Annotated in this window: 213 protein-coding genes, 4 pseudogenes and 1 riboswitch (1 of these 218 cut by a window edge); of the genes and pseudogenes, 102 read left to right on the top strand and 115 right to left on the bottom strand. The window is 60.2% G+C overall.

What is annotated here, in order from left to right; translation table 11 throughout:
- The 3 genes from BJ928_RS24105 to BJ928_RS24095 form a co-directional block, all read left to right on the top strand.
- Positions 1–60: the 3' portion of an ABC transporter ATP-binding protein gene (locus BJ928_RS24105; protein WP_047632751.1), read on the top strand. It extends 690 nt beyond the left edge of the window; only the last 60 of its 750 coding nucleotides appear in the window; its start codon lies beyond the left edge, outside the window; its stop codon occupies positions 58–60.
- Between the two features lie 20 nt (positions 61–80).
- Positions 81–1,589 carry a serine hydrolase domain-containing protein gene (locus tag BJ928_RS24100; RefSeq protein WP_047632749.1) on the top strand — a complete coding sequence of 503 codons (1,509 nt, stop codon included), beginning with the start codon at positions 81–83 and terminating at the stop codon, positions 1,587–1,589.
- 69 nt (positions 1,590–1,658) lie between these two features.
- Positions 1,659–2,543: a LysR substrate-binding domain-containing protein gene (locus BJ928_RS24095; protein WP_047632746.1), complete on the top strand. Its 885-nt coding sequence runs from the start codon at positions 1,659–1,661 to the stop codon at positions 2,541–2,543.
- Between the two features lie 23 nt (positions 2,544–2,566).
- On the opposite strand, the gene BJ928_RS24090 is transcribed toward BJ928_RS24095, so the two are convergent.
- Positions 2,567–3,433 (bottom strand): D-amino-acid transaminase, encoded by an 867-nt coding sequence (locus tag BJ928_RS24090; protein ID WP_047632744.1) that lies wholly within the window; start codon positions 3,431–3,433, stop codon positions 2,567–2,569.
- A gap of 36 nt (positions 3,434–3,469) precedes the next feature.
- Positions 3,470–4,516 (bottom strand): P1 family peptidase, encoded by a 1,047-nt coding sequence (locus BJ928_RS24085; RefSeq protein WP_047632742.1) that lies wholly within the window; start codon positions 4,514–4,516, stop codon positions 3,470–3,472.
- A gap of 107 nt (positions 4,517–4,623) precedes the next feature.
- Between BJ928_RS24085 and BJ928_RS39400 the strand changes: the two are divergent.
- The 3 genes and pseudogenes from BJ928_RS39400 to BJ928_RS24070 form a co-directional block, all read left to right on the top strand.
- Positions 4,624–4,734, top strand: a pseudogene (locus BJ928_RS39400) (methylmalonyl-CoA epimerase); the annotation flags it as partial.
- Between the two features lie 413 nt (positions 4,735–5,147).
- A complete protein-coding gene (locus BJ928_RS24075; RefSeq protein WP_047632740.1) occupies positions 5,148–5,561 on the top strand; it encodes a hypothetical protein in 414 nt (137 codons plus the stop codon).
- A 393-nt stretch (positions 5,562–5,954) separates the two neighbouring features.
- Positions 5,955–6,260: a hypothetical protein gene (locus tag BJ928_RS24070; protein ID WP_047632739.1), complete on the top strand. Its 306-nt coding sequence runs from the start codon at positions 5,955–5,957 to the stop codon at positions 6,258–6,260.
- A gap of 52 nt (positions 6,261–6,312) precedes the next feature.
- Here BJ928_RS24070 and BJ928_RS24065 read toward each other — a convergent pair whose 3' ends face one another.
- Both BJ928_RS24065 and BJ928_RS24060 read right to left on the bottom strand, forming a co-directional pair.
- Complete coding sequence (locus BJ928_RS24065) at positions 6,313–7,107, bottom strand: ChbG/HpnK family deacetylase (protein ID WP_063769465.1); 795 nt, start codon at positions 7,105–7,107, stop codon at positions 6,313–6,315.
- Entirely contained in the window at positions 7,107–8,057 is a 951-nt protein-coding gene (locus tag BJ928_RS24060) for a glycosyltransferase family 2 protein (RefSeq protein ID WP_047632737.1), read from the bottom strand. Before BJ928_RS24060 ends, BJ928_RS24065 begins: the two co-directional genes overlap by 1 nt.
- Positions 8,058–8,283: 226 nt before the next feature.
- Between BJ928_RS24060 and BJ928_RS24055 the strand changes: the two genes are divergently transcribed.
- Positions 8,284–9,759 carry a glycosyltransferase family 39 protein gene (locus BJ928_RS24055; protein WP_047632736.1) on the top strand — a complete coding sequence of 492 codons (1,476 nt, stop codon included), beginning with the start codon at positions 8,284–8,286 and terminating at the stop codon, positions 9,757–9,759.
- 38 nt (positions 9,760–9,797) lie between these two features.
- Here BJ928_RS24055 and BJ928_RS24050 read toward each other — a convergent pair whose 3' ends face one another.
- The 3 genes from BJ928_RS24050 to BJ928_RS38585 all read right to left on the bottom strand — a co-directional run bounded on the left by BJ928_RS24050 (position 9,798) and on the right by BJ928_RS38585 (position 13,309).
- Positions 9,798–11,108, bottom strand: a complete 1,311-nt coding sequence (locus BJ928_RS24050; RefSeq protein ID WP_047632733.1) for a nitrate/sulfonate/bicarbonate ABC transporter ATP-binding protein — start codon at positions 11,106–11,108, stop codon at positions 9,798–9,800.
- A 30-nt stretch (positions 11,109–11,138) separates the two neighbouring features.
- Positions 11,139–12,872, bottom strand: coding sequence for an ABC transporter permease subunit (locus BJ928_RS24045; protein WP_047632730.1), 1,734 nt, complete (start codon positions 12,870–12,872; stop codon positions 11,139–11,141).
- 110 nt (positions 12,873–12,982) lie between these two features.
- Positions 12,983–13,309 carry a hypothetical protein gene (locus BJ928_RS38585; RefSeq protein WP_147413936.1) on the bottom strand — a complete coding sequence of 109 codons (327 nt, stop codon included), beginning with the start codon at positions 13,307–13,309 and terminating at the stop codon, positions 12,983–12,985.
- On the opposite strand from BJ928_RS38585, the gene BJ928_RS24040 reads away from it, so the two are divergent.
- The 4 genes from BJ928_RS24040 (at position 13,300) to BJ928_RS24025 (ending at position 16,013) form a co-directional block, all read left to right on the top strand.
- Positions 13,300–14,172: an acyl-CoA thioester hydrolase/BAAT C-terminal domain-containing protein gene (locus BJ928_RS24040; protein ID WP_052227757.1), complete on the top strand. Its 873-nt coding sequence runs from the start codon at positions 13,300–13,302 to the stop codon at positions 14,170–14,172. The two genes, BJ928_RS38585 and BJ928_RS24040, sit on opposite strands and share 10 nt — an antisense overlap.
- A gap of 171 nt (positions 14,173–14,343) precedes the next feature.
- Positions 14,344–14,814: a hypothetical protein gene (locus tag BJ928_RS24035; RefSeq protein WP_047632728.1), complete on the top strand. Its 471-nt coding sequence runs from the start codon at positions 14,344–14,346 to the stop codon at positions 14,812–14,814.
- A 188-nt stretch (positions 14,815–15,002) separates the two neighbouring features.
- On the top strand, positions 15,003–15,317 hold the full coding sequence (locus BJ928_RS24030) for a hypothetical protein (RefSeq protein ID WP_047632727.1): 315 nt from the start codon (positions 15,003–15,005) through the stop codon (positions 15,315–15,317).
- Positions 15,318–15,500: 183 nt separating this feature from the next.
- Positions 15,501–16,013, top strand: a complete 513-nt coding sequence (locus BJ928_RS24025) for a GNAT family N-acetyltransferase (RefSeq protein WP_052227755.1) — start codon at positions 15,501–15,503, stop codon at positions 16,011–16,013.
- A 59-nt stretch (positions 16,014–16,072) separates the two neighbouring features.
- On the opposite strand, the gene BJ928_RS24020 is transcribed toward BJ928_RS24025, so the two are convergent.
- Both BJ928_RS24020 and BJ928_RS24015 read right to left on the bottom strand, forming a co-directional pair.
- The gene (locus BJ928_RS24020) at positions 16,073–17,212 is read right to left on the bottom strand and encodes an HPP family protein (protein ID WP_047632726.1); all 1,140 of its coding nucleotides are present in this window, start codon (positions 17,210–17,212) and stop codon (positions 16,073–16,075) included.
- A gap of 51 nt (positions 17,213–17,263) precedes the next feature.
- Complete coding sequence (locus tag BJ928_RS24015; RefSeq protein ID WP_047632725.1) at positions 17,264–18,169, bottom strand: LysR family transcriptional regulator; 906 nt, start codon at positions 18,167–18,169, stop codon at positions 17,264–17,266.
- On the opposite strand from BJ928_RS24015, the gene BJ928_RS24010 reads away from it, so the two are divergent.
- Complete coding sequence (locus tag BJ928_RS24010) at positions 18,162–18,968, top strand: 5-formyltetrahydrofolate cyclo-ligase (protein ID WP_348628248.1); 807 nt, start codon at positions 18,162–18,164, stop codon at positions 18,966–18,968. The genes BJ928_RS24015 and BJ928_RS24010 overlap by 8 nt on opposite strands.
- Positions 18,969–19,188: 220 nt before the next feature.
- The gene (locus tag BJ928_RS24005) at positions 19,189–19,509 is read left to right on the top strand and encodes a hypothetical protein (RefSeq protein WP_052227754.1); all 321 of its coding nucleotides are present in this window, start codon (positions 19,189–19,191) and stop codon (positions 19,507–19,509) included.
- Between the two features lie 49 nt (positions 19,510–19,558).
- Here BJ928_RS24005 and BJ928_RS24000 read toward each other — a convergent pair whose 3' ends face one another.
- Together BJ928_RS24000 and BJ928_RS23995 are read right to left on the bottom strand one after the other, a co-directional pair.
- Positions 19,559–20,479 (bottom strand): dihydrodipicolinate synthase family protein, encoded by a 921-nt coding sequence (locus BJ928_RS24000; RefSeq protein WP_047632834.1) that lies wholly within the window; start codon positions 20,477–20,479, stop codon positions 19,559–19,561.
- A gap of 79 nt (positions 20,480–20,558) precedes the next feature.
- The gene (locus BJ928_RS23995) at positions 20,559–21,272 is read right to left on the bottom strand and encodes a FadR/GntR family transcriptional regulator (RefSeq protein ID WP_047632832.1); all 714 of its coding nucleotides are present in this window, start codon (positions 21,270–21,272) and stop codon (positions 20,559–20,561) included.
- 212 nt (positions 21,273–21,484) lie between these two features.
- Between BJ928_RS23995 and BJ928_RS23990 the strand changes: the two genes are divergently transcribed.
- The 5 genes from BJ928_RS23990 (at position 21,485) to BJ928_RS23970 (ending at position 28,665) form a co-directional block, all read left to right on the top strand.
- The gene (locus BJ928_RS23990; protein ID WP_047632722.1) at positions 21,485–23,431 is read left to right on the top strand and encodes an ABC transporter substrate-binding protein; all 1,947 of its coding nucleotides are present in this window, start codon (positions 21,485–21,487) and stop codon (positions 23,429–23,431) included.
- Between the two features lie 86 nt (positions 23,432–23,517).
- Positions 23,518–24,504, top strand: a complete 987-nt coding sequence (locus tag BJ928_RS23985) for an ABC transporter permease (RefSeq protein WP_047632720.1) — start codon at positions 23,518–23,520, stop codon at positions 24,502–24,504.
- Between the two features lie 9 nt (positions 24,505–24,513).
- A complete protein-coding gene (locus BJ928_RS23980) occupies positions 24,514–25,635 on the top strand; it encodes an ABC transporter permease (protein ID WP_047632719.1) in 1,122 nt (373 codons plus the stop codon).
- 7 nt (positions 25,636–25,642) lie between these two features.
- On the top strand, positions 25,643–27,364 hold the full coding sequence (locus BJ928_RS23975; protein ID WP_047632717.1) for an ABC transporter ATP-binding protein: 1,722 nt from the start codon (positions 25,643–25,645) through the stop codon (positions 27,362–27,364).
- Positions 27,365–27,477: 113 nt separating this feature from the next.
- Positions 27,478–28,665: a galactarate dehydratase gene (locus BJ928_RS23970; RefSeq protein ID WP_047632714.1), complete on the top strand. Its 1,188-nt coding sequence runs from the start codon at positions 27,478–27,480 to the stop codon at positions 28,663–28,665.
- Between the two features lie 83 nt (positions 28,666–28,748).
- On the opposite strand, the gene BJ928_RS23965 is transcribed toward BJ928_RS23970, so the two are convergent.
- The 3 genes from BJ928_RS23965 to BJ928_RS23955 all read right to left on the bottom strand — a co-directional run bounded on the left by BJ928_RS23965 (position 28,749) and on the right by BJ928_RS23955 (position 30,978).
- The gene (locus BJ928_RS23965; RefSeq protein ID WP_047632711.1) at positions 28,749–30,059 is read right to left on the bottom strand and encodes an MFS transporter; all 1,311 of its coding nucleotides are present in this window, start codon (positions 30,057–30,059) and stop codon (positions 28,749–28,751) included.
- Positions 30,060–30,223: 164 nt separating this feature from the next.
- Positions 30,224–30,430, bottom strand: coding sequence for a KTSC domain-containing protein (locus BJ928_RS23960; RefSeq protein WP_047632710.1), 207 nt, complete (start codon positions 30,428–30,430; stop codon positions 30,224–30,226).
- 116 nt (positions 30,431–30,546) lie between these two features.
- Complete coding sequence (locus BJ928_RS23955) at positions 30,547–30,978, bottom strand: VOC family protein (protein WP_047632707.1); 432 nt, start codon at positions 30,976–30,978, stop codon at positions 30,547–30,549.
- 68 nt (positions 30,979–31,046) lie between these two features.
- Between BJ928_RS23955 and BJ928_RS23950 the strand changes: the two genes are divergently transcribed.
- The 8 genes from BJ928_RS23950 (at position 31,047) to BJ928_RS23915 (ending at position 39,639) form a co-directional block, all read left to right on the top strand.
- Positions 31,047–31,628 carry a TetR/AcrR family transcriptional regulator gene (locus tag BJ928_RS23950; protein WP_047632705.1) on the top strand — a complete coding sequence of 194 codons (582 nt, stop codon included), beginning with the start codon at positions 31,047–31,049 and terminating at the stop codon, positions 31,626–31,628.
- Between the two features lie 292 nt (positions 31,629–31,920).
- Complete coding sequence (locus BJ928_RS23945; protein ID WP_047632704.1) at positions 31,921–32,805, top strand: dihydrodipicolinate synthase family protein; 885 nt, start codon at positions 31,921–31,923, stop codon at positions 32,803–32,805.
- A gap of 21 nt (positions 32,806–32,826) precedes the next feature.
- The gene (locus tag BJ928_RS23940) at positions 32,827–33,486 is read left to right on the top strand and encodes a GntR family transcriptional regulator (RefSeq protein ID WP_047632703.1); all 660 of its coding nucleotides are present in this window, start codon (positions 32,827–32,829) and stop codon (positions 33,484–33,486) included.
- A 60-nt stretch (positions 33,487–33,546) separates the two neighbouring features.
- The gene (locus tag BJ928_RS23935) at positions 33,547–34,878 is read left to right on the top strand and encodes a sugar ABC transporter substrate-binding protein (protein WP_047632700.1); all 1,332 of its coding nucleotides are present in this window, start codon (positions 33,547–33,549) and stop codon (positions 34,876–34,878) included.
- Positions 34,878–35,813, top strand: coding sequence for a sugar ABC transporter permease (locus tag BJ928_RS23930; RefSeq protein WP_047632697.1), 936 nt, complete (start codon positions 34,878–34,880; stop codon positions 35,811–35,813). The genes BJ928_RS23935 and BJ928_RS23930 overlap by 1 nt, the downstream gene beginning before the upstream one ends.
- A 1-nt stretch (position 35,814) precedes the next feature.
- Positions 35,815–36,630 carry a carbohydrate ABC transporter permease gene (locus BJ928_RS23925; protein WP_047632695.1) on the top strand — a complete coding sequence of 272 codons (816 nt, stop codon included), beginning with the start codon at positions 35,815–35,817 and terminating at the stop codon, positions 36,628–36,630.
- A gap of 107 nt (positions 36,631–36,737) precedes the next feature.
- Entirely contained in the window at positions 36,738–37,700 is a 963-nt protein-coding gene (locus BJ928_RS23920; RefSeq protein ID WP_047632693.1) for a sugar kinase, read from the top strand.
- A 217-nt stretch (positions 37,701–37,917) separates the two neighbouring features.
- Positions 37,918–39,639, top strand: a complete 1,722-nt coding sequence (locus BJ928_RS23915; protein WP_047632691.1) for an ABC transporter ATP-binding protein — start codon at positions 37,918–37,920, stop codon at positions 39,637–39,639.
- A 67-nt stretch (positions 39,640–39,706) separates the two neighbouring features.
- Here the strand turns inward: BJ928_RS23915 and BJ928_RS23910 are convergent, their stop codons facing one another.
- Positions 39,707–41,119, bottom strand: coding sequence for an XRE family transcriptional regulator (locus BJ928_RS23910; RefSeq protein WP_047632689.1), 1,413 nt, complete (start codon positions 41,117–41,119; stop codon positions 39,707–39,709).
- Positions 41,120–41,324: 205 nt separating this feature from the next.
- Here BJ928_RS23910 and aceA point away from each other — a divergent pair, with 205 nt between their 5' ends.
- Positions 41,325–42,614: an isocitrate lyase gene (gene aceA / locus BJ928_RS23905; protein WP_047632687.1), complete on the top strand. Its 1,290-nt coding sequence runs from the start codon at positions 41,325–41,327 to the stop codon at positions 42,612–42,614.
- A gap of 26 nt (positions 42,615–42,640) precedes the next feature.
- Positions 42,641–42,886, top strand: a complete 246-nt coding sequence (locus BJ928_RS23900; protein ID WP_047632685.1) for a hypothetical protein — start codon at positions 42,641–42,643, stop codon at positions 42,884–42,886.
- Between the two features lie 71 nt (positions 42,887–42,957).
- Here BJ928_RS23900 and BJ928_RS23895 read toward each other — a convergent pair whose 3' ends face one another.
- The gene (locus BJ928_RS23895) at positions 42,958–43,920 is read right to left on the bottom strand and encodes an asparaginase domain-containing protein (RefSeq protein WP_047632683.1); all 963 of its coding nucleotides are present in this window, start codon (positions 43,918–43,920) and stop codon (positions 42,958–42,960) included.
- Positions 43,917–45,368: an amino acid permease gene (locus BJ928_RS23890; RefSeq protein ID WP_047632682.1), complete on the bottom strand. Its 1,452-nt coding sequence runs from the start codon at positions 45,366–45,368 to the stop codon at positions 43,917–43,919. Before BJ928_RS23890 ends, BJ928_RS23895 begins: the two co-directional genes overlap by 4 nt.
- Positions 45,369–45,640: 272 nt before the next feature.
- Between BJ928_RS23890 and BJ928_RS23885 the strand changes: the two genes are divergently transcribed.
- Positions 45,641–47,068: an aspartate ammonia-lyase gene (locus BJ928_RS23885; RefSeq protein WP_047632679.1), complete on the top strand. Its 1,428-nt coding sequence runs from the start codon at positions 45,641–45,643 to the stop codon at positions 47,066–47,068.
- Here the strand turns inward: BJ928_RS23885 and BJ928_RS23880 are convergent.
- Positions 47,040–47,753 carry a FadR/GntR family transcriptional regulator gene (locus BJ928_RS23880; RefSeq protein WP_047632676.1) on the bottom strand — a complete coding sequence of 238 codons (714 nt, stop codon included), beginning with the start codon at positions 47,751–47,753 and terminating at the stop codon, positions 47,040–47,042. The genes BJ928_RS23885 and BJ928_RS23880 overlap by 29 nt on opposite strands.
- 189 nt (positions 47,754–47,942) lie before the next feature.
- Between BJ928_RS23880 and BJ928_RS23875 the strand changes: the two genes are divergently transcribed.
- Positions 47,943–49,124 carry an MFS transporter gene (locus BJ928_RS23875; RefSeq protein WP_183079449.1) on the top strand — a complete coding sequence of 394 codons (1,182 nt, stop codon included), beginning with the start codon at positions 47,943–47,945 and terminating at the stop codon, positions 49,122–49,124.
- Positions 49,125–49,206: 82 nt separating this feature from the next.
- On the opposite strand, the gene BJ928_RS23870 is transcribed toward BJ928_RS23875, so the two are convergent.
- The 7 genes from BJ928_RS23870 to BJ928_RS23840 form a co-directional block, all read right to left on the bottom strand.
- A complete protein-coding gene (locus tag BJ928_RS23870; RefSeq protein WP_047632673.1) occupies positions 49,207–49,554 on the bottom strand; it encodes a hypothetical protein in 348 nt (115 codons plus the stop codon).
- A gap of 141 nt (positions 49,555–49,695) precedes the next feature.
- Positions 49,696–50,916 carry a DUF1501 domain-containing protein gene (locus BJ928_RS23865; RefSeq protein ID WP_047632672.1) on the bottom strand — a complete coding sequence of 407 codons (1,221 nt, stop codon included), beginning with the start codon at positions 50,914–50,916 and terminating at the stop codon, positions 49,696–49,698.
- Positions 50,917–50,918: 2 nt separating this feature from the next.
- Complete coding sequence (locus BJ928_RS23860) at positions 50,919–52,460, bottom strand: DUF1800 family protein (protein WP_047632670.1); 1,542 nt, start codon at positions 52,458–52,460, stop codon at positions 50,919–50,921.
- A 75-nt stretch (positions 52,461–52,535) separates the two neighbouring features.
- Positions 52,536–52,985, bottom strand: coding sequence for a periplasmic heavy metal sensor (locus tag BJ928_RS23855; RefSeq protein ID WP_047632667.1), 450 nt, complete (start codon positions 52,983–52,985; stop codon positions 52,536–52,538).
- The gene (locus tag BJ928_RS23850) at positions 52,982–53,434 is read right to left on the bottom strand and encodes a hypothetical protein (protein ID WP_047632663.1); all 453 of its coding nucleotides are present in this window, start codon (positions 53,432–53,434) and stop codon (positions 52,982–52,984) included. The genes BJ928_RS23855 and BJ928_RS23850 overlap by 4 nt, the downstream gene beginning before the upstream one ends.
- Positions 53,427–53,999, bottom strand: coding sequence for an RNA polymerase sigma factor (locus BJ928_RS23845; RefSeq protein ID WP_047632662.1), 573 nt, complete (start codon positions 53,997–53,999; stop codon positions 53,427–53,429). The genes BJ928_RS23850 and BJ928_RS23845 overlap by 8 nt, the downstream gene beginning before the upstream one ends.
- Before the next feature lie 349 nt (positions 54,000–54,348).
- A complete protein-coding gene (locus BJ928_RS23840; protein ID WP_047632660.1) occupies positions 54,349–55,221 on the bottom strand; it encodes an EF-hand domain-containing protein in 873 nt (290 codons plus the stop codon).
- A gap of 496 nt (positions 55,222–55,717) precedes the next feature.
- Between BJ928_RS23840 and BJ928_RS23835 the strand changes: the two genes are divergently transcribed.
- A complete protein-coding gene (locus tag BJ928_RS23835) occupies positions 55,718–56,359 on the top strand; it encodes a TetR family transcriptional regulator (protein ID WP_047632658.1) in 642 nt (213 codons plus the stop codon).
- Positions 56,360–56,697: 338 nt separating this feature from the next.
- Here the strand turns inward: BJ928_RS23835 and BJ928_RS23830 are convergent, their stop codons facing one another.
- Positions 56,698–57,792 carry a porin gene (locus BJ928_RS23830; protein WP_047632657.1) on the bottom strand — a complete coding sequence of 365 codons (1,095 nt, stop codon included), beginning with the start codon at positions 57,790–57,792 and terminating at the stop codon, positions 56,698–56,700.
- 611 nt (positions 57,793–58,403) lie between these two features.
- Between BJ928_RS23830 and BJ928_RS23825 the strand changes: the two genes are divergently transcribed.
- The 7 genes from BJ928_RS23825 (at position 58,404) to BJ928_RS23795 (ending at position 64,398) form a co-directional block, all read left to right on the top strand.
- Positions 58,404–59,147 carry a hypothetical protein gene (locus BJ928_RS23825; protein ID WP_047632655.1) on the top strand — a complete coding sequence of 248 codons (744 nt, stop codon included), beginning with the start codon at positions 58,404–58,406 and terminating at the stop codon, positions 59,145–59,147.
- 132 nt (positions 59,148–59,279) lie between these two features.
- A riboswitch (TPP riboswitch) is annotated at positions 59,280–59,412 on the top strand.
- A 91-nt stretch (positions 59,413–59,503) separates the two neighbouring features.
- A complete protein-coding gene (gene thiC / locus BJ928_RS23820) occupies positions 59,504–61,330 on the top strand; it encodes a phosphomethylpyrimidine synthase ThiC (RefSeq protein ID WP_047632652.1) in 1,827 nt (608 codons plus the stop codon).
- A 1-nt stretch (position 61,331) separates the two neighbouring features.
- Positions 61,332–62,312, top strand: a complete 981-nt coding sequence (thiO, locus tag BJ928_RS23815) for a glycine oxidase ThiO (protein ID WP_047632651.1) — start codon at positions 61,332–61,334, stop codon at positions 62,310–62,312.
- Positions 62,303–62,500, top strand: coding sequence for a sulfur carrier protein ThiS (thiS, locus tag BJ928_RS23810; protein WP_047632649.1), 198 nt, complete (start codon positions 62,303–62,305; stop codon positions 62,498–62,500). The genes thiO and thiS overlap by 10 nt, the downstream gene beginning before the upstream one ends.
- Positions 62,501–62,503: 3 nt before the next feature.
- Entirely contained in the window at positions 62,504–63,277 is a 774-nt protein-coding gene (locus tag BJ928_RS23805) for a thiazole synthase (RefSeq protein ID WP_047632647.1), read from the top strand.
- Positions 63,274–63,885: a thiamine phosphate synthase gene (locus tag BJ928_RS23800; protein WP_047632646.1), complete on the top strand. Its 612-nt coding sequence runs from the start codon at positions 63,274–63,276 to the stop codon at positions 63,883–63,885. The genes BJ928_RS23805 and BJ928_RS23800 overlap by 4 nt, the downstream gene beginning before the upstream one ends.
- A 162-nt stretch (positions 63,886–64,047) precedes the next feature.
- On the top strand, positions 64,048–64,398 hold the full coding sequence (locus BJ928_RS23795) for a hypothetical protein (protein ID WP_082011893.1): 351 nt from the start codon (positions 64,048–64,050) through the stop codon (positions 64,396–64,398).
- Between the two features lie 110 nt (positions 64,399–64,508).
- Here the strand turns inward: BJ928_RS23795 and BJ928_RS23790 are convergent, their stop codons facing one another.
- The gene (locus tag BJ928_RS23790; protein WP_047632644.1) at positions 64,509–65,369 is read right to left on the bottom strand and encodes a DUF1989 domain-containing protein; all 861 of its coding nucleotides are present in this window, start codon (positions 65,367–65,369) and stop codon (positions 64,509–64,511) included.
- A gap of 127 nt (positions 65,370–65,496) precedes the next feature.
- Between BJ928_RS23790 and BJ928_RS23785 the strand changes: the two genes are divergently transcribed.
- Positions 65,497–66,372 (top strand): LysR substrate-binding domain-containing protein, encoded by an 876-nt coding sequence (locus BJ928_RS23785; RefSeq protein WP_047632643.1) that lies wholly within the window; start codon positions 65,497–65,499, stop codon positions 66,370–66,372.
- A gap of 25 nt (positions 66,373–66,397) precedes the next feature.
- Here the strand turns inward: BJ928_RS23785 and BJ928_RS23780 are convergent, their stop codons facing one another.
- Positions 66,398–67,402, bottom strand: a complete 1,005-nt coding sequence (locus BJ928_RS23780) for a LacI family DNA-binding transcriptional regulator (protein ID WP_047632642.1) — start codon at positions 67,400–67,402, stop codon at positions 66,398–66,400.
- Positions 67,403–67,473: 71 nt separating this feature from the next.
- Complete coding sequence (locus BJ928_RS23775) at positions 67,474–68,358, bottom strand: LysR family transcriptional regulator (protein WP_047632641.1); 885 nt, start codon at positions 68,356–68,358, stop codon at positions 67,474–67,476.
- A 115-nt stretch (positions 68,359–68,473) separates the two neighbouring features.
- Between BJ928_RS23775 and BJ928_RS23770 the strand changes: the two genes are divergently transcribed.
- Positions 68,474–68,659, top strand: a complete 186-nt coding sequence (locus BJ928_RS23770; protein WP_047632639.1) for a 4-oxalocrotonate tautomerase — start codon at positions 68,474–68,476, stop codon at positions 68,657–68,659.
- Positions 68,660–68,705: 46 nt separating this feature from the next.
- On the opposite strand, the gene BJ928_RS23765 is transcribed toward BJ928_RS23770, so the two are convergent.
- Positions 68,706–68,972, bottom strand: coding sequence for a hypothetical protein (locus BJ928_RS23765; RefSeq protein WP_047632637.1), 267 nt, complete (start codon positions 68,970–68,972; stop codon positions 68,706–68,708).
- Between the two features lie 134 nt (positions 68,973–69,106).
- Positions 69,107–69,568 (bottom strand): Lrp/AsnC ligand binding domain-containing protein, encoded by a 462-nt coding sequence (locus BJ928_RS23760; RefSeq protein ID WP_047632635.1) that lies wholly within the window; start codon positions 69,566–69,568, stop codon positions 69,107–69,109.
- A 185-nt stretch (positions 69,569–69,753) separates the two neighbouring features.
- On the opposite strand from BJ928_RS23760, the gene putA reads away from it, so the two are divergent.
- Together putA and BJ928_RS38890 are read left to right on the top strand one after the other, a co-directional pair.
- Positions 69,754–73,458 (top strand): trifunctional transcriptional regulator/proline dehydrogenase/L-glutamate gamma-semialdehyde dehydrogenase, encoded by a 3,705-nt coding sequence (gene putA / locus BJ928_RS23755; RefSeq protein ID WP_047632633.1) that lies wholly within the window; start codon positions 69,754–69,756, stop codon positions 73,456–73,458.
- A 664-nt stretch (positions 73,459–74,122) separates the two neighbouring features.
- Positions 74,123–74,281, top strand: a complete 159-nt coding sequence (locus BJ928_RS38890; RefSeq protein WP_156151447.1) for a hypothetical protein — start codon at positions 74,123–74,125, stop codon at positions 74,279–74,281.
- 79 nt (positions 74,282–74,360) lie between these two features.
- Here the strand turns inward: BJ928_RS38890 and BJ928_RS23750 are convergent, their stop codons facing one another.
- Complete coding sequence (locus tag BJ928_RS23750; protein ID WP_052227753.1) at positions 74,361–74,573, bottom strand: hypothetical protein; 213 nt, start codon at positions 74,571–74,573, stop codon at positions 74,361–74,363.
- Between the two features lie 451 nt (positions 74,574–75,024).
- On the opposite strand from BJ928_RS23750, the gene BJ928_RS23745 reads away from it, so the two are divergent.
- The gene (locus BJ928_RS23745) at positions 75,025–75,291 is read left to right on the top strand and encodes a helix-turn-helix transcriptional regulator (RefSeq protein WP_047632631.1); all 267 of its coding nucleotides are present in this window, start codon (positions 75,025–75,027) and stop codon (positions 75,289–75,291) included.
- 218 nt (positions 75,292–75,509) lie between these two features.
- On the opposite strand, the pseudogene BJ928_RS23740 reads toward BJ928_RS23745, so the two are convergent.
- Positions 75,510–75,683, bottom strand: a pseudogene (locus BJ928_RS23740) (helix-turn-helix domain-containing protein); the annotation flags it as partial.
- A gap of 187 nt (positions 75,684–75,870) precedes the next feature.
- On the opposite strand from BJ928_RS23740, the gene BJ928_RS23735 reads away from it, so the two are divergent.
- From BJ928_RS23735 to ugpC, 7 genes are all read left to right on the top strand, one after another.
- On the top strand, positions 75,871–76,095 hold the full coding sequence (locus BJ928_RS23735) for a hypothetical protein (RefSeq protein ID WP_047632627.1): 225 nt from the start codon (positions 75,871–75,873) through the stop codon (positions 76,093–76,095).
- Positions 76,092–77,048, top strand: coding sequence for a LacI family DNA-binding transcriptional regulator (locus BJ928_RS23730; RefSeq protein ID WP_245432513.1), 957 nt, complete (start codon positions 76,092–76,094; stop codon positions 77,046–77,048). Before BJ928_RS23735 ends, BJ928_RS23730 begins: the two co-directional genes overlap by 4 nt.
- Positions 77,049–77,087: 39 nt before the next feature.
- Entirely contained in the window at positions 77,088–78,329 is a 1,242-nt protein-coding gene (locus tag BJ928_RS23725; protein WP_047632623.1) for a sugar ABC transporter substrate-binding protein, read from the top strand.
- Positions 78,330–78,393: 64 nt separating this feature from the next.
- Positions 78,394–79,311, top strand: a complete 918-nt coding sequence (locus tag BJ928_RS23720) for a sugar ABC transporter permease (protein ID WP_047632621.1) — start codon at positions 78,394–78,396, stop codon at positions 79,309–79,311.
- A complete protein-coding gene (locus BJ928_RS23715; RefSeq protein WP_047632619.1) occupies positions 79,308–80,171 on the top strand; it encodes a carbohydrate ABC transporter permease in 864 nt (287 codons plus the stop codon). The genes BJ928_RS23720 and BJ928_RS23715 overlap by 4 nt, the downstream gene beginning before the upstream one ends.
- Positions 80,172–80,195: 24 nt before the next feature.
- Positions 80,196–82,127 (top strand): glycoside hydrolase family 127 protein, encoded by a 1,932-nt coding sequence (locus BJ928_RS23710; protein ID WP_047632618.1) that lies wholly within the window; start codon positions 80,196–80,198, stop codon positions 82,125–82,127.
- 1 nt (position 82,128) lies between these two features.
- Entirely contained in the window at positions 82,129–83,202 is a 1,074-nt protein-coding gene (ugpC, locus tag BJ928_RS23705; protein WP_047632616.1) for a sn-glycerol-3-phosphate ABC transporter ATP-binding protein UgpC, read from the top strand.
- A gap of 57 nt (positions 83,203–83,259) precedes the next feature.
- On the opposite strand, the gene BJ928_RS23700 is transcribed toward ugpC, so the two are convergent.
- The 13 genes from BJ928_RS23700 to murA form a co-directional block, all read right to left on the bottom strand.
- The gene (locus BJ928_RS23700) at positions 83,260–83,673 is read right to left on the bottom strand and encodes a type II toxin-antitoxin system VapC family toxin (RefSeq protein WP_047632614.1); all 414 of its coding nucleotides are present in this window, start codon (positions 83,671–83,673) and stop codon (positions 83,260–83,262) included.
- On the bottom strand, positions 83,670–83,918 hold the full coding sequence (locus BJ928_RS23695; protein ID WP_047632612.1) for a hypothetical protein: 249 nt from the start codon (positions 83,916–83,918) through the stop codon (positions 83,670–83,672). The genes BJ928_RS23700 and BJ928_RS23695 overlap by 4 nt, the downstream gene beginning before the upstream one ends.
- A gap of 84 nt (positions 83,919–84,002) precedes the next feature.
- A complete protein-coding gene (locus BJ928_RS23690) occupies positions 84,003–86,273 on the bottom strand; it encodes an FdhF/YdeP family oxidoreductase (protein ID WP_047632610.1) in 2,271 nt (756 codons plus the stop codon).
- A 158-nt stretch (positions 86,274–86,431) separates the two neighbouring features.
- On the bottom strand, positions 86,432–87,382 hold the full coding sequence (locus BJ928_RS23685) for a lytic transglycosylase domain-containing protein (protein WP_047632608.1): 951 nt from the start codon (positions 87,380–87,382) through the stop codon (positions 86,432–86,434).
- A 108-nt stretch (positions 87,383–87,490) separates the two neighbouring features.
- Positions 87,491–88,606, bottom strand: a complete 1,116-nt coding sequence (locus BJ928_RS23680) for an anhydro-N-acetylmuramic acid kinase (RefSeq protein ID WP_047632607.1) — start codon at positions 88,604–88,606, stop codon at positions 87,491–87,493.
- A 10-nt stretch (positions 88,607–88,616) separates the two neighbouring features.
- Entirely contained in the window at positions 88,617–89,633 is a 1,017-nt protein-coding gene (locus tag BJ928_RS23675; RefSeq protein WP_047632606.1) for a serine hydrolase, read from the bottom strand.
- 21 nt (positions 89,634–89,654) lie between these two features.
- A complete protein-coding gene (locus BJ928_RS23670; protein ID WP_047632604.1) occupies positions 89,655–91,394 on the bottom strand; it encodes an ABC transporter ATP-binding protein in 1,740 nt (579 codons plus the stop codon).
- Complete coding sequence (locus tag BJ928_RS23665; protein WP_047632602.1) at positions 91,391–92,230, bottom strand: ABC transporter permease; 840 nt, start codon at positions 92,228–92,230, stop codon at positions 91,391–91,393. The genes BJ928_RS23670 and BJ928_RS23665 overlap by 4 nt, the downstream gene beginning before the upstream one ends.
- Positions 92,230–93,189: an ABC transporter permease gene (locus tag BJ928_RS23660; protein WP_047632601.1), complete on the bottom strand. Its 960-nt coding sequence runs from the start codon at positions 93,187–93,189 to the stop codon at positions 92,230–92,232. The genes BJ928_RS23665 and BJ928_RS23660 overlap by 1 nt, the downstream gene beginning before the upstream one ends.
- 27 nt (positions 93,190–93,216) lie before the next feature.
- Positions 93,217–94,737, bottom strand: a complete 1,521-nt coding sequence (locus BJ928_RS23655) for an ABC transporter substrate-binding protein (RefSeq protein WP_047632598.1) — start codon at positions 94,735–94,737, stop codon at positions 93,217–93,219.
- Positions 94,738–94,818: 81 nt separating this feature from the next.
- Positions 94,819–95,742: an N-acetylmuramic acid 6-phosphate etherase gene (murQ, locus tag BJ928_RS23650; RefSeq protein ID WP_047632597.1), complete on the bottom strand. Its 924-nt coding sequence runs from the start codon at positions 95,740–95,742 to the stop codon at positions 94,819–94,821.
- A 274-nt stretch (positions 95,743–96,016) separates the two neighbouring features.
- On the bottom strand, positions 96,017–96,907 hold the full coding sequence (locus tag BJ928_RS23645) for an N-acetylglucosamine kinase (RefSeq protein ID WP_047632595.1): 891 nt from the start codon (positions 96,905–96,907) through the stop codon (positions 96,017–96,019).
- Complete coding sequence (murA, locus tag BJ928_RS23640; RefSeq protein WP_047632593.1) at positions 96,904–98,160, bottom strand: UDP-N-acetylglucosamine 1-carboxyvinyltransferase; 1,257 nt, start codon at positions 98,158–98,160, stop codon at positions 96,904–96,906. Before murA ends, BJ928_RS23645 begins: the two co-directional genes overlap by 4 nt.
- Positions 98,161–98,393: 233 nt before the next feature.
- Here murA and BJ928_RS23635 point away from each other — a divergent pair, with 233 nt between their 5' ends.
- Both BJ928_RS23635 and BJ928_RS23630 read left to right on the top strand, forming a co-directional pair.
- Positions 98,394–99,254 carry a MurR/RpiR family transcriptional regulator gene (locus tag BJ928_RS23635; protein WP_047632591.1) on the top strand — a complete coding sequence of 287 codons (861 nt, stop codon included), beginning with the start codon at positions 98,394–98,396 and terminating at the stop codon, positions 99,252–99,254.
- Between the two features lie 101 nt (positions 99,255–99,355).
- Positions 99,356–100,132, top strand: coding sequence for an SDR family oxidoreductase (locus BJ928_RS23630; RefSeq protein ID WP_047632590.1), 777 nt, complete (start codon positions 99,356–99,358; stop codon positions 100,130–100,132).
- A 77-nt stretch (positions 100,133–100,209) separates the two neighbouring features.
- On the opposite strand, the gene BJ928_RS23625 is transcribed toward BJ928_RS23630, so the two are convergent.
- From BJ928_RS23625 to BJ928_RS23595, 6 genes are all read right to left on the bottom strand, one after another.
- Complete coding sequence (locus BJ928_RS23625) at positions 100,210–101,616, bottom strand: cytosine permease (RefSeq protein ID WP_047632589.1); 1,407 nt, start codon at positions 101,614–101,616, stop codon at positions 100,210–100,212.
- Between the two features lie 168 nt (positions 101,617–101,784).
- Positions 101,785–102,642: a carboxylating nicotinate-nucleotide diphosphorylase gene (gene nadC, locus BJ928_RS23620; protein WP_047632587.1), complete on the bottom strand. Its 858-nt coding sequence runs from the start codon at positions 102,640–102,642 to the stop codon at positions 101,785–101,787.
- A 1-nt stretch (position 102,643) separates the two neighbouring features.
- Entirely contained in the window at positions 102,644–104,185 is a 1,542-nt protein-coding gene (locus tag BJ928_RS23615; RefSeq protein WP_047632586.1) for an L-aspartate oxidase, read from the bottom strand.
- Positions 104,182–105,153 carry a quinolinate synthase NadA gene (gene nadA / locus BJ928_RS23610; RefSeq protein WP_047632584.1) on the bottom strand — a complete coding sequence of 324 codons (972 nt, stop codon included), beginning with the start codon at positions 105,151–105,153 and terminating at the stop codon, positions 104,182–104,184. The genes BJ928_RS23615 and nadA overlap by 4 nt, the downstream gene beginning before the upstream one ends.
- Before the next feature lie 69 nt (positions 105,154–105,222).
- The gene (locus BJ928_RS23605) at positions 105,223–106,125 is read right to left on the bottom strand and encodes a membrane protein (protein ID WP_047632582.1); all 903 of its coding nucleotides are present in this window, start codon (positions 106,123–106,125) and stop codon (positions 105,223–105,225) included.
- Between the two features lie 547 nt (positions 106,126–106,672).
- Positions 106,673–107,365, bottom strand: coding sequence for a GntR family transcriptional regulator (locus tag BJ928_RS23595; RefSeq protein ID WP_047632580.1), 693 nt, complete (start codon positions 107,363–107,365; stop codon positions 106,673–106,675).
- Between the two features lie 226 nt (positions 107,366–107,591).
- Between BJ928_RS23595 and araD the strand changes: the two genes are divergently transcribed.
- Complete coding sequence (araD, locus tag BJ928_RS23590) at positions 107,592–109,328, top strand: L-arabinonate dehydratase (RefSeq protein WP_047632578.1); 1,737 nt, start codon at positions 107,592–107,594, stop codon at positions 109,326–109,328.
- 18 nt (positions 109,329–109,346) lie between these two features.
- On the top strand, positions 109,347–110,072 hold the full coding sequence (locus BJ928_RS23585) for a ribonuclease activity regulator RraA (protein WP_047632577.1): 726 nt from the start codon (positions 109,347–109,349) through the stop codon (positions 110,070–110,072).
- A gap of 54 nt (positions 110,073–110,126) precedes the next feature.
- On the opposite strand, the gene BJ928_RS23580 is transcribed toward BJ928_RS23585, so the two are convergent.
- Together BJ928_RS23580 and recX are read right to left on the bottom strand one after the other, a co-directional pair.
- Positions 110,127–110,696, bottom strand: coding sequence for a DUF922 domain-containing protein (locus tag BJ928_RS23580; RefSeq protein WP_047632576.1), 570 nt, complete (start codon positions 110,694–110,696; stop codon positions 110,127–110,129).
- A gap of 109 nt (positions 110,697–110,805) precedes the next feature.
- Positions 110,806–111,342 (bottom strand): recombination regulator RecX, encoded by a 537-nt coding sequence (gene recX / locus BJ928_RS23575; RefSeq protein WP_047632574.1) that lies wholly within the window; start codon positions 111,340–111,342, stop codon positions 110,806–110,808.
- A gap of 280 nt (positions 111,343–111,622) precedes the next feature.
- Here recX and BJ928_RS23570 point away from each other — a divergent pair, with 280 nt between their 5' ends.
- Positions 111,623–112,654, top strand: a complete 1,032-nt coding sequence (locus BJ928_RS23570) for an aldo/keto reductase (protein WP_047632572.1) — start codon at positions 111,623–111,625, stop codon at positions 112,652–112,654.
- Positions 112,655–112,713: 59 nt separating this feature from the next.
- On the opposite strand, the gene BJ928_RS23565 is transcribed toward BJ928_RS23570, so the two are convergent.
- Positions 112,714–113,748, bottom strand: coding sequence for an aldo/keto reductase (locus tag BJ928_RS23565; RefSeq protein ID WP_047632571.1), 1,035 nt, complete (start codon positions 113,746–113,748; stop codon positions 112,714–112,716).
- 94 nt (positions 113,749–113,842) lie between these two features.
- On the opposite strand from BJ928_RS23565, the gene BJ928_RS23560 reads away from it, so the two are divergent.
- Positions 113,843–114,745, top strand: coding sequence for a LysR family transcriptional regulator (locus BJ928_RS23560; protein ID WP_047632570.1), 903 nt, complete (start codon positions 113,843–113,845; stop codon positions 114,743–114,745).
- 57 nt (positions 114,746–114,802) lie between these two features.
- Here BJ928_RS23560 and BJ928_RS23555 read toward each other — a convergent pair whose 3' ends face one another.
- The 13 genes from BJ928_RS23555 to BJ928_RS23500 form a co-directional block, all read right to left on the bottom strand.
- Entirely contained in the window at positions 114,803–115,462 is a 660-nt protein-coding gene (locus BJ928_RS23555) for a peroxiredoxin (RefSeq protein ID WP_047632569.1), read from the bottom strand.
- Between the two features lie 115 nt (positions 115,463–115,577).
- Positions 115,578–116,162, bottom strand: coding sequence for an alpha/beta hydrolase (locus BJ928_RS23550; RefSeq protein WP_047632568.1), 585 nt, complete (start codon positions 116,160–116,162; stop codon positions 115,578–115,580).
- A 64-nt stretch (positions 116,163–116,226) separates the two neighbouring features.
- The gene (locus BJ928_RS38885; RefSeq protein ID WP_156151446.1) at positions 116,227–116,397 is read right to left on the bottom strand and encodes a hypothetical protein; all 171 of its coding nucleotides are present in this window, start codon (positions 116,395–116,397) and stop codon (positions 116,227–116,229) included.
- Positions 116,398–116,448: 51 nt separating this feature from the next.
- Complete coding sequence (msuE, locus tag BJ928_RS23545) at positions 116,449–117,009, bottom strand: FMN reductase (RefSeq protein ID WP_047632565.1); 561 nt, start codon at positions 117,007–117,009, stop codon at positions 116,449–116,451.
- Positions 117,010–117,336: 327 nt separating this feature from the next.
- Entirely contained in the window at positions 117,337–118,530 is a 1,194-nt protein-coding gene (locus tag BJ928_RS23540; protein ID WP_047632563.1) for a UxaA family hydrolase, read from the bottom strand.
- The gene (locus BJ928_RS23535; RefSeq protein ID WP_047632562.1) at positions 118,527–118,859 is read right to left on the bottom strand and encodes a UxaA family hydrolase; all 333 of its coding nucleotides are present in this window, start codon (positions 118,857–118,859) and stop codon (positions 118,527–118,529) included. Before BJ928_RS23535 ends, BJ928_RS23540 begins: the two co-directional genes overlap by 4 nt.
- A 4-nt stretch (positions 118,860–118,863) precedes the next feature.
- Complete coding sequence (locus BJ928_RS23530; RefSeq protein WP_047632561.1) at positions 118,864–119,562, bottom strand: RraA family protein; 699 nt, start codon at positions 119,560–119,562, stop codon at positions 118,864–118,866.
- Between the two features lie 24 nt (positions 119,563–119,586).
- Entirely contained in the window at positions 119,587–120,390 is an 804-nt protein-coding gene (locus BJ928_RS23525) for an SDR family oxidoreductase (protein ID WP_052227751.1), read from the bottom strand.
- A complete protein-coding gene (locus tag BJ928_RS23520; RefSeq protein WP_047632560.1) occupies positions 120,387–121,400 on the bottom strand; it encodes a zinc-binding alcohol dehydrogenase family protein in 1,014 nt (337 codons plus the stop codon). Before BJ928_RS23520 ends, BJ928_RS23525 begins: the two co-directional genes overlap by 4 nt.
- 68 nt (positions 121,401–121,468) lie before the next feature.
- The gene (locus BJ928_RS23515; RefSeq protein ID WP_047632559.1) at positions 121,469–122,260 is read right to left on the bottom strand and encodes a transporter substrate-binding domain-containing protein; all 792 of its coding nucleotides are present in this window, start codon (positions 122,258–122,260) and stop codon (positions 121,469–121,471) included.
- 47 nt (positions 122,261–122,307) lie between these two features.
- The gene (locus BJ928_RS23510; RefSeq protein WP_047632558.1) at positions 122,308–123,036 is read right to left on the bottom strand and encodes an amino acid ABC transporter ATP-binding protein; all 729 of its coding nucleotides are present in this window, start codon (positions 123,034–123,036) and stop codon (positions 122,308–122,310) included.
- Positions 123,020–123,673: an amino acid ABC transporter permease gene (locus tag BJ928_RS23505; RefSeq protein WP_047632556.1), complete on the bottom strand. Its 654-nt coding sequence runs from the start codon at positions 123,671–123,673 to the stop codon at positions 123,020–123,022. The genes BJ928_RS23510 and BJ928_RS23505 overlap by 17 nt, the downstream gene beginning before the upstream one ends.
- A 10-nt stretch (positions 123,674–123,683) precedes the next feature.
- Positions 123,684–124,367, bottom strand: coding sequence for an amino acid ABC transporter permease (locus tag BJ928_RS23500; protein WP_047632554.1), 684 nt, complete (start codon positions 124,365–124,367; stop codon positions 123,684–123,686).
- 155 nt (positions 124,368–124,522) lie between these two features.
- Here BJ928_RS23500 and BJ928_RS23495 point away from each other — a divergent pair, with 155 nt between their 5' ends.
- Positions 124,523–125,434, top strand: a complete 912-nt coding sequence (locus BJ928_RS23495; protein WP_047632551.1) for a GntR family transcriptional regulator — start codon at positions 124,523–124,525, stop codon at positions 125,432–125,434.
- A gap of 37 nt (positions 125,435–125,471) precedes the next feature.
- On the opposite strand, the gene BJ928_RS23490 is transcribed toward BJ928_RS23495, so the two are convergent.
- From BJ928_RS23490 to BJ928_RS23440, 10 genes are all read right to left on the bottom strand, one after another.
- Positions 125,472–125,996 (bottom strand): invasion associated locus B family protein, encoded by a 525-nt coding sequence (locus BJ928_RS23490; RefSeq protein WP_047632549.1) that lies wholly within the window; start codon positions 125,994–125,996, stop codon positions 125,472–125,474.
- 1,161 nt (positions 125,997–127,157) lie between these two features.
- On the bottom strand, positions 127,158–127,760 hold the full coding sequence (locus BJ928_RS23480) for an alkylhydroperoxidase domain protein (RefSeq protein WP_047632546.1): 603 nt from the start codon (positions 127,758–127,760) through the stop codon (positions 127,158–127,160).
- A gap of 23 nt (positions 127,761–127,783) precedes the next feature.
- Positions 127,784–128,413 carry a CMD domain protein gene (locus BJ928_RS23475; protein ID WP_047632545.1) on the bottom strand — a complete coding sequence of 210 codons (630 nt, stop codon included), beginning with the start codon at positions 128,411–128,413 and terminating at the stop codon, positions 127,784–127,786.
- A gap of 30 nt (positions 128,414–128,443) precedes the next feature.
- The gene (locus BJ928_RS23470) at positions 128,444–129,493 is read right to left on the bottom strand and encodes a putative FMN-dependent luciferase-like monooxygenase (RefSeq protein ID WP_047632543.1); all 1,050 of its coding nucleotides are present in this window, start codon (positions 129,491–129,493) and stop codon (positions 128,444–128,446) included.
- 4 nt (positions 129,494–129,497) lie between these two features.
- Positions 129,498–131,177: an ABC transporter ATP-binding protein gene (locus BJ928_RS23465; RefSeq protein WP_047632541.1), complete on the bottom strand. Its 1,680-nt coding sequence runs from the start codon at positions 131,175–131,177 to the stop codon at positions 129,498–129,500.
- The gene (locus BJ928_RS23460; RefSeq protein ID WP_047632539.1) at positions 131,174–132,091 is read right to left on the bottom strand and encodes an ABC transporter permease; all 918 of its coding nucleotides are present in this window, start codon (positions 132,089–132,091) and stop codon (positions 131,174–131,176) included. Before BJ928_RS23460 ends, BJ928_RS23465 begins: the two co-directional genes overlap by 4 nt.
- Entirely contained in the window at positions 132,091–133,032 is a 942-nt protein-coding gene (locus tag BJ928_RS23455) for an ABC transporter permease (protein WP_047632537.1), read from the bottom strand. Before BJ928_RS23455 ends, BJ928_RS23460 begins: the two co-directional genes overlap by 1 nt.
- Positions 133,033–133,091: 59 nt before the next feature.
- The gene (locus BJ928_RS23450) at positions 133,092–134,717 is read right to left on the bottom strand and encodes a TIGR04028 family ABC transporter substrate-binding protein (RefSeq protein WP_047632535.1); all 1,626 of its coding nucleotides are present in this window, start codon (positions 134,715–134,717) and stop codon (positions 133,092–133,094) included.
- Between the two features lie 243 nt (positions 134,718–134,960).
- Positions 134,961–136,163 carry a M20 aminoacylase family protein gene (locus tag BJ928_RS23445; protein ID WP_047632533.1) on the bottom strand — a complete coding sequence of 401 codons (1,203 nt, stop codon included), beginning with the start codon at positions 136,161–136,163 and terminating at the stop codon, positions 134,961–134,963.
- Between the two features lie 206 nt (positions 136,164–136,369).
- Positions 136,370–136,900, bottom strand: coding sequence for an OsmC family protein (locus BJ928_RS23440; protein WP_047632530.1), 531 nt, complete (start codon positions 136,898–136,900; stop codon positions 136,370–136,372).
- A gap of 324 nt (positions 136,901–137,224) precedes the next feature.
- Between BJ928_RS23440 and BJ928_RS23435 the strand changes: the two genes are divergently transcribed.
- The 5 genes from BJ928_RS23435 (at position 137,225) to BJ928_RS23415 (ending at position 140,875) form a co-directional block, all read left to right on the top strand.
- A complete protein-coding gene (locus tag BJ928_RS23435; protein WP_047632825.1) occupies positions 137,225–137,422 on the top strand; it encodes a hypothetical protein in 198 nt (65 codons plus the stop codon).
- 12 nt (positions 137,423–137,434) lie between these two features.
- A complete protein-coding gene (locus tag BJ928_RS23430; protein WP_047632528.1) occupies positions 137,435–137,626 on the top strand; it encodes a hypothetical protein in 192 nt (63 codons plus the stop codon).
- A gap of 238 nt (positions 137,627–137,864) precedes the next feature.
- Positions 137,865–138,743 carry a hypothetical protein gene (locus tag BJ928_RS23425; RefSeq protein WP_245432510.1) on the top strand — a complete coding sequence of 293 codons (879 nt, stop codon included), beginning with the start codon at positions 137,865–137,867 and terminating at the stop codon, positions 138,741–138,743.
- A 111-nt stretch (positions 138,744–138,854) separates the two neighbouring features.
- Positions 138,855–139,700, top strand: a complete 846-nt coding sequence (locus BJ928_RS23420; protein WP_047632526.1) for a VOC family protein — start codon at positions 138,855–138,857, stop codon at positions 139,698–139,700.
- A 143-nt stretch (positions 139,701–139,843) separates the two neighbouring features.
- On the top strand, positions 139,844–140,875 hold the full coding sequence (locus BJ928_RS23415) for an NADP-dependent oxidoreductase (RefSeq protein ID WP_047632524.1): 1,032 nt from the start codon (positions 139,844–139,846) through the stop codon (positions 140,873–140,875).
- 44 nt (positions 140,876–140,919) lie between these two features.
- Here BJ928_RS23415 and BJ928_RS23410 read toward each other — a convergent pair whose 3' ends face one another.
- From BJ928_RS23410 to BJ928_RS23360, 11 genes are all read right to left on the bottom strand, one after another.
- The gene (locus BJ928_RS23410; RefSeq protein ID WP_047632521.1) at positions 140,920–142,272 is read right to left on the bottom strand and encodes an FAD/NAD(P)-binding protein; all 1,353 of its coding nucleotides are present in this window, start codon (positions 142,270–142,272) and stop codon (positions 140,920–140,922) included.
- 199 nt (positions 142,273–142,471) lie between these two features.
- Positions 142,472–143,233 carry a gamma-glutamylcyclotransferase gene (locus BJ928_RS23405; RefSeq protein ID WP_047632820.1) on the bottom strand — a complete coding sequence of 254 codons (762 nt, stop codon included), beginning with the start codon at positions 143,231–143,233 and terminating at the stop codon, positions 142,472–142,474.
- A gap of 53 nt (positions 143,234–143,286) precedes the next feature.
- Complete coding sequence (locus BJ928_RS23400) at positions 143,287–144,477, bottom strand: cystathionine beta-lyase (protein ID WP_047632519.1); 1,191 nt, start codon at positions 144,475–144,477, stop codon at positions 143,287–143,289.
- Positions 144,474–145,433: a cysteine synthase family protein gene (locus BJ928_RS23395; RefSeq protein WP_047632518.1), complete on the bottom strand. Its 960-nt coding sequence runs from the start codon at positions 145,431–145,433 to the stop codon at positions 144,474–144,476. Before BJ928_RS23395 ends, BJ928_RS23400 begins: the two co-directional genes overlap by 4 nt.
- 563 nt (positions 145,434–145,996) lie before the next feature.
- Positions 145,997–146,380 (bottom strand): hypothetical protein, encoded by a 384-nt coding sequence (locus BJ928_RS23390; RefSeq protein ID WP_047632516.1) that lies wholly within the window; start codon positions 146,378–146,380, stop codon positions 145,997–145,999.
- A 170-nt stretch (positions 146,381–146,550) separates the two neighbouring features.
- On the bottom strand, positions 146,551–147,174 hold the full coding sequence (locus tag BJ928_RS23385; RefSeq protein ID WP_047632513.1) for an XRE family transcriptional regulator: 624 nt from the start codon (positions 147,172–147,174) through the stop codon (positions 146,551–146,553).
- A complete protein-coding gene (locus BJ928_RS23380; RefSeq protein ID WP_047632510.1) occupies positions 147,164–147,343 on the bottom strand; it encodes a hypothetical protein in 180 nt (59 codons plus the stop codon). The genes BJ928_RS23385 and BJ928_RS23380 overlap by 11 nt, the downstream gene beginning before the upstream one ends.
- A gap of 169 nt (positions 147,344–147,512) precedes the next feature.
- A complete protein-coding gene (locus BJ928_RS23375) occupies positions 147,513–149,198 on the bottom strand; it encodes an ABC transporter ATP-binding protein (RefSeq protein WP_047632509.1) in 1,686 nt (561 codons plus the stop codon).
- Positions 149,195–150,064 (bottom strand): ABC transporter permease, encoded by an 870-nt coding sequence (locus tag BJ928_RS23370; protein ID WP_047632507.1) that lies wholly within the window; start codon positions 150,062–150,064, stop codon positions 149,195–149,197. Before BJ928_RS23370 ends, BJ928_RS23375 begins: the two co-directional genes overlap by 4 nt.
- Complete coding sequence (locus BJ928_RS23365; RefSeq protein ID WP_245432508.1) at positions 150,061–150,975, bottom strand: ABC transporter permease; 915 nt, start codon at positions 150,973–150,975, stop codon at positions 150,061–150,063. Before BJ928_RS23365 ends, BJ928_RS23370 begins: the two co-directional genes overlap by 4 nt.
- Before the next feature lie 16 nt (positions 150,976–150,991).
- Positions 150,992–152,623: an ABC transporter substrate-binding protein gene (locus BJ928_RS23360; RefSeq protein WP_082011892.1), complete on the bottom strand. Its 1,632-nt coding sequence runs from the start codon at positions 152,621–152,623 to the stop codon at positions 150,992–150,994.
- A 269-nt stretch (positions 152,624–152,892) separates the two neighbouring features.
- On the opposite strand from BJ928_RS23360, the gene BJ928_RS23355 reads away from it, so the two are divergent.
- From BJ928_RS23355 to BJ928_RS23340, 4 genes are all read left to right on the top strand, one after another.
- Positions 152,893–153,504: a sugar dehydrogenase complex small subunit gene (locus tag BJ928_RS23355; RefSeq protein WP_147413935.1), complete on the top strand. Its 612-nt coding sequence runs from the start codon at positions 152,893–152,895 to the stop codon at positions 153,502–153,504.
- Between the two features lies 1 nt (position 153,505).
- On the top strand, positions 153,506–155,152 hold the full coding sequence (locus BJ928_RS23350) for a GMC family oxidoreductase (protein WP_047632502.1): 1,647 nt from the start codon (positions 153,506–153,508) through the stop codon (positions 155,150–155,152).
- 2 nt (positions 155,153–155,154) lie between these two features.
- Complete coding sequence (locus tag BJ928_RS23345; protein ID WP_047632501.1) at positions 155,155–156,582, top strand: cytochrome c; 1,428 nt, start codon at positions 155,155–155,157, stop codon at positions 156,580–156,582.
- A 196-nt stretch (positions 156,583–156,778) separates the two neighbouring features.
- Positions 156,779–157,387: a DUF2026 family protein gene (locus tag BJ928_RS23340; protein ID WP_047632499.1), complete on the top strand. Its 609-nt coding sequence runs from the start codon at positions 156,779–156,781 to the stop codon at positions 157,385–157,387.
- Positions 157,388–157,513: 126 nt separating this feature from the next.
- On the opposite strand, the gene BJ928_RS23335 is transcribed toward BJ928_RS23340, so the two are convergent.
- Complete coding sequence (locus BJ928_RS23335) at positions 157,514–157,894, bottom strand: pore-forming ESAT-6 family protein (protein ID WP_047632497.1); 381 nt, start codon at positions 157,892–157,894, stop codon at positions 157,514–157,516.
- A gap of 480 nt (positions 157,895–158,374) precedes the next feature.
- Here BJ928_RS23335 and BJ928_RS23330 point away from each other — a divergent pair, with 480 nt between their 5' ends.
- Together BJ928_RS23330 and BJ928_RS23325 are read left to right on the top strand one after the other, a co-directional pair.
- Entirely contained in the window at positions 158,375–159,370 is a 996-nt protein-coding gene (locus BJ928_RS23330) for an ABC transporter substrate-binding protein (RefSeq protein ID WP_047632495.1), read from the top strand.
- A gap of 209 nt (positions 159,371–159,579) precedes the next feature.
- Positions 159,580–161,016, top strand: a complete 1,437-nt coding sequence (locus BJ928_RS23325) for a family 16 glycosylhydrolase (protein WP_047632493.1) — start codon at positions 159,580–159,582, stop codon at positions 161,014–161,016.
- A gap of 73 nt (positions 161,017–161,089) precedes the next feature.
- Here the strand turns inward: BJ928_RS23325 and BJ928_RS23320 are convergent, their stop codons facing one another.
- The 5 genes from BJ928_RS23320 to htpG all read right to left on the bottom strand — a co-directional run bounded on the left by BJ928_RS23320 (position 161,090) and on the right by htpG (position 167,916).
- Positions 161,090–161,482, bottom strand: a complete 393-nt coding sequence (locus tag BJ928_RS23320) for a GFA family protein (RefSeq protein WP_047632491.1) — start codon at positions 161,480–161,482, stop codon at positions 161,090–161,092.
- Between the two features lie 124 nt (positions 161,483–161,606).
- On the bottom strand, positions 161,607–162,917 hold the full coding sequence (locus BJ928_RS23315) for an HlyD family type I secretion periplasmic adaptor subunit (protein WP_047632489.1): 1,311 nt from the start codon (positions 162,915–162,917) through the stop codon (positions 161,607–161,609).
- Complete coding sequence (locus tag BJ928_RS23310; RefSeq protein ID WP_047632486.1) at positions 162,914–164,653, bottom strand: type I secretion system permease/ATPase; 1,740 nt, start codon at positions 164,651–164,653, stop codon at positions 162,914–162,916. The genes BJ928_RS23315 and BJ928_RS23310 overlap by 4 nt, the downstream gene beginning before the upstream one ends.
- 336 nt (positions 164,654–164,989) lie before the next feature.
- On the bottom strand, positions 164,990–165,763 hold the full coding sequence (locus tag BJ928_RS23305; RefSeq protein ID WP_047632484.1) for a siderophore-interacting protein: 774 nt from the start codon (positions 165,761–165,763) through the stop codon (positions 164,990–164,992).
- A gap of 263 nt (positions 165,764–166,026) precedes the next feature.
- Complete coding sequence (gene htpG, locus BJ928_RS23300; RefSeq protein WP_047632482.1) at positions 166,027–167,916, bottom strand: molecular chaperone HtpG; 1,890 nt, start codon at positions 167,914–167,916, stop codon at positions 166,027–166,029.
- 285 nt (positions 167,917–168,201) lie between these two features.
- On the opposite strand from htpG, the gene BJ928_RS23295 reads away from it, so the two are divergent.
- From BJ928_RS23295 to BJ928_RS38880, 15 genes are all read left to right on the top strand, one after another.
- Positions 168,202–169,086, top strand: coding sequence for an AraC family transcriptional regulator (locus BJ928_RS23295; protein WP_047632479.1), 885 nt, complete (start codon positions 168,202–168,204; stop codon positions 169,084–169,086).
- Between the two features lie 167 nt (positions 169,087–169,253).
- A complete protein-coding gene (locus BJ928_RS23290) occupies positions 169,254–171,440 on the top strand; it encodes a TonB-dependent siderophore receptor (RefSeq protein ID WP_052227748.1) in 2,187 nt (728 codons plus the stop codon).
- Positions 171,441–171,540: 100 nt separating this feature from the next.
- A complete protein-coding gene (locus BJ928_RS23285) occupies positions 171,541–172,434 on the top strand; it encodes an iron-siderophore ABC transporter substrate-binding protein (protein WP_047632476.1) in 894 nt (297 codons plus the stop codon).
- Positions 172,427–174,418: a Fe(3+)-hydroxamate ABC transporter permease FhuB gene (gene fhuB / locus BJ928_RS23280; protein ID WP_047632473.1), complete on the top strand. Its 1,992-nt coding sequence runs from the start codon at positions 172,427–172,429 to the stop codon at positions 174,416–174,418. Before BJ928_RS23285 ends, fhuB begins: the two co-directional genes overlap by 8 nt.
- Complete coding sequence (locus tag BJ928_RS23275) at positions 174,415–175,470, top strand: siderophore-interacting protein (RefSeq protein ID WP_047632469.1); 1,056 nt, start codon at positions 174,415–174,417, stop codon at positions 175,468–175,470. The genes fhuB and BJ928_RS23275 overlap by 4 nt, the downstream gene beginning before the upstream one ends.
- A gap of 111 nt (positions 175,471–175,581) precedes the next feature.
- Positions 175,582–176,169 carry an ANTAR domain-containing response regulator gene (locus BJ928_RS23270; protein WP_047632468.1) on the top strand — a complete coding sequence of 196 codons (588 nt, stop codon included), beginning with the start codon at positions 175,582–175,584 and terminating at the stop codon, positions 176,167–176,169.
- 55 nt (positions 176,170–176,224) lie between these two features.
- A complete protein-coding gene (locus tag BJ928_RS23265; RefSeq protein ID WP_052227747.1) occupies positions 176,225–177,523 on the top strand; it encodes a CmpA/NrtA family ABC transporter substrate-binding protein in 1,299 nt (432 codons plus the stop codon).
- A 369-nt stretch (positions 177,524–177,892) separates the two neighbouring features.
- Complete coding sequence (locus BJ928_RS23260; protein WP_047632466.1) at positions 177,893–179,191, top strand: CmpA/NrtA family ABC transporter substrate-binding protein; 1,299 nt, start codon at positions 177,893–177,895, stop codon at positions 179,189–179,191.
- A gap of 34 nt (positions 179,192–179,225) precedes the next feature.
- Positions 179,226–180,122 (top strand): nitrate ABC transporter permease, encoded by an 897-nt coding sequence (gene ntrB / locus BJ928_RS23255; protein ID WP_047632465.1) that lies wholly within the window; start codon positions 179,226–179,228, stop codon positions 180,120–180,122.
- 10 nt (positions 180,123–180,132) lie between these two features.
- The gene (locus BJ928_RS23250) at positions 180,133–180,930 is read left to right on the top strand and encodes an ABC transporter ATP-binding protein (protein ID WP_047632464.1); all 798 of its coding nucleotides are present in this window, start codon (positions 180,133–180,135) and stop codon (positions 180,928–180,930) included.
- Between the two features lie 4 nt (positions 180,931–180,934).
- Positions 180,935–183,385 (top strand): nitrite reductase large subunit NirB, encoded by a 2,451-nt coding sequence (nirB, locus tag BJ928_RS23245; RefSeq protein WP_047632460.1) that lies wholly within the window; start codon positions 180,935–180,937, stop codon positions 183,383–183,385.
- Between the two features lie 10 nt (positions 183,386–183,395).
- Positions 183,396–183,725, top strand: coding sequence for a nitrite reductase small subunit NirD (gene nirD, locus BJ928_RS23240; protein ID WP_047632458.1), 330 nt, complete (start codon positions 183,396–183,398; stop codon positions 183,723–183,725).
- 219 nt (positions 183,726–183,944) lie between these two features.
- The gene (locus BJ928_RS23230; RefSeq protein WP_047632455.1) at positions 183,945–186,602 is read left to right on the top strand and encodes a nitrate reductase; all 2,658 of its coding nucleotides are present in this window, start codon (positions 183,945–183,947) and stop codon (positions 186,600–186,602) included.
- A gap of 136 nt (positions 186,603–186,738) precedes the next feature.
- Entirely contained in the window at positions 186,739–187,245 is a 507-nt protein-coding gene (locus BJ928_RS23225; protein WP_047632453.1) for a hypothetical protein, read from the top strand.
- 155 nt (positions 187,246–187,400) lie between these two features.
- Positions 187,401–187,574 carry a hypothetical protein gene (locus BJ928_RS38880; RefSeq protein WP_183079448.1) on the top strand — a complete coding sequence of 58 codons (174 nt, stop codon included), beginning with the start codon at positions 187,401–187,403 and terminating at the stop codon, positions 187,572–187,574.
- A gap of 77 nt (positions 187,575–187,651) precedes the next feature.
- Here the strand turns inward: BJ928_RS38880 and BJ928_RS23220 are convergent, their stop codons facing one another.
- The 3 genes from BJ928_RS23220 to BJ928_RS23210 all read right to left on the bottom strand — a co-directional run bounded on the left by BJ928_RS23220 (position 187,652) and on the right by BJ928_RS23210 (position 190,754).
- Entirely contained in the window at positions 187,652–188,485 is an 834-nt protein-coding gene (locus tag BJ928_RS23220) for an alpha/beta hydrolase (protein ID WP_245432506.1), read from the bottom strand.
- A 348-nt stretch (positions 188,486–188,833) separates the two neighbouring features.
- Positions 188,834–189,880, bottom strand: coding sequence for an alpha/beta hydrolase (locus tag BJ928_RS23215; protein ID WP_082011891.1), 1,047 nt, complete (start codon positions 189,878–189,880; stop codon positions 188,834–188,836).
- Between the two features lie 184 nt (positions 189,881–190,064).
- A complete protein-coding gene (locus tag BJ928_RS23210) occupies positions 190,065–190,754 on the bottom strand; it encodes a DJ-1/PfpI family protein (RefSeq protein WP_047632449.1) in 690 nt (229 codons plus the stop codon).
- Between the two features lie 88 nt (positions 190,755–190,842).
- Here BJ928_RS23210 and BJ928_RS23205 point away from each other — a divergent pair, with 88 nt between their 5' ends.
- The 3 genes from BJ928_RS23205 to BJ928_RS23195 all read left to right on the top strand — a co-directional run bounded on the left by BJ928_RS23205 (position 190,843) and on the right by BJ928_RS23195 (position 194,092).
- Positions 190,843–191,793, top strand: a complete 951-nt coding sequence (locus BJ928_RS23205; RefSeq protein ID WP_047632447.1) for a GlxA family transcriptional regulator — start codon at positions 190,843–190,845, stop codon at positions 191,791–191,793.
- Between the two features lie 229 nt (positions 191,794–192,022).
- Positions 192,023–193,084: an alginate lyase family protein gene (locus BJ928_RS23200; protein ID WP_047632445.1), complete on the top strand. Its 1,062-nt coding sequence runs from the start codon at positions 192,023–192,025 to the stop codon at positions 193,082–193,084.
- 96 nt (positions 193,085–193,180) lie between these two features.
- On the top strand, positions 193,181–194,092 hold the full coding sequence (locus BJ928_RS23195; RefSeq protein WP_047632443.1) for an acetamidase/formamidase family protein: 912 nt from the start codon (positions 193,181–193,183) through the stop codon (positions 194,090–194,092).
- 15 nt (positions 194,093–194,107) lie between these two features.
- Here BJ928_RS23195 and BJ928_RS23190 read toward each other — a convergent pair whose 3' ends face one another.
- The 3 genes from BJ928_RS23190 to BJ928_RS23175 all read right to left on the bottom strand — a co-directional run bounded on the left by BJ928_RS23190 (position 194,108) and on the right by BJ928_RS23175 (position 198,944).
- Positions 194,108–195,850: a cation:proton antiporter gene (locus BJ928_RS23190; protein WP_047632440.1), complete on the bottom strand. Its 1,743-nt coding sequence runs from the start codon at positions 195,848–195,850 to the stop codon at positions 194,108–194,110.
- Positions 195,851–196,018: 168 nt separating this feature from the next.
- Positions 196,019–197,065, bottom strand: a complete 1,047-nt coding sequence (locus BJ928_RS23185; protein ID WP_047632438.1) for an NAD(P)-dependent alcohol dehydrogenase — start codon at positions 197,063–197,065, stop codon at positions 196,019–196,021.
- 415 nt (positions 197,066–197,480) lie between these two features.
- Entirely contained in the window at positions 197,481–198,944 is a 1,464-nt protein-coding gene (locus BJ928_RS23175) for a DHA2 family efflux MFS transporter permease subunit (protein ID WP_047632434.1), read from the bottom strand.
- Between the two features lie 436 nt (positions 198,945–199,380).
- Between BJ928_RS23175 and BJ928_RS23170 the strand changes: the two genes are divergently transcribed.
- The gene (locus BJ928_RS23170; protein WP_245432504.1) at positions 199,381–200,154 is read left to right on the top strand and encodes a FadR/GntR family transcriptional regulator; all 774 of its coding nucleotides are present in this window, start codon (positions 199,381–199,383) and stop codon (positions 200,152–200,154) included.
- 26 nt (positions 200,155–200,180) lie between these two features.
- Here BJ928_RS23170 and BJ928_RS23165 read toward each other — a convergent pair whose 3' ends face one another.
- Complete coding sequence (locus tag BJ928_RS23165) at positions 200,181–201,680, bottom strand: MDR family MFS transporter (RefSeq protein ID WP_047632429.1); 1,500 nt, start codon at positions 201,678–201,680, stop codon at positions 200,181–200,183.
- A 312-nt stretch (positions 201,681–201,992) separates the two neighbouring features.
- On the opposite strand from BJ928_RS23165, the gene BJ928_RS23160 reads away from it, so the two are divergent.
- From BJ928_RS23160 to BJ928_RS23115, 10 genes are all read left to right on the top strand, one after another.
- Positions 201,993–203,126, top strand: coding sequence for an ROK family transcriptional regulator (locus tag BJ928_RS23160; protein ID WP_047632427.1), 1,134 nt, complete (start codon positions 201,993–201,995; stop codon positions 203,124–203,126).
- Positions 203,127–203,133: 7 nt separating this feature from the next.
- On the top strand, positions 203,134–204,576 hold the full coding sequence (locus BJ928_RS23155; protein ID WP_047632422.1) for a M81 family metallopeptidase: 1,443 nt from the start codon (positions 203,134–203,136) through the stop codon (positions 204,574–204,576).
- Between the two features lie 179 nt (positions 204,577–204,755).
- Entirely contained in the window at positions 204,756–205,493 is a 738-nt protein-coding gene (locus BJ928_RS23150) for a FadR/GntR family transcriptional regulator (RefSeq protein ID WP_047632420.1), read from the top strand.
- 86 nt (positions 205,494–205,579) lie between these two features.
- A complete protein-coding gene (locus tag BJ928_RS23145; protein ID WP_047632419.1) occupies positions 205,580–207,088 on the top strand; it encodes an ABC transporter substrate-binding protein in 1,509 nt (502 codons plus the stop codon).
- 70 nt (positions 207,089–207,158) lie between these two features.
- A complete protein-coding gene (locus BJ928_RS23140) occupies positions 207,159–208,106 on the top strand; it encodes an ABC transporter permease (RefSeq protein WP_047632417.1) in 948 nt (315 codons plus the stop codon).
- Positions 208,103–208,981, top strand: coding sequence for an ABC transporter permease (locus BJ928_RS23135; protein WP_047632415.1), 879 nt, complete (start codon positions 208,103–208,105; stop codon positions 208,979–208,981). Before BJ928_RS23140 ends, BJ928_RS23135 begins: the two co-directional genes overlap by 4 nt.
- Before the next feature lie 23 nt (positions 208,982–209,004).
- The gene (locus tag BJ928_RS23130) at positions 209,005–210,795 is read left to right on the top strand and encodes a gamma-glutamyltransferase family protein (protein ID WP_047632413.1); all 1,791 of its coding nucleotides are present in this window, start codon (positions 209,005–209,007) and stop codon (positions 210,793–210,795) included.
- A gap of 71 nt (positions 210,796–210,866) precedes the next feature.
- Positions 210,867–212,717: an ABC transporter ATP-binding protein gene (locus BJ928_RS23125; protein ID WP_047632812.1), complete on the top strand. Its 1,851-nt coding sequence runs from the start codon at positions 210,867–210,869 to the stop codon at positions 212,715–212,717.
- A gap of 80 nt (positions 212,718–212,797) precedes the next feature.
- Positions 212,798–213,349, top strand: coding sequence for a glutathione peroxidase (locus BJ928_RS23120; RefSeq protein WP_047632411.1), 552 nt, complete (start codon positions 212,798–212,800; stop codon positions 213,347–213,349).
- 185 nt (positions 213,350–213,534) lie between these two features.
- Positions 213,535–214,596: a class I SAM-dependent methyltransferase gene (locus tag BJ928_RS23115; protein ID WP_047632410.1), complete on the top strand. Its 1,062-nt coding sequence runs from the start codon at positions 213,535–213,537 to the stop codon at positions 214,594–214,596.
- A gap of 41 nt (positions 214,597–214,637) precedes the next feature.
- On the opposite strand, the gene BJ928_RS23110 is transcribed toward BJ928_RS23115, so the two are convergent.
- The 7 genes from BJ928_RS23110 to BJ928_RS23080 form a co-directional block, all read right to left on the bottom strand.
- Positions 214,638–215,723 carry an ATP-binding cassette domain-containing protein gene (locus tag BJ928_RS23110; protein WP_047632409.1) on the bottom strand — a complete coding sequence of 362 codons (1,086 nt, stop codon included), beginning with the start codon at positions 215,721–215,723 and terminating at the stop codon, positions 214,638–214,640.
- A gap of 3 nt (positions 215,724–215,726) precedes the next feature.
- On the bottom strand, positions 215,727–216,635 hold the full coding sequence (locus BJ928_RS23105; RefSeq protein ID WP_047632406.1) for a carbohydrate ABC transporter permease: 909 nt from the start codon (positions 216,633–216,635) through the stop codon (positions 215,727–215,729).
- Positions 216,635–217,573, bottom strand: a complete 939-nt coding sequence (locus tag BJ928_RS23100) for a sugar ABC transporter permease (protein WP_052227746.1) — start codon at positions 217,571–217,573, stop codon at positions 216,635–216,637. The genes BJ928_RS23105 and BJ928_RS23100 overlap by 1 nt, the downstream gene beginning before the upstream one ends.
- Before the next feature lie 74 nt (positions 217,574–217,647).
- Positions 217,648–218,895: an ABC transporter substrate-binding protein gene (locus tag BJ928_RS23095; RefSeq protein WP_245432502.1), complete on the bottom strand. Its 1,248-nt coding sequence runs from the start codon at positions 218,893–218,895 to the stop codon at positions 217,648–217,650.
- 206 nt (positions 218,896–219,101) lie between these two features.
- Positions 219,102–220,223 (bottom strand): Gfo/Idh/MocA family oxidoreductase, encoded by a 1,122-nt coding sequence (locus BJ928_RS23090; RefSeq protein ID WP_047632403.1) that lies wholly within the window; start codon positions 220,221–220,223, stop codon positions 219,102–219,104.
- 11 nt (positions 220,224–220,234) lie between these two features.
- Complete coding sequence (locus BJ928_RS23085; protein ID WP_183079447.1) at positions 220,235–221,164, bottom strand: sugar phosphate isomerase/epimerase family protein; 930 nt, start codon at positions 221,162–221,164, stop codon at positions 220,235–220,237.
- A 236-nt stretch (positions 221,165–221,400) separates the two neighbouring features.
- Positions 221,401–222,453 (bottom strand): substrate-binding domain-containing protein, encoded by a 1,053-nt coding sequence (locus BJ928_RS23080; RefSeq protein ID WP_147413934.1) that lies wholly within the window; start codon positions 222,451–222,453, stop codon positions 221,401–221,403.
- A gap of 240 nt (positions 222,454–222,693) precedes the next feature.
- On the opposite strand from BJ928_RS23080, the gene BJ928_RS38875 reads away from it, so the two are divergent.
- A complete protein-coding gene (locus BJ928_RS38875; protein WP_047632397.1) occupies positions 222,694–222,843 on the top strand; it encodes a hypothetical protein in 150 nt (49 codons plus the stop codon).
- A gap of 150 nt (positions 222,844–222,993) precedes the next feature.
- Here BJ928_RS38875 and BJ928_RS23075 read toward each other — a convergent pair whose 3' ends face one another.
- The 4 genes and pseudogenes from BJ928_RS23075 to BJ928_RS23060 all read right to left on the bottom strand — a co-directional run bounded on the left by BJ928_RS23075 (position 222,994) and on the right by BJ928_RS23060 (position 225,829).
- Positions 222,994–223,788, bottom strand: a complete 795-nt coding sequence (locus BJ928_RS23075) for an aldolase/citrate lyase family protein (RefSeq protein ID WP_047632396.1) — start codon at positions 223,786–223,788, stop codon at positions 222,994–222,996.
- A gap of 278 nt (positions 223,789–224,066) precedes the next feature.
- Positions 224,067–224,267, bottom strand: a complete 201-nt coding sequence (locus BJ928_RS23070) for a VOC family protein (RefSeq protein WP_348628250.1) — start codon at positions 224,265–224,267, stop codon at positions 224,067–224,069.
- 344 nt (positions 224,268–224,611) lie between these two features.
- A pseudogene (locus BJ928_RS23065) lies at positions 224,612–225,154 on the bottom strand (ABC transporter permease); the annotation flags it as partial.
- Positions 225,155–225,583: 429 nt separating this feature from the next.
- Entirely contained in the window at positions 225,584–225,829 is a 246-nt protein-coding gene (locus tag BJ928_RS23060) for a hypothetical protein (protein ID WP_047637234.1), read from the bottom strand.
- Between the two features lie 640 nt (positions 225,830–226,469).
- On the opposite strand from BJ928_RS23060, the pseudogene BJ928_RS23055 reads away from it, so the two are divergent.
- Positions 226,470–227,311 (top strand): annotated as a pseudogene (locus tag BJ928_RS23055) (transposase); the annotation flags it as partial.
- Positions 227,312–227,415: 104 nt separating this feature from the next.
- Here the strand turns inward: BJ928_RS23055 and BJ928_RS23050 are convergent.
- Positions 227,416–227,925 (bottom strand): NUDIX hydrolase, encoded by a 510-nt coding sequence (locus BJ928_RS23050; protein ID WP_052228098.1) that lies wholly within the window; start codon positions 227,923–227,925, stop codon positions 227,416–227,418.
- Positions 227,926–228,343: 418 nt separating this feature from the next.
- Between BJ928_RS23050 and BJ928_RS23045 the strand changes: the two genes are divergently transcribed.
- The 3 genes from BJ928_RS23045 (at position 228,344) to BJ928_RS23035 (ending at position 229,606) form a co-directional block, all read left to right on the top strand.
- On the top strand, positions 228,344–228,661 hold the full coding sequence (locus BJ928_RS23045; RefSeq protein WP_047637237.1) for an integration host factor subunit beta: 318 nt from the start codon (positions 228,344–228,346) through the stop codon (positions 228,659–228,661).
- 31 nt (positions 228,662–228,692) lie between these two features.
- Positions 228,693–228,995: a cold shock domain-containing protein gene (locus tag BJ928_RS23040; RefSeq protein ID WP_047637238.1), complete on the top strand. Its 303-nt coding sequence runs from the start codon at positions 228,693–228,695 to the stop codon at positions 228,993–228,995.
- A gap of 71 nt (positions 228,996–229,066) precedes the next feature.
- On the top strand, positions 229,067–229,606 hold the full coding sequence (locus tag BJ928_RS23035; RefSeq protein WP_052228099.1) for an NUDIX hydrolase: 540 nt from the start codon (positions 229,067–229,069) through the stop codon (positions 229,604–229,606).
- 36 nt (positions 229,607–229,642) lie between these two features.
- Here the strand turns inward: BJ928_RS23035 and BJ928_RS23030 are convergent, their stop codons facing one another.
- A complete protein-coding gene (locus tag BJ928_RS23030; protein ID WP_047637240.1) occupies positions 229,643–230,176 on the bottom strand; it encodes an NUDIX hydrolase in 534 nt (177 codons plus the stop codon).
- Positions 230,177–230,686 lie beyond the last annotated feature (510 nt).

Raw genomic sequence — 230,686 nt, 5'->3', positions numbered from 1 at the left:
CCTCACACGCGGGAGCTGCGCCGGCTGAGCGTCGAGTTCGAGGAAGCGGAACCGGTTTAATCTGCATTTGCGAGGCACGCATGTCCGAAACGGCACACTGGAAGGCGGCGCAGGAATGCGCTGCCCAATTCACTCAAAATTGGAGCAATGACGAGCCGGGCGGCGCCGTCATCGGTTTTGATGCGCAGGGCATCCGCTTTGCCGAAGCCGGCGGCGTCGAAAGCCTCTCGACACTGGCGCCTTTCACCGCCGCAAGCGTCGTGCGCTATGCCTCGGTCACGAAGCATGCCTTCTGCGCCCTCGTGCTCGAACACTCCGACAAGATCGGCCTCGATGATCCTCTGGGCCAGCATCTGCCCGAACTGCAGGCGCCCCTTCGCGACGTCACCGTCGGTCGCGCTCTCGACATGAGCGGCGGCCTGCCCGATACGCGCGAGTGCCTGTCGCTGTTCGGGCTGTCCGTCTACACCGAGACCAAGGCCGGTCCGCTGCTCGACTTCCTCGTGCGCCAGACGCGATTGAACTATGACGCCGGCACCGAGATCTCTTACTCCAATACGGGCTATCGTCTCGTCGAAGCCGCGCTCGAACGACGGGGCGTGTTTTTCCGAGACTACGTTCGTGAGCGCGGCGCACAGGCCGGTGCGGTACTGGACGCGCCTGACGTCTGGAACGATCCTGTCATCGGTCTGGTCCCGGGTTATTGGCGAGATGGAGAGCGCTGGCAGCTTTCGGCCGCCGGCCTGCATATCTCCGCCTCCGGCAGTATGACCGGAAGCGGCGAAAGCCTCACCAAGTGGCTGATCGCCCTCCTCGAAGGCAAGGGAGCTCTCGACGGCATCCTGGAGCGATTGTCGGCGCCACGGCAGCTTGCCGATGGCCGGACGAGCGGCTATGGGCTCGGTTTGCGTCAGAGCCTGCTCGGCAATCGCACCTTCATCGGACACGGCGGCTCCCACCCTGGCTACAAGAGCTATTTCCTGCTCGATCCCGCCAGGAAAACCGGCTTCGTGATTGTATCCAATCGCGAGGATACCAACGGCTACAAGATCGCCCTCGAATCCATGGCGGCATTAACTGGGGACGACTTACCGCGTCCGTCGTCAGCTCTTCGTGACGGCACTTATGCCACGGAAAGCGGGCCGTGGTGGATCAAGGTGGCGGGAAGCACGGTAACGTATCTCGACGCCGACGAAACGGTCTATGAAGACGACGGTCCCTGGGTTTCCTCGCGCTCTGCTTCATCGCCGATGCGGCTGAAGATGGAGGGTGAAGATATCGTCGGGGAAGTCGGCCACGCGCAGCGCCGCTTCCATCCGGTCCGGGAGCAGGAAGCGCCGGCCTCCCTGTCCGGCGTCTGGAACTCGCCTGAAGGTGCCCGTTTCGAGATCGAAAACGGCAGCGTTATCATGGGTATAGGCCCGGTACGCCATCGCATGCCCTTGCGCGCGCTGGGCAACGGACGGTTCCTATTCACCCTGGTCGACGGTCCATGGACCAAGCGGGTATGCCTCAATCTCCTGGAGGAAGACCGGCTGGAACTAGTGCTGGCCCGGGCAAGAATGATCGAGTACCGCCGCGCCGGGTGATTGCATTCCCAGCTCATTCGGGTCAAGGAGAAGCCGGCTTAGAGGGCCGGTTTCTCTTGGGAGCTTCGAGTGGAAGTCAAATGGCTTGAAGATTTTCTGGCGCTGGCACGGACGCTGAACTTTTCGAAGGCGGCCGACGAGCGCCATGTGACGCAATCGGCCTTCAGCCGCCGCATCCGGCAACTGGAAGGCTGGGTCGGGACGAGCCTGATCGACCGGGCCACCTACCCTTCACGTCTGACTGTGGCAGGCGAGCGCTTTGTGCCGGTGGCGGAACAGGCGCTACAAGCGCTTTATCAGGCGCGTCGCAATCTCCAGCATGAGGACGGCACCGATGCGCGCACGGTGACCCTCACGGCGCTGCACACCCTGTCCTTTACCTTTTTTCCGACCTGGCTGAGCCGGCTCAACGCACACATCGGGCCGATCGTGTCGCATCTGCGGGCCGATTCCGGCACCATGGAAGAAAATCTGAACTCTCTGATCGATGGAGAATGCGATTTTCTTCTGACCTACCAGCACCTGCAGGTGCCGATGTTGCTCGACCCGCAATTCGAACATCATACGCTCGGTCGGGAGAAGATCCTGCCCATCAGCGCGCCCGGCGCGGACGGCACGCCGTTGCATCGCATCGAACCCGGCTTCAGCCATGTCAGTTACCAGAAGACGTCCTTCTTCGGGCAGTTGGTGGCGGGCACTATCGGCGAACGTCTACCGACCGAAAATCGCGTGCATGTCGGCAGCATGTCGGTCGGCCTGAAAGGAATGGTCGCCGCCGGATTCGGCCTTGCCTGGGTCCCCGAAAGCCTCGTCAAAGCGGAACTCGCCGACGGCCGGCTGGTTTACGCAGCCGATCGCGAATGGAACATCGACGTGGAAATCCGCGTCTATCGCTCCCGTGAGAACCGCCGTCCGATCGTCAAGCGCGTCTGGTCGATGCTGGACAAGCCCTGACGATCGGGACTCATTGCAGCGGATCAGACCGCCGTGCGGCGCGCATTCTCCATATAAAGCGCGCGCAGACGCTTGAACATCGGCCCTGGCGTACCGTCGCCAACCGCTGCCCCATCGATATTCGTAATGGAGACGATGAAGTTCGAAGCGCTCGTCAGCCAGACTTCGGCGGCAGCCTTTGCCTCGTCGACGGAGAATGGTCGCTCCTCCAGTGCCAGCCCCGCTTCGCGCGCCAGATCCAGAATGGCGAGCCGCGTGCATCCCGGCAAGGTCGCCTGGCTGTTGGCGCGCGTCACGATGCGGCCATCGCGAGTGACGATGTAGCCCGTCGAGGACGCGCCTTCCGTCACAAGGCCGTTCTCGACGAGCCATGCCTCATCGAAGCCCTCAGCCTTGGCGGCGCGTTTGGCCATGACCTGCGGCAGCAGGCAGACACTTTTGATATCGCGCCGCGCCCAGCGCTGATCCGGCATGGACTTGACCTTGAGGCCCTTTTCGACGGCGACGACATGCTCCAGCGTCTTCGCCTGCGTGAAGATCACCAATGTCGGCGGCAGGTCCTCGGCGTAGAAGAAATTACGGTCCTCGGCGCCGCGCGTGTACTGGAGATAGACGACGCCCTCGGTAAGCTGGTTTTCGCTTACGAGGCGCTTTTCGATCTCGACGATCTCGTCGGTCGTGATCGGCAGGCGGCCGCCGATTTCGCCGACGCTGCGCTCGAGCCTTGCCATATGCAGGGCGCTATCGATCAGCTTGCCGTCCAGGACGGCGGTGACTTCGTAGATGCCGTCGCCGAACAGAAAGCCACGGTCGAAAATGGAAAGATGCGCCTCGTTTTCAGGCAAAAAGGCGCCGTTCAGATAAACGGTGCGGATCGTCGGGGCAGACATGTAAACTCCGTAAAATGCGGGATGGCGGAATGACGTTCAGCGATGAACGGAATGGGGAAGGCTGATGGCTTTGACCGTGGAGCTCTTGCCGGTTGCGGCATTGAACCCAGTTGTCTCGATCGCCATGGCGAGCGAATTGAGGATCGCCTCCTCGGTGGCTTCGATTGCGGCTTCGAAGAGCGGCGATACGACGTCGTTGCTTAATGATGGAACCGCGCTCACGCCCTTGCGGCGCTCAGGGGTACGACGCACGGCCTCAGCTGTCGAAAAGGCCAGTGAATAATCGCCCGAACCGTTGCTCAGCGCCGCGCCGGTGCGCGCAAGGCCGCCAAAACAGCGATGCGCCAGTCTTTCGAGATTGCGCGAGCAAAGCGGAGCATCGGTCGCAAGCACGATGACGATGGAACCGTCCTTGTCGTGCTCGGCGAGCGTTGCATAATCGCGACCGGCAATGATGAGATGACCACCGTAATTCGATTGCACAAGCACGCCGAGCCGATAGGTTTCGTCGCCGATAGGGACAAGACGCGAGCTGGTGCCGATACCGCCCTTCAGGCCGAAGGCGACCGTTCCGGTCCCGGCGCCGACGGCGCCCTCCTCGACCGTCCCTGACGTTGCGCCGTCGATCGCTTGCGAAATTTCATCGATGCTCGGGCGAGCGGCGCGAATATCGTTGAGACGGGAATCATTGGTCTCTCCGACCACCGCGTTGATCGACACCACCTTCTCATTGCCATGCTCAGCGAGCGTGTGGCGGATGATGGCCTCGATGCCGCGTCCGACCGCTAGAGTGTTTGTCAGGACGATCGGCGTTTCGATCTCGCCGAGTTCGGCGATCTGGGTGGAACCGGCAAACTTTCCGAAGCCGTTCAAGACGGCGAATCCGGCGGGCACCTTATCCTGAAAGAGATTGCCGCGATGCGGCAGGATCGCCGTTGCGCCCGTGCGCGTCCGCTCGCCTTCATGGCATGTGACATGCCCGATGCGCACACCATCGACATCGGTGATCGCATTCAGCGGCCCGGGTTCGAAGTGGCCGGGCGCAAAGCCAAGCTCGCGAATTCTATGGCGTTTCTGGTCCATTGCTCATGCCTTACAAAGATGTGCGACATTACTCTGCCGCCAGGCCGGAAGGCATAACAAAAATGGAATAGTTCCAGACCGGCTTTGCAAAGGCGGAGGCTATATGCGCCGGTATCCGCATTCTCGACAATGGCAAACCAAAGATTGGCACACATGGAAAACCTGTCGTGTTTGCCTTTCCCAACGACTTTCAAGGAACGCTCACCGGACTTGAACAGAGCATCTCTCTTCACGGCAATTCCTATCTCAGTGTGGAATACAGCCCCGAAAGGAGAATGTTTGAGATCGTGTCCACACCTCCCTCGTCGCCGCAAGCCTGTCCTGCCCCCTTTCGGGTCATATCGCGCACGATGTAGCTGATCACAGTTGGGCCAACATGATGGAAGGGCGGTCGCCATCCCGGCAGTATGAATAGCGGGGTTGAAGATAGCGAGGATACAAAGCTTACAGTAGAATAAAACTATTCCGTTGGGGCTCCGTGGCTCCCAGCAAAAGTAACTCTCGCTAGATTCCATGACTATTTTTGGTTCTATAAATAATTATTCTGACATGCTTTTTGCAGCGGATTATCAACTGGCGATGGATTCCTAGAATCTGCCCGGAGTGATTCCGCTAATTGGGAGAGTTTAAAATGAAAAGAATCTTGAAGGCCTTACCAGCGATTGTTTTTACCGCAGCCCTCGCCTCGACTTCAGCAGCCTGGGCGTCGGGATTCGACAACATCATCATCTCGAACACCAAGGGTGCCGATACCACGCAGACGACGCTTCCTGCGGATAGCGCTGCGATCTATCTTTCCGCGGATGTTTCAGATGACGTTGACTCCGGCTCGAAAATTACCGTCACCTGGGTCGCCGTCGATACCAATGGCGTGGCTCCGCCGAATTACAAGATCGACGAAGCCAGCTTCGATATCGGCTCGCTGGAAAGTCATGTCGACGCGTCGCTTAGCAAACCCAATGCCGGTTTCCCCGTCGGCAAATACGAGGCGGTCATTTCTGTGGACGGCAAAGTGATGGAGACCGTCGACTTTTCCATCAAGTAGTTCATCTCGCCCACCTGGTTCGGGTGATTTGACAGGCTTGCCAATCGCAGCGTCGACAAATCCTGCGGCGATCTCCTTGCTTGGTCACCTTCAATGACCGAGCAGCCGTTTTCGGCGTACTACTGAAAGCTATCTGCAGCGTCTGCCGCAAAAGGGCGACGCAGACGCTGCAGTTCGCCTTTGCGGACGACACGCTCAGGCATTGCCCGCGGAATTATTGCTGCGATGAAAGAGTGACCGCACGCATCGAGGATCGCGTTGGGCCCCATCCAGCAAGGCGCCAAGCGACCAGCCTTGCCGCATCCGGCTCACCCATTGGGCGTGCAAAGTTTGAGTTGACCGCTTTCGCCGACAAGGCGACACTGACAATCGCAGCAGGCAGGAGGAAAAGCGATGGACGAGCCAGACCGCTGGCGCCATATGGCGAGCGCACCGAAAGACGGCAGCCGGATACTCATCACCATCCGCCCCTCCGAGCAGGGACCGGCAGAAGTTGACCTCGCATATTGGTCGAATGGCGATCAGTTCGGCGCGGAAGGGTGGCGCGCATCGGATTCCTCGCCCGGCCGCATTGTCGAATATGCCGAGCCGGAATTGAAGTGTTGGATGCCGATGCCCTCAGCCAATCTCAATCGCACCTCGATGCCATCTCCCTGGGAAGGCGAGGATGCCCAGCAGCTCGACGGATCGGGCATCTAGCAATTCGCATCGGCATAGATGCGTGGAGATCGCCGAACCCCGCAGTTTGCGTTCAGGCGCGAAGCGAAATATCGCCTCTCAAGGCTTCGAATTCCACCAATCGCGCCTGAACCATTTGATCGCGGCCGACAAGAGTTTCATCAATCAAGCCCGGATGACACATGACAATCGCATTCTTCAGAATGCCGCTTTCCAGCTGATTGACAATCTTGTGGAAGTCGCCCGGGCGCTGCCAATTGTAAAATCCCGCCAAAGGACCGCGAATAGGAAAGCCCGCTGCCGCCATGCGCCGATTGAACCCTGCCGCGATCAACGCAACGAAGGCGATCTTCGCCTTGATCCTGGCATCCGTGGCAAAGCGTATCGAGGGGGCTCCACGCAACCACGGCAGGCGCCCCGCATGCTCGAGCCTATGCAGCCGCGTCTCCAGCCAACGGCGTACGACAGGCAGGAAATGCACATGCTGATGCCCGTCGATGAAATCGGGAAGCCGTCCCATGCCGTCGACGAAGCGCTCAAGCTGAGCATCGAGCTCCGCGTCGATCATCGTCTGATCGAGCTTGCGCTGGAGGCTTGCGGAAAGCAGGCGCGGAAGCGGTGGCAAATTCCCGTCCGTGCTTGGGCGGGATAGCGGAGCAAAATCCGTCAGCGTAAGGTGCAAACCTATGTTGATCCCGGGCGCCGGACCGAGCTCGCGAAGCAATTGCGCTTGCTCCGGCCATTCCGGGAAAAGCGTCATGCACCCGGTACCGGTCAACCTGTCACAACGGATTAATTCCCTGATGGCGGCGCTGACGCTAGGCGAAATGCCGTAGTCGTCGGCAATAACGGTGATCTGGGGCGCCATCACGCTACATCGTCCGACCGGTGTATCCGCCGCACGACATAAAGCGGCCGGTCCTTTACCTCGCCGATCGTCACCCAAATATATTCGCCGAGCAGACCGAGAAGGGCAAGATTGAAGCCGCCCAGTACAGAAATCGACGCCATTAGGCTCGGATAGCCCGGCACATCGGTGCCGAACAACAAAGCCTCAACGATGATTTCGGCGCCGTAAAACACACCGAGGACACCGATGATCACGCCGACGACCGATATCGAGCGCAGTGGCAATGCCGAAAATGAGGTGATGCCTTCGAGTGAAAGGGCTGCCAGGCCACGCTTTGACCATTTGGTCTCGCCTGCCGCCCGCGGGGCGGGAATATAGGGCACGCCTTTTTGCTTGAACCCCATCCAGGCATAAAGCCCCTTGTTGAAGCGCCGCTTGTCGCGGATGCTCAAAAGAGCCGTCGCCACCTGTCGGCGCATGATACGAAAATCGCCGGCGTTCTCCGGCATGTCGAAGCGCTGACCGGCATTGATCACCCGGTAGAAAAGCTTGCTGCCAATCGCCTTTGTCCAGGATTCGCGCATTCGGTCGCGTCGCACGGAATAAACGACGTCGAGATCATCGTCAGCCAGCAAAGTCGAGATAAGCTCGATGCAGACCTCGTAGGGATGCTGCAAATCGGCATCCACGGTCAGAACAAAGTCGCCCCTGCTTTCTTCAATGCCCGAGAAAAGCGCTATCTCCTTGCCGAAGTTGCGGCTGAGCTCGACAATCCGCCAATTGCCATCAAGCGACTCTCGATATCGGCTGATGCTATCGTCCGTGCTGCCGTCATCGACGAGAACAACCTCCAGATCCAGGCCAAAACGGCTTTTGACGTCACGGGCTAGCGCCCTCGTGAATTGTCCGAAGGCTTCGGCCGAGGCCTGCTCGTTCAGAAAAGGGGCGACAAGAGATAATACTGGCACTTTCCACTCGCATTGACGAAATAAATTCACCTGGTTTTGGATTAAGCCTTGGCATACTCCACTGAATTAAAACTGAGTTTCATGGTAGGCGCTGCTGCTATTTGATCGCAAATGTGACACAAGATGCCGGCCATAACGGACGCTTGAAGAAACGATGAATTAAAGTATTTTTCTGCCGCATTTCGCCGTGCGCATTGCGACAGCTCTAAACTTGAAGGAATGATTTTTGCCAACGGCTTCCAGCAGCATTTTCCAACGCCCCACGAATGTCCTGTGGCTTTTCATTGCTTTTCAAATCGTTCTTCTAACAATCGTCCCGACGGTATTCAGCTCCGCGCCGCCGCTCGACGTCGTCGAGGGCTGGACCTGGGCTCCCCACTGGCTGATCGGCACCTACAAGCACCCGCCCGGGCCTGCCTGGTCGATCGAAATCATGCATTATCTGATACCCGGTTACTTCTTAGGCCCTTTCCTGCTCTCACAGATTGCTGTAGCCCTAACTTATTTGTTCGTCTATCTTACTGGTTGTATTTTCATGAGCCGGTGGCAGGCATTGGCCGGCACGCTGCTACTGACCGGATCGCTATATTTTAGCTATTTTACTACGCAGTTTAATCACAATGTCCTGCAGCTGCCATTTTGGGCGGCAATTATTCTAGTTTTTGCAAATATAATGAGGAGCCCGGCAAAGACGTCGCTCTGGGTTATGCTTGGCGTGCTCGTCGGCGCGGGCATGTACGCCAAATATTCCGTATGCGTCATCGCGATCACGACGGCAGTCGCCGGTATCGTCTTTGCTGATGTCAGATCGCAATTCAGGACGGCGAGGCCCTATCTTGCGGTTGCGATCGCCGGACTGATCTTCCTCCCTCATGTCCTTTGGTTGTTTCACACCGACTTCCTCACCTTCAAATATGTCTCGAATCGCACCGCCGGTCGCAGATTTTCCGAAGAGCCATTCATATTCCTGCTCACTCAAATCCTCACTCACCTGCCGATGCTCATCCTCCTGAGTTGTGTTGGCCTTTCGAGCCTTCGCGCCGAACGTGACCGCAACACTCTCCCTGCGACGAAGCTATTTCTGCGGCTATTTACCTTCATACCCCTGGGGATGCTGGTCGTTGGCGCACTGGTAAGCGGAAAAGGCCTCGTCAGCATGTGGGGAATGCCGATGTTCACCACCGTCGGGCTCTGGCTGATCGCCGAAATTGGACGCGATTGGAACGGCGCCATGACCAGACGCCTGGCGGCGGGCGCTGTCGTATTTGTTTCCCTTGCCGCGCTTGTCTTCATTGGCGAAGTCGTCTGGTCAAAATCGCATAGACCGAAAAAAACGGCGTGGCCGATGCAGGAGCTTGCGGATAAGGCAAATACAATCTGGAAAGCCGAAGTCGATACGCCCTTGCAAATTACAGGCGGATCGATGTGGCTTGCAGGTCTCGTTTCGCTCGGCTTGCCGCAAAAACCCGATGTGGCCGTAGAGAACGATCTCCGGCTCTCACCGTGGGTTACGGCCGACGACGTCGCGACAAAGGGCATGCTCTACCTGTCTGACGAAAAGGATGCTCAATTGCCACCTTATTGCGGTGTTCACGGGGCAGGCCACGAGATCCAGCTTTCGAACCGGAACATTCCGCCGATCTATGCCACGGTCTGCCGTCCGATAACCGCGCCCGCTCAACCCTCGCCTTCCAAGTCTTGAACCGGGAAGGCGAGCCCGCCCATCGCGGCGTGGCTCCCTTATTGCGGGTTCTCGAGGCTGAATAGTTCCGTCTGTTCATCATAGGCAAACAGCTCTGCATAGCGTGCCCATGATACGACGGCATTCAAGGTCTCATCGGCATAATCTTCGGACATGTAGTCTTCCAACTCATTTCGAAACCTCGCCGCTGGCGCCGTATGGCTCGAGCGCTCGTCCAGCACCCGGCGAATGAGCCCGATCAACGGCACATAGGCGAGAAGGTGCTCGGCGAAAAGCTTCTTGCGCGCATCCGTTTCGAGATTTGCGAAACGTTTGCCTTCCTCGGTCAGGACGATGTCGCCTTCGCTCAACTGAGCAAGCCTGAGCAACTGCAAAGCTTCGCCGATATGAAACAGTTCGTCGGCTTCCATCTGCAACACGTTCGCCACAACAGGCAGATCCGCCCGGCCGTTATAGGGTTCGCCCGCAAGAGCCTCGATCAAGCCCGACAGAACGTTGGTGGAAATCGCGTTGAGGATCATCCCGACACCGGTGCCGGGTATGCCTTCCTTCGAAGTTGCCCGTGGCTCGGCTCGCTGAGTCATGCGGGCATAGATCGTTTCGACCAATTGCCGGAATGCGGGATCGAGCCTGTTGCGTGGATGCGGCAAGCTGACCTTGTATTCCTGTGCGACCCGACCGGGGTTGGCGGAAAACACGAGAATGCGATCGCACATCAGCACCGCCTCCTCGATATTATGGGTCACGATCAGCACCGACTTGATCGGCAGGCGCCCCTCGATCCACAGATCGATCATGTCCGTGCGCAACGTTTCGGCGGTGAGGACATCCAGCGCGGAAAACGGTTCGTCCATCAACATCAAGTCGGGGTGAACGACGAGCGCGCGTGCAAATCCGACGCGCTGGCGCATACCGCCGGAAAGCTCTTTCGGAAAGGCGTTTTCAAAACCATCAAGGCCGATCAAGTCGATGGCGGCCAGCGCCCGTTTGCGCCTCTCGCCTCGATCGACCTTTTGCGCCTCGAGCCCGAACTCGACGTTTTGAAGCACGGTCAGCCAGGGGAAGAGCGCAAAGGACTGAAACACCATCGCCACATCATCGGGCGGGCCCTGAATGGCCTCGCCACGGCATTGCGCGCTGCCCGAGGACGGCTCGATCAAGCCTGCAATGATCCGGAGCAATGTGGACTTTCCCGACCCGGAGCGCCCCAGCAGCCCGACGATCTCGCCTTCTGAAATCGTCAGATCGACGTCTTCTAGCACGACGACGTTCTTGCCGCCGCCCTTCGGAAACGAACGGCTGACATTCCGGATATCGATGAGTGTCGTCTTCTTCGATTGGTCGAGCATGACGGTAGTCCCTTGATCAAATTATCCGGATTAACCCAAACGCAAACGACGTTCGCCAAAGGCATAAAGGGGGCGCCAGAACAAGCGATTGAATAGGGTGACGAAAATACACATCACCGCAATGCCGAGCACCACACGCGGGAAGTCGCCTGCCGTGGTCGCGTTCGCGATATAGGAGCCAAGTCCGCGCGTCGTCAGCTGCGTATCGCCCCAACTCGCGACCTCTGCAACGATGCTAGCGTTCCACGAGCCGCCGGACGCCGTGATGGCACCGGTTATGTAGTAGGGGAGAATGCCCGGCAGGATCACCTTGAACCACCAGCGCCAGCCTTTGATATGAAAGCTGCTGGCGGCCTCCTTGAGATCGCTCGGAAAGGCGCTCGCACCCGCGATAACGTTGAAGAGAATGTACCACTGCGTGCCGAGAATCATCAGCGGGCTCAGCCAGATATCGGCGCTGAGGTTGAAATGAACGATCAGCACGACAACGACCGGAAACGCGATATTGGCAGGGAATGCGGCCAAAAACTGCGCCAATGGCTGAACCTTTTCGGAAAGCTTGGGCCGCAACCCGATCCATACCCCGATCGGCACCCAGATAATCGTCGCAATCGCCATCAGGACGATGACGCGCAACAGCGTGATGAAGCCATCGACGACGGCAGTGACCACATCCGCCCAGCCGATGTTGGCTCGCAAATATTCAACGCTCAAATAAGCCGCGTAGGCTGCCCCGGCGATAACGATCGCAATCCAGATCCAGTCGATCACGCGGGAGGCTTCCGGGTTGGCCTTGCCGGAGCCGAGGCGCGGCAGTGCCGGCATGCGGAGATCCCAGACCAGACGCATGACCCACTTGAACGGCACGAGGAGCAAGCGAATGGCGCGTGCGCGCCGAAGCAGATCGAGCATCCAGGAGGTCGGCTCGGTGCCGGACGAGGTCGTTTCAAAGCGGAACTTGTCGGCCCATGCCACAAGCGGGCGGAACAGGAGCTGGTCATAGAGGATGACGACCAGCAGCATGGCGATGACGGCATAAAGCACGGCCGTAATATCCTGCTGCTTTATTGCGAGCGCCACATAGGAGCCTATTCCCGGCAAGGTAATGGTCGTGTCGCCGACGGTGATCGCCTCGGACGCGACCACGAAAAACCAGCCGCCGGACATCGACATCATCGTGTTCCAGACAAGGCCCGGCATGGCGAAGGGAACGTCGAGACGCCAGAAGCGCTGCCAATTGGTCAGATGAAAGCTCTTGGTCGCCTCTTCAAGGTCCTTCGGCTGACTGCGCATGGACTGATACATGCTGAACGTCATATTCCAGGCCTGGCTGGTGAAGATGGCGAATACAGAAGCGAGTTCGGCACCCAGCACGCTGCCCGGGAACAAATTGAGAAAGAAGGTGACGGTGAAGGTAAGAAAGCCGAGAATCGGCACCGATTGAAGTATGTCGAGGATGGGGATCATCACCATCTCTGCCCGACGACTTTTGGCGGCGATGGCGGCGTAGATGAAGGTGAATATCAGCGACACGATGATTGCAAGCAACATGCGCAGCATGGTGCGCAGGGCATAAATTGGCAGATTGGCCGGATCAAGCGACATGGGGGTGGCGCTGAGCGTCGACAGGGGCAACGTGGTGACCCGCTCGCCGTACGCAATCAGGACAATGGCCCCAACAACCAAAAGCAGCGCTATCAGGTCCCATAGACTTGGCAGGATGGATTGCCTGGCCGCCAATAGCGATGGCCTTTGGAAGTTCATCAAAGTTCCTCCCTAACCGCTTGATAAAAAGTGCGTAAAGACATCTATGGGTGATCGGCTTTATGCTGGGGCGTATTAGCCGAGAACTTAGTTCGAGTAAGATGACGGTATCATGACAGAGACCGATCACGGAACGATGCGGCACGGCGATTTTCAGATCTCAATTTTCGATCATATTTCAACTCCGACAGAGCCGTGAAAGCTATCCTGCTCGCGGGAGTGGCTAGCAAGTCGCCGAAGTCGCCGAAATGATCGTTACAGGTGATCCAAATATGGCCGCGATGGACCGGAGAAGCATGACGGAAAACGATTGAGTTGGTATCCTCGACGACACGGATGCCAGAAGAAATCTTTCCGTTGACAATCTTCCGCCCCGTGGCGTCGAGGATATCCAGCACCGAACCCGACGTTAACCCCGGAGAGATCGATGCAGACATACGAACGAATCGCAGTCGCCGGGAGAGTAAGCGGCGAGCTTCTGACGCCGGCCCGGCAGAGCGAATGGGGCCTCGTCGTCCTCGGCGGATCGAGTGGGCGCGTCGATGTCCAGAGAGCCTCTCTCTTCGCCGATCTGGGCGTCACCGCACTGGCCCTGAGATGGTTCGGCGGAGCGGATCAAACTCCTGGCATCTGCGAAATACCGCTGGAGACGTTTGTCGACGGCGTGGACGAACTTCAACGACATGGCTGCAAACGTATCGCGATCATCGCAACGTCAAAAGGAGCGGAAGCCGCCCTGCTCACTGCGACTTTGGACGAGCGCATACAAGCCGTTTTCGCCATCAGCCCATCCTCGGTCGTGTGGGGCAACATCGGACCGGGCTTTGACGGAGTGTCCTGGCCGGAGCGCTCGTCATGGACCTGGAGGGGTATGCCGCTTCCCTTTGTGCCTGCTGACCCATCCTGGCTGAAGGAATACCGTCAAGGGCTGATTGCATATCGGGGTCTCTTCATGCACTGCCTGCAGCAATTCAGCTCTTCGGTTCCGGCGGCAACGATTCCAGTGGAGAATATCGAAGCTCAAGTGATCCTGATTGCCGGCGGAACCGATGCCCTGTGGCCATCGGACCTGTTCGCTCACGAGATCTTCAATCGACGGCGCGCATTCGGAACGGACACCGAACTGATCCTCGATCCAGATGCGGGTCATCGCATTCTTCTTCCCGGAGAAACCACGCCAAGATCATCATTACATGCGCATGGCGGCAGCGATGAGGCTGATGCAAGGCTTGGTCTTGCTGCCTGGGCCGCAATCGCCCGAACTCTCGGTTTGCCCGACAGGGAACCCACCCCGACGTGACAGAGGTTTGAGAGGCGAAACGAATGTCTGTCATGAAATGGCGCAGCACACAGATCTAAATCCGCGACGCCTACCCATATTTGAACGGTCGATCCCGCTCGACACAGGTTCGCAACGCAACCATATTCACGCGACGACCAACCAACCAGCGGCAATGTGAAGCATTCAAAGATGGTCATCAAACGTCAAACCGGATCTCTCCTGCAGTTCCTCTTGCTGCCTCTGCGGCTCGTCATAGCCGTGCTCGTCATCATCAGCGAGATCGCCCGACCGGTGTATCGGCCGCTGGTGAATTGGTTCTCTTCGCTCTCCGTCGTCAAGCATTTCGGGGATTTTGTCGCTTCATTGCCGCGAGCCGTCATTCTCGTCCTCTTCGTCGTGCCGCTCGCGATTGCCGAACCCTTGAAGATCTATGCCCTGTTTGTCATCGCCAGGGGCCATGTGATCTCCGGCCTGGTCATCATCGCGGCCGCCTATCTGATGAGCTTCCTTTTGGTTGAGCGCCTTTTCCATGCAGGCCGCGAGAAATTGCTGACCTATGGTTGGCTCAGATGGATCATGGATCGCGTCGAAACCGTTCGACGCTGGGTCGCCGAGATGAAGGAAAGCGTTATGGCGACGGTACACGCGTGGCTTGGATAGCCGCAGTCCGCTTGAGAGTGTTGCGCGCAACCGGTCATATGCCTTTCGACGTCAACATCCTTGATCGCGCCGCAGCACTTTACGATGCGCCTTTGGCCCGCGTGCAGGCGTGAAAGAGTTTGCCTTGACTCCATTTGGCCGCGGGCCAACCTTGACGCGAGGACTTCGCTGCGATTCTTAGGATTACCGTGAGCGCCACGACAGATTTTATTGCAGACCTGGTGCGAGCGGCAAACAGCACCGAGAAACTGTCACCGAACGAAGTCAGCAACATGCTGGATAGATCGATGGATACAATCCGGCAACTGCGACGCGAATTGGGGATCGTCCCTGTGCCGGGCAAGGACGCGCTGATTTACATCCAAAAGGTTGCGGCAGGAGCCGCGAAAGTGCCTCACGAGGAATGGCGTCACGGTCTTTTACATGCCGCCGAAATGATCCGAGATCTTCACATCGTCCGCGATACCGGTACCGAATTTCGAATTTCCGAAAGCAAATCCTGACCATTTTAGGCTGAGGCCTTCCTAAACTCGATCAGGATATCTGTCCTTGATGCCAGCACACTGAAAACGGCGGCGTCATGGCCCAGATGAAGTCGGGGCAGACAGGAGCTTTGTGTTTGTCGATTTCATCTCGGCTTGCCAAATTCAGAGGCTATGCTTTGCAGACGAAACCGAGGATACGTGATGTTTGAAATCCGCGAAATAACGAAGGCGGATAGCCTGGGTTTGATCCAGCTGTGGCGGACGACATGGACGGCGACCTATGGTCCGAGCCTCGGCGCCGATGTCCTGACCAGGATGCTGGCCGACCTCGACGAGAATGGGATCACGAGCATGCTGCCGGAGAAAGGAGAGCGCGGCTTCTGCATTGCGTCAGACGATTGCATTCTGGGCAGCACCATCATCATGGAACGCGGCAGTGTAGCATATCTCTGGGGCCTCTATATTCTGCCCGATCATCAGCGCTGCGGATTGGGCTCTCGCCTGCTGGCCAGAGCCCTGAGTGAAGTCCGGCCGGCCAAAACCGTGGAGGTAAGGGTTCTTCCGAGCAGCGAAGTGGCCCTGGCCTTTTACCGAAAACATGGCTTCAACGAGCTGGGACGAGAAACCACCGAGCTGCTTGCCGAAATCAGCGCCGAACTGATCGTCATGAGCGCCGATGCCGCCAGTTTGAATTCAGCCTTCCAAAGGTGCTGACGTTCGTATGCCGTGACACCGTCGAAGAGCCGTGGCGCCCTCCCGCAATGAGCGCTGCTTCAGGCTTTCGCGCTCACCCCGGACGCCGCCGATACCCGCTCGTCCTTGATCGACAACAATCGTGCCATAGCGCTCAAAAGATCTGTCTGCGATATTAAACCAAGGACGCGCCAGTCGGCATCGACGACGATGACCGCGTGCGTGCGCCCGTCCGTCAGGACAGGCAGCAGCGACAGGGCTGGATCGGCGACGGCGGCCACGGCCGGTTTCGATAACAAATGCGCGATAGGGTTCAGGCCTTCCGAGAGCTCGCGCAAGCCGATCGTTCCGACCAGGCGTCCTTCGCGATCCTTTACCGGCAACGTGCGAATATTGTGCTTCAACAGCAAATGCCGGGCGTGATCTGGATCTGCATCCTCGCCGATGGCGATGACGTCGCGCGACATGATATCGGCGCAGCTTATCTCCCCATGTGATCGTACGGCGGCCTGCAACTCGACCTGCCGCAAGAGGCGGCTGAGGTCTGCTCGATCGATATCGAAAGTCTCGTCGAGCACATCCAGGGCGGCATCGACATCCTCTTCCCGAAAGCCGACCCGCAAAGACGACGGCAGATCGCGCGTCTGATGGCTGTTCTCAACCGGCTTCGCGGCGACATGCGGATAATTGCGCCTGGAGAGTTTGTGAAAGGCCAATCCGAGACCGACAAGTATGCATGAATTCAGGGCGACCGGCACAAAGGGAAACAGGAAGCCCCAGCCGGCAACGACCGGGCCACCGAGAACGGCGGTCAAGGCCGCTGCGCCGCCCGGCGGATGAAGGCAACGCGTCAGCGACATGGCTCCGATCGCCAACGAAACGCCAACCCCTATCGCGATGATCGGGTCACGGATAAAATAGGCAGCCACGATACCCATCATGGCAGAGATGGTATTGCCGCCGATAATCGACCAGGGTTGGGCAAGCGGGCTTGCCGGAACCGCGAAAAGCAGCACTGCGGAGGCTCCCATCGGGGCGACGATCAGCGGAAGATGCGGCCCCTGTCCGAAAAGATAGCCGCTGATGACGCCAGTAAGGCCGATACCGATCAGGGCGCCAAGACACGCAATCAGCCGTTCGCGCAACGTTGCTCCAGCGAGGATCGGGAAAAACAATCGAAACCGGCTGGACCGTGCTCCGTGGGGCTCTGGATGCTGCATGATGAAACCAGTTTAGAAGAGGGAATGCGATAGAGAACGGCACGGCTTCAGCTAGTTCGGCGCGGGCGGCGGGCCTCTGCCTTTGGTGGCGCTCAGAACTTCGTGAAACGCACTAACCCCGCTCGGGCGGCCATTCTTGCGGGAGATAAGGATCGTGTCGACGACGGCAAGTTGATAGGTGGCTGACGTCGCCGGCCAGTGCATGAGGTCGAGGACCGATTTTGGCATGACACCGGCCGCGTTGCCGGCCGCCACGCTTGCGAGGATCGCGTGATAGGAGCCAAGTTCGGTCGTTGGCAGGACGATCGACTTGCGCGCCCAGCCTTCGGCAATCCTGCGATAGGTGCATCCGGGCTCTAGGGCTGCCATCGATCCGACCCGCAAATCGGCAGCCGTCTGGATCGATGGATGCCCGGATGGGAGGATCAGCAAGAGATCCTCGACAAACACCGCTTCGGCATCAAGTTGTTTCAGGTCGGCCTCAAAACCTGCATCTGCATCCAGCATCGCCTCTGGCGGCCGGGCAATCAGGGCGCAGTCCAAGACATTGTGGAGAACGTCTCGCGTCAGATCCCGGGAGGCGCCAAGCGTCAACTGGAGCGACACGTCCGGCCACATCTGGTTGAACTGGCTCAGCGCTGCAGGCAGCCGACTTGCCGCCGTACTTTCCATCGTCCCGACGCGCAGCATGCTCGACGGACGCAGAGGTCTGACTGCCTGGCGCGCTTCGAGTGCAAGCGCAACAAGACGGTCGGCATAGCCTCGAAACGTCTCGCCTTCCTTCGTCAGCGTCATCTTCTTGCCGTCGCGGCTGAAGAGCAAGACGCCCAGATAGTCCTCCAACTGCTGTATCCGCGTCGTCACATTCGACGGCACGCGTCCAACAGCTCTCGCCGCCTTGGTCACGCTGCGATGATCGGCGACGGCGAGAAATATCTCGATCGATGACATGTCCAATGGAAAGATCTCGATTCAGGAATTAAGTTGCCCTATCGTTCGCTATATAAAAACCATTGCCGCAGCTCAAGCATGTTTCGATGTCGAACCACGAAACGGGAGCTTGGAAGAGCAAATGACTAAATCAGACCGACACCGGAACGGCGAGACGGCTCGCGAATATGTGTCGCCGGCCTGTTTCCTGCACGAAGTCGACCCCGCTTGCAGCGGCTTATCGCCCAGCGACGACGAGGTGTCGACTATTTTCGCGTGGCGGAAGACACAGCGGCAAAGGCTGATCGACGACAGGAAAACGTTGCCGCTTGCACAACGGGAAGAACACACATGTTCGATTGTCGCCGCACTAGACCAGCTCGTCTTCGATGTCGACGGCAAGCAAATCAGCCTGTTTTGGCCCTTCCAGGGAGAACCGGATTTACGGGGATGGATGGCGACCTTGGCGGCGCGTGGCGCGGATTGCCTGTTGCCCGTGGTCATTGCCAAGGCGAAGCCGTTGATATTCCGGTCATGGAAAATGGGAGAACGGCTCGAACGTGGCGTTTGGAACATTCCGGTGCCGGCAAAAGGCAAGGAAGCCCTGCCCGAGATCGTCCTGGCGCCACTGGTCGGCTTCGATCGAGGTTGCTACCGTCTCGGTTACGGAGGGGGATTTTTCGACAGAACTCTCGCGGCACTCGAGAGCAAGCCCTTGATCATCGGCGTCGGCTTTGAATCGCAAAGGATCGAAACCATTCGTCCGCTTGCTCACGACATTCCCATGGATGTGATCGTTACGGAAATCGGACCGCGCTATCGATGAGGCCATCGATCCTCTCGCCCGCAAGCGAGCGGAGCCCTTTCGCTCGCTTCTTCCTGCCCAGCTCTCCGGCGCTGATCCTGCTCATATGCCAAACGGAGTGGCAGATCGCCCCATAAACGGGCGACGGCTTGCGCCTACGGTGAACATATCCAGCCACATTACCGCTCGACCCAATTGGCACATGAATTGCGTCATCATAACCGACCTGTCGGAAGAGACGATGTTCATGCTGCCTATTCTCGCACCGCTATTCTTGAGCATTTCCTTCGGTTTGAGCTGGAACAGGTTTTTGCTCACCTTTACGAACCGAGGCCACGGTCCTCAGGACCAGATGTCGGTGACGACGGTCGCGGCCACCGTCAGCCTCACAGCCCTGGCATTGTCCGTTGCGGACAAAGGACCATTGCTTGGAGGGATTATTATCCTGCTCGGCTTGCCGCTCGCCGCAATCAGTAGGAATCTCCCCCATCAAGCGGCCGTCCTGACGCTTTCCGTCGTCAGCCTTGCTGCCTATCTGAAATTTACAATGCACGTGGCCTAGCATCGATGGCGGCGGGAAAACATGACCGCTCTACCCGCTGCCACACCTTTCAGCTGGAGAAGCAATCACCTGATTCCGTCCAGCCAAGAAGCAGGGCGAACAACTCTTCACGATCCCTCTCGTCAAGGCGCGGCAGCCCCGGCACACGGACCGGGCCGACATTTAGGCCGGAATAGACGACAGCTTCCTTGACCACGGTGACATTTGCTCCGTTGCGGTATTTGGTGCGCATGCGCTCGAAGGGCTCGAGCTTGTTGACGATGGCACGCGCCGCGGCAAAATCACCCTTTTCCAGCGCAGCATGGACGGCGAGCGACAGCTTTGGAGCAACGTTGACAAGGCCCGACGTGAACCCCCGCGCTCCGGCGGCAGAAAATGCCGGCGCCCAGCTTTCTGCAAGGCCACAGACAAACAGCGCCCCCTTCGGATCGGAGGCAGCGATCGCGCGCGAAAGCAGCATCAGGTCCGTTGTCGCAAACTTGATGCCGGCAATATTGCCGTGGCCCGCCAGAAGAACCATGTCGTCGACGCTGAAGCCATCAGCGCGGACATAGGCAACGAGCGGCAGAGGCGAGGCCTCCGCCAGATCGCGAAAATAATCGATCTGCGAAGCGGGTGCGGCGAAGGGATCTACCGGTTGGTGGGACATGACGGCGGAGGCGCCGATCGAAGCGGCATCCTTAGCCATGCGGATCGCCTCGCGCAAAGAACGGCCGATCGCCGCGGTCACAGGCGCTTTGCCGTCGACACCTGCTACTGCTGCCTCGTGGACATGGCGAATTTCCTCGGGCGTCAGCGCATAGAATTCACCGGTATTGCCGGCTGCAACGATATTATGAATGCCGGCAGCGGCAACGCGCTGGTAGACCTTGGCGGTCACACGCGGCTCTACCTCGCCATTGGCGTCATAGGCCGTGACCGGAACGCCAGACACGCCGGTCAGTGCCTGCCGCATGGTTTCAATGCTCATCTTCATACCCTTACCCTTCTTGACCTGTCGGGGCCGCAGCAGCAAAGCTGCCCGCCTTATCCCGCTTTGGTCCAACTCCCTAGACGCCCTGGAACATGCGGGCGCGTGCGTTCAGAATGTGGCGCTTCATGGCATCGTGCGCCTCAGTCTCCTGACGCGCAAAGATCGCCTCCACGATCACGGCATGCTCGTCCTGGACGCTGCGGATCTGTTCCGGCGTCCGCTTGAGGCTGAGACTTCGCGTCACGGAATGGCCGATGGCGAAATGTGGCCGGAACAATTCGCGGGCCGAGACATGAAACTGATTGCCGGTCGCGATCGCAACCGCATCATGCAGCTCCTGGTCTTCCTCGGCGCCGAGCCTGCCCTCGCCCAGACACTGTTCGATCTTTAGCAGCGCAGCCGAAATCCGCTCCTTGTCAGCGGGCTGCCAGTTGCGGGCCGCAAGTTCGGCTGCCTCGGCCTCGAGCCCGGCGCGAAACTCGAAGAATCGTTGGACATCGGCAAGCGATCCGACGGGCACCATTTTCAAGACCGAGGAATCCGGCCTCTGCCTGACATAAGAGCCCGATCCCTTGCGCGAGACGATCAAACCATCGGCGCGAAGCCGCTCCAGCGCATCGCGTACCACGGGCCGTGATGCGCCAAACATTTCCGCTAGCTTGGCTTCAGCCGGCAGTCGTTCGTTCACCGGGAATTTTCCCTCGGCAATCATGGCGACGATCCGCTCATAGATGATGTCGCCGAAGCGCGTCGCGCCCGCACCGGAATCGTTGGCGACAGAGAGTTTCATCATCGTCCTTCGTGAATGCCGACCAGCGACAGCCATAGCGCATTTCCTGCGCGACAGAGCTACTAAATCTGTAAAAATCTGTCAACTCTTGTAATTATCTGAGAACAGCATATGGTCTCGACGCTGCGCCAGAGGGGTGCATGGCGATGGGTTGGGAGCTTGTCGCATCGGCTGAGGCAAAGCCCGGCCGAGGTCAAAATGGGAGGGATTCGATGCGCGATGAAATATTGTCCCGCGGCGTCAGCAGACGCGCCGTCCTCGGCGGCATGGCGGGAATGGCAGCACTGTCTCTGGCCGGCCGTGTCAACGCTGCCGACACAGGTGGCGAGGCACCGGCATTGGCGCAGCTCGTCAAGGACGGCAAGCTGCCAGCACTTGCGGATCGGCTACCAAAGAAGCCGATGGTCGTTACCCCTTACGAGAAAGTCGGCACCTACGGCGGCACATTGCGGCGTGGTCTGCGGGGCTCGTCCGACCATAACGGCATTTTGCGGATGGTCGGCAATCAGAGCCTGGTGCGCTGGAATCTCGAATTCACCCAGGTGTTGCCGAATCTCGCCGAGCGCTGGGACGTCAACTCAGACGCCTCGCAATTCACCTTCTACCTCATCCAGGGCGCGCGCTGGTCTGATGGTCATCCATTCACCGCAGACGACGTGGTCTTTGCCATCGAGGATTGTGTCAAGAATACCGACCTCTATAGCGCGACGCCGGCGCAATTGACCGTTGCCGGCAAGGCCGTCGATGTTTCGAAGATCGACGACTACACGGTGAAATTCACCTTTGCGGCGCCGAATGCGCTCTATCTGGAAAATCTGGCGACACCGCTCGGCCAACATCCGACGCTGTTTCCCAAGCACTATTGCAGCCAGTTCCTGCCGAAATACAATCCGAACGTTGCCGATGACGCCAAGAAGGCCGGCGTCAGCAACTGGCCCGAACTTTTCCGCGCGCGTTGCGGCGATATCGAAATTCCCTCGCGCTGGGGGAACCCGGATAAGCCGACGCTCGATCCCTGGGTCGTCAAGGAGCCCTATAGCGGCGGCGCCACCCGTGTCGTCATGACGCGCAACCCTTACTTCTGGCAGGTTGATACATCGGGCAATCAGCTTCCCTATGTCGACGAGATCAACTTTGGCATCTCGCAGGATGTGGAATCGCTGATGTTGAATGTGATCTCGGGCAAGATCGATATTCAGGAACGCCATATCAGCGTGCTGGCGAACAAGCCGACACTCTCGCAAAACATGAAGAAGGGCGACTATCGCCTTCTAACTCTTATTCCTTCCAGCTCGCAGCAATGCCAAATCTATTTCAACATCACCCATAAAGATCCGGCCATGCGCAAGATGTTTGCCGACAAGTCCGTCAGGCAGGCGCTGTCGCTCGGCATCAACAGGCAAGAGGTGATCGATATCGTCTACTTTGGCCAGAGCGAAGGCTATCAGGCAGGGCCGCGACCGGAGCATCCCTGGTACAACGAGAAATATGCGCGCCAGTTCACCAACTACGATCCGGACAAGGCGGGCGCGATGCTCGATCAGGCCGGCTACGGCAAGAAGGATGCAAACGGTTTTCGCCTGAGGCCGGACGGCCAGAAGATGTTCTTTACCGTCGATGTCATTCCGACCCTTTATCCCGATCTGGTCGATGCTCTCGAACTGGTAAAGGCCCATTGGGCGCAAATCGGCGTCGACATGAAGGTCAATACCATCGAGCGTGCCCTCTATTATACGCGTGGCGACGACAACGCCCATGATGCTCAGGTCTGGCCAGGCCCAGGCGGCCTCGACCCGATGCTTGATCCCCGCGACTTCTTCGCCTTCCACCCGCAAGGCTCGCGCTACGCCATTCCGTGGGCCGTCTGGTACACCTCGAACGGCAAACAGGGCGAGGAGCCGCCGGAAAGCCAGAAGAAGCGCATGAAGCTCTTCGACGATGCGCGCTCCACGGCCGATCTCGACAAGCGCGGCGCCGTGATGAAGCAGATCTTCGATATCGCGGCGGATGAATTCGAAACTGTCGGGCTTTGCCTTGCCGTTGGCGGTTTCGGTATCATCCGCAACAATCTGCACAATGTTCCAGAAAAGCAGCCGGACAGCTGGTCATGGCCCAATCCGGGGCCTGCCATGCCGCAGCAATTCTTCTTCACCAGCTGATTGCACCGATCAAGCGCCGTCCTCCACGGGCGGCGCTTTCCTTGATGCGGAGCTGCCCGTGGCAGCGCTCACTGCGAGACATAGCCATGCTGGTTTTCATCGGTAAACGCCTCTTGTGGATGATCCCGTCCCTCTTCGCCATCAGCTTCCTCGCCTTCGTGCTGATCCAGCTACCGCCTGGCGACTATGTCACGACCTATATCGCCACGCTCGCCTCATCGAATGAGGTGGTCGATCAGAATACGGCTGCCCAGCTGCGCGAGCGTTTCGGCCTCGATCAGCCGATGCTCATCCAATATCTGAAGTGGATGTGGGGCATTCTTTCGCGCGGAGATTTCGGCATCTCGTTTGAATGGCAGCAGCCGGTCTCCGGCCTCATCTGGGAGCGCATGGCGCTGACGCTTATTCTGGCGCTGGCAGCCCTGATCGCCACCTGGGCTATCGCATTGCCGATCGGCGTCTATTCCGCCGTGAAAAAATACTCGATCGGCGATTATTTCTTTACCGCCTTCACCTTTCTTGGCCTTGCCATCCCCTCCTTCCTGCTGGCGCTGGTGCTGATGTATGTCGCCGCCGTCGAGTTCGGCCAGGATGTCGGCGGCCTCTTCTCCTCCCAGTTCGAGACGGCGCCCTGGAGTATCGCGAAGATGCTGGACCTCCTGTCGCATCTCTGGCTCCCCGTCGTCATTCTCGCCGTTTCCTCGACCGCAAGCCTCATCCGTGTCATGCGCGCCAACATGCTCGACGAATTGCCGAAGCCCTATGTGACGACGGCACGGGCCAAGGGGCTCTCGGAGTTCCGGCTTCTCGTGAAATACCCGCTGCGCATTGCGCTCAACCCGTTCATCTCCACCATTGCCTGGCTGTTGCCTAATCTGATTTCTGGATCGGTGGTCGTCGCCATCGTTCTTAACCTGCCGACGGCGGCGCCATTGCTGCTCCAGGCCCTGATGGCGCAGGACATGTATCTTGCCGGCGCCTTCGTGCTGTTGATCTGCGCGCTGACGCTGATCGGGTCACTCATCAGTGACATTCTGCTTGCCCTCGTCGATCCCCGAATTCGGTTGGAATAGGAGCAGCCCATGGCCGATATTGCCGTTACAAATCTCCGTCCCGATCGCAACGCAGTGGCATCGCAATGGCAGTTGATCTGGTGGGCATTCCGCCGGCACAAGCTTGCCATGGTGGCCCTCGTCGTTACCCTGCTGATGTATATCGTCGCCCTGGTTCCCGGTTTCTTCGCCATCAACGACCCGACGCTGCAGAACGCGCGGGCAACTTTTCATCCGCCGCAGAGAGTGCATTTCATCGATACGGACAACGGTTTCTCCTTCGGCCTGCACTACTATCCGCTGAAACTCAGCCGCGACCCGGAAACCCTTGCCGCCATCTTCAAGGAAGATACCTCGAAGCGGGTCTCGATCAGCCTGTTCGGGCGCGGCTACGAATATTCCGTGCTCGGCCTTTTTACGAGCAACATCCATCTTCTCGCATCCTCGGACAAATCGACGCCTCTGCTGTTGTTCGGCGCGGATCGGCTCGGCCGCGACGTCTTTAGCCGCACCGTTCAGGGCGCGCAGATTTCGTTGTCAATCGGTCTCGTCGGTGTGTTCTTCTCACTCTTGCTCGGCATCGTTCTTGGAGGTATTTCAGGCTATTACGGTGGAAAGCTCGACTTTTTCATTCAGCGCCTGATCGACTTCGTGCTGTCACTACCGACGATTCCCATCTGGCTCGCCATGGCGGCGGCCCTGCCGCAGGGTTGGCCGGCGGCGTTGCAATATATGATGATCACCATCATCCTGTCGCTGACCGGCTGGGCGCAGCTTGCCCGCGTCGTGCGCGGCCGCTTCCTGTCATTGCGTACCGAGGAATTCGTGGCTGCTGCGAGACTGGACGGCGCCAGCGAAGGGCGCATCATCTTCCGCCACATGCTGCCAAGCTTTGCCAGCCACATCATCGCCTCGATCACGCTTGCCGTGCCGGCGATGATCCTCGCAGAGACGTCGCTTTCCTTCCTCGGGCTTGGGCTGCAGCCGCCGACCATCTCCTGGGGCGTGCTCTTGCGCGAGGCGCAGAACATCCGATCGATCGCGACCGCACCATGGCTGTTCCTGCCCGGTGTTGCCGTCGTCATTGCCGTCATGGCGCTCAACCTTCTCGGCGATGGCCTGCGTGACGCGGCCGATCCCTACAACAAATGAGGCGGGCATGACCGATATCGTTTCCATGAATACCGCCCGCCCACTGCTGCAGGTCAAGAACCTGACCGTCGACTTTCCTCTGCGAACCGGCACGTTTCGCGCAGTCGACGATCTCTCCTTCGCCATCGAGCCCGGAAAGACGCTCTGCGTCGTCGGGGAAAGCGGGTCGGGCAAGTCCGTCACGGCGCGCTCGATCCTGCAGATTGTCGATGCGCCGGGTCGCATCACCGCCGGCTCGATCACTCTGAACGCTGCGAACGGCAGCTCCATCGATATCGTCAAGCTCAATCCGCGCGGGCGGCAGATCAGGTCCATCCGCGGGCGCGACATCGCCATGATCTTCCAGGAGCCGATGGCCTCGCTTTCGCCGGTCCACACGGTCGGCGACCAGATCATGGAAGCGCTGCGCCTCCATACGAAAATGAGCAAGGCCGAAGCACGGGCGGAGACAATTTCACTGTTGAAACAGGTGGAAATCCCCTCCCCGGAAAAAGCCATAGATCGTTACGCTTTCCAATATTCGGGCGGCATGCGCCAGCGCGCCATGATCGCCATGGCGCTTGCCTGCAAGCCGCAGCTTCTGATCGCCGACGAGCCGACGACGGCGCTCGACGTCACGACCCAAGCCGAAATCCTCGATCTCATAGCCCGGCTGCAGAAGGCCAACGGCATGGCGGTACTGTTCATCACCCACGACATGGGCGTGGTCGCCCAGATCGCCGACGATGTGCTCGTCATGCACAATGGCGTGGTGAAAGAGTACGGCCCGGTCGAGCAGATCTTTCATGCGCCGAAGGACGATTACACGCGCATGCTGATCGGCTCGGTGCTGAAGCTCGAGAGGAAGGCCGAAATCCGGCTGGCGCGACCACCGCTCGACAGGGCCGCGGCGCCGATCCTCGAACTGCGCAATGTGTCGATGGCCTTCGGCGAGGTCCGTGCTCTCGATGATGTCTCGATCTCGCTTTTGCCGCGGGAGACACTCGGGATCGTCGGCGAGAGCGGGTCGGGTAAAACGACGATGGGCCGCTCGATCATGCGACTGATCGATCCGAGTGCCGGGGAAATCCTCTATCGCCGCACCGATGGCGATGTCACCGATCTGGCAAGCGCCAAGGGAACGGCCCTTGCGGCAGCGCGCCGCGAGCTGCGCATGGTGTTCCAGGACCCCTTCGGCTCGCTTAATCCACGCATGACCGTCTCCCAGATCATCGGCGAGCCATTGCTGGTCAACGGCATCGCCAAGGGCCGCGCCCTTGATGAGCGCGTTTGCCATCTGATGGAACAGGTCGGGCTTGATCCAAGAGCACGCGAGCGCTATCCGCACGCTTTCTCAGGCGGCCAGCGCCAGCGCATCGGCATTGCCCGCGCCATCACGCTTAATCCGCGCGTGATCGTTGCCGACGAGGCGACCTCGGCTCTCGATGTCTCCGTGCGCTCGCAGGTGCTTGATCTGCTCATGCGTCTGCAGGATGAACTCGGCCTCGCCTATATCTTCATCAGCCACGATATCGGCGTCATCCGCTACATGTGCGACCGGGTCGGTGTCATGTACAAGGGCCGCCTCGTCGAAGTTGGTGATGCCGACAAGGTCTGCAACGCACCCGAACATGCCTATACGCAAGCGCTGATCTCAGCCATCCCGCGCCCCGATCCGCGCGATCGGGATCGCTCGCGGCGCTTCCGCTATGTCGAGCCCGAGACCGTGAAAAACGGGAGCGCCGCCTGATGGCTTGCATCCTCACGACTCCCGAAATCGCGGAGGCGGCGCCTTGGCAACGATTTTCCCACCTGCGGCGCCTCCCATGCCGCATTCATGTCAATCGATAGAAGGAAAGTTAGATGAAGATCGACCGCATGCGGGTATTCATGACCCGCGATAAGGACCGCCCGCGCGTCATCGTGGCGTTGGATACGGATGACGGGCTGACCGGCTGGGGCGAGTGCTACAATCACGGCCCCGATTTGGCGCTGCCGCCGATCCTCGACTATCTCTACGGCTTTATCGCCGGCCAGGACCCGAGCCGCGTCGACTATCTGATCAACCTGCTGATCCAGCAGAGCCGCTTCCCGCCTGGCGCGCTTGGCCTTTCGGCAATTTCCGCGCTCGACCATTGCCTCTGGGATCTCTCTGCCAAAGCCCTCAATGTTCCCGTCTACAAGCTACTCGGCGGCGCCGTGCGCGATCGCATCAAGGTCTATGCCGGCGTCTATACCGCACCGGATGCGCCGGCCGCACGCGAGGAGCTCGACCGGCTGAACGCCGAATGGGGCTTTACCGCTTTCAAGCTTAGCCCCTGGCGCATCGACATGCATGCCCATCGCTGGGGCAATGTCGTCAAGGCATCGGCCGACTATTTCCGCTCGCTGCGTGAGACCGTGCGTGACGACTACGAAATTGCCTTCGACGCCCATGCGAAGATCTTCGAACCGGTCGCTGCCCGCCAGCTCGGCAACGCGCTGGCACCTTACGACCCGCTCTTCTACGAGGAGCCACTGCGCCCCGAAAATATCGAAATGTGGGGCGAGCTGAAACAGGGTCTCAATTGCGTGCTGGCGACGGGTGAGTCCCTCTATAACCGCAACGAGTTCTTGCGCCTGTTGCAGGTCAAGGGCGCCGACCTCATCCAGCCCGACATCTGCGTCGTCGGCGGCATCAGCGAGATGCGGCGCATCGCAACGATCGCCGAGGCTCATTTCGTCGGGGTCGCACCGCACAACCCGATGGGGCCGCTCGCAACCGCCGTCAACGTGCATTTCTCGGCCGCGGCACAGAACTTCAAAATCCTCGAATACCGGCTGCCGAAGGGCCAGGCCTACGTCTATGGCGGCAACGAGGTCGAGCAACGGCAGGGCGAAACCCGCTATGTCGTCGACCCCTATCTGCCGAAGGATGGCTATCTCGAGCTTCGACCCGATCGCCCGGGATGGGGCGTGGAGATGGACGAAAAGGCGATGGAAGAGGAAGGCTATATCCATTGGCAGCGGCGGGTGCCCAAGCGCCCCGACGGCTCCTACGCCTTTGCCTGACAATCGCTGGAGGCGCCTGTCATCAATTCGGGACAGGCGGCCTTCCGGCCGCCTTTCTCATTATCGTGTGGTGGAAGACGCGCCTATTTCGCGCGGGCGGCACCTGGATTGCCGAGGTCATCGAGACGGGGCGTCCGCGGTATCATGCGTCCGATGACAAGCACCAGCAGCACCGCGACCAGAAGGCACGCCGCCAGGAAGAACATCGGCGCGATCGTGCTTCCTGTGGAATCCTTGATCCAAGGGACGACGTTCTGGGCGACGAAGCCGCCGAGATTGCCGACGGAATTGATAGCTGCAAGCCCGGCTGCAGCGCCCGCTCCCTGCAGGAAGCGCGACGGCAGGCTCCAGAACACCGGCTGGCCGGCGAAGATGCCTGCTGCCGCAATGCACAGGAAGGTAAATTGCAGCGTATGCTCGGGAATAACAGCCGAGAGAACCAGGCTCACCGCGCCAACCAGCGCCGGAATGACGATGTAGGGCGTCTTGGATTCCGCCTTGTCTGCCGCTGTCGGTACGGCATAAAGCGCGATGGCGACGAGAAGCCACGGGATGATATTCAGGAAGCCGTTCGTCGTGTTGCTGACGCCGAAATTCTTGACAATTGTCGGTAGCCAGTAGCTAAGACCGTAGGCCGCCAGTGGAAAGCCGACATAGCAAAGAGCCATGAGCAGCACGCGCGGATTGATGAGGGCGCGGAAGCCGTCGGCGGCGCTCTTCTCCATGTTCGAATTTTCCGCCGCGAGCCGATCCTTGAGCCATGTCTTTTCTGTATCGCTCAGAAACGACGCCTGGGCAGGCAGATCCGGCAGGAAGAAGAGCGTGATGATCCCGGCGATAATGGCAGGTATGCCGGTGACGAGGAAGACCCATTGCCATCCGGCCATGCCGTAAAGGCCGTTCAGATCGAGAAGGACACCGCCCAGCGGTGCACCGATAGCATTGGCAAAGGCGCTGAAGATCATGAAAAGCCCGACCATCGTGCCGCGATAGGCCGAGGGATACCAGAGGGTAAGCAGATAGAGCACGCCGGGAAAGAAGCCCGCCTCGCAAGCGCCTAGCAGGAAGCGCAGGATATAGAACATGGTCGCATTCTGCGTATAGGCGAGCGCGACGGTGACGATGCCCCAGGATACAAGGATACGCGCAAACCACTTGCTGGCGCCGAAGCGGTCGAGAAGCAGGTTGCTTGGCACTTCGAAGATGAAATAGCCGATGAAGAACAGCGAGGCGCCAAGACCATAGGCATATTCGCTCATGCCGAGATCGCCGACCATCTCAAGCTTGGCATAGCTGACATTCTGGCGATCGATATAGGCAATCAGATAGAGGATGCCAAGAAAGGGCATCAGCCTCCAGGTGATCTTCGAGATAAGCTGCTTTTCATCAACCACGCCTCTTCCTCCCAGAAAGATGATTCCGATTGATGTAGATAGCGCAACTCAGCGTTTATCAATGTGCCGGAGCATAAAGCTTGTTCCGCGCATGGAATCCGCATCCGAAAACGAGCAAGCCGGCCTCTTCGGGCAAAGGCGCCGATCTTCCCGCAAGTCGCGGCTCAAGCAACGCGTTCGAACTGGGTGCGGATGTGCTCGATATAGTGCTGGCCTGGCGAAGAGGCTTTCACCATGGCGATCGCCGCCTTCTGCGGGACGCCGGTAAACTGGCGTTCCTCGCCATTCCTGAAGCGGATGTAAAGCCGCCCGTCATCCGGGCGAAAAAAGACTGATTTGATGATTTTCGACGAAACCGAAAGCTCTTGCATGGGTCACCTCACCTTCGGTCGGCTTTCTCGCACGAAAACCAAAACATTGGGTGAAGTGACCTAGTTAATAAGAGATAGAGTTGTATCGCTCGATTTTATCGATTGTACCCAACGCCTTAACCGCCCTGCGGCAGGGCGTCTTCGGCATAGAGTGCCGCAAATTCGGCGCTTGGCGGAATCGGCTTGATGATGTCGATCAGCACACCGTTCGGATCGGACGTGATGAAATGACGCTGACCGAAATCTTCGTCGCGGATCGCAAGCAGAATGGGCAATCCGGCTGCCTGTACACGCTCATATACCGTATCGACGTCTTCCACTTCGAAGTTGAGCAAAAGCCCGGCGACCTGCCCGCGCCCTCCCGCTGGGATCGTTTCATGCCGGCCGTCCAGAATGGCAAGATTGATGGCGCTATCCTCGGCCGATTGCAGATGCATGTACCAGTCGCTTGCGAAATTCTCCCGAAAGCCGAAATGCGCGATGTAGAACGCGGCCGTCTCCTCCACGCGTTCCGTCATGATGACCGGATAATAGCTGGTAACCTTCATGCTTCACTTCTCTCCCAAAAAGACATACAATCTGCCTGTATTTTTCAAATAACATACAGGCTGCATGCATGCAAGATCCACGCTCCAATCGAGAAAGAACAGAAAAGACCAAGACTGCGCTGATCGCCGCGGCGCGTGCCTTGTTCGTGGAGAAGGGCTATGCCGAGACATCGACGCCGGAAATCGTTGCCGCCGCCGGCATTACCCGCGGCGCGCTCTATCATCACTTCGAGGACAAACGCGCCCTCTTCCGCGCCGTTGTCAGGGAAGAGGCTCTAGCCGTGGCAGCCGCCATCGAGCAGGCGACGCCGGATCGCCTGACGCCGCGCCAAGCGCTGATCGCCGGCAGCAACGCCTATCTGGATGCGATGCGTATTGTTGGACGCACACGGCTTTTGCTGATCGAAGGGCCGACGGTGCTGGGTCTTGCCGACATGAAACAGCTGGACGAAGAAACCACCACGCTTACCCTGAAACATGGGCTGGAAGCAGCGCTCGGTCACGGCAAAAGCACCGATATCCCTCTCGACGCGCTTGCCGATATTCTTTCGGCAGCATTCGATCGTGCCGCCCTTGCCGTCGATGCCGGCGGCAATGCAGATCGCTATCGCGCCGCCATTGCGCATATGATCGAACGTATTGCAGATTGAGTTTCCGATACATGAAAGAGTCCGAGAAGCCTCCGTGTTCGATCTGCTCATTCGCAATGCCAACCGGCCCGATGGCCGCAAGGGCATTGACGTCGCGGTCAGGGACGGCAGGGGCGACGCTCAGACTTGAAGAATACAGCCTGGAAAGGGGCTTGTTTCAGTCAGGAGCCATTACCTCCTTCCATCATTCCGGCGCACATATGAATCACATGTATGCGACTGATCCAATCCTCACTTTACAACTAACATGTCAGCATGATACTCACTGATCCCATAAGATCGGGAGGATCAGATGATTGAGAGTTTTGGCCTGTCGGCCGCGCTGGCAACGCCCTTTGATGCGGATGGTGAGATCGCGATCCCAGGCGTGATCAAACAGGCGAAGCATTGCCTTGCCAATGGCTGCAAGAGCGTGACGCTGTTCGGCACGACGGGCGAAGGCGCCTCGATCGGCATGCAGGAGCGCCAGCAGGTTCTCGCCGCGATGCTGGAGGCCGGCATCAGCCCGAAGCAGATCGTCATGGGTGTTCTCGTGGATGCTGCCGAGGATGCCGCGGCGCAGGCCGGACAAGCGCTCGCTCACGGGGTCCGCAATATCCTTCTGGCCCCGCCATGCTATTTCAAGAACGTCAGCGACGACGGGCTTTTCAAATGGTTCGCCGCCGTCTTCACCATGCTGGGCACCCATGCCCGGGACGTGATCGTCTACAACATTCCGTCAGTGACGATGGTGCCGCTTTCCGTTTCTCTTGTCGGCCGGCTGCGCGCGGCATTTCCGGAGGTCGTGGTCGGCGTCAAGGATTCCTCCGGTGACTGGCCCTATACCGAAACACTTCTGAGGACGCATGGCGACCTCATCATCTTGATCGGCGACGAGCGCCACCTGGCACGCGGCGTCCGCCTCGGCGGACAGGGCGCGATCTCAGGCATGGCAAACTTGCTTCCCCGCGAAGTGCAGGCCATGGCCGAACAAGGCGCGGATGACGCCAACGTCGAACGTTTCGTTGAAGAATTGCTGAATTATCCGATCATCCCGTCCATCAAGTCGATCCTTGCCCGCCTTACAAATGATGCGAGCTGGCTTGCCGTGCGCCCGCCACTCGTGGCATTGAACGCTCAGGATTCTGACACGCTCTTTGCTTCCTTCGGCGCATTGTTTCGCGCCAGGGCGGCCTAACGAACAAGCCCGGAGCTGCCGATGGACGGACCAGGCGAACAGCCGACGTTGAGAGAAAAGGCCTATGAAAGCTTCACGCGCCATCTCTTGGCGCGCGACGTTCGTCCTGGCCAGTTCATCTCGCAGCGGCGGCTCGTCGAGCTGACGGGATTGACGCTCGGCGCAATCCGCGAGCTCATTCCGCGCCTGGAAGCCGAAGGACTGATCAAAACGGTACCGCAGCGCGGGTTGCAGATCGCCCATATCGATCTCGACCTGATCCGCGAAGCCTTCCAGCTTCGGCTTTTCCTGGAAAAGGAAGCGGTTGCACTGTTCACCTATTCGGCGTCGGACGACACGATCGCCAAGCTCTTGAAGGACCATCGCGACATCGCCGATGCCATTCGCGCCGGCGACAGTTCACAGGAACTGGAACTGCATGCGCAATCGGTGGATTGGGGCATGCACGATGCCTTCATCGATGCGCTTGGCAACACGATCATCTCGAATGCCTATCGCGTCAATTCGATCAAGATGCGGCTCATCAGCCAGGACAGGTTCCGCATCAACGGCCATGTCGGCCCTGTGATGGAAGAGCATTTGAAAGTGCTTGAAGCGATAGAGCGACGCTCGGCAGAAGAAGCCGTCGCGGCGCTCGTATCCCACATCAACGGGGCACGCGACCGCGCATTGAAGATTTGAACAGCATTGAACAACAAGGCCGCGAATGAGGAGATTTTCGGCCAAAAGAGGAGGAACGGAATGTCATCGTCATTTTTCAATCCGACACGTCGCGGCTTCATGGCCGGCACCGCAGCACTTGGCGCGGCAAGCCTTCTGGGGGTCCGCACCGCATCGGCTGCCGTAGACTGGAAGCGCTTTTCCGGCACGACGCTTGAAGTCAACCTGATCAAGAGCCCGCGCAGCGAGACGATCCTCAAATATCTGAGCGAATTCGAAGCGCTCACCGGCATCAAGGTCAATGCCGAGGCGACGCCCGAGCAGCAGCAGCGCCAGAAGACGACGATCGAGCTTTCCTCCGGCAAGCCGAGCTTCGATGTCGTGCACCTGAGCTATCACGTCCAGAAGCGCCAGTTCGAAAAGGGCGGCTGGCTCGCCGATATCAGCGGTTTCATGAAGGATCCGTCGCTCACCGATCCCTCGCTGACGGAAAGCGACTTTGCCGAGGCAGGCCTGAAATTCGCCAAGGATAGCAGCGGCGTGATGCGCTCCCTACCCTTCTCGGTCGACTACTGGATCATCTACTGGAACAAGGCCCTGTTCGAGAAGAAGGGCCTTGCCTATCCGGAGACCTTCGAGGACATGGCCAAGGCCGCCGAGGCGTTGACGGACAAGTCGACCAATACCTACGGCTTCGTCGCCCGCGGCCTGAAGAACGCCAACACGCCGGTCTGGACGACCTTCATGCTCGGGCATGGCGCAACCCCACTTTCAGCTGACGGCAAACTCCAAACGGAATCGCAAGGTGCAGTCGACGCCGCGAAACTCTATCAGCGCCTGATGACGAAATCGGCGCCTCCCGGCGTCTCCGGCTTTAACTGGGCCGAAGCGCAATCTGCCTTCCTCCAGGGTAAGATCGGCATGTGGCTCGACGGCGTTGGCTTTGCTCCGCCGATCGAAAATCCGGAAAAGTCCCGCGTCGTCGGCCAGGTCGGCTATGGCATCATGCCGAAGGGACCGAATGCGCAGGCAGCCGCCACCACCGGCGACGGCATTGGCGTCACCGCCGCCAGCCAGAAGAAGGAAGCCGCCTACCTCTTCTGCCAATGGGCGATCTCGCATGACATGGGCGCGCGCCTGCTGCAGGCCGGCGCCGGCGTCCCCTTCCGTCAGTCCATCCTGGAAGATCAGAAGGTGCGCGAGGGCGTGAAGATGCCGGGCGCCTGGCTGGATGCAGTGGCCGGTTCCGCCAAGGTCTCCCAGCTTGCCCTGCCCGTCATCATCCCCGTCACGGAATTCCGCGATATCTATGGCGTTGCGCTGACGAACATGATCGGTGGCGCCGATCCGGCAGCGGAGCTCAAAACGGCAACCGCCCAGTTCGAGCCGGTGCTGGCGCGAAGCGAGGGATAATGGCCTCTGTGAGCATCGAAGATACTGCCTCGAAGGTCGTAGAAAGAAGGAGCAAGCCGCAACGGCTTGCTCCCAACTACTGGCCCTTCGTCATTCCCGCGCTGATCGTGATTGCCGCCGTCATCGTTTTTCCCTGGGTGTTCACCCTGTGGATGAGCGTCAACAAATGGACGCTTGGCCAGTCGCAGAGCTTCGTCGGCTGGGACAACTATGTCCGCCTGGCGACCGACATGCGCTTCTGGGAATCGCTATGGCACACGGTTCTCTATACCGTGCTCTCCGTGGTTGGTCCGTTGATCTTCGGCACGCTCGCCGCACTCATCTTCGATGCAAACTTTCCGCTGCGCGGTTTCCTGCGCGGCGTCTTCGTCATGCCGATGATGGCGACCCCCGTCGCCGTCGCGCTGGTCTGGACGATGATGTTTCACCCGCAGCTCGGCGTGCTGAACTATCTGCTGTCTCTGGTTGGCATCGGACCACAGGAATGGATCTATAATCAATCCAGCGTCATACCCTCTCTCGTTCTGGTGGAGGTCTGGCAATGGACACCGCTTGTCATGCTGATCGTGCTTGGCGGCCTCGCCTCGGTGCCGCGCGAACCCTATGAGAGTGCGGAAATCGACGGCGCCAATGCCTGGCAGAAGTTTCGTTATCTGACGTTGCCGATGATCTCGCCCTTCCTGATGATCGCCGTCATCATTCGCGGCATCGACGCCATCAAGAGCTTCGACATCATCTATGCGATGACCCAGGGCGGTCCGGGGACGGCATCCGAGACGATCAACATCTACCTCTACAACACCGCCTTTTCCTACTACGACATCGGCTATGGCTCGGCCATGGCCGTAGTGTTCTTCATTCTCATCGTCGCGCTTTCCTTCATGCTTTTGATGATGCGGCAGCGGACGAAATGGACCGACGCGGGAAGCAATTGAGATGAAGCGCTCCACATTCAACCGCATCGGTCTGCTCTTCGTGGCGCTGGTCATCGTTTCGCCGGTCGTGCTGTTCTTCCTCTGGATGATTTCGCTCTCGCTGAAATACGAGATCGACAACGGCGCCTATCCACCGATCCTCATTCCGGATCGCATCGCCTGGTCGAACTACGTCAACGTCTTTCAGGAAAACAACTTCTTCCTCTATTTCTGGAACTCCATTCTGGTGACGGGGGCGGCTACCCTGCTTGCGCTCGTCATCGGCGTGCCAGCCGGCTACGGCATTGCGCGGCTGAAGGCTGAGAAATCCGCGATCGTCATCATGATCGCCCGCATGACGCCGGGCCTGTCCTTCCTCATTCCACTGTTTCTGCTGTTCCAATGGCTCAATCTGCTTGGAACCCTCTGGCCGCAGATCATCATCCATCTCGTCGTCACGGTCCCGATCGTCGTCTGGATCATGATCGGCTATTTCGAGACGACGCCGATGGAGCTGGAGGAAGCCGCGAGCATCGATGGCGCCACACCCTGGCAGGTCTTTCGCCTCGTCGCCCTGCCGATCGCGCGACCCGGCATCGTCGTTGCCTTCATCCTCTCCGTCATCTTCTCCTGGAACAACTTCGTCTTCGGCATCGTGCTTGCCAGCCGCGAGACCCGCACCTTGCCGGTCGCCGTCTACAATATGCTCTCCTTCGAGCAGGTGAGCTGGGGACCGCTTGCCGCCGCAGCCCTGATCGTGACGCTGCCGGTCCTCGTGCTGACAATGTTTGCGCAGCGTCAGATCATCGCCGGTCTGACTGCCGGTGCCGTAAAATGACGCGCCTGGCAGCCATGGGCATACGGAATAACAGAAAATCTTGCCGAGATCGGATCGATATCGATCCGATCAGCGCATGATGTCACCAGAACAAGCGGAATGCCGCCTTGAGCTCCTCGTCGATTTTTGATCCTCCATCCGGCCGGCCCAAACGCATCCTCTGTGTCGGCGCCGCCGTTCTCGATACGCTTTTTCGCGTCCGCACGCTGCCGCAGGGCCAGGGAAAAGTCTTGCCCTATGACATGCTGCAGATTGCCGAAGGGATGGCTTCGAGCGCTGCCTATGCCATTGCCCGGCTGGGTGGCGAGGTGAGCCTTTGGGGCGCTGTTGGCCGCGACGCAACTGGCGAGCGCATCATCCGTGATCTGGACGCCGCCGGCATCGATGTGTCCGGCATATCGCTGGTGGAAGGCGCCCGTTCCGCCGTTTCGACCATTCTCGTGGACGATGACGGCGAAAGGCTGATCGTTCCCTTCTATGATCCGCAGCTGCATCACACCGTCAAGGTCTTTACGCCAGAGGACCTTGCAGCCTTCGACGCTGTGCTTGTCGACGTCCGTTGGCCGGCTCTCGCGCTTGAGGTTCTCAGAACCGCAAGATCAATGGGCAAGCCGGCAATCCTTGACGGCGACGTGGCACCTGACGGCATTATCGAGCAATTGGCACCCGAAGCCACCCATATCGTCTTTTCCGAACCTGCAGCGCAACGCCTGACAGGAACCGGAGATTTCGCCGAAATGGCTTGCCTGTTGAAGCGCAGGTTCGGCCATTCCTTCATCTGCGTGACCGCAGGGGCTGCCGGCAGCTTCTGGTTCGACGATCAAAGCCATGACATCCGGCATAGCCCGACAATTGCCGTCAAGGCGGTCGATACTCTTGCCGCCGGCGATATCTTTCACGGCGCCTTCGCCCTTGCCGTAGCCGAGGGGAAAATGGCCGCAGACGCGATCCTGTTCTCATCCGTGGCAGCCGCCATGAAATGCGAAGTGTTCGGAGGACGATCGAGCGCACCGACACGCGCCGAAGTCATCGCGCGCCTCCGCATGCATGAAGCGCCAAGCCGCGCCTGAGCGGTGCGCTCAAATCCTGCAACACGTATCGATCATCCTTGTTTTAAGGAGTGACTCCGATGCACGCGTGGATTATAAAAATCACGCGACTCAAGCAGGAGGATCGCCAGATGAGAAATTTCGGCACCAATTGACGCTGAACGGCAATGCCGAACGGGGCTGCTGTCAGTCCATTCTCGTCCATTGACATCCTCTTCAGTGCCCACGGAGGGCATTCATGCTACGTCGCTTCTTCTCCTATTATGCACGCTATAAAAAGCTGTTTTTCCTCGATTTCGGCTGCGCCGTGCTCGCCGGTCTGCTGGAGCTCGGCTTCCCACTGGCCGTCAAGCTCTTTATCGACCACTTGCTGCCGAGCCGCGACTGGGGATTGATCTTTGCAACGGCAGCGTTGCTCCTTGTCATTTATGCGGTGAATACGGGCCTCTCGGCCGTGGTCAATTACTGGGGCCATGCGCTCGGCATCTCGATCGAGTCGGACATGCGTCGGCAGGCCTTCGAGCACATTCAGAAGCTCTCCTTCCGCTACTTCGACAATAATCGTACCGGTCACCTGATTACCCACGTCACCAAGGATCTAGAGGAAGTGGGCGAAATCGCCCATCACGGTCCCGAAGACGTCTTCATTGCGATCATGACTTTCATCGGCGCGTTCTTGCTGATGTTCAATGTTCATTGGAAGCTCGCGCTTCTGACGACGCTCATCGTGCCGTTCATGACTTGGCTCGTCAGCCGTTATGGCGCGCGCATGACGCTGAACTGGCGCCATCTCTTCAGCAAGGTGGGCGACTTCAACACCAGAGTTCAGGAAAGCGTCGGCGGCATTCGAGTGGTCAAAGCCTTCGCCAACGAGGATTATGAAAGCCAGCTGTTCGCCCGCAACAACGAGGCCTATAAGACGACCAAGCTCAATGCCTATGCCTACATGACGGCAAGCATCGCGCTCAGCTACTTCAGCACGCATCTCGTGCAACTGGTCATCATGGTGGCGGGAACATGGTTCGTCGTCGCGGGCGAACTGACCTATGGCGGGTTCGTCGGCTTCCTGTTGCTGATCAACGTCTTCTTCCAGCCGATCAACAAGATCACCTCCGTGCTGGAAATGTATCCGAAGGGCATTGCCGGCTTCAAACGCTTCGTGTCGCTGATCGACACGGAGCCGGACCTTGCCGACAAGCCCGATGCCGTTACGGTCACGCATCTCAAGGGCGATATTGCCTACAGGAATGTCGCTTTCGGCTATTCCGACCAGGGCATGATCTTCGAGGATCTGAACCTGGCGATCACAGCCGGCGAAACCATCGCTTTCGTCGGAGCCTCGGGAACCGGCAAGACGACGATATGCTCGCTGCTACCGCGCTTCTATGACGTGACGGCAGGAAGCATCACCATCGACGGCATCGATATTCGCGACATGACGCAGACGTCGCTGCGCAGCCAGATCGGCATCGTGCAGCAGGATGTTTTCCTATTCGGCACCACCATTCGCGAAAACATCGCCTATGGACGGCTTGGCGCCAGCGATGCCGACATCATGGAAGCGCTGCGGCGCGCTTCGTTGGACGAATACGTAAGCTCGCTGCCCGACGGCCTCGACACGCCGACGGGCGAGCGCGGCGTCAAGCTTTCCGGTGGCCAGAAGCAGCGTCTCGCAATCGCCCGCATCTTCCTGAAGGACCCGCCGATCCTCATTCTGGACGAAGCCACCTCGGCGCTCGATACGGCAACGGAATACGCAATCCAGCAAGCGCTGTCGGAGCTTGCGAAGGGTCGTACGACGCTCGTTGTCGCGCATCGGCTGTCGACGATCCGCAATGCCGACCGCATCATCGTCATGGGCGACAACGGCATTGTCGAAGAGGGCTCGCATGATGAACTGCTTGCCCGCCGCGGCGCTTACGCACGGCTGCATAACGCACAGTTCGGGCTTTATGCCTGATTTGCCTGCATGAACGGAGCCGGGGTCAGTATCCCGGCTCTCTTCAGAATGACGACGATCGATACGCTCATTGAAAATCGAACACGCTCAAACCCGCCGCCACTTCGTCAAGGCCAAGCGGACGCGTGACCGGCGGCTCCGCCCTTGCCAAACAGCCCTGACGTTCGCATAGGCGACAGGCCGGACCGATCGCGACCTGGTTGGCACCCAGCGCCGTCCCGTAGACCACCTCGTCGCGATGGACGATATCGCAGCCGATCAGCAGTGCGGTGCGGCGCATCCTCTCGCCAAAATCGGCCCGCGGCCCCTCCACCGTTCGCGATATCGTCAAAAAGCCGCCGCCGTCGGGCATTTCGGCGGCGTCCACCAATATCTGGCCGGGCTGCGCGAAGGTGGCATGGATATTGAGCTTGGGACAGCCGCCGCCGAAGCGTGCCTGCGGAAACCCCTGTGCACCTGCCTTGCGCAGCCGATGGCCGGCAGTGTCGATCTCCATCAGGAAAAACGGAATACCTGATGCGCCCGGACGCTGAAGGCTGGTCAGCCGCGTGGCGGCCTGTTCATAGGAAACGCCGAAGCGGGCACAGAGGAGATCGATATCGCAATTCAGGCGCTGTGCTGCCGAGAGATAGGCGCCATACGGCATAAGAAGCGCATGCGAGGCATAACGCGCCAGCTCGAAACGAGCGATACGGTTGGCTTCGGGCGTGGAGAGAGCAAGGGTTGTCAGCTCGGCGGCGATCTCCTCGCGCAGCGCCAGGAGCGAGGCCTCGGTTGCAATCTCCCGCAATTGATCGAAGGGTGACAGGCGCTCGGACAGGAAGAGCCGCATCGAATGCCGATCGTAGCGCCGGCGCAGGCCAGGCATGGCGCGCACCGGCAACAGGCGGACCGCGATGCCGTGCTCGCCCTTCAACCAGGCTTTGAGCGCCCCGGCCATGTCGTCGCCTACCGAAAGACGCTCGTGGAAAGCCTCCGCGGCATCTTCGATGCGCGCGAAGAAGTTCGGGCGCGATTGCAGGCGGTCGTGAACCTCGTCGAGGGGGAGACGTGGCCCGGCAACCTCGGCAACCCTACCCTCGCGCGACAGAAGCTCGGCGAGATCGGATAGTCTTGCGGCCTGCTCGCGATAGGCACGATAGAGCCGGATCATGCCGTTCGCCGCATTCGGCGCGGCTTCGGCAAACTCGATCAGCTCCTGATCGCCGGGGATCTCGCCTGCGAGCAACGGATCGGCAAAAACTTCCCGCAACTGCCCTGCATTGCCGCCCTGCTCGCCCTGCAATTCGTCGAGGTCGACCTTATAGACCGACGACAACTTCAACAGTAGTTGCACCGTCAGCGGCCGCTGATTGCGCTCGATGAGGTTGAGATAGGACGGCGAGATATCAAGCGCCTGCGCCATCGTCGTCTGCGTCAGACCGAGACCCATGCGGATGCGTCGAACCCGAGGGCCGGCGAAGATCTTGCGCTCAACCATGTGTCATCCTTTTTACAAGCATCTACTCGACAAATTTTACAGGATTTACAATTTTACTTCGAAGCAATGTCAACGATAGCACATCCTAACCCTTTTATCTAACGGGATCTTCTCGCTTCTCTGGCTCTCAAGGCGGTGTCATTGTAAAAACAGTCATGCAAGCGAGATCGATCGGAGGATCGAGAGGAAGTATCGGGAGAATGGCATGACAGATTTTTACAAACTGGTTCCCAACGCGCCTGCCGGGCGTTTCAATGGTGTCGAGCGCCCCTATCAGGCAGCGGATGTCGAGCGGTTGCGCGGGTCGATCACCATCCGCCATTCGCTGGCCGAGATGGGTGCGAACCGCCTCTGGCAGCTCATTCATGAGGAAGATTTCGTCAATGCGCTTGGCGCTCTCTCGGGCAATCAGGCCATGCAGATGGTTCGCGCCGGCCTAAAGGCGATCTATCTCTCGGGATGGCAGGTGGCCGCCGACGCCAATACGGCGTCTGCCATGTATCCCGATCAGTCGCTTTACCCGGCCAATGCAGGCCCGGAACTCGCAAAGCGCATCAATCGCACCCTGCAGCGCGCCGACCAGATCGAGACTGCCGAGGGCAAAGGGCTTTCCGTCGACACATGGTTTGCACCGATCGTCGCCGATGCTGAGGCAGGCTTCGGCGGCCCGCTGAACGCCTTCGAAATCATGAAGGCCTATATCGAAGCGGGCGCTGCCGGCGTCCATTTCGAGGATCAATTGGCATCGGAAAAGAAGTGCGGCCATCTCGGCGGCAAGGTTCTTATCCCGACAGCCGCCCATATTCGCAATCTCAACGCAGCCCGGCTAGCAGCAGACGTCATGGGCGTACCGACGCTCGTTGTCGCGCGCACCGATGCCGAAGCAGCCAAGCTTCTGACGTCTGACATCGACGAGCGCGACCAGCCCTTCGTCGATTACGACGCCGGCCGCACGGTGGAAGGCTTCTATCAGGTCCGGAACGGCATTGAGCCCTGTATCGCGCGCGCCGTCGCCTATGCGCCGCATTGCGATCTTATCTGGTGCGAGACGTCGAAGCCGGATCTCGAGCAGGCGCGTAAATTTGCCGAAGGCGTGCATCGGGTCCACCCCGGCAAGCCGCTGGCCTATAATTGCTCGCCGTCCTTCAACTGGAAGAAGAATCTCGACGATGCGACGATCGCGAAATTTCAGCGGGAGCTGGGGGCGATGGGCTACAAGTTCCAGTTCATCACGCTTGCCGGCTTCCACCAGCTGAACTTCGGCATGTTCGAGCTTGCCCGGGGTTACAAGGCCCGCCAGATGGCGGCCTATTCCGAACTGCAGGAAGCGGAATTTGCAGCCGAAGCCAATGGCTACACCGCCACCAAGCATCAGCGCGAAGTCGGCACCGGCTATTTCGACGCGGTCTCGCTGGCGATCACCGGCGGCCAGTCATCCACGACGGCCATGCACGGATCGACCGAGCATGCCCAGTTCAAACCAGCGGCAGAGTGACATCGAGATCATAGGAGGAGAATGAAATGCCATCAATAGCACGCGTTCGCGAGAGAGCCGAGGAGCAGTCTCTCACCATGAATACCGATCAGCAGGCAGTCATCCGCATGTTGGCCAACGAGCTGCATCGCCTCAATCAAGCGGTCATGAATGCGGTCGAGGCCGGCGTCTCCGTCGAGCTCGTCCGCTCGGCCCGCCACCATGGCGGCAACGGCAACTGGGGCGATCTCCTGATCCCCGTCGTCGTCGCCAAGGTAACGCAGACGGCTTGACGACAACAGTATTCAGCGAATGTTCGGGCCGCGCCGTCATCCAACGGCCGGCCCGTTTCCATGGCTTGCGATCAGGGCGTCCCGTTGCCGGCGAAGTCCGCAAACGCGTGTTCGATTGCCTCGGCGCTCGCGCCGGAAGCTACTAGCGCGGCCAGCAAAACCCTCGCCTGCCCCGGCCGCAGCGTGGAGGAATGGATTGCGCCGGCTTCGGCAAGATCATGTCCGCCACCGCCGCCGCCATAGCTTGAAACAAGCAATCCGTCCGGCACCCGGCTGGACACGACGACGGGGACACCGACGCCGACACAACGCCTGACGGCTTCGACCAGCCGCGGGTTGGCATTGCCCGAACCGAGTCCTGCGAGAACGATGCCATGGGCATCGGCCCGGAGGCTTGCATCGACATGCACCGAGTCACAGCCCGGATAAATCGCCACCACGTCGACGCGAACGCTATCGAGGGCTGCGGCAAGGCGCGGGCTTGGCGGATTTTCGAGTCGCCGCGATTGCCTGAAGGCATCGGCGACATCCGAGGACCGCTTGTAGAGTCCCCATGCGGGCAACAACCGTCCGCCGAAACAGACGAGCACGCCGCGGCTCGCATTGGCGGGATCGATGGCGGCGGCAACGGCTGCGGCGAGGTTGGCAGGGCCATCTGCCCTGGGGTGATCGGCGGTGAATTGCGCACCCGTAAACACGACCGGCTTGCTCAGCCCGTGTTGCAAATGAACGAGCAGCGCCGTCTCTTCCATCGCATCCGTGCCATGCAGAATGACGATGCCGTTGACCGCGGCATCGCCGAGTAATTCCCGCACCTTGTCGCTGATCCCCTGCATGTCGGCGAGGGTCAGGCTTGCCGAATCCTTTGCCATCAGTTCGATCGGTCTTAGATCGACGGGCATGTCGGGAAGCAGTGCCAGCAGGCTTTCTCCCGTCAATGATGGGATGCTGGCGCCGCTGTCGGTACGCTCGCTTGCAATGGTGCCGCCGGTGGCAATGACTGCCACCAGCGGAATGACCTGCCCTGCTGTCACGACTGGCCTCGCTCGGCCGCGAGCCGATGGATGCGGTCGCGCAGCAGATACCAGCCGATGACCAGGGCCGGTACGATCAGGATAAGAGACGCGATTGTCCAGGTGCCCACGGGATAGTCGAGCGCCATCAGCACCAGCACTGCAAAGAGGAAGACCAACGTCAGTATGCCGGTATAGGGCGCACCGAACATGCGGAAATCCGGACGAGCCATCTCGCCGCGTTTCGCGAGCTTCCAGAGCTTCAGCTGGCACAATACGATCACGGCCCAGGCCGAGATGATGCCGAGCGCCGAGAGATTGAGCGCAATCTCGAAAGCCGATGCAGGCACGACAGCGTTCAGCGCCACGCCGATGACGGTGACGGCAGCCGTTACCGCAATGCCGCCGTAGGGCACGCCGGCCTTGTTCATCTTGGCAAGCGCTGCCGGCGCCGAGCCGGAGACGGCCATCGAATGCAGGATGCGGCCAGTGGAGTAGAGGCCGGCATTGAGCGAGGAGAGCACCGCCGTCAGCACGACGAGGTTCATGATGATATCTGCGCCTTCGATGCCGATCGTCCCGAAGAAGGTGACGAACGGGCTCTCGCCGGCCTTATAGGCCGTGTATGGCAGAAGCAGCGACAGAAGCAGAACCGAACCGACATAGAAGATCAGCAGGCGGGCGACCACCGTGCGGATCGCACCCGGCATGACCTTGCGCGGATCTTCCGTTTCTCCGGCGGTTGTCCCGATCAGTTCGATCGACGCATAGGCAAAAACCACGCCTTGTATGATGACGAAGGCGGGTAGAATACCATTGGGGAAGAAGCCGCCGCTCTCGCTGATGATGCTGAAGCCTGCCGTATGGCCGGCAATAGGCGTGCCGGAAACGACGAAATAGATACCGATGACAAGGAAGCTGACCAGCGCCAGAACCTTGACGAGGCTGAACCAGAATTCAAGCTCGCCGAAAACCTTCACCGACAGAAGGTTCATGGCCAGCACGACCACCAGCGCGATCAGCGCGAAGACCCACTGGTCGATGCCGGCAAGCCAGGGAACATAGTGCTTGAAGAAATTCATGTAGAGGGCGACGGCCGTGACATCGGCAACTGAGGTCATGGCCCAGTTCAGCCAGTACATCCAGCCGACCGCAAACGCCATCTTCTCGCCGTAGAACTCACGGGCATAGGAGACGAAAGAACCGGAGCTCGGCCGATGCATGATCAATTCGCCAAGCGCGCGCAGCACCAGGAAGGCAAAGAAGCCGCAAAGCGCATAGACGAAGATGAGAGCCGGGCCGGCCGCGGCAAGACGTCCGCCCGCGCCGAGGAACAGACCGGTGCCGATGGCGCCACCGATGGCGATCATCTGGATCTGCCTCGGCTTCAATGCCTTGTGATAGCCAAAATCCTCATTGGCCGGCGGCCGGCGATCCGCCGGGATATTCTGAATGGGGTCGACTGACATTGCTCCTCCCATGAGCCGTTCGTCTGTGGACAGATCCGGGGTGCATATCTGCACCCGACAGGATGGTTTGCCTTAATCAAGCCGTCAATCGAGACTATCGATCGCCGGTCATGCTGTAATGCTGTATGACAGATTTTCCCTCTTAGCCACAGAAACAGCGGCAGGTCAAGCCAAACGCGCCTGTTGACGCGGTGGAATGCAGCGGATAACAGATCTCAAATCTGTCATACAGCTTGACAGATATAGCTTGAATTTGGCCGTAGGAGGATAATGTGGTCAAGACGCGAAGCGAGTATGACCTGCTGGGCGAAAAGGATATTCCGGCCGATGTCTATTGGGGGGTGCATACTGCAAGGGCGGTGGAAAACTTCCAGGTAACGGGCACGCCGATAGGACGCTATACGCATCTCATCCGCGGCCTTGCCTTCGTCAAGGAAGCAGCGGCTGTCGCCAATCACGAACTCGGTCTTCTGAGTAGGGAAAGGCTCGACGCCATCGTGCGCGCCTGCCGCGAAATCCGTGCCGGCGAGCTGCATGAACAATTCGTCGTCGACGTGATTCAAGGCGGCGCCGGCACCTCGACCAACATGAACGCCAACGAGGTCATCGCCAACCGCGCGCTCGAGCTGCTCGGACATGCCAAGGGCGACTACGTCTATCTTCATCCGAACGATCACGTCAATCTCAGCCAGTCGACCAACGACGCCTATCCGACGGCCGTCAATGTCGCTTTGATCGAAGCGATCGATGGTCTTGCGGCGACCATGGAGACCCTGCAAGCGGCTTTCGAGCGCAAGGCCAAGGAGTTCGACGGTATTCTGAAGGTCGGTCGCACGCAGCTGCAGGACGCTGTGCCAATGACGCTTGGCCAGGAATTCCGGACCTTCGCCGTGATGCTCGGGGAAGACAGAGCCCGCCTGATCGAGTCGGCTGCCCTCCTGCATGAGGTCAATCTCGGCGCCACCGCCATCGGCACCGGCCTCAACGCGCCAGTCGGCTATGCCGCCCTCGCCTGCGCTCATCTGGCGCGGCTCACCGGCCGTCCTCTTGTGACCGCGAGCGACCTCATTGAGGCCACACAGGACCCCGGCGCCTTCGTCCACCTCTCGGGCGTGCTCAAGCGCGTTGCCGTCAAATTATCGAAGACTTGCAATGACTTGCGCCTGCTTTCTTCAGGCCCCAGGGCTGGCATCGGCGAGATCACGCTGCCAGCGATGCAGGCGGGTTCGAGCATCATGCCCGGCAAGGTCAATCCGGTCATCCCGGAAATGGTCAACCAGGTGGCGTTTTCGGTCATCGGCAACGACATCACCGTGACGATGGCGGCGGAAGCAGGCCAACTCCAGCTTAACGCCTTCGAGCCCATCATCGTGCGGTCTCTGTCGGAAAGCATCATGCATCTGACCGCTGCCTGCCATATCCTTGCCGAACGCTGCGTCGACGGCATCACGGCCAATCCGGCGATCATGGCACAGCGGCTGCAGGAATCGATCGGGCTTGCCACGGCGCTCAACCCGCTGATCGGCTATCAGGCGGCGACCGCGGTTGCCCGCGAAGCGCTGGCAACAGGGCGCACCGTGCCGGAAATTGTGCTTCAGCATGAATATCTGACCGTAGAGGAGCTGTTTGAGGCATTGCGGCCGGAACGGCTCGCCAACCTACCGACCGCTATCAACGCTGCGGCTGGTCCTCGCCGATGATCGTGGTCACCACGCGCTTCACCTGACCGAGATGAGCTTCCATCGCCGCGATGGCCTCCTGCTCTTGTCCCGCCGCAATCGCTTCGACGATGCGGCGGTGCTCGACATTCGAGGCCACGCGTCGCTGCGCCATCATGTTCACCAGCTCCGATTGGCGCATCAGTGCATCGCGAGCGTCGGAAACGATCTTCGCAAAGACAGCATTTCCCGAGGATTCGGCAATCATGGAGTGGAATTCCGAATCCAGACCCACCCACTTCAAAGGGTCTTCTTCCCGATCCATTCGATCGCAAAGCTCGAACAGGCGCGTCAATTGCTGCTCCGTTCGCCGCAGCGCCGCCCAGCCGGCTGCCGGAACCTCGATGAAGGGACGCGCCTCGATCAGATCACGCGCCGAATAGCCGCCGTAACGCAGCTCCGGGCCTGGCGTCGATGTGATGACATAGGTGCCGCTGCCGGTACGGGTCTGGGTAAGGCCGAGTGTCTGTAGCGAACGGAGCGCTTCGCGGATAATCGGGCGGCTTACGCCATAGTGCGCGGCAAGCTGCGATTCGGCGGGCAGCCGTATCCCGACCGCCAACCGTCCTGAAGTAATTGCCGAACGAATATCCTCAAACACTGCCTCGGCAGCATTTTTCCGACTGATCGGACTTGTATAAGATAACCAATCAGCCACCTCACTCATGACGGTCAAACTTCACAAACATGCTTCGCTTGTCAAGGATCTGACGGCGAAATGGTGCATGTTCGCCCGGTTCGACACCATACGAAACGACCCGGCTCGATATGGAGAACGGCATCGGCGACAACTTGCACTTGATGTCCGGCCCGCGGAGATATAAAGAAATCCTTATCTCTTTATATGGAGTCGGATTTGCCCCTCCCCTTGTTTGCTTTGTTTCTGGCCGCCTTCGCGTTCGGCACGACCGAGTTCGTCATCGCGGGTATTCTCCCGGATGTGGCTCAGGGCTTGGGTGTCTCGATCCCTTTCGCCGGCTATCTGGTTTCCGGCTATGCGCTGGGAATTGCACTCGGCGGACCGTTCTTGACTATGGCGACGCGGCGGGTTTCACGCCGTACCATTCTGCTCGCCCTGACCGTCGCCTTTTGCCTGGGGCAGATCGCCTGCGCGCTCGCGCCCAACTTTGCTACCATGCTTCTCTTTCGCATTGCGACCGCCATCGCCCATGGTGCCTATTTCGGCATTGCCATGGTGGTTGCGATCGGCCTCGTACCGCAGGCGTTTCGCGGGCGCGCCGTCTCCGTGATCCTTGCGGGCTTGACGGTCTCGAATGTCATCGGCGTCCCTGTCGGTGCCGCGATCGGCGGGTTTTGGGGATGGCGGACGACATTTTGGGCAATGACCCTGGTCGGCATCCTCGCCCTGGCTGCGATATGGATATTGATCCCGCCGACGAAAGCAGACCCTCAGCAATCCGGCCATTTCAGTCGCGAAGTGCGCGTTCTCGGCCGCCAGCAGGTCTGGACGTCCCTCATCATGATGCTCGCCTTGATGATCGGGCAAATGGTGCCGTTCACCTACATAACGCCGCTTTTGCGCGAAGTGACCGGCCTTGATGCCATGTTTATTCCATGGATGCTGCTACTCAACGGCATCGGAGCGACACTGGGCGTTTTCATTGGGGGCCGACTGTCGGACTGGAAGCTGATGCCATCGCTAATCGTCATGCTCGCTGTCCAGGCTGCGGTCCTTGTCGTCCTCTACCTCGTCAGCCCCTATCCCCTGCTGATGGCCGTGACGATTTTCGTCTGGGGTGCTCTCAATTTCGCCATCGGCACCCCGATCCAGGCGCGCATTCTGATGTGGACGGCCGATGCGCCGAGCCTTGCTTCCTCGCTCATCCCATCAGGATTCAATATCGGCATTGCGATCGCAGCAATCGTCGGCGCTGCTCTGCTCGAAGGCGGATATGGCTATCGCAGCCTGCCGGTGCTCGGCGCCTTCGCGCTCGCCCTGGCCTGCGTGGTCGCCATCCTCTCAGCAGCACGCGAAAGCCGCAGCGGCGCAGTTCCGCCACATGCGGCTCTTAGGTGATTTCGCCCGCAGCCACATTTGGCGTCATCCAGCCCAGTAGCTACTGGTTTCCATAGCAATGACATAAACGAGCCTGCCAGCCCTACTCGTCGCCAATGGGACTATCGTGACCTGACACAAGCCCGGTCGAAACCACAGTTTCAAAGTACTCGACCTTCAACTCGAAGGAGCGCAAAAGCTTCTGCGTGCTCGGCTTCACCACCGCATCGTCGAAAGCGCCCTTGCCGAAGTGACCGGCGGAGGCCATATCGGCCCAAAAGCTCATGACCACCAGCTCGTTGTCAGTCCCCCGCACCTTGCGGGCAAGCGTTGCTCCGAGATGGCCGGGAAGGCGCGCCATTTCGACAAAGGTGGTCGTCTCGAGATGCCTTGCATAGGCTGCCAGCACCTCGTCAGAGCCGGCAACGGCTCGCCAGGAACGAATGATCATGTCACCCCCACACAGACCGGCGCATGCGGGGCGTCATCGCCCCCTGCCCGGTCACTGCCGAGGATTTATGCATCAGTTTCGTCGCCCGGCAATCCCGATCGATGGAAAATGGCCCTTGCTTCCGGGCCACCACTACATCGGTCAGACGATCAGTCCCTTCATTGGCAGGACGTGATCTGAGCCGGGGAAGACATCGCGCGTCAAGACGGCTGGCGATGCGCCAAGCAGATCGACCGCGATACCCTTGACGACGGCGCGCAGATCCGTGGTGGCGGCAAGATCGCGGCCATCGCGCAATTGCGCCTGCTTGAGGCCGGGCCAATCGGCAATCACCCGGCCACCCTTGATCGCGCCGCCGGCGAGGAAGGCCGTCGTTCCGGTGCCGTGGTCCGTGCCCTGCGTGCCGTTGACCTGCGCCGTGCGGCCGAATTCGGTCGCAACGAAGATCGCAGTATCCTTCCAGGCTGGACCAAGCTCCTGCTGGAACGCGGCAAAGGAATTGTCGAGCCCGACGAGAAGCTTGTTCAGCCGATCCACTTCGCCCGCATGGGTGTCCCACCCTTCGAAGGCAAGCGCTGCAACGCGGGGGCCGTCATCCTGCGCCAGCAGGCGGGCAGCGCCTCTCGCCATCTGCTCCATTCCCGTGGGATCGCCGGGGCCGCCCCTTGCCTTGACGTCGAGGCCGGCGGCAATCTTGCCGGTCGAGATACCCTCGGCAAGGATTTTCGCAAAGAGCGGATCAGTGTGATTGTAAAGATCCATCAGCCTCGGGGGCAGGTCGTCGCTGACCGGCTGCAGATTGGATGGCGACCAACCCAGCACCGGCGCCTTGCCGCGAATGACGAGCGGCGCGTTGGCGCCGACGGACAATCCGCGGATCTCCGATGCGCCGGGCGAAACCTTCTCGCCCTTCGGCAGGCCTTCCAGCATCCGGTTCAACCAGCCTGAATCGACGCGGCCGGGCATTTCGTAGCCGGACTCGAGCACGTCCTGCCCGTCGAAATGCGACCGGTCGCGATAGGGTGTCGCGCTGGCATGCACGACTGCCGCCTGCCCTGCCCGATAAAGCCTGTTGAAATTCGGCATCGACGGATGCAGCGCAAAGAAGCTGTCGAGCGGAAGAGCCGCCTCAGGGCCGCTCGTCGTCATGGCAATCGCTTGCCTTAGCGCCGCATAATCAGGATCGCCGACCGGTGGCACGGCCGTCAGGCCATCGAGCGCGCCGCGCAGGATGATGGTGATGAAGCGCGGGTCGCGGCCGCCGGCGGCGTAGGCGAAGCGCGGGATGAAGGCCCAGGCAAACAAGGCGCCTGAGGCACCGAGTACGGCACGACGGGTGGGGGTCATGAGTTCGCAGGTCATGGTCAACGCCTTTGAAATTCGGGGGAAAGATAAGCGATCGTCAGACCCTGGTTACGGGTCTCCGCACGCGATACCGCCTGCAGCGTTTCCTTCGAGAGAAGCGGCCCCAGGCTGTCGGAAACGAAGCGACGCGGATCGACCTGGGGCGGCACGGCATTCGCAATCATATTGGCGACATCCATGCGCATGCTGAGGCTTTCGCTGGAGGCCCAGAGATCGACGGTGTCGGCAAAGCCATTCGGGCCGGCTGGCGCCCAGAAGGGCTGCCCCATGGCGGTCAAGGCGCCGAGAATGACGTTCGGCTTCGGCGTCTCGCCGCTTGCCCGCAAAAGCGCGGTCATGAATTCCAGCGGTGAGCGAACCTTCGACAATGTCGGGTTCCAGGCATCCTCGGAGCCGACAAGCGCCCGATAGACGGCCGACAGATCGCCATCCGTCTTGCTGAAGGTCGCCGCAACGGTCTGCACAAGTCCCGGCGGCGGCGTGTCGGCAACGAAATGCCGGACGAGCTTGGTGGCGATGTGCTGCGCGGTTGCCGGGTGGCGGGCGAGATCGCGCAACGCTTCCCGCCCCTGCCCCACACCATTGTCGGCGTAGGTGAGGCCGAGTAGCGTCTGGTCGCCAGGTTCGTGTGCGCCGGCGTTAAAAACGAAAGTGCCGGGCGTGCCGAGCTTGCCTTCGGCGCGCGCCACCGTCCAGCCGGTGATGATTTTGGCGAGCGTTGTCACGTCGGTCTGCGTATAGCCGCCATTGACGCCGAGCGTGTGGAGTTCCAGCGTCTCGCGGGCAAGGTTCTCGTTGAGACCGCGCTTCTTGTTGGCATTAGCCTTGGAGTTCGGCCCGATCGATTGCTGATTGTCGAGATAGCCGAGCATGGCCGGATGGGTTTCGACAGCGAGCAGCATGTCGGCGAACCGCCCGAAGACATGCGGCCGGATCGCTTCGCGCTCAAAGGCGCCGGCAACGATATGCACCTCCTCGCCCTTGGAGATGGCAACGGAGAAATGGTTGGCCCAGAACATGGCGAGCCGTTCGCCGAAGCCGATCAATGGCTGCCGTATCGTACCGTTGAAGCGGGCATCCACCTCGGCCAGCAGAACCTGCTGCGGCAGATAGGGCATCTGCGGCTTTTCAACCTTCTCGACCACCTTGCCGATCGCGGCCGCCATCATCTGATTGTTGGGCTGGGCAGCCATGCCTTGATTGGCCGCCTGGCCCGCCATGGTCCCGGAAGGCTGCGCCGCAGGCTTCTGCGGCTGCTGCGGACCCTGCATCGGCTTGTCCTGCGGCGTGGCGGCGACGGCGGTCACGGCCTGCTGCCTCGCCTCCTTGCGCTGTTCCTGGAACGCGTAGAGAGAAACGAGGAGATCGGCTGTGGATTGCAGCTGCGCCCCGACCGGAACCGGAACGAAGCGCTCGGTGATTTCTTCCAGCAACGCACCGCGCGGATCGGATGCGATCGCGGTCGTGCCGTTATGGTCTGCCCCTAACCCAAAACGAGAAAGAGCGAGCGCGGCATAAACGTCATTGGATTGCTGAGCCATGGTCTTGCCAACTCCTGCATCGAACACGCTCCTTTAACGCAGAGGTGGCTTCGATCCGTCGCTCGGCAAGTGTGATCATTTTATGGCAGCGGCCCTCGGCATGCTGCGGCGAACCAAGCTCTCGGCCAGCGCCCGGCGTTCGTCGTAGGAGAGCGTTGCGGCAAAATCGACCGCGCGCTGTTCGAGCTTTGCTCTCACGGCGACATCGCCATCGCGCGCCCTCGCCAGCGCAGCCGAAAGCGCTTCCTTGTCGAGCGTCGGCTGCCCGAGAATGGAGGCGGCATCGATCTTTGCCTGCTGCGCGTCGAGAATGATCTGCCGCTCGCCCTTGCGCGCCTCGTTGAGCGCGGCGCGCAAAGCCTTCTTCTGGGCGGAAGGCAGTTGCTCGCCGGCAAGCGGCATCATGCCAACCCCGGCCTGGGTCTTGCGTATCCACGTCAGCCCGCCCCCAGCCAGCGCCCCTATCAGGAAGATGTTCAGCACCAGCAGGGAAATAACCACTATTCGAAAGCTGCGATCTGTCATTGGCTGTCCTGCTGCGCTACACCCGCATCCGGCCCGATATCGCCGAACATGGTTGCGGTTCCGTCGGAAACGACCGAGGTATCGGATGTCAAGCTCGGGGCCAGGATGGCGATGGCAATGCTACCGGCGAGCGCGCCGGCTATGCCGACGCCTACGAGGCCGATACCCGCGGAACCGAAACGGAACCAGTTTCTAATCGTCAGACGGCGAACGAGCTTTGCGACAATTCGGCCTTCCAGCCCAGCTCCACCGGGCTTCACAACATAGGTGTCGAGCAAAGCGTCGAGATCGGCGGCGTGCGCAAGCGCTTCGGCAGCTGCAGGGCTCTTGGCAAACTCGCGCGCAGCCGCGCGTTCGGCTTGCGGCCACCGGGCAATATCGCCGCCATAGGCCGCAGTCAGCGCTTCAAACCGCTCGGCATTCATCTGAGCTGCGATACTCTCAACCATCGCCCTGTTCCTTCAACAAAAGTACCTGCAACGAACGCCTTCCGCGCGCTAGCAGGCTTTCCAGTGCGTCGACGCTGACGTCCATGATCTCAGCCGCCTCGGCATTCGACAGCGCCTGATAGTAAACCAGGATGATTGCCTCGCGCTGCCGGGGCGCAATCATCTGTATGGCTCGCTCCACGCGCCTGGACGGGTCGTCCTCGCTCAACAAACCCGCATCCGGCGCCGGCCCCTCATACTCGACATCGGGCGGCTGCTCGGCAAGCACGTCCTTGCGCCGGCGCAGGCGATCGTAGCAAAGGTTGATCGCCACGCGATGCACCCACGTGCTGAAGCGGGCGTTGCGCTGGCGCCAGCCGCCGGCATTGCGCCAAACGCGCAGGAACGTCTCCTGCGCCACATCCTCGGCCTCGGTCGCATCGCCAAGCATTCGGGTCGCTACTGCGATGATGCGCGGCGACTGCCGTGTTATCATCACGCGCATCGCCGGAACGTCGCCCGCGGCGATGCGACCGAGCAAATCCTCATCCGGGTCGCCACTCTTGGGCGCGCGATCCCACTTCATCGACAATCGCCACCGCTCCAGTTTTCCGCGATACCGGCACGAGACGCCGATTTCAGCCTTTCGGCCCGCCAAATCCGCGTGGCCATAAGTTCTGGCAAGGGGCGCCAATCGGATCGCAGCATTTCGGTCAGCGTATCATCCTTCGACATCAAAAACATGGTCACAAGGATTGAACGGTGCGCTTGCCAAATTCCGTCGCTTTTGCGGCGGCAGTTTCAAATTTTCTTTCAAAGCCGGAGGCTGCCCACCGCGCAATAAAGAAGGCCGGCGCACCCGGACACAGAAGCTTCACCTTCTGCTGCCCGGATTGCCGGCACTCCACATGGTCAAATGCAACGCCTCCGCTCGATCAGAGCGTCAGCAGATCGCTCGTGGTCAGATCCTGCTCATTGGTCGAGTAGAAGCTGCCGAAGCTCGGTATCTGCGTTTGCTGCGACTGCGACTGCAATTGCGACTGCTGCGACTTCATGGCCTCTTCGAACTGGCTTTGCGTCAAGGAGCCCGAACCGGAGGTATCGAGGCTCTTGAACAGCGAAGTTGCCTGATCCGCACTGACGTCAGACGGGCGGGCCGCGACGAATTCGGATTCGCTGACGCTGCCGTCACCGTCCGTATCCATCGAGGAGAACGCTGCCGAGAGCTCGTCATCGCTCATCTGGCCGCCGGATGAGACATGATGGCCGTGGCCATGACCGTGATGTCCGGCCTGCATGGCTTTGGCGAGCTGCGCATCGGTGAGAGAGCCGGTATTGTTGGTATCGTAGCTCTGGAACTGCTGCTCCGCCTGCGTTTCGCTGACGCCCTGCGGGCGGGCGGCGACAAACTCTGCTTCGCTGACACTACCATCTCCATTGGTGTCCATGGAGCTGATCAGATTGTTCAGATTGCTATCCTGGCTGCCGGTTGCGGAAGCCTGCTGGGTGCTCGACGTCGAACTGCTGGAATTGCTGTCGGAATCCGATGACGAGCTATCGCTGCCGGTCCCGGCCTGCAAATTAAGAATCATGTTCATCAGCTGCGCGACGAGCTGCTGCGCCGAAGCGAGCTGGGAGGAATCGTCCGAAGAGGATGAGGAACTGGTTCCCGAAGAGCTGTCGGACGAATTGCCGGAGGAGCTGTCGGACAGCAGGGATGAGACAGAATCGTCAGCCGTTGACGCCGTCGAACGCGACATCAGATATTGATAGTAATTGCTCGATGAGATCGAGGAAATGCTCGTCATTGGGGCCTCCAGATACGAGCGTTGAGAGGAACTCGGATGGCTTATACGTACGCGACTTGAACACGGTCGACGCCACGCCCTGCCTCATTGCGGCCAGAGCACGGCTTCGATGATCGATATGGCGGATGGACTTGCCAACGCTGCTGGTCAAACGCGTTTAGCGCCCCAACTTGACCGGTGCGTCGTTTCCAGAGCAAGCGAATCCGGGATCGCCCCGCCAATATATTTTGCCATCATGGCCCTATCGGCATCTGCACATTTTCGATTTTCACTTCCCAACGTGGGGAAATTGCACAAGGAAACTTGCGCGTGGCTTATAGGCGCTTGACGAATACACCCTATTGCGATTTTCTTCCTCGATTTTTAGGGAATATACAAATTCGGCCACTCTGTTCGTTTTCACTGATATATGGGCTTCAGTGATGATCGGCACTGATGGAACGAGAAGAACAAGAAGAGGGGCATAGCTTGAAAAGCAGTTTCGGTGGAGAGGTGAATGAGGCGAACTAAGGAGGAGGCGGCGGAAACCAGGAGCGAGATTTTGCAGTCCGCAAAAGCTCTGTTTCTCGACAGGGGGTACGAGAACGTCAGCCTGGAAGAAATAGCCGCAGCAGCCGGTGTCACGCGGGGGGCGGTACACTGGCATTTCAAGAACAAGCAGGGGCTGATGTTCGCGATTCGCGACGAGGCCCAGCAACCGTTTCAGGAACTGGCGGAGCGGATGTCCAAGGAGCTGCCGCCCAATCCGCTCGATCTGATCGCCGACACGATAGCGGCGATATTCGACGACGTTCACGGCGATCCGCGCAAGCGCAGCATGTTGAAGGTGATGATGCATCTCGACATGGCGTTTTGCGATGGCACAACGAGCCGGGCAAGTTCGTTCCGGCACGACATGCACCAGAATTTCGAACGCATTTTCACCCTGATGGATGAAAAGACGAAGCTGCCGGCACCCTGGACACCGGATACCGCCGCTTCCGCGCTGACGGCCGTCATCGGCGGCCTGATCACGGAATGGACGCTCGACCGGGGCAATTTCGAGCTGGTTCCTTGCGGGCAGATGTTCATAAAGATGGTGCTGAAGACGTGGTTCCCGCTGGCGCAGACGCAGGAACTGGCACTCACGGCGATCTGAGGCAACTTCACAAAGACAGGAAGCAGCCTCGTATTGAGGATTATGAAAAAACAAAGAGATAGAGTATTTCTCTAGCTCGTTCTGGAAGCGAGAAATCTCTAACGCCGTGGAAAAAGCGCATGGCGATTTTCTCGTCGAAACGACGCCCAAGCATTGGATGAGGCTCCAAGAGCCTGCGACGAACCGAAGCGTCGCTAAAAGATCCTGGAAACAAAAAAGGACTCGGAGGGAAAGCCGAGTCCTTTATTTTGATCGGAGGTCAACCGATCGATGAAAGAAGCCCGGCGGATTGGAACGCCAGGCTTCTCATACCCGGCACGAAGCCGGGTAATTCCTTATTAGAAGCTACGCTCGAAGCGCATGATACCAGCCCACTGATCCTGGTTCACAGAATCGAAGTTGGTGTAGGATACTTCCGGACGAAGCGTCAGGTTCTTGACCGGATTCCAGGTGAGGTTCGTGGTCGCTGCGAAGATCTTCGAGTCGGTGTAGGCAAGCTGGATGTTCCACTTCAGCTTGTCGTTGATCGGCACGCTACCGCCGCCCCAGACAGCCCAGTCACCCCAGCCGCACTTCGACGGATCATTAACGGGGCAAGCCGAACGATCGAGGTTGGTACCGGCGTACTTGTTGAGCTTGTCGCCGTCGGTGTTGTAGCCGCCCATCAAGAAGGCCGAGAACACACCGAAGTCAGCGTCTACACGAACTTTAACAGCACCTTCTTCAACGATCGAGTCGTAACCGCCGACGACCTTGACGCCCCATGCGCCAGACTTGAAGCCGAGACCGGCGACAACGTCAGGAGCGTAATGGTTGGTTTTGTCGTCCGTCCACCAGCTCGCACCGTAGGAAGACGAATCCGAACCACTGGAGTTCGAATCTTCGAGCGAGATCACAGCCGTAAAGCCGTTGCCTGCGTCGTAGTTGTAGGTCAACTGGTTCAGTTCGTACGGGCCGTCATAGATCACGTCGTCGTTGATGACATCGCCAGCGTAACCGACATACAGGTTGTACTGCGAGTCGAGCTTACCAACCGTGAATCCGCCGAGGCTGATGTTGGCGAACAGGAGCTTCGTGGAGGTGGAGCCGCCGTCGTTCCAGTCCCAACGCAGAACCATGTTGGTCTTCAGCGGACCGTATTCGGTGTCGGTTGCGGTGTCGACGTTCAGCTCAGCACGGGTGTGCCACAGGGTGCCAACCTTGCTGTTCGGATTGTAGGCATCGTACCATTCGCCTTCAGAACGGACACGGCCGCCGATCTTGAGGCAGGTTTCGGTACCCGGAATGAAGAAGTAACCAGCACCGTATGCGTCGCAAATGCGAACGTATTCCAGCGGCTCGGGCTCAGCAGCAACGATGGCGTCGGCCGCATGAGCGCCGGATACTGCTGCCAGCGCAGCAGCGGAGCCGAGAAGAAGGCTCTTGATGTTCATTATTAAACTCCTGGTTGTAATATGCATTTCAAATTTACCGCGAGCGCAAAACTGGAATACTACCTTAGAGATCGCTTCGGTCTAAACGCGACCGGGTAGCCCGGCAAATACGCACCTAATGTTGGCCTGAGTCCCCTCGAACCTCCACGATTGACCCCGCGGCAAAGGCCTTGAAATGCCTCTACCGATCCGGCCGAATACTCGACCGTAAGACAACTTATGTCCTGTATTTGGTTTACAAACAGCCCGTATGTTTGTCAATTATATGAAACATGCTTGCGCGTTAGTCTTGGCCGATGTTGCCTAAATGCAACTGACGACAGCGGGGCACCGCATGCCTGCGGAGGCGACCGCCAGAAGACTTCAATTCACGCAAATACCGGCAAATCGGTACCCACACCTGCCTCCAAGGCGGCGCGACATCCGCAATCACCGGCAACAGGACGACCTGGCCCGAATGTAACGACGCTGTCCAGGCCGGCATGATGAAGCGCTCGAGAGGCTATCCGGCAGCAACGCTCAGAAACAAAATTCAATAAATCGGTACACACAGAAATATTGAATCTCCCTAGATTCCCGCGAGTCGCGCCATCTAAGAGGAAAAATCGCGAATGAGTGAGAACCGGTCGATCTTCATCGCGACCCCCTGCTTCGGCGGCCTTGTCACCAAGGACTACATGCAGTCCATTTTCTCGTTAATGCAGACCGGCGCGCAGGTCGGCATACAACTGACGCTTGCTCTGCTCGGCAACGACGCTCTGATTACCCGCAGCCGCAACACGCTCGTCTCCTCCTTTCTGAACGATACGGCGGCGACTCACATGCTCTTCATCGACGCCGACATCAGCTTCGAGCCGGATCAGGTCATACGGCTGCTCGCGGCGGACAAGGATGTGGTCGCCGCCATGTATCCGATCAAGGACTATGATTGGGACACGGCTGCCCGCGTCAATTCGCGAGACGGCGAAACGCTTTCAGCTGCCGCGCTTCACTATGTCGGCACCCCGCTTGTCGGTCAGGTCGCGGAACGTGAGGGCGATTTCGTCAGCGCCGTCTATGCAGGCACAGGCATGCTTCTGATCAAGCGCAACGTCATCGAAAGAATGATCGCCGCCTATCCGGAGCTGCGCTACAGCGCAATCCACGCCTATCCCAGCACGAAGCGCTCGCCAAGCACCCAATACGCCCTGTTCGAATGCATGGTCGAGGAGGGAACGGGTATCTATCTCAGCGAGGATTTCGCCTTTTGCCACCGCTGGCGGGCACTCGGCGGCAAGATCTGGCTCGACACCGCCAGCAAGCTTTCCCATACCGGTCCTCATCGTTTCGTCGGCAACACCGCCCCGCGTTACTGAGGCGGCTAAATACAAAATATCCGCTCCGGCGCGATGGAGACTGCACCTTCCGGGATGAGGCGATCGCCACTCCCGCAATAAGCGGTCATCACGACGGGGTTGACAGAGGACGAGGCTAGGGCATAGCCTTTTCACATTCACCAGGGGGGTCCCGGCAAGGGGCTGAGATACTGCTGAACAATACGGCTTTGCCGATTGTGGGCGCAGTGACCCGTTGAACCTGATCCAGTTCATACTGGCGTAGGGACGGTGCAAGCGCTCGATGGCTTTGGATTCCCGCGTGGGTTCCGTGCCGGCGTCTTTCCATCATTCCGGCTGATGACTGGGTCTCCAACCGCAACTTGGAGCCTCAAACCATGAACATTGCCGCAAAGAACCTCACCCCGACCGTTACCACCGGCCCGCTGCCGGCCTCGCGGAAGATCTATATTCCCGGAGAAATCCACGCCGACATCCGGGTGCCGATGCGCGAAATCAGCGTGCATCCGACATCGGGCGAACCGCCGGTCGTCGTGTATGATTCCTCCGGTCCCTACACGATCGAAGGAGCCGATATCCGCATCGAACAGGGCCTGTCGCAGTTGCGCCGCGACTGGGTGCTCGCCCGCGGCGATGTCGAGGCCTATGAAGGCCGCGATGTGCGCCCCGAGGACAACGGCTTCGTCAGCGGCGATCGGCTGACGCCGGAATTTCCCGCCAAGCGCCAGCCGCTGCGGGCCAAGGACGGCAAGGCTGTTACCCAGCTCGCCTATGCGCGCGCCGGCATCATCACGCCGGAAATGGAGTTCATCGCCATCCGCGAAAACCTTGGCCGCAAGGCGAAAGCCGAAGCGCTTCTTCGCGACGGCGAGAGCTTCGGCGCCCATATTCCCGATCACGTCACCCCGGAATTCGTCCGTCAGGAGGTTGCCGCCGGTCGCGCCATCATTCCGGCCAACATCAACCACTCCGAAAGCGAGCCGATGATCATCGGCCGGAATTTCCTGGTGAAGATCAACGCCAATATCGGCAATTCCGCCGTCACCTCCTCGATGGCGGAAGAAGTCGAGAAGATGGTCTGGGCGGCACGCTGGGGTGCCGACACCGTCATGGATCTCTCGACCGGCCGCAACATCCATAACATCCGCGAATGGATCATCCGCAATTCACCGCTGCCGATCGGCACCGTGCCGCTCTATCAGGCGCTGGAAAAGGTCGGCGGCATTGCGGAAGAACTGACCTGGGAAATCTATCGCGACACGCTGATCGAGCAGGCAGAACAGGGCGTCGACTATTTCACCATCCATGCCGGCGTGCGGCTGCATTACATCCCTCTAACAGTCAATCGCGTCACCGGCATCGTCTCGCGCGGCGGCTCGATCATGGCCAAGTGGTGTCTTCATCACCATCGCGAGAGCTTCCTTTACGAGCATTTCGAGGAAATCTGCGACATCTGCCGCGCCTATGACGTTTCCTTCTCGCTCGGCGATGGCCTGCGTCCCGGCTCGATTGCCGACGCCAACGACGCCGCGCAATTTGCCGAACTCGAAACGCTCGGCGAACTGACGAAGATCGCTTGGGCGAAAGATTGCCAGGTGATGATCGAAGGTCCCGGCCATGTGCCGATGCACAAGATCAAGGAAAATATGGACAAGCAGCTCGCCGTCTGCGGTGAGGCGCCCTTCTACACGCTCGGACCGCTGACGACCGATATCGCGCCGGGCTACGACCACATCACCTCGGGTATCGGCGCTGCGATGATCGGCTGGTTCGGCACGGCGATGCTCTGCTATGTCACCCCGAAGGAGCATCTCGGCCTGCCCGACCGCAACGACGTCAAGACCGGCGTCATCACCTACAAGATCGCAGCGCACGCCGCAGATCTTGCCAAGGGTCATCCAGCCGCCCAGGTGCGCGACGATGCCCTGTCGCGCGCGCGCTTCGAGTTCCGCTGGGAAGACCAGTTCAACCTCTCGCTCGACCCCGACACCGCCCGCAGCTTCCACGACGAAACCCTGCCGAAGGAAGCGCATAAGGTGGCGCATTTCTGCTCGATGTGCGGCCCGAAATTCTGCTCCATGCGGATTTCGCACGACATCCGCGCCGAGGCACAGAAGGAAGGACTGGAAGCCATGGCGGCGAAGTATCGTGAGGGCGGCGACCTCTATATGCCGATCGATACCGCCACGCATCCGGCCGAGTGACATGCGGGTCCTCGTCAAAGGGGCCGGCGTTGCCGGCCTCACGGTCGCACACGAACTGGTCCGCCGCAGGGCAGAAGTCACGGTCTCGGATCGGAACCTGGATTTCCGTCATGCAGCCTCCTGGCTTGCCGGCGGCATGCTGGCGCCATGGTGCGAACGGGAAAGTGCGGAGGCGGCAGTGCTGGAGCGCGGCCGCGATTCCGCCGATCGGTGGGACGCGATCCTGCCCGGCAAGGTCGTCCGCAACGGAACGCTTGTCGTCGCGGCAAGCCGCGACCAGAACGAGCTGAAGCGATTCGCCGGCCGCACAGCAGGCTATCGCTGGCTGGACGAACAGGACATCGCCATCCTTGAGCCTTTGCTTGCCGGCCGTTACCGGCATGGCCTGTTCTTCCCGCAGGAGGCGCATCTCGATCCTCGGGAGGTCATGCAATCCTTGAAAGACGGCCTTTTGGCCAAGGGCGTCACCTTTGTCGGCCAGGTCGCGGAGGACGACGGGTTCTCCGAGATTGTCGACTGCACCGGGGCTGCCCGCATCGGCGAAAGCCCGGCGTTGCGGGGCGTGCGAGGCGAAATGCTCTATCTGCAGACGCATGAGGTCACGCTTTCACGTCCCGTCCGGCTGCTGCATCCGCGCGTTCCGATCTACATCGTACCGCGCGACAAGGGCCTGTTCATGGTCGGCGCGACAATGATCGAAACCGACTTCAAGGGGCCAATCGCCGCCCGCTCGTTGATGGAACTGCTGAACGCGGCCTATACCGTGCATCCAGCCTTTGCCGATGCCACGGTGGTCGAAACCGGCGCCGGTATCCGCCCTGCCTTTCCAGACAACCTTCCGCGCGTAACGCGAGAGGGCAAGACCACATCTATCAACGGCCTCTTTCGCCACGGCTTCCTCTTAGCCCCCGCAATGGCGGCCGAGGCCGCCGATCTCATTTTTTCCGGACAGGATAGCGATAGGAGCCGCCAATGCGCCTGATCATCAATGGCGAAACGCAGATCGTCGCCGCCACCACGCTTTCTCAGCTTCTCACCGCGCTCGAATACGAGGGCGAGTGGCTGGCGACCGCCGTCAACGGCGAGCTCATTCATCGCGAAGAGCGCGACGACCATGCCTTGGCCGACAATGACAGAATAGAAATTCTCACTCCGATGCAGGGAGGCTGACCCGTGCTGGAACTCTACGGAACCGAAATCCCCTCGCGCCTGCTTCTCGGCACGGCGCGCTACCCCTCCCCGGCCATGCTGGCGGAATCAGTCAAACGTTCGCAAACCGGGATCGTGACCGTGTCGCTGCGCCGGGAAACGGCGGGCGGACGCAATGGCGGCGCATTCTTCGAGATGATTCGCGAGCTTGGCGTCCGCGTCCTTCCCAATACCGCCGGCTGCCACGGCGTATCCGAGGCGGTGCTAACAGCGAAAATGGCGCGCGAGGTCTTCCGCACCAATTGGATCAAGCTCGAAGTGATCGGCAATCACGATACGCTGCAGCCTGATGTCTTCGCCTTGGTGGAAGCGGCGAGAATCCTGAGCGACGAAGGTTTCGAGGTCTTTCCCTATACGACGGACGATCTGATCGTTGCCGAGCGCTTGCTGGACGCCGGATGCCAGGTGTTGATGCCTTGGTGCGCGCCGATCGGAACGGCGGCCGGGCCGCTCAATCTCTCCGCGCTGCGTTCGATGCGGGCCCATTTTCCCGACGTACCGCTGATTGTGGATGCCGGTATCGGCAGGCCCTCCCATGCGGCCATCGTCATGGAACTCGGCTTCGATGCCGTCCTCCTCAACACGGCTGTTGCCGGCGCCGGCGATCCAGCCGCGATGGCGGAGGCCTTCGCCAAGGCGATCGATGCCGGCAGGCAGGCTTTCGGCGCGGGCATGCTGGAGCCGCGCGATATGGCCGTGCCCTCGACGCCCGTCATCGGAAAGGCGGTTTTCTCGTGACGCTCGATCCATTCTACCTGATCGTCGATAGCGCCGCCTGGATCAGGCGGCTCGTGCCGCTCGGCGTCAAGCTGGTTCAGTTGCGCGTCAAGGAGCGCCCCCTCGACGAGACTCGCGCGGAAATACGCGAATCGAAGGCAATTTGTGACGCTCATGGCTGCCAGTTGATCGTCAACGACTATTGGCAGCTGGCGATCGAGGAAGGCTGCGACTTCATCCATCTCGGCCAGGAGGATCTGGCATCCGCCGATCTCTCGGCCATCCGCGTCGCCGGACTGAAGCTAGGTCTCTCCACTCACGACGAGAGGGAACTGGCGACGGCGCTTGCCGCGGAACCCGATTATATCGCGCTCGGGCCGGTTTACCCGACCATCCTCAAGGCCATGGCCTGGGCGCCCCAGGGTCTGGAACGCGTCGGCCAATGGAAGGCCCGCATCGGCGATCTGCCGCTCGTTGCAATCGGCGGGCTCACTGTCGAGCGCCTTGCCGGCATATTCGCTAGTGGCGCCGATATTGCCGCCGTCGTGACCGATATCACACGCAATCGCGACCCCGAATCGCGGACGCGGCAATGGATCGCAGCCACGCGACAATTGCCTCGAAATTGACACGATCGGGATACCAAACGCCATGCGAAGGCATGATTTTCAGGGTCTGCCGCCCGATGAACGGCGCATTCATAAAATATTCAGCTGAACATAATCATGCTTAAGACGTTGATTAAATGACTCGCGTATTCGCTGAGCATAAAGGCTGCTTTGGAGGTAGTCATGATAAAGAAGACAGTTCTTACGGTTCTGCTGGCCTCTGCGGTCGTAGGCGGCGCATTGGCGCCCGTCAGCTCCGCACAGGCACAGTATTACGACGGCCGCCCGCCCTATCGCGGCGATTGGCGTGGCCATGACGATTGGCGTCGCCATCACCACGGCAATGGCGGCGCAATCGCTGGCGGTGTTGCCGCTGGTCTCATCGGCGGCCTGATCGTCGGCGGCGCCCTTGCCAACAGAGGCCCGGTCTACGAAGCGCCTCCCCCGCCGCCGAGGTGCTGGTTCGAGAACCGAGAGGTTCAGAACCAGTATGACGATGGCTGGCACTACGAGCGCATTCGCGTCTGCAATTAAACAAGAGACCGAGCAAGCGCACAGGCGCATGCCGGACGAATGGACGACTTTGAGATTGCCGGCGGCTGAACACCGCCGGCAAACTTTTTGAAGCCCGAAAAATGGTCTAACTACAGGCCATGCGTCCTCGGATAAGCGTTGCGCTGCGGGAATGTTCTGCCGGCAAGACTTTCGGGCACGGGTCGCCAGATTTCCACCTGCAGCGGATAGCACGGCACCGTATCGCTCGAATGCTCGCTGCCGCAATCACCTCCCGGGCAGGCGGAGAGAGCCCCAAGTAGATCGATTTCCGCGAAAAACTCGATGAAATCGCCCGGCCGCACCGGGCTTGCCTTCATGAAATATTGGTGCGTATCGCGCGTGAAGCCCGTACACATGAAGACGTTCAGCACATCGTGAACATGAAACTCCGCCTCCTGGACTGGAATATTCATCTCCTTGGCAAGCGCGCGCGACAGGTTCGAATGGCAGCAATGGTGATAGTCGTCACCCTTCAATAGGCGATTGGTATAGGGATCGCAACGCGTGCCGATGACATCGTGAACGCCTCCTCCGTCTGCGTCCCAGCCGTACCAGCCGAGCGTGTCATGGGTGATCGTCGCCATGGGCCGCAGGTAAGGCAAGCTGCTCCATAGCCGATCGCCGACGCCGACATGGGTGGCATGCAGAGCCCGGGTCTTGCCGCTGAAGAAGCGTTCGGAGAGATCCTCCGCATTCCACAGATTGAGATCGCCGACCTGCGATCCCTCGACGCTGACGATGCGGAAGAAATGCCCTTTCGGCACTCGGAAACTGCCGCCTTCGCGCGGCGGCACGATGATTTCGGCAATCTTGGTCATGGTCTGCCTTGCCGTCTGGAGTACATCCATGTCTGCTGCCGGCAGCGTGCCATTCGGATAGACGACGACAGGCGGCTTGCCGCGCCGTTCCTCGGCATCTGCGGGAACGGCCATGTCGAAAATACTGCTCATGATGGCGTGTCATTCCTTATCGAGTTGGAGCCGAAACGTTCGTTTTGAGAGCACTTTAGGGATACAGGGCCGCGGCGCAACGGCGATTTGCCTTGCCCATTGGCTAAGTCCTACTTAGCCTCACAGGATGCAACATGTTCCTCTTGCCTCCCTTCGCGCCTTCGAGGCCGCCATCCGTCACGAGAGTTTCACCAAGGCGGCAGCGGAACTCAACCTTACCGCTGCCGGCGTAAGCCAGCATGTGCGCAGCCTGGAGGAATGGCTTGGGGTCAAACTGTTTACGCGTCATGTCCGTGGCGTGACGGCGACGGCGGCGGGCCGCGAATTCGGCGCAGCTGTAGCAGATGGCCTCGGGCATATCGATATCGCCGCCAGGCAATTGCGGTTTGCAGGCACCAACCGGCCCGTCAGCGTCGCCTGCATCGCTTCCGTCGCCACCCGCTGGCTGATACCGCGCCTAGAGGCATTCAGAAGGGAATACCCGGAGATTCAGATCAATATCGTCTACGCGCTCGATATGAAGACGCCGGAGGCGGCGGGCGTCGATCTGCTGATCCGCCATGGGCCGGGACCTGCCGCAAACGCTATCCCGCTCTTGACGGCCGAAACGCGGCCGACCTGCTCGGCGGAATATAAAAACCGCCATGGACCGATCGACAAACCCGCCGACCTTCTCGATCTGGATCTTCTGCACGACGAAACAACAGCCGCCTGGATACGCTGGTTCGCGCTTGACAATATCCTCCGGCCTTTGAAGCCCGGCCCTGTCTTTGCCGATTTCAACCTGATGATCGCGTCGATTATCGGCGGCCAGGGCATTGGCCTCTGCCCGACGGCCCTGATTTCGGACGAATTGGCCAACGGTACATTGGTCACCCTGTTCCACACGCCGTCGGATACGGACAAATCCTACTGGCTGCTCCCCGCCGGTCGCCTCTCCAACGAGGCGGAGATTTTTCGCGATTGGCTGGTTTCCGTCAGCAAGCAGAGTACGAGCAGGTGACACCCGCTGCCGCGGCGCGCCATTGTCAAAGGCTCTCTGCCGTAACCGTCAAAAAGCGGACAGGCTCCGGATCGATATCGGTATCGATCAGCCCCAACCGCTTCAGCGTCAAGTCGATGGCGCGGCGGGCCTGAACCTCCGGCGCCTGATCGAGGACGATCGTCATCAAACCCTCCTTGAGATAGCCGCGCGTCGCATCGGACAGTTCATGCCCGACCCAGAAGACAGGCCGCTTGCGATGCCGGCGTAGAACAGTCGCGATCGCGGCATTGTCGCCGCCGGCGCTGTAAAGGCCGGCAATATCAGGATATCGGGCGAATGCGCTTGCCAGCAGTTCCATCGTCTTCATCTCATCGTCCTCGTCGAGCATGACTTCCACGAAACGATGCGATGGGTCTGCGTGATCAAGCAGATAGTCGGAAAAGCCGCGGATGCGTGCCTTGTGGTTCTCATAGGCGCCGCTGTGACAGAGCGCGACGAAGCTGCCGGAGATATTGGCTTGCATGCGCGCCATATAGAAGGCGGCGGTGCGGCCGGCGGCCTCATTGTCGATGCCGACGTAAGGCAGTTCGCGCGCCGGCCGGGTCATGATCTGGACGACTGGTATGCCGGCGCCGGCGGCCTTGCGGACGCTGCCGACCACATCGGGATGATCGGGAGCAACGACGATCAAGGCGGAGCGCCGTGCCTGTGGATTTGCGATATGGCGCGAGAAATCGGCGGGGTCATCTTCCCGTGCGAAAGTCCGCTGAATCTGGATATCCTTGTCGAGCAGGACCGCAATGCGCTCGAAGGCGCGATTGAGCCTTGAATAAAAGTAGGTCTCGGGCCGCAGCAATACGACTTCGATCCGCACCAGGCCATGGCGGGCGCCGGCAAGCGGCGCGCGATAGCCAAGCCGCTTTGCCGCGATGAAGATCTTCTCCGCCGTCTCCGGCAAGACGTTGCCGCGCCCGTTCAGTGCGCGCTCGACCGTTGCAGCCCCCACACCTGCCGCCGCGGCCACATCCTTCAACGTAATCTTGACCAAGTTCCCCCTCGCCCTCCAAGCCGATGATCAGATTTGATCACAGATTCGAAGCCTGCAAAAGGGGGCAAACTTCAGCCGAAACGGGCAACGAGAAAATCGATGACACTACGCAACATCGCGGTCGGACGCCGGTCCGGCGCATAGACCAGATGCATCGGCGTCGGCTTGTAAGACCATTGCGGCAGCACGGGCTCCAGCCGGCCGGCATCAAGATCGGCCGCCAGAAGCAGTTGGGGCTGCAACACGATGCCGGCTCCCTGCAAAGCGGCAACGCGCAAAGCCCCGCCCTGGTTGGCGGTAAACCTGCCCTTGATCACGATTTCGCGGGTTTCACCCTCCGGGCCGACAAGATGCCACCGTCCTTGCAGACGCCAGTAGGAATGGCCCAGACACATGTGATTGGCGAGATCTTCGGGGCTTTGCGGCCTGCCGCACCTGTCGAGATAATCGGGCGAGGCCGCCAGAATGCGCCGATAGGGTTTCAACGGCCGCGCCACGAGATTGGTGTCCGTCAGCTCACCGATATGAATGCCGAGTTCATAACCTTCGCCGATCAGATCATGCGGATTGTTGTCGAGCGCCAGATCGACGCTCACGTCGAGATTCTGATGCAAATAGTCGACTAGCGCCGGCACGAGACTTTGCGTTCCGAAGCTGACGGGGGCCACGAGCCGCAAACGCCCGCGTGGCGCCGATTGCAGTTCGGATGCCGATTGCTCGGCGAGATCGACCTCGGCCAGTACCGTCTTGCAACGCTCGTAGTAGAGCTTGCCGACTTCGGTCAGCTGGTGACGCCGCGTGGTGCGATGAAGCAGGCGTGCGCCAAGCCGCTGTTCAATCATCCTTATATGCTTGGCGACCATGGCCGCTGACACCTGACTGATATCGGCTGCGGCGGCGAAACTTCCATGCTCGACCACCCTGACGAACATTGCCATTCCCGCCAACTTGTCCATGATTGCATACCTATAGGTTCGGAATGAAGCAAATAGGAGCGTATTTATCGCCGGCTAGTTTTACAAGATAGTCCATGGCGCCTAACGTCAGGCGACATTTTATCAAGGAGTTATCATGCCCATCCTGCGCTTGGAAATGCATCCCGGCCGCACACAAGACCAGAAGCGCGCCTTCGTTCGCGAAGCGACGAAAGCCGCCGCCGAAACGCTCGCCTGCCCGCCGGAATCGGTGGAAATCATCATTACCGAGATTTCGAAGGAGTCCTGGGCGACGGCGGGCAAACTGAAATCGGATAGCTGAAACGATCCGATTTCGTGATCACGGCCTGGCGGTTGTAACTCGACCGTCAGGCGCGATCGATCGCCAGGCTCTGACGCCCCCAGGCCTCGGCCCAATCCATCAGACGGGCCAGCTCCTGCTTGAGGGCATGTGAGCGAATGATATCGGCAGCGTGATCGACATTGGTGCGCGGATTGTAAAACACGCCGATCTCTTCGCCGCTTTCCCGTCTTGCCGCCTCAAGGCGAGCCTTCACATCCTCTACTTCGGCCTTCACCGCAAAGTACCGCTTCATGACCTCGATGAGGTCGCGGTCGCTTGCATTCATTTCCATGCATACTCCACATTACCCATTTTAGCGCTCTGCAAAGATCCGATTCGCATGGCGAAATCTAGGTCGTTGCTTAGCCGGCAAGAAGAGTTTGCGGACCTCGGTTCGGGAGAAGAGCGTGGGATCGTTAAGCGAATTCAGGACCAGCTTTCCTTCACCGACTGCATGACCACATTGGTCGAAGTGCTTGCGACGAAAGGCAAACTGGAAATCTTCTCACCCAAAACGATGCGGTAGCGCCTTATATCGGAGGTGCGGACCTTCAGGAGATAATCGAAGCGGCCGGCGATCATGTGGCACTCTTCGATTTCCTTGATCTTTTTGATGGCATTGTTGAAGCTGAGCAGAGCCTCTTCGCGCGTATCCGTCAACTTGACTTCCGCAAAGGCGACGTGATCAAGGCCGAGCTTGATCGGATTGAGGATGGCCTTGAAGCCGTCGATATAGCCGGAATCGATCAGTTTCTTGAGACGCGCCTGGCATGGGGTCTTGGAAAGGCCGACCCGCTCGGAAAGCTCGGTGATCGACATGCGGCCGTCTTCGACCAATGCGTCGAGGATCTTTTGGTCGAACTGGTCAATTTCACTGGATTTGGTCATTCTCGCAGGCATTCCTATTTGAAAATGGCATTATTGAAGTTCAATATGACTGGAAAGCCGCAGTTTCAAGGCGGAATGCTTTCGTGGAATGAAGTATGTTCCCGTCGAAGCAACGGGAGGGCTGCGTGAGGCGATATCGCTGACGCCCACATGAGCCATCGGGACCCTTGCACCTTGAGGTTATCATGACTGTCTCTGCCAAGCTCGCCACTGAAGAACCAGCCCCGGACGCTGCCCCATTTTCGCATTTCGCGCCGCCCATCCGGGAACAGAGCGCGCTCCGTCAGGCAATCACCGCCGCCTACAGACGTCCGGAAACGGAGTGCCTGCCCTTCCTCGTTGACGCGGCAACCCTTCCTGAAAGCACGCGCGAAAGTGCGAAGAAGACGGCCCAGAAGCTGATCGAGGCGCTACGCGCCAAACACAAGGGCGATGGCGTCGAAGGCCTGGTGCAGGAATATTCCCTTTCGAGCCAGGAAGGTGTTGCGCTGATGTGCCTCGCCGAGGCGCTGCTGCGCATTCCCGACACGGCAACCCGTGATGCCCTGATCCGGGACAAGATCGCCGGCGGCGACTGGAAGTCGCATATCGGCGGCGGCCGCTCGATGTTCGTCAATGCCGCCACCTGGGGATTGGTCGTCACCGGCAAGCTGACCTCGACCGTCAACGAAAGCGGACTCTCCGCCTCGCTGACGAAGCTGATCGCGCGTGCCGGCGAGCCGGTCATCCGGCGTGGTGTCGACATGGCCATGCGCATGATGGGCGAGCAGTTCGTCACCGGCGAGACCATCGATGAAGCGTTGAAGCGCGCGCGCGCGCTCGAAGCAAAGGGTTTCCGCTACTCCTACGACATGCTTGGCGAAGCCGCGACGACCCATGCCGATGCCGAGCGCTACTATCGCGACTACGAAAACGCGATCCATGCGATTGGCAAGGCATCCGCCGGCCGCGGCATCTATGAAGGCCCCGGCATCTCCATCAAGCTCTCAGCGCTGCATCCCCGCTATTCGCGCTCGCAGGCCGACAGGGTCATGGGCGAGCTTCTGCCGAAGGTGAAGGCGCTGGCGCTGCTCTCCAAGGGCTACAATATCGGCCTCAACATCGACGCCGAGGAGGCCGACCGGCTCGAACTCTCGCTCGATCTCCTGGAAGAACTGTGCCTCGATCCGGATCTTTCCGGCTGGGACGGCATCGGCTTCGTCGTGCAAGCTTATGGCAAGCGTTGCCCCTTCGTCCTCGACTTCATCATCGATCTTGCCCGTCGCTCCGGCCACCGCCTGATGGTTCGTCTCGTCAAGGGCGCCTATTGGGACGCAGAGATCAAGCGCGCGCAGCTGGACGGCCTGGACGGCTTCCCCGTCTATACCCGCAAGATCTATACCGACGTATCCTATGTCGCCTGTGCCAAGAAACTGCTTGCCGCGACCGATGTGGTCTTCCCACAGTTTGCCACTCATAATGCCCAGAGCCTGGCCACCATCTACCAGATGGCCGGCAGCGACTTTTCGGTTGGCAAGTATGAATTCCAATGCCTGCATGGCATGGGCGAGCCGCTCTATGAAGAGGTCGTCGGCGCACAGAATCTCAACCGACCCTGTCGCATCTATGCGCCCGTCGGCACGCATGAGACGCTGCTTGCCTATCTCGTCCGGCGCTTGCTTGAGAATGGCGCCAACTCCTCCTTCGTCAACAAGATCGCCGATCCCTCAGTGCCGGTCTCCGAGCTGATTGCCGATCCCGTCGAGCGCGTGCGCGCGATGACCGTTGTCGGCGCGCAGCACGATAAGATCGTTCTCCCGGTGGACCTCTTCGGTGCCGCGCGGCAGAACTCCGGCGGCATCGACCTGTCGAATGAAACCGCGCTTACCGAGCTGTCCAGGCAGCTGCAGACCTCTGCAGCCAGCGATTGGGTCGCAAAGCCACTTCTGGCCGATGGCTCCGAGCGCGGCGTGGCCCGCGCCGTTCTCAACCCCGCCGACCATGCCGATATCGTCGGCCACGTCACCGAGCTCGAACCGCAGGATGCGCCCGATGTCATGCGGCTCGCAGCAACGGCTGCTGAGCACTGGGCAGCCGTGCGCCCCGACGAGCGTGCCGCGATCCTTGAGCGCGCTGCTGACCTCATGCAGAGCGAGATGCCGGTTCTCGTCGGCCTGACCATCCGCGAAGCCGGCAAATCCGCGGCAAACGCCGTCGGCGAAATCCGGGAAGCGATCGACTTCCTTCGCTATTACGCCGCTCAGGCCCGCAAGGTGCTGACGCCGGAGAGCATGCCACTCGGCCCTGTCGTCTGCATCAGCCCATGGAATTTCCCGCTGGCGATTTTCACCGGCCAGGTCGCGGCCGCGCTCGTCGCCGGCAATCCCGTCGTCGCCAAGGCCGCCGGCAATACGCCGCTGATTGCCGCGCAAGGTGTCCGCATTCTGCATGAAGCCGGCATTCCCCGTGACGTGCTGCAATTCGCACCCGGCAGCGGCAGAATGGGTGCCGCCCTCGTCGGCGCCCCCGAAACCGCCGGTGTCATGTTCACCGGCTCGACCGAGGTTGCCCGCCTGATTCAGGCGCAGCTTGCCGAACGCCTCTCCAAATTCGGCAAGCCGATCCCGCTGATCGCCGAAACCGGCGGCCAGAACGGTATGATCGTCGATTCCTCGGCGCTCGCCGAGCAGGTCGTCGGCGACGTCATCGCCTCGGCCTTCGACAGCGCTGGCCAGCGTTGCTCGGCATTGCGCGTGCTCTGCCTGCAGGAGGAAGTCGCGGATCGTACCCTGACCATGCTGCGCGGCGCGCTTCGCGAACTCTCTGTCGGCAAGACCGATCGCCTTGCCGTCGATATCGGCCCGGTTATCGACGACAATGCCAAGCGTGGCATCGATGACCATATCGAGCGCATGCGCCAGCTCGGCTGCAATGTCGAACAGCTCGATCTTCCCTCGACCGCTGCCAAGGGCACTTTCGTTGCTCCCACAATCATCGAACTGAAGAAATTGAGCGATCTCAAGCGGGAGGTGTTCGGTCCCGTCCTGCATATCATGCGCTATCAGCGCAAGGGGCTCGACAAGCTGATTGCCGATATCAATGCCTCCGGCTACGGCCTGACTTTCGGGCTGCATACCCGCCTTGACGATACGATCGCCCATGTCACCGAGCGCGTGCGCGCCGGCAATCTCTATGTCAACCGCAACATCATCGGCGCGGTCGTCGGCGTCCAGCCCTTCGGCGGCCGCGGCCTTTCCGGCACCGGCCCGAAGGCCGGCGGCCCGATGTATCTGCGTCGCCTGGTCGCCTCCTCTACCGAACCGTTGCGCGATGCCTCGGTGCAAAGCGATCCGGCCGCGCAACAGTTCGTCGCCTGGCTCGAAAGCAAGGGGAACGCAGATGCAGCCAACCAGGCACGCGCCGTGGCCGCCCAGTCTTCGCTCGGCTTCAATACCGAGCTTCAAGGCCCGGTCGGCGAGCTGAACCTCTATGCGCTGCACCCGCGCGGCAGAGTCCTGCTCGCTCCGCAGACGGCACTTGGCCTCCATGTTCAGATCGCCGCCGGGCTTGCCACAGGCAATTCGATCGTCATCGATGCCGCATCGGGCCTGCAGGAAGAGCTTTGCAACCTGCCCGCCCAGGTCGCAAACCGCATCTCCTGGTCGAAGGATTGGGCTGCGGATGGACCTTTCGCCGGCGCTCTCATCGAGGGTGATGCCGAGCGGGTTCAGCAGGCGATCAAGGTGATTTCGGCAATTCCGGGTCCGTTGGTTCTGACGCAGGCAGCCTCGAGCGAAGAAATCGCTCAAAACGCCGGCGCCTATTGCCTGAACTGGCTGCTCGAAGAGGTGACGACGTCGATCAACACAGCGGCGGCCGGCGGCAATGCCAGCCTGATGACGATCGGCTAACACCGGCCGCAAGCTGAAATTTCCGCGACGGCCGGGCCGACAAAAGTCCCGACCGCCGCTTTTTTGCTGGCCGGAAGGCGCGGGCCATCCCCGACCTTCAAGGCCTTAGCCTCCTTCGCCAAGCTCAGGGCGCCTGGCACGCTGCGGACGATGCAGCGCGCTGCCGCATGAAGCCAATTCCTAAGGCATTTCCGCTGCGATCATGTCCAACACGGCAGTCGAAGGCTGTTTGGGATACTATCCGAGAGATATCGCTCAGGAGATCTACCGTGCTTGACGCTTATCGCGCAAAAGAGCGTAGCGGTTTTTGCCAGAGCAATATGACCGCCAGACATCATCATGGGCACTGAAGGTATACGGATAGGCGCTGCCCGCATCGATCGAAGTTGTCTTCGAGCGGCGGCATGGGATTACGGCAACGCAAGGGGGAACAGTCTTCGACAAAGGCGGTAATGTTCCTCAGCAGCGTCGATTTTGGCGTAGAAATGTCGCGACGATAGAAGTCGTGCTGCTTAGCGGTGTAAGTTTTCCAGCCGCCTGGAACAGCATTGTTCCAGTCTTCGGTTGGCCGAGATGGATCTAATTCTCCCCAAATAACCATTGTAGGTATGTTTGGAGGAGATGTTTCAAAGCGCGGCCTTGTTGACGATACACATATCAGGGCATGGAGATTCAATCCCGCTTTGACGGCCCGCCACAGGGCAGTTCCGCCTGCGCTAAAGACGATGCCAATGCGCTGATGTCCATCAATTTCGCGAAGCGTCTGAACGGCATGCAAGATATCGTCTTTGTTGAACAAGACGATCGTGAAGTGCACGCCTAACTGATCAGGGGAAACAGGACGTGGGCGCGCGGTTCTCGCAAATATCTCGCGAACGAGACGCCAACACGCGTCCTGATCTCTAGGCCCAGCCGACATGCTCTCGCTGTACCAGTTTGAGAAACAGACCAAACCAAAATTGATACTTAGGGTCACTGCGGTCGCCCCACGCCTCAAGCGCGCAATAGGCAACCGAAGTCGTTCCATCTTTACCATGCCGGTCGATGGCCATCTCGATCGCCTCGGCTTCGCTCAGGGCGTACCAATCCTCAATCACGACGTTGTCCATGCTCATGATATGCTTCCTCACATTCAATCGATCGCTTGCGCGCTTGCGGGTTAATTTCCCCTTCCGACCGTCCCTTCTTTGTAACAAGCCGGAAGCCTGCAGACATGGCTGTCGATGGCCTGGATCAGTTGAACGTCGATTTGCCAACCCGCTGCCCGCCGAACGGATGAGTTTTTGATGAAGAATCTCGCTGCACGACCAGCCCTCAATGGCATCCTCGCATTCAGAAGTTCTCAAAATCTGACGCCCGCGTATCGTTGTTGACCGTCGGGTTGGTGACCCAGCTATTCGCCGCCACTGTGACGGGGCTAACTCCTCGACCAGAGGAACAAAGTGGATCTGAAGGCATAATTCCATGCCCTATTCGTCCCACTGCCTTACACTCGGAACGTATCGCAATTAATTAGGGACTATCAGTCCGTCGATTGTCAAGCCGTTAATATGCATTTGTTGCAAGATGAACGTGCGGCAGACCATCGGCTGGAATCTAAGACGACTTCGGGTCGCCAAAGGACTGTCGCAGGAGCGGCTGGCGTTCGAGGCCGGAATTGACCGCTCTTACGTTGGACGCGTTGAAAGAGGCACAGAAAACGTCACTGTAGGGACCCTTGAAGCCCTCGCAAAAGTCTTGTCTGTGAATGTTTCTGAGCTGTTCGCGGAAATTAACCCCGAGAACAAGAAGCCTCCGGGTCTTCGCTCAGGCCGCAAGCAAAAGGCGCCCTAACCTCGACCTTGGGATGCGACTATCGGAACAATTCCGAGCTGCAAACCGCGTGACTCGCAATGATTTGCCGATGATCTTAGTTAACTCTTCTTTGTGACGTCGATCTGTATTGAGAATTTGGTCCACACCGATCAGGTCGCCGATTGTTGACATCTCGTGGAGGATTCCAACCGAGCCGTCCTCAATGCCATCGGCAAAGCCGGTAGATCGCCCATTAGGTCGCCACCGAGCGGGCCGAGACGAACGTTCCCCTGCCGAATTTGCAGATTACGCCAACGGCTCACGCTTGCCGCGCTCACGCCGAAACGCTCCGCAGCCTCCCTATGCGACGCTCCGCCATCGACGGCGGCAAGCACACGCATGCGAAGATCAACAGAAAGGGCTTTCGACATATCTGCCGACCTCCAGCGGCAGATAGCTTGAATCAGAATCCAAGTGATTTGAAAAGCAATTCGATTCAATCAGTCAGGGAAACGCTCTAAACGACTTGCACTTCTACGATTTCGCACGTGAGCATGTCTCTCGCCTCCTCCGTTTGAAACTGCAACTTTATAAACCATCGTTGCGGCGGCAATATCGGTGAGCGCTATCCCCAATGCATTAAACAGCGTGGTATCCGCGCCGCTTCTCGCCGCCTCGGTCTCCTCGGCGCAGAAAATTTTGAGAAAAGCTTTTCTCTTGTTGACTCCCGCGTTGAGAAAAGCTTTTCTCAGGAAAATTCGATTGGGAGAAGACATCTGGAAAATCAGCGTGCGAAAAGCGGACGCGCAACGATTCACGACGTTGCGGCAGCTGCGGGTGTGAGCATTTCGACGGCATCCAAAGCCTTGAACAATACCGGTCGCATGGGCGACGAGACCCGGGAAAGGGTCAAGCGCGCAGCTGCCGAGATCGGCTTCCGTCCGAATGCGCTCGCCAAGGGATTGCTCAGCAACCGCACGTTTACGATCGGTCTTTTGACCAACGATACATATGGCCGCTTCACGCTGCCGGTCATGGCCGGCATCACGGAGGCGCTCGTCGATCATGGTGTCTCGGTTTTCCTCTGCACGATCGAGGATGATCCAGCGCTTGGAAAGGTTCATGTGGACGCGCTGCTGGACAAGCATGTGGATGGCATCATCGCCTCGGGCAAGCGGATCGACCGCCGCCTGCCGGTGGATCTGTCTGACCTGCCAGTCCCTGTCGTCTATGCCTTTACCGAGGGTGCGCCTGACAGTGTCACCTTCTGCGCCGACGACTATCAGGGCGCGGTCCTTGCCGTCGAGTGGCTCAAGGGCCTCGGCCGGAGCCGGATCGCGCATGTAACCGGCCCCGACAGCTTCGTCTCGGTGCGCGAGCGTGCCAAGGCCTATCGCGGCCTCGTCGGCGATCAGCTGCCGGTCCTTTACGGCAATTGGTCCGAGGCCTGGGGCCATGAGGCCGTGGCGCGGCTCTGGGATGCCGTTGGGGAAAAGCCGGACGCGATCTTCTGCGGCAACGATCAGATCGCGCGGGCGGTGGTCGATGCGCTGCGCGAGCGTGGTGTGCGGGTGCCGGAAGATGTCTCGGTTGTCGGCTTCGACAATTGGGAGATCGTCGCTGCGCAGACAAGACCGCCGCTGACGACGGTCGATATGAATCTCAAGGCGCTCGGTCGTGAGGCAGGGCTGACGGTTTTGGCGCTGGCGGAGGGGCGCAGCGTCGAACCGGGGATCAGGACATTGCCCTGCGAGCTTGTCGTGCGGCAGTCATGCGGGGGGGACCCCGGAGTTTAATCAAGAAAGGGCAATGGGAGTTGCCCAAGGGAGGAGAACATGATGAAGCGATTTCTGGCCGCAACCGGCCTTATATCCTTAATGCTTGCATCCGCCGCATCCGCCGAAAACATCTCCATGTGGGTGCGAAGCGGCATCGGAGATTCCTTCAAGAAGGTCGTCGAGGCCTATAATGCCGGCCATGACGACAAGGTCACGCTGACGGAAGTGCCCTTTGCCGAACTCGTCCAGAAGTATGCAACGGCGATTGCCGGCGGCCAGGCGCCCGATGCGCTGTCGATGGACCTCATCTATACGCCGGCCTTCGCCGCCGCCGGCCAGCTTGCGGACCTCACGGATTGGGCCAAAAGCCTGCCCTATTTCAATTCGCTCTCGCCGTCGCATGTGAAGCTCGGCACCTATGACGGCCATATCTATGGCCTGCCGCTATCCGTCGAGACCTCGGTCTTCGCCTGGAACAAGGATCTCTACAAGAAGGCCGGCCTCGATCCGGAGAAGGCTCCGACGACCTGGGAAGAGATCGAGCAGAATGCCGAAAAGATCCGCGCGCTCGGAGGCGATACCTATGGTTTCTACTTCTCCGGCGGCGGCTGTGGCGGCTGCATGATCTTCACCTTCACCCCGCTCGTCTGGGGCGCAGGCGCCGACATTCTCTCGGCGGACGGCAAGACGGCGACCCTCGACACGCCGCAGATGCGCAAGGCGGTCGGCTTCTATCGCGACATGGTCAAGAAGGATCTGGTGCCGGCGGGTGCCGCAAGCGACACCGGCGCCAATTTCCTCAGCATCAGCAACGGCAAGATCGGACAGCAGAGCATCGGCGCCTTCTCGATCGGCACGCTGATCACCCAATATCCCGATATCCACTTCGGGGTGACGCTGATCCCCGGCGTCGACGGCAAGCCGTCTTCCTTTGCCGGTGGCGACAATTTCGTGATCTCGAAGGGCACGAAGAAGCTCGATGCCGTGAAGAAGTTCCTCGAATATACCTATTCGCTCGAGGGACAGAAGATCATGGCAAAATACGGCAGCCTGCCGACGCGCGGCGATATCGCGCAACAGGTGCTTGAAGGCCTCGACCCGCGCATGCAGGTCGGGCTGAAGGCAATCGCGATTGCCAAGACGCCCTACACGCTGCAGTTCAACGACCTGATCAACAGCGCCAACGGCCCATGGGCGGGCTTTACCAACGCGGCCATCTTCGGAACCGATGTCGATGGCGCCTTCTCCAACGCCCAGTCGGAAATGCAGTCGATCATCGACAACGCGCAACAGCAGTAGATCTGTGAACGCCGGGGAGCTGCAAGGCTTCCCGGTTCTTCCATCGCAACATCGGGAGCATTCCATGGCTGGCCCTGGAGCTATTGCAGTCGCGCGGCCGCGCAAGCGGCGAAGGCGTGCTAGCTGGCACGGATTTCTTTACATCGCGCCGGCCATGGCGCTTGTCATCGTCTTCTTCATCGTACCAGTCGTCTTCACCGTCTGGATGAGCCTTCATAACTGGCCGCTGCTCGGCAATCCGCGCTGGATCGGCTTCGGCAACTATATCCGCATGCTCTCCGACATGCGTTTCATGGCAGCGTTGCGCTTCACCGCCTATTACACCGTCGTCGTCACCATCGCGATTTTCGCCGTTGCCTTCCCGCTCGCCTTCTTCGTCGAGAAGCACCGGCCGTTCGTCGGCTTCTATCGAACGATCATCTTCCTTCCCGTCGTCGTCGGGCTTGCGACCGCATCGCTGCTCTGGGTCTGGCTTGCCAATGTCGACAGCGGCTTCTTCTCGCCGGTTGCGCAGGCGCTTGGCCTCGTCGATAAAAGACCGAACCTGCTGGCCGATTTCGACATGGCATTTGCAACCATCATCGTCATGGTGGTCTGGAAGATCGCCGGCTTCACCATGATCATCTTGCTGACCGGCCTGCAGGCGATCCCTTCCGAATTGACCGAGGCCGCCCGCATCGATGGCGCCAAGCGCTGGCAGCGTTTCCGGCATCTTACCCTGCCTTTGATGCGCCGCACGATCGCACTCGCGCTGATCATTTCCATCACCGGCTCGGTGCTCGCCTTCGACCAGTTCTACATCATGACATCAGGCGGCCCGCAAAACCGGATGATCTCGGTGGTCTATTACATCTTCAACCAGTCCTTCGTGTCCTTCAATCTCGGCTATGGCGCAGCGCTCTCGATCGCGCTCCTCGTCATCCTGGTGCTGATCAGCATCGTCCAGCTCTGGCTGCTGCGCGTCGGGGAGGACAAGCCATGACCACGGCAAAGGAGCGCCGCGCAAGGCGCAAGCTCTTAGGCGGCATCGGCTATCACGGCATTGGCGTCGTCATCGTCATCTTCTTCTTCGCGCCTTTCGCGATCGCGCTTCTGTCGTCGTTCCGGCATGGAACCGAGGCCAGCCTTCCGCCGCTGCCGCCATGGCCGACGACCGGCTTCAGCTTCGACGCCTATCGTTCGCTCGATGGTTTCGGCGCCGGCGTGCTGCAGCATACGCTGAACTCGCTTTTCGTCTCGGTCGTGACCGTGCTTTTGACTGTCATCGTCAGCCTGCTGGCCGGCTATGGTTTCTCTCGCTATCGCTTCCCCTTCAAGGGCGCGCTCTTCATCCTGATCATCGCAACGCTGATGATCCCCTTCCAGTCGATCCTGACGCCGCTCTTCATCATCCTGGCAAGGCTCGGCCTCAACAACTCGTTGATCGGACTGACGCTCGTCTATGTGACGCTGCAACTGCCCTTCTCGGTCTTCATGATGCGCAACGCCTTCGACGCCGTGCCGAAGGAGATCGAGGAAGCCGCGCGCATCGATGGCGCCCGCGATCTGAAACTGCTGTTCCGCGTTCTCTTCCCCTTGGTATTGCCTGGCGTCGCGACCGTTGCGATCTTCGCCTTCCTCAATGCCTGGAACGAGTTCCTGGCGGCATTGGTGCTCCTGTCGAGCAACGAGAAATTCACCCTGCCGGTGCTGATGATCGCCGTCAGGACCGGCCGCCTCGGCGCCGTCAACTGGGGCGCGGTGCAGGCCGGCATCGCCGTCATGACCATCCCCTGCGTCATCGTCTTTCTGCTTCTGCAACGCTACTACATGCGCGGGCTGATGGCCGGCGCGGTGAAATAACCCCTTCAACAACGGATCAAAGCCATGTCTGACAGAGAAAACCGCCAGTTTCGCCCCCTGCCCGTCCCGAATGTCGAGCTTGCCGGCCTGTTCGGCGCCCGCCAGGATGCCATCTGCAACTCGACTGCGGCGACCCTCCTCGACCGCTGTGTCGAGGCAGGCATGATCAAGGCCATCGACGTCGACCAGCCTAGCCCCGGCATCGTCATCCCTCTGCAGACCTGGTCGGGCTCGACGCAGATGTTCTGGGATAGCGACCTCGGCAAGTCGATCGAAACCATCGCCTATTCCCTCTATCGCCGTCCCAACGCCGAACTGGAGGCGCGCGCGGACGCCATCATCGACATGTATGAAAAGATGCAGGACAAGGACGGCTATCTGAATGCCTGGTTCCAACGCGTACAGCCCGGCCGCCGCTGGACCAATCTCCGCGATCATCATGAGCTTTATTGCGCGGGACATCTGATCGAAGCGGCTGTCGCCTATTACCAGGCAACGGGCAAGCGCAAGCTGCTCGACATCATGAGCCGCTTTGCCGACTACATGATCACCGTCTTCGGCCATGGCGAAGGCCAGCTTCGCGGCTATTGCGGCCACGAGGAAGTGGAACTGGCCCTCGTCAAGCTCGCCCGCGTTACGGGCGAGAAGAAGTATCTCGACCTTGCCAAATATTTCATCGACGAACGCGGCCAGGAACCACATTTCTTCACCGACGAGGCGCTTCGCGACGGTCGCGACCCCAAGAATTTCGTGCAGAAGACCTATGAATACAGCCAGTCGCATCTGCCGGTGCGTGATCAGACCAAGGTCGTGGGTCACGCCGTGCGCGCCATGTATCTCTATTCCGGCATGGCCGATATCGCGACGGAATATAACGACGACACGCTGACTTCAGCACTCGAGACACTCTGGGACGATCTGACGACCAAGCAGATGTATGTGACCGGCGGCATCGGGCCGGCTGCCTCCAACGAGGGCTTTACCGACTATTACGACCTGCCGAACGAAAGCGCCTATGCCGAGACCTGCGCCTCCGTCGGTCTGGTCTTCTGGGCGAACCGCATGCTCGGCCGCGGCCCGAACCGCCGCTATGCCGACATCATGGAAGTGGCGCTCTATAACGGCGCCATGGCGGGCCTGTCGCAGGACGGCAAGACCTTCTTCTACGAAAACCCGCTGGAGAGCGCCGGCAAGCATCACCGCTGGACCTGGCATCATTGCCCCTGCTGCCCGCCAAATATCGCGCGGCTGCTCGCCTCCGTCGGCTCCTATATGTATGCCGCAGCCGACAATGAAATCGCCGTCCATCTCTACGGCGAGAGCAAGGCCCGCGTGCCGCTCGCAGGCGGCGTGACCGTGCAGCTTTCCCAGACGACGCGCTATCCCTGGGACGGCGCAATCCGCTTCGATGTCAATCCCGATCGCGCAGCGGAATTTGCTCTGTCGCTGCGCATCCCCGAATGGGCCGAAGGTGCCACGCTTGCAGTCAATGACGCGCCGGTCGATCTCGCAACGATTACCGTCGACGGCTATGCCCGCATCGAACGGGAATGGCAGGCGGGCGACAGCATCGATCTTGTCCTCCCCCTTATCCCTCGCACTTTGTTTGCCAATCCGAAAGTCCGTCAGGATGCCGGACGCGCCGCGCTGATGCGCGGGCCGCTGGTCTATTGCGTCGAGACCACGGACAATGGCCAAGACCTGAACGGCATTTCGCTTTCCAGCAACCCGGCATCCGCCAAGACCGCGGAAATCGCCGCGCTGGAAGGAGCGGTCGCACTCGATGTGCCGGTGACGCGCGACGCGGCTGACTGGGGCACCGATCTCTACCGTACAACACCGCCAAAGGGCACGCCTTCCACCGCCCGTTTCGTCCCCTATCATCTCTGGGACAATCGCGAGCCCGGCGAAATGCTGGTCTGGCTCCGCGCCGATCAGATGCGTCACGGAGCCTGACATGACGAACAAGGGCATGCGCCTGACCGGCGTCCGCAAGAGTTTTGGCGGGCTTGAGGTCATTCACGGCGTAGATCTCGACATACCGGAAGGCGCTTTCGTCGTCTTCGTCGGCCCCTCCGGCTGCGGCAAGTCCACGCTGCTGCGCATGATTGCCGGGCTGGAGGAAGTCACCGACGGCGAAATCGCCATCAAGGGCCGGGACGTCACCGATCTTGATCCCTCCGAGCGCGGCATCGCCATGGTCTTCCAGTCCTACGCGCTCTATCCGCATATGAGCGTCCGCGACAATCTCGGTTTCGGGCTGAAGATGGCCCGGACCGCTGCATCCGAAATCGAAAGACGCGTGCGTTCCGCCGCCGCGATCCTCAAGATCGATCACCTGCTCGATCGCCGGCCGGGACAGCTTTCCGGCGGCCAGCGCCAGCGTGTCGCCATCGGTCGCGCCATCGTTCGCGAGCCGGATGTCTTCCTCTTCGACGAACCCCTCTCCAATCTAGACGCGGAGCTGCGCGTCTCGATGCGCATCGAAATTGCCCGGCTTCACCGAGAGCTCGGCAATACGATGATCTATGTCACCCATGACCAGACCGAGGCCATGACGCTCGCAGACAGGATCGTCGTGCTGAGAGACGGTCGGATCGAACAGGTGGGCAGCCCGCGCGAGGTCTATGAAGACCCGGCCAACAGTTTTGTCGCCGGCTTCATCGGCTCGCCGAGGATGAACATGATCGAGGCCACATGGTCCGGTGACGGCACGGCGAAGGTCGGCGATGGTAGCGTCACGGTCGCTCTAAGCCAGCACAAGCCGTCATCGGGCGAAAAGCTCCTGCTTGGTATGCGCCCCGAACATCTTGTCGTCGCTCCCAGCGCGGAAGATGCCTTGCAGGTCACCGTCGACGTCACCGAATATCTTGGCGGCACCCGCTATCTCTATTGCCAGACGGAAGACGGCCAGCCCCTCATCGCCGAATATCGCGACGGGCCGGAAATTGGGCGCGGCGACAGGCTCCATTTGCACTGCCCGCCGGAACGGCGGCGCTATTTCGACAATCAGGGGGAAAGGCTGCGGTAGCTGCACTGTCGAAAACCGGCACACATGCCAGAATGGGCACTCGCCATTCCAGGCGGACTAGAATTCCCACGGAGATATCAGGCTGAGCCCAGCGTCACGGAAATCGGATAGATTGCGAGTGGCCAACCGTCCACCGTTGACTCGAGCGATGGCGGCAATCATGCCATCTGCCGTCGACATCGGGCGCCCTTGCCTCTTTGCCGCGCCCATGAGTTCGCCATAGTCCAATGCGGCCTCTTCGGTAAGACCGAAGATCCGATCGGCAAAACGATAGCGCCATTCGGACAATCTCTGCTCTAACCGGCCAGCCCGCTGGTCCGGCGCGATCTTTTGAATACCAAAGGCGATTTCAGCAATAGCCACAGTCGAAAGTGCTATCTCCGCATCATACCGACCAAGCCATGAGATCACGGCTTCATCAGGCAGTTTCCTAAAAGTTTCGGAAATAACGTTTGTGTCCAGAAATATCACAGATCGATACCGTGATTGAGTTGACGCCCCTCGCGAATGATAGATTCAAGGTCAATATCATCATCGTCGCGCATGGCCATTCGAGCATAGAAGGTCGAGGCGGGTTCCCGACCCGCCTCCCGAATCTCGTATGCTTCCAGCGCTCGTTCGACTATATCGGCGATTGTCCGGTTTTCGCGCCGGGCGAGCCGATGCGCGAGGTCACGCGCCCTGGCACTACGAACGGATAATTGCGGTTCAGCCATATCTGTCTCCTGTTGGAGATGAATATAGCGATCTGCCATCCAGCCATCAAGATGGCAAGGGATGGCTAGATGGCTCAGCCAAAATCAAGCCGCCTTGCTGATGCGGACCGGAATGGATTTATACGACGGCGTGCCGCTTTCCTTGTCCTGGTAGTCGAGCGGGATCAGGCAGTTTGCCTCGGGATAGTAGGCGGCGACGGAGCCTTCGGAAATATCGTAGGAGATAGCCGTCAGCTTCAGGAGCCGCTTGCCCCCGGACGGAAGTGCAGTCTCGATCTCGACGAGATCGCCATGCTCCAGCCCTTTCGCCTCTAAATCCTTGTCGTTCATGAACAGGACGTCGCGGCGGCCGAATACGCCGCGATAGCGGTCGTCCATGCCGTAGATCGTCGTGTTGTACTGGTCGTGGCTACGGATGGTGGCGAGCTTGAGGATGGTCTCGTCCGTCAATGAAATATCCTCGTTGAGGCCGGAGAAAAGCTTGAACTCGGCCTTGCCGGACGGGGTCTTCCAGATACGCTCGGTCGGTCCGAGCGGCAGACGGAAGCCACCCGGCACGCGGATGCGCTCGTTATAGCGGGCGAAATCAGGATAGACGACTTCGATCTTGTCGCGGATCAGGTCGTAATCGTTGATGAGCTCCATCCAGGCGACCTTGCTTGCCGGCAGGGTTGCCTGCGCCATCGCGGCGACGATGGCCGGTTCGGAACGAAGTTGATCGGAGGCCGGTTTCAGGCGGCCGCGCGAGGCATGCACCATCGACATCGAATCCTCGATCGTCACCGATTGCGGGCCGGTCGCCTGAACGTCCTGCTCGGTGCGGCCGAGCACGGGGAACAGGAAGGATTCCTTGCCGATCAGCAGGTTCGAGCGATTGAGCTTGGTATTCATATGGACGGCAAGATCAAGCTTGCGCATCGCCTCGGCGCACAATTCCGGGTCCGGAAGCGCAATCGAGAAATTGCCGCCGAGGCAGAGCAGCACCTTCGAGCGGCCTTCCGCCATGGCCTGCATGGCGGCAACTGCATCATGACCATGATGGGCCGGCGACGTGAAACCGAAGGCGCGCTCGATGCCTTCGATCAGCGCCGGCGTCGGCTTCTCGGTGATCCCGACGGTACGATTGCCCTGCACGTTGGAATGGCCGCGCAGCGGGCAGATGCCCGCGCCCGGCCTGCCGAAATTGCCCCGCAACAGCAGAAGGTTGGCGATCTGCTGCACATTGGCCGTTCCCTTGGCGTGCTGGGTGATGCCCATGCCGTAGGTGACGATCGTTGCTTTCGATTTGGCATAGATGGCGGCAACGCGCTCCAGATCGGCGCGGGCAAGACCCGAAACCCGCTCGATGTCGGCCCACTCAGTCTGATTGATATCGGCGACGAGAGCATCGAAGCCGATCGTATGTTCGCCGATGAAGGCATGATCAAGGATATCCGGCGAAGTCTCGGCCAGAGCCAGAACCGCCTTCATGATGCCCTTCAGCGCTGCGGCATCGCCGCCGATCTTGACCTGATAATAGGAAGAGGCGATCCGCGTCGAGCTGAAAGTCGCCATCTCGATCGGGCTCTGCGGGTCGGCGAAACGCTCGAGCGCCCGCTCCTTCAGCGGATTGAAGACGATGATCGGCACGCCGCGGCGCGAGCATTCGTGCAGCGTGCCCATCATGCGCGGATGATTGGTGCCGGGATTGTGCCCCATGGAGATGATCAGATCGCATTCGTCGAAATCGTCGAGCGACACGGTGCCCTTGCCGATGCCGATGGATTGCGGCAAGCCGACGCTCGTTGCCTCATGGCACATATTCGAGCAATCGGGGAAATTGTTGGTGCCGTATTCACGGGCGAAGATCTGGAAGAGGAAAGCCGCCTCGTTGGAGGCGCGACCCGACGTGTAGAATTCGACCATATCCGGATCGGGCATAGTGCGCATGACCTCGCCGATGCGGGCAAAAGCGTCCTCCCAGGCTATCGGCCGGTAGGTATCCGACGCCCGGTCATAGACCATCGGATGGGTCAGTCGGCCGGCATCCTCAAGTTCGTAGTCGCTCCAGGTCAGAAGCTCACTGACCGTATGCTGGGCGAAGAACTCAGGCGTCACGCGCTTGTTGGTCGCTTCCCAGGTGACGGCCTTGGCGCCATTTTCGCAGAATTGGAAGGTGGAGGTATGTTCCTTGTCGGGCCATGCGCAGCCGGGACAATCGAAGCCCGCGGGTTTGTTGGTGCGCAGCAGCAGCCCGGGCGCCTCGGTGATATCCATTTGCTCGCGCACCGCATTGGCGGTAGCCTTCAGCGCTCCCCAGCCGCCGGCCGGGCTGTTGTAGGGACGAATACCGGGGACGTTACGCTTCTGCACCATGATACACTCCTTCGGCTACCTGCGCGGCTTCCTCCCAAAGGCCGGGTGTACAAGAGATAGGCTTGCGACATCCGGGAGTAAAGCACTACCAATAGGCACTTGACAAAGCAATCAATACGCGTCGCGGCGGACAATACGGGGTATTGAGGCGCTCAGACTCAGTTCTTGAAAACCACGCAATTGCCGCCTTGCTGCCGGATCTGCACGCAAACGGCGTCAGCCTCTTCGCGCGTTTGCCGCCCGATGCGCGCCGCATAGCGGATACGGCGGCCGAAGTCGGCATTGCGCTGACGCACGATCAGCGGCTTTTCGGCATTGAGCGGCGACGGCAATTTTTGAATGTTTGCAGCAAATAGCCGCCGTGCGGCATCCAACTGGAAATGCTCGGCCAATTGAGCGCCCCAGGGAGCCCATGGCCGCTCCTGTTCGAGGGGGGTCGGCTTCAGACGCCGGCTCTGGGCAAGCGCAACGCATGAGTCGACGAAGGGCTTGCCCTTGTCCAGCACCGGAGCGGCGATATCGGGCGGATCGTCCCGCCATTCTTCGACGCTATGCGCGGTGATGGCCGTCACATAGTTGCGCGTCTCATAGGGCAGCCCGCCGGAATTCAGGAAATTGGCAAGGCCGGCTTCGCCAGCATTGTAGGCGGCGGCTGCAAGCCCCAGATTGCCGAAACGGTTGCGCAACTCGTCAAGATAAGTGGCTGCCTTGCCGAGCGCTTCGAGTGCATCGTAACTGTCCCGGACGCCGCGCAGCTTCGCCGTTCCCGGCATGAATTGCGCGATGCCGCGCGCACCTTTTGGGCTTACTGCATCGGATCGAAACAGGCTTTCCCTCCAGACAAGCCGCGCCAGATAATCCGGCGGCAAATGATTGGCACCGGCGAAATATTCGATGGCCGTGCAAAGATCCCGATTATAGCTGTCCTTGCGCAGGCAAAGCGTCTCGCCCGTTTCCGTCGTCAGTGGGCCGGAGACGCAGACCGGCGGTGCAACGCTCCATTCCGGTTGCGCGACTGCCGGGCCGAGGGCCGAAATGCCGGTAATGCACGCGATGGCGAAGGCGACGATGATGCGGGGGACGCCTGTCCTGTGATGCCTGCCTGCCATCTAAGCGATATCCGTCCGAGACCAACCGATCGCAAATTCGCGGTCTCTTCATAACATCGATGAGCGGCGGCGAAAACCTCCGGAGCGAGGACGATCGCCTTAAGCTCGCTATTGCGCGAGACGCCCACCGCGCATCGGCGCAGGCACGCCCGTCGTGCCGGGGAAGCTGATCGGCAGGCCACGCAACACGCGCACGGCTAGAAACGCAAAGCATTCCGCCTCCACCGCGTCGCCACGCCAGCCGAGATCCTCGGCGAAGATCGGCTCGACGCCGGCCCGGCTTTGCAGCATCGACATGATCGTCGGGTTGTGCCGGCCGCCGCCGCTGACGACGACCTTGCTGGGCCGCCGAGGCAGCAGATCCAGCGCCTTGCCGACCGCGCTTGCCGTGAAGGCCGAAAGCGTCGCCGCCCCGTCCTCCGGACCAAGACCATCCGCCATGGAAGCGCCGAAATCGAAACGATCCAGCGACTTTGGATAGGGCGCAGTTAAATAGGGGTGTTGCAGCAGTTTTTCGAGCCGTGCTTCATCCACTTTGCCGGCACGTCCCAACGCCCCATCCCGGTCCATCTCGCCAAGTCCGTGCGACTTGATGAAGTCGTTCAGCGGCGCATTGGCCGGCCCTGTATCGAAGGCGACGAAATTGCCCTCACCGTCCCACCAGGTCACATTGGCAACACCGCCGAGATTGAGAATGGCAGCCTCGCCCGCAGCACCAGCGCCGCGCAGGAGTGCCGTGTGATAGGCTGCAGCAAGCGGCGCGCCCTGCCCGCCGGCGCGCATGTCGGCGGAACGGAAATCATAAGCGACCTTGGTGCCGAGAATGGAGCGCATCAGCTCGCCGTCGCCAAGCTGGCGCGTCTGGCCCAACCGGTCCTTTTGCGGCGCGCGATGCAGCACGGTCTGGCCGTGGAAGCCGACGACGCCGATATCGGCCATCGTCATGCCGTTATCTTCGACCAGTTCCCTCACCGCTTCGGACTGCGCTCGCGTCAGCGCCTCCTCGGCGGCCTTGAAGATCGCCGGTTCCGGCCCTTCGAAATTCCATGCCCGCGCTTGTCGGAGCGTCTCCTCCAGCAGTTCCCGAATCCAGCTCGGATAAGGCGCCAGAACATAGGGGCCGAACTCCTCGATCCGCTCACCGTCCGTCTTCAGCATGGCAACATCGATATTGCCGTCGAGGACGGTTCCGGTCATCAGACCGACTGCCCAGATTGGTTCCATGGTGAGGCTCCTATGCTGCGTTGACGTGATCGCTGACGGCCTGACGAAGCGCCAGAATGCCGCTGTCGAAATGGCGTGTCGGATGAATGCGGTTGGTGAGCAGGGTCCACGCCCTGCCCTTGTCGAAATCGATCCAGAGCGCCGTGCCGGTGAATCCCGTATGGCCGATGGTTTCGGGCGAGCAGAGAGCACCACCGTGCCAGCCGTCATGGGGCCGCTCCCAACCATGGGTACGGGTGGCGGAAAGCGGCGTCCGCATCAACGAGATCGCTTGCGCCGATGCTCCGCTGCCATCGAGCAGGCCCTTGGCAAAATCGAGAATTGCGTCGGCAGTGCCGAACAGGCCCGCATGGCCGGCACCGTGCAATGCCGAGCAATTGTCGTCATGAACTTCGCCCGACAGAATACGGTGACGCCAGGTGCAATCTTCCGTTGCGGCGGATCGATCGGGGACTGAGGAGAAGGCAAAACCCGGGCCTGCATCCATGGCGCGAATGGTGTGTCCGGCCAGTCGCTCTAGCGCAAAACCGAGCAGGATGAAATTGATATCGGAATAGACCGGCGGCCCGGCACGCCATTCGCGCTGGAGGATGAAGGTACGCAAGAGAACCGGGTCGCGACCATAGGTATAGATCGGTTCGACCGCCGGAAAAGGCGTCTGATGGCCGAGGCATTGCCGGAAGGTCACCTTCCGCTCCCAAGCCTCGGCACTGTATTGACGTAGGTCCGGCAAGAGCGTCGTCAACGGTGCGTCGAGATCGATGGTGCCGGCCTCCGCCAGCGCAAGAATGCGCGGCGTGGTGAAAATCACCTTGGTGAGCGAAGCGAGATCGAACCATGTATCGACCAGCATCGGCCTGACGCTCGGGATCTTCTGCGCCGACCCGATGGCGCGCAGGAGCCGGTTGCCATCGAGATCGACCATGCCGAGGACGCCGCCTGGAATTCGCGCCGACCCGACCGCTTGCTCAAGCGGTGTGAAAGCCCGATCAAACCGTTCTTCGAATTGCATGTGCCCCCCAGCCATATCCTTCTCCTCGCCGGTCGCTCAGGCTTCCGCCAGAGCCATATGATCCGGCGCGAACCGTCGCCATTCCGGCGCTGTCGGCTCGAAGCCAATCGGCCGCACGAGCGAAGGAACCTGACGCGTATCAAGCGTGAAGTTTTCCTTGCGCCGGGCAACTGTCGGCACCGCCGAAATCAGCCGCCTGGTATAGGAATGCTTTGGTTCCGACAAGACGGAGGCGGCGTCGCCGATCTCGACGATCTGCCCGGCATAGATGACAGCGATCCGGTGAGCAATTCGCTCCACAACCGCCATGTCATGCGAGATGAAGAGGTACGCGAGCCCATATTCGCGCTGAAGCTCGATCAGCAACTCCAGGACCTGCGCCTGAACGGACACGTCGAGCGCTGACACGGCCTCGTCGAGCACCAGTACGGACGGGTTCAGCATCAAAGCACGAGCGATGCACAGTCTTTGCCGCTGGCCGCCTGAAAATTCATGCGGGTAACGTTCCAGGGCATTTTCCGGCAGGCCGACGCGCTTCAGAAGCATGATCATCCGTTGCCGCGTTTCGGCGGAAGTGCGACCACCTGCGGCGATCACCGGTTCGGCAAGGATGTTGTCGACGCGCAGTCTCGGATTAAGCGAGGCATAGGGATTTTGAAACACCATCTGCACGGCGCTGCTGCGATCCGCAGCCTTGCCGGCATTGGTCGTGAACGTGCCGCGGGTCGACTTGACCAGCCCGAGGATCGCCCGTGCGGTGGTTGACTTGCCTGAGCCGCTCTCGCCGACGATCGCCAGCGTCTCGCCCGGCATCAGGTCGAAGCCGACGCCTTCGACGGCATGGACCGAACCGGTCGAGCGACGCAGAAAGCTGCCCTTGACCGGGAAGCGGACAGTCAAGCCATCCACTTTCAGGGCCGGCCCGGCTTGCGTCTCGTCGCGCTGGAAATCCGTGCGCGCGGCCTGCCCTGAGGCGAAGTGCGGGACGGAATGCAGGAGATGCTGGGTATAGGGATGCTTGGGATGATCAAGGATCTGATTGAGCTCGCCTTGCTCGACTGCCTGGCCCGCCTGCATCACCATGACCTTGTCGGCGATCCCAGCGACAAGACCGATATCGTGGGTGATGAAGATCATCGACATGCCGGTCTCGCGCTTCAGCTCGGCAAGCAGCGCCATGATCTGCGCCTGGACCGTGACGTCGAGCGCCGTCGTCGGCTCGTCGGCGATCAGCAGGCGCGGATTGCAGGCAAGCGCGGTCGCGATCATCACGCGCTGGAGCATGCCGCCGGAAAGCTGGTTCGGACAATAGGTCAGACGGCGCGCGGCATCGGGAATGCGCACGCGATCCAGCGCATCCTTGGCGGCTGCCTTTGCCTGGCTTCCCGTCAGGCCGCGATGCAGCCGGAACGATTCCTCGATCTGCGTGCCGATGGTGAGAACCGGATTAAGGGATGTCATCGGCTCCTGGAAGATCATGCCGATCTCGCCGCCGCGGATCTTCGTCAGCTCCGCCTCGCCAGCCTTGGTAAGATCCAGAATGCTGTTGTCGGCACGTTTCAGGCGGATCGACCCGCCGATAATGCGGCCGCCGCCGAAATCGACGAGGCGATTGATCGACAGCGCGGTGACGGACTTGCCCGAGCCGCTTTCGCCGACGATCGACAGCGTTTCGCCGGCATCTAGATCGAAGCTGACGCCGCGCACGATGGGATTGGCCTCTGGATTGCGCCCAAAGCCGACGCTGAGATCGGAAACCGAGAGAAGCGGCGTCATACCGTCGCCCTCCTCATTTTCGGGTCGAGAATGTCGCGCAGGGCATCGCCGAGCAGGTTGAAGCCGAGAATGGAGATCATGATGGTCACGCCGGGGAAGATCAGCAGCCAAGGCGCCGTTTCCATGAGATTGCGGCTGTCGCTCAGCATCAGGCCCAATGAGGAGGCAGGCGGCTGCGTTCCCAGGCCGAGGAAGCTCAAACCCGCCTCCGTCAACAGCGACCAGGCAAGCGCCAGCGTCACCTGCACGGTCAAGGGTGCGACGAGATTGAGCAGAAGATGCCGCGTCAGGATATAGGACCGGCTGCTGCCGAAGGTGCGGGCAGCATCGACGAAATCGCGCCCCTTCAGCGAAAGCGCCGGACCGCGCACGACGCGGGTAAAGATCGGCGTATAGACGAGCGCGATCGCAGCGACACTGGTCCATGTGCCAGGCCCGACGATGGCGATGATCAGAAGCGCCAGCAGGATCGCCGGAAAGGCGAGCAGCACATCCATCGTGCGCATGATGACGCCATCCCAGCGCTTGCCCGACCAGGCAGCCGTCAGGCCAAGCAGGGTACCTATCAAGGTTGCAACGGCCACGGAGAAGAAGGCGACGGTGAAGGATTCGCCGATGCCATGCATCAGGCGGCTTGCCACGTCGCGGCCGAAAAGGTCGGTACCCATCCAGTAGGTGAGGCTCGGGGCGTGCAGCCGGTCGATCCGGTTCTGCATCAGCGGATCGTGCGGGGTCACGCCGAGCGTACCGAGGATGGCGAGCAGGACGTAAACGAGGACGATGATGCCGCCGATCCGGCCGCTCACATGTCCGAAAATAGCCTTGACGATGCGCATCAGCCTTCTCCCAGCCGAACGCGCGGATCGAGCGCGACATAGGCGAGATCGACGAGCAGATTGACGATCATGAAGTTGAAGGCAATAAACAGCACGCTGCCCTGCACCAGCGCATAGTCGCGCTGCAGTATGGCGTCGAGCACCATGCGTCCAAGTCCCGGCAGAGCATAGATCTGTTCGACCAGCACCGCGCCACCGAGCAGATAGCCGAATTCGACGCCGCTCAGCGTTACCACCGGAATCAATGCATTCGGTAGAGCATGCCGCCAGATGACGCCGCGCGCCGGAACACCGCGGCTGCGAGCCGTACGCACATAGTCGTCACTCAGAACATCGAGCATGGCCGAACGCACGACACGCGTCACCGACGCCGCAAAGGCAAAGCCGAGCGTCAGCGCCGGCAGGATCATCTGGCCGAGATTTTCGAGCGGGTCCTGCCAGATGGGTGTGAAGGCGCCCATGGTCGGCAGCACGCCGAAACCGGCGGACAAGGCATAGATCAGCAGCAGTCCGAGAACGAAGTTCGGCGTCGACTGCCCGATCATGGCAACGATGCGCACGAGAAGATCGGACAGCTTTTCGTTTCTGGTGGCGGCAAAGACGCCCGCCGGCAAGCCGATAGCGAGCGCGATGACCATGGAAAGCAAGGCAAGCTCGAGCGTCAACGGAAAACGCTCCAGGATCATGTCGAGCACCGGCTTGCCGTAGGTGACGGATATGCCGAGATTGCCCTGGAAGACGCCGAGCAACCAATGCCAGTATTGAACTGGCCAGGACTGATCGATGCCGAAATAGGCGGCAAGGGCCTGCCGCTGCTCCGGCGTCAGCAGGCCCGCATTGGTTCCGAGCATCGCCGTGATCGCATCGCCCGGCACCAGCCGGATGGCGACGAAGACGAAGATGGACACGCCCAGCATGATCAGCGGGAACGTCATCAGCCGGCGCGTCAGGTATGCCATTGCACTTCCTCTAAATCTCGACTGCTATTACTCGATCGAGACTTTGCTGAGACCGAACAGCGAGCCTGTCGGCGTCGGGACAAAGCCCTCGACGTTCTTCTGCTCGGCCGTATAGCCATAGGCCGTGTAGAGCCAGATCCAGGGCGAGACTTCGGCAAGATGCTTTTCGAATTCGGCGAAGATCACCTTGCGCTTGGCCGGATCGGTCTCGGCGCGGCCCTTCTGCATCAGACTGTCGAGGGTATCGTCGATATAGTTGGCGACCTTCTGCAGGTTGCCTGATTTCGTCCAGTAACGGTTATACATCGAATAGGGATCGGCGCTGCCGCCGTTGAGGGCGACCGCCATGTCGAAATTGCCCTTGAGCCAGGTGTCGACATAGACATTGAGTTCCATCACCTTGATGTCGAGCTTGATGCCGATTTCGGCGAGCTGCGACTGGATGACTTGCGCTTCCGCCGTCGCTGTCGGCGGTTCGCCGGTCGCGGCAATCACGGTTGCCGAGAAACCGTTGGCAAAGCCGGCGTCTGCCATCAGCTTCTTCGCCTTGGCGACGTCGCGCGTATAGCAGAACAGCTTGCTGGGGTCGGTCGCATAGAGCGGCATCGTCAGCGGCCCGGTCACCTTGCCCTCGCCGAGAGCTGCCGTATCCATCACGTCCTTGCGGTCGATGGCGCAGGAGATCGCCTGGCGCACCGCCAGCTGATCCATCGGCTTGCGCGAGGGATTGAGCTGCAGGACATTGTAGGCAAGCACCGGCGTGCGGGTGAGCTGCAGCTTCGGCTCCTTCGGCACCAAGGTCGCGACGAGCGGATCGTTCAGCAAGGCGAAATCGGTCTGACCGGTGCGCAGCGATGCAAGGATCGCCGTCTCGTCGGGCAATACGCTGATGTTAATGCCTTCGACACCGACGGTTCCGCCCGCCCAATCCTTGTTGGCGCTCAGAACTTCCTTGGAGTTCGGAACCCAGCTGTCGAGCTTGAAGGGGCCGGAGCCGATCGCCTTCGTGCCGATGGTGCCGGCAGTAATTTCGCTTGCTGGAACCACCGCGGCATTGAGGCTGGTCATGGCGGTCAGAAGCGGAACGTCGGGCTGCGACAGATTGAAGACCACGGTCGTGGTGTCCGGTGTATCGATGCTTGCGATCGACAGGAAGTTGGCGCGAGCGACGGCACCGGTCGCCTGGTCGAGAATGCGCGTGAAGGAGGCCTTCACGTCAGCCGAGGTGACGGGCGCGCCGTTCTGGAACTTGGCCTTTGCATTGAGCTTGAACGTCAGTTGCTTGCCGTCCGGCGAAAACTGCCAGCTCTCGGCGACTCCAGGCACGATCTGCAGATTGCCGTCAAGGCGAACGAGCGGCTCATAGATCAATTCGAGCAGCCGGATGGAGGAGAATGCGGTCTGCTTGTGCGGATCGAGCCCGGTCGCGTCCTGCGACCACGCCATGCGCAGCGTTGCCGCCTCAACAGGGATCGCGGCCGTCGCCAGGCCAATCCCCACGGCCAGCGCCACTCCCGAAATCAGCTTCCTTCCAAAATTCCCTTTCACTTTCAGTCCTCCAAATTTTTAAAATGTCCCCGGCCGATTTTGGCCCATTGATTGCCGGTGCGGCAGGCCGCAACGGTTGTCTCAAGCAGTCCTGCCGTTGATCGCCTTGCGCAGGAATCCATCAGCGTTTTGCAATGCCGCGCGGGCTTCTTCAATGCCCATCCCGGTAATTTCCATGAGAATGGCAAGCTTCACGTCGTTGCCGGTCAGATCGAGCACGCGGCGCGCTTCCTGTTGCGAGCAACCGGTCGCCTGCATGACGATACGCGAGGCGCGCGCCACCAGCTTCTTGTTGCTGGCGCTGACATCGACCATCAGGTTCTGGTAGCTCTTGCCGATGCGGATCATGCTCGCCGTCGTCAGCATATTGAGAATGAGCTTCTGCGCCGTACCCGACTTCAGGCGGGTTGAGCCGGTGAGGATTTCCGGGCCGACCACAGGCGAAATCGCCAGATCAGCAATGCCGGCGATGATGGAGTTCGGATTGCAGGAGAGCGCCACCGTAAAGGCGCCGATGCCCTTGGCGTAGTTCAGGCCGCCGATGACATAGGGGGTACGGCCGCTGACGGCGATGCCGACGACGACATCATCCTTGCTCAGCTTGATTTCCTCCAGCGCCTGGCGCCCCTGCTCTGGGTCGTCCTCCGCGCCTTCGATCGAGCGCCGCAGCGCATCCGGGCCGCCGGCAATCAGACCGATGACCATGTCGGGCGGCACACTGAAGGTCGGCGGGCATTCGGAGGCATCGAGAACACCGAGGCGGCCGCTCGTGCCGGCGCCCATATAGATCAGCCTGCCACCCTTCTGGAACGCAGCCACGATCTGATTGACGGCGGCGGCGATTGCCGGGATCACCTTCTCGACGGCGACCGGCACCGTCTGATCCTCATAATTAATCTCACGCAGAATATCGAAGGTCGGCAAAAGATCGATATGCATCGTATTCGGATTGCGCCCTTCGGAAACCAACTGCTCCAGTTCGGATATCAACTTCTGCTCTGTCATGGGCCTGCTCGCGAAATAACGCCTGGATATCAATATATTACATTGGCAAGCTCGATCATTTTCATATCGGGCCCACCGCAGCAAAGATCGGTTTTCAGCAAGACGGGCGACCGAAGCCGACCCAGACGCGGCATGGCCTTTTTGGCTTTGTTCCGCGTCCATTCCCTGTTTACCTTGGTTAACACTATGTCCGTTTATTCCATTCGTCAATCCAGAAAGGAATAAAATATTCCATCATTGCCGTGAAAAGATTCACCGCTTGGCAGAGCCTTTGTCAGCCTTGGCAAATGGCTTTCCTGGCAAGAATGATCGCACCGGAGACGGCATCGCCGTCCATGGGCTTCAAGCGCCGGCGCACATCGGGCGAGAGCCAGGGTTCGAGCGGGCTCGCAAGACCGCCGAGCAGGCAGACGCGCGGCGCGCCCTTATCGAACAGCGTGCGAACAAGCGTGTCGATATGGCCGGCCGCGCTTTGCACGATCCGCCGCGCGACGGCATCGCCTTGATCGGCGTGACGCAGGACCATCGGTGCAAGAGCAGCATAATCCGTGGCCGACGCCCGGTCCATCCAGGCGACCGCCTCCATCGGATCATGCTGGAAACGCTGCATTATCTCGGCAAGCAGCGCGGTTTTTTGTTCGCGACCGTCATGGGCGCGCAGGGCAAGCTGCACCGCCTTCAGCCCGAGATAGGCGCCGCTGCCCTCGTCCGAAATCGGAAAACCGTAGCCGCCGACCCGCAATTGCCGTCCTTCAACAAGGCCGAGGCCAATAGAGCCCGTTCCGGCGATCACGATAGCGCCGTCGCGTCCGGAATGAGCCCCCAGACACGCGCCCTCGCCGTCGCTGATGAAATCGATGCTGGCAAAGGGGTGCTCTATCGCTTTCAGCGCGGCAAGCGCGCCCTTGCGGCCGATCCCAGCCAGCCCGACGCCAACATGGATACGGCTGAAATTGGAATCATTTAACCCCGCTTCCTCAATTGCAGCTTCAAAAGCGCGAGAAATCGATGCCCATGCTTCGGCGATCCCGAGACGGGTCGTTGCCGGCCCGGACAACCCCTGCCCGAGAACAGTGCCTTCGGCATCCTCGATGCGCGCGCGGCAACCTGTACCACCGCCGTCTATGCCGAGAAAATACGGAGTGTTTTCCGATGCGGCAGTCATGATGTTAGCCGTTCGATATCGGCACCGCAGAGGCGTAGCTTGCGATCGAGCTGTTCGTAGCCGCGGTCGAGGTGATAGACGCGATTGACGATGGTCTCGCCCTCCGAGACGAGGGCTGCGAGAACCAGCGAGACAGAGGCGCGCAGATCCGTCGCCATGACCTGCGCACCTTTCAGCGGCGCGCCGCCGCGCACCAGCGCCGTTGTCCCCTGCAAGGTGATGTTGGCGCCGAGTCGTGTCAGCTCCGGCACATGCATGAAGCGGTTTTCGAAGACTGTTTCGCGGATCAGCGACGCACCCTCCGCGCAGCAGGCGAGAGCCATGAACTGTGCCTGCAGGTCCGTCGGGAAGCCGGGATAGGGTTCGGTGGTGATATCGGCCCCCTTGAGCGGACCGTCCCTTGAAACCACCAGGCCGCGATCGCTCGGCCAGACGCTGACGCCCATGGCTTCGAGCGCCTGAACCACCGATGCCAGATTTTCCAGCCGCGCATGGATGAGCTCAAGCTGGCCGCCGGTAATGGCCGCCGCCACCGCATAAGTACCAGCCTCGATGCGGTCGGGAATGCCGTGATGCTTGGCGGGACGCCAGCTGGTGTCGCCATCGATCAGGATGCGATGCGTCCCAGCACCCTCGATCCGTGCACCCATGGCGATCAGACATGCCGCAAGATCAGCCACCTCCGGCTCGCGGGCAGCGTTCAGGATCTCGGTTTCACCTTTGGCGGCGCAGGCGGCCATCATGGCCGTCTCGGTCGCGCCGACGGATGGTGAACTCAGGACGATCCGTGCGCCTTTCAGCCCATTGGCAGCCGAAGCAACAATCAGACCGCTTTGGATGGCGATGTCAGCACCCAGTGTCGAGAGCGCCTTGATGTGCATATCGACGGGCCGTGCGCCGATAGCGCAGCCGCCGGGAAGCGAAACGCGTGCGTGACCGAAACGGGCAAGCAGCGGCGCAAGCACCAGCACAGTCGCCCGCATGCGCCGGACCGTGTCGTAGGATGTCTCCTTCGAGACAATCTCGCTCGCATCGATCATTGTGCCGTGCGGGCCTCGTGCGATCCTGGCGCCGTGGAGGGCGATAACACCCAACATATTCTCGACATCGCTGACAACAGGCAGGTTCGTCAGCTCCAGCGGATGCGGGCTCAAGAGCGCGGCTGCGATCTGCGGCAGGGCGGCATTTTTCGCGCCGGCGATAGTCACCGCACCCTGCAACCTCTTGCCGCCAGAGATTCGAAGTCTGTCCATGATGCAAATCCATTGCGGAAAAGACTGGGACACCACGGGTCCGTGATCCACTCTGCAAGACTATTCGCCAATTCCACACTGTCAACGGGAATTGGAATTTTTTATTCCAATCCGCTGTGATAAGGTTCGATCATGCGAAGCAAGGTTGCCGCGCTTGAGCCGGATGCTATTTTCGGTGTTCGCCTCGCCGCGGGAATCGGCCTCGATGGCTTGAAAGACCCCAAAAGGATCAAATGTCTATCCTTAAGAAGATCAGCGCGCAGCTCGAAACCATGGCCCCGGCTGATCGCCAGATCGGGCAATTCATCATCGACAATCCCGACCAGATGCTGCGCCTCTCCTCCGCGGCTCTCGCAGTGGAAACCGGCCGCAGCCAATCGAGCGTGGTAAAATTCAGCCAGAAGCTCGGCTATGCCGGCTACCAGGAATTGAAGCTTGCCGTCAGCGAGGCCAAGGCTCAGGAATGGCAGGCGCCGGCCGGCATGATCCACGGCACGATCGAGGTGGGCGACGGCTATCTCACCATCCTGCAGAAGCTGCTCGGCAGCAAGATGCAAGCCATGCAGCAGACCATTTCTGTCAACAACGAAGCCGACATCGAGAAAACCCTCGAAGCGCTTCACGACGCCCGGCGCATCCATCTGGCCGGGGTCGGCGCCTCCTCGCTGGTGGCCCGCGACTTTTCCTACAAGCTGATGAAGCTCGGCCGCAACGTGCTGCATGACAGCGACAGCCATGTGCAGATGGCCAATGCGTCGACGCTCGGGCCGGACGACCTGCTCTTTGCGCTCTCCTATTCCGGTGCCAGCATCGAGACGCTACGGATTGCGGAGCTGGCAAGCCAGCGCCAGGCAACCGTCATTGCCGTCACCGGCCTGCAGGACAACCCGCTATCCCGAGTCGCCGATATATGCCTGCACACCGTCGGCGATGAAGACCGCGTCCGCTCCTCGGCCATCACTGCCCGCGACGCGCAACTGATGCTGACTGATCTGCTGTTCATTCTATTGATACAGCGTCAGCCCGATGCCAACGACTATGTCCATAATAGCGAGACGGCAGTTTCCGTCCTGAAGGCCAAGCGCCTTTCGTAACAGCCGACACCGGTCACCAAGCTGTGACGCCCGTGCCCCTGTACGTCGAAGGTTTCGACACATAGCTTGGCAACCTCAACAAATCATAGCGGAGAGATTCCATGGACCTTGGCCTCAAGGATAAAGTCGTTCTGATCACGGGCGGCTCGAAAGGCATCGGCTTTGCCTGTGCCGAGCTTTTCCAGCAGGAAGGCGCGCGGGTCGCGATCTGCTCGCGCTCGCAAGCCAATATCGACGCGGCTCTCTCCAGGCTGCCCGGCGTGCATGGCTATGCCGCCGATCTGATCTTCGACGGACAGGCGCTCGCAGTCGTTGACAAGGTAGAGGCCGATGTCGGCCCGATCGACATTCTCGTCAACAGCGCAGGTGCCGCGGCCCGCACGCCGGCGGACGAACTGACGCCCGCCGTCTGGCGCGCCGCGATGGATGCCAAGTATTTTTCCTACATCAACGTGATCGATCCCGTCATCAAGCGCATGGGCGCGCGCGGATCGGGCGCTGTGATCAATATCATCGGCAATGGCGGCAAGGTCGCCTCGCCCTATCATCTGGCCGGCGGCTCGGCCAATGCTGCCCTTATGCTTGCAAGCGTCGGGCTCGCCAATGCCTATGCCGGTAAGGGCGTGCGCGTGGTCGGCCTCAATCCCGGCCTCACGGAGACAGATCGTGTTGCCGAAGGCCTGAAGGCGGCGGCAAAGATTTCAGGCTCGAGTGAGGAAGAAGCACTGGCTGATGCCCTGAAACGCATCCCGATCGGCCGCATGGCCGATCCAGCCGATATCGCCAATGTCGTCGCCTTCCTAAGCTCGGCCAAGGCTGGCTATGTCACTGGTGTCGTTATCAGCATGGACGGCGCACAGGTGCCGGTTATCGTCTGAACCTTCTGGCACTTCATTGTTCACGTCGCCCGCAAGGCGACCGGCGACCCACCAGCGGTCGCCGGCCGAAACTTATGCTAGCTTTGAGTTGCGCCGTCGAAGATCATCTCGCGCGGAGCAACCTTCGTATTGCGCTGCAGCAAATAATAGACGACGGCGGTTACGACCAGGCTGACGGCCCAGGAAATGTCGGCATCATTGAGCGCGACCGCGATCGGGCCTTCGTAGAGAGGCTGATTGAGGAACGGGATCTGCACGACGACGCCGAGGACATAGCATCCGAGCGCGGTCCAGTTATAGGCGCCATAGCGGCCCGTTGCGTCGTAGAGGGCGGGGATATCCACCTTTTCCCTGGAGATTAGGTAGTAATCGATCAGATTGATCGCGCTCCAGGGCACGAAGACCGCCAGCAGCATCAGGACGAAATTCTTGAATGCCGACAGGAAATCAGCGCTGGCGAGAACGGCGATCAGCACCGACAAAGCCACAAACCCGATGATATAAAGCGCTCTGGCGCCCCGGGAGATCCGGGTCTGGTTGCTGAACGAGGTAAAGGTCGTCAGGATTGCCATGAAGCCGCCATAAGCGTTCAGGCAGTTGATCGTCAGCTTGCCGCAGATAATGACGATATAAACGAGAACTGCGCCTTGCCCCGCCAATGTGCCAAGGAAGCCGACCTGGTTCGAAAGGAATTTCGCACCAACGGCGGCGACAAGCACGCCAAACGTCATGGCAAGCTGAGAAGCGATCGCCGAACCGAGCAGCGTATACAGAAACGCCTTGCCGCCCGATGTCGCTGAGGGAAGATACCGCGAATAGTCCGCGACGTAGGGCGCATAGGTGAGCTGCCAACCGGCCGACAGCGAAACGGCAAGCAGAAAGGTCGCGACCGTTGCAGGCTTTTGACCGAAGGCCGAGTGAATGTCGTACTGATGGAACAGCTGGTAGGACAGATAAGCAAAACCGAGGATACTGATGACCGTCGCGATCCGTCCCATGATATGGATCACCTTATAGCCGACAAGCGCGATCACCGCGCTAAGCACGCCGAAGATCACCATGCCGACGGCCGGATTGGAAACACCAAGCAGCAGGTTCATGGCCTGGCCGGCAAGCACCGTGCCTGTCGCGGCGAAACCCAGATACATCAAAATGACCAGAAGCAGCGGCAGAGTCGCACCCCTGACACCGAACTGCGCACGGCTGCTGATCATCTGCGGCAGACCGAGGCGAGGCCCCTGCGCGGAATGAAGGGCCATCACGATCCCGCCGAGGATGTTACCAACGGCAAGACCCACGATCGCGGTCATCGCCTCCGCGCCGAACACGACGGCAAGCGCGCCATCGAGCACCGCCGTGATCTGCAGGTTTGCTCCGAACCAGAGCGTGAACTGGTCCCTTGCGAAGCCGTGTCGCTCACTCTCCGGTATTCTGTCTATGGTTCTGCGTTCAGCGAATCCGTCGCTGGTCCCGACACCGCTCATCCTGTGCTCCTCCTGGGGGAATTCGGTACTCACGGACCAATGTATATAGAGGAATACGCTTTATGTATATACATTCTAACCGCCTCAGATCGGTCTCAGAATGTCAGAATCCCGAATTCCCCCATGCCATCACAACGAGAGCGCCGCAAGGTTTGCACACCCGACGCTTCAGGCCGCCGCCTTCCAGTCTAGCCCGATGTCGAGCGTCGGAGCGCTATGCGTCAGCCAGCCGGCCGATATCAGATCGACACCGCAGGCGGCAATTGCGGCGGCCGTTGCCGGCGTAATGCGGCCGGACGCTTCGGTGATGGCCCGACCGCCGACGATATCGACTGCCTCGCGCAACTGATCCGGTGTCATATTGTCGAGCACCACGGCGTCGACACCCTCGTGCATGGCTTCGCGAAGCTGCGCCAGCGTATCCACCTCGACTTCGATCTTGACCATGTGGCCGACGCCGGCCTTGGCACGGCGGATGGCTTCCGCGACCCCGCCGGCAATGGCGACGTGATTGTCCTTGATCAGCACCGCGTCATAGAGCGCGAAGCGATGGTTCATGCCGCCGCCTGCGCGCACCGCATATTTCTCCAGTGCTCTCAGACCCGGCGTTGTCTTGCGCGTACAGACGATCGAAGCCTTCGTCCCGGCGATCGCCTCGACGATGCCACCGGTAACAGAGGCAATGCCCGAGAGATGGCCGAGGAAATTCAGCGCCGTGCGCTCAGCCGTCAGCAGACCGCGCGACGGCCCCTCGATCGTTGCAATTACGTCCCCCGCCTTGACCTTCGTGCCATCGGGCGCATGACGGGTCATGACGATGGCGGGATCGACCAGTTGGAAGGCAAGCTCGGACGCATCGAGACCTGCGACGACACCTGCCTGGCGGGTCACCATGGCGACACGGGAGCGGTGCGTTGCGGGGATGACGGCCGTGGATGTCACGTCGCCGGCAAGGCCGAGATCTTCGACCAGCGCATTGCGCACCAGCGGTTCGACGATCAGGCGCGGGAGGGGAGCAAGCGTCATGTCAGGCACTCCTTGCAATGGAATGGGCAATGACGGACCTGGCGATATCCAGGGCGTCGGAAAGGTTCATCATGCGGCGCTGCGCATATGGCAGTTTCAGCGGGAAATCCGTGCGGGCATGGGCGCCGCGCGACTCCAACCTCAAACTCGCGAAGACCGCGATCAGCAACGCCACCAGCGCGGGATCTGTCGCCGGTCCTTCACTCTCGCAAAGCGGTAGAAGCGCGGCGATCGCGCCATGAATGGCGCCGGCATTGCGCAGGACACCTAGATGCCGCGACACGATCGGCCGCACGAGCGTCAGATCCGGCGCGAAAGTCTCGGGAAAATGCTGCGGCATTCCTGTGCGGCTTGCATTCGTGCCGGCAATATCGCGAGCAGCCCGCATGCCCATGACCGCGGCTTCCAGCAGGGAGTTGCTGGCGAGACGATTGGCGCCGTGTAGACCGGTCGATGCCGCCTCGCCCGCGACCCATAGGCCGGGAACGGAGCTGCGGCCATTCTCGTCGGTTGCAACGCCGCCCATATGATAGTGGACGGCCGGGCGCACCGGAATTGGGTCGTTCGCCGGATCGACGCCCGCCTCGCGGCAAAGGGCCTCGATCACCGGAAAGCGTGTGGCGAAGCGATTGCCGAGGACATCCCGTGCATCGAGGAACACTTTGCCGCCGCGAGCGATTTCCGCGCTGATGGCACGCGCGACGACATCGCGCGGCGCAAGTTCGGCACCTTCAACGCCGGCCATGAAACGTTCGCCGCTTTCGTTGACGAGAAGCGCACCCTCACCACGAACCGCCTCGCTGACCAAGGCCAACGGACGCCTGCGGCTATCGAGCGCCGTCGGATGGAATTGCACGAATTCCATGTCGGCGAGTTGCGCGCCAGCACGTGCCGCAAGGGCAATGCCTTGTCCGAAATTGCCGACAGGATTGGTGGTGGCATCGAACAAGCCGCCGATGCCGCCCGTTGCAAGGACGATGCGCGACGAAGGCAAAACGACGCTGCCCCTATCGGTCAGGCACAGTAGGCCGGCAACCCGATCGCCGGCCAGCAACAGCCGCTGCGCCTGATAGCCTTCAAGCACGGTGATCGACGGCGTACGGACAACCGCCTCAGCAAGTGCGCGAACGATAGCCGCACCGGAGCCATCGCCCTTCGAATGCACGATACGCCGCATCGAATGCGCGGCTTCCAGACCCAGGGACAATTCGCCTGTAGCATCGCGATCGAATTCAACGCCGGCGCGCTCCAGCGCGGCAATGGCAGCGGGTGCTTCGGCAACGATCCCCGCCGCTACCTTGGCGTCGCAGAGCCCATCGCCTGCGGCAAGCGTATCGGCAAGATGCAAGGCCGCGCTGTCGCCCTTACCGATGCTGGCGGCGATGCCGCCTTGTGCCCAGGCGCTCGACGTCTCCGCGCCGATCAGGGCGCGAGTAACGATCACGACAGGCTCGGGCGACAGCGTCAGCGCCGTCATCAGCCCGGCAAGACCACTGCCGACGATGACGATGCGGCCGCTTAACTCTTCGAGGATCTCGCTCATATCGCCAGCATCCTTTCAACGGCGCGGCGGGCGTCGGCGGCGATCGCGGGATCGACCGTCACCTCATGCCGCCCCTCTTCGAGAGCCTTCCGGATATTGCCGAGGGTAATGCGCTTCATGTGCGGGCAGAGATTGCAGGGCCGGACGAACTCCACATCGGGGTGATGTACGGCGACATTGTCGCTCATCGAACATTCGGTGAGCAGCACGACGCGCGACGGACGCTTCTTGCCGACGTAATCGGACATGACGGCAGTCGAGCCGGCAAAATCCGCCGCCTCGACGACGTCAGGCGGGCATTCCGGATGCGCAAGTACCGTTACACCCGGATAATTTTCACGCAGCTGCCGGATATCGTCCGCCGTGAAGAGCTCATGGACCTCGCAGTGGCCGTGCCAGGCGATGAGTTCGACATTCGTTTCACGCGCCACGTTGCGCGCCAGATATTCGTCCGGGAGCATCAGCACCTTCGGCACGCCCAGCGATTCCACCACCTGCCGGGCATTGCCCGAGGTGCAGCAGATATCGGAGGCAGCCTTCACGGCCGCCGACGTGTTGACATAGGTGACGACCGGAACGCCAGGATGGGCCTGCCGCAGCAGGGCAATATCCTCTGGCGTGATCGATTCCGCCAGCGAGCAGCCGGCTTCCAGATCCGGGATCAGAACCGTCTTTTCCGGGTTCAGCAGTTTGGCCGTCTCAGCCATGAAATGCACGCCGGCCAGCACGATGATATCGGCATCGACCTCCACGGCCTTGCGGGCAAGCGCGAGGCTGTCGCCGACGATATCGGCGACGCCATGGAAGATTTCCGGTGTCTGGTAGTTATGCGCGAGAATGACGGCATTGTGCCGTCGCTTCAATTCGAGGATCGCCTCGACATCATCCTGGAACGACAGCCATTCGGCTTTCGGGATAACACGGCTGACGCGATCATAGAGGGAGGATGCGGATATCGGAAGATTCATGACCGGCTCCTTATTATACTCATTTTGAGTATATTATGCGCAAATAGATATTCTCAAGCAGAGCATATGTCAATTGCGGGAGAGTGGTAATTTCGTTCCGGTAAATTCGCGTTCTTCGAGGACGGCGCGGCGGAAACGGAAGAGCTTGGCAGGGCGGCCGCCGGTCTCGCTTTCGGTGCCGCCGGTTTCCTCGACCAGCTCCTGCTGCTCGATCAGCCGGCGGAAATTCTGCTTATGCAGCGTCAAGCCGGCCAGCGCCTCGACGGTTTTCTGCAATTGCAGCAGCGTGAAGTTTTCGGGCATGAGCTCGAAGACGACGGGGCGATATTTGATCTTCGCCCTGAGGCGCGCCATGCCGGTCGCAAGGATGCGACGATGATCGGCAAACATCGATCGGCCGAAATTGTGCCTGAGGTCACAGCCCGCTTCGGCCACGAGACGTGCTTCGTAGAGCAATTCATAGCGCTGCAGGACGAGATCCTCGTTCCACGCAGCCCCATTCAGCCCGAAATCGAAATCGGCGCGACGGCGGCGCTGGCCCTTTCGCATCGCATCCTCCTCGATCCAGGACGCGAGGCGGGCGGCGATGTCGTCGAGCATTGCTGGCCGGCCGTTGCGATGGTCTTCCCACGGAAGATATTCGTACCAGCCGTGCCAGCCCGGCATGCCGCCGCCAGGCGCTGCCTGCTCGCGCACCAGCCCGAGATAGCTGATGGAAATGGTGCGTCCGCCGAGGATTTCATTGTTTCGATCGCGATCGGCAAAGGTATAGAGTTGCTCCAGATAGCCGACGGGATGCGCCGTCTGATCCTGAACCCATTCGCGCAATCCGCTCTGCAGCGTACGATGCCCAAGCTCGAACGGACCGGACGGCAGGGCATCGCCCGACCGCACCGTCATCACCCTTGGATCGCCGCCCGTAACAGCCGTCAGAACTGCGATCAGCTCGGCATGCGCAAGCCCGATGGTCAAGCGAACTCCATGATCTGTTTGCCCTTGACCCTTGTCGCATGAAGCACGGCGCAAGCCAATGCGGGCAAAGGCGTGCTCCACATCTCAAGCGCGGCTTGACAAGCTGGAATACCTCACGCGGGATTGGCGATCAGGATGGCATGAACATCAACGAACTTTGCGCATCCGCCAGGCGAGACGTCCCAAACCGATCGTCAAAAACAGCGATTTTGACGGCTACGACGGCAGCAGATCTCTTCCCGCTTCGGTGAGGACGACAAAGCCCTGTTCGCGCTCGACAAGACCAAGATCCATGGCATCCTCCCAGATGGTCAAGCGAGGACAACTCGTCCGCCAGGCATCCATGACTTCGTGATATGGCCGGGGTCCGGCTTTCAGGAAAACCAGGAGATCAATGACAAGTGTATTGGGCGCTTCCAACGTCACCTCCCTGAGTGGTGAATTGTAAATATACACCCTCAGGCCGTTGCTGTCATGTCGCGCTCGCCAACCTGCTGCGGCATATTGATGCCCCGCGCCTTGCGGCCAAACCGCCCGCTTCCGAAACCTAGCGGCTGACGTAATCCGGATGCTCTTCGCAGATGAGATCGACAATCGACAGGGTGCCGGACAGATGCTTCCGCAAGGCGGAAACGGCCGCCTCCGCATCGGCTGAGCGAACGGCATCAACGATCGACTGGTGATCTCCGACGATCTGCTCCAGCTTGCCCGGCATCGGCAGGTTCAGCATCCGTAGCCGATCGAGATGGACGCTCTGCCGGCGTACCGTCGACCACAGGCCGAGAATATCGGCCCGCTCGTAAAGCACCCGGTGAAAATCCTTGTCGAGCGAATCGAAGAGATCGTAGGTCTCCGGCGACATCACATGCTTCTGGCGGACGAGAACAGCCTCCAGAGCCGCCGCCGTTTCCTCCGCCGAATGCAGCGTCAGCCGGCGAACGGCTTCCAGCTCAATCGATAGCCGCAGAAAGTGCGCTTCGGTGGCGTTGCGGACATCAATGCGTGAAACCACGGTCGCATATTGCGGATAGACTTCGACCAGCCCCTCCTCCTCCAAGCGGATCAAGGCGTCCCGCACGGGGGTCTGGCTGACGTTGAATTCGTTTTGCAACGACATGCGCGACAGCACGGTCGTCGGCGGCAAGCCCATCGAAAGAATGCGCGACCTCAGGATTTCCAGGATCTGCGGCGCCACCTGGCGGGAGCGGTCCAGTGCAAATTCTCTCGGATTGCGCTTCACTGGCGGCCTTTCTTGTCGGAGCGTCGGCTCATTAAGCACAGTTTGTGACTTGATGCACTGATACATTAGTGCTTTAGTCCGCCCTTGCCAACTCCGCGTCGCCTGAGTTGGTGCACCCGGGGAGGAGTTGGGCAATCGGGAGCAAAAGCCCGAGAGGCAGCGCGGACGAAAACCCGCGCAACCGCGCTTATTTCGACCCAACGTGTGAAAACAAGGCTCGATGACTATGAACAGCAGGAAGAAGCCCTCGGACTTACGCAGCGCCAGATGGTTTGCGCCCGATGATCTCAGAAGCTCGGGGCATCGCTCCCGCACCATGCAGATGGGCTATGCGCCCGAGGAATGGGCGGACAAGCCTGTTATCGCCATCCTCAACACATGGTCGGATGCCAATCCCTGCCACGCCCATTTCAAGCATCGCGTCGACGACGTGAAGCGCGGCATCCTGCAGGCCGGCGGCTTCCCGCTGGAACTACCGGCCCTGTCGCTGTCGGAAAGCTATGTGAAGCCGACGACCATGCTCTATCGCAACATGCTGGCGATGGAAGCCGAAGAGCTCTTGCGTTCCCATCCGGTCGATGGCGCCGTGCTGATGGGCGGCTGTGACAAGACCACACCGGGCCTGGTCATGGGCGCGCTTTCGATGGGCCTGCCGATGATCTATCTGCCGGCCGGTCCGATGCTGCGCGGCAATTATCGCGGCGAATATCTGGGCTCTGGCTCCGACGCCTGGAAATTCTGGGACGAACGCCGCGCCGGTACCATTTCGGAGAAGGAATGGGTCGATGTCGAAGCCGGCATCGCCCGCTCTTACGGCCACTGTATGACCATGGGCACGGCGAGCACGATGACGGCCATCGCCGAGGCGCTCGGCTTGACCCTGCCCGGCGCCAGCTCCATCCCCGCGCCGGATGCCAATCACATCCGTATGTCATCGGCCGTCGGCCGGCGCATCGTGGAAATGGTGTGGGAAGATCTGGTTCCTTCGAAGATCGTCACGCAGGCCGCCGTCAACAATGCCGTCGCCGTCGCGATGGCGACGGGCTGTTCCACCAATGCCGTCGTGCATCTGATCGCGATGGCCAGACGCGCCGGTACGCAACTCTCGCTCGACGATCTCGACAAGGCGGGACGCACGACCCCGGTGCTCGCCAACATCAGGCCGACGGGAAAAACCTATCTGATGGAGGATTTCTATTATGCCGGCGGCCTCAGGGCCCTAATGTCCAAGCTTTCTTCCAAGCTCGATCTCTCCACGCTCACCGTCTCCGGCGTCACTCTCGGCGAAACGCTGGAAGGGGCGAAATGCTACAATGACGACGTCATCCGCTCGCTCGACAACCCGATCTATCACGAGGGCTCTTTGGCGGTGCTGAAGGGCAACCTTGCGCCGACCGGCGCCGTCATCAAGCCGGCCGCCTGCGATCCGCGTTTTCACAAGCATCAGGGACCAGCGCTGGTCTTCGACAGCTATCCGGAGATGAAGGCGGCTGTCGACAATGAAGATCTCGACATCTCGCCCGATCACGTCATGGTGCTGCGCGGTGCTGGCCCGCAGGGTGGGCCCGGCATGCCCGAATGGGGCATGCTGCCGATCCCGAAGGCACTGCTCAAGAAAGGCCACAGGGATATGCTCCGTCTCTCCGATGCCCGCATGAGCGGCACCAGCTATGGCGCCTGCATCCTGCATGTCTCGCCGGAATCGCATGTCGGCGGCCCGCTGGCGCTGCTGCGCAACGGCGACATCATTCGTCTCGATCTCGAGGCGCGGCGCATCGACATGCTGGTCGACGAGGACGAACTGCAGCGCCGTCGCGAGGCCTGGGTCAAGCCCGCTGAAAAATTCGGTCGTGGCTATGGCTGGATGTTCTCGCGCCACGTCGCGCAAGCCGACACCGGCTGCGACTTCGATTTCCTGGAAACCGGCTTCGGCCCGACGCCGGGCGAACCCGACATCTATTGATCGTAAAGGATATACCGCATGAGCAATTACGTGCTGAGCAATGAGACGCGCGACAAGCTGATGGGCGTGGCGACACCGACGATCGCCACCGCGCTTTTCCGGCGCGGCCTGCGCAACCAGTTCATCCAGGATGTGCGGCCACTCTCGCCGAAGAAGGCGAATATGGTCGGCCAGGCCTTTACACTCCGCTATATTCCGGCGCGCGAAGACCTGAACACGCTCGAAGTCTTCCGCAACCCGGAACATCCGCAGCGTGCCGCCGTCGAACAATGCCCACCCGGCTTCGTGCTGGTCATGGATAGCCGCAAGGACGCACGCGCCGCTTCGGCAGGCTCCATCCTCATCTCGCGGCTGCAGGTGCGCGGCGTTGCCGGCGTCGTCACCGATGGCGGTTTCCGCGACAGCCCGGAAATCGCCGCCCTCGATATCCCCTCCTATCACCACCGCCCGTCCGCCCCGACGAACCTGACGCTGCATCAGGCGATCGAAATCAACGGCCCGATCGGCTGCGGCGACGTTGCGGTTTTCCCCGGCGACGTTCTTGTCGGCGACAATGAGGGCGTCATCGTCATTCCGGCCCATCTTGCCGATGAAATCGCCAACGAGACCGTGGAAATGACGGCCTATGAGGATTTTGTCACCGAAGAGGTGATGAATGGCGCAACCATCATCGGGCTCTATCCGGCGACGAGCGATGCTCCGAAACAAAAGTTCGCCGAATGGCGGAAAAAGAAGGGCCGCTGATCCATTTTCAAGCGGGCGCAGCCGGAAGGCATCCAACCGGCTGCGCTCCTCGAACTACTCTTCCTTGACGAGCTTCAGCACGAGCTGCTGGAGGTTGCCGCCATCGCTGAATTCGACCTTGTCGAAATCACTGTTGCGCCGCCGCTCCTTGTTGGAAATTTCACCGAGCCGCTTCGTCAGCTCCACACGGATCTTGCTGCACTTCGGATCATTGGGCACGGTAAAGCCGACGCTCATGGCCTCGATTTCCTTGACCATATCCTTGATGTATCCGCCATGCACGCGCTCATGCGCCTCGACCCCGGCGATGAACGTCTGCCAGCTCTTGCGGGTCAAGGCCGGCAATTGCGCCGAAGGCTTCGGCAGGGTGTAGGTGATGATCAATTTCGGTATGTTGACGGTGATCTTGCAGGCACCGTCCGGCTGCGGCTCATATTTCCGCGTCCAGGTCAGCTTGAAATCGGTATGCGCAATCGCCCTGACCTTGGGGCCGAGCAGTGGGCCGCGTTCGCCGATCGAATCGTAGAGTTCGCGGCCGGAGGTTCCGGAAATCGCGTAGGTCTTGGTCGTTTCCACGGCCTGCCAGTCGGCATGAGCTGTCATCGGCAAAGAGGCAATTGCCATCGCCGCCGCAAGTGATCGAATATATGCTTTCACAAACTTCCCCTGCACACCCTAGTCAAGCGCGGCAAAGCTAGCGGTTGACCCCCGCCATTTCAATGAGCATCCAGCTTCAAAAGGTCGAAGCCGACTGCAATAGCTCTTCGGCGTCTTCTCGCTCCATGTCGAAGACCCTTTTGCCGATCGCAAAGCTGAAACCGCTGCGGGCGAAGGCGGATAATTCCTTCGCCTTGCGCTTGTCGTCGAGATCGCCACGTCGGAACGGCCCGAAGCCGCGTTTCCTGGCAAAGATGACGGCGGAATGGAGATCATCGACCTCGCCAACCGCCGCAACGACGGTCTCGCCGTCGATGCCTTTGGAGGCGAGCTTGAAGGCGATCGCTTTCTTCGACTTGCCGGAGCGGACCGCCGAGCGCGTGCTGATCTCGGCGAAGGTGACATCGTCGAGCACCTTCAGCTCATAAGCGAATTTGACCGCGAAATCCGCAAGCGCCTTGATCTGCGCCTCGCTGATATCCTCGAACTTCTGCTTCGCTTTCTTGGCGATCGCGTCGAACAGTTGCTTCTCCGTCATCATCCGGCGTTCGAGGCGATAGATCGTGGAGTTGCGTGCCCAGGAGAGCATGCGGCTGGTCGGCGGTTCATCCATGCAGGAAGGCATTCGGTGAAAGGAGAATCATAACGACAGGGACTTTAGCGCGACCCAAGCGACCCAGGCAACGAAGGTGATTTTCCATCCAAATTCGCTTGGTAATCATGGGATGATTGGTTATGCTTTCCATGCGGCCAAGGCGGTAAAACGCCGAGCGTCGAATCCCATCGACGGTGGAGGCCGTCTCAAGCACCACATTGCTATGGATCACGGAGCCTGCAGCTCGCCCGAGAGCTTTGCCGATCGGTCGCCAGCGCTCCGTTCAGAGGAGGCAGGAATGGATTATCGCAAGCTCGGCCCAAGCGGGGCCGTTGTCACGGCTTATTGCCTTGGCACCATGACCTTCGGCGCGGAAGCGAGTGAGGCCGCGTCACATAAGCTGCTGGACGATTATTTCGCGTGGGGCGGCAATTTCATCGATACCGCCGATGTCTACAGCGCCGGCAAGTCGGAAGAGATCATCGGCCGCTGGTTGAAGGCTCGCCCGACCGAGGCCCGCCAGGCCGTCGTCGCTACCAAGGGGCGTTTCCCGATGGGCAAGGGCCCGAACGATATCGGTCTTTCGCGTCGGCATCTGGGACAAGCCCTGGACGACTCGCTGCGCCGTCTCGGCCTCGAGCACATCGATCTCTATCAGATGCATGCCTGGGATGCCCTGACGCCGATCGAGGAAACGCTGCGCTTTCTCGATGATGCCGTGCGTGCCGGCAAGATCGGTTATTACGGCTTTTCCAACTATGTCGGCTGGCACATTGCCAAGGCGGCGGAAATCGCCAAGGCACGCGGCTATACGCGTCCCGTGACGCTGCAGCCGCAATATAATCTGCTCGCGCGCGATATCGAGCTTGAGATCGTCGATGCCTGCCTCGATGCCGGCATGGGCCTGCTGCCCTGGTCGCCGCTCGGTGGCGGCTGGCTGACCGGCAAATATAAGCGCGACGAGACGCCGAGCGGCGCGACAAGGCTCGGCGAAAACCCCAACCGCGGCAGCGAAGCCTATGCCGCGCGCAATGCTCAGGAGCGGACCTGGGCGATCATCGAAACCGTGGAGGAGATCGCTAAGGCGCGTGGCGTCAGCATGGCGCAGGTCGCGCTTGCCTGGACGGCCGCTCGTCCGGCCGTGACCTCGGTCATCCTCGGCGCCCGCACATCCGAGCAACTTGCCGACAATTTGGGTGCTGCCGAACTGAAACTGACCGATGCGGAGACGGACAAGCTGAACCAGATCAGCGCACCGCAGCCTGCTGCCTATCCTTATGGAGAAAGCGGACGGAACCAGCGCCACCGCAAGATCGAGGGTGGCCGCTAAAATGCATTCGGCGGCGGAGCAGTTTTGCTTCGCCGCCGTCGTCTCGATCATCTATGGCGTCAAACCAGCGGCGGATTCAGTCTGGCGAAACCTTCTTGGCGCCGATACGGAAAATAGGGATAGGGCGCCGTCAGCTCGCTGACCTTGTCCAGCCTCTCGATCTGCTCTTTCGAAAGCACCCAGCCGACCGCACCGAGATTTTGCCGCAACTGCTCTTCATTGCGCGCACCGATGATGACGCTTGCAACGGTCGGCCGGTTCACCAGCCAGTTGATCGCGATCTGCGGCACACTCTTACCCGTCTCGCCCGCAATTTCATCCAGCACGTCGACGATATCGAACAGCTTCTCGTCGTCGACTGGCGGCCCGAAAGTCGCCGTCTCGTGCAGCCGGCTCGTCTGCGGCAATGGCTGGCCGCGGCGGATCTTGCCCGTCAGCCTGCCCCATGCCAGCGGGCTCCAGACCAGTGCGCCGACGTTCTGATCGCTGGCCAAAGGCATCAGCTCCCATTCGTAATCGCGGCCGGCGAGCGAATAATAGACCTGATGGGCGACGTGGCGCACATAGGAATGCTTCTGCGATGCGGCGAGCGATTTCATCAGCTCCCAGCCGGAGAAATTGGAGGCACCGATGTAACGGATCTTTCCCGCCTTCACGAGACTATCCAGCGTGGAGAGCGTCTCCTCGACCGGCGTCGACGCATCGAAGGCGTGCAACTGCAGCAGGTCGATGTAATCGGTGCCGAGACGGCGCAGCGCAGCGTCCACCGATTTGATCAGCCGCGAACGGGAACTCCCCCAATCGGCCGGTCCATCGCCCATGGGCAGAGCAGTCTTGGTCGAGATCAACACGGCATCCCGTCTGCCCCGGATCGCCTCACCGAGCACTTCCTCCGAGGCACCGGCCGAGTAGACATCGGCAGTGTCGAAGAGATTGACGCCCGCCTCCAGGCAGATATCGACCAGACGCCGCGCCTCCGCCGCATCCGTCGAGCCCCAGGCGCTGAAGAGAGGGCCGCTGCCGGCAAAGGTTCCAGCACCGAAACTGAGGACCGGAACGCGCAAGCCGGAAGCACCGAGATTTCTGTATTCCATCGTCTATCTCCTGTTGGTTCTTCAGATAGATAGACGCTTGCACAAACGTGATATAGATTGCCGAAGAGAAACAGATATGTGATTTCAATTCATCATGAGCCGTCAAGACATCAATCGCTCCGGAGAAATGGAAGTCTTCGTGCGCGCCGTGGAACTCGGTGGTTTCACCGCCGCCGCCAAAGCCTGCCGCATGACGCCGTCAGCTGTCAGCAAGCTCATCACGAGATTGGAAAAACGCCTCGGCGCGCGCCTCATCCATCGCTCGACCAGGCGGCTGCAGCTGACGCCGGAGGGCTGCGCCTTCTTCGAACGCAGCGTTGCGATCCTTGCCGATATCGCCGAGGCCGAGCGTCATGCCTCGGCGGGGGAGCAGGTTGCCGGACATATCCGCATCAACACCAGCGGCTCTTTTGGCAATCATGTGCTGGCTCCGCTCATTCCAGCCTTCATGGCCCTGCACCCCAATGTCTCGCTGGAGATCTTCCATACCGATCTTGTCGTCGACTTGATGGAAGAGCGTACCGATGTGGCGATCCGGGCCGGACCGCTGAAGAGTTCTAGTCTCACCGCCCGCAAGCTTGGAACGACACGAAACGTCATCGTCGCCTCGCCGGACTATCTGGGGCGACACGGCACGCCGCGCTCTCCCGCCGAGCTGGCAAAACATTGTCGCATCGGCTTTGCCTATTCCCGCTCGGTCGAAGGCTGGCCCTTGCGCATCGATGGCGAGGTCGCAACCGTCCCCGGCTCCCGCAGGCTGCAGGTGAGCGACGGCGAGGCGATGCGTCATCTTGTGCTTGGCGGCGCAGGTCTGGCGCGCCTCAGTGCCTTCACCGTCAAATCGGATATCGAGGCGGGTCGCCTGCGACAGGTGCTGGAGGAGTTCAATCCGGGCGACATCGAAGAATTCCATGCCGTCTACATCGGTCAGGGCGGCCCGCTGCCGGCCCGCGTACGCGCCTTGCTGGAATTCCTGCGCGAAAACGTTCACCTTTAAAAGACGATGCGGCCCTGAGGCCGCATCGCATCAATTGAATTTTCAGTGCGCCGCCGATCAGGCGGATGGCTGGCGGGTCTTGCGCAGATAGGGCAATACCGTGTCGAACGAGCCGAAGCGGGTGATGGCGTCTTCGTTGGAAACTGCAGCGGTGATGATGACATCTTCACCCTGCTGCCAGTTTGCAGGCGTCGCCACCTGATGCTTTGCAGTCAGCTGAATCGAATCGATCGCGCGCAGGATCTCGCCGAAGTTGCGGCCCGTCGTCATCGGATAGGTGAGGACCAGCTTGATCTTCTTGTCCGGACCGATGACGAAGACGGAACGAACCGTAGCATTGTCGGCAGGCGTGCGGCCTTCCGAACTTTCACCAGCAGCTGCCGGCAGCATGTCGTAAAGTTTCGCGACCTTCAGATCCTTGTCGCCGATCAGCGGATAATCGACGTCGAAGCCGGTTGCCGTCTTGATGTCATTCTTCCAGCGGCCATGGCTTTCGACAGGATCGACCGAGATACCGATGATCTTGACGCCGCGCTTGCGGAATTCGCCTTCGAGACCAGCCATCGCACCGAGCTCCGTCGTGCAGACCGGCGTGAAATTCTTCGGGTGCGAGAAGAGCACAGCCCAGCCGTCGCCGATCCAATCGTGGAACTGAACTTCACCCTGCGTCGTCTCCGCCTTAAAATCCGGAGCGATATCGTTGATGCGCAAACTCATTGTCTTACCTCCAAAAAATCTCCTCCCGTTGCGCGCTGGGATGGGCGGCTGAGGAGCGGGATCAAAAAATCCGCCGCACAATGGCGTCGAATGTCCGATATGAAAAGCCCTTCTTTTAAATCGACGCGGCGATTGCAGTCGAAAACGCCTGCGGCCTGCGATGTCTGCTGCGTGCCTTCAACATTTCGAGAAAGCCGTAACCGCTCGGCCAGCGCCCGAAGCCGCTCGCTATATTGATATGCCCGGCAAGGCCGATGTTGCGGACATCGGAATTCCAGAGCCGCCCGAACATGGAGAGCCTATCGAGGCTCATATAGATGTCGTTCAGACTTCCGACCGTCATGCTGGGGAAAGGCAGAGCTTCCGTCGGCATCGTGCCGAAGGAAACATGTCCCGCATGCAAGGCTTCGGTTGTCGGAATATCGCATGGCGCAACGAGCAGCGCCCCTTTGACCCTGCGCGCGGCCGGCCGTCCGGCCAATCTCGCCGTCAGCAAGCAGCCGAGGCTGTGTGCGACGATATAGGCTTCGCCCGCCTCTTCCAGCGCGACTTCCAGCTTGTCCATCCAACTGCCGATGCTGGGAAAATCCCAGTCGTCCTGCTCGACGAGCCGAACGTCCGGATGATCCTGCAGCCAATAGCGCTGCCAATGCCCCTCGCCCGAGCCGAAAAGGCCAGGCACGATCAGTATTCTGGTCATGAAAGCCTCACAAGGAAAAGCGGTTGAATGCACCGCGCGGATGGTACATCAAGGATAAATCCGGTTAGTACCAGGGCGCCGGCGCCGTGCACCAGTAAAACATCTCATAGTCGCGCGCCGAGAGTTCCCTTTCGGCAGACCCTGCCCGGTCGACGGACTGGGTGGCCGTCTTTTCGCGCTGCGACGAGCGCCGGGCCAAAACCGTCTTCAGGCGGCTGATGACATTCCACTTCATGTAATCCTCCATTCTGTTGACAAATCCAAGGTAAAGAGCTGAAAACGCTTGTCATTCTGCCGCAGCGAGCACCGTCACCGAATGCGGAAAGAAAGCTGCGAGCTCGCCGACGACCTCGTTGATCCGATGGGAGAGCGGTTCCGACGAAACCTTGTAATCGGTAAAATCGCGATCCGACGCGTAAACGGCGGTCGGCAAGGTATGCGCCATGAAGAAACCGAAGAGCGGCCGCAGCTGATGTTCCACCATCAGGGCATGCCTGTCCCCGCCGCCGGTCGCGGTGATGATGATCGGCTTGGCGCGCAGCTCGTGCGGATCGATGAGGTCAATCAGGTGCTTGAACAGCCCGGGATAGGAACCCTTGAAGGTCGGAGAGCCGACGATCAGCACATCCGCTGAGACGATCTCGTCTATCACGCCCTTCGCCTGCTCATCGAGATCCTTGCGCGACTGGGCTGCACCGAGCGAGACGCCGACATCGTGCAGATCATAGACCTTGTTTGCAAAGCCATATCGTTGGCTTGCCAGATCGGCGACGGTCCGGACCAGTGAGTAAGTCTTCGATGGCCTGTTGAAGCTGCCGGCAATGCCAACAAGTTTGGGCGCACTCATTCTCATCCCTTCCGACGATCGTATGCGTTTTCGATAATCCGAATATTGTCCATAAAAATAGTGGATTAAAAGAAACAGCGATCTCTCAAGGCACTGGAAATGGAAAATCTCTTTCTACGCTGCGACAGGCGGATGGAGGGGAGTAGACAGGGCGAGCTCAAGGATAGCAATCGCAGGAAGGTCCCTCGATTGCAGCAGCGCATCCGTCTTGTCGGTAGTCACACGTGCACCTGCCGCAGCCGTTATCGTGCGGCAGGCGAATATTGTCCGTGACCGTGCGCCACGGCAGCAATCTCGTATCCTCTTATGGTCCAGCAAGCCCGCGGTCTATGCCGGCAGGCATGCCGGCCCGATCGGCTCAAAGGACTTGTAGGTGAGGATAAATTCCTGATGTCCTAGACTTTCCGACTTCGTCGGCTTGCCGCCGACAACGTCCCGCAGCAGGGTGACGATTTCCTGGCCGACTTCGTCAAGGCTCGCTCGTCCCTCCAGAATACGGCCGGCATCGACATCCATATCTTCCTCAAGCCGGCGGAAGGTGTCTGGATTGGCGCAGATCTTGATGACCGGCGAGATTGCGGAGCCCGAGACCGAGCCGCGGCCGGTGACAAAGAATACCATGTGACAGCCGGAGGCGATCATCTCGACTATTTCGGCATTGTCGGAAATATTCGGAAAGCCGAACCGTACCTCGCCATCGGGCACCACATCCATCAGGTAAAGACCACCGCGCGGCGGAATGTCGCCGGGCTTGATCAGGCCGGAGATCGGCGACGCACCCGACTTGGCATAGGCGCCCATCGACTTCTCCTCGATCGTCGTCAGCCCGCCATCGGCATTGCCGGGCGCAAAGCTGCCATAGCCGAGGGTCGCATAGTAGCGTGCGGCCTTGGCGACTGACGCGCGAAGCTCGTCGGCGAGTTCCGGTGTAACCGCCCGATCGGCCATGATCTCCTCGCAGCCGATGAGTTCTCCGGTTTCCTCGAAGATACAGGTCGCTCCGGCCGCCACCAGAGCATCGAAAGCCCTGCCCGCCGCCGGATTGCCGGTAATGCCGCTTGTTCCGTCGGACCCACCGCAGACCGTGCCAACGATCAGTTCGCTGATATCCATCGGCACCCGCTCATCGAGTGCCAGCTTTTCAAGCTGCTCATCGACCCAGGCACGACCGGCCGCAATCGTGCTGCGCGTGCCGCCATCATTCTGGATCGTCAGCGTCTTCACCGGTCTGCCGCTCTCCTCGATGACCTTGGATAGCGAGTATTTGTTGAAGCTTTCGCAGCCGAGCGACAGAAGCAGAACCGCGCCGATATTCGGATGCGTACAGAGCCGCTCCATCATCCTTTGGGCATAGGCATTGGGAAAACAGCCGGGGAAGCCGATGAGATGGACCTCCTGCCCATCGAAAGCCGAGATGATCTGACGTCCGACATGATGAGCACATTCCACCAGATAGGCGACTGCGACGATATTGCGAATGCCCTTGCGGCCATCGGGCCGCAGATAGCCTTGCAGGGTCATTTCTTGGCAACCTCCTGAATGTCGAAGAAGTGGCTCGGCGTGTAGTCGCTCTTGACGTTGTGGACGTGGACATGATCGCCGGGTGTGATCGGCGCGACGGCGGAGCCGATCGGCGCGCCGTATTTGTAGACCTTGTCACCCTGCGCGATGTCACGCCGCGCGATCTTGTGACCGCGCGGAATGGTCCTTGCGAGCGTGATCTCCCGCCCTCCGACGTAAATCCGCTCCCCTCCGGCAATGTCTTCTCGACAGACGAGAACATTGTCCTTTTCCGCAAGCAGCAGCAGCCGTGGATCATCGGCATGCGATAGCGGTACGCCAGAACCCATGATGTCACATCACTCCAAACGTCGCGAAGGCTTCGACCGTGCTCATGCCATTGCGGATTGCCTCGGCCACCTTGTTTTCGGTACGCACCTTTTCCAGAGCGAGCGAGATGGCTTCCTTCTCGACGGCCTTTGGGATGACGAGAACGCCTTCGCGGTCGCCATAAAGGAGATCGCCGGGCTCGATGCGGATACCTTCGATTTCGATCGAGGTATTGTAGTCGATGACCTTACCGCGAGGCCCCTGATCCTGTGCGTAGATCCCGCGGGAGAAAGCCGGGAAGCCGAGCCGCTCGATTTCGTCGGCATCACGCACATAACCGTCGAGGATGGCGCCCGCCGCCTTCAGATGTATGGCCCGCGTCGACATCAGACCGCCCCAGAGAGCGTAGCGCAGCGACGAGCCCGTGGCGATATAGACGTCGCCCGGCTTCAGTGAATCCAGCGCTTCGAACATGATGCCGAACGGCTTTTCCGCCAGCGGGCCGAAGGAACCCTTTCCGTCCGAAAAGACGTCGGCCTCAAGCACCGGCATGGCGCGGCCGGCGATTTTCATATCGTCCCGCAACGGCTTGATGCCGGCCGGCAGGAACTGCCGGCGATGGCCGAGCGTGTCGAGAATGTCGCCGACAACAGCGGTAAAGAGTTCCGTTTTCAAGATGCGGAACAGATCGGCGTCGGTTGCGTGGTTCACTGTGGTATTCATGGGAATCCTCCCCCAATTGCAATTCTAAAAGCCGACGACGGCGCCGCCGTCGACGATAATGGTCTGGCCGGTGATGTAGCCGGCGGCCGGCGATGCGAGGAAAGCGCAGGTCCAGCCGATTTCCTCGGCTGAGCCGAGACGGTTCATCTGGATGCGGCCCATGATCTTGGCGCGGCGGGCCGGGTCGTTGGCCGTTGCCTTCTGAAACAGGTCGGTATCGATCCAGCCGGGCGCCACGGCGTTGACGCGGATGCCCCGACCGGCGAACTCGGCCGAGAGCCCGCGCACGGCGCCCGTCAGTGCCGTTTTCGCCGTCGTGTAGCCCATCACCAGCGGCTGGCCGATGAAGGATGTCATGGATGCGGTAAAGAGCACGCAGCCGCGTCCCCTGGCGATCTGGCCCGGCAGAAATTGACGGGTCAGCTCCAGCGCTCCGCGGACATGAACGTCCATGACTTCGTCAAAATCGGCAATGTCGGACTCCTCGAACGGCTTCTTCACTGTATTCCCGGCATTGTTGACGACGATATCGATCTGGCCGTGCGCCTCCTCAACCCCGGCAGCGAAGCTCTTGATGGAGGCAAGATCGCGCAGGTCGAGCGGTGCCGTTTTCGCCAGAGGACCGATTGCCGTGGCCGCTTCATCGAGGAGATCCGCCCTCCGGCCCGAAAGCACCACTTCGGCACCGGAGGCTGCAAGGCAGCGCGCGATCGCAAGGCCCAGGCCGCTGCCACCGCCGGTCACCAGCGCGCGTTGCCCGTCCAGCCGGAATGCGCCACGCCAGTCTGGAAGTACGGCTGAAGTTTCTGTGTGTGTTTGTGTGTTCATCTCTCGACAATGACCTTCAAAACGTCGCGGTTCTTGTCCCAATAGGGCAAGGCGCTTTCGGCTTCGGCAAAGGGTATGGTTTTGGAAATAAGCGAGGCGGCGCGGTCGCCTATCGTTTCGAGATAATCGATCACCGCGTCGAAATCGGACCTGGTCGCGTTGCGCGAGCCCATGATATCGAGCTCCTTCAAGTTGAACATCTGGGTCTGATAGGTCACGGGAGCCTTGGCGTAGCCGACATAGACGACGCGGCCGCAAAAGCCGGCGAGATCAATCGCCTGACGAAACGTCTCCGGAAGACCGACCGCCTCGAAAGCGACATCGACGCCCTGATCATCGGTCAATTCAACGATGCGCGCGCCGACATCTTCCGTACCGGCATTGATGGCATGACGCGCGCCGAACCGTTGCGCCAGCGCCGTCTTTTCCGGACTGAGATCTACGGCAATCACTTCGGCCCCGCGCGCAACCGCGCCGATCACCACGCCCATGCCGATCATCCCGCAACCCAGCACGACGATACGGTCGCTCAACGACACCCGCCCGCGCGCCACGGCGTGGAAGCCCACGGACAACGGCTCGACCAAAGCAAGAAAGCGAGGATCAAGCGTGTCATTCAGGATGAGCTTTTCCGCAGGAAGAACGATTTCTTCGGCAAGACCGCCGTCCTGCTGGACGCCAAGCGTCCGATTGTAACGGCAGGCATTCACCCGTCCCTTGCGGCAGGAAGAGCAAGTGCCGCAACTCGTGTAGGGAAGAACGATCACTCGTCGTCCCTGTTGATAGGCGGACGGAACGTCAGAGCCGGTCTCGATGATCTCGCCGCCGATTTCGTGGCCGGGAATGCGCGGCAATTCCACGAGCGGGTTCAGACCTCGAAACGTGTTGAGATCACTCCCGCAAATGCCGACATGGCGAACGGCAACGCGGACATCGCCGTCCCCGAGCTTTGGGCGAGCGACATCGGTGAAACGGCTGACGCCTTCACTTTCGATCAACAGGGCTTTCACGTGACGATACCTTTTCCGGATTTGGGGGGAGCGAACCGGACGCTTGCGCCCGGTTCGCTGGAAACAGATCAGTTCAGAGTGGCGATGTCGGCCGGCAGGTCGACGCCGTTATATTTCTTGTAGATCTCGTTGAGTTTGCCATTGGCGAGGTTCTCGTCGACGAACTTGTCGAGGCGTTGCTTCAGCGCCGCCTCGCCCTTGCGGATGCCGATGGCATAGGGGAATACCTTGAGCACCATCTTCACCTCGAATTTCGAAGCGGGATTGCGCTCGTTCGCCGCCTTCATGATTTGCGGCGACGTCGCCATGACATCGACCTGACCGCTGACGAGCGCCGTGACCAGAGTTGCGTCGTCATCGTAACGCACGATTTCCGCGCCATCGTTGACCTTGGTGACTTCCTTGTCGTTGACACTGCCGCGCGTCGTGCCGATGCGCTTACCCTTGAGATCAGCCATGGTCTTGACGGCCTGGCCGGCGGGCGCTGCGATGACCGACTGGATCACGCCATAGGGCTTGGAATAATCGATAACTCTCTTGCGCTCGTCGGTAATGCTGAGCGACGCGATCACCATATCCGCCTTGCCTGTCTGCAGGTAGGGGATGCGGTTCGGGCTGGTGACCTGGACAACGTCGAGCGGCTGACCTAGCTGCTCGGCGAGAAGCTTGGCGACTTCGACATCGGAGCCGTAGGGCTGCATGTTCGCATCGATCATGCCGAATGGCGGCGAGCCGAGATCAAGGGCGATGAGCACCTTTTTCCGAGCCTGAATATCCGCAAGCGCATCCGCCTGCGCATGGCTGGCACACATGCCCAGGATCGCAACTGCGGTGGCTGCTAGAATGTGACGACGCTTCATGGTTCTCCTCCGGTTTGTTTTTGATTGAGTTTCGCTGGCCATGGTTCTCAGAGCCCGTTGCCGACGAAACTGCGCAGTTCCTCGGTCTGCGGGGCATCGAGCAAGGCCGCCGGGCCATGTTCCCAAACCCTGCCGAGATGCATATAAAGGATGTGGCTCGCGACTTTCCGGGCGAAAGCCATCTCATGGGTGACGAGGATCATCGTCATGCCGCCACGGGCGAGGTTTTCGATGACCTTCAGCACTTCGCCGGTCAATTGGGGATCAAGCGCCGATGTCACCTCATCGAACAGCATGACCTGCGGCTGCATGGCCAATGACCGTGCGATCGCAGCGCGCTGCTGCTGGCCGCCGGACAGTTGCTCCGGATAGAAAGAGGCTTTCTCCGCAAGCCCCACGCGTCCGAGACAGTCGAGCGATATATCCCGTGCTTCCGCCTTGCTCAGTTTCTTGACACAGTTCAGCGCCAGCGACGCATTCTCCAGAACAGTCAGATGCGGGAAAAGATTGTAGCTCTGGAAAACAATGCCGACGTCGCGCCGAAGCGCGCGTTTGTCCAGGTCGGACGAATGGATCTTATGGCCGCAAACCTCGATTTCGCCACCCTGAATGGTTTCCAGCGCATCGATGCACCGCAGAGCGGTCGACTTGCCCGAGCCGGACTGGCCGATGATGGCAACCACTTCGCCAGGCTCGACCGAGAAGGAGACACCGTTCAGGACCTGCAGCGCGCCAAAGCTCTTGCGGACATCGGATAATCTAACGATTGGAGACATTCAGTTTCCTTTCCAACTTCCGGCTGGCGAGCGTGAGCGGGAAGCAGATGACGAAGTAGATTGCGGCGACCACCATGAAGATGCTGAAGGGCTGGAAGGTCGAGTTGTTGATCAGCTTACCGGCCTGCGCGAGTTCGACGAAGCCGATCGCCGATGCGAGCGAGGTGTTCTTGATCACCTGGACGAGAAAGCCGACCGTGGGTGGCGTCGCGATACGCAGCGACTGGGGTAGGATGACCCGCGTCATGCGCTGCCAGCGCGAAAGGCCAAGACATTCGGCGGCCTCCCATTGTGTCTTGGCAATCGACCGGATAGCTCCGCGCCAGATGTCGGCAAGGAAGGCCGAGGTGTAGAGCGTAATCGCCACGCCGGCCGACAGCAGCGCCGGAAGATTGTTGAACCCGGCAATGCTGAGCCCGAAATAGACGATGAAAAGCAGGACCAGGAGAGGCGTTCCCTGGATCAGTTGCACATAGGCGGTCGCCGTCCAGCGGATGATCCGGCTCGGCGAGATGCGCGCCAGGGCGACAACGAAACCGACCAGGCCGCCGCCGATGAAGCCGAGTGCCGACAAAGCCAGCGTCCAAAGCGCGGCTTCGAGCAGGAAGATGAACTGTGTCAGGCCGAAAGTGGGCATGGGGTTCTCCTCACAAGGCCGTGCCGAGCTTGCGCTGGCGCTTGAAGACCACGAAGCCGATCCCGAGAAGCGTCCATCGCATGAGGAAGGACAGCGCTAGATAGAGCGCGCCGACGACGATGTAGGTCTCGAAGGACAGGAAGGTGTCGGACTGGATGCGATTGGCGACCGCCGTCAGTTCCTCCGCCGAAATCTGCGATGTGATCGACGACGCGAGCATCAGCAGCACGAACTGGCTGACGAGCGCGGGATAGACCCGTTCGACCGCCGGCTGCAGAATGACATGCCAATAGGTTTGCGCGGGCGAGAGCCCGAGACATTCAGCCGCCTCGATCTGCGCCTTCGGAACGGCCTCGATGCCGGCCCGCATGATCTCGCAGACATAGGCACCGATATTGACGACGAGCGCGACGATCGCAGCAACATTGGCCGGAATGCGCAAACCGAGCGTGGCAATGCCGAAATAGATGATGAATAGCTGCACCAGCAGCGGCGTGTTGCGAATGACGTCCACATAGGCGCCGACGACCGCTTTCAGCATTGCCGAGCCGCCGGTCCGCGCGACGGCGCAGAGTGTGCCTAGCACAAACCCTGCAATGGTTGCGGCTACGGAAAGCTGGATCGTCAGCCAGACGCCTCCCGCAAACTGATCCCAATAGGGAAGCAGTCCCTCGAAATCAAAATTGTAGCTCATGCGGCGCCGTCTTCCCGACAGCAGCAATGAACAACGAAATGTGCTGGTCTCATTCCCGAGCTATCCTCCCTAGCTTGAGGCGAAATCTACACGGTTGAGACGATCGATTTAAAGTGGTATTTTATGTTTAAAAAACCGGCAGAGATTAAACCGAGATGCGTTCCGAAAACCTCTTCAAGCGTCAGTTCAACGAGTTCCTGCGCCACGTGCAATCGGTCGGTCACGGACACGCTCTCGGTTCGGAACGCGAGATCGGCCGAATTCTCGGGACCAGCAGGACGACGGTACGCAAGTGTCTGGCAGCGGCGACGGAGAGCGGGCTTCTTTCCAAGGACAGGATCGTCCGGCGCCCGGCCGAACCATCCGAGCTCTATACGGAAGCCGAGACCATCCCGCCGACATTGATGGTCGAGCGTGCCTTCCTGACTTGGATACTCCAATCCGACAGCGGGCCGGGTCAGGCGATCAATGCGCTTCAACTGGCTCGGCAATTGGGCGTATCGACGACGACGATCCGGGAGTTTCTCCAGAGCTTCCGGCATTTTGGCCTGATGGAGCGCGAAGCCGGCGGCAAATGGGTCTTTCGCGGCATGACGCTCGAATTCGCCAATGAGCTTTCCGATATCCGCGAAATTTTCGAGATGCGATCCGTCATGCGCTTTGCGGAACTCGATGACGGCGATCCGAGCTGGAACGAGCTACGAAGGCTGCGGAGCGAGCATCTCGAGCTGCTGGAGACGATCGAAACAGACTATCATCGCTTCTCGCTTCTGGACGAGCAGTTGCATCGCCTGATCAACAGCGCTTCCAGCAATCGCTTCGTCACCGAGTTCTACCACGTCATCTCGCTGATCTTCTTCTACCATTATCAATGGAACAAGAAGGACGAGCGCAGCCGTAACGAAGCGGCGGTGTACCAGCATCTGGCCTATATCGATGCGATCATGTCGAAGGATCAAGGGAAAATTGCCCAGACTTGCACGGCGCATCTCAGCGAGGCTCGCCGGACATTGCTCGCAAGCATCGACCGGGAAACGCCGAACGAAAATTCGAACGCGATGCAGTAACGCGGCAAAGCCGCCGATCAACATCGGCACCGATACCCTATTGCAGGGTCTGCTTAGAGTCCGCGTCGATTCTTGCGTCATAGGGATCGACGATGGAGAGCGCGCGGTTGAGAGCTTCGGCAAACCCATTGAGCGAGATGGTGTAATTCACATCCAGACCCGTGTCGTCCGCAGCCAAGGCCACGGAGAGGCTCCGCCGCCGTCGCAGGCCAGCAATCATGGCTGCGTCGAGGCTCAGTTCCACAAGGCAACCGCGCGAAACGGCGGCGCCAGGCCGACGCGCCGGACGCAACGCAACGTCATCATCGCGAAGCAACCCGCGGCCCCGCAGGTGCAGCCCAAATGGCAGAGCCAGCATCCCCTTCAGATTTCCGCCTTTGGGGGTGAGCTCGATCGAAAGCACGGGTGCGTTCGTTTGCAGATCGTACAGCGTGTACGAGATCGCGTAACTCGACCGAGTGCGATCCACTGCCCCCTGATTGACGATGGTAAGTATCCAGTCGCCGTAGCGCTCTTGCAATGCGCCTGAGCCGGCGGCAGCGATGGTGGTCCGGTCGATCATCAAGATCTTCCGCCCGGTCGATTTGCCGATATGGGCCGGCGCCCATCGGTACCCTTCATAAGATTGAATGACGCTCTTGCGTTCATATTTGCTCCCCCCCTGCTTTGCGTATCGCCCTGATGTTGCGGGGCCCGGTCACACTCCCAGCTTTCAAATAGCTGGGCCTCCGCAAACTCATAGCGCTAGTTTTACTCCCACACACCTCCAATTGGTGTAGTTTCAAAAACTATTCTTAGCGCCACATTCAGCACTAATAAAGGATATTTATTACACCATGAACAATTATCTGTAAGCGATACATGAATCTGGCGAATATGAAATATATCTGTTGATAGTGAATGATAAATATTACTTTGATTTCCTTGCCGCTAAAGACAGTCTTCGCAGAAGAATAAATATGAATTACTCCACCCTGCAAGACTTCTCGGACGTTGGCGAAGGCAATGCGAAAGCTGAATCGCACGGGCCGACGCCGCGACCTCACTCAGAGAGCCGAGGCGATCCGGTGGACCGGCACTGTTCCATCTTGCATTGCGAGTTGAATTTTGCCCCGACACGCGGCGAAGTTTGCCGTAGGCTCGCAGAACCAAGCGACGATCATGCCGCGCGCAATAAGTCCGAGCCCACCGACTTTGCCCGCGCGATCCTGAGACCCCTCGACAGATGATCTGCACCCTTGGCGGCAATATGCGCTATCCGAGGTCCAGGGTTTCGGCCGCTATGAGAGCTAGCTGCCACCATCAAGAATAGCTGTGGCAGAGTGCGAAAATGGCATTCAGGAGACGTTGATCCGTCGTCGACAACATATGTCGACCCGATCGAGATCTGCAAACGGCTCAACCCCATGCCGTACAAATGTCTCGGCTATAGAACGCCGGCCGGAGTCTTTCGCAGGAAACTACGCAAGCAGATCAGGCCGGCCGGTTGGTTCAGAGCACACCACAGACTGCGATCTATCACGAACTCGCAAAGCAGAATCTGTTTCTGCCTGGCCACGATCCTATCCGTCATCTCAGCCTGGATCGCTCACGGGATGGTGCTGGCGCATCGCCGGAATGATCGCTTTCAATGCGTTCCAAGCGATATCCACCAGACACTCTCCCGCGGGGGCGAGCTGTTCCCGGCCGGCTGATATGCCGGGCCATGTCCAAAGCGTCGTATTCAGGCAGCTGGCGTCGGCTCGCCGAGCGAAAGCATCAGCCGGTTCGCCCAATTGAAGAAAGCGGCTCCATGGACCACGTCCGCGATTTCAAGATCATCCAGCCCTTCCTCGCGCAACCTGGCGATCTCGTCTGCACCAAATTGCGACGGCGTTGCCGTCAAGGCAGCCGATGCCTCGACAACAGCATTCCAGCGGCTGCCGAGATCGGCCTGAAGCCCCTCATCCAACAGGCGCTGGACATCATCCGTGCGCCTGGAGTGATGGGAGGCGAACCGCGAATGGACAGACGCGCAAAAAATGCAGCCGTTCGCCCGCGAGGCAGCCGTGGCCGCAAGCTCCCGCTCGGCGCGGGGAAGACCGGCAGAGACGTTGTAGAAGATATCCTTGTCGGTCTTGGTCCGCGCCTGCAGAATATCCGGGTCTCGCGCCAACAGCATGAAATAGGGCGACTTCGCACGAGATGCGTCCACGAGCCCGGCCCAGTGACGCTCGGTGAGGTCAGCTTCGTCGAGGGGCTGCAGCCAGGGCGTCCAGCCGATTTCGGTTTGAGTGAAGGCATTCGGCCGGTTCTCGATTGTGGGGTGAATGACAGTTTCGGTCATGGAAAGCTCCCTTGTTCGTTCGATTAGGCTTGTGCGGCCTGTGCGACATTGGCGGAATTTGCCGCCAGCGCCCTCAGGCCGGCAACGACCCTGATCTGAAACGCCAGAAATGCGACCAGTTGCGACAAGGTGACGATGCCGGTGATCGTCCAGCCTGCGTCGAGCAGTTTCTGCAACGCCTCGGCGCTTGCTTCCCTCGGGCGGAAGACCAGAAGATGGCTGTGCTCGAGCGCCGCGCTGAGCTTGGGGCCGAGATGCGCGCGGTTCTCGTGCGAAACCTCGTAGACGAGACCCGGACGGTCCTCGCGGGAAAGCGGTCCAGCCGGATAACGACCATAAGGTCCGGCCGTATCGGCGCGCGCAGCTTCGGCGCCGACGGCCGCGACAAGCGAGGCACCGTTTGCCTGCTCCCGCAGCCCGGACGCATAGAAGCTTCCGGCTTCATCCGCCTTGTGCAATCCCGCAACGAAGGTCGCAACGGCAAAGCGTTCTTCCAGGGTGACATCTCCCAAATGCTCGGGTGCAAAGAGCGCGTCAAAGCTCTTCTGGGCATTCAGCCGCGTCTCCGGTCGTTTGGCTCGAAGGACGTCAAGATGCGAGCCGAGATCTATGCCCGCGAGGAAATCGATAATGTCTCTCGTCTGCAAAGTCATGATGGATGCTTTCTCCTAAAATGCTGATGTTCAAGCCCGCGCGGCACGGCGGTGTTCACTCTCTGTCGCGCCTTGCCGCACCCAGCCGAGCGCAGGCGCGACGTGAGCTGCGGTCAGTTCGAGCGAGCGCAGGATATATTCATGCGGCGGGTCGACGGAGTGCACCTGAAAGACCAGGTCCGTCACGCGTGCGAGCGCAGTATCGGCTTGAAGCGATGCGATGACATCGTCGGGGGTGCCGACATGAACATCGAACGCCTCGATCAAATCGGCCGTCGTTTCGCCGGGAATAGCAAAGCCCGTTGCCTTGAAGTGCTCGACGATCCGCCTCAGGCCGATATCGGCGAAATGAAGCGCCTCTTGTCTGCTGTCGGCAACAAAAAGGCTCCGCGAGCCCAAGATCCGGGGCTGTCGTCCAGCCGGCAGTGCCGAGAGATAGGCATCGATGATCGGGTTCTGCAGGTCCCAAAGCTTTGCGTCCGGAGTTTCGGGCGGACGCGGCTGCGTGCGCGACAGCATCAGCCCGTCGCCGTCTCGACCTGCGCGCAGGCCGCCACCAACGGAAAACGTCGCCTGCCAGACATGGTCGCGCAAATGCGGCGCGGCGGGATAGAGCCGATTGCCGCCCGTCAGTTCCTCGCCCGCCCAGGCATCGCGCACCAGCGCCAGGTGCTTGCCGTAGACCTCCGAACGCTCGCTGCTTTCCAGACCGAAGGGAAGGAAGGCCTGCGGAGTGCCGCCCGTGCCAAAGCCGACTTCCAGCCGCCCGTCGAGCAGACTGTCGAGCACGGCGGTATCTTCGGCGACGCGCACCGCATTCTCCATCGGCAGCGTAATGACGCCCGTCCCCAAGCGAATACTTGATGTCTGCGGGGCGAGGCCGGCAAGGAACACCAGCGGCGCGGGCAAGCCACCCTCTTCGCCGTTGAAGTGATGCTGCGCCACCCAGGCGCTGTCGAAGCCCTGTCTCTCGGCGTGGATGATCTGCTCGGAAACCAGCCTGTAACGGGTTTTTGCATCCGCCTGATCCAGAACCCGGCTGAAGAAGCCCAGTCTCTTCGGTGATGTTGAGGTACTCATAAGATCATCCTGCACTGATGGGACTAGGGTCTGCGACCCGGGGAAACTTCTTGCCTGGCACGGCATCGATCAGTTCGCGCGTGTAGGGGCTCGTGGGATTGCTGAAGACATCTTCGACGCGCCCCGTCTCGACCAGTCGTCCGCCGTTCAGCACGGAGACGGTGTCTGCGATCTGCCGCACCACCGCCAGATCGTGGGAAACGAACAGATAGGTCAGTCCAAGCTCGCGCTGCAACTCGGCCAGGAGATCGAGAATCTGCGCCTGCACCGTGACGTCAAGTGCGGAAACCGCCTCATCGAGCACCAGGATCTGCGGATCAAGCACCAGGGCACGTGCAATCGCGACGCGCTGGCGCTGCCCTCCCGAAAGGGCATGTGGCCGCCGTTGCAATAGGTCGGCCGGCAGCCTGACCTTGTCGAGAGTGGCAGCGACCTTCGCCAATCGCTCGCGCCGCGGCAAGCGCTCGAAATTCAGGAGTGGCTCCTCCACGATCCCTGCGATCGTCTGGCGCGGATCAAGGGAAGCATAGGGATTCTGGTAGACCAGCTGGATCTTCTTGCGGAACAGCCTCAGCGTTTCGCCGCGCAACGAAGACAGGTCAAGCCCGTCGATCAGGACCTGCCCGGAGGTTGGGCGCTGGAAAGCTGAAACGATCCGTATCGTCGTCGTCTTGCCCGAGCCGGATTCGCCAACGATCGCATGGGTACTGCCGCGGCGGACACGAAACGAGACGTTGTCGACCGCCCTGAAGCTGCCATCGCTGCCGCTGCCGAAATCCTGCACCAGCCCGTCCACGACGATGATGTCGTCCGCCGGCGCGACCGGATCGCTTGAGCCCGACGGCAAGCTCTTTGGCCGCGCATTCAACGACGGCGCATCGGCAAGCAGGCGGCGCGTATAGTTGCTTTGCGGAGCTTCTAGGATATCGGCGGTACGCCCCTGCTCCTGGATACGGCCGTGCTGCAGAACGATCAGCCTGTCGGATCGATCCGCAGCGATCCCGAGATCATGGGTCACCAGAAGAACAGCCGTACCATATTCGCGTCTTAGGTCATCGATCAGATCGAGAATGTGCCTTTGCACGGTGACGTCGAGCGCGCTGGTGGGCTCGTCGGCAATAATCAGCGAAGGCTTCAGCGCAATGGCGATGGCGATCAGCACGCGCTGGCGCATACCGCCGGAGAGCTCATGCGGATATTGCCTGGCGCGCAGCTGAGGCTGGCTGAGACCGACGCGCTCAAGCAATTCGACCGCCTGAGCCCGAGCTTCCGCTCCAGAAGCCCTGCCATGCACCGTCAGGATTTCCGCGACCTGTTCCCCGATGGTCCTCACCGGATTGAGCGAATTGCCCGGGTCCTGCGGCACGAGACTGATGACGGAACCGCGAATGCCATCCAGCCGCTTTTGCGGCCAGCCGGCGATGTCCTGGCCATTCAACAGAATGGTTCCCTGCTGCAGAAGCCCGCCTTCCGGCAGAAGACCGATCAGTGCCTGTGCTGTCGAACTCTTGCCGGAACCGGACTCGCCGACAAGCGCAACGACCTCGCCGGCGCGAACCTGAAAATCGATATCGTGAACAACCGTGCGCAAGCCGTTTCTGTCGCGATAGGCAACTCTGAGGCCGGCCACATCGAGGATCGGCGTCCCCCTGTCCGCAGTTGCACCCGTGATAGACGCCGTCATTTGCCGATACTCCCGATTGCCCGGCTTATGCGGTTGATGGAAATGACCACCAGGACGACGACGAGGCCGGGCGCCGCCGTCAGCCACCAGGCCGTGGCGATATAGTTGCGTCCCTCGGCAATCAGCAGGCCCCATTCGGGCGTCGGCGGCGGCGCGCCGTAGCCGAGAAAGCCGAGGGTTGCCAGTTGCAGGATCGCCCAGCCGGCCTGAAGCGCGGCAAAGGCGATCACCGAGGTCAGCGAATTCGGCAGGATGTGGCGCCAGAGCACCTTGAGGAATGTGCCACCGCTTCCGAAGGCGGCTTCGACATATTCGCTTCGCCGCACGGTCACGACTTCGGAGCGAACCAAGCGGGCAAACTTGGCGATCAGCGTGCAGCCGACCGCAATCGCCGCATTGACGGTGCCGAAGCCAAGAAGAACGATGATGCTGAGCGACAGGAGCAGATCCGGTATCGACAGCATGACGTCCACCAGCCTCATGATAACAGTCTCAGCCCTGCCGCCCAGCGATCCCGCGAGAACGCCGAGCACGGTGCCGGCCACAAGGGCGATGCCGACAGCAGCCAATGCGCCCGATAGCGAATGCACCGCGCCGTAGACGATGCGGGCATAGAGATCCCGCCCGAGAGAATCCGTCCCCAGGAGATGGGCGGCACTCGGCTGACGGAGATGCTGCCCGGGCAAACCCTGAATGGGATCATAGATCGTGAAGATGCCCGGGAAGAGCGCCCAGAGGACGGCGAGCGCGAGAATGAGATATGCAAGAAGGAGGCCGGGCTGAATGCGCGGAAGGCGCCGAACGGCTCCGGCATTTCCGTGAAGATCGGCCTTCGCCGCCGCGGCCGGTGCCGTTGCGTCCCGGCTTGGTGCGCCCAGTTCGGCACGGTGTTGAGCAGTTTCGATCGTTGCCATCATGCAGCTCCCAGCTTGGTCTTCAGACGGGGATCGAGCACGGGATAGAGAAGATCGACCACGAGATTGATGACGACGAATGCAGTTGCGGCAATGACGACGACCGCTTGCAGAACGGCAACGTCCTGACTGTCCACCGCCTGTTTTGTCAGTCCGCCGATACCGTTCAATCCGAAGACCGTTTCGGTAATGACAGCACTGGCGATCAGCTCCCCGAACAGCAATCCGGCAACGGTCAGAACCGGCAGCAGCGTATTCTTGGCGACGTGCCGCCAGAGAACCTTCGCATGCGAGAGACCCTTGGCACGCGCCACCGGCACGAAGGGTCTCGTCAGGACCTCGTCTATGTTTTTGAGCAATATCTGCGCGAGCGGCGCCGAGATCGGCACGGCGACCGTCAGGATGGGCAGGAAAAGACCCTCCCAGGGACCGGGATTGATGACCGGCACGAGACGAAGCCGGAAGGAGAATATCTGGATGAGCATGATGCCGAGCCAGAAAGTAGGCACCGAAACGAAGAGCGACGGAATGGACTGGATCAGACCGCGTAGCCAGGCAAATCCTGAGAGATTGCAGGCGATCGCGATCAAGACGGCGAGAATGCTCGCGACCGCAAACCCCGCTCCAGCGAGCAACAGCGATGGCGGCAGATTGGTGGCAAGCAGCGAACTCACCGGAACGCCCGCCTGCAACGAATAGCCGAAATCCCCCGTCAGGAAATTCCAGACCGCATGGAAATATTGGTGCAGGAACGACCCATCGGCGCCGTAGGCCGCCCTGATATCGGCAAGCTGTTCGGGACTGAGCCCATAATCCGGGCTCTGGAACTTGATCAGCACCGCATCGCCGGGCAGCGATTGCAGCAATACGAACGAAACGGTGAAAGCCGCCCACAAGACGAACAGGGCCTGCCCGAACCTAGATAATATGTATCTTGCCATGCCAATACCATGTCTTCGTGCAAGGAGGGCCCGGCACCGCGCCGGGCCAGCCCCTTTCATCAATGTTCAGCAAGCCAGGTGCTGTAGAAGGACGGACGTCCCACGGCCTCGAAGGCAATTCCCTTCACATAGGGCGCGCCGGCAAAGACCTGCGGCTCCTCGAAGAACGGGATGACATAGGCCTGATCGAGCAGGTATTCCTGTGCGGCCTTGGCCGCCGCCAATCGCTTGCCACTGTCGGTTTCCGAGGCAACGGTTTCCAGAATGCCGTTTAGCTTGTCATCCGAGAACGTCGCCTTCGGATTGAGGCCACCCTTCTGCAGCAGGGCGTCGCGGTTCTTGGCGTAGAACTGGCTCTTGATGACATCCGGATCGGCGCGGCCGACTTCGGCGACGACAAGCGGCGTCTTTGCCGGATCGACATTATCAGTCACGAGATTTCCCGACGTGCCGGCAAGAACCTGAAGCTTGACGCCGAGCTTGGCCCATTGTTGCGCGACGAGCTGCAGCACGGCCTTGTTCTGCGGCTGGGGCAGGGATTCGTAGACGGCAAGCGAGAGCGGCTTGCCGTCCTTCTGGCGAACGCCACCAGTACCCGTCTTCCAGCCTGCCTCGTCCAGGAGCTTTTCAGCAAGGGCCGGATCGTAGGTCAGCTTCGACGACAGATCCGTGTACCCTGCTGCTGCCGATGAAATGATCGACTTTGCCTGCGGGTAATTTGCCGAAAACAGCGTCTCGACGATTTCCTTGTTGTTGGTCGCATGCAGAAGCGCCTGACGAACCCTGATGTCGGCAACGAGCGGATTGTCAGGTCGGAAGGCGACGCTGTCGTTCACGCCGCGGGTCGGCGCCGCATAGATCGCGAAATTCTGATCGGTAACCTGCTTTTCGTCATAGGCCTGCAGCTGACGGATGAAATCGGCCTGACCGGAAAGCAACGCGCCGATGCGCACGCTGTCCTCACCTGTGACGATGTATTTGATGCCATCCAGATAAGCCCGGCCCTGATGCTCCAGCTTGGCCGGACCCCAGTTATAATCCGTCCGCGCCTTCAGCGAGAGTTGCTTGCCGAGCGTCTCGCTCTCGACGACGAAGGGACCAGAGCCGATGATCTTCGTCGCGTCGCCGAGCTGATCGAAGGACAGCGCCAGCGTCTTCAGGGAGACCAGGCCGGAGCCGATGACGGATGTTCCCTGAAGGAAGCCGGGCGACGACTTCTTGAAATAGAATTTGACGGTATAGGGATCGACGACTTCGCTGTGATCGTAATTGTTGATGACTTCGGAAACCGGCTGCTTCAGCTCCTTGTTGCCGAGGCCGAACGTGTCGTAGTTCTTTGCAACAGCATTGGCATCGAGCGGAGTACCATCGGAGAAGGTTACGCCCTTGCGGAGCTTGAACGTATATTCCGTCGCGGCCTCGTTGACCGTCCAGGATTCGGCAATCCACGGTTCGATTTGGAGCGTCTTCGGGTTCTGATAGGTCAGCTTGTCGGTGACCTGGTTGAGGACGCCACCGTTCGGATAGAAGCCGCCAGCGGGCGGATAGAGGTTGGTGTGCGCCTGCTGCTCGAGATAAATCAGCGTGCCGCCCTTGACCGGCTGGTCATCGGCAAATGCTGCCGGCGCCGCCAATAGCCACACACTCAGTAAACTTGCCGCTTTAAATTTGGCTTTGATGCCCATTGTGTAAGCCTCTGTAGGAAAATGCACCTCAACCTACGGCAAACACCAAGCTATCTATAGAATTAATATTCTAATTTCCAAGTCACGCAAGAAACGAACGCGCGACAATTGCCCTGAGGTCGAATAGGCCCAGCGAGCCGCCTTCGGGCCAATAGCGCCAACGCGCCGCCGACCTCAAAACCTGGGCGAGCCTAACCGATCTCGGTATTGCTGCCGGTCGTACCGGCCGGGATATCCAACCATTCACGCCGCCTTCAACCTGCTTTCGACAAGACGGGCAAACAAGGTGGCACCGACGGGGAGAATGGCGTCATCGACGATGAAACCGGGATTGTGAGCCGGGACATTGCCGGCGTGCCCCAGCGTGAAGAATGCGCCGGGAGCATGCAGCAGCATGTCTGCGAAGTCCTCGCTTCCCATCGCTCGCCCTGGCACGGTCGAAACCCGATCCTTGCCAAGAACCTCGCGCCCGATATCCGCGATGATGTCGACATGATCCTGATGATTGGTCAGAACGGAAAAGATGTCGCGGATATCGACGATCGCTTCAATGTCGTAAGCCGCGGCTATATTGTGGGAAATTGCGGTCATGCGCTCGCGGATCAGCTGTCTGATATCGTCGGAGAATGCTCGTACGGTGCCACCGACGCTCGCGATTTCGGGTATGACATTGTAGGCGGACCCACCGAATATCTTCGTCACGGACAACACGGCCGGCTCCGTCGGTGGGACGTTGCGGCTGACGATCGTCTGCAGAGCCTGCACGAGTTCGGCAATTGCGGGAATTGGGTCGCGGGCGACATTCGGATGAGCGCCGTGCGCACCCTTGCCCCTGAACGTCACGTCGAAAAAATCGGCTCCCGCCAGCACCGCTCCGGCCGAGACATGGAGATGATTGGGCGGCAGTTGCGTCGCATTGTGAAGCCCATAGATTTCGTCCACCGGGAAACGTTCGAAGAGTCCATCGGCGATCATGGCCCGCGCCCCGCCCAATCCCTCTTCCGCCGGCTGGAAGATGAAGGTCACCGTGCCTGCAAAATCCCTCGTTTCGGCCAGATAGCGGGCAGCGCCGAGCAAGATCGTCGTATGGGCGTCATGACCGCAGCCATGAAACCGGCCGGGATGGACCGAGGCGTAGGCAAGACCGGTCTCCTCGGGCATCGGCAAGGCATCCATGTCGGCGCGCAGGCCCAACGACCTGTTGCCGGGATGCCGCCCCCTGAGGAGGCCGACGACCCCCGTCTTGCCGATGCCGCGATGAACCTCGATCCCCCAGGACGACAGCTTTTCGGCAACGATCGTCGACGTGCGCACCTCTTCGAAGCCGATTTCCGGATGGGCATGAAGATCATGCCGTATTGCTACGAGCTCGGGATAGTAGCCCTCGATACGATCGATGACGTTCGGAACCGGCTCTCCTGCGGGCGGTCGGGTGGATTGATTCATAGCGCGGATCTCCGGAGGCGGGATTAGGGGTTCGGCTTCCCGGTAACGCCGAGCGAGCCTCTCCCAAACAATAGACGAGTTTGCAAATGTTTCAGTCCAGCGCCTGAACATTCTGTCTTCTGCCGGTCGTAGACGACCCTGTTACCCGATCTTCGCGCGACCCGCGAGATCGGGACAGAGTTGAGAAAGACGCGGAAGTATCCGCCTCACGCTGGACGACGATGGTCGACACGGCCGCGCACCTCGTTTCCCCGCTTTAGAAGATTGAGGATCGGGCAAAGCCTCTCCACCGTGGCCTGCAGCCTGGCTACTTCCTCAGCGCTTGCGGAAGACACCAGCGTCACGACGTAATTGATATCATGGGGATAGACAGGAATATCGTCATGGCCTTCGGTCCCTCCGCGCGGATCGATCGAGGCGGAGACTTCCGCATGTAGCGATTCCAGCGGCACGCCCTGATCGGAGGCATGGATGAGATATGTATGCGTCAGGCAGCTGGAAAGCGCGCCGAGCAGCAGTTCCGGAGACGACGGGCCGAGATTGTAGCCGGCAAAATCCGGCGGACTATCGGAAATGACCTGAAAATCTCTGATTCTGATCCGGCGCACACCGCTGCGGCCTTCGGCGCTCGCACTCGCATTCAAGATAACCGGCCCGATCTCGCCGGACTTCACCCGCTTGCGCCGGCTGTGCAATGCTTCTCGCTTCTGCACGAGATATTCGTTCAAATTTGTCACTGCCACTTCCTTCCGTTCGACGGCTGGGGCGCCAGACGCGCCCGCTTGGGGCCAAGATAAATGATGGCGTCATCTATACCCGGACATCGTCGCAATAGTCTATTAAAATTATAGACTACTAGACACACGATGGCGACCGAAGATCGGAGACGCAATCACAACTTCCGGTGCGTCCCCGCGTCTCGGCAGCCAAAACCGCCTCATGTTAGAATTGTTTTCCGCAATGGCGGGGTGATTTGGCATCGATCAGAATAGCCGCCCGCATCTCTCACATATATAATCTACTAAATTAATAGACTAAAGCGGTTTCAACAGGTGATGACCATGACCAGACAGGTGATTGAATATGCCGGCATTCCGGTCGGCATCGTCGTTCCAGACAAGGATGAGCTGAAGTTCATCGCGGTCAAGTATCATGTCTACGATCTCGATGGCCAACACTTTGCTGCGGCGTCGGACGTATTGCGAGCAATCCACAGGCTGGCTTCGGCATCCTCCGACAGCGTCAATCGCGCCGCATAAAGGAGATAGATCGTGGGCAGGCTGCATCATTTCTTTCGTCTCTCGGCAAAGCGCGACGAAATAGAGAAGAAATTACTTGTTCAGGAATATCGAATGCTCCTGCTTGACGATCATGTCGATGACGGCACCAGCAGCGAACTACAATCGAAATGCGTGGAGCTTTCCCATGAGATGGGTTCACACCGGCGCCGGCATTACCGTTGAAGAAAACCCCTCTCAATGCATGTCTTTGGGCAAGCGCAAACCGCCTCCAACCTGACAGGCCAGGAGTTTTGTCATCTACACAACAATTGCCGTCCAACCCTGGCATCCATAGGCAATCGAACCGGCCATTGAACGTTTTTCAAGCGGCGACAATGCAGGCAGATAGGCTCCTTGATTGATGACGGGGACGAAAGATCGACAGCAGATGAAATGCAGAGACAGGCAGGAAATATCACAAATGCCATATGGAATTTACATCAAGAGCGCCTTCTCGATGGCGATGAGAGTAATAGCAGCAATCGCTCTGACAGTTGCCATACCCATGGCAGTTCAAAATACGGCGGCGGCAGGTCAGAAGGTACTCATATCTTATGAGGCCACACCGTCTTCCGGTTTCAACCTGCCGGGTCTTGCTCATGCAAGTTACGATGACCGCGCAGCGTTCTCTGCCCAGGTCCTGAAGGACATCGTTCCTCAAATCGTATCGGCAAACGGCATCGATCCGGCAACCCTAGAGACCGAGGTGACGCCCGGCGGCTATCTCCTGAAAACCAATGCATCGCTTCAGACGGAGGGAGAGCTTGACGATGTCTCGGCCGATCGTCTGGCCGGCTCGCTCGGCTATGTCTTTCGACAGTATAGCGTGCTCGTCTCTCGCCTCGACGACACGACAGGCAAAACCGGCTTCGTTATCGTCCAGTTTCCCAAGAACACGCTCAGCGCCGCCGTCGCGCAGAAATTCTTCGAGACGGCCGACGCGACGAAGAAGGGACTGGGTGGCGGCTACACCGCATTCGGCGATGAGCAGATCTACCTCAACGTCACGAACTCCGACGGTAAACCTTATAGTGGCCTCGATGATGCCGCCTTCCTGGATGGTCTGAAACAGGCCTCTGCGTCGTTTCCTGCTCCAAAGCCTGAGATTGCCGCTTCGGGCAGGGCAACCGCCCGCTTCATTGCCAACGATTGGGACAAATCCGGCGGCGGCGAAGACTACATAGGCCAGCTCGGCGGTCCCCATTCCGCTTTGGTGGAAAAACTCGAGACCATCGGCAAGGACTATGCGTCTCTCGTCGCGACCGCGGCCAAAAAGAATGGTTGGAATCGCAACGAATAACACGTCTCGTTTCAGAGCTGCATCGGCGTGCCGACTTGGACGCGCGACTAAGATCAGCCGCAGCGAGACGCCCGCAATTTAATCCATCTCTATATCGGGAGACGCACACCTATGGCTGTTACTGCCCAACCTCTTATCCTCGATCATGCAGTCATCGGCGTCCTTGACCGGCTCGACGAGGCAGCCGCGATCTACCGCAGGCTGGGCTTCGCGTTGACGCCACGAGGCTATCACACGCTCGGCTCCATCAATCATCTTGCCGTGTTTGGTGAGAACTACCTGGAACTTCTTGGGTTTCCTGCGGAAAACGGCAGGAAGCGGGCCGATCTCTGGTCGTATCCGGTCGGTTTGAACGGACTAGCCTTTCGAACCACCGATGCCGCCGGTCTGCAGCGCGAATTGAGCGACGCCGGCAAATCCGTTACCGAATGGCGTGACTTTTCGCGCCCGGTGGACGTGGATGGCACGGAGAAACCAGCAAGCTTCCGCACCTTCCAGATCGGCAAGGATGCGCTTTCCAACGGCCGCTTCTTCTTTTGCCAGCACAACACGCCGGAACTGGTGTGGCAAGCGAGGGATCAGAACCACCCCAACGGCGTTCTCGACATTGTCGACGTCTTCATCGTCAGCCGCGCTCCACACACGATTACTGAACTGCTCGGGGGATTTCCCAATACAGCAGCTCCCGAAATCAGCAGCGACGGCATTGCAATTCAGGCCGGTATCGTCACACTCCACATCCTGTACGAGGCCAACGCCGCCTCCCGGTTCGGCTCGGCCATTCCGGCAAACTTTGAGGGCAACGAACGAAAAGTAGCGCTTGGATTGAAGGTCCGTTCGCTTGAAGCGGCGGCAGATGTCCTCAAACAAGGCGGCTTTTCGCCTCGCACATTTGAGGGTGGCGTGCTCGTTGATGCCGATGCCGCCAATGGCGTTGCGCTATGGTTCAAGGAGTAGGCCGGAGAGCCGAAGCTCACACGCGCTAACCACGAGAAAGGCAATGTGGCGCGAACGCCTTGGGCAGCAACAGCGAGAGATCCAGATAGCTGCCCCCTGATTGTTGAGCGCTCGGAACCAGACATCGATACAAGGAATTACCCATGACCAACCAGACCGTCACCACCCGTATCGTGCTTGCCTCTCGCCCGGTTGGAAAGCCGGTGGCGGCGAGCTTTCGCCTCGAACGGGAAAGCCTGAGGGAACTCGCGGTCGGCGAGATTCTCTTGGAGGTCCTTTACCTCTCCCTCGATCCCTACATGCGGGGCCGCATGGACGATGCGAAGTCCTACGCTCAGCCGGTCGAAATCGACGGCGTGATGGAAGGAGGAACCGTCGCCCGCGTCGTCAAATCACGCAATACGGAATACGCGCCGGGAGACATCGTTCTCTCCCATTCCGGCTGGCAGAGCCATGCGATCTCCAACGGCGCCGGATTGCGCAAGCTCGACCCGAATGCCGCATCGATCTCTACCGCGCTCGGCATTCTGGGAATGCCGGGTTTTACCGCTTATGCCGGGCTTCGCAATATCGGACGACCCAAAGCAGGCGAGACACTGGTCGTTGCCGCCGCAAGCGGCGCGGTCGGCTCTGCCGTCGGTCAGATCGGCAAGATCTTCGGCACCAGAGTGGTCGGCATTGCAGGTGGGTCTGACAAATGCGGCTATCTACGCGACGAGCTCGGCTTCGACGCCGCGATTGATCATCGCGCCGGCGATTTTCAAGCCCAGCTCGCATCGGCCTGCCCGGATGGCATCGACATTTATTTCGAGAATGTCGGAGGCCATGTCTGGAAGGCGGTATTTCCATTGCTGAATGATTTCGCGCGCGTTCCGGTCTGCGGACTGATCGCCCACTACAACGAAGGCCCTTCCGCCTCGGACGGACCGGACCAACTGCCGGCAGTCATGCGCGCCATACTGAGGAAGAGCCTGACGATAAGAGGTTTCATTCAGCGCGAATTTGCCGATCAACGCCCCGACTTTTACCGCGAAGCCGAAAAATGGATCGCCGACGGGCGGCTTCGGTACAAGGAGGACATTGTAGATGGACTTGAAAACGCCCCAGAGGCTTTTCTCGGGCTGCTGGAAGGGCGGAATTTCGGCAAGCTGATCATCCGTGTCGCGCGTGAGTGACGGCCAGGCGCGCGGCGTCGAAGCCACAGCAGATCTCGGCTTCGTCAGCGCAATTCATCGGCAATCGCCTCGGCGACCCTTCTTGCCTGAACGCGGATATCCGGCACAGCGGTAATCTCCCAGAATTGACCGGCGGTAAGCGCGCCAACGGCATAAATGACCGCGTGACTGCCGTTCGAAGCGGGGATACGCGACCGGGCATCGACCACCAAACCGAGACGAAGCGGATCGGCTTCGATCAGGCGCTTACGGTGCATCTCCTGCAATAGCGGGGAATGCGCGATGCCTGCCCGCTCCATGCCGGTACAATTTACGATCCAGTCCGCCCGTATCGATGCGATGATGCTTTGGCCTCGGGGGCGGTAGCGCAATGTCAGACCTTCGGCCTCTTCGACATCACGCAGATAGCCGGCCCGAACAGAGAGCTGGCCGCTTTGCACCATGCTCTCAAATCGCCGGAAGACGTCGGGAGCAACGCGGTGACGATGAATGCTCCACCATGGCAGCGCATGGCGCAGAAAGCGCCGGCGTTCGGCCTCAGGCAATCTCGACCAGAGCGCCTGCGTCTTCGGGCGCAAACCATCCATGACCCTGCGCCAGTCGCCCGCATCCCTGCTTTCGCGGCGCAGAACATACAGGAGTTCGCTCATCCGCGTGGGCAGCGCGCCGACATCGATCTCCACCATCGGCTTTGGATGGCTGATATGATTGAGGGGAACAAGACCACGCCGGGACAGCACGATTATCTTTCCCGTAAACCCATGGGCAGACAGCGCCAAAGCCTGATCGATCATCGTCAATCCAGAGCCCAGGATACAAACCGTATCGCTCTTACCCACCCGCCTCAACCATGACAGCCGCCATGGATTTGCAATGACATGCGACCGTGCAGCGGCGGACAGGGTGGACAAGTCGAACGGCAATTGGGCATTTCCGACGCCGAGACAAAGCACAACGTTTCGACCGGCAATTTCATTGCCGTTGTCCAATTGAAAGCCGAGTGCGGAGCCGTAACGCTCGACACATCCGGTCGCCTTTGCCTTGATGAAATCAACCCGGCATCGCCCCTTCCTGTTGCGCAGCAGGGCGGCCAAGCTGTCACGTATATACAGGCCATAATCCTGCCTGGAGGCGAAATCTCCCGCATCCAGCGGTCGCTTATGCTCCCTCAGCCATTCGACAAAGGCATTGGGACGATCCGGGAAGAGGCTCATGCGACCAGCCGGCACATTCAGGCGGTGCAGATAGAGCTCGGTGCGATAGGCCGTTCCGCGGCCAAATCCGGGATCGTCGCCGACAATGGCGACGGAGGCGGTTTCCGGCAGCAGCTCCACCAGATTGCAAACGGTGGAGATGGCGGAAAAGCCGGAGCCGACGACGACGGCATCATAGATCATCGCTTGCCTTCTCTGCATTCGGACGCACGGGAGAACCCCTCCCCATCTGATCTAGGGCGCGTGGATCTTCGGTCCAACATGCAGCAGCCATGCCACAGATTTTTTGCGCCCGCGCCGCAACGGCCGGGAGAATTACAGAGGAGAACTCGGGCGCGATCCCGTCATCGGCAAACATCATCGGAAGAGGCCGGGTTTCATGCTATGCACGCCCGCCCGCGACGCTGAGGCGGCCTGTCGTGCTTGCCAATGCGTGGATAGCGCTAAGTTCCCTCGCAACGAGCTTTTGAAGCCTCCAAAGATTGAGGTCCCGAATGCCCCGCGCCTCCAGATGCTTTACCGTCAGATAGAGATACTCCGCGCAGGACCCTCTTGGGCCGCAGGCTCTTGCCAGAACGCCGGCTACGGCTTCCAGAGGTAGCTTGGAGATGACGTGCCGTCCCCTTGGATCGGCCCAAAAAACCAGCGCGCGCACCGGACCCTGCTCGGTCTGTACTCGTATCCATCTTATTGCGGAGACATCGTCCAGTGTGCCGATTTCACGGCGAAGCATGCGCCGGATCTGCCCCAGCCGGTCACCCTCATCCAGTCTGAAAACCACCGCCTTGCAGTATCCGCCCCGCTTCAGCGCAAGCATGAGCCCCGGTTGCGCCGATGAACCCCGCCAGCGCGTCATCCGAAGGCAGAAGGAACGATGCCAGCCCCTGATCGCGCCAACGCGCGATTCCACCGCATCGAAATCCGGCTTCCATATCAGCGAGCCGTAGGCGAAGACCCAGAGCGCATCGCCTTGCGATTCCCGATATAGGCGCTCCGCCACCGCATCCAGCTCGTCGTCCGTGATCGGTATGCGAAGCGGATCGGGGCCTGCGTCGATCTCGTCCCGCAGACTGAGAGCGACCAGTTCGTCCGTCAGATCCATCTGGGATTGGCCGACTGCGGCTTCAGCACTCCCTTGAACCATCTTATCTCCTTCCATCCGTCTTTCAGAACCGCCCTTCGCGCACCGCGTGCCGTTCAAACCGTCGATGAGGCCGCAAAGGCGCGTTCCAGGTCGGCGATGAGATCCTCGACATCCTCCAGGCCGATCTGAAGACGGATGAGAGGGCCTTCCACCGGCGCCGGCGTGACAGTGCGATCGCTGAGATCGACGTGCAGGGCAAGGCTCTGATATCCGCCCCAGGAATAACCGAGGCCGAACAGCGAGAACCCGTCGAGAAAGCTCTGCGCCTTCCGCTTGAAATCCGTTGTCTGACCGGCTGCGAGCACAAAGGAAAACACGCCGCCGGCGCCCTTGAAGTCGCGCCGCCAGAGCGCGTGGCCGGGGAAACTTTCCAGAGCCGGATGGAGAACCCGAACGACGTCGCTCCGCCCCTCCAGCCATTTCGCGACAGCCAGACCGTTCGCCTGATGCCGCTCCAATCGGACCCCCATGGTGCGCAGGCCGCGAAGAACCTGATAGGCGTCGTCGGGTGTGCCGCAAAAGCCCAGCGCTGCATTGGCGCGCTTCAACGCCCGCCAGTGCCGGGCATTTGCCGAAATCGAACCCATCAGCACATCGGCATGACCGGCGGGATATTTCGTCGATGCCTGGATGGACACGTCGACGCCTGCGTCTAGCGGCTTGAAGAAAAGTGGCGTTGCCCAGGTATTGTCCATGGTGACCACCGCGTCATGCCGATGCGCGACCTCGGCAATCGCAGGAATGTCCTGCATCTCGAACGTGTTCGACCCAGGCGCCTCGGTATGAACCAGCTTCGTGTTGGCCCTGAACAGCGCCTCGACGTCCCGACCGATCAAAGGGTCGTAATACTGAACCTCCACGCCGAAACGCGAGAGCATGGTGTCGCAAAACTGCCGGACGTTGCCATAGACGGAATCGACGATCAGCGCATGGTCTCCGGGTGAGAGATAGGCGAGCAGCGCGGTGGTGACGGCGGCAAGGCCCGACGGGACCAGGATCGTACCGGCAGCGCCTTCGAGTTCGTTGATCGCATCGCAGAGCGCGTCGGTCGTCGGCGTGCCGCGCGTGGCATAGGTGTATTTCTGCCCATGCCGCTCCATCGTTTGCGCATCCGGAAACAGAACGGTCGAAGCATGCACCTTCGGCGGATTGATGAACCCATGATAGTCGAAGGGATCATAGCCAGCGCGCACGAGCTGGGTATTGAGACCGGTTGGGTCGGCCGGATTGTCATTCTTGGTCATTGTGCCTGCTCTGTGGAGGTCGATAAGTAGCGTTCACCGGTGTCGGGCAGGATGGCGACGATGATCTTGCCGGCATTCTCGAGTCGTGCGGCCAATTGCGTTGCCGCCCACAGAACCGCCCCTGACGATGTTCCCGCCAAGATCCCCTCCTCCGCCGCAAGAGCGCGTGCCGTGGCGCGGGCATCGACGGTGTTGAGCGCGATGATTTCATCGGCGATCGTCGTATCGAAATTGCGCGGCAGCTGCTCCGGCGGGACTTCGCTCACCTTGTGGACGCCATCGATCTCGTCCGGATAGGGATTGTCTTCGGTCGGAAGCGATTCCGCCGCCGGCTCCGCGATGACGACCTTCAGACCGGCCTTTTGCGATTTCAGGAACCTTCCCGCCCCAGAAATCGTACCGCCTGTGCCGACACCGCCGACAAAAATGTCGACCGCACCATTCGTATCGCGCCAGATTTCCGGGCCAGTCGTCTCGAAATGCGTCTGCGGATTGGCGGGATTGGACAATTGATCGGTGAAGAAGGCTGCCGGGTTCTCCTCGCGTATGCGCGCCGAGATCTTTTCCAGCGCTTCGGGATCAAGAAAGAACTCGTTTTTGACCGTAACGATCTCGGCGCCGAAGTGCTGCAGGAGCTTCACCTTGTCGCGACTGATGTTGTCGCTGAGGTAGAATTTGGTGCGATATCCGCGCGATGCCGCAACCGCCGCCAGACCGATCCCGGTATTGCCGCTCGTCACATCGACGATCAGATCTCCGCGCCGCAACCTTCCCTCATCTTCCGCTTGCTTGATCAGCCCCCAGGCGATCCGATCCTTAACGCTGCCAGCCGGATTGAAATATTCGATCTTCGCGAGAATGCGGGCATCAAGGCCGCGGTTCCTGCGATAATTGTGAAGCTCAAGCAGCGGCGTGTTGCCGATCAGCTCCGAAAAGCTTTGATGGATTTTCGTCACGCAATACTCCCGATGTCTGGTAGAAAGGGCAAGAACCGAGAAGATGGCGCAACATCGCGCCTCGGCTTCCTCAAACCGTGCGCAGCAAGAAGAACAACGATAGCAGGACCGCGAAACTCACCAGGGCGAACTGCCCAAGCGGCCAAGGTCCTAAGTGCCTCGAGCGACTCGGCTCGGTCGTGAGCGATGCGAGATAGAGGACGGTCTCCATGCGGGCTCCTGTTTTGATGTGCAACCGGGCGGGCGTCGTCAGACGGCATCGATGCGGTTAGTTTCATCCGATGCTGAGAGAATATCTATAAATCTAGTAGATTAAAGGAATAGGTTTCCGCCACTGTGGCTGGAATCAGCAAAATGAATTTCTTCACGCTGCGCCTCGGCCGTTACCATCGAGCTGTAGAGCAATTGCCGCCGACCCTGGCGCCGTCTGCTATAATGGATATATTTCCGCAATAACAACGATCCCGATCAAGCAAACGGAGACGCCTCTATTCTATTGGAGGAAAGAATATTAAAATAATTTTTTGCGTTGAACCTGAAAATTAGTTGGCATAACTCAACTTTCATCGAAGGCCGAAACGCGGCCGATTTCGGGAGATGACGACGATGAACCCTGCGATGAACATGATGCCGATGATGAACCCCATGATGAGCGGAATGCCTATGATGGGTGCGATGCCAATGATGAATCCCATGATGAACCCGATGATGGGTTCGATGATGGGCGGCATGCCGATGATGAATCCAATGATGATGCCCATGATGCAGATGATGATGGGCAAGATGACGTGCAAGATGACGCCGAAGGGCATGGCCTGCGAGATGATGCCGATGGAAGGCATGGACAAGGACATGTTCATGGAATGCTGCAAGCGCATGATGTCGATGATGTCGTCCGGCATGCCTGCCATGATGATGTGCGGCAACATGATGATGTGCTGCACCATGGAAGCTGCCTGATATCATCAGGCAGATAGAGGCTCATGGGCTTCGACCGCCTCTGAAGCATGTCGCGCAAAGCGATCTTGCGAGAGCGGCATACAGACAGACAAGGACCCGAAGCGCGATCCAAAATGCGCCGCGCTTTGGGGATGTTTTTTGCGGGCATGTCAAAAGCTCAGCCGCGAACTTCCTCGACATAGGTGGTGACCAGATAGAGCACCGCCTCGCTGGCCGTCATGTTGCGATAGCTGTGGGCGACATCCGCCTCGAATATGATGGCATCGCCTTCTCCGAGGATCTGCGGCGCATGTCTGCCGGCAACCACCTCCACCGTACCGCGCGACACCACAAGGTTTTCGACGGTGCCGGAACGATGCGCCTCGGCGGCTTCGGTGTGATGGGGAGCAATTCGCAACTCGTAGAATTCGACCTTGCGCTCGCTCTCATATGGAAACAGCGCTCTGGTTTGAAACCTCCCTTCCGATGCGGAAAGAACCTTTGCCTTCGCGTGTGTCAGCACCTGGACGGCGGCCTGGTGCGGCTCGGCGATCAATGAGCCGCAGGATACCTCCAGAGCAGCCGCTATTTTCCAAAGAATGGCCACGGTGGGGCTGCTCTTGCCGGTTTCGATCTGCCCCAGCATGGCCCTGCTGACACCCGAAATTTTCGCCAGCCGATCGAGCGAATAGCCCCGGCGCGTCCTCAACCGGCGCAGATTCTGGCCCGTCAATGTCGATATTTCGTCGATCGCCTCTGCCCTCGGGACCAGAAGCAAGGGGCCGCTAGCCTCAACCGCCATGGGTCTGGTTGCCAAACGGCACCACGGGAACGAAGCCGACAAAGGGCACCCACATCAAAAATGCCTGTGCCGGCCAAGTCGCGCCGACAGACGGCGCTATCGTGGGAGTTTTCTCCCGAGCCTCACGATAGGCCTGGAAATCAATGACATTGGCAACCTGACGGGACATTCTTGTTCCTCAAATTCAACCCCATAAATCTATTATTTCAGTGAACTACTGTGGAGGGAGCGGCGCCCAATCTTGGTGGGAACGGCGGAATGTTTTTGCGGAAGGGTGCGTTTGAGGCGAAAGCCCTGCCCGGAAATCCCCCGACCAGGCCGGCGTTGGCCATGCATGTCTATGCATCACCAAACCTCGGCACGGATGCGATGAGTTCGCGGGTATAGGCATGCCGCGGACGTTCGAACACCTCTTCGACCGACCCCGCCTCGACGATCGCTCCTTGCTTCATCACGACAATACGGTGGCTGATATGCTGGATCACCCCGAGGTCATGCGAAATAAAGATCATCGATAGGCCGAACCTTGCCTGCAGATCGACCAGAAGATCCAGAACTTGGGCCTGCGTCGTGACATCGAGCGCTGAAACGGGCTCATCGCAAATCAGAAGCTTCGGCGTGGCGGCAAGCGCCTGCGCGATCGATACGCGCTGGCGCTGCCCACCTGAAAGCGCAGTCGGCCTTCGGGAAAGCAGATCCTGCGGCAGCCCGACCAGATCCATGAGGCCGATGATCCTCTCGCGCCGCTGCGATCTGTCGAGCCCACCGCGGAGCAGCAAGGGCTGCTCGATGATGCGCTCCACCGTGAAACGCGGATTGAAGGAACTCAGCGGGTCCTGGGTAATGGTCTGCATTCCTGCTCGCAGCGGGCGGCGCTGACGTTCCGAAAGCGCGCTCCACGGCCGCCCTTCAAACGACACTGTCCCTTCATCCGGACGCTGCAATGCCAGCGCGATCTTGCCGAGCGTCGTCTTGCCTGAACCGGATTCGCCGACGATACCGAGCGTCTCCCCACTGTCCACATGAAGCGATACATTGCTGACCGCACGCAGGAGGCCGCCGTCGGTGCGCCTGAAACTGATGGATACGTTGCTGATGTCAAGCAGCCGCTCGCCAGAGGCAATGGCCACGCGAGGCGGCAAGGCCACATCCGGAGCGCTGAGCTTGCGACCGCGATTGGCGACTGTCGGCACGGCTGCCAGCAACTGCCGGGTATAGTCATGGCGCGGGTTCGACAGGATGCTGCGCGCCGGACCGGTTTCGACCAGCCGGCCCTTTTTCATCACGGCGACCCGATCGGCGAGCTGGGCCGCCACGGAGAGATCATGCGTGATCAAGAGAATGCCATGGCCGGCGGCGGCAAGCTCCTTGAAGATGGCGAGCACTCGTTTCTGGACGCTCACATCCAGCGCCGTCGTCGGCTCGTCGGCAATAAGCAGGCGCGGCTGGCCGGCAAGGGCTGAGGCGATCAGCGCTCTCTGCCGCAGGCCGCCCGACAACTGATGCGCATATTGCCCAATTCGCGATTGCGGCTCGGGAATCCCGACGCGTTCCAACAGTTCCACGACGTGCTGCGATACGAGTGAGCGCGGCACCAGCCGGTGCGTGAGGATAGGCTCGGAGATTTCCCGGCCGATGGCCCGCAGGGGATCGAGCGACACAAGCGCATCCTGAAGAATGAAACCGATTTCACGCCCCCGCACATGCCGCCAGGCTTTCTCCGACAGGCCGAGAAGGTTCAACGGGCGACCCTCGTGGGCAGTCAGCTCCATCGTCTCGGCCCTTATCATCGAACGCGGCCCGGCAAGACCGACAATCGCCCGGGCCGTCACCGATTTTCCGGACCCGGACTCGCCAACCAATGCCAGGATCTCGCCGGGCGCAATCTGCAGGGACAGGTCGCGGACCGCGTCGACACGACCCTGCGGCGTCGAAAAGGTCACGTTCAGCCCTTTGACCGCAAGCAGTGGAGGCCGTTCGGAAGCGGCGGGCAGGAAATTTCTTAGATCGGCCTGCATGTTCATCGCAGATCTCCCGTTGCGAGAAGGGTTTGCAGGCGGCGACCGAGCAGCGTGATCGAAATGACGGAAAGCGCTACCACCGTCGCGGGCAGCAGACTGGTCCAGGGCGCGATATCGAGAAAATTCCGGCCGTTTGCGAGGAGCGCACCCCATTCCGCCGCCGGCGGCACGACGCCGAGGCCAAGGAAGCTCAAGGCCGAGGCCGATAGCACCGAAGTCCCGACGCCAATCGTTGCGAGGATGAGCAGCGGCCGGATGGCATTGGGAACGATATGCCGGATGATAATCGTCCAGGGATGCTCTCCGAGCGCGATCGCATGTTCGACATAGCCCGACAGCTTGATGTGAAGTACCTGCGAGCGGATCAATCTCGCATAGCCGGCAATGCTGGCGAGCCCGACCGCCAACAACGTATTGGCCGGCCCGCGGCCGAGAACGGCAATCACCAGCAGGGCAAGCAGCATTTCCGGAAAGGCAAGCAGGATATCGATGAGGCGCAGCAAAAGCCGACCGATCGGCCTTGGGGCCAGCGCAGCCGTCGTGCCGAGCACGATCCCGCCGAGACTGGCGATGAGCGTCGCGCCGAGGCCGATGGTCAGGGATTGCGAGGTTCCGTACACCACGCGCGAAAACAGATCGCGGCCCAGTTCGTCGGTGCCGAACCAGTGCTGGGCATCCGGCGGCAGCAGGATCGCATTGGGGTCGACAGCCTCCGGATCGAAAGAGGAAAGCCATTGCGGCGCCCAGCCGGCAACGGCCAGAACGACAACAAAGGCGAAGGGGACAAGCAGTCCGAAAGACAGCCAGACCGGGCGTCCGCGCCCGACGCGGTCTTCCTGCCCGCTCTCAACTAGAACGACATCGCTCAAAGGCTTGTCCTCCGTAAACGTGGGTCGATCAAAAGGTAGAAGGCATCGACCAGCAGATTGACAATGACGAAGACAAGGGCGGACAGCATGACGAGACCGAGGATCAGCGGCATGTCGCGGGTCTTGATCGCCTGAAGCGTGATCTGCCCAATTCCCGAGCGGCCGAACACCGTCTCGGTCAGGATCGAGCCGCCGAGCGTACTGGCAAGAAGTGTGCCGGTGAGGGTCGAGGCCGCCAGCGCGGCGTGTCGCAAGCCGTGCCGGACGCGCAGCATGGTCTCGCCGACGCCCCGCGTGCGAACCGTCAGCGAAAACGGCTGGGACAACGCTTCCTCCAGGCCGTCCCTGAGCACCTGGCTTAGAAGTGCTGCCAGAGGCAGACTGAGAGCAATGGCGGGGAGCACCAGCGCGGCCGGGCCGTCATTGCCGGTCACCGGAAACCATTGCAGATTGAAGCTGAAGATCGTCAGCAGGAGGATGCCGATCCAATAGACGGGTGTGCTCAGAAGGATAAGTTCTATGCCAGAGGACAGCAGCGTCAGGCTTCTGCGACGGCCCGCCGTCGCCAGTGCGACGCTGATCGCCAGAAGAAGAGCAAGCGCGATTGCACTCCCGGCAAGCTGCAATGTCGGCCCTGCAGCCTCGTAGATCACCTCGGATACCGGCTGCCTGTACTGATAGCTTTCCCCGAAATCGCCGCTCAGAGCCCTGCCGATGTAATGCAGATATTGCAGCACAAGCGGCTGGTCGAGACCATATTGATGCACCAATGCGGCGCGTTCGGCTTCATCGACGACGTTTTCCCCGCCAGCCAAGATGGCAACGGGATCGCCGGGAATGAGCTTCACCGCGATGAAGGCAATCGTTGCCGCGCCCCAGAGCACGGCAACGATCACACCGGTCCGCCGCATCACGGACTGGAGAAACTTAGCGCTCGAGCCAGGCATCGTAGAAATTCGGCTTTGCATTGGTGGCCCAGGAAATGCCGCGCAGGCTCTTGGTGGCGCCGAGCTGATAGGCAGGAATGAAGAGCGGCACGGCATAGGCCTGCTCGATAATTTCCTTCTGCACCTCGGCATAGAGCTTCTTGCGCTCGGCATCCGACGCCCCGACCGCTTTCGTCAGCTTCTCGTCTAGACTGCTGACGCGCGACACATCCGAGCCGGCGGGCGGAATATAGGCCGAATGGAATACCGTCCGCAGGATATCTGGCTCGGCGCGCACATAGTAGAGCGAGACCAGATCGTAATCATTGGCGTTGGTACGCGCGGTCCAGCCGCCGGAATCGACCGGATCGAGCTGTAGATCGAAGCCCGCCTGCCGCACCTGATACTGAACGGCCTGCGCCAGGGTTACTTCCGTCGCGGTGAGCGAGGTGCTGTCATAGACATAATGCAGCGCCAGCCGGTTGCCGTCCTTCTTGCGGATCCCATCGGCATCCTTCTGCGACCAGCCCGCCTCGTCGAGCAGCCGGTTGGCTTTTCCGAGATCGAAGCCCCATGATCGCGGAATGTCCTTGTCGTAATAAAGCGTCGACGGACCGAGAATATTGTCGGCCGGCTTCAGGGTTCCGAAAAAGGCCGCCTTGACCGCAGCAGGCCCATTGACCGCACTCTGGAAGGCCTGACGCACCTTCAGATCCTGAAAGAGACCCTTCGAGATGTTCAGGAAATAGGAGCTGTTGACGCCCGGATTTTCCCGGGTGACGACCTGCAGCTTGCCGTTGCCCTGAACGGAGCGGTAGTTTGCCGGCGGCACCGCATCGATCGCCTGTAATTGCCCGCTTGCCAGTGCGCCGAGGCGCACGGAGGCCTCCGGCAGATATTTGAAGACGATCTGGTCGAAATGAGCCGCGCCTTTGTGGGCGGCGTAACCCGGCCCCCAATTATAGTCCGCGCGACGGCTGAGCTTGCTGCCGCTGCCCTTGGTGAAATTGTCGAGCACGTAAGGCCCCGATCCGACGACGGTATTCGTCGTGATCTGCGCCTTCTGAAGATAGGTCGGCGATTGAATGCCGAGATATGGAAGGCTCAATCCCTGCAGCAAGGGCGCGAAGGACTGACGATAGCGGATGACGACCGTGCGGCTGTCGGCAGCCTCTATCTTGTCGATCGGCCCGAGCAGCGACTTCGCATAGCTGGACGTCGTTTTCGGGTCGAGAATGCGATCGAAATTATATTTGACGGCAGCCGCATCGAGTGGCGTGCCATCGCTGAATGTCACCCCCTGCCGCAGGTGAAACGTGTAGACGGTGTTGTCGCCGTTGATATCCCAGCTTTCGGCGAGCCAGGGCGTGAACTTGTTGTCCTCAGCCTGTCCGACGAGCGAGTCGACGATATTGCGGGTAATCAATGCAGTGACGGAATTGCCCGTGATCGACGGGTCGATGATGGCGGCATCGGTCCCCAATCCGACATTGAGGACGCCGCCATCGACGGGCTTTGTCGCATCGGATGCGGCATTGGCTGCCGTGCCCATCATCGCCAGAAGAGAAAATGCGAGCGCAATCCCGATCCTGCCTCGCCCGTTGCCACTGATGCTTGAATGCCTTTTTCTCATATCCCGTCCCTATTATGATCGCTGCGGCGCCGATCATCTGGCCGAGAGGCCATTCGACATCGCGCCGACTGAACGGCATGATAATTGTCTATAAAAATACTAGACTAAAGGCATTGTGATCCGTTTATGGGAGAAGAGGCAGAAATCCGTTTCAATATTTGCGGGCAAAACCTCGAAAGGCTCGGAGGGTCTACCGGTACAGACACACCCCTCCTGATCAAATCCATTCATTCGCGCGCAGGTTTAAAGTCTTCTCTGCGGGAGAAAACGTGGCTACACTTACTGTCGTCAGCCAGCCCGCTTCGCGCGGACAAGCCAGGAGCGCCATCATGGTGGGTAAACCAGTTCCTCCGCTTCAGCCCCTTCATCGCATCAACGTCAGTCGACGCACTCTGTTGGCAGGGGCTGCCCTTTCCCTCGTCAGCATTCACTCTCTTCCCGCCTACGCAGCCGAAACTCCTTCCGCTGCGGAAATCGGCTTCTTCGCTTTATCCTCGGTTGTGACCGCCAAGAAGGATCTCGATCCCGTCATCTCACGCCGTATCATGGAGGCGCTCGTCAAGGACGATCCGGAGATGGCGGATCGCATCGCAAAGCTGGCGGATCTGACAAAGAGCCACGCCGACGCCACCGCACTCAAGGGTGCGGCGGCCGCGATCGGCCTTGACGGCGATGTCATGAAGATCGTGACGGCGTGGTACACCGGCACGATCGCGACCAAGGCTGGGCCGGTCGTGGTCGCCTACAAGGATGCGCTGATGTACCGGCCCGTTGCCGACGGACTGACCGTGCCCACCTATTGCAACAAGGGACCCATCTGGTGGACAGCGCTGCCGCCCGAAATCTCCCGCATCCCCGTCAACAATCCGAAAGTGCTCTGAGATGAAGTCTCCAGTATTCAAGGGCGGCGACGCCACGGCGGATGTCGTCATCGTGGGATCAGGGGTCGTGGGCGCGCTGATTGCGGATGAGCTCGCCGGCGAGGGCCGCGCGGTGCTGGTGCTTGACGCCGGGCTTCGCATCGAGCGCGCGCAGGCGGTCGAAAACTGGCGCAACATGCCTTTCGCCAACCGCGCTGGTTCGGATTTCCAGGGGCTCTATCCGCAATCCAAATGGGCTCCTGCACCGCTTTACTGGCCGGAAAACAACTATGTCGGCCTCGATGGTCCCGACGGAAAGGGCTTCAAGCAGGGCTACCTCAAGACCGTCGGTGGCACCACCTGGCATTGGGCGGCATCGAGCTGGCGACATCTGCCGGTGGACTTGAAAATGCGCTCCGCCTATGGCGTCGGCCGCGACTGGCCGATCAGCTATGATGAGCTTGAACCCTATTATGTGCGCGCCGAGGAGGCCATGGGCGTGGCCGGGCCGAACGATCCGGCGCTGCAATCGCCCTCCGAGCGCAGCAAGCCATATCCCATGGACATGGTGCCATGGAGCTATGGCGACAAGCGCTTTGCCGAAGTGGTGAACGCGCACGGCTACCGCTCGGTGCCGATCCCACAGGCGCGCAGCACCAGACCCTGGAACGGACGGCCGACCTGCTGCGGCAACAACAACTGTCAGCCCATCTGTCCGATCGGCGCGATGTATAACGGCATCCATTCCGTGCAGTCTGCGGAAGCAAAGGGTGCATTGGTACTCGCAGAATCGGTCGTCTACAGGATCGATACCGACGAGAACAACCGCGTCACTGCCGTTTACTGGTACGACAACCAGCACAATTCACATAAGGCGACCGCCGAGGCCTTCGTGATCGCCTGCAATTCGCTGGAATCCCCCCGTCTGCTTTTGGCTGCCGCCAACGGGCGCAATCCGGCCGGCATAGCCAACTCGTCCGATCAGGTCGGGCGCAATATGATGGATCATTCCGGCTTTCATTGCTTCTTCCAGGCGGCGGAACCCCTGTGGATCGGACGCGGTCCGGCGCAATCGAGCTGTCTCGTCGGCCCGCGCGATGGCGCCTTCCGCTCGCAATATTCCGCCAACAAGATGATCCTGAACAATATCACCCAGGTCACGTCCGCGACGTCGGCGGCACTGAAGAAGGGCCTGGTCGGCGCCGAGCTGGACGCAGAGATCCGCAAGCAGACGATCCACGGCGTCGATCTGTCCATCAGCCTGGAACCGCTGCCCGATCCGAAAAACCGCGTCACCCTCAGCAAGACACGTGTCGATCCGCACGGCATTCCCTGCCCGGACGTCTATTACGATGTCGGCGACTACGTCCACAAAGGCTATGACGCGGCGGTGACGCAGCTCAAGGAGATTGCCGGGCTGTTTCAGGCGACCGATCTCAACATCACCACGGCACTCAACGCCAACAACCATATCATGGGCGGCTGCATCATGGGCTCCGACCCGAAGGATTCCGTTGTTGACGGCAACTGTCGGGCGCACGACCACCCGAACCTGTGGATTCCGGGCGGCGGCGCCATACCCTCGGCGAGCGTCGTCAATTCCACCCTCACCATGGCGGCTCTGGGGATCAAGGCGGCGGACGACATTTCGAAGCAGCTGAGGGCCTGACGATGAAGCCGCTCAAACATATCCCCCTGCTCGTTACCGCGGCCTTGCTGGTGCTTTCGGCGGAAGCACGTGCCGACGATCTTCAGGCTCTGGTGGAAAAGGGCAAGGGCGTCGCCACGGCCGCCGACTGCATGGCCTGCCACACGGCTCCGAAAACAGGCAAACCTTTCGCAGGCGGCTACGGCATCGCGTCGCCCCTCGGGACGATCTACTCCTCCAATATCACACCGTCGAAAAGCGCCGGCATCGGCGATTACAGCGAGGCCGAATTCGCCCGCGCGGTTCGCCAGGGAATACGCAAGGACGGCGCGCATCTTTATCCGGCCATGCCCTATGACGCCTATGCGGGCATCACCGACGAAGACATGCAGGCGCTCTACGCCTATTTCATGCATGGCGTTGCCCCAGTTGACGATACCCCGAAGGAACGGACAGCACTGCCCTTCCCCTTCAACATGCGCATCGCCATGGCGGGATGGAACCTTCTCTATGCGGGCGGCAAGCCATTCACGCCCGATGCCAGCCGCAGCGCCGAGCTCAATCGCGGCGCCTATCTCGCGGATGCGCTTGGCCACTGCGGCTCCTGCCACACGCCACGCGGGATTCTCATGGGCCAGAGCGCATCCGCCTATCTGACGGGCGGCTCTGTCGGAGCTTGGTACGCGCCCAACATCACCTCCGATCCGGTGAGCGGCATTGGCGGCTGGAGCACGGAAGAGCTCGTCGCCTACTTTCATACCGGCCATGTCGCGGGCAAGGCACAGGCAGCCGGCGGGATGGCCGAGGCCGTCCAGAATAGCCTGCAATATCTGCCCGACAGCGACTTGAAGGCTCTGGCCGTCTATCTCAAGAGTGTACCGCCTGTGCGCAACACCGCCGACACGACGCCGGCGCAGGGTTTCGGGGCACCGAAGTCTGACGAGGCCGTCATTCGCGGCAGCTATGTGCCGACCGAGGCGGATAGTTTGCGCAGCGGCGCCGAGCTCTACAGCGGTTATTGCGCAAGCTGCCACCAGCCGGATGGCGGCGGCAGCGACAACCAGGCCTACCCTTCCCTGATACACAACACCGCGACCGGCGCGTCCAACCCGGCCAATTTGGTGGCGGCAATCCTCTACGGTGTCGAGCGCGATGCAAATGGCCAAAGCGTGCTGATGCCCGGCTTCGGGGCGCAATCCTATGTCACGCCTCTCACGGACAGGCAGATCGCGGACATCGCCAATTATGTCCTCACCAGCTACGGCAATCCGAATGCACGCGTGACACAGCAAGACGTGACGATTGCCCGGACGGGCGGTCCCGCGCCGCTTCTCGCCCTGTTGCAGCCTTACATTCTGCCGGCAATCGTGGCAGCTATTCTCACACTTCTGCTGCTGATCCTTCTGGCGACGTTTTACAGACGAGGCTCTGAGAGCGAAGGCCACGCCTGAATTGGAACGAGAGGCGGACAGTTCGACGCCTTGAAAAGCACAGGCGAGACGGCAATAGATCCGCCATGCGGACGGCTGGAGAGCGCGCATCAGCAAGAAGCCGTTCTCCGGCTAAACAACCAAAGGCGCCGTTTACATCGCAGCCGCCCTCCAATACGAGGAGGCGCAGGCAAAATGGATTTCAGGGTCAAGGGTCATGCTGATCAAGCAAAGCGACTATCATCGGATTTATCGGGTCATCAATAGCCTGCTGATCAACGAAAACGCTGATCCCGCCACGGCTTCCATGTATTTCAGCACGTTCGGCGCCTTCATTCTCGAGCATCACTTCAAGGTCAAGGCAAAGCCGCAGGGCGGTCTCGCCGCTTACAATCTTGAAGGAAAACTCATACTTTTCGCCGACCGGCGCGACGACGGCTACGTCTCCGGAGCGGGTGAAAACTTCCATTGCTGGGTCGAAGCAGAGGGATGGGCGATCGACTTCATGGCCCCGGCGTTTACGGAGACAGCACCGGGCCTGATAGCTCACTCGAAGATGTTTCAGCGGCCCCTGTCGTCAATGGCGCAATCCATCAACGATCTCCGCCAATCCGGAGATTTCTTCTATCGTTCCGAGCCGGAAGCGATGAGTCGGCGTTTTGCGGATTGGCGCAAGCATACAATGATCGGAGACCTCGCGACCGTTGCCGCAAACTGGTTCCGCAAATCTCCCAAAATGATGCAGCCATCCATCACCGTTCGCGATCGGAACGGCAAATCCAATACGGTACCGCTCATCGGAAATCCGCTTGCTGGCGCGTGGTAGTTTTCGGAGACTCGTTCGCGCCAAAATAACTGTCGAGGACAGGGATGCCCGGATGTCGCTATCCGGGCTATCCATTGCAACGGGACGCGTGAGCTGCGCCGGTGTCGGCCGCCGCGGCTTTGCGTCTTATTTTGGCAATTGTGCGCCAGCCTGTTTCACGGCGTTTGCGACAGTCTCGCAGAACTGCTTTTCGGTGACGTTCTGCGCCTTCGTCACAGCGGCAATGTCCTGATTCACGCCCATGGCGGAGATCTTGCCCTTTTCACCCTCTTGTTGCGCCTCATCGCCCTTTGCCGTGTCCGAAGGCGCCGGAATGAGAGCGATCATTTTCGTCTGGATGTCGACGGCATCCCCATCGATATGGCCGGCATTCTGGCAGTATTTCAGCAGACCGAGCTGATTGCGTGCCGAATTATAGGCCATTTCCATCTGGTCGTTTGATACCTGTGCATAGCCCGGCGCGGCAAATCCGAATGCCACGATGCCGGTCAGAATGATCTTCCGCATATGAAACTCCCGATTGCTTCAACACACTGCGATGTATCCTCGAACGCGTCGAAGGCAATAGCTGCGAGAAGCAGAAACGACTGTGCGCGTGAGCGCATCGCCATTGAGGCCTGCAAACGGCAAGAGCTTTGATGCCGCCGCCATAGCGATGGATCAATTCGAGTCGCAGATGCTGACGGCACTTCGATTTGACGGCGACACAGCAGCACCTGCCGGCGTCCCTACCCGGTGCAACGTCAGCTTGAAACCCGTCGTCTTCGGTCATTTCCTGTGGGAAAACCCGAAACTTCATCTCGCTAACACATGGCCATGCGGGCGCTGTGGCAGTAATCCAATTGCGTCCCGACCGCTTCCAATTGAGCGCGGTTGCTCCAACGCCGCCGTCACGCGCCTCGGGGTATCGCAAGAGCGAAGGAAAAGGCGACCGGGTCGCCCTCGACATCCTTCGACAACAGCAACATCAGGACCTGGAGGTCTTACATGAAGAAGCATATTGCTGCCGCCGTCTTCGCCGCAGCACTCTATACCTTCGCCGGCGCCGCATATGCCGATTGCGGCTCGGTCTCGATCGCCGAAATGAACTGGGCGTCGGCCGGCGTCGCGGCCAATGTCGACAAGATCATCCTCCAGGAAGGCTATGGCTGCTCGGTCGAACTCGTGACAGGCGATACGCTGCCGACCTTCACCTCGATGAACGAAAAGGGCCAGCCCGACGTCGCGCCGGAACTCTGGATCAATGCGGTGCGCACGCCGCTGGATAAGGCGGTTTCCGAAGGCAAGCTCGTAGTCGCGGCCGGCATCCTGTCCGACGGCGGCCAGGATGGCTGGTGGATTCCAAAGTTCCTCGCCGACGCCCACCCGGATATCAAGACCGTGCAACAGGCGCTCGACCATCCGGAGCTCTTCCCCGCCTCGGACGATCCGAAGAAGGGCGTCATCTACAACTGCCCGCCCGGCTGGCAGTGCCAGGCGTCGCTCGGCAATCTCTTCCGGGCTCTCGATGGCGAGAAGAAGGGTTTCGAGATCGTCGAGACCGGCTCTGCCGCCGCGCTTGACGGCACGATTGCCAACGCCTTCGAAAAGAAGACCGGCTGGCTCGGCTATTACTGGTCGCCGACGGCCATCCTCGGCAAGTATCCGATGGTGCGCCTCTCCTTCGGCGTGCCGCATGACAAGGCCGAATGGGACGCCTGCACCTCGGTGATCGATTGCGCCAATCCGAAGGTGAATTCCTATCCCGTCTCGGAAGTCTATACCGTCGTCACCAAAAAATTCGCCGACCAGGCCGGGGTGGCCATGGACTATCTGAAGAAGCGGAAGTGGTCGAACGATCTGGTCAACAGCATCCTTGCCTGGCAGACGGACAACCAGGGCACCAACGAAGATACCGCGCGCTATTTCCTGAAGAACCACGCGGACATCTGGACGACATGGGTCAGTCCGGACGTTGCGGCCAAGGTAAAGGCCTCCCTCTAAATTTCAAACGCGGAGACGCGGTGAACAACCGCGTTTCCGCCCCATGATCTGTGCTCGCCGCTGGAGTCGATCGCTGCGGCGCCGCAGCGGCGAAAAAACTTGCCGTCAGGGGTGGGCAGAAAAACAAAGCACGCTATGTGACCCATATGAGCGGGGAGAAATATTAGGTCTGTGGAGGAGGTCGTCCGGCACGAAGGAAGAGGATTCCCATGCCCAATTCAGTTTTGAATGCCCTTGGACAGCCACTTTACTATAGCGACACGTCGACGGGTTTCTTTTCCGCCACCGGCTCCGGACCCGTGCTCTACGGCACGGATGGCAACGACTCCATGTGGGGCGACGCTTCCGTCAACGTGACGATGATGGGCGGCACCGGCGACGACATCTATTATCTCTATTCCAGCCTCAATCATGCCTATGAGGCGCCCAATGCCGGCACGGATACCATCATCACCTGGATGGATTACACCCTGCCCGAAAACTTCGAAAATCTCACAGTCACGGGCGACAACCGTCATGCCTATGGCAATGATGCCGACAACATCATAATTGGCGGCAGCGGCAGCCAGACCATCGACGGCGGCGCCGGAAACGACGTGCTGACGGGCGGCGGCGGGGCCGATACCTTCATCGTCACCAAGGGCAATGGCAGCGACCTCATCACCGATTTCAGCGATGACGACAAGGTCAGGCTCAACCAATATGGCCTGACCTCCTTCGATCAGGTTCTCAGCCATTCCACCCAGGAAGGCGCCAATGTCCGGCTCGATCTCGGCAACGGCGAAAGCCTGGTCTTCGCCAACAAGACCGTCTCCGATCTGCATGAAGACCAGTTCCAGCTCGGGCTCGACCGGTCGTCGCTGACGCAGACATTTTCGGACGATTTTAATACGCTCTCCCTGCATGAGGGCACGCAGGGCACCTGGGATGCGAAATATTCCTGGGCGCCGGACAAGGGCAGCAGCCTCAATGACGAGCTGCAATGGTATATCAATCCATCCTACGCTCCGACGGCTGCGGTCAATCCGTTTTCGGTCTCAGACGGAGTTTTGACCATCACGGCGAAGCAAACGCCGGACGCGCTGAAATCGATCGTAGAGAACCATGATTATACGTCGGGCATTCTGACCACCCATTCCACCTTCTCGCAGACCTACGGCTATTTTGAAATGCGGGCGGAGATGCCGCACAACCAGGGCGTATGGCCGGCTTTCTGGCTATTGCCGGAGGATGGCTCCTGGCCGCCGGAACTCGACGTGGTGGAGATGCGCGGGCAAAATCCCAACACCGTCAACGTGACTGTTCATTCGAACGCCACCGGCGAACACACGATGGATTCAATCCCGGTGGAGGTGCCAAGCACGGACGGCTTCCATAATTACGGCGTGCTCTGGGACAAGGATCAGATCGTCTGGTATTTCGACGATGTTGCCGTCGCCCATGCCGATACGCCAGCCGATATGCACGGGCCGATGTACATGCTCGTCGACCTTGCTGTCGGCGGCGTCGCCGGCACCCCCACGGACGGCCTGCCGAACGGCTCCGAGATGAAGATCGATTACATCAAGGCTTACTCCCTTGATGATCATGCCGCCCAACTCGCCGCTTCATCCCAGACCGCGCATACAACCGATTGGCACATCTGACCGATTCCCGAATGATTGCGCCGAAACAGGCGCTCCGGACGAATTTGACCAGACGGAGACGTGACGCGCCGATCTACTCTTCGGAGCGGCTCGTCGCGTCCCGATCACGCTCGTGGTGTCTTGCCAGCGGAAACGGCGGCAGCCATGACTCGCGACGGATGGTCCAGAGTTCGTATGTCGGCGTCAGTTGGTCCGGGGCATCCAGAGATCCGAGATTGATCTCGATCTCGTCCGCCGTTCGGGAAAAAACGGACGAGCCGCATCGGGGACAGAAGAAACGCCCGGCATAGTCGCGCGTTTCACCGTCTATCCGCACCGCGTCCTGCGGAAATATCGCGGAAGCGTGAAAAAGCGCGCCATGATGCTTGCGGCAATCGAGACAATGGCAGAGGCCGACCCGATATGGCTTCCCCGACGCCGCAAACCGGACGCCGCCGCACAGGCAACCGCCCATGAACCAATCCATGCTGTCCCTCCCCGAAAATCAACCAGCTGGAGCATTTACATCGGCCGCATCGCCGGTGCAAATGATCGCCGCAGGCAATGGCGAACAGTGCTTCCGTAGCGCCAGCCGATCTGCGCCCGATCGACTAGTCCTCCCTGAACGCCCGCCTGATCTGATCGCTCATCGGCTTCGTCAGATAGGCAAGGACGCTTCTCTCCCCCGTTTGCAGGAAGGCCTCCACCGGCATGCCGGGCAGCGGCGTGAGCCCTCCCAGCCGATCCCATTCCTCCTTCACCACCTTTGCCCGGACGACATAATAGCTCTGGCCGGAACGCTGGTCCGTCGCGAGATCCGCCGATATCGTATCGACATGCGCGTTCAGCTCGGGCGTGATCCGTTGATTGAGGGCCGGAAAGCGCAAGGATACCGCCTGCCCCACGGCAACCTGATCGATATCCTGCGGTGGAAGTTTCAGCTCCGCCACGAGCGCGTCCTTGTCCGGAACGATCTGCAGGATCGCTTCTGCCGGCGAGATGACGGCTCCTTCGGCATGGATGCTCAGCTGGTCAACGATCCCGGCCTGCGGTGCCTTGATATCGATCCGTTTCAGATCGTCCTCGGCGGCGATCAGGCGCTCGGCAAACTGGCCGCTGTCGCTTTCGGCCTGGCGCAGTTGATCGGAAACCTCAGAACTGTGATCGGCATCGATCTGCAGGATCTGCAGCTCGGTTTCGGCGATCTTGCCCCGGGTCTGGGCGACCGATGAAACGAGATTGCCGAGATCGCCGTTCAGCGATGCGCTTTCCCGCTGCAGGGAATAGACCTTTGTCGCCGAAATGATGCCCTGATTGAGCAGGCCTTCGAGGCTTCCGAGCTCCTTGGCGATGAGCGCGATCTCCCGGCGCTTGCCCTCTTCCTGCGCCACGAGACCGTCGATCTCTTGCCTGAGCTGCTGAATGCGCTCGTGAAGCTGTGACTTCTGACCGTCGCGCGATGCCTGGCGATCACGAAAGAGCCGCTGCTCCCCCGAGAGAATGGAAGCGACATCGGTATTTCCGGCCGAGGAAAGCAGATCTGCCGGAAACTCGATATCCCGCCGGCCGTCACGCTCCGCAGCCAGACGCGCGGTGCGGGCGGAGAGTTCGTTCAGCCGCTTGCGGATGATCGAGAGATTGGCTCTGGTCTGGGTGTCGTCAAGCCGGACGAGCACCTGGCCTGCAGCGACATGATTGCCATTCTTCACGAGGATTGTCCGCGCGATCCCGCCCTTCAGGTGCTTTACCGGCTTCACATAGCTGTCGACGACAAGCGTGCCCGAGGCGACCACTGCGCCGGCGATCCTGGTTGCAGCCGCCAGACCGCCCATGACACCAAACAGAAGAAGGATGGCCGCGACCACGAGCAGCGACAGGCGGCAGATCGTCCGCTCGGTCGATGGCGAAGGCGTGTCGTTCATCCGTGCGGCTCCCCACCGGCAACGGCCAGATGGGCCGTTGCGAACTGCTTGGGCGACGGGCCGAGGATATCCTTCTTCGGCCCGAAGGCCTGGACCTGACCGCCGGCAACGATCATGACCGTGTCGGCGGCGGCGAGCGCGCTCGGCCTGTGGGCGACGACGATCGCAATGCCGCCACGCTCGCGCACGCCCGCAAGTGCAGATGTCAGCGCCGCCTCTCCCTCCGCATCCAGATTCGAATTCGGCTCGTCCAGAACCACCAGAAACGGATCGCCGTAAAGCGCCCGCGCCAAGGCGATGCGTTGCCGCTGCCCAGCCGAAAGGCGCGATCCGCCTTCGCCGATCTTCGTGTCAAAACCGTCCGGGAGCTTGACGATCATGTCGTAGATGCCCGCCGCCTTCGCTGCGGCGATGACCGGCTCCGTCCGCATATCGGCTGCAAACCGCGAAATATTCTCGGCGATCGAACCGTCGAAAAGATCCACATCCTGCGGCAGATAGCCAATATGCCGTCCAAACTCATCGGTATCCCATTGCGACAGAGCCGCTCGGTCGAGCCTCACCCCGCCGACGGCAACCGGCCAGAGGCCAGCAATCGTGCGGGCCAGCGACGACTTGCCCGACGCGCTTGGGCCGATGACGCCAAGCACAGTGCCGGCTGCTACCTTGAACGTGATATTGCGCAGGATGAGATCGCGGCTGCCGGGAGACGAAACGCTGATATTTTCGACGCTGAGTTCCCGCGACGGCGGCGGGAGGGCAAAGGCGGGCCGTTCGGATGGCATGACATCGAGGAGTGCGGCGAGCCGCGTCCAGCCCTGGCGCGCGGCAACAAAACCCTTCCACTGGCCGATCGCAAGTTCGACGGGCGCCAGCGCCCGCGTCACCAGGATCGAACTGGCGATGATGATACCGCCAGTGGCTTCCTGGCGAATGACGAGGATCGCGCCGACGGCCAGAACCCCGGACTGGAGCATCATGCGTGCAACCTTGGCGGCAATGGTCAGTGCGCCGATGACGGTGCTCGCGGTCAGCTGATGCCGGAGATAATCATCATTGATGACAGCCCATTTCTCGGTAAGACGGCCGGAAAAGCCCATGGCAACGGCAGCTTCCCAATTGCGCCGCGCCGCCTGGGCAAAGCCGAGACGCGCCGCCGAAGACTTGGCCGCCTCCAGAGCGGGCCGACGCGACAGCATTTCGGCAGCCACGGTGAGGCCGACGAGCAGCAGAGCGCCGCATAATGCGGTGAAGCCGATCCAGAAGTGAAACAGAAAACAAAGGATCAGGTAGAACGGCACCCAGGGCAGATCGAACAGCGCCGTCGAGCCGCTGCCGGAGAGAAAGGAGCGAATCTGCTCGAGATCACGCACGGATTGCAGGCCGTCATCCGATGTCTGCCGTTTGGTCGGCAGAAACAGAAGCGCGCCAAAGACCCGCCTATTCAGACGTTCGTCGAGCGACATGCCGATGCGGACAAGCAGCATCGAGCGCAGGAATTCCAAAACGCCTTGGAACAGATAAAGGGTCACGACGATAACGACGAGCCCCAGCAAGGTTGGCAGGCTGTGGCTCGGAATGACCCGATCATAGACCTGCAGCATGAAGAAGGAGCCGGTCAGCGCCAGCACGTTGATGGCGGCACTCGACAAGGCGATACCAACGAAAGCCTTGCGAAGCGTTGACAGCATCAGTGCAGCAAATGTCTGCGGCGGGTCTTTCGGGACGGCAAGCACCTTGCTTCGATCCTCAACATTGGCCGTCGCGCACGGCAGGGGTTCAAATGACGCCCAGGGCGCCGCCTCCCGTTCGACACCATGAACCCGCAAAGCGATCGCCGATGACCTTGGCCATCCCCTCGCTTCGCGCCTAACCTTCGGCGATCCCATGCTATTTAGGAAGTCGAAATCTATCCCGAATGCAGTTTCGGTGAACCCAACCTTATCACGGGACGCCTTGTCCTTTTACGGGACAGTTGTGCCATGAGATGGAGCAGCGGCTTGCTCCGGCAAGATGCCTGACGATCACATCAAGCGATACAGGCGGCTTTATGCCGCCTGTATGGGCCTTGTTCAGTCGAATTTCTCGGTGGTATCCGCCTTGCCCTTCACCCAATAGCCGGATGCCTTGATCCAGCTCAGCGGATAGCCGCGTTCTTCAACGAGGTAGGAGCGCAAAGCGCGGGTGACAGAGGCCTCGGCGGCGATCCAGACGAAGGTGCCGGGCGCCACATCAATCGACTGCAGTATCTCGATGAGCGAAGACGGATCTGTCGCCTTCGAGAGAGGCCGATACGCCCAACGCATATCCAGCCGCGCATTGCTTAGAAATGCCTGTCGCTCATAAGCGTCGGCAACGGCGGCGATGGCCGTTATGCGCGCTCCGGCACGCGCCTCTTCGATCCGGCGGCCGATCGCGGGCAGTGCCGTTTCATCGCCGATCAGCAACCAGTTCTCGATATCGGCGGAGACGACGGCCGAGCCGCGGGGACCGCCGATCTCCAGCCTGTCGCCGACCGAAGCGTCGAGTGCCCATTGGGTGGCGGGTCCGGCCTCATGAACGGCGAAATCGATGACCAGAGTCCGGGCATCGGTATCATAGTAGCGAGGCGTATAGTCGCGCCGCTCCATCTCCTCGCCCGCACCCGGCACCAGAACCTTGATGTGGTCGTCGGGCGCCAGGCTGACGAAATCGGCGAGATCTTCGCCAGCCAGCTGGATGCGCAGCATGCCGGGCGTGATCCTGTCGATGGCCGTCACCGTCAGGGAGCGCCGCTTCAGTTCGTGGCGCACGCGCTCGATCTTCGGTGCGGAGACGGCAGGGGTGGAAATCTGGGGGGTATCCATTGGTGTCCTTTCGAGGCGCTTCGATCTCGATCCGCAGGACACAGTCGCGCAGACCGAAGCCGCAGAGCCGTTCGATCATACGCGTTGAGTGACGTTAACGCTTACGTGGCCGAACGATATCCGGCCAATCTGTGTCCTCTATAGAAGAGGAATTCTCTTCGCGCAACGAAAAGATGATAATTGGAGACAAGTTTTTGAGCTATCGGCAATCTTCGTTGCGGCAGAGCGGCGCGGCCCAGCAGGCCGCGCCGATTTCCGTTGAGTTACTGCAGCGCCTTCTCCATCAAGCGCGCCAGGCGCTCGGCAAAGGCGCGCGGATCGGCGGGCTTGTCGCCATCGAGCACGCGGGCCTGATCGAGCAGAAGGAAGGCGGCATCGTCACGCAAGGACGGCGCATCCGCCTTGGCGGCAATCGCCTTCACGACAGGGTGATCCATGTTGATTTCGAGGATCGGCTTGGCGCCGGACTGCAGACGGCCCGCACCTTGCAGGATCTTCTCAAGCTGGCGGTCATAGCCTTGCTCGGCAGCAACGAGGCAGACGGCGCTTTCGACGAGGCGATCCGAAGCTCGCACGTCCGAAACCTCGTCGGCAAGCCTCTGCTTGGCATAGTCGAGGAATGCCTGCACTTCCGCGGGCGCGCCGTCGCTTTCCGGCTTGTCCTCATCCTGCTTCTTGAACTGGGCAAGATCCGCGGAGCCTTGAGTGATGGACTTGAAGCTCTTGCCTTCGAATTCCGGGGCATTCGTCACCCAGAAGCTGTCGACAGAATCGGTCAGCAACAGAACTTCGATGCCACGAGCGCGGAAACCTTCAAGCTGCGGCGACGCCTTCAACTGCTCCAGGCTGCCGCCGACGAGATAATAGATCGCCTGCTGGCCTTCCTTGGCATCCCTGACATAGTCGGCGAGCGAGCGATAGCCATCTCCTGAAGTGGTCGTGCGGAAGCGCGAGAGCGCCAGAAGCTGCGAGCGACGCTCGAAATCTTCATAGATGCCTTCCTTGATAAGGCTGCCGAAATTCTCCCAGATCTTCAGGAAGGCGTCGTGATCGCTTTCCGCCTGCTTTTCGATCGCAGTGATGATGCGATTGGTGACGCCCTTGCGGATCGCCGTCAGGATCGGGCTTTCCTGGATCATCTCGCGCGAGACGTTGAGCGGCAGGTCCGACGTGTCGACGAGACCGCGCACGAAGCGGAGATAGCGCGGCAGCAATTCCGCCTCGTCGGTGATGAAGACGCGCTTCACATAGAGCTTCATGCGGCCCTTGCGGTCGGGATCGAAGAGATCGAAAGGCTGCGAGCCTGGCACGAAGGCGAGCGCCGAATATTCGTGACGGCCCTCGGCGCGGAAATGCACGGTCAGCGCCGGCTCGTCATACTGGCCGGAAACGCCGCGATAGAAATCGGTATATTCTTCCGTCGTGATGTCGTTCTTCGATTTGGTCCAGAGCGCGGTGCCGTCCGTCAGCTGTGTTGGTTCCTCGCCCGGCTTTTCGGCGATCTTGATCGGCACCGGCACGTGACCCGACTGTTCCTTGACGATGCGCTCGACGCTCCAGCGCGAAGCGTAGCTTTTGGCATCTTCCATCAGATGCAGCGTGATGCGGGTGCCACGGGCCGGAGCTTCGTTTACGTCGATGGGGGCAACGCTGTAACCGCCCTTGCCGTCGGAAGACCAGAGCCACGCGTCTTCAGCGCCGGCGCGGCGCGAGACGACGTCAACCCGGTCGGCGACCATGAAACAGGAATAGAAGCCGACGCCGAACTGACCGATGAGCTGCGCGCCCTCGCCCTGCTTGTTGGCCTCGATGCGTTCCATAAAGGCGCGCGTGCCGGAGCGGGCGATCGTGCCGAGCGCCTCGATCATCTCGTCACGGCTCATCCCGATACCGTTGTCTTCCACGATGAGCTTGTTGCCATCGGCATCGAGCGTGAGCAGGATACGGCTATCGGGATCGTTTGCCAGCAGGCCGGGGTGGGCAATCGCCTCGTAGCGCAGCTTCTCGCAGGCATCTGCCGCATTCGAGATCAGCTCGCGCAGGAAGACATCCTTGTCTGAATAAACCGAGTGAACCATCATGTGCAGAAGGCGGGCAACGTCGGCCTCGAAGACGTGGCTTTCGGCGGTATTTTCTGCGGTAGTGGTCGTCATAGGCGTCTAGTCTCCTGGGAATAACAAAAGTCGCGCCGCACAGGTGGCGGAAGACGAGCGAAATTTCAAGCGGGCGTTGTTGCAGCAGGCGCAAAACGGGCGGATAGGCTTGCCGTCCAGCATGTACAATCGTCAATTGGGCGCGTTGTTCCGGGCTTCAGTCGAAAGGCCCCGCAGACAACACCTCACATCACAAGCTCATGATTGCCATCTTCGTCGCGTTCCTATAATAACTTGAGTTTAACCTGAAGGATTATTGCGAGGGAGCGATACCGGAAGCTGCAAATGACGTTTCAGCCAAGAATGCAGAACAAGATCGGAGGCTTTTCCGTCGTCGGCGGCATGCATCGCCGCCACTGGAACGGAATTGTTGCCGATATCTGGAACGTCAACTGCGCGGCACAGGCAGGCGGATACTATGTTGCGCGCGATCCGCGCCTGTTCATTCTTCTCGAACAGCGCGGCGCCGGCACAACCCATGTTCGGCCGACACCGCGCGCAAAGAGCCAGTTGCAGGATTACGACAGCGGGCGCATCTCCTATATCCCTGCCGGCATGGAGCTTTGGGTCGACATCTCAGGTGTCGAGTTCGTCCGACACCTCGATATTCATTTCAACGCCGAGATTGTCAGCCAGCGGCTGATGGAAAACATTGATCCGGCACAGCTTGACCGCCCGCAGCTGCATTTCAACGACCAACGCGTGATGGCACTTGCGGAGCTGATCGCCGCCGAGTGCGAAAACCCCGAGCCGCTGCACGATCTCTATGGCGACGGCCTGACGCTTTCGCTGCTGATCGACGTGTTGCAGTTACGGGGAACGCAGCCACGCAAGCGCAGCGGCCTTGCCACGTGGCAGTTGCGCCGCGCGGTCGACTATATCGAAGAACATTGCACGCGCGCCATCCGGCTGGAAGAACTTGCGGTGCTGACCGGCCTTTCGCAATCGCATTTCAGCCATGCCTTCAAGGCCTCTACCGGCCTGCCGCCGCATCAGTGGCAGACGCAGGCCAGGCTCGAGCGCGCCAAGCACCTGCTGCTGAACAGCGAGATGCCGCTGACGACGGTCGCCGTCGAAACCGGCTTTGCCGATCAGGCGCATTTCACCCGCGTCTTCCGCAAGAATGTCGGCGCAGCGCCGGCAAGCTGGAAACGCAGCAGGCTTGCCTGAAAACCACACTCCACGAGCAATTGCGCGCTTCGCGGAGAATTGCCCAAAAACATTCAATTTCCCCCGTGACAGACAAGCCGCGTTTGTAAATATGAGTTAATTGCTCATCTTATCGAGGGATCGGCCGCAGGGCCGAACGGGCGCAAGAATTCGGGACAAATAGGGAAATGCAGGGATTGAAGCAGGACGTATCGCGGGCACGGCTCATGGCGACGGGCGTAGCCATGATCGCGCTGATGTCGAGCTCGCAGCTCATGGCGCAAGAGGCCGCCACCGAACTGCAGCCGCTGGTCATTCAGGGCGCGCAGCAGAAGGGTGAAGACAGCGGCACGGCGCCGGTCAAAGGCTACGTCGCCAAAAAGACGACGTCGGGCTCGAAATCCGACACGCCGCTCACCGAAGTGCCGCAATCGGTCTCCGTCATCGGCCAGCAGGAAATGCAGGATCGCGGCATCACCAACAAGGTGGACGAAGCGCTGCGCTATACGCCCGGCGTCACCACCCAGCCCTTCGGCAACGACGGCGACACCGACTGGTTTTACATTCGCGGCTTCGACGCCACGCAGACCGGCGTCTTCATGAATGGCCTGACGCTCTACAGCTACGGCTTCGGCGGCTTCCAGATCGATCCCTACATGCTCGAGCGTGTCGAAGTGCTGAAGGGGCCGTCTTCCGTGCTTTACGGCGGCGCCAATCCGGGCGGCCTCGTCAACATGGTCCGCAAGGAGCCGACCGACACCCCGCAATATTCGACCGAGATCGGCATCAACAATCTCGGCAATGCCTTCATCGGCTTCGATTTCTCCGACAAGCTCTCGGCCGATGGCGTCTATCGCTACCGCCTGACCGGCAAGATCGCCGGTGGCGATACGTATAGCGACGGCACGCGCGATCTGCGCGGCTTCATCATGCCGCAGGTCACCATTTCGCCGGATGAGTCCACCAAGCTGACCGTCTTCGGCATGCTGAGCGGCCTCGACGAGATCCACAGCGGCAACGGCTTCTTCCCCTATGTCGGCACCGTCGTCGATGCGCCTTTCGGCAAGATCAAGCGCGATGCATTCTATGGCGAGCGCAGCATCGACAATCTGAAATACGCCCAGCAGATGCTTGGCTATGAATTCTCGCATGATTTCGACGGCGGCTGGACCGTGTCGCAGAATGCGCGTTACGGTCACCTCTATAAGCGTGAGGAAGGCCCATATCTGAACGGCTACGTCGACGGCAATCCGCTCAGCCCCTCCTACAATGATCCGAACTATATGCTGAACCGCATCGGCTTCTTCGAGCGTTCGAAGGTCGACACCTTCTCGGTCGATACCCGCGCGGAGAACAAGTTCGACACCGGCCCGATCAGCCATGATTTCCTGATCGGCACCGACTATTCGATCTATCGCCTCGACCAGATCCAGGCCTGCTGCGGCTCCAACCCGATCAGCGCCACCAACCCGGTCTATGGCACGCCGCAGGGGACCAATTTCGTCTACCTCAATCAGGTCATGACGCAGCAGCAGCTCGGCATCTATACGCAGGACCAGATGCGCTTCGGCGGCGGCTGGCTGGTCACGCTCAACGGCCGCTACGACTTCGTCGATACCAACTCCGACTCGAAGATCGGCACGACCTACAAGTCGAACGAAAACGCGCCGAGCGGCCGGGCGGGTCTTGCCTATGAGTTCTCCAACGGCATCACGCCCTATATCAGCGCCGGCACCTTCTTTAATCCGCTGATCGGCACCAGCGTCACCGGTGGCGGCCTGACGCCTGAAAAGGGCGAGCAATACGAGGCCGGCATCAAGTACGAGCCGGACTTCATCGACGGCCTGTTCACGGCGTCTATCTTCCAGATCGACCGCAAGAACATGGCTCTGACCGATCCCACCACCTTCCTGCAGCGCCAGATCGGCGAAGTGCGTTCGCGTGGCGTCGAATTCGAAGGCAAGGTCAATCTCGACGACAACTGGAAGCTGCTCGGCTCCTATTCGTACACAGATCTGGAAGTCATCAAGGACCTGAATACCGCTATCATCGGCAATTCGCCTTATCTGGTGCCGAACTCTACAGCCGCACTTTGGCTAGATTACGCTTTCACCAGCGACGCGCTCGATGGTCTCAGCATCGGCGCCGGCGTGCGTTATCAGGGCAAGTCCTGGGCGGATCAGGCCAATACGTTGCGGGTGCCTTCCGCAACGCTCTTCGACGCCGGCATTCGCTACGAAAAGAAGGGATGGGGCGCCTCGCTCAACGTCGCCAACATCTTCGACAAGGACTATGTCTCGGGTTGCGCCGGGGAAAATGTCTGCGGCTACGGCGATGCCAGAACCATCACTTTCAAGCTCAGCAAGAAGTGGTAAGTTGAGAAATAAAGTATACTTTTCTTCTCGATCATGGCAAAGGACCGGGGATTGCCGCAAGGCAATCCTCGAATTCGTTGAAACCAAAGGCGATGCCAGCATGACGGCAAGAAGCGCTCACAGGCTGTCGCGCCGGCAATTCCTTGCCATTGCAGGCGCCGGTGCACTTGCCGGTTTGAGGCCGGCGCGCGCCGCGACGGGTCCGCGCGTGGCAACGCTCGATTGGGCCATTCTGGAAACCCTGCTTTCGATCGGCGCCAATGTGGTCGCCGGCACCGAGCTGCTGCAGTTCCGGGACGTTGCCGTTACCCCTGCCATCCCCGCAGGAGTCGCCGATCTCGGGCTGCGCGGCACGCCGAATTTCGAAATGCTTTATGCCGCCAAGCCGGACCTGATCTTCAATTCGAATTTCTATGCCTGGGCCGATGAGCGCCTGCGGCTGATCGCGCCGGTCGAAAGCCATGCAGTCTATCAACCAGGAGCCAGCCCGTACCAGCGTTCTGAAGAGATGACGCTTGCGATCGGTGAGCGGCTCGGGCTGGCCACCGGTCGCGCGCTCGTCGACGCAACGCGAGAAAAGCTCGACACTTATCGCAGCAGGTTCAGCAAGGGCGATCATCGCCCAATCCTGCCGATCAATCTCGGCGATGCCAACCACTTCCGCGTCTTCGGCTCAGACAGCATGTTCGGCGAGGTTCTGAGCCGCACGGGCCTTGCCAATGCCTGGCCGGAGCTGACGAGCTATTCGGCGACCGCGCCCGTCGGCATCGAGCGGCTCGCCGCCATGCCGGAAGCATGGATCGTCCTCATTCCGCCACATCCGGCAGAAGCGCTTGTGGAATTGCAACAAAGCGCCTTCTGGAAAGCGCTGCCACCAGTGCAGCACGGCCGCGTCCTCACGCTCGGCTCCATCAACCCCTATGGCGCGTTGCCGGCAGCGGCGCGTTTTGCCGATCTCCTTGCGGGAGGGCTGACCCGTGCATGGAATGGTTGATCGCCCGCTGATTGCGAAAGGCAGATCGCTGGCGCGCAACGGCGCGCTGCTGGGCGCTATCTGCATTCTCGCCTTTGCGGCGCTGATCGTCCTGCGCCCGCACCTTGCCCCTGACATGCCTGGGGCGGCCACCCTCAACCATATTCTGCTCACCGATAGCCTGCTGCCGCGTTCGGCGATCGCGATCGTCGCCGGGGCGGCGCTCGGCCTTTCCGGCGCTCTGTTGCAAAGGGTCCTGCGCAATCCGATCGCCGACGCCTCGACACTCGGGATCACCGCCGGCGCGCAACTGGCGATGACGATCGCCGTTGGTCTCTCTCCGCTGCTCATCGGCCTGCCGCGCGAGATTTCTGCCTTTGCCGGCGGGCTTGCGGCCGTCCTCATCGTTCTCGCTCTAAGCTGGCGCCGTGGCCTCGATCCGGTGACGGTGGCGCTCTGCGGCATGATGGTGACATTGGTCGCCGCCGCGCTCAGCGTCACCATCATCCTTGCGCGTGGCGAATATGCCATGTCCGTCTTCATCTGGGGCGCGGGCGCACTCAATCAGCAAAGCTGGGATGGCGTCATCACCCTTGCACCCCGTCTCGTCATCGGCTTTGCCGCAGCCCTTGTACTCATTCGACCGCTTACGGTCATGAGTCTGGACGACAGCAGAGCAAAGAGCCTTGGCCTTGCCTTGCACGCCATGCGCTTCGCCATTCTTCTTATCGCCGTCTGGCTTGCGGCCTCGGTGACGGCGCAGGTCGGCGTTATCGGCTTTCTCGGCCTTGCAGCACCTCATCTTGCAAGATTTTGCGGAGCGCGCCGCACCGGACAATTGCTGATCGCCGCCCCGATCGCCGGCGCTGGGCTGCTGTTCCTTACGGATTGTGCCGTGCAGCTGCTGTCGCCCGGCTTCACGGACCTTGCCCCCACCGGTGCTGCCACAGCACTTCTTGGCGGACCGCTCCTGCTTCTGCTCTTGCCGAGGCTGCATTCGGCCAATGCGCTGCGTGCGGATGCTACCCTTCGAACCAGGCTAAATCTCGCCGCCCCCGGACGAGCGCTTGTCTTGCTCGTCGTCAGCTGCCTCTTCCTGATAGTTCTTGCGCTTTCGATCGGGCGCGGAATCGATGGCTGGCAGATGGCTATCGGCAACCAATTCTGGGAGCTGTTGCCTTTCCGGCTACCGCGAACCGTCGTTGCCGCCACTGCCGGCACCATGCTCGCAGCGGCCGGATTCATCATGCAGCGACTGACCGGCAATCCCCTCGCAGGCCCCGAAGTCCTGGGCATCAGCGCCGGCGGTGGCGCCGGACTGACGGCGGCACTCTTCCTCTTTGCTTTCCCCTCACCCGCCATCACGATCGCCGCGATGACGATCGGCGCCCTCGTTGCATTCCTGGCCATGATGGCGATCAGCGCTCGCGGCGGCTTCGGCCCGGAACGCCTGCTGCTTTCGGGCGTCGCCATTGGCGCGCTATCGATGGCGATCGTCACCGTCGTCCTCTCCCGCGGCGATCTGCGCAGCTATCTCCTGCTGACCTGGCTGTCGGGATCGACCAACCGCGCCGGTTCCTTGGAGGCTTGGACGGGACTTCTCTCGGCCGTGCTTCTTCTTCCGCTGTTGCCGCTTCTCAAGCGGTGGTTCGATGTCCTGCCGCTTGGAGGCAGCGTCTCCCGCTCAGTCGGCCTGTCGGTTGCGATGAGCCGGCTCGCTCTGGCTGTCCTGGCCGCTCTCCTGACCGCCATTCCGTCCTTCCTCGTCGGCCCCCTCAGCCTGACAGGATTGGTCGCGCCGCATCTCGCCCGCCTGATCGGTTTCCGCGAAACCGGCAGGCAGTTGGCGGCAACACTGCTGCTCGGCGCCATGCTGCTGACGCTCGCCGATTGGCTGTCGCGGATCGTCATCTTTCCCTACGAGGTGCCCGTCGGCCTGTTCGCGGCTCTGATCGGCGGCCCCTATCTCATCTGGTTCCTGACCCGCAAGGAGACAAAGCAATGATGCACGCAAGGGATTTCACCGCTTCCGGCGTCGCCACGCACAAAGATGCCGGCCAGTTGCTGGATCAGTTCTGCGCGCGCTTTGCCGAACATGTCACGATTACGCGGAGTGACGCAGGTGCACGCCTTGAAACCGTCATCGGCAGCGCCGACATCGCCGTCAGCGACGATCGCCTCGATATCAAGCTGCGTTGCCCGACGGCGGCGATGCTCTTCACCATACGCAGCATGGTCGTCGAGAACCTCTTCGAACTCTCCACAGGCAATGCACTCGACCTGAACTGGGCCGATGGACCGCAGCCGTCCACCATACCGAACTTCCGTGAGATCAGCGTCGTCGATGCCTACGACATCACCCCGCATATGCGCCGGGTCGTAGTCGCGACCGATGACGCCAGGCATTTCGTCGAGGGTGGACTGCATGTTCGCCTCCTCATTCCGCCAAAGGGACGCGAGCCGGTCTGGCCGCATACGGAGCCGGACGGCCGCATCCATTGGCCGAAGGGCGAGGATGAACTGACCCTGCGTGCCTATACGATCCGCAACATCGACCTTGCCCGCAGTCAAATGGACATCGACTTCGTCGTGCATGAAGGCGACAACGTACCGGGAGCAACCTGGGCGATGACGGCCCGCCCGGGTGATCGCGCCGGCCTCATCGGGCCAGGCGGCGGTGGCGTTCCGGCGGCTCGCAAGCTCATTCTCGCCGGCGACGAGACGGCTTTGCCCGCCATTGCCCGCATCGCGGCCGCCATGCCGGCCGATGCAGACTTGCGCGTATTTCTGGAAGTGGCGAACAAGGAAGAGGAGCAGCCCCTCATCTCCAGCACATCGATGAACCTCACCTGGCTGCATCGCAATGATGCGCCGGCAGGGACGACCGACACGCTCGAGCGCATCATGCGCGATCTCGTGCCGGCGGCCGACCCCGAAACCTACATCTGGGCGGCTTGCGAACAGAAGCAGGCCCGCGCCATCCGTACCTTCGTCAAAACGGAGATCGCGCGCGAGCCGGGCAGCTTCAGCATCGCCGCCTATTGGCAGCGGTGCTGAGGAATTAGCCAAACCAACACAAATATGAATAAATATTAGGCAACCAATATTTCCGCCTAATATTTCGGCGAATGACTTGCCGATTTTGCTGCGCTGCGTCATAAAGACGGTATGAGCCGTCTCGATCTGACCATTCTTGTGATCGACGAAAACACGATCCGTGCCTCGATCATCGAAGAGGGTTTGCGGGAGGCGGGCCATGCGCGCGTGACTGTTATCCACGAGGTGCAGGGTGTCGCACGCACGATCGAGACGCTTCGCCCCGACGTCATTATTATCGATCTCGAAAATCCGAACCGGGACATGATGGAGCATCTGTTCCAGCTGACGCGAACCGTGGGGCGACCGATCGCCATGTTCGTCGACCGCTCCGATACGGCCTCCATCGAGGCGGCGGTCGAGGCCGGCGTTTCCGCCTACATCGTCGACGGGCTGAAGAAGGAGCGGGTGAAACCGATCCTCGACATGGCCGTCAGCCGTTTCAACGCCTTCAACCGGCTGCAGCGAGAGCTGGCGGAAGCCAAATCGGCGCTGGAAGAACGCAAGGTCGTCGAGCGTGCGAAGGGCATCCTGATGAAGATGCGCGGTCTTTCGGAGGACGAGGCCTTCGCGCTGCTGCGGCAGACGGCCATGAACGAAAAGAAGAAGATGTCCGAAATCGCGCAAAGTGTCGTAACCGCAGCGGGGTTGCTGATGTGAGTGTCGCAAGCTCCATCTCGGCCGTCACCCTGAAACGGGAGACATCGGAGTGAATATGAGAGTGCAAGCAGCGCCTCCCACCGGAAGGCAAAAGGCGGGCAACAGCAATCCTCCCGCGCCCGCACGGATTGCGAGCGAAGGTCCACGCATATTGCGCGCAGGCTTCATTCCACTCGTTGACGCTTCGGTCCTGATCGCGGCTGCAGAATTCGGCTTTGCCCGCAAGGAGGGTATCGCACTCGATCTCGTCAAGGACGTCTCCTGGGCCAATGTCCGAGACCGGCTTGCCTTTCGCCAATTCGACATCGCCCACATGCTCTCCCCGATGCCGGTCGCAGCCATGCTCGGGCTCGGCTCGAATCCCTCGCCGACGATCACCCCTTTCTCGCTCGGCTGCGGCGGCAATGCCATCACTCTCTCGACGCGGCTGTTCGACCGCATGTGCAACGAGACAGGCCTTTCCGATCACGCGAGCGCCTTGGAAAATGCGCAGGCGCTCGCGAAAGTCGTAAGGAACATGAAGGAGCGCGGGGAGCAGCCGCCGACGCTCGGCATGACCTACCCGTTCTCCTCGCATAATTACGAATTCCGCTATTGGCTGGCGGCCGGCGGCATTGATCCCGACCGGGACGTAAAGCTTGTCGTCGTGCCCCCGCCCCTCACATCGGATGCACTTGCGGCCGGCGCCATTGACGGCTTTTGCGTCGGCGCCCCCTGGAACATGGTCGCTTCCGAGCGTGGCGTTGGCCGCATCGTTGCGGCCAAGCAGGATATCTGGCCTTCGGCGCCGGAAAAGGTCATCGGCATGCGGCCGGAATGGGCCGAAAGCCATCCCGAAACCGTTTCGCGCCTCATCGTGGCGCTAGACGCGGCGGCGCGCTGGTGCGACCGGGCGGAAAATCACGACGCCCTTGCCGAGGCGCTTGCCGATCAGCGCTATATCGCCGCCCCGATTGACATCATCCGCCACGTCCTTGCAGGAGAGTTCAACCTCGATGCCAGGGGCAATCGGCGAGTAATCGATCGATATTTCAGCTTCCATGCCGGCTTCGCCAATTATCCGCGGCCGAGCCAGGCGCTTTGGATCTTCAGCCAGATGATACGCTGGGGGCAGAGCACGCTGTCCGAGCAGAACATGAAGATGGCAGCCTCGGCCTACCGTCCCGACCTTTATCGGCTGGCGCTCGGGAACGAGGCGCTGCCCGACAATGCCGATATTCGCATTGAGGGCGACGAAGACGGCGACCGCTTCATGGACGGACATGTTTTCGATCCCGCGGGTATGGCTGCCTATGTCGCCGGATTCGCCGTGAAGACGACACATGTGACATTGGCTTCGGGCGACGACATTTAGCGTCCGGCTATTCTGCGCTGCACAGAATAAGCGCAAAATCGAAAATTGAGGGTGCGGCATCCGCTCAAAATATTTGCAGAAATCGCAATTGCCTGCGAGGTAATCCCGCGTGCTGCCTCGCTGAATAATCCAGAAATTACAATGGGATGATATCGCCTCCACAAACTGGCATACAGTTTGCTTATCTAATCTCGCCGCGATCAATGGCGATCAAGGCAGGCAATGCGCGGGAAACGCGCTCGCAAAGACATCGACGTCGCAAGGTTCTTGCCCCGGGGACTCCGTTCCTGTCCCGGGCAGCAACAACCGAGCGGCGTTTTTTTATGCCCGAAATCCAAGCGTCACGAGCAAAACAAGGGGAAACTGCAAGTGAAAACAATTCTATCCGGTGGCGTTACCCGCCGAAACCTGTTGAAGACGTCCGCCACGGCAGCCCTGATCGGCGCCGTCAAGACGGCTTTCCCCTCCGGCGCCTTTGCAGCGGCGGCCGGACCGGAAGTGTCCGGAGCAAAGCTCGGCTATATCGCGCTGACCGACTCCGCACCGCTCATCATCGCCAAGGAAAAAGGTCTGTTCGAGAAACACGGCCTCCCCGACGTCGATGTGGGCAAGCAGGCCTCGTGGGGCGCGACGCGCGATAATCTTGTGCTTGGCGGCGCGGCAAACGGCATCGACGGCGCGCACATCCTCTCGCCGCTCCCCTACCTCATGCACACCGGCAAGGTGACGCAGAACAACCAACCCGTGCCGATGGCGATCCTTGCCCGCCTCAACTACGACAGCCAGGGCATTTCGGTCGCCAAGGAATATGCGGAAACCGGCGTCCAACTGGACTCATCCAAGCTGAAAGCCGTCTTCGACGCGAAGAGAGCCGCAGGCCGGGAGATCAAGGCAGCCATGACCTTCCCGGGCGGCACGCATGATCTATGGATTCGCTATTGGCTGGCGGCCGGCAGTATCCATCCCGACAAGGACGTCTCGACCATCGTCGTGCCGCCGCCGCAGATGGTGGCGAACATGAAGGTCGGCAACATGGACGTCTTTTGTGTCGGCGAGCCCTGGAACGAACAGCTCGTCAACCAGGGCATCGGCTTTACCGCCTGCACGACCGGCGAGATCTGGAAGGGCCATCCGGAAAAGGCTCTCGGGATGCGCGCCGACTGGATCGAGAAGAACCCGAAGGCCGCCAAGGCATTGCTGATGGCCGTCATGGAAGCCCAGCAATGGTGCGACAGCATGGCCAATAAGGAGGAGATGGCCACCATCCTCGGCAAGCGGCAGTGGTTCAACGTGCCGCCCAAGGACGTGCTCGGCCGCTTGAAGGGCGACATCAACTACGGCAACGGCCGCATCGCCAAGGGCACCGATCTCTACATGAAGTTCTGGAAGGGCGGCGTTTCCTATCCCTATCAGAGCCATGACGCCTGGTTCATCACCGAGAACATCCGCTGGGGCAAGTTCGCACCCGACACCGACATCAAGACGCTGGTCGGTCAGGTCAACCGCCAGGATATCTGGCGCGACGCCGCCAAGGATCTCGGCGTTGCCGCATCGGACATTCCCACATCGGCCTCGCGCGGCAAGGAAACCTTCTTCGACGGCAAGGTCTTCGACCCCGAAAACCCCACTGCATACCTCGAAAGCCTCTCGATCAAGGTGGCGTCGTAATGCTCGGCACTCTCTTCCAAAAAGGATTCGTTCAATGTCCGTAACCGCCCGCAAACAGCAAGCCGCCGTTGCGCAAGCGCCTGCTCCCGCAAAGAGCCATGTCGTGACATTGGCGGCCCGCCCGGCTCGCCGCATCGAACCGGCCCGCATTGCTGCCTCGATCTTGCGTAGCATCCTCCCGCCCCTGGTAGTCCTGGTACTTCTGCTCGCGATCTGGCAGCTGCTCTGCGAGCAGCCGGGTGCCAGCCTGCCGCCGCCATCGCAGGTCTGGCAGGACAGCTATGACCTCATCGTCTATCCCTTCTTCTACAATGGGCCGCAGGATATCGGGCTTGGCTGGCGCGTGCTCGTCTCCCTGCAACGCGTCGCCTATGGCTTCGGCCTTGCCGCTGTCGCCGGCGTGCTGATCGGCGCGGTGATCGGGCAATCGGTCTGGGCGATGCGTGGTCTCGACCCGATCTTCCAGGTGCTGCGCACCGTGCCGCCGCTAGCCTGGCTGCCGCTGTCGCTCGCAGCCTTCCAGAACTCCAACCCCTCGGCGATCTTCGTGATCTTCATCACCTCGATCTGGCCCGTCATCATCAACACGGCGGTCGGCGTGCGCAATATTCCGCAGGATTATCGCAACGTCGCCAAGGTGCTGCGGCTGAACCAGATCGAGTTCTTCTTCCGCATCATGGTGCCGGCGGCAGCCCCTTACATCTTCACCGGACTGCGCATCGGCGCCGGGCTTTCCTGGCTTGCGATCGTTGCCGCCGAAATGCTGACGGGCGGCGTCGGCATCGGCTTCTTCATCTGGGACGCGTGGAACTCCTCGCGCCTGCCCGACATCATCGTGGCGCTCGCCTATATCGGCATCACCGGCTTTGTCCTCGATCGTCTGGTCGCAGGCCTTGGTGCCGTCGTGACCCGCGGCATGACGAGCAATTGAGGAGAACCCTATGAGCGCCTATCTGAAGCTCGATCATATCGACAAATACTTCGATCGCGGCGGCCAGCGGGCCGAAGTCCTGAAGGGCATCGAACTCGTCATCGACAAGGGCGAATTCGTCTCGATCATCGGCCACTCCGGCTGCGGCAAGTCGACCCTGCTCAACCTCATCGCCGGCCTGACGCCGGTCTCCGCCGGCGCAGTGCTGCTTGAGAACCGCGAGGTCAACGCGCCCGGCCCGGATCGGGCCGTGGTCTTCCAGAACCATAGCCTGCTGCCCTGGCTCAGCGTCTACGAGAACGTCAATCTTGCCGTCTCGAAAGTGTTTCGCGGCACCAAGACCAAGGCCGAGCGCCATGACTGGGTGATGCGCAATCTCGATCTCGTGCAGATGGCGCATGCCAAGGACAAGCGTCCCTCGGAAATATCAGGCGGCATGAAACAGCGCGTCGGGATTGCCCGGGCGCTTGCGATGCAGCCTAAGATTCTGCTGCTCGACGAGCCCTTTGGGGCGCTGGACGCGCTCACCCGTGCCCATCTTCAGGATGCCGTGATGGAAATTCACGACCGCCTCGGCAGCACCATTGTCATGATCACCCATGATGTCGACGAGGCGGTGCTGCTCTCCGACCGCATCGTCATGATGACCAACGGCCCGGCCGCCCATATCGGCGATATCCTTGAAGTGCCAATCGCACGGCCGCGCAACCGCATCGAGCTTGCCTCCGACCGAACCTACCTCAAATGCCGCGAAGCCGTGCTGAAGTTCCTCTACGAACGCCACCGCTTCGTCGAAGCCGCGGAGTGATATCATGACCCAGAAACTCGTCATCATCGGCAACGGCATGGCGCCAGGGCGCATGCTGGAGCATCTGCTGGAAAAGGCGCCCGGCCTCTACGAGGTCACGATCTTCAATGCCGAACCGCGCGTCAATTACGACCGCATCATGCTGTCGCCGGTGCTATCAGGCGAAAAGGATTTTGAGCAGATCATCATCCACGGCGACGGCTGGTACATCAAGCACGGCATCACCCTCTACAAGGGGCACAAGATCGTCGCCATCGACCGTGTCGCCAAGACCGTTACGTCCGATCACGGTGTGACCGAGAGCTACGACAAGCTCGTCATCGCGACCGGCTCCGTCCCCTTCATCATTCCGGTTCCGGGCAAGGAATTGCGCGGGGTCATCACCTATCGCGACCTCGACGATGTGCAGGCGATGCTGCTCGCCGCCCAATCGCGCGAGAAAGCTGTTGTCATTGGTGGCGGTCTGCTCGGTCTCGAAGCAGCGGCCGGCCTCAGCCTGCGAGGCATGGATGTCACTGTTCTCCATGTGCACCCGACGCTCATGGAGCGTCAGCTCGACCCGGCCGCCGGCTATCTCCTGCAAAGGGCCGTCGAGGAGCGCGGCATCAAGGTCGTCACCAAGGCCAACACCAAGGCGATCGTCGGTGACGGCAAGGTCGAAGGGATCGAACTCGACGATGGGCGCGTGGTCCCCGCTACGCTCGTTGTCATGGCCGTCGGCATTCGTCCCAATATTGGCCTTGCCAAGGAGGCAGGCATCGCCGTCAACCGGGGCATCGTCGTCGATGACGGCATGCAGACCTCGGACGGCAGCATCATGGCGCTTGGCGAATGCGCCGAAGTCGGCGGGATGGTCTACGGCCTCGTCGCCCCGCTTTACGAAATGGCACGTGTCGCCGCCTCGCATCTGGCAGGTGAAACCGGCGCCGCCTTCGTGCATGCGGACACGCCGACGAAGCTGAAAGTGACCGGCATCGACCTGTTTTCGCTCGGCGACTTCGCCGATGGCGACGACCGCGAGGAGATCGTCCTGCGCGACGCGGCAGCCGGGGTCTACAAGCGCCTGGTCCTGAAGGACAACAGAATCATCGGCACGGTGCTCTACGGCGAGACAGCCGACGGCGCCTGGTTCAACGACCTGAAGAAGAAGGCGACCGACATTTCCGAGATGCGCGAGACCCTGATCTTCGGTCAGGCCTATCAGGGAGGGTCGCCGCTGGACCCTATGGCGGCCGTTGCAGCCTTGCCGGATGATGCGGAAATCTGCGGCTGCAACGGCGTCTGCAAGGGCAAGATTACGTCAACCATATCGGCCAAGAGCCTGACATCGCTCGACGATGTCAGAGCTCACACGAAGGCCTCGGCCTCCTGCGGTTCCTGCACGGGCCTTGTCGAACAGCTGATGTCGATCACGCTTGGCGATGCCTACAATCCCAAAGCCGTGCAGCCGATGTGCGCCTGCACCGAACTTGGCCAAGACGATGTCAGAAGATTGATAAAAGCCAAAGGGTTGAAGACAATTCCTGCTGTTATGCAGGAACTTGAATGGAAGACCTCCTGCGGCTGCGCGAAGTGCCGCCCGGCCCTGAACTACTACCTCGTCTGCGACTGGCCGGACGAATATGCCGACGACTACCAGTCGCGCTTCATCAATGAACGCGTGCACGCCAACATCCAGAAGGACGGCACTTATTCGGTCGTGCCGCGCATGTGGGGCGGCGTCACCAGCTCGAACGAACTGCGCGCCATCGCCGACGTCGTCGACAAATTCGAGATACCCATGGTGAAGGTGACGGGCGGTCAGCGTATCGACCTGCTCGGCGTGCAGAAGGAGGACCTGCCCGCCGTCTGGGCCGACCTCGGCAAGGCCGGCTTCATTTCAGGCCAAGCCTATGCCAAGGGCCTGCGCACGGTGAAGACCTGCGTCGGCTCCGACTGGTGCCGCTTCGGCACGCAGGATTCCACCGGCCTCGGCATCCGCATCGAGAAATTCATGTGGGGCTCTTGGACACCGGCCAAGCTGAAGATGGCCGTTTCCGGCTGTCCGCGAAACTGCGCCGAGGCGACCTGCAAGGACATTGGCGTCATCTGCGTCGACAGCGGCTTCGAAATCCATTTCGCCGGTGCCGCCGGCCTCGACATCAAGGGCACCGAGGTGCTTGGCCTGGTCAAGACGGAAGACGAGGCGCTCGAGCACATCGTGGCGCTGACACAGATGTATCGCGAGCAGGGTCGCTATCTCGAGCGCATCTACAAATGGGCCAAGCGCATCGGTCTCGACGAGATCCGCCGCCAGATCATGCAGGATCAGGAAAAGCGTAGGGCTTATTACGAGCGCTTCGTTTTCAGCCAGAAGTTCGCGCAGGTCGATCCCTGGTCGGAGCGTGTCTCCGGCAAGGACAAGCATGAATTCCGGCCGATGGCGACGGTTGGCTTCCCGCAGGCCGCCGAGTGAGGAGAGCGACATGAATTGGGTTGAAATCGGCGATATCTCGGACATCCCTCTGCGCGGGGCACGCTGCGTGAAGACCCCGCAGGGCAAGATCGCTGTCTTCCGCACCGCTGAAAACGAGGTGTTCGCCATCGAGGATCATTGCCCGCATAAGGGTGGACCGCTCAGCCAAGGCATCGTTCACGGCGCGGCCGTCACCTGCCCGCTGCACAACTGGGTGATCTCGCTCGAAACCGGCAAGGCGCTTGGCGCCGACCAGGGCGAGGTGCGCACCATTCCCATCCGCAACGAGGATGGCGCTCTCTTTATCGCGCTCGAAAGCCTGATGATGGCGGCGGAGTAGAGATGACGGTGCGTGGGACAATACCCCCCTCTGTCCCTTCGGGACATCTCCCCCATAAGGGGGGAGATCACATTGTGCCACAACCGCTAAAATCCTTGCCTTGGCTCACCAGAGGCTGCCTCTTGCTCCCACCAATTTCCCCCCTTATGGGGGAGATGTCAGCGAAGCTGACAGAGGGGGGTGTTTCACCACATATTTTGAATTCAATGGACACAACCCATGTCCGCTGAAACCAAAACCACCTGCCCCTATTGCGGCGTGGGCTGCGGCGTCATCGCCAGTGTCGATGATGACGGCAAGGTCTCCGTCAAGGGCGATCCCGATCATCCCTCCAACTTCGGGCGCCTATGCTCGAAGGGCTCGGCGCTCGGCGAAACCCTTGATCTCGAGGGCCGCCTGCTCCACCCCGAAATCGCCGGTCGGAGGGTAAGCTGGGATGAGGCGCTCGATCTTGTGGCGAAACGCTTCAGCGAGACGATTGCCGAGCACGGACCTGATTCCGTTGCCTTCTATGTCTCCGGCCAGCTGCTGACGGAAGATTATTACGTCGCCAACAAGCTGATGAAGGGTTTTATCGGCTCCGGCAATATCGATACGAACTCGCGGCTCTGCATGTCGTCCTCCGTCGCCGGCCATCGTCGCGCCTTCGGCGCAGACACGGTGCCAGGCACCTACGAGGATATCGAGCTTGCCGACCTCGTCATCCTCACCGGCTCCAATCTCGCCTGGTGCCATCCGGTCATCTATCAGCGGCTGGCAGCAGCAAAGGCGGCGCGGCCGACCATGAAGATCGTTGTCATCGATCCACGCCGCACCATGACCTGCGATATCGCCGACCTGCATCTGGCGATCCGCCCCGATGGAGATGTCGCCCTTTTCCTAGGTCTTTTCGAGCATCTGATCGCAAGCAATGCCATCGACCAGAATTACATTGCCGAACATACTGGCGGATTTGCCGAGGCTTTTGCTGCCGCCAGTTCGCTGTCGTTCAACTGTGTGCTTGAGCTGACTGGCTTGCCCGCCATGCAGCTTCGCGAATTCTATCGGCTATTTGCCCAAACCGAGAAGGTCGTTACCTGCTACAGCCAGGGCGTCAACCAATCCTCGTCCGGCACCGACAAGGTCAATGCGATCATCAACTGCCATCTGGCGACCGGCCGCATAGGCAGGCCCGGAATGGGGCCGTTCTCGCTGACCGGCCAGCCGAATGCCATGGGCGGCCGCGAGGTCGGCGGGCTCGCCAACATGCTTGCCGCTCATATGGCGGTCGAGAGTGCTGAAGACCGAGATCGTGTGCAGCGCTTCTGGCGGTCCCCGCGGATTGCCGCCAAGCCGGGCTTGAAGGCGGTCGATATGTTTCGCGCCGTCGCGGACGACCGCATCAAGGCGCTGTGGATCATGGCGACCAACCCGGTCGTCTCGATGCCGGATGCCGATGCCGTCGAGGCGGCCATAAAGGCCTGTCCCTTCGTCGTCGTCTCCGACGTCCTGCGCGAAACGGACACAACACGCCACGCCCATGTGCTGCTGCCCTCGCTCGGCTGGGGCGAAAAGGACGGCACTGTCACGAATTCCGAACGGCGGATCTCCAGGCAGCGGCAATTTCTGGCATCACCCGGCGAGGCTAGACCCGACTGGTGGCAAATGGCCGAGGTCGGCCGTCGCATGGGATTTTCCGAGGCCTTCCACTTTCAGTCGAATGCTGAGATTTTCGCCGAGCACGCAGGCCTCTCCGGTTTCGAAAACGAGGGCAGCCGCGATTTCGACATTGGTGCTTATGACGCGATCGTTCCGGAGGAGTATGAGGCATTACAGCCCTTCCAATGGCCGCAGCCTGCCGGAGCGCCGCCGAAGCTCACGCGCTTCTTTGCAGCCGGCGGATTCTATCATCCCGATCGCAAGGCGCGTTTCGTCGCCATTGAGCCGCCGGCAAGCGATCGAACCGACAGTCGCTTTCCTCTGACCCTCAATACCGGTCGCGTTCGCGATCACTGGCATACGATGACGCGCACCGGCAAGAGCCCGCGGCTATCGGCTCACATTGCCGAACCCTTCGCCGAAATTCATCCACGCGACGCGATCGAGATAGGCGTCGCGGAAGCCAGCCTGATCGAGATCGAGAGCCTGTACGGCAAGGTGATCGTCCGCGCTTTGGTGACGGAGCGACAGGCGCGCGGCAGCCTGTTCGTGCCGATGCATTGGAATGACAGCTTTGCGGCCAAGGCCCGGATCGACACCGTGGTCGCCCCGGTCATCGACCCGATATCCGGTCAGCCTGCTTCAAAGAATGTCGCGGTTGGCGCACGTCGTTTCCAGGCATCGCATTATTGCTTCGCCGTCTCCGCGGCAAAGCCGCGTGATCTCGACTGCGACTATTGGGCGCTCGCCAAGGCCGATGGCGGCTGGCGAACCGAGCTTGCATTCGACAGGACACCCGACGACTGGATCGGCTGGTGCCGCTCGACATTCGACATAGCAGCCGACCTCGAACCGCTCGGCTACGCCGATCAAGCCTCCGGAGACCTTCGCCTTGCCTTCTTCGATGGCGAGCGACTGCTTGCAGCCCTCTTCATCGCCCGGCAGCCCGTTGCAGTCGCTCGAAATTGGGCAATCGTCCAGCTCTCGGCGTCACATGGCGATCTCAGAAAGCGGTTCGCGCTTATCGCAGGCAGACCGGGAGCAGATACCGTCGACGCGGGTGCGACGGTCTGCTCCTGCTTCAGCGTCGGCGTCAATCAGATCGTCGCGGCCATTCGGGGCGGCTGTCACAGCGTCGAAGCCGTCGGCAAGGAGCTTAATGCCGGGACCAATTGCGGCTCCTGCCGCGCCGAGATCCGCGCCATCATCGAGGGCTGCCTGACTGCGGCGGCGGAGTGAGCAGCTCCGCTCTTGCTATGACGCCCACCGCATCGCAATCTCGCTCCCGGCAGAAGCATGATGAGATCATGGCTTCGACGGAACCGTCGATGTCGCTGCAGCGTTCTATGCTCATCATATCCAAGGGGTTGATATCATGCGCCGTCAAGCATGCCTCCTCGCAATCATCGCCGTGCTCTGTGCCGCGGCGCCCGTTTACGCCGATGAGAGCGGATTTCTCAAGCCGCTTGATGGTCATTGGACGGGCACCGGCAAGGTCGTTCGAAAGATCGGGAGCGCGCCCATCAATGTTTCCTGCAAGTTCAATATCAGCGCGCCAGGCGCTTCGATCTCGATGAAGGGAAACTGCCGCGGCCTTCTCATCATCAATCGTGCGATCTCGGCCCAGCTGACGGCGCGAGGAAGCCGATATTCGGGCACCTATACCGGCCCATCCGGCGCGACGTCGCAGCTATCAGGTAGCCGGCAGGGCGACACCATTAATCTAGCGGTACGTTGGGCGAAGCTGGTCAACGGCGACCGAAATGCGAACATGACCATTCGCCGGCAGGGCAATAGCCAGTTGACGCTCAGAACCATCGACAAAGATCTGTCATCTGGCAAATCGGTCGTAACAAGCGAAATCAATCTTCGGCGTCAATAGCCGTCTTTGGCTGACTGGAGCCATCATCAGTCAGCGATTCATGCCAATGGCAGCCGCTAAATGGAACATCAAAGGCGTCAATCCGCTCGAACGCCTGGCTTGCTTGACTTTTCGGATTTCATATGAGAACATAAAGTGAACAAATGGAGATATCCATGACCAAGGCAGAACAAGTCATCGAACGTGCAATGACGTTTGTCGCTGTCTCGAAGGCCCTTCGGGAGCGCGAACAGGAACGGCGCGCCAGCTGGACGCGCCGTGTCGAAATCAGCCGGCCGCTACCGCCCTTGCCGCGCGCCGTTCAGCTCTCGTTGAAACTCGATAGCTGAAGCGACAGAGGCGGTGACCGCACCCGGCAGGCTGTGAAGCGCCCGCCTTTTGGCGGGCGCCCTGTTTTCAGATGGAACTAGGACTTGAAGAAGGCCAGCAGGTCGGCGTTGATCACGTCCGCATGCGTTGTGGCCATGCCGTGCGGGTAGCCCTTGTAGACCTTCAGCGTGCCGTTCTTCAGGAGCTTGATGGAGAGCTCGGCAGAGTCCGCGATCGGCACAATCTGATCGTCATCGCCATGCATGACGAGGGTCGGCACTTCGATCTTCTTCAAGTCTTCGGTGAAGTCCGTTTCGGAGAAGGCCTTGATGCAATCATACTGAGGCTTGGCGCCGCCGATCATGCCCTGACGCCACCAATTGCCGATGATGCCTTCCGAAACGGTGGCACCAGGGCGATTGAAGCCGTAGAACGGGCCCGACGGAATGTCGCGGTAGAATTGAGCGCGATTGGCGGCCAGTGCCGCGCGAAAACCGTCAAACACTTCGAGCGGCAGGCCGCCGGGATTCTTTTCCGACTTGACCATGACCGGCGGCACGGCCCCGATGAGCACGGCCTTCGAAACGCGGCCATGGCCGCCATATTGCGCAACATAACGGGCGACTTCGCCGCCGCCTGTGGAATGACCGACGTGAATGGCACCCTTCAGGCCGAGATGCTCGGTCAGTGCGTAGACATCGGCGGCATAGGTATCCATCTCGTTGCCGGTCGCCGTCTGGCTGGAGCGACCATGGCCCCGGCGGTCATGGGCGATGACGCGATAGCCCTGATTGAGGAAGAATATCATCTGGGCATCCCAATCATCGGAGCTCAGCGGCCAGCCATGATGGAAAACGATCGGCTGACCCGTTCCCCAATCCTTGTAGTAGATCTGCGTTCCGTCCTTGGTGGTGATCGTGCTGCTGCTCATTGTGTCCTTACCTTTCGAAGATGATTGCTTTGTAGAGGCTTGTGCAGGTTGAGCGAGGGGGGTGACGACGGCGGCCGCAAGGCCGAGTCCGGCGGTCATGACGCCCCGGCGTGTAGCTTGATGGATCGACTGGCTCATTTCAATCTCCACTTAAATTTATCGCACGATTTATTATCGCGATAGGAAAACACCTAATACACTCGCTTCCGCATGTCCACTAAAAAATTATCCAACGATTATTTATCGCGCTAATTAATTAGTCGACAACCGCACCGCATCGAGCGCGTTCAAACCGCCCGCGGTAACCAATCTCGATTTTCGAAATCCGCCGCTCAACCGCGTGGAAGACTATTGTCCCGGCTTATCGGCGAAATGCGCTGCTGCAAATTGCGCGACCTGCTCGATCGATTTCCGCGCATCGTCGAGCCAGAAAGGAAAGATCTGCCATTGATGGATCATTCCCGGCCAGATTTCCAGGCTGACATTGCCGCCCGCCTGGCGCACTTTATCGGCCAGACGGGTGCTGTCATCCAGCAGCGCCTCGCGCGCACCAACCTGAATCAGCAACGGAGGAAAGCCGGAGAAATTGCCGTAAAGTGGCGAGATTTCGCGATTGGTCGGGTCGCGTCCATGCGCGAACGCATCGCGAATTAGGGTCAATTCCTCGTTGTTCATGAAAAGATCACTGACGGCGTTTGTGGTCAGCGACGCGGCGGTTCCGGAAAAATCAGTGATCGGGCTCATGGCGACCACTGCTGCCGGAAGCGCCCCGCCAAGGCGAAGCTGATTCAGGACGACCTCGATGGCCAGAGTTGCCCCGACCGACTCGCCGACGATGACGACGTTACCGGCCTTGTATCCCGATGTCAGAAGCCAGCGATAGGCGGCAATGGCATCATCCCTTTGCGCGGGAAAGCGATTTTCGGGCGCGAGGCGATAGTCGATCAACAAGACGTCGGTCGATGTCGCCTTGGCGAGCGCGCCGGCTATGTTGCTGTGTGTTCGAAGCGAACCGCTATAGAAACCACCGCCATGCAAGTAAAGAATGGCGCGCCGGCCGATCGAGTGATGCAGTCGTGCCGGCCAGATCAGATCGCCATCAACGCCATTGGCGCTGACATGCCGTATCTGCACGCGCGTCGGCCCCGGCGCCGATGCCATCAGCTTGTCAAAACCCGCTCGCCGCTGCAACAGGTCCGTCCCCGTGACAGCGCCACTGGCGCGCAATGTCTCGATCAACTTCGCGATCTGATCGCTCGAAGCCTTTGTCTGTAACGCCGGATCGGTTGCCTCTGCGCCAATGACGTTCTTCATCGGCGAAAAGGCTGCGGCGAACATGACCACCACTGCCATGACAAAGCGGGACATGAAGCGAGACGATGGGAACGTACTCATCAGATGACCTTTACCCCCTGACGCCGAACACGATGTCGTGAGGTTACGGTCGCAGAAACGAAGTGCGAGTCAAGCGGGACGAAAACGGTAGCCATCGACGAAAAGCAACATGGACGAGAAGTCCATCGTGCCGCCGCCCCTTCACTGAACGCGCGTGAATGGAACCACCTTGCAAGACGCGACTTCAGCCCGCGCTGTTTCGCGCAAGCGGCAAGCGAGCGATGATGGCCTGTCGAGCAGCCCGTGAGCCGGCAAGCCGCTGCCTCGTTGCGGCAAGCACATCGGCACTTGCGTCCTCGGGCGTTCCAGAGTTGAACGGCGGCATCGGCGCGTATTCCAGCGAGAGTTGAACAGCCTCCGCCTCCTTCTCACCCCGCAGGGCCGCAACGATCGTCAAGCCGAAGTCGATACCGGCGGTTACTCCGCCTGCGGTGAAAAGATTGCCATCGCGAACAACCCGTTCAGGAGTCTGGACCGCACCGAAATCTGCCAGGAAATCGCGAGCATTCCAATGGGTGGTCGCCTTCTTGCCATCGAGGAGACCTGCAGCACCCAAAACGAGGGCACCGGTACAAACCGATGTGACGAAACGAGCCTGTCCGGCTTGCATGCGAACGAAAGACAGAACCTCCTCGTCCTCAAGCAGCGCGTTGACGCCAACGCCGCCAGGCACGCAAATTACGTCCAGTTGCGGACATCCGGCAAAGGTTGTCGTCGGCTGCAGAACCAGCTTCGTCGCTGAGATGACAGGAACCGTATCTTTCCAGACGAGATGGACTTCTGCCTCCTCCATGGAGGCGAATACCTCGTAGGGCGCGGTCAAATCGAGTTGCTGAACGCCAGGAAAGGCAAGCAGGCCGAAGCGGATGGTCATGGCAAATTATCTCCGATGATTGACTTCCGGCAGCTTATGCAACAACGGTCTGGCGTATTTGCCAAACTACCGTTATTTCTTGCCAATCATGCGCCGGATAGAAATACTCGCTTTCGACAATGCCCAGCTGCTCGACGTCACCGGCCCGCTGCAGGTTTTCACGAGCGCCAACGAGGCCGCAATCCAGAATGGATTGCCGAGGCCCTACGAGGCCGTGGCAATCGCGACTGGCACCCAGACCAGAACAAGTTCCGGCCTTGCGCTAATGACTGAGCCACTCGGCGATATCGGCGGCCCTCTCGACACGCTGATCGTCGCTGGCGGCTGGGGCGTCAACAAGGCTTGTGAGGACGTTGCCCTGGTCGAATGGATACGCCACCGATCGGCACATGCCCGGCGCACCGCCTCGGTCTGCAGCGGCGCCTTCCTTCTCGCGCAAGCCGGACTTCTGGACGGGCGACGGGCGACAACCCATTGGAATCGTTGCGAGGAATTTTCCCGTCGCTTTCCGCGTGTCGCGCTGGAGCCTGACCCGATCTTCGTTGAGGATGGACAGATCTGGAGTTCCGCTGGAGTGACCGCTGGCATCGATCTCTCGCTTGCCCTGGTTGAGGCCGACCTTGGACGCAAGCTGGCGCTATCCGTCGCGCGCGAGCTCGTTGTCTTCCTGAAGCGACCGGGCGGCCAGGCCCAATTCAGCTCCGCCCTCCGCCTGCAGGAAGGCGGCGAACGCTTCGACCGTCTGCATGGCTGGATCATGGACAATTTGCGCGCCGACCTTTCCCTGCCGGCACTCGCCGAACAGGCGAATATGAGCGCGCGCAGCTTCTCGCGCCATTATCGCCAGGCGACCGGGCACACGCCGGCACGCGCGGTGGAAGAGATCCGGATAGAAGCGGCACGCCGCCTTCTCGAAGACGGCATGACGGTGCATCAGGCCCGCACGCGCTGCGGCTTTGCCTCGGAAGAGACCATGCGGCGGAACTTCATGCGGAAATTCGGAACGACACCGCAAGCATTCCGCGACCATTTTGCCTAGCGCAACTCCCTTTGGAACGGAGGCGCGGAACCATTCCGTCGTCCTGGCTCTAGGCAAATCCGGATGTGAAAGCGGCTTCGCACTTTTGCTGGGATTTGCTCCGGTTTTCCAATGCGGGCGACATTGGCGATCAGTTCGATGAACAAGGCCGTGTGCAACGCAAAATCGCCACTAATCGGACAATAGTGCTCTGTGCATTGCAACGAACAACCCTTCAACCAGGTGTCGAATGTCTCGCTCCCGAAGCCTCTTCAAAAAGCCCCTGATTGCCGCAACGCTTCTTGCCCTTGTAACGGCAACGCAGGGACATGCGGCCGCCCCCTTGCGCAGCCCATGGGATGCGCCGATTACAGCCCGCAAGACGCAGACGGCATTCACCTGCCCCACAGCACCGCAATTGCCCGTAACCCTCAAGATGGCGGATTATTATACCGATGCCGCCCACTCGATCATCGATCCCGCGCGCAAGAAAGCCTACGACGACGCGACCCGCAATCTGCGGTCGGTCCAGCGAGCCGTCGTCGATATGGCCGACCGCTATCGAGAGAACGGCGACGAGGCGGCAGCGGCTTGCGCGGCAAGCTTTCTCGACAGTTTCGCCGCCGGCAAGGCCCTTTCTGACGGCGCGGCGACGAACCAGGCGGTCTATGTGCAAGGCTGGATGCTCGGCTCCTTCGCCGTCGCCTGGCTCAAGATCCGCTCAGACACGGCCATATCGTCCGAGCAACGAACGAGCATTACCGGCTGGCTGGCCGACATAGCCTCGCGCAACATCGCTTATTACGAACCGCGAAGCGACAAGACCGACGGCCGCAACAATCATCGTTATTGGGCCGGGTTTACAGCCATGGCCGCCGGAATCGCCGCGAACCGGAAAGATCTGTTCGACTGGGGCGTGGAAAGCTTCAAGATCGGTGCGCGCCAGATCGAGCCGGACGGAACCCTCCCGCTCGAAATGGCCCGACGCTCCCGGGCGCTTCACTACCACATCTTTGCCGCGGCTCCCTTGGTCACGCTGGCGGAAATGGCCTCGGTCAACGGCGTAGATCTCTATGCCGACGACGGCAAAGCCCTGTCTCGTCTCGTTCATCGGGTGGTGGCCGGCATCGACGACCCGTCTTTCTTCGCGGAAAAGGCAGGCAAGAAGCAGGAAGCGATGAACCTCCACGCCGACGACATCGCATGGGCAGCTCCGTTCGAACGACGTTTTCCCGACCCGGCACTCGCCGCCCTGCTTGGCAAGCTGACATCGCGCAGCGTTGTCTATCTCGGCGGCCTGCCGCCAAACTGAACGAAGGCTTCCCGGTCACCGGTTCGCGTCTTTCCGTTGGCATCAGAGCAGCTTAAGGTCAGGCGACTCAACATGCGCGGGAGGCTTGAGAAGACAATGACGACCCATCGTTTCGTTCCGGACACCTATTACAATGTCATCGGCTCGATGCCGCCGGCCTTGCATGTCGCCGACGGCGATACGATTGTCACCGAAACACTCGATGCGGCCGGGCACGACAAGCACGATATCCGCCGTATCTCCGGCCCCAATCCGATGAACGGCCCGATCTTCGTCGAAGGCGCGGAACCAGGCGATTCCCTCAAGGTCGAGATCCTTGCAATGGTGCCGACGCGTGATACGGGCTTCACCCGCAGCGTCGTGGCGAGCAACGTCGTCGACCCGCATGATGTCCGCACGCTCCCCGCGAGCGAGAAGGTGATCTGGCAGATCGACCGCAATGCTCTGACCACACGGCTCGCCGAACCGGTGGCCGGTCTCGAATCCCTTACCCTGCCGCTCGCACCGATGATCGGTTGCTTCGGGGTTGCGCCATCGCTCGGTCAGGCGATATCGACCGCCACCAGCGGCGAATTCGGCGGCAACATGGACTATCGCCTGCTCGGCCCCGGCACGACCATCTGGTTTCCGGTATCGGCGCCCGGCGCCCTCTTCTTCCTCGGCGATTGCCATGCGGTGCAGGGCGATGGCGAGATCGTCGGCACCGGGATCGAGACCACTTTCGAGGTCACGGTGCGGCTGAGCGTCGAAAAGAAGAAGACCATCGTCTGGCCGCGCGGCGAGACGGCTGAGGATATCTTCACCATCGGCAATGCCCGGCCGCTCGACCAGGCCCTGCAGCACGCCACCAGCGAAATGCTGCGCTGGCTCGGCTCCGATTACGGTCTGGACAAGACCGCCGCCAGCCATCTTCTCGGTCAGGTCGTCCGCTACGATGTCGGCAATGTCTTCGATCCCGCCTATACGATGGCCTGCCGGGTCTCGAAGTCCTGGCTGACGCGCCGATAAGGCGTCAGATCACGATCAGCCCGCATCCTGCGAGAGGTCGCGCCGCTGGCGCGACACGTTGCTTTCCTGCCGCTCGCGCGCCATGCGGCTGACGGCGGCACGCAATTGCGGATGCCGCGACATGAAGAGATTGAAATCGCGACGATCCAGCACGAAGAGCTGACAGAAATCGACGGCGACGACGTCTGCCGTGCGCCGCGCGCCCGTCAACAGCGCCATTTCGCCGAAGAAGGCACCGGCACCAAGCGGGATCTCGTCGTCCTCCAGCTGCACTTCCACGGCGCCGGATGCGATGAAGAACATGCTGTCGCCGCGATCGCCGGTTCGGATCACCCGGTCGCCCGGCGACGCGGATCTCGGACGGAAGAGCAGCAGCAGTTCCTCATGCGCGCTGTCATCAAGCTCGGCAAACATCGGGAAGGTTTCGATAAGTTGCTCGATTTCGAGATGATGCTGGCGATCGCGCTCCTCGCGCTGCTTGTTGATGACGGTCAACTCGCGACGCAAAATCTCCTGCTTGGCCATGCCATATTTGGTTGCGAGCGACGGCCAGCGGGCAAACGTCCACTTTTCCAGCTTCTCCGTGGCGTAAAAAGCGAGTGGATTGAGCGTAATAGAGAGGATCGCGCCGGCAAGGATAAGATCCTGCCCTTCGCGCGTCAGGAGCCCGAGCGAAACGCCGAGCCCGGCGAGAATGAAAGAGAATTCGCCGATCTGCGCAAGACCGGCTGAAACGGCAAAGCCCATGCTGGCGGGATAGCGCAGCAGCAGCACGACGCCAAAGGCGATCAAGGACTTGCCGAGCATGATGAGCGCCAGGACGCCGATGATCATCAGCGGTTCGCGAATGAGAACTGTCGGATCGAAGAGCATGCCGACAGACACGAAGAACAGAACCGAAAAGGCATTCTGCAACGGCAGGGAATCGGCTGCTGCCCTGTGGCTGAGATGGGACTCACTCATCACGAGGCCGGCAAAGAACGCTCCAAGCGCGAAGGAGACGCCGAATATTTCCGCAGCGCCAAAGGCGATGCCGAGCGCGATCGCCAGCACCGACAGCGTGAACAGCTCGCGCGAGCCTGTACGCGCAACCGAAGTGAGAAGCCAGGGCACCACGCGCGGACCGACGAAAATAGCGACCGCCGCGAAGGCTGCGACCTTGACGAGCGTCATGCCGATCGTCAGCCAGATCGAACCGGAAGCAGCATGCCCGCCCGCATCCGCATGGCCGCCCAAAACGCCGGCGAAGGCCGGCAGAAGCACCAGCGCGAGCACCATGGCCAGATCCTCGACGATCAACCAGCCGACGGCGACGCGCCCATTGATCGAGCTCACGAGATTGCGCTCTTCCAGCGCCTTGAGAAGCACGACGGTACTGGCAACGGCAAGGCTGAGGCCAAAGACCACCCCGGCGCCGACGCTCCAGCCCCATAGCGACGTCAGGCCGACACCCAACAGGGTTGCGATCGCGATCTGGCCAATCGCGCCGGGAATGGCAACGCCGCGCACGGCCAGCAGGTCAGCGGCCGAGAAGTGCAAACCGACGCCGAACATGAGCAATATCACGCCGATCTCGGCCAATTGCGACGCCAGCGAGACATCGGCGACGAAGCCCGGCGTGGACGACCCGATGATGACGCCGGCCACCAGATAACCGACCAATGGCGGCAGGTGCAGCCTGTCGGCGAGATAACCGAAAATGGCCGCGAACACGAAGCCCGCGGCAATCAATGCGATCAATGCAACGTCGTGCGGCACGGCAGTCCTTCCCGTTTCACGGCGTCAGAGCCTTTTCCCTTTGTTCAAGGCTACTAGCATCGCTTTTACCGGGCCGTCTACACGTGATGTGCAACAGCAGGAAAACATCGCCCTGCCGTTGCAAGGCCCGATACCGGACCTCAGCCAAGGCGATGCGGAGACCGGAGCTTATTGATCGAGAACGATCTGCAATTTCACGTCGGTCGGCCGGGCCTCGACAGCACGATCGAAAGCCTTGATGGAGTCCTCGAAGGCGAAAGTTTCAGAGATCAGCGGCTTCAGGTCGACACGGCCGGATGCGATCAGCGCGATGGAACGCTCGTACTGATGCGCATAGCGGAAGACCGTCTCGATGCGGATTTCCTTCGTCGATGCCGTCGAAACGTCGAAACCGACCGGATTGACCGGCAGGCCAACGGCGACGATGACGCCGCCGGGACGCGGCAGCGCCATGACGGTTTCCCAAGCCTTGGGCGAGCCCGAGCATTCGAACACGACATCGGCACCCCAACCGTCGGTCAGCCGATCGACTTCCTCGACGAAGTTCTTCTCGCGGATATTGACCGGGATGACGCCCTGATACTGCGCGGCAATATCGAGCTTCGGCTGGGCGAGATCGGCAACGATGGCGCGCGCGCAGCCGCCGGCAAGCGCGGCAACCGCCACCATGATGCCGATAGGGCCGGCACCGAGCACAACGGCGGTGTCGCCGGGCGTGATGCGCGCCTTGGTCGCGGCCTGCATGCCGACGGCAAACGGCTCGACCATAGCGCCTTCAGCAAAGCTGACATTGTCAGGCAGCTTGAAAGTATAGTTGGCCGGATGCACGACGAAGGGCGTCAGCACGCCATGGATCGGCGGCGTTGCCCAGAAAGTCACGGCTGGATCGACATTGTACATTCCGAGACGGCTGGCCTTGGAATTGGCATCGGGGATGCCAGGCTCCATGCAGACGCGATCGCCCACCTTGAGATGCGTCACTCCGCTGCCGACCTCGACGACGGTTCCCGCTGCCTCATGTCCGAGCACCATCGGCTCGTTGACGATGAAGGGACCGATCTTGCCGTGGGTATAATAATGCACGTCCGACCCGCAAACGCCGACCGTGTGGATCTTGATCTTCACCTCGCCCGGTCCGACCTCCTGCGGCAGATCGATATCACGGATCGCCAGTTCATGCTGACGCTCCAAAACCAGGGCACGCATCTTGCTCATTGCCTTTTCCTCTTTTCAAAGCACCCAAGGGTCCCGCTGCCGCAGGAACGGGCTTCCTATTCGTTATATCGCCGTGACGGGCGCTACAAAACGATCCTTGCACAGAAGCGGCCAGATCGCTCGGCAGACGTCCCAAAACAATCCAGAACCTGGGAATATTAGATAAATCTAATTATTTAGTGGGCTATTGCCGATATTGACTGACGATCCATTTCTTGCCTTTCTAATAATAGAGGAGAAGGAGGGGACCATTATGGCTGTATATGATTGGACCGGTCAGCGTGTCCGCCGGATGAAGAGAGTGCGCACCGCAAGCGTCGCAATGCTCCTGATCATACTGATGGCGATACCTGCAATCTTGCTGCACTACAATCTTATCCAATACCCGCACTGAACGCTCCGGAAAGAAACATCGCTATGCCGCCTTCCTCGCGCCCTGCTTCGGCTTGCGCGAAACATTGTCGCCAGCCTTCCGGTCAAGCGGCAAGCAATCCAGCACAGCGAGGAGCGCGATGATGCCAAGGAGCACAAAGGCGAGGCGGAACTCGATGGCGACGATACCGCCGACGCCCAACGGCGCACTGATCGCCTGGCCGATGCGGATGCCGATGGCGCCGACGGCGATGCCCATGCCCATCGTCAACTGAAAGATCGTGCTAAACAGCGTGTTGGCACCCGTCATCTGCTGAGGCGGGATATCGGCAAAAGCAATCGTGTTCAGCGCCGTAAAATGCATCGAGCGGCACATGCCGCCGATAAACAGCACCGGCACGATGAACCAAAGGGGCGTGGTAGGGGAAAACAGCGCACAGGCCGCGATGAAGATGGCGTTCAACAAGCCGTTGACGATCAGCACCGGCTTGAAACCGAAGCGACGCAGAATAGGCGTCGTTGCCGGCTTCATCGCCAGATTGCCGGCGAAGACGGCGAGCGTCAGCATGCCGGCATGAAAGGCGCTGAGCCCGAAACCGACCTGGAACATCAGCGGCAGCAGGAAGGGCACGGCACCGATGGCCGTGCGAAACAGCGATCCGCCCGAGATGGTGACGGCGAATGTCGGCAGTTTCAGCCCGGAGAGATCTATGAGCGGATGTTCCGTACGGAGAAAATGGAAGACGGCGATCGCAAGTAGGACGAAGCCGACGATCACATAGGTCAAGGCTTCCAGCCAGACCGGGTCGGGACGCCCGATGAGTTCCAGCCCATACATCAGGCTGGCAAGGCCGATGCCGCTGAGGACGAAGCCTATCCAATCGAAAGGCGGGCGCGCCGCACTCTTCGTTTCGGGAATGAGCATCAGCGCGAAAACGAAAGCCAAGATACCGAGCGGCAGATTGAGGAAGAAGATCCAGCGCCAGCTCGCATGGTCGGTGATGAAGCCTCCAAGTGGCGGCCCAAGGATCGGCGCCACCAGCGCCGGCCAGGTGATCGTCGCAATGGCCGAGATCAGCTTGTCCTTCGGCGTATTATTCAAGACGACGAGCCGGCCCACCGGCACCATCATCGCCCCACCGATGCCCTGAAGGATACGCATCGCGACGAAGGAGCCGACGCCGTTGGCAAAGCCGCAGAGAACGGAGGCTATCGTGAAGATGACGACTGCCGTCGTGAATACCAGGCGCGCGCCGAAGCGATCGCTGATCCAGCCACTGATCGGAATGAAGACGCCGAGCGTGAGGAGATAGGCACTCATGCCGATATTGAGATCGACCGGGCGGGCACCGAAAGAGACGGCCATTTGCGGCAGTGCGGTCGCAATGACCGTGCCGTCCAGATTTTCCATGAAGAAGGCGCCGGCAACGAGCAATGCAATCAACAGCGAGCGAGAGCCCGCATCCTGCACTTCCCTCCTCTGTCCACGCGCGGACATGTCGTTCATAGATCAGCTACTCCGAATCCACCTCGCATCCCGGCTGCATTTAACCGGTTCGGTAACGTTTACGATAGCTCGAAATCGCCTCACTGGTCGATTTGAGCGATCACGTTTCGCGTTGCCGACGGTGTGCAATTTGATCGCCGCGTACGGTCCGGCAACAATATCCGGATAGTGACGACGTCGCCGCGCGTTCATATGGGTGCGCGAATAGGCCCGATCCGGCGCCAGTAGGCATGCATGGGCAAGATATGCTAGGCTTTTCCGGGACATGCAGAAAAAAGGGAAGGCACCAACGACATCGCAACATATGGAACGGCCTCAGACAAGCCGAGACGCCAGCGTGAAACCTCCCCCAACCCCACCTAAGCCGACGATTGTTCTCGCAACGGCGCATCAATAGGAACGAGAGTCCCGCATAATGACACATGGCCAGGACGCAATGACCTCCCGGGCTACCCCGGAGTCGAAACTGATCGTAATCCAGTCGCCATTCGATGCCTTCGTCCGCAAATATGGCACGATCCCGCGACGCGGCGTCTTCGGTCATTTCGTCCACGAACTCGGCCGCCGCATCGTCCGCGGAGACCATCCGGTGGGAACGACACTGCCGAACGAACCTGATCTCGTCGAGCAGTTCGGCATCAGCCGCACCGTAATCCGCGAGGCGATGAAATGCCTTGCCGGCAAGGGCCTGGTCGAGATCAAGACCCGCGTCGGCACGCGCGTCAAGGAACGCTCCAACTGGCATCACCTCGATACGGACGTCATGGTCTGGTATTACGAGACCGGCCCGTCAGTCGAAATCATGCGTTCGATCAAGGATTTGCGGCTGGCGCTCGAACCGGAGGCAACGGCGCGCGCAGCGCTGCGCCGCACGGAGAGCGACATTGCGGCAATCAGCGCCGCCTATGAGCAGATGGCGTCCACCATCGGCGACATCAACAGCAACGCCGATGCCGATCTGCACTTCCATACGGCAATCTTCGCCGCCACGCACAACATGATCTATTCGCAGCTGATCGACCTGATCGCGGTGGGCATCTACGCCAATCGCACGCTATCCGGCCATGAAGACATAGCCGAGGGACAGAAACGCTCCCTGCCCTTTCACAAGGCGATTCTCGACGCTATCGTCGCCCAGGACGCGGATGCGGCACTCAAGGCGTCAAGAAATCTGCTGGACGCCTGGCTCGGCCGCGACTACGGCTTCTGACGCATCGCGCCTCCGCCCTTCCGTGGCTAGTGGGTCATTGCATCCTGGGCATCCGCCTTGACCACCGACGATCCGCGGCCGGCGTCCCGCGTCACCGGGATGAGCCAGATGGTCGCGCAGGTCGTCAGGGCGACGACGACCACACCCCAGAAGCTCCAGTGCAATGCCGCATCGAAGACGTTCCGGATCGCCGGATCGCCACCCAGGTCGGAAAGGCCGGTTGGCTGGTTGAGGATATCGTGAAGCCTGGCTGCGAGCTCGCCGCTACCGTAATGGGCGATGCCGACGTTCATGATCGCGCCGAGAGCGGTTGCGCCAAGAGTATTGCCCAGGCTGCGCGAGAAGATGATCGACGCAGTGGCGCTGCCGCGCATCGACCATTCGACGCTTTCCTGTACCAGGACAACGCTGGTCAAGCTGATGAGGCCCATACCGAAACCCATCAGGAACGAACCGATGCCGGCGATCACCGGGCTGCTTTCTGGTGTTAGGAACAGCAGGAAGAGCGAGCCGAAGGGAAACATCAGGCTGCCGGCGCGCAAGGTTCTGCGGATGCCGAAGGTGCGGAAGAAGCGGCTCGCAAGCATGACGGCGAGCGGCCAGCCGACGATCAGCATCGTCAGCGTGAAACCGGCCTCAAGCGGCGAGCGGCCAAGCACGCCCTGCACATAGATCGGCAGGACCGTTGTCAGGCCGATCAGAGCCATGCCGGCCAGCAGGGTTGCGGCGTTGCTGGTCGCGATCAGCCGACGGCTCCAGAGCGCGATCGAAATGATCGGCTCCGGCGCCCGCCGCTCCTGCCGCAGGAACAGAATACCGGTGACGATAAAGACGATCGCCAGGGGACAGAGGACAGCGAAGCCTGCATCGGTCTCCGTTAGGATGACCAGCAGCGACACGATCGATATCGAAAACAGGATCGTGCCGAAATAGTCGATCTTTGCCTCGCGCGGCGTGATGGATTCGTGCAAAAAGATCATGAAGCCAGCAATGGCGAGCACGCCAAGCGGCAGATTGATCCAGAAAATCCAGGCCCAGGAGAGATTGTCGACGATGATGCCGCCGGCAAGCGGGCCGATGACGGCGGAGATCGCCCAGACGCTGGCAAGCGCGCCCTGCACCTTCGCCCGTTCCTCCAGTTTGTAGAGATCGCCGACGACGGTCATCGTCACTGGCTGGATGGCGCCCGCGCCCAGGCCCTGCAGCAGCCTGAAAACGATGAGCGAGGCCATCGACCAGGCAAAGCCGGCCAGTGTCGAGCCCACGAGAAAGATGATGATGCCACCGATCAGCATGGGCTTGCGGCCGAAAATATCGGAGAGCTTGCCATAGATGACCGTTGTGGTGGACTGCGCCAGCAGAAAGGCGGAAAAGACCCAGCTATAATAGGTGAAGCCGCCGAGCTGACCGACGATGCGCGGCATGGCGATTGCAACGATGGTTGCTTCGATGGCGACCATGAAGGTCGCAAGCATGATCGAGACGATGACCAACGGGCGTCTCGAGCGATCGACCGTGCTGGACATGGCATTCCTTTCTGACTGCGGCACCCGAGATCGAAAAATGCACATGCCGCGGTAACGGCCATGGTCGAGCGCTTAGCTGGTGGGATCAAAGTCTAGGGACGAGACGATTGGAGGGCGATTGCCGGCTGAATCGTTATGATAAGCTTTGCATATTGATGCCAGTCGATGTCAACCATTTAAACGCGAGCGCCGGCGGGCAGGACGGCCCGCAAGGCGACACCTTTTCGGTTCCCTGGAACTAATTACGGTTGCTTTGTTAAATTTCTGAACTTATTGTCGACGAAACAAGCAAAATCTAGGCGGAACGTCGAATTGCTTACATCCTCCCAGCATCAGCTTCTGCGGGTCATCAGCCAATCGGGCCCCTCCAGCCGCACGGTTCTGGCGGCATCCATGGGGCTGAGCAAGGCGGCGATGAGCGGGATTGCGCGCGATCTGATTTCCCTCGGGGTCCTGCGGGAGACGGAGACGATCTACGGCCAGGGCCGTCCGTCGATCTTGCTGGATCTGCATCCGGAAGGCGCCTTCTTCGCCGGCATCTCGCTGCTGGAGGACCCGGCGCCTCTGGTGCTCAGCGACCTCAACGGCAATATCGTCGCACGCCAGACCATGCCGTTGTCGCGCGATCCGGATGCCATCGCCGAAATGATCGCCCATACGCTGCCCAAATTGCTTGCCGCGCGCAAAGGTGCCAGCCAGAAGCTCTCCGGCCTCGGCATCGCGCTCTCCGGTTTCGTCGACGAGAAGCAGGCGAGCTGCGTTAAATCGACTTTGCTTGGATGGCAGGACGTGCCGCTTGCCGGCATCGTCAGACAGAAGACCGGCATGACCACCTTCATCGAAAACGACGCCAAGGCGGTCGCCGTCAGCGAAAAACTCTTCGGCGACGCTCGCGACATACAGAATTTCAGCGTCGTCTCCTTCGACGACGGTATCGGCTGCGCCCATTTCATCGGCGGTAAGCTCTATCGCGGCAACCATGGCGGCGCCGGCGAGATCGCCCATTGCACTATCGAGCCCAATGGCTCGCCCTGTCGCTGTGGCAAGCGCGGCTGCCTCGACACCGTGGCCTCCCTGAAAGCAATCAAGGAGGCCGCGAAAGCGGAAGGGCTGACCTGTCAATCTCTCGACGAGCTGGAGACGGAGGCGTCGCTCGGCAATGCCAGCGCGATCCGCATCCTGCACCGTGCCGGCAGCGCGCTCGGGCTGGCAATCGCGCATCTCATCCAGTTCAACGACCCTGGCATGATCCTGATTACCCATGTCGAAGGACGGTTCGATGGCCTGTTCGGCACCGTCATGCGGCAGGCGGTGGAAGCAAACGTATTGCCGCGCTATGCTGGCCAGACGCCGATCCGCACGCAACGCGTCGATGGCGATGTCTGGGCGCGCGGCGCCGCCAGCATAGCCGCTCATAATTTCCTGATTGGCCCTAACCCCTATTGAGGTTCCCATGCGCATCGCCGTCGGAGGCATTCACATCGAATGCAGCACCTATAATCCCGTCCTGAACGAAGAGAAGGACTTTCGCGTTCTGCGCGGAGCGGAGCTGACCGCCGCCCCTTACTTCGCCTTCCTGAAGGATTACGAGGGCGAGTTCCTGCCGACCATCCATGCAAGAGCGATTGCCGGCGGCCCTGTCGCCCGCCATACCTACGAGGCCTTCAAGGCGGAGTTCCTGGAGGGTCTGAAAGCGTTGCTGCCGCTCGACGGGCTTTATCTCGCCATGCATGGCGCCATGTATGTCGAAGGCATGGAAGATGCCGAAGGCGACTGGATCAGCGCCGCCCGCGCCGTCGTTGGCGAGGACTGCATGCTCTCGGCGAGCTACGATCTGCATGGCAATGTCACCCAGCGCATCATCGACGCGCTCGACATGTACTCCACCTATCGCACCGCGCCGCATATCGATGTCGAGGAGACCATGCGCCGCGCCGTCAAGATGCTGACGGAAAGCCTGAAGACCGGCGTGAAGCCGATCCTGCTCTGGGCGCCGATCCCGGTGGTTCTGCCGGGCGAGCGCACCAGCACCGTCGACGAACCGGCCAAGAGCCTCTACGATATGCTGCCCGGCATCGATGCCATCGACGGCGTCTGGGATGCGTCGCTCATGGTCGGCTATGTCTGGGCTGACGAACCGCGTGCCACGGCCGCCGCCATCATGACCGGCACGGATCGCGCCGTACTGGAGGGGGAAGCCAAACGTCTGGCACAGGCCTATTGGGATGCGCGCAAGGATTTCGTCTTCGGCTGCGAGATCGGCTCGATCGAGGAATGCGTCACCAAGGCAATCGCCAGCACGACCGCGCCCGTGGTTCTGGCTGAGTCCGGCGACAATCCGACGGGGGGTGGCGTTGGCGACCGCGCCGATGTGCTGGCGGAACTGATTGCCAAGGGCGCAGACGGCGTCATCTTTGCCGGCATTGCGGACAAGACCGCGACGGAAGCCTGCTATGCCGCCGGCCTCGGCGCCATCCTTGATCTCTCCGTTGGCGCATCGCTCGACACCAAGGGAAGCAAGCCGGTGAAGGGCAGCTTCACCGTCAAATATCTGCTCGAGACGACAGACCCCAGCGACATGCAGGCCGTCGTCTCCATCGGCGGCATCGATCTCGTCCTGTCGGCGAAGCGCCGTCCCTATCACAACATAGCCGACTTTACCCGTCTCGGCCTCGATCCGCACAAGGCGAAAATCATCGTCGTCAAATCGGGCTATCTCTCGCCGGAACTGGCGCCCATCGCCAATCCGAACCTGATGGCGTTGTCGCCTGGCGTCGTCGACCAGTTCGTCGAGCGGCTGCCGCGGTTGCGCAAGACGAAGCCGACCTATCCCTTCGACAAGGATTTCGACTTCACGCCAACAACAGCTCTTTCGGCTCGAACCGTCGGTCGCTGAACGTCCGGTCAAGCGGCGGAAAGTCGATTTGGGATTTCTCAAGGCGGCCCGTTTTCACGGGCCGCCTTTTGCATTGCGCACAAACATTGTGCAGCGCCGAAATTGCACAAAAAAGAGCTTGACGGCGGGATCGAGTTGAATTTCTATTGAACCAATCTCAAATTGGTTCACCCTCCATTATGGCAACCAGCAGCCTTCCGGAAAATTCGGTCCGTGCCCTGGAAAGGCTAAGGGGACTTTTGAACTCGGCAGATCTTCCAGCCGATGGAAAGCTTCCCACCGAACGGGCTCTGTCGGAGACGCTCGGCGTGAGCCGGCGTGCGATCCGGCGTGCCTTGGAGGTGCTGGAAGCAGAAGGCCGCGTCTGGCGGCGACAAGGTTCTGGAACTTATGTCGGGCAGCGCCCGGACGACTGGAGCCAGCATGTCAGCACGCTTGTTGCCGGCACGGACCTCATGGAGGTCATGGAAGTCCGGCTGCGCATCGAGCCGCAATTGGCCCAGCTCGCCGCCATGCGCGCCAAGCCCGACGACATCGACCGCATGTATGAGCTGGCAAAGAAGATTACCGCCAGCGACGATGCCGACAGCCGCGAGCTTTGGGATGGCGCATTGCACCGGCTGATCGCGCAAAGCGCCGGCAATCAGTTCTTCCTGACCATTTTCGATGTGATCAACCATGTCCGCCAGGACGAAGCCTGGCAAACCATTCGCGAATTGGCCCGCAGCATCAACAAGACGCGCCCGGTCTCCTATGCGCAGCATATGGCGATCATCGACGCGATTGCGGCGCGCAATCCGCTGAAGGCAGCAGAAGCCATGCGCGAACATCTTTTGATGCTTCAGGAAAGCCTGGTCCGCATCACTTCGCTGGATGCGCGACAGGCTGAGGAACCACTGACTGAAGAGGCAGGCTGACCAAAAATCCCGCCCTCACCAGACCACGACCGGAGAGGAAACCGGTCGAGACTGCCAAGAACGAAAACTATAAACAGGAGAACGAAATGAAGATCGCCAAATTCATGGCATCGCTTGCCGCCGGCGCCTTGATCGCGCTGCCTGCCTTCGCCGTCGAACTGAAGATCGGCCTGCAGGACGACGCCGACGCGCTCGACCCCGCCCAATCCCGCACCTTCGTCGGCCGCATCGTCTATACCGCGCTCTGCGACAAACTCGTCGACGTGACGCCTGACCTGAAGTTCGTGCCGCAGCTTGCCACATCCTGGAAATGGTCTGATGATGGCAAGCAGCTGATCATGGAGTTGCGCCAGGGCGTAAAATTCCAGGACGAGACACCGTTCAACGCACAAGCCGTCGTCGACAATATCCAGCGCTATCAGACCCTACCGGAGTCGCGCCGCAAGAGTGAGCTTTCCTCCGTCGCCAAGGTTGACGCGACAGGCGAGTACGAAGTCACATTCACTCTCAAGGCACCTGATGTCACGCTGCTTGCCCAACTCTCTGATCGTTCCGGCATGATGGTGTCGCCGACGGCCGCCAAGGCCACCGGCGCCAAATTCGGTGATCATCCCGTCTGCTCCGGCCCGTTCAAATTCGTCGAGCGCGTGCAGCAGGACCGTATCGTGCTCGAAAAATTCCAGGATTACTGGAACAAGGACAATATCTTCATCGACAAGGTGACCTACCTGCCGATCCCCGATACGACGGTTCGCCTGGCAAACCTGCGCTCCGGCGATCTCGACATGATCGAGCGCGTAGCCGCCTCCGATGTCGCGACAGTCAAGGGCGACCCCAATCTCGTCTATGCCGATGCGATCGGCACGGGCTGGCTTGGCGTCTATACTAATGTCGGCAACGGCCCGCGCGCCGACAATCCGATGGGCAAGGACAAGCGCCTGCGCCAGGCCTTCTCGCTGGCGATCGATCGCGAAGCCGCCATGCAGATCGTCTATGACGGTACGGGGCTTGCCGGCAATCAGCCCTTCGCGCCCAACAGCCCCTGGTTCGACAAGGATGTGCCCGTGCCTGCCCGCGACGTCGACAAGGCCAAGGCGCTGGTGAAGGAAGCCGGTTTCGACCGCATCCCGGTCGAGCTTGCCGTCGCCAACAACCCCGTTGCCATGCAGATGATGCAGATCATCCAGTCGATGGTCGCCGAAGCCGGCTTCGACGTGACGCTGAAGACGACCGAATTCGCGACCTTGCTCGACGCGCAGTCGAGCGGCAACTATCAGCTCAGCCGCTCCGACTGGTCCGGCCGCTCCGATCCCGACGGCAACATCCAGCAGTTCGTGACGACGGGCGCCGGCCTCAACGACTCCAAATACAGCAATCCCGAGGTCGACAAGCTGCTGCTCGATGCACGCCAGTCGCAGGACAATATCGTGCGCAAGCAGAAGTACGATGCGGCCGAAGCCATCCTCAATGACGATCTGCCGATCATCTTCCTCGGACATCAGGCATGGATCTGGGCCTATAACAAGAAGGTATCCGGCTTCATGCCCTCCCCTGACGGCATGATCCGTCTCGTCGGCGTGAAGAAGAGCGGTTGAGCGACCAACGCCATGCGGGTTCCCTCCCGCATGGCCCTTTTTCCTCCGACATCGCGGCAAGGATCTGCCCATGTATAGCTATATCGGAAAGAGGCTGCTCGTCGCGATACCGACGCTGCTGATCATTTCGATCTTCGTCTTCTCGCTGCAGAAGCTCCTGCCGGGCGATCCGGTGCTTGCCATGGCCGGCGAGGAACGCGCCCCGCAGGTCCTTGAACTGCTTCGCGAGAAATACCGTCTGAACGATCCGGTCGTCTACCAATACGGCTATTGGCTGCAGGGCGTCGCCAGGGGCGATCTCGGCGTCTCGCTGCGCACCAATCAGCCGGTCCTGACGCTCGTTGCCGAAAAGCTGCCTGTGACCATCCAGCTTGCGGTCATGTCGATGATCTTCGCCTTCGCCATCGGCATTCCCATGGGCATACTCGCAGCGGTGAAGAAGAACACCTTCATCGACTTTTTCGCCAATATCGTCGCCCTATGCGGGCTGTCGGTGCCGAACTTCTGGCTCGGAATCATGCTGATCCTGCTGGTCTCGGTAAAACTGCACTGGCTTCCCGCTTCCGGCTATCAGCCATTCTTCGAAGATCCGTGGCGGTCGATCCAGACGATGCTGATGCCCTCCTTCGTGCTTGGGAACGCGCTGGCGGCAACGCTCATGCGCCACACGCGTTCTTCAATGCTTAGCGTGCTCAGCAGCGATTATATCCGCACCGCCCGCGCCAAGGGCCTGCCGGAGACCGCGGTCGTCCTGCAGCATAGCTTCCGCAACGCCATCCTGCCCGTCGTCACCGTCAGCGCCCTGCTTTTCGGCGAACTGCTGGCCGGGGCCGTGCTGACCGAGCAGATTTTCACCATCCCCGGCTTCGGCAAACTGATCGTCGATGCGGTCTTCAACCGGGATTACGCGGTCGTCCAGGGCGTGGTGCTCTGCACCGCCGTCGGCTTCATCGCCATGAACCTCATTGCCGATATTCTGTACGTTCTCCTCAATCCCCGCATGAGGGCAGCCCTATGAGCACGATCGTTCAGGCGACTGCCGCAAACGCTTCAGCAAAACGCGCGCCCAATCGCGCTTGGCGCAAGCTTAAGGCCAACAAGGGGGCGCTGGTCGGGCTTGCCATCATCCTGTTCTTCGCAGCGCTCGCGCTGCTCGCCCCGCTGCTGCCGATCCCCGATCCGGTCGCCACCAGTTGGTCGGCAATCCGCAAGGCGCCGTCGGCCGCCCATTGGCTCGGCACCGACGATCTCGGCCGGGACATCCTCTCCCGCATGATCTGGGGGGCGCAGGCATCTTTGATGGCCGGCATCTTCTCAGTCGCCATTGCCGTCGCGATCGGCGTACCCTTCGGCCTGATCTCCGGCTACTATGGCGGCTGGATCGACCAGATCATCTCCCGCATCACCGAAGCCTTTCTGGCGATGCCTTTCCTCATCACCGCCATTGCGCTTGCCGCCTTCCTCGGCCCGAGCCTCACCAATGCGATGATCGCCATCGGCTTGTCGGCAACGCCGGTCTTCGTGCGGTTGACGCGCGGCCAGGTGCTAGCGGTCAAGACGGAGGATTATGTCGAGGGTGCCCGGTCGATCGGCCTGCGTCATTCAAGCATCATCACCCGCTACATCCTGCCGAATGTGCTTGCCCCTATCCTCGTACAGGCAACTCTCACCATCGCGACCGCGATCATCGCGGAAGCGAGCCTCTCCTTCCTCGGCCTCGGCCAGCAGCCGCCCGCCCCCAGCTGGGGCTCGATGCTCAATGTCGCCAAGAATTATCTCGAACAGGCGCCCTGGATGGCCATGTGGCCGGGCGCCGCCATTTTTCTCGTCGTGATCGGCTTCAATCTCCTCGGCGACGGCCTGCGCGATGCGCTCGACCCGCGCGAAGCATGAACAAACTGAAAGGATGCCCCCCAATGACCGCATTCACCACCCGCCCGGAAATCCTCGGCACCTTCGGCGTTGTCACATCGACGCACTGGATCGCGTCCGCCGTCGGCATGAGCATTCTCGAAAAGGGCGGCAATGCCTTCGACGCCGCCGTTGCGACCGGTTTCGTACTGCAGATCGTCGAGCCGCATCTTTGCGGGCCGGGCGGCGATATGCCCGCCATCCTCTATTCGAAGAAGAAAGACAAGGTCGAGGTCATCTGTGCCCAGGCACCGGCACCGGCCGGCGCGACGATCGAGCATTATACGCGCGAGGGATTGAAGCTGATTCCCGGCGATGGCCTGCTTGCAACCGTCATTCCCGGCGCCTTCGACGGCTGGATGCTGATGCTGCGTGACTATGGTCGGCTGACGGTCCGCGACGTGCTCGAACCGGCGATCCACTATGCCGAAAAGGGACATCCCGTCCTGCCCCGCGTTTCCGCGACCATTGCGGGACTTGCCGATTTCTACCGCAAGGAATGGCCGACCTCCTACGAGACCTGGCTTCCGGGCGGCGCGGCTCCCGAACCCTGGTCCAACTTCAAGAACCCGGTTCTTGCCGAAACCTGGAAGCGGGTCGTTGCCGAAGCCGAAAGCAAGAGCGATCGGGAAGCGCAGATCGAAGCGGCGCGTGATGCTTTTTATCGCGGCTTCGTCGCCGAAGCGATCGACGCCTTTGTCCGCAAGACCGAGGTGATGGATGCGAGCGGCGCGCGCCACAAGGGCGTGCTGACGGCCGACGACATGGCCAACTGGCAGGCGACGATCGAGGCGCCGCTGACCTATGACTATCACAACGGCTGGACGGTCGCCAAGATCGGCCCCTGGGGTCAGGGTCCGGTCTTCCTGCAGGCGCTATCGCTGCTCAAGGGATTCGACATTGCCGGCATGGACCCGGCAGGGGTAGACTTCGTCCATACCGTGACCGAAGCCATGAAACTCGCCTTTGCCGATCGCGAGCTCTATTACAGCGATCCGAATTTCACGCGGGTTCCGATCGAAACCCTGCTGTCGGATGCCTACGCCGACGAGCGTCGCAAGCTGATCTCGCCCGAAGCGTCACTCGTCTTGCGCCCGGGCAGACTCAGCGGCTTCGAAGACCAGTACGATCTCACCATGCAGATGCTCGATGCGCCGGGAGCCAAGGGCGGCGCAGTCTACGAGCCGACAATGTCGCATCTGACCGAGAAGCGCGGCGATACCGTGCATGTCGACGTCATCGATCGCGAGGGCAACATGGTGTCGGTGACACCATCAGGCGGCTGGCTGCAATCTTCACCGATTATTCCCGGCCTCGGTTTCTGCCTGAATTCCCGCGCTCAGATGTTCTGGCTACAGCCGGGCTTGCCCTGTTCACTTGCCCCAGGCAAGCGGCCACGCACGACGCTGACCCCGACGATGGCGCTGCATGAGGGACGCCCGACGCTTGCCTTCGGCACGCCCGGCGGCGATCAGCAGGAGCAATGGCAGCTCTCCTTCTTCCTGCGCTATGTCCATCACCGGCTCAACCTGCAGGAAGCGATCGACAAGCCTCTGTTCCACAGCACGCATTTCCCAAGCTCCTTCTACCCCCGCACGCGCGAGCCGGGCGGTCTGACGGCAGAGGCGAATTTCGGTGCTGACGTGCTTGAAGCACTTCGCAAGAAGGGCCACCGATTGACCGTCGCGCCGGAATGGACGGTAGGACGGCTGACCGCAGCAAGGCGCGATGCCGACGGCCTCCTGCATGCTGCCGCGACACCGCGCCTGATGCAAGCCTACGCCGTCGGCCGATAGAAGCTCCGCAATCATTACGACGGGCTTCCGCCAAAGCCCGGGCAAAGCGCAAGATCATGAATGGGGAACCGATGACGACCAACGCCGCACAGACGATCGATCCGAGCAAGCAGCCTGTCCTGTCCGTCTCCGATCTGACCACCTCGTTTCTCGTCGATGGCGAGTGGCGCACGGTCGTTAAGGACATCTCCTTCGACGTCATGCCGGGAGAAACGGTCGCCATCGTCGGCGAAAGCGGTTCGGGCAAGAGCGTGACCTCGCTCTCGATCATGCGGCTGCTCGCCAGGGCCAGCAGCCGCATCGAAGGCTCTATAAGGCTCAACGGCCGCGATCTCCTCTCATTGCCGGAGGCCGAGATGCGCAAGGTACGCGGCAAGGACGTCGCGATGATCTTCCAGGAGCCGATGACATCCCTCAATCCGATCTTCACCATCGGCCGGCAGATTTCCGAGGCGCTGACCTGCCATGGCAATATCTCCAATGCGCAAGCGAAGGCTGAAACGATCCGCCTTCTGGAAAAAGTGCGCATCCCCAACGCATCCTCGCGCTTTGACGAATATCCGCACCAGTTTTCCGGCGGCATGCGCCAGCGCGTCATGATCGCCATGGCGCTTGCCAGCCGCCCGAAGCTGCTGATCGCCGACGAGCCGACGACCGCGCTCGACGTAACGATCCAGGGGCAGATCCTCGACCTCATCAAGGTGCTGCAGGAAGAAGAAGGCATGTCCGTCCTCTTCATCACCCACGACATGGGCGTCGTCGCCGAAATCTCCGATCGCACCATCGTCATGTATCGCGGCGAGGCGGTGGAAACAGGCAAGACCGACGATATCTTCCATCGCGGCCAGCACCCCTATACCCGGGCATTGCTGTCGGCGGTCCCGCGCCTCGGCTCGATGAAGGATCAACGGCAACCGCTGCGCTTCCCGATCGTCGATGCAAGCACCGGCGAGCTCAGCGAACCCAAGGCACTCGCGGACACCGTCGATCACGGCAGGACCCCGGTGCTTGAGGTAAAGAACCTCGTCACCCGTTTCGAGCTCCACGGCGGCCTGTTCGCTCGCCCGACCGGCGCCATTCATGCGGTCGAAAACGTCTCATTCGATCTTGCCCAAGGCGAGACCTTGTCGCTGGTTGGAGAATCCGGCTGCGGCAAATCGACGACCGGGCGCTCCATCATGCGCCTCATCAACCCCAAATCCGGCGAGGTTCGCCTCGACGGCTATGACGTGATGAAGCTTGGGGCGGTCGATCTGCGCCGGATGCGGCGCAGTATCCAGATGATCTTCCAGGACCCGTTTGCGAGCCTCAACCCGCGCATGACGATCGGCGCTGCCGTTGCAGAACCTTTCATCGAGCATCGCCTGGGCACCCGCTCCGAGGCCCGCGAAAAGGCGGCCGATCTGCTGGAGCGCGTCGGCCTGAAAGCGGATATGATGAGCCGCTATCCGCATGAATTCTCGGGCGGCCAGCGCCAGCGCATCTGTATCGCCCGCGCGCTCGCGCTCGATCCGAAGGTGATTGTTGCCGATGAAAGCGTCTCGGCGCTCGATGTGTCCATCAAGGCGCAGGTCTGCAATCTGTTGATGGATCTGCAGCAGAGCCTCAATCTCTCCTATCTCTTCATCTCGCACGACATGGCCGTGGTCGAGCGCGTCAGCCATCGCGTCGCCGTCATGTATCTCGGCGAAATCGTCGAAATCGGCCCGCGCGCCTCCGTGTTCGAAAATCCGCAGCACGCCTATACGAAGAAGCTGATGGCGGCCGTTCCGGTGCCTGACCCATCGCGGCGCGGCATCCGGCGCAACCTCGCCGTCGATGAGTTGAAGAGCCCGGTGCGGCCGGTCGGATATCAACCACCGGCCCAACACTACCGCGAAGTGTCCAGCGGCCATCTGGTGCGGATGGAAGAGGCCGCTTGAGCCGGATTCTGGCCTTGACGTCACCGAAATCAAGGCAAATATCGGCATTCTGTTTTCCATGTGATCTGGAGTTGAATGAAATGACCGATAGCGTGCTCGACATTCCGGTAAAGAGGATCGACGGCAGCGATACGACGCTTGCCGACTATCGCGGCAAGGTCATCATGGTCGTCAACGTCGCATCCAAATGCGGCCTGACGGTGCAGTATGCGGGATTGGAAAAGCTCTATGAGGCGAAGCGCGACGAAGGTCTTGTCATCGCCGGGTTCCCTGCCAATGACTTCAAGGGGCAGGAACCGGGCAGCGACAAGGAGATCCTGGATTTCTGCACGCTGACCTACGATGTGCAGTTTCCCATGTTCTCAAAGATCGCTGTGACAGGCGAAGAGCGCCATCCGCTCTATGACAATCTCATCGCCTCGGGCGTCGAGACGACCGGAGACGGCCCGATGCGGGTTCGCCTGGCCGAACGTGGCCTGCATACCGGCGACAATGGCGGCATTGTCTGGAATTTCGAAAAATTCCTGATCGGTCGTGACGGCAAGGTTGCAGCCCGCTTCGCTCCCGACGTAACGGCCGACGATCCGCGCCTGCTTTCGGTTCTGGAAAAGGAGCTGGCGCGCCTTGCCTGAGGCGTCCAGCAGCTTGTGAACTTCTAAAATAGCGTATTACATCAATAGGTTGCGCCTGCCTTCAGGGTCGCGATGAACCTGTTCAGCCGGATGGCGTAATTGCCTGCCCCCCGGCCCGGGAGTATCTTTCTCCCATCCGAATACATCGTGACGGAACGCTGCATCAATTCTGATGGGAGGATGTCATGCGCGAACCTGATATGCAGAAACTCGATAACCTTGTCGGGCGCCTGGTCGGCGATCTCGGCGCGGCGGTCTCAGGTGTACTGGTGACGCTCGGGGACCATTTGGGCCTGTTCAAGGCCATGGCCGATGGAACGCCGATGACCTCGGCGGAACTTGCCGATAAGGTCGGCGTCAAGGAGCGCTATGTGCGCGAATGGCTGTCCGCCCAGGCGGCGGCCGACTATGTCAGCTATGACGACGACACCGAGCGCTTCTACCTGACACCGGAACAGGCAATGGTGTTTGCGGAGGAAAACAGCCCGGCCTTCTTCACTGGCGCCTTCGATGTCGTTCAATCCATGTGGCTTGACGAGCCAAAGATCGCCAATGCCTTTAGGACCGGCAGCGGCGTCGGCTGGCATGAACACAGCGCCTGCCTGTTCCGCGGCACGGAGCGGTTCTTCCGACCGGGCTACAACAGCCACCTCATTTCGGAATGGATACCGGCGATCGACGGCTTGAAGGAGAAGCTTGAGGCTGGCGCGATCGTCGCCGATGTCGGCTGTGGCCATGGCGCTTCGACCATTCTGTTGGCGGAAGCCTATCCGAACTCGACCTTCTTCGGCTTTGATTATCATCTCCCGTCCATTGAACGGGCGAAGGCTGCGGCCGCGGAAGCAGGCGTTGCGGGCCGCATCACGTTCGAGCAGGCAAGTGCCAAGGATTTCCCGCCTGCCGACTACGATCTCGTGGCAATGTTCGATTGCCTGCACGACATGGGCGATCCGGTCGGCGCCGGCAAACATGTCAAGGAAACCCTCGCCGATGACGGCACCTGGATGATTGTCGAGCCCTTTGCGCATGATTGCCTGAAGGACAATCTCAACCCGGTCGGCCGCGTCTTCTACGGCGCATCGACGATGATCTGCACGCCGGCCTCGCTGTCCCAGGAAGTCGGGCTCGGCCTGGGTGCGCAAGCCGGCGAGTTGAAACTGCGCAAGGTCGCCATGGATGCGGGCTATTCGCACTTCCGCAAGGCGACCGAAACGCCATTCAACATGGTTTTCGAAGTCAGGGCATGAAAATTGCGCCGCGCGCTTGGTCCGGCGCGCGACAACCTATCTCACAGACGCTGCCCGTCCTCGCCGAACAACGATGCGAGCGCCGGCTGAAAATAGACCGGCTGCTCGCTGTTGAGCGCGACATCCTCGTCGGCATCGATACGCACAGACATCGTCTCCTTGCCGACCTGGCCCCAGATCAAATTGTCCGAGCCCATGGGCTCGACAATGGTAAAAGTGGCCGGCAGGCTGGAAGCGCGATCGCTGGCGGGCTGGAACTGCATCTGTTCCGGCCGCACCCCGAGCGTTGCCTTGCGGCCGTCTCCGGGCGTGCCTGAGAATTCGTAGCCGTTGAGATCGATCTTGCGGCCATCGGGCAGTGTGAAAGCCGGTACGCCGCCGTTGCTCGTTACCTGCCCAGACAGGAAGTTCATTGAAGGCGAGCCGACGAAACCCGCCACGAAACGATTGACCGGGCGGCGATAAATCTCCTTCGGCGAGGCGAATTGCTGGATGACGCCGCCGCTCATGACGGCAATGCGATCGGCCAGCGTCAGCGCTTCGATCTGATCGTGCGTCACATAGATCATCGTCGAGCCGAGGCCGCTATGCAGGCGCTTCAGCTCGACGCGCAGCTCGGTCCTGAGCTTGGCGTCGAGATTGGAGAGCGGCTCGTCGAACAGGAAGACATCGACATCGCGCACCAGGGCACGGCCGATCGCGACGCGCTGGCGCTGGCCACCGGAGAGCTCTCCCGGTCGGCGCTTGCGCAAGGGGTCGATCTGCAGGATCTGCACGGCGCGGTTGACGCGTTCGGCAATCTCCTCCTTCGCCATGCCGGCGATGCGCAGACCGAAGGAGAGATTTCCTTCTACCGTCATCGTCGGATAGAGCGCATAGGATTGGAAGACCATGCCGATGCCGCGGTCCTTCGGCTCCTCCCAGGTGACGTTCTTGTCGCCGATCCAGATCTGGCCATCGGTGATATCGGTCAACCCGGCGATCGCGTTGAGGAGGGTCGACTTGCCGCAGCCGGACGGGCCGAGCAGGACGATGAACTCGCCGGACTTCACCTCGAGATTGAGCGATTTCAGGACACTGACGCTGCCGAAATCGATCGCAAGTTCGCGAATGGAAACATTGGCCATGAGCTATCCCTTGACTGCGCCGGCGGTGATGCCGCGCACGAACCAGCGACCCGAACCGAAATAGACGATCAGCGGAACCAGGGCGGTGAGAATGGTTGCCGCCATGTTGACGTTGTAAAGCTTCTCCCCTTGGGTGGAGTTGACGATATTGTTGAGCTGCACCGTCATGGGAAAATTTTCCCGGCCGGCGAAAACGACGCCAAACAGGAAGTCGTTCCAGATGCCGGTCACCTGCAGGATCGACGCCACCACAAGGATCGGGATCGACATCGGGATCATCAGCAGGAAGAAGATCTGCCAAAGCCCCGCCCCGTCGATGCGGGCCGCCTTGAACAGTTCCATCGGCAGGCTCGAATAATAGTTCCGGAACAGCAGCGTCAGGACAGGCAGGCCGAAGACCGTGTGGGTGATGATGATGCAGGGCAGCGTCGAATAGATGCCGATATCGCGATAGATCAGCACCAGCGGATAGATGAACACCTGATAGGGGATGAAGGCGCCGAGCAGAAGGACGGCGAACAGCACATTTGCCCCTTTGACCCGCCAGAAGGACAGCGCATAGCCAGTCAGCGACGAGATCAGGATCGACAGGATCATGCTCGGGATCAGGATCTTCACCGAATTCCAGAATCCGACGCTGATGCCGCCGCATTCGAGCCCGGTGCAGGCCGAGCTCCAGGCCTGCACCCAGGCATCGGCCGACCACATCTGCGGGAAGGCGAAGATATTGCCCTGCCGTATCTCCGGCATGGATTTGAACGAGGTGACGAGCATCACGTAGAGCGGCAGCAGGAAGAACAGTGCCGCTATGATAAGAAAGAGATAAAGCCCGATGCGGCCAGGGGTCAGATGCTGCGGCTTGCGCCCGGTTGGCCCCTGCATGGCACTAGTGACGGAAGATGGCGTCGTCATCAGTTCCCCCTCGGCTTTTCGCGAAAATATTCAAAATAGAGCCAGGGCGTCACAACGATGACCACGGTGACGAACATGACCGTGGATGCCCCGGTCGCAAGGCCGATATTGCCGCGCCCAAAGAGGTAATCCATGATGAATTTCCCGGGCACTTCGGTCGATATGCCGGGGCCGCCGCCCGTTGTCGCGAGCACCAGTTCATAGACCCTGACGACGGCGATCGCCAGAAGAACGCTGGCGGTGATGATGGTTGGCCTCAGGATCGGAATGACGATGTGAAGATAGACCCGCCAGCTGGGGATACCGTCGATGCGCGTCGCCTTCCAAAGCTCGCGGTCGATGCCGCGCAGTCCCGCCAGCATGATCGCCATGACAAGGCCGGTAGACTGCCAGATGCCGGCAAGAACGATGACATAAAGCGCCAGATCGCTCTGGACGATCCAGTCGAAGCGGAACCAGGTAAAGCCGATGCTGTCAGCGACCTTCTGCAGACCGAGCGTCGGATTCATGATCCACTGCCAGACAAGCCCGGTCACGATGAAGGACATCGCGAAAGGATAGAGAAAGATCGTGCGAAAGGTGTTTTCGAAGCGGACTTTCTGATCGAGCGCGACGGCGAGAAGAAAGCCGAGGATCAGGCAGCCTGCAATGAAGAGCACGCCGAAGACCACGACATTCTGCAACGAAATCAGCCAGCGCGCGGTGTCGAACAATCGTTCATATTGTTTGGTGCCGACAAAGATATTGACCGGCAGAACCTTGCTGTCCGTGAACGATATCCAGATATTCCAGACGACCGTGACGACATAGGCCAAAAGCACGATCACAAAGGCCGGCAACAACGCCAGATAGGGTGAGAAATGCATCCGCTTGCGGGTTGCACCCCTGGGGGCAACAGTCGCGCCGACAGCGGCGGCGCTCGTTTCGGGTGTGCTCATAGGCGCGCTCCTCCTCAGCATTCATGAGAACCGGCGGCAGGCGAACCTGCCGCCGCATGGATGTCGATTGAAGCTTATTTCGCCTGATCGATGACCTTGGCGAACTGATCGGCGAACTGATCGGCGGTCATGCTGGGGGTGGTCCAATACTGGGCGATAAGATCGCCTTCCGTCTGGACGACGTCCTGCGGCGTCAAGACGTCGGAGGTCAGAATCTGGCGGCTCGGGTCCTTGAGTGCGGTGAGGCCCTTCTGCGCGCAGGCATCGAGTTTCGACGTATCGACGTCGAGACGCACGGGCACCGAGCCCTTCTTGGAGTTGAAGGCGATCTGCCCTTCCTTGGACATGATGACTGTTGCCAACAGGGTCTGGGCGTCGGTGGCCGTCTTGTCCTTCAGGACCGGGAAGACGAAGATGTCGCCGCCCATCATGAAGTTGGATTCGCCCGGCCCGAGGATGCAGCCGAAATCCTTATCGGCGACGAGGCCGGCATGGATGAATTCGCCCTTGGCCCAATCACCCATGAACTGGATGCCGGCCTTGCCGTCGATCAGCATGCCGGTTGCAACGTTCCAGTCGCGGTTCGGACTGCCCGGGTCCTGATAGTTGCGCAGCTTGGCGAAGACCTCGGCGACGTGTTTGAACTTGTCGGACTTGACGGCGTCGGTGTCGAGATCCTTCCAGACCTTGCCGTAGAGATCCTTGCCGCCCTCACCGAGAAGGATGGCATTGAACATCAACTGCAGCTGCCAGGGCTGGCCGCCGACGGCAACGGGTATCAGGCCGGCGGCCTTGATCTTGTCGAGCGCGGCAAACATCTCATCCCAGGTCTTCGGCTCCTCGGTCACGCCTGCCTTGGCGAAGACGGGCTTGGAGTAGAACAGCCAGTTCTGGCCGTGGTCGTTGATCGGCGCGCCATAGATATGGCCCTGAAACTGAATGGCCTGGTAGAAGGCCGGAGTCAGTACCGATTTCCAATCCTGCTCCTTGGCGAGATCGTCGAGCGGTCGCAGCAGGCCCTGCTGGGCCAGCTCGTTCATCTGCGTACCTGTATTGAACTGCATGGCTGTCGGTGGGTTGCCGCCGATGATGCGGTTGATGCCGATCGGACGCGCAGTCGAACCGGAACCGGCAATCGCGGTATCCACCCACTCGCCGCCGGCGGCGTTGAAGGCCTTGGCCAGTTCCTTCACGGCGGCGGATTCACCGCCGGACGTCCACCAATGCAGGACTTCGGCTTTCTTGCCTTCGGCCAGAGCGCCTGTCACGCTCGCCGCGACCAGCGCCGTGGCGCCGACGAATGCCATCATCAATTTGCGCATGCGTTCCTCCTCCTTTGACGGCGTTCTCCAACGCCTGTGTTCAGCCGCCGCCGTCTCCAGACATCGGATGCCGAATCCATGGTCCTCCAAAACCGTGCAACAGAGCCTCCGTTCCCTGCAGCAGACGCAATGCTTCCTCAGGCACTGCCCCTTCGTCAAGCCCGCAGTCCAAAAGGACTGCATTTTCCTGTTACCGCCAGCGCGGCTTATGAGAAACGTCCCTCATTTGCCGTGCGTGGTATCGGATCGGGACGACCGCAACTGCTGTGGATTGCAACCACGCCGCGCGACTGGGCCGAGCGTTCGAATGCCGTCATGACCTCGAGGGCATGGAAGGCCAGCTCCGACGAGACCCGCTGCGGTCGCCCCGAACGCAGGGAATCCACCATTTCGGCCGCACCCAGGCCGCGCAGGCCGAGATGACCCGGCACACCCTCCGTATAGGGATGATCGACCGCAATCTCCCTCCAGGCATCGTCGCCATCGCGGAATATCTCGACCTTACCGCTGAAATTGTTGGGGTCGGGCGTCACCATGCTGCCTTCGGAACCGTAAAGCTCGATCTGATTGTGCTTGTGCCTGATGACGTCGAAGCTGGTGGCGATGGTGACGGTCGCGCCGCTGTGGAATTCCATAACCCCGGTCAGATGCGTCGGCACCAGTACCTTGATCGTCTCGCCGCGATGCGGATCGGTCTTCACCTGACGCTCGATGCGGGTGACCTTCGCGGTCCCGAACACTTCGCGCACGGGACCGAGCAGCGCAATGAGGTTCGTGACGTAATAGGGGCCGACATCCAGCATCGGGCCGCCGCCACGGCCATAGAAGAAGCCAGGATTCGGATGCCAGTGCTCATGACCGGGCAGGAGCAGCATGGCGGTAGCCGAAATCGTCTTGCCGATGCGACCTTCGTCAAGCAGACGTCGCGTCAACTGATGACCGCCGCCGAGGAACGTATCGGGGGCGCAGCCGAGCCGCAGCCCGGCCGCCCGCGCGATCGACATCAGTTCCTCCGCCTCGACCATCGAGACGCCAAGCGGCTTTTCCGAATAGACGTGCTTGCCGGCAAGCAGTGCCCTCTTGCTGATGGCATGATGCGAAACCGGCGTCGTCAGGTTGATGATGAGGCCGATCTGCGGATCGGCAAGCATGGCATCGAGCGCCACGGTTTCGACACCGAACTGCTCCGCGAGTTTCCGTGCCGAGGCGTCATGGAGATCGTGGATCGACTTCACACGGATGAAATCGAACATGTGCAGGGTTGCGACATAGGTGGCGCTGATATTGCCGGCGCCGACGATGCCGACTTTCATGGGCTCGTTGCTCATTGGGTTACCTCTCAGGAAATGCTGATATCAAGCTCGGCGGCGGCGGCGCGCAGATAGCTCATGCCGCGTCGCATCTCGTCGTCGAATTCCGGTGTCGCTTCGCGAAAATGCGTCCAATGCGATGCGCCCGGCGCATCTTCCAGCTCCAGCGTGATGGGTCCGGAATAGCCGATCGCCTTGAGTGCCGCGAAGATCGCCTTCCAGTCGATCTTGCCGCGGCCCGGCCGCCAGTGGGCGTTGGTATGGCCCTCATTGTCGGAGAAGTGCGTGTTGAAGATGCGGTCGCCGAGCGCCAGGACGACATAATGCGGCATGTCACCGGCCGGAAAGAGGTGGCTCGGATCGAAATTCAGACCGAGATTGGATGCACCCGTGCGCTCGATCAGCCGCAGCATGCCCTGGCCGGAACTGACCCAACGATAGGGATGCGGCTCGATCGCAACCTTGAGACCCGCCGACGCCGCAATCTCGCAAGCCCTGGCGAAACCATCAACCACGGCATCATATTCGCCCTCCCAATCCCATTGCGGCTCGACCGCGGCACCCCATTCCTGCGAAATCGGCCGCTGCAGGATCGGCCTGACCTCGGACTGAAACGGATAGGGCGTCATGCTGGTGACGATCGGCGTCTCGATCGCGGCGGCGACCTCCATTCCACGCCTGTACCCGTCGAGATCGACGGTGGATACTTTGGCACCGAGCGCGCGGCTGAACGGCAGGTTGAAGAAGAAGTTGGTGAGAACCAGTCCCTCGCCGTCGGCAATCGTCTTCAGTTCGCGAATGGTCTCCGGCGTATAATAAGCAAGCATATCCACCGACCAGGCGGTCAGCTCGAAACCCTGGCAGCCTGTACGCGCAAGCCGCCTGAGCGGTGCCTGGTAGGGCGGGTTCCAGTTGAAGGTCCAAATTGGCGATCCGAAAAAAAGTAAACCGTTGCTCACGACATCCTCACTGGAATGCGGCCCTGCCCACAGCATGGCCCTCGCGCTTACATCACCCCCTAAGGGTCTCTTTCGTCATAAATTGACGATTTGTAACGTTACGATTCCCAGAAAGCGCGATGCTGTCAACTGGCTATTTAAAGGGAGCTTCTACGGATTCCATGGCCGCATACGCAAATTCGTAACGTTACGAATACGTTCGGAGGCTCTGCTCATGCTGCAAATTTCAGCATCTTTCAACCGGGAAGTAGCTGGCTCTGGTGATCCACGAACTCGGCGCGAACGACGTCTCGCAGATCGGCCGGGTTTTCGCCGGCGATCGCCCGATGCAGAAAGGCAGCCAATCGCTCGCCTATGGCATGGTTCGAGTAGTAAAAAGTACTGAGCGGCGGATTGAAGAAATCGGGGAGCGCCGTACCGCCATAGGTGATCAGGGCGAAATCCTTGCCGACCTGGCGTCCGACATCACGGAGGCCCGCAAGAAATCCGAGCGCTGCCTCTTCGCTTGCCACAAAGGCGGCAGTCGCCTCCGGATGCGATGCCGCAACGCGTTTGGCCATCTCGCGCCCATTGTCGGGCGTCACTGCCGTAAAATGGATGAAGCTGTCCGGGACACGGAAATCGCGCTCGACAAAAGTCCTGCGCCAACCGCGAACGAACTGCAGGCTATAGGTGAATTGGCTGCTAGGGGCGATCAGCAACGGCATAGCGTGGCCTGCATCCAGCAACAGGCGCGCGGCTGCCGCGCCGATGACCTCATGATCGAGATCGATGCTCGGATGAGCGCTCAAGAGCTCCGTGCGGCCGAAGGTGACGAAGGGCATCCCGACCTCGAGCAGATATTTGACGCGATCATCCTGCGGGGTCGTATGCGTGATGATGACGCCATCGACCGAGCCTTCCTCGACAATGTCGCGTACCGTCGCGAGCGGATCGTCTGCCTGCAATTGCGGCACGATCGTAGTTCGATACCCGCGCGCCTTCATAAAGCGAGAGGCACCTTCGATCAGCGAGGCAACGACGATATTCATCTCACCTTCGCGCCCGAAAGGCAGCACGATGCCGATGGCGTGGGTCTTGCCAGTGCGAAGGTTGATGCCGCCGAGATTGGGCCGATAGCCGAGCTCCCGGGCAACGCGCTTGACCAGCTCGATCGTCTCCCGATTGACCTCGGGGCCTTCCTTCAGAGCGCGGCTGACTGTCGTGACGGACAGGCCGAGCGCCGTCGCAACGGTTCGCAGGGTCACGCGCTGGCCCACCTCACGCCGCAAGCCGCGCCCTACAGTCAATCCATGCACCTTCGACAAATTATTCCGCTCCGACGTATCAGCCTGAGAATGCCCGCAGCCACGCGACGATGCAAGCACGGGCTGCAGGCAAAATGGGAGGGCTAGATGCCCATTGGACGCCGCTTCGATACCGGTTACGCGGGATCAGAATTGTGCCCTTAGGCACAAATATTCACACGGCATTCAGGAAGGCAATTTTAAGGTGTGTCTCGCCTATTATTCCATCAATGGGGGAAATTCATGGACAAATATACCAAGACCGTATTGGCCGTCATCGCCTTTGCACTGGTGCTGATCGCAACGCAAAATGTAATCACGCCTGCTAAAGCCCGCGGTGAGGACTGCGGCTGGAACCAGTACAATCCCTGCTACGTGAAGCTCGTACCCTGACACGGTTCGTCGCCTGTCGCCCAAGCTGGCTCGCGGGAGCCTTGGGATCTATCGCTCTGATCGATATCAGTCGTTCCGACGCAGTTAAACGACATCGCAGATAGCGCATTGGCATGTCCGGAGATGCTTCCGGACATGCCTCTGAACCAATCAATTTTGATCGGCGATCTTTCGCGCGGCCTGAATAGCCGACCGGGCTCCCGCACGCAGTTGCGCCGTTTCCGTACCCGCGATGACGAGATCAAGACCGAGCTTCAGATATTCTCCGGCGCGGGCGCCATCGCCGCCAAAGGCGCATATCACCTTGCCGTGAGCGCGGCAGCGCGCAAGCGCGGTTGCAAGCGCCTGATCGATCGCGGGGCTGTCAGGCGCAAGGCGGGCGCCGTTCGAAAGCGCGATGGAAAGATCGGACGGACCGACAAAGATGCCGTCGATACCATCGACAGCAAGGATCTCGTCGATCGCGTCGAGGGCGGTTCGGGTTTCCACCATGGCAATGGTGACGGTCAGGCTGTTGGCGGTTTGCAGATAATCTTCGGCTGGCAGGCCAAAATGATTGATCGCCAGCGACGGCCCCCAGCTGCGCTCGCCGAGCGGCGGATACTTTGTTGCCTTCACGAGCGCACGGGCGTCATCAGCGGAATTGATCATCGGAGCGATGATGGCGGAAGCACCGGCGTCCAGAAGCCGCGAGGCGGAAGCGAAATCGCCGACCGGAATGCGGGCGATCGGCGGCTTGCCGGCCAGCCGCACATAGGCGATACCATTGGCGGCCGACGTCAGGTCCCACATGCCATGCTGCATATCGAGCACAACGGTATCAAAGTCTTCCTGTGCCAGATGGTTGACGAGCATCGGGTCGGGTATGCCGACCCAGCCGGAGATCATGCCGCCGTTCTCGCGGCGCTTCAGGCGTCCGGCAAAACCGTTAATATCAGTCGTCATCGTCTTTCCTCACCTATCAACAACAGGCCTTGCTTTCAAAGGCAGCCTCACCGCCAAATCGCGGCGAGCCGTTGCAAGCGACAATACTCAATTCTCACTGCCGAACCACTCGAAAGTGCACATTCGGCAGATACAAATCGACGCGACGCAGCATCGCGTGATCTTGCTTGCCGCACTCAAAGATGATCTCGAATCTGCCAGAGGAACATGACAGATATGCAGATATCGTGATCGGTTGGCCAGTTCACTCCGTCGACAAGACGACGGGATTTGGACAGTCAACGCGCCGCGAAGCGCTGCTTGGCAAAGTCTGTAACCGGCGTGTAGAGGCTGACGAGCGTTCCCTCGGGATCACGGATCTGCGCCGCCCGATTGCCCCATGGCATCAGCTTCGGCTCGTGCACGATCTCTGCTCTGTCCCTCCTGCAGACAGGAAATACAAAGGCAAAGTCTTCTGACCGCAAGCTTTGACAAATAATATCAGAGAGATAACTACATTTCCCGGAGCTACTCTATCGCTCGTTTCCGGTTAAGATACCACTGGGATACCACCAAAATTCCGTCGACTGCGTAGCGCAATTTATTCGACTTCGCTAATGTAATCTCGCATTATTGGTAATATTCGCTGAGAAAGCGCCACCGTCCGCTGATTCTCCTAGCCCCGAAAGGTTCTAGATGCTTAGTCCCGGCGTTTTATGGAGTGGATTGAAGGTGAAGCATTCAGGCGGCAAAGTCCCTTGTAAGCCATATACCGGTTATCGCCTTTGATTCCCTCTACTCTCTGTTGGGACGAACTACGTTCTGCCATCCGCGACAGCTTCCTTCACGCGCCGCCAGTTGCTCTCCGATTGATGAAGCTGAGAAGCAGCACGGCAAAGATCAGGGTCCCCGTCCCGACCTGTTGCCAATAGAAATTCAGATCGGTCAGCGGTAGCCCATTGGCCACGATGCTGAGCAACAGCACGCCGAAGACGGTGCCGCCGACGTTCGGCCGCCGGAGTGGGCTGAGCGTCGTGCCAATGAAGGTTGCACCGATGGCATTCAGCAGAAATGCATTGCCCGAAGACGGGATATAGACGGTGACGGTCGAAGTCAGGATCAGGCCGGCGACGGCTGCAATCAAACCGACGAGCACGAAGGTGGCCGCTATATAGGCGGAAGCCGCGATGCCGGAGTAGCGCACGACGCCCGGCTGGATGCCGATCGACAGGACAACGCGGCCGAACCGCGCGCGGGCAAAGACGACCGCGGCAGCCGCGATGATGACGATGGCAGCTGCAAGCGGCACGGGCAGACTTGCGATCGTACCGTGACCAAGGAAACGGAAAGCTTCCGGTACGCCGTTCGGTGGCAGATAGACGGGATGGTCGACAACCCTTGTTACCGCGCTAGTCAGTGAGGTAGAGCGTGTTGCCTCCGAGCAGACAAACTGCTCCCACACACGCAGACCCGATTGCAGGATGCCAGGCGTTTCTAAAATTGACGCCCGGAGCCAGATTGAATTTAGTGGGCCAGGCTCAAACACAGACGGCCATCCATGCAATGGAAGGCTCAATCGCGGATCTTCTGATACGGATCAAGCTGGACGATCCTAGAAGTATTGCACGACGCCTTACCGAATGGTGGGATCACCAGGTCGTCTATTCTCTTTGTGGCAAGAGGCTTCAATTCATCTCACGAAAGGTGAAGGGCCCTACAACCGCCATGCGTCTTGAAACGCACGGCAATCACTCCCCCACCGCATCAACGCATTGGAGTTCGAGAGTATGGTGATATTGCTTACCAATCACTCCGACTATTGCGCGGGCTTTAAGTTCTGTTGTTGGTCTTGTTGCTGCTTCAGTTTCCTTGCGGCGACTTGCTTCTTGTGCATTTCGTGTCCGGCAATGCAGCCGCCGACAGCACCGAGCACAGCATGGTGTCCGGCATAATGTCCGGCGACTGCACCAGCTGCGCCGCCACTGATGCAACCGACGGCGTGAGCTTCAGAACTCACGCCTAAAAGTGCCAGCAGCCCCGCTGTGATCATGACTTTCTTCATCGTTGTTCCTCGTCGGTTGTGAACCCTATGCTGAGTTTATGCATCATGGAGATGAAATACGACTTGAATGAGGTGGCTTCTTGACGGAGGTACTCCGAATTTGCGTTCATCCCGATCTGCCCGGATCTTGAAAGGATGCAAATAGCGACAGGAGAGCGGTATGAAGAAATTCCAGAATTATGTCGCAAGTGGCACCAGAACTACAAAAGTAAGAACGCTGCCCGCAATCATCGACCAGGTTCATTGCCGGGCTTCTTAGTCGACGCTGACGAAATGGCACGGCCTCGACGGCGCCTTCGCCTCCCCGGCCCTGAAAGTGCCCATACGGCTGGAGATCCGTTCCGCGCCACGACACGTCGTCGCAAGAACAAGACGGCGCTACCGGCCGACATCATTGGCCCCGCCGGCCACTTGCCGCAGCGGCAGCCTGCGCGACCCGGTGAGCCCGATGGTCGCCTTCGGCGCAGATGGACTGCGTCGCAGTGAGATGGCGTCGTTGCGGCGCGAGAAGATCAGTGAGGAAGAATCTTCATACCTAAGGACGGGACGACAATGCCATCGATCTTGATCGATCTCGGCCGCACAAAAACCGGCGACGGTGGTCGCGACGAAATCGTTTAGGCCGCGAGATAGACAACGGAAATGCGGGCGACGGACCTTCACCGACAGGCTGCCCGAGATTGCTGCACCATATGTGCGACGAGGATGGCTGAGATTGTGGGCTTGGTTGGCCACAAGATGGGCGGTCGTCCGGGAGAGCACTTGATGCATCGGCTCGGCATGCCGGTCAGCGACGACACGATCTTGCAGCAATTGAAGCGCAGTAATCCGGCGTCCATACAAAAGGACACTATTCAGGTTGTGGACATTGATGATTGGAGTTGGCGGCATTCCTCACGGTACAGGACGATCATGGTCGATCTTGAGCGCCATTCGGTCGTCGATGTTCTGGAGGGTCGCAGCGTCGAGAGCACAAAAGCGTGGTTGCAAGAGCGTCCGACGATCGAGATCGTGAGCCGAGATCGCTGTGGATTGTATGCCCAGGCAGCCCGGGAGGGCACACCGCAGGCCTGGCAAGTGACTGACCGTTTTCATCTGGTGCAAAATCTCAGGGAGGCAATCAAGGAGCAGATGAGCGTTTACGGCCACGCGAATGTTCGACCCATTCTCTCCGAAGATGCTATCGCCAGCGCCAGGTCACAACAGCGCCGCGCCCGCTTGGCGCACAGGCAATCTCGTCAGGAAATATTCGACACACCTCAAGCATTGCGGCAGCAGGGCCTCACCTACAGCGAGATCGCAAGGCGAACAGGATACGAGCGCCGTAGCATCGCGAATTGGCTTACGTCCAATGCACATCGAGACAGAAACCGGGTATCGCTGAACTCGACATCGCCATTGTATTTTGAAGCTTTCCTGGCTGAATGCTGGAAAAATGGAAATCGGGTTGGTCGCCATCTGATTTACGATATCTGTCGGCGCACTATCGTCTGATCCGGACGGCCACATCTCACCAGATCGCAATTGGGATTAGCGATCGGTCTCAGTTTCACCGGCTTCAAAATGGAAAGAACTGCGTCAAAACCTTACGAATTGACGGATTTCAAGCGCCTGTCATCAGCCCACATATTTTCAAAGCCTGCTAGCAGGCCTTTCAATTCGGGCTCTTGAACCTGCAATGCCGCGTCGATCGGCGATAGCCAGATCAAAGTCCGCTGGCCGATTTCGGGAAAGTTGTTACAGGCCTCCTTGACCTCAAGAACATGGACCTCAACGACCGATGGGATCGTTCGGTCGTCAGCAAGCCGCTTCAAATAGGTATAATATCCATAAGGCTTCTTCTTCGCCCTACCTTTGATGCCAGCTTCCTCCCATGCCTCTCGTTCCGCGACTTCATGGGGCTTTAGTCCTTTGATCGGCCAGCCTTTGGGGATGGTCCAGCGATGCGTCTCGCGTGTGGTAATCAACAGAATCTCGACCTGTCCCACGTCGGAGGCGCGGAAGCAGAGCGCGCCAACCTGTGCAGCGGACCCGCCATGCAGCATCGACTCTGTGTGAAGAGCAAGGCGCGCAAGGTGAGGCTTTTGACTGGCCATTGAACCTCTGGAGATCTCGCATCACTATATTAGCAGATCCGATTCGAGCCAAGACTTCGAGCATCGAGGGTGCTGCAGGGAACTGGGGCAATACAATCGGCTCGCAAGCCAATAGGTCCGGCAATGCTGCCGTCGCTCTAAAGGCAGATTGGGAAGAGCTTTGATATAAATTCAGTGATTTACAAGATTGATCAGCAGCAAACGACCCGCTGTTGCTTAGGTGGTAGAGGGGAGGAACAAGCCGGGAAATCTCGGTCAAAATTGCGGAGTTTTCAGAAAGCTGAGCTGCGTGATCTCTTGCAAATTTTTCGATTAGCTGGAAATTCTAAGAGAGCGCACTGCGGCTTTCCGCATCCGATGTGATGGCGGTTTGCCATCCACGTTGTCAAACTTCAAATTCCGGGCCTTTAACCAGGACATGATCAAATCCGAGCTTATCGAACTGATTTCGAGCCGCAGGCCCTTTCTGCATCTCAACGATGCGGAAAAGATTGTCGATGCAATCCTGGAGGAAATGTCTGAAGCCCTGATGCGCGGCGACAGGGTTGAGCTGCGAGGATTCGGTGCGTTCAGTATCCGCCATCGCCCACCAAAATCAGGCAGAAACCCCAAAACGAACACCTCGATTTTCATCGAACAAAAGTGGGTTCCGTTTTTCAAGGCAGGAAAAGAAATGCAAGAGCGCCTGAACGCTGCACGCAAGTTTGATGCGAGTAGGCCAAGTCCTGCTGACTGACCGCGACACGAAAACCAATATGGGTAACTAAATGGCAACAGGCAAGGTCAAGTGGTTCGACGCGAGCAAGGGCTATGGCTTCATAAGGCCTGACGACGGCAGCCCAGATGTTTTCGTGCATCTCAGTGAAGTGCTGAAGGTGAAGCTCCCTCATCTGCGGCCAGATGTGCCTATTGCCTATACTCTCGAGGTTGAAGGCGGCAAAAGGTCGGCAAAGGAGCTATCGCCAGCGAGTGCCAGCGCCACTTCAACACCCCTCAGCGGAATGAGGGATGATCCACTCACAGATTTCACAGACGAATTCGAAAAAGAACGGGGACTAAGGCAAGCCTGAAGCCAGCTTAGTTTATTCCGGGTTTCCAAATCTGAGTGTCGCCCTACCCTTTCGCCCACGAGGTAAAATCGATGGGATCCTATTCGTCTGAATTTGTGAGAGGTGCCGAGGCGCTTGACGCTCTTTCGTTTCGAAGGGCTGGCCAGTGCGGTGCGATCTGCTGGCGTATCGGTACAGACGGAGACATCGAAGTGCTGCTCATTTCGAGTGGCGACACAGACCATTGGGCCATCCCTAAAGGCGATATCCGCAAACACGAGCTGCTATACCGGTGCGCCCAACGACATGCACTGGAGAAAGCAGGTGTTACGGGTCGCATCAGCAAGACGCCGCTCGGCCATTATACCTATCGTAAGAGCTCGCCCTGGAGCCCGCTGACAGTATTGGTTCATCTGCTATTCGTCGAAAGCGAGTCCGGGAGCTTTCGGCCGGAAGGTAAGAGACAATGTCTCTGGCTGCCAGCAAAGGATGCCTCGACCCATATCCGACAATCTGAATTGCGCGAACTGATCGGACTGCTTGCCGACGCGGACGCGCCCAGATTCGTTGCAACAATCAAGAAAACGTTATCAAGGTCAAAAGCAACCACGCGACCTAGTGACTTGCTCTAACAAAGCCGGTGCGCCCCCCTCATATGTCAGACGCCTTCACTTCCTTCGGCGCGCTTGCTTGTCCAGAGGCTTAAAATTGACCAGCAAGGATTTTAGTTCGATTTCGCGAACACGGCGAGCCGCCTCGTCAGGGCTAACCCAGTCGAGCCGACGCTGACCCTGTTCCTTGAAGGCAGCCTTGACCTCCCTCACCTCAATCTGGAACATCTCGACGACACAAGGGACGACTTTACCGTCGTCAAGTTCCTTCAGATATGTGTAGCGGCCGACGGGCATCTTTGCCACCTTGCCGCGAACACCAGCCTCCTCGCAGGCTTCGATCGCTGCAGCCTCATGGGGCGCCTTGCCTTTCATTGGCCAGCCCTTTGGAATGATCCACCGCCCGCTCTCACGCGAGGTAATCACGAGGATCTCGATCGCATGGCCATCATCGGCGTAGCGAAAGCAAAGTGCGCCATATTGGTTCCTGAATGCGTTCGCAAACAGCTTTTCCGGCGTACGCGCGAGCTGTTTCAGCAGGTGCTTTGAGTTGGAGGGTGTAGGCTTCTTGCCATCTTTCTGTGACGTCATGATCCATTTAGAGTGTCAGATTGTTTTCGTAATCTCAATCGCAGAGCGATCTTGAATTAAAGCCATGAGCGCCGATACGGTGACAGGCTGTCGGATCTAAGCCTTCTCCATCGGGGCGCGACGCATGTGCAGGTCTTCCGTGCCTCCGAAATTCTCCCCCCAACCTCTGCTCTTTTACTCAACCTTCCAACGACTTCAATGACGTTGCAGCCTTTACGTTGCATTGTATTTCTGGCACAATTCATTCGCTCAATCGGAGTTGATTGGTCCCATCTTGTGAGCATATTCGACCAGAAGCGTAAAAGCCTTCTCGTCACGCTCGCCTTGCCCCCGGAGGATCCCTCGTCCGGGGCCTTTTCCGAAACAATATGTGTCGCGTTTGAGTGAGAACCACACAATTCAACCGGCCACCCTGCGGGCATCGCAGGCATATGGAGGACCATCATGGCGCTTATTTTCGGCCTCGTCGCTCTGGCCGGCCACATCGCCCTTTTGCTTTGGGGCACGCGC

This window comes from Rhizobium sp. WW_1 (assembly GCF_003610155.1).
GTDB classification, from domain to species: domain Bacteria; phylum Pseudomonadota; class Alphaproteobacteria; order Rhizobiales; family Rhizobiaceae; genus Rhizobium; species Rhizobium tropici_A.
This window is presented reverse-complemented; position numbering and strand designations above follow the sequence as displayed.

Coding starts and splice junctions, on each gene's coding strand:
- nadC (WP_047632587.1), bottom strand. CDS start 102,642: ATGACGCTTGCTCCCCTCCCGCGCCTGATCGTCGAACCGCTGGTGCGC.
- BJ928_RS23985 (WP_047632720.1), top strand. CDS start 23,518: ATGCTGGTTTTCATCGGTAAACGCCTCTTGTGGATGATCCCGTCCCTC.
- BJ928_RS23990 (WP_047632722.1), top strand. CDS start 21,485: ATGCGCGATGAAATATTGTCCCGCGGCGTCAGCAGACGCGCCGTCCTC.
- BJ928_RS23285 (WP_047632476.1), top strand. CDS start 171,541: ATGACGGCAAGAAGCGCTCACAGGCTGTCGCGCCGGCAATTCCTTGCC.
- thiS (WP_047632649.1), top strand. CDS start 62,303: ATGCGCCTGATCATCAATGGCGAAACGCAGATCGTCGCCGCCACCACG.
- BJ928_RS23145 (WP_047632419.1), top strand. CDS start 205,580: ATGAAGATCGCCAAATTCATGGCATCGCTTGCCGCCGGCGCCTTGATC.
- BJ928_RS23095 (WP_245432502.1), bottom strand. CDS start 218,895: ATGCGCAAATTGATGATGGCATTCGTCGGCGCCACGGCGCTGGTCGCG.
- BJ928_RS23205 (WP_047632447.1), top strand. CDS start 190,843: ATGCGCCGGATAGAAATACTCGCTTTCGACAATGCCCAGCTGCTCGAC.
- BJ928_RS23120 (WP_047632411.1), top strand. CDS start 212,798: ATGACCGATAGCGTGCTCGACATTCCGGTAAAGAGGATCGACGGCAGC.
- BJ928_RS23690 (WP_047632610.1), bottom strand. CDS start 86,273: ATGGTGCAGAAGCGTAACGTCCCCGGTATTCGTCCCTACAACAGCCCG.
- BJ928_RS23790 (WP_047632644.1), bottom strand. CDS start 65,369: ATGAGCAGTATTTTCGACATGGCCGTTCCCGCAGATGCCGAGGAACGG.
- BJ928_RS23480 (WP_047632546.1), bottom strand. CDS start 127,760: ATGACCGAAACTGTCATTCACCCCACAATCGAGAACCGGCCGAATGCC.
- BJ928_RS23830 (WP_047632657.1), bottom strand. CDS start 57,792: ATGAACATCAAGAGCCTTCTTCTCGGCTCCGCTGCTGCGCTGGCAGCA.
- BJ928_RS23215 (WP_082011891.1), bottom strand. CDS start 189,880: ATGAGTACGTTCCCATCGTCTCGCTTCATGTCCCGCTTTGTCATGGCA.
- BJ928_RS23045 (WP_047637237.1), top strand. CDS start 228,344: ATGATCAAATCCGAGCTTATCGAACTGATTTCGAGCCGCAGGCCCTTT.
- BJ928_RS23470 (WP_047632543.1), bottom strand. CDS start 129,493: ATGAGTACCTCAACATCACCGAAGAGACTGGGCTTCTTCAGCCGGGTT.
- putA (WP_047632633.1), top strand. CDS start 69,754: ATGACTGTCTCTGCCAAGCTCGCCACTGAAGAACCAGCCCCGGACGCT.
- BJ928_RS23925 (WP_047632695.1), top strand. CDS start 35,815: ATGAAGCGCTCCACATTCAACCGCATCGGTCTGCTCTTCGTGGCGCTG.
- BJ928_RS24025 (WP_052227755.1), top strand. CDS start 15,501: ATGTTTGAAATCCGCGAAATAACGAAGGCGGATAGCCTGGGTTTGATC.
- BJ928_RS23100 (WP_052227746.1), bottom strand. CDS start 217,573: ATGAGCACACCCGAAACGAGCGCCGCCGCTGTCGGCGCGACTGTTGCC.
- BJ928_RS23635 (WP_047632591.1), top strand. CDS start 98,394: ATGTCTATCCTTAAGAAGATCAGCGCGCAGCTCGAAACCATGGCCCCG.
- BJ928_RS23860 (WP_047632670.1), bottom strand. CDS start 52,460: ATGGCTCAGCAATCCAATGACGTTTATGCCGCGCTCGCTCTTTCTCGT.
- BJ928_RS23230 (WP_047632455.1), top strand. CDS start 183,945: ATGTCCGCTGAAACCAAAACCACCTGCCCCTATTGCGGCGTGGGCTGC.
- BJ928_RS23350 (WP_047632502.1), top strand. CDS start 153,506: ATGAAGTCTCCAGTATTCAAGGGCGGCGACGCCACGGCGGATGTCGTC.
- BJ928_RS23110 (WP_047632409.1), bottom strand. CDS start 215,723: ATGGCCAATGTTTCCATTCGCGAACTTGCGATCGATTTCGGCAGCGTC.
- BJ928_RS23320 (WP_047632491.1), bottom strand. CDS start 161,482: ATGGATTGGTTCATGGGCGGTTGCCTGTGCGGCGGCGTCCGGTTTGCG.
- BJ928_RS23170 (WP_245432504.1), top strand. CDS start 199,381: ATGACCTCCCGGGCTACCCCGGAGTCGAAACTGATCGTAATCCAGTCG.
- BJ928_RS23510 (WP_047632558.1), bottom strand. CDS start 123,036: ATGTCTCCAATCGTTAGATTATCCGATGTCCGCAAGAGCTTTGGCGCG.
- BJ928_RS23825 (WP_047632655.1), top strand. CDS start 58,404: ATGAGTGAGAACCGGTCGATCTTCATCGCGACCCCCTGCTTCGGCGGC.
- BJ928_RS23435 (WP_047632825.1), top strand. CDS start 137,225: ATGACCAGACAGGTGATTGAATATGCCGGCATTCCGGTCGGCATCGTC.
- BJ928_RS23665 (WP_047632602.1), bottom strand. CDS start 92,230: ATGCGCATCGTCAAGGCTATTTTCGGACATGTGAGCGGCCGGATCGGC.
- BJ928_RS24075 (WP_047632740.1), top strand. CDS start 5,148: ATGAAAAGAATCTTGAAGGCCTTACCAGCGATTGTTTTTACCGCAGCC.
- BJ928_RS23995 (WP_047632832.1), bottom strand. CDS start 21,272: ATGAAACTCTCTGTCGCCAACGATTCCGGTGCGGGCGCGACGCGCTTC.
- nirB (WP_047632460.1), top strand. CDS start 180,935: ATGACCCAGAAACTCGTCATCATCGGCAACGGCATGGCGCCAGGGCGC.
- BJ928_RS23415 (WP_047632524.1), top strand. CDS start 139,844: ATGACCAACCAGACCGTCACCACCCGTATCGTGCTTGCCTCTCGCCCG.
- BJ928_RS23360 (WP_082011892.1), bottom strand. CDS start 152,623: ATGAGAAAAAGGCATTCAAGCATCAGTGGCAACGGGCGAGGCAGGATC.
- BJ928_RS23460 (WP_047632539.1), bottom strand. CDS start 132,091: ATGGCAACGATCGAAACTGCTCAACACCGTGCCGAACTGGGCGCACCA.
- BJ928_RS24035 (WP_047632728.1), top strand. CDS start 14,344: ATGGTCATCAAACGTCAAACCGGATCTCTCCTGCAGTTCCTCTTGCTG.
- BJ928_RS23140 (WP_047632417.1), top strand. CDS start 207,159: ATGTATAGCTATATCGGAAAGAGGCTGCTCGTCGCGATACCGACGCTG.
- BJ928_RS23680 (WP_047632607.1), bottom strand. CDS start 88,606: ATGGAACCAATCTGGGCAGTCGGTCTGATGACCGGAACCGTCCTCGAC.
- BJ928_RS23200 (WP_047632445.1), top strand. CDS start 192,023: ATGTCTCGCTCCCGAAGCCTCTTCAAAAAGCCCCTGATTGCCGCAACG.
- BJ928_RS23495 (WP_047632551.1), top strand. CDS start 124,523: ATGCGTTCCGAAAACCTCTTCAAGCGTCAGTTCAACGAGTTCCTGCGC.
- BJ928_RS23980 (WP_047632719.1), top strand. CDS start 24,514: ATGGCCGATATTGCCGTTACAAATCTCCGTCCCGATCGCAACGCAGTG.
- BJ928_RS23295 (WP_047632479.1), top strand. CDS start 168,202: ATGACGTTTCAGCCAAGAATGCAGAACAAGATCGGAGGCTTTTCCGTC.
- BJ928_RS23670 (WP_047632604.1), bottom strand. CDS start 91,394: ATGACGCCGCTTCTCTCGGTTTCCGATCTCAGCGTCGGCTTTGGGCGC.
- BJ928_RS23580 (WP_047632576.1), bottom strand. CDS start 110,696: ATGGCAATTGCCTCTTTGCCGATGACAGCTCATGCCGACTGGCAGGCC.
- BJ928_RS23400 (WP_047632519.1), bottom strand. CDS start 144,477: ATGACCAAGAATGACAATCCGGCCGACCCAACCGGTCTCAATACCCAG.
- BJ928_RS24000 (WP_047632834.1), bottom strand. CDS start 20,479: ATGAGCATTGAAACCATGCGGCAGGCACTGACCGGCGTGTCTGGCGTT.
- BJ928_RS23565 (WP_047632571.1), bottom strand. CDS start 113,748: ATGGAATACAGAAATCTCGGTGCTTCCGGCTTGCGCGTTCCGGTCCTC.
- BJ928_RS24090 (WP_047632744.1), bottom strand. CDS start 3,433: ATGTCTGCCCCGACGATCCGCACCGTTTATCTGAACGGCGCCTTTTTG.
- BJ928_RS24040 (WP_052227757.1), top strand. CDS start 13,300: ATGCAGACATACGAACGAATCGCAGTCGCCGGGAGAGTAAGCGGCGAG.
- nirD (WP_047632458.1), top strand. CDS start 183,396: ATGAATTGGGTTGAAATCGGCGATATCTCGGACATCCCTCTGCGCGGG.
- BJ928_RS23030 (WP_047637240.1), bottom strand. CDS start 230,176: ATGACGTCACAGAAAGATGGCAAGAAGCCTACACCCTCCAACTCAAAG.
- BJ928_RS23150 (WP_047632420.1), top strand. CDS start 204,756: ATGGCAACCAGCAGCCTTCCGGAAAATTCGGTCCGTGCCCTGGAAAGG.
- BJ928_RS23060 (WP_047637234.1), bottom strand. CDS start 225,829: ATGAAGAAAGTCATGATCACAGCGGGGCTGCTGGCACTTTTAGGCGTG.
- BJ928_RS23040 (WP_047637238.1), top strand. CDS start 228,693: ATGGCAACAGGCAAGGTCAAGTGGTTCGACGCGAGCAAGGGCTATGGC.
- BJ928_RS23345 (WP_047632501.1), top strand. CDS start 155,155: ATGAAGCCGCTCAAACATATCCCCCTGCTCGTTACCGCGGCCTTGCTG.
- BJ928_RS23760 (WP_047632635.1), bottom strand. CDS start 69,568: ATGACCAAATCCAGTGAAATTGACCAGTTCGACCAAAAGATCCTCGAC.
- BJ928_RS23535 (WP_047632562.1), bottom strand. CDS start 118,859: ATGGGTTCTGGCGTACCGCTATCGCATGCCGATGATCCACGGCTGCTG.
- BJ928_RS23645 (WP_047632595.1), bottom strand. CDS start 96,907: ATGACTGCCGCATCGGAAAACACTCCGTATTTTCTCGGCATAGACGGC.
- BJ928_RS23420 (WP_047632526.1), top strand. CDS start 138,855: ATGGCTGTTACTGCCCAACCTCTTATCCTCGATCATGCAGTCATCGGC.
- BJ928_RS23210 (WP_047632449.1), bottom strand. CDS start 190,754: ATGACCATCCGCTTCGGCCTGCTTGCCTTTCCTGGCGTTCAGCAACTC.
- BJ928_RS23550 (WP_047632568.1), bottom strand. CDS start 116,162: ATGACCAGAATACTGATCGTGCCTGGCCTTTTCGGCTCGGGCGAGGGG.
- BJ928_RS23465 (WP_047632541.1), bottom strand. CDS start 131,177: ATGACGGCGTCTATCACGGGTGCAACTGCGGACAGGGGGACGCCGATC.
- BJ928_RS23685 (WP_047632608.1), bottom strand. CDS start 87,382: ATGGCAGGCAGGCATCACAGGACAGGCGTCCCCCGCATCATCGTCGCC.
- BJ928_RS23265 (WP_052227747.1), top strand. CDS start 176,225: ATGAGAGTGCAAGCAGCGCCTCCCACCGGAAGGCAAAAGGCGGGCAAC.
- BJ928_RS23425 (WP_245432510.1), top strand. CDS start 137,865: ATGCCATATGGAATTTACATCAAGAGCGCCTTCTCGATGGCGATGAGA.
- BJ928_RS23960 (WP_047632710.1), bottom strand. CDS start 30,430: ATGCAAGAGCTTTCGGTTTCGTCGAAAATCATCAAATCAGTCTTTTTT.
- BJ928_RS23750 (WP_052227753.1), bottom strand. CDS start 74,573: ATGAGCATGGACAACGTCGTGATTGAGGATTGGTACGCCCTGAGCGAA.
- BJ928_RS23380 (WP_047632510.1), bottom strand. CDS start 147,343: ATGTCCCGTCAGGTTGCCAATGTCATTGATTTCCAGGCCTATCGTGAG.
- BJ928_RS23775 (WP_047632641.1), bottom strand. CDS start 68,358: ATGGACAAGTTGGCGGGAATGGCAATGTTCGTCAGGGTGGTCGAGCAT.
- BJ928_RS23250 (WP_047632464.1), top strand. CDS start 180,133: ATGAGCGCCTATCTGAAGCTCGATCATATCGACAAATACTTCGATCGC.
- araD (WP_047632578.1), top strand. CDS start 107,592: ATGAACAGCAGGAAGAAGCCCTCGGACTTACGCAGCGCCAGATGGTTT.
- BJ928_RS23330 (WP_047632495.1), top strand. CDS start 158,375: ATGAAGAAGCATATTGCTGCCGCCGTCTTCGCCGCAGCACTCTATACC.
- msuE (WP_047632565.1), bottom strand. CDS start 117,009: ATGAGTGCGCCCAAACTTGTTGGCATTGCCGGCAGCTTCAACAGGCCA.
- BJ928_RS23890 (WP_047632682.1), bottom strand. CDS start 45,368: ATGTCAGTCGACCCCATTCAGAATATCCCGGCGGATCGCCGGCCGCCG.
- BJ928_RS23845 (WP_047632662.1), bottom strand. CDS start 53,999: ATGAAGTGGGATCGCGCGCCCAAGAGTGGCGACCCGGATGAGGATTTG.
- htpG (WP_047632482.1), bottom strand. CDS start 167,916: ATGACGACCACTACCGCAGAAAATACCGCCGAAAGCCACGTCTTCGAG.
- BJ928_RS23125 (WP_047632812.1), top strand. CDS start 210,867: ATGACGACCAACGCCGCACAGACGATCGATCCGAGCAAGCAGCCTGTC.
- BJ928_RS23975 (WP_047632717.1), top strand. CDS start 25,643: ATGACCGATATCGTTTCCATGAATACCGCCCGCCCACTGCTGCAGGTC.
- ugpC (WP_047632616.1), top strand. CDS start 82,129: ATGACGAACAAGGGCATGCGCCTGACCGGCGTCCGCAAGAGTTTTGGC.
- BJ928_RS23530 (WP_047632561.1), bottom strand. CDS start 119,562: ATGAATACCACAGTGAACCACGCAACCGACGCCGATCTGTTCCGCATC.
- BJ928_RS23445 (WP_047632533.1), bottom strand. CDS start 136,163: ATGAATCAATCCACCCGACCGCCCGCAGGAGAGCCGGTTCCGAACGTC.
- murA (WP_047632593.1), bottom strand. CDS start 98,160: ATGGACAGACTTCGAATCTCTGGCGGCAAGAGGTTGCAGGGTGCGGTG.
- BJ928_RS23335 (WP_047632497.1), bottom strand. CDS start 157,894: ATGCGGAAGATCATTCTGACCGGCATCGTGGCATTCGGATTTGCCGCG.
- BJ928_RS23715 (WP_047632619.1), top strand. CDS start 79,308: ATGACCACGGCAAAGGAGCGCCGCGCAAGGCGCAAGCTCTTAGGCGGC.
- BJ928_RS23625 (WP_047632589.1), bottom strand. CDS start 101,616: ATGAGCGGTGTCGGGACCAGCGACGGATTCGCTGAACGCAGAACCATA.
- ntrB (WP_047632465.1), top strand. CDS start 179,226: ATGTCCGTAACCGCCCGCAAACAGCAAGCCGCCGTTGCGCAAGCGCCT.
- BJ928_RS23785 (WP_047632643.1), top strand. CDS start 65,497: ATGCAACATGTTCCTCTTGCCTCCCTTCGCGCCTTCGAGGCCGCCATC.
- BJ928_RS23745 (WP_047632631.1), top strand. CDS start 75,025: ATGAACGTGCGGCAGACCATCGGCTGGAATCTAAGACGACTTCGGGTC.
- BJ928_RS23840 (WP_047632660.1), bottom strand. CDS start 55,221: ATGACGAGCATTTCCTCGATCTCATCGAGCAATTACTATCAATATCTG.
- BJ928_RS24010 (WP_348628248.1), top strand. CDS start 18,162: ATGTCCAATGGAAAGATCTCGATTCAGGAATTAAGTTGCCCTATCGTT.
- BJ928_RS24070 (WP_047632739.1), top strand. CDS start 5,955: ATGGACGAGCCAGACCGCTGGCGCCATATGGCGAGCGCACCGAAAGAC.
- BJ928_RS23375 (WP_047632509.1), bottom strand. CDS start 149,198: ATGAACATGCAGGCCGATCTAAGAAATTTCCTGCCCGCCGCTTCCGAA.
- BJ928_RS23270 (WP_047632468.1), top strand. CDS start 175,582: ATGAGCCGTCTCGATCTGACCATTCTTGTGATCGACGAAAACACGATC.
- BJ928_RS23195 (WP_047632443.1), top strand. CDS start 193,181: ATGACGACCCATCGTTTCGTTCCGGACACCTATTACAATGTCATCGGC.
- BJ928_RS23505 (WP_047632556.1), bottom strand. CDS start 123,673: ATGCCCACTTTCGGCCTGACACAGTTCATCTTCCTGCTCGAAGCCGCG.
- BJ928_RS23225 (WP_047632453.1), top strand. CDS start 186,739: ATGCGCCGTCAAGCATGCCTCCTCGCAATCATCGCCGTGCTCTGTGCC.
- thiO (WP_047632651.1), top strand. CDS start 61,332: ATGCGGGTCCTCGTCAAAGGGGCCGGCGTTGCCGGCCTCACGGTCGCA.
- fhuB (WP_047632473.1), top strand. CDS start 172,427: ATGGTTGATCGCCCGCTGATTGCGAAAGGCAGATCGCTGGCGCGCAAC.
- BJ928_RS23560 (WP_047632570.1), top strand. CDS start 113,843: ATGAGCCGTCAAGACATCAATCGCTCCGGAGAAATGGAAGTCTTCGTG.
- BJ928_RS23585 (WP_047632577.1), top strand. CDS start 109,347: ATGAGCAATTACGTGCTGAGCAATGAGACGCGCGACAAGCTGATGGGC.
- BJ928_RS23930 (WP_047632697.1), top strand. CDS start 34,878: ATGGCCTCTGTGAGCATCGAAGATACTGCCTCGAAGGTCGTAGAAAGA.
- BJ928_RS23570 (WP_047632572.1), top strand. CDS start 111,623: ATGGATTATCGCAAGCTCGGCCCAAGCGGGGCCGTTGTCACGGCTTAT.
- BJ928_RS23865 (WP_047632672.1), bottom strand. CDS start 50,916: ATGACCTGCGAACTCATGACCCCCACCCGTCGTGCCGTACTCGGTGCC.
- BJ928_RS23305 (WP_047632484.1), bottom strand. CDS start 165,763: ATGGATACCCCCCAGATTTCCACCCCTGCCGTCTCCGCACCGAAGATC.
- BJ928_RS23695 (WP_047632612.1), bottom strand. CDS start 83,918: ATGGCTGAACCGCAATTATCCGTTCGTAGTGCCAGGGCGCGTGACCTC.
- BJ928_RS24100 (WP_047632749.1), top strand. CDS start 81: ATGTCCGAAACGGCACACTGGAAGGCGGCGCAGGAATGCGCTGCCCAA.
- nadA (WP_047632584.1), bottom strand. CDS start 105,153: ATGAATCTTCCGATATCCGCATCCTCCCTCTATGATCGCGTCAGCCGT.
- murQ (WP_047632597.1), bottom strand. CDS start 95,742: ATGACAGAGCAGAAGTTGATATCCGAACTGGAGCAGTTGGTTTCCGAA.
- BJ928_RS23185 (WP_047632438.1), bottom strand. CDS start 197,065: ATGAGCAAGATGCGTGCCCTGGTTTTGGAGCGTCAGCATGAACTGGCG.
- BJ928_RS23540 (WP_047632563.1), bottom strand. CDS start 118,530: ATGACCCTGCAAGGCTATCTGCGGCCCGATGGCCGCAAGGGCATTCGC.
- BJ928_RS23710 (WP_047632618.1), top strand. CDS start 80,196: ATGTCTGACAGAGAAAACCGCCAGTTTCGCCCCCTGCCCGTCCCGAAT.
- BJ928_RS23455 (WP_047632537.1), bottom strand. CDS start 133,032: ATGGCAAGATACATATTATCTAGGTTCGGGCAGGCCCTGTTCGTCTTG.
- BJ928_RS23725 (WP_047632623.1), top strand. CDS start 77,088: ATGATGAAGCGATTTCTGGCCGCAACCGGCCTTATATCCTTAATGCTT.
- BJ928_RS24085 (WP_047632742.1), bottom strand. CDS start 4,516: ATGGACCAGAAACGCCATAGAATTCGCGAGCTTGGCTTTGCGCCCGGC.
- BJ928_RS23220 (WP_245432506.1), bottom strand. CDS start 188,485: ATGAGCAGCAGCACGATCACCACCAAGGACGGAACGCAGATCTACTAC.
- BJ928_RS23900 (WP_047632685.1), top strand. CDS start 42,641: ATGCCATCAATAGCACGCGTTCGCGAGAGAGCCGAGGAGCAGTCTCTC.
- BJ928_RS24050 (WP_047632733.1), bottom strand. CDS start 11,108: ATGCTCGACCAATCGAAGAAGACGACACTCATCGATATCCGGAATGTC.
- BJ928_RS23915 (WP_047632691.1), top strand. CDS start 37,918: ATGCTACGTCGCTTCTTCTCCTATTATGCACGCTATAAAAAGCTGTTT.
- BJ928_RS23940 (WP_047632703.1), top strand. CDS start 32,827: ATGGACGGACCAGGCGAACAGCCGACGTTGAGAGAAAAGGCCTATGAA.
- BJ928_RS23660 (WP_047632601.1), bottom strand. CDS start 93,189: ATGGCATACCTGACGCGCCGGCTGATGACGTTCCCGCTGATCATGCTG.
- BJ928_RS23945 (WP_047632704.1), top strand. CDS start 31,921: ATGATTGAGAGTTTTGGCCTGTCGGCCGCGCTGGCAACGCCCTTTGAT.
- BJ928_RS23935 (WP_047632700.1), top strand. CDS start 33,547: ATGTCATCGTCATTTTTCAATCCGACACGTCGCGGCTTCATGGCCGGC.
- BJ928_RS23130 (WP_047632413.1), top strand. CDS start 209,005: ATGACCGCATTCACCACCCGCCCGGAAATCCTCGGCACCTTCGGCGTT.
- BJ928_RS23450 (WP_047632535.1), bottom strand. CDS start 134,717: ATGGGCATCAAAGCCAAATTTAAAGCGGCAAGTTTACTGAGTGTGTGG.
- BJ928_RS23115 (WP_047632410.1), top strand. CDS start 213,535: ATGCGCGAACCTGATATGCAGAAACTCGATAACCTTGTCGGGCGCCTG.
- BJ928_RS23155 (WP_047632422.1), top strand. CDS start 203,134: ATGCGCATCGCCGTCGGAGGCATTCACATCGAATGCAGCACCTATAAT.
- BJ928_RS38890 (WP_156151447.1), top strand. CDS start 74,123: ATGGAGATTCAATCCCGCTTTGACGGCCCGCCACAGGGCAGTTCCGCC.
- BJ928_RS23075 (WP_047632396.1), bottom strand. CDS start 223,788: ATGACGACTGATATTAACGGTTTTGCCGGACGCCTGAAGCGCCGCGAG.
- BJ928_RS23555 (WP_047632569.1), bottom strand. CDS start 115,462: ATGAGTTTGCGCATCAACGATATCGCTCCGGATTTTAAGGCGGAGACG.
- BJ928_RS23515 (WP_047632559.1), bottom strand. CDS start 122,260: ATGAAGCGTCGTCACATTCTAGCAGCCACCGCAGTTGCGATCCTGGGC.
- BJ928_RS23105 (WP_047632406.1), bottom strand. CDS start 216,635: ATGACGACGCCATCTTCCGTCACTAGTGCCATGCAGGGGCCAACCGGG.
- BJ928_RS23870 (WP_047632673.1), bottom strand. CDS start 49,554: ATGATCATTCGTTCCTGGCGAGCCGTTGCCGGCTCTGACGAGGTGCTG.
- BJ928_RS23630 (WP_047632590.1), top strand. CDS start 99,356: ATGGACCTTGGCCTCAAGGATAAAGTCGTTCTGATCACGGGCGGCTCG.
- BJ928_RS23615 (WP_047632586.1), bottom strand. CDS start 104,185: ATGAGCGAGATCCTCGAAGAGTTAAGCGGCCGCATCGTCATCGTCGGC.
- BJ928_RS23405 (WP_047632820.1), bottom strand. CDS start 143,233: ATGGTTCAAGGGAGTGCTGAAGCCGCAGTCGGCCAATCCCAGATGGAT.
- BJ928_RS23675 (WP_047632606.1), bottom strand. CDS start 89,633: ATGGCTGGGGGGCACATGCAATTCGAAGAACGGTTTGATCGGGCTTTC.
- BJ928_RS38875 (WP_047632397.1), top strand. CDS start 222,694: ATGGACAAATATACCAAGACCGTATTGGCCGTCATCGCCTTTGCACTG.
- BJ928_RS23770 (WP_047632639.1), top strand. CDS start 68,474: ATGCCCATCCTGCGCTTGGAAATGCATCCCGGCCGCACACAAGACCAG.
- BJ928_RS23500 (WP_047632554.1), bottom strand. CDS start 124,367: ATGAGCTACAATTTTGATTTCGAGGGACTGCTTCCCTATTGGGATCAG.
- BJ928_RS23795 (WP_082011893.1), top strand. CDS start 64,048: ATGATAAAGAAGACAGTTCTTACGGTTCTGCTGGCCTCTGCGGTCGTA.
- thiC (WP_047632652.1), top strand. CDS start 59,504: ATGAACATTGCCGCAAAGAACCTCACCCCGACCGTTACCACCGGCCCG.
- BJ928_RS24065 (WP_063769465.1), bottom strand. CDS start 7,107: ATGGCGCCCCAGATCACCGTTATTGCCGACGACTACGGCATTTCGCCT.
- BJ928_RS23275 (WP_047632469.1), top strand. CDS start 174,415: ATGATGCACGCAAGGGATTTCACCGCTTCCGGCGTCGCCACGCACAAA.
- recX (WP_047632574.1), bottom strand. CDS start 111,342: ATGGATGAACCGCCGACCAGCCGCATGCTCTCCTGGGCACGCAACTCC.
- BJ928_RS23855 (WP_047632667.1), bottom strand. CDS start 52,985: ATGACAGATCGCAGCTTTCGAATAGTGGTTATTTCCCTGCTGGTGCTG.
- BJ928_RS23365 (WP_245432508.1), bottom strand. CDS start 150,975: ATGCGGCGGACCGGTGTGATCGTTGCCGTGCTCTGGGGCGCGGCAACG.
- BJ928_RS23765 (WP_047632637.1), bottom strand. CDS start 68,972: ATGGAAATGAATGCAAGCGACCGCGACCTCATCGAGGTCATGAAGCGG.
- BJ928_RS38885 (WP_156151446.1), bottom strand. CDS start 116,397: ATGAAGTGGAATGTCATCAGCCGCCTGAAGACGGTTTTGGCCCGGCGC.
- BJ928_RS23955 (WP_047632707.1), bottom strand. CDS start 30,978: ATGAAGGTTACCAGCTATTATCCGGTCATCATGACGGAACGCGTGGAG.
- BJ928_RS23950 (WP_047632705.1), top strand. CDS start 31,047: ATGCAAGATCCACGCTCCAATCGAGAAAGAACAGAAAAGACCAAGACT.
- BJ928_RS23490 (WP_047632549.1), bottom strand. CDS start 125,996: ATGATCGACCGGACCACCATCGCTGCCGCCGGCTCAGGCGCATTGCAA.
- BJ928_RS23835 (WP_047632658.1), top strand. CDS start 55,718: ATGAGGCGAACTAAGGAGGAGGCGGCGGAAACCAGGAGCGAGATTTTG.
- BJ928_RS23165 (WP_047632429.1), bottom strand. CDS start 201,680: ATGTCCAGCACGGTCGATCGCTCGAGACGCCCGTTGGTCATCGTCTCG.
- BJ928_RS23315 (WP_047632489.1), bottom strand. CDS start 162,917: ATGAACGACACGCCTTCGCCATCGACCGAGCGGACGATCTGCCGCCTG.
- BJ928_RS23410 (WP_047632521.1), bottom strand. CDS start 142,272: ATGATCTATGATGCCGTCGTCGTCGGCTCCGGCTTTTCCGCCATCTCC.
- BJ928_RS38585 (WP_147413936.1), bottom strand. CDS start 13,309: ATGTCTGCATCGATCTCTCCGGGGTTAACGTCGGGTTCGGTGCTGGAT.
- BJ928_RS23385 (WP_047632513.1), bottom strand. CDS start 147,174: ATGGCGGTTGAGGCTAGCGGCCCCTTGCTTCTGGTCCCGAGGGCAGAG.
- BJ928_RS23175 (WP_047632434.1), bottom strand. CDS start 198,944: ATGAACGACATGTCCGCGCGTGGACAGAGGAGGGAAGTGCAGGATGCG.
- BJ928_RS23035 (WP_052228099.1), top strand. CDS start 229,067: ATGGGATCCTATTCGTCTGAATTTGTGAGAGGTGCCGAGGCGCTTGAC.
- BJ928_RS23340 (WP_047632499.1), top strand. CDS start 156,779: ATGCTGATCAAGCAAAGCGACTATCATCGGATTTATCGGGTCATCAAT.
- BJ928_RS23390 (WP_047632516.1), bottom strand. CDS start 146,380: ATGGTGCAGCACATCATCATGTTGCCGCACATCATCATGGCAGGCATG.
- BJ928_RS23135 (WP_047632415.1), top strand. CDS start 208,103: ATGAGCACGATCGTTCAGGCGACTGCCGCAAACGCTTCAGCAAAACGC.
- BJ928_RS23720 (WP_047632621.1), top strand. CDS start 78,394: ATGGCTGGCCCTGGAGCTATTGCAGTCGCGCGGCCGCGCAAGCGGCGA.
- BJ928_RS24045 (WP_047632730.1), bottom strand. CDS start 12,872: ATGAACTTCCAAAGGCCATCGCTATTGGCGGCCAGGCAATCCATCCTG.
- BJ928_RS23050 (WP_052228098.1), bottom strand. CDS start 227,925: ATGGCCAGTCAAAAGCCTCACCTTGCGCGCCTTGCTCTTCACACAGAG.
- BJ928_RS23475 (WP_047632545.1), bottom strand. CDS start 128,413: ATGACTTTGCAGACGAGAGACATTATCGATTTCCTCGCGGGCATAGAT.
- BJ928_RS23290 (WP_052227748.1), top strand. CDS start 169,254: ATGCAGGGATTGAAGCAGGACGTATCGCGGGCACGGCTCATGGCGACG.
- BJ928_RS23910 (WP_047632689.1), bottom strand. CDS start 41,119: ATGGTTGAGCGCAAGATCTTCGCCGGCCCTCGGGTTCGACGCATCCGC.
- BJ928_RS23525 (WP_052227751.1), bottom strand. CDS start 120,390: ATGAACACACAAACACACACAGAAACTTCAGCCGTACTTCCAGACTGG.
- BJ928_RS23850 (WP_047632663.1), bottom strand. CDS start 53,434: ATGGTTGAGAGTATCGCAGCTCAGATGAATGCCGAGCGGTTTGAAGCG.
- BJ928_RS23325 (WP_047632493.1), top strand. CDS start 159,580: ATGCCCAATTCAGTTTTGAATGCCCTTGGACAGCCACTTTACTATAGC.
- BJ928_RS23090 (WP_047632403.1), bottom strand. CDS start 220,223: ATGAGCAACGAGCCCATGAAAGTCGGCATCGTCGGCGCCGGCAATATC.
- BJ928_RS24020 (WP_047632726.1), bottom strand. CDS start 17,212: ATGCAGCATCCAGAGCCCCACGGAGCACGGTCCAGCCGGTTTCGATTG.
- BJ928_RS24005 (WP_052227754.1), top strand. CDS start 19,189: ATGTTCATGCTGCCTATTCTCGCACCGCTATTCTTGAGCATTTCCTTC.
- aceA (WP_047632687.1), top strand. CDS start 41,325: ATGACAGATTTTTACAAACTGGTTCCCAACGCGCCTGCCGGGCGTTTC.
- BJ928_RS23880 (WP_047632676.1), bottom strand. CDS start 47,753: ATGAGTGAGGTGGCTGATTGGTTATCTTATACAAGTCCGATCAGTCGG.
- BJ928_RS38880 (WP_183079448.1), top strand. CDS start 187,401: ATGACCAAGGCAGAACAAGTCATCGAACGTGCAATGACGTTTGTCGCT.
- BJ928_RS23970 (WP_047632714.1), top strand. CDS start 27,478: ATGAAGATCGACCGCATGCGGGTATTCATGACCCGCGATAAGGACCGC.